The 190,366-nt window shown below is 38.6% G+C and carries 180 protein-coding genes, 1 tRNA gene and 1 riboswitch (1 of these 182 running past the window's edge); of the genes, 157 read left to right on the top strand and 24 right to left on the bottom strand.

The genetic code is table 11. From position 1 onward, the window contains the following. From BZZ03_RS02705 to BZZ03_RS02500, 41 genes are all read left to right on the top strand, one after another. A partial coding sequence (locus BZZ03_RS02705) for a hypothetical protein (RefSeq protein WP_086582378.1) occupies positions 1-902 on the top strand: 902 nt, incomplete at its 5' end. A gap of 176 nt (positions 903-1,078) precedes the next feature. Then, complete coding sequence (locus BZZ03_RS02700; protein ID WP_086582377.1) at positions 1,079-3,880, top strand: VaFE repeat-containing surface-anchored protein; 2,802 nt, start codon at positions 1,079-1,081, stop codon at positions 3,878-3,880. Positions 3,881-3,946: 66 nt separating this feature from the next. After that, positions 3,947-4,567 (top strand): hypothetical protein, encoded by a 621-nt coding sequence (locus BZZ03_RS02695; protein WP_086582376.1) that lies wholly within the window; start codon positions 3,947-3,949, stop codon positions 4,565-4,567. Between the two features lie 16 nt (positions 4,568-4,583). After that, on the top strand, positions 4,584-4,805 hold the full coding sequence (locus BZZ03_RS02690) for a hypothetical protein (RefSeq protein WP_014025126.1): 222 nt from the start codon (positions 4,584-4,586) through the stop codon (positions 4,803-4,805). Between the two features lie 6 nt (positions 4,806-4,811). Beyond that, on the top strand, positions 4,812-5,216 hold the full coding sequence (locus BZZ03_RS02685) for a conjugal transfer protein (RefSeq protein WP_086582374.1): 405 nt from the start codon (positions 4,812-4,814) through the stop codon (positions 5,214-5,216). Positions 5,217-5,236: 20 nt separating this feature from the next. Then, positions 5,237-7,738: an ATP-binding protein gene (locus tag BZZ03_RS02680; RefSeq protein ID WP_086582373.1), complete on the top strand. Its 2,502-nt coding sequence runs from the start codon at positions 5,237-5,239 to the stop codon at positions 7,736-7,738. A 41-nt stretch (positions 7,739-7,779) separates the two neighbouring features. After that, entirely contained in the window at positions 7,780-9,549 is a 1,770-nt protein-coding gene (locus tag BZZ03_RS02675; protein WP_233128944.1) for a hypothetical protein, read from the top strand. Between the two features lies 1 nt (position 9,550). Next, complete coding sequence (locus tag BZZ03_RS02665; RefSeq protein ID WP_086582372.1) at positions 9,551-10,585, top strand: phage tail tip lysozyme; 1,035 nt, start codon at positions 9,551-9,553, stop codon at positions 10,583-10,585. Beyond that, on the top strand, positions 10,582-11,103 hold the full coding sequence (locus BZZ03_RS02660; RefSeq protein WP_086582371.1) for an EF0163 family protein: 522 nt from the start codon (positions 10,582-10,584) through the stop codon (positions 11,101-11,103). The genes BZZ03_RS02665 and BZZ03_RS02660 overlap by 4 nt, the downstream gene beginning before the upstream one ends. Positions 11,104-11,221: 118 nt before the next feature. Beyond that, the gene (locus tag BZZ03_RS02655; protein WP_086582370.1) at positions 11,222-11,713 is read left to right on the top strand and encodes an antirestriction protein ArdA; all 492 of its coding nucleotides are present in this window, start codon (positions 11,222-11,224) and stop codon (positions 11,711-11,713) included. A 128-nt stretch (positions 11,714-11,841) separates the two neighbouring features. Then, positions 11,842-12,048, top strand: a complete 207-nt coding sequence (locus tag BZZ03_RS02650; protein ID WP_003135183.1) for a hypothetical protein — start codon at positions 11,842-11,844, stop codon at positions 12,046-12,048. Between the two features lie 41 nt (positions 12,049-12,089). Further along, on the top strand, positions 12,090-13,226 hold the full coding sequence (locus BZZ03_RS02645; RefSeq protein ID WP_086582368.1) for a tyrosine-type recombinase/integrase: 1,137 nt from the start codon (positions 12,090-12,092) through the stop codon (positions 13,224-13,226). Between the two features lie 378 nt (positions 13,227-13,604). Next, positions 13,605-14,132, top strand: a complete 528-nt coding sequence (locus tag BZZ03_RS02640; protein WP_029345876.1) for an SLOG family protein — start codon at positions 13,605-13,607, stop codon at positions 14,130-14,132. A 136-nt stretch (positions 14,133-14,268) separates the two neighbouring features. Further along, complete coding sequence (gene spx / locus BZZ03_RS02635) at positions 14,269-14,661, top strand: transcriptional regulator Spx (protein ID WP_003133982.1); 393 nt, start codon at positions 14,269-14,271, stop codon at positions 14,659-14,661. Positions 14,662-14,683: 22 nt separating this feature from the next. Then, complete coding sequence (locus BZZ03_RS02630) at positions 14,684-14,965, top strand: UPF0223 family protein (RefSeq protein ID WP_086582367.1); 282 nt, start codon at positions 14,684-14,686, stop codon at positions 14,963-14,965. Beyond that, positions 14,931-15,719, top strand: coding sequence for an inositol monophosphatase family protein (locus BZZ03_RS02625; protein ID WP_086582365.1), 789 nt, complete (start codon positions 14,931-14,933; stop codon positions 15,717-15,719). The genes BZZ03_RS02630 and BZZ03_RS02625 overlap by 35 nt, the downstream gene beginning before the upstream one ends. Before the next feature lie 72 nt (positions 15,720-15,791). Further along, entirely contained in the window at positions 15,792-17,075 is a 1,284-nt protein-coding gene (gene murA / locus BZZ03_RS02620; protein ID WP_086582364.1) for a UDP-N-acetylglucosamine 1-carboxyvinyltransferase, read from the top strand. Next, positions 17,068-17,253 (top strand): DNA-directed RNA polymerase subunit beta, encoded by a 186-nt coding sequence (locus BZZ03_RS02615; RefSeq protein WP_017370713.1) that lies wholly within the window; start codon positions 17,068-17,070, stop codon positions 17,251-17,253. The genes murA and BZZ03_RS02615 overlap by 8 nt, the downstream gene beginning before the upstream one ends. 153 nt (positions 17,254-17,406) lie before the next feature. After that, on the top strand, positions 17,407-18,690 hold the full coding sequence (gene tig, locus BZZ03_RS02610) for a trigger factor (protein ID WP_019292627.1): 1,284 nt from the start codon (positions 17,407-17,409) through the stop codon (positions 18,688-18,690). Between the two features lie 154 nt (positions 18,691-18,844). After that, positions 18,845-19,177 carry an ArsR/SmtB family transcription factor gene (locus BZZ03_RS02605; protein WP_061413667.1) on the top strand — a complete coding sequence of 111 codons (333 nt, stop codon included), beginning with the start codon at positions 18,845-18,847 and terminating at the stop codon, positions 19,175-19,177. Further along, positions 19,174-19,851, top strand: a complete 678-nt coding sequence (locus tag BZZ03_RS02600; protein ID WP_019292625.1) for a type 1 glutamine amidotransferase domain-containing protein — start codon at positions 19,174-19,176, stop codon at positions 19,849-19,851. The genes BZZ03_RS02605 and BZZ03_RS02600 overlap by 4 nt, the downstream gene beginning before the upstream one ends. Continuing rightward, a complete protein-coding gene (locus BZZ03_RS02595; RefSeq protein WP_086582363.1) occupies positions 19,851-20,771 on the top strand; it encodes an NAD-dependent epimerase/dehydratase family protein in 921 nt (306 codons plus the stop codon). The genes BZZ03_RS02600 and BZZ03_RS02595 overlap by 1 nt, the downstream gene beginning before the upstream one ends. Before the next feature lie 97 nt (positions 20,772-20,868). Beyond that, entirely contained in the window at positions 20,869-21,558 is a 690-nt protein-coding gene (locus BZZ03_RS02590; protein WP_086582361.1) for an HAD family hydrolase, read from the top strand. A 51-nt stretch (positions 21,559-21,609) separates the two neighbouring features. Next, positions 21,610-21,681: transfer RNA gene (locus tag BZZ03_RS02585), tRNA-Arg, on the top strand. A gap of 186 nt (positions 21,682-21,867) precedes the next feature. Continuing rightward, positions 21,868-22,800, top strand: a complete 933-nt coding sequence (rnz, locus tag BZZ03_RS02580) for a ribonuclease Z (protein ID WP_086582359.1) — start codon at positions 21,868-21,870, stop codon at positions 22,798-22,800. After that, positions 22,781-23,428, top strand: a complete 648-nt coding sequence (locus tag BZZ03_RS02575) for an SDR family NAD(P)-dependent oxidoreductase (protein ID WP_086582357.1) — start codon at positions 22,781-22,783, stop codon at positions 23,426-23,428. The genes rnz and BZZ03_RS02575 overlap by 20 nt, the downstream gene beginning before the upstream one ends. A 32-nt stretch (positions 23,429-23,460) precedes the next feature. Continuing rightward, the gene (gene recJ, locus BZZ03_RS02570) at positions 23,461-25,695 is read left to right on the top strand and encodes a single-stranded-DNA-specific exonuclease RecJ (RefSeq protein ID WP_086582354.1); all 2,235 of its coding nucleotides are present in this window, start codon (positions 23,461-23,463) and stop codon (positions 25,693-25,695) included. Next, entirely contained in the window at positions 25,685-26,197 is a 513-nt protein-coding gene (locus tag BZZ03_RS02565) for an adenine phosphoribosyltransferase (RefSeq protein ID WP_003134000.1), read from the top strand. The genes recJ and BZZ03_RS02565 overlap by 11 nt, the downstream gene beginning before the upstream one ends. A gap of 125 nt (positions 26,198-26,322) precedes the next feature. After that, positions 26,323-26,883 carry a DNA-directed RNA polymerase subunit delta gene (rpoE, locus tag BZZ03_RS02560; protein ID WP_003134001.1) on the top strand — a complete coding sequence of 187 codons (561 nt, stop codon included), beginning with the start codon at positions 26,323-26,325 and terminating at the stop codon, positions 26,881-26,883. A gap of 105 nt (positions 26,884-26,988) precedes the next feature. Next, the gene (gene mltG, locus BZZ03_RS02555; RefSeq protein WP_086582352.1) at positions 26,989-28,704 is read left to right on the top strand and encodes an endolytic transglycosylase MltG; all 1,716 of its coding nucleotides are present in this window, start codon (positions 26,989-26,991) and stop codon (positions 28,702-28,704) included. 24 nt (positions 28,705-28,728) lie between these two features. Beyond that, positions 28,729-29,202: a transcription elongation factor GreA gene (gene greA / locus BZZ03_RS02550; protein ID WP_019292667.1), complete on the top strand. Its 474-nt coding sequence runs from the start codon at positions 28,729-28,731 to the stop codon at positions 29,200-29,202. A gap of 119 nt (positions 29,203-29,321) precedes the next feature. Further along, positions 29,322-29,774, top strand: coding sequence for a CtsR family transcriptional regulator (locus tag BZZ03_RS02545; protein WP_019292666.1), 453 nt, complete (start codon positions 29,322-29,324; stop codon positions 29,772-29,774). Beyond that, positions 29,764-32,214 carry an ATP-dependent Clp protease ATP-binding subunit gene (locus tag BZZ03_RS02540; RefSeq protein ID WP_195916713.1) on the top strand — a complete coding sequence of 817 codons (2,451 nt, stop codon included), beginning with the start codon at positions 29,764-29,766 and terminating at the stop codon, positions 32,212-32,214. Before BZZ03_RS02545 ends, BZZ03_RS02540 begins: the two co-directional genes overlap by 11 nt. Before the next feature lie 122 nt (positions 32,215-32,336). Then, entirely contained in the window at positions 32,337-32,894 is a 558-nt protein-coding gene (hpf, locus tag BZZ03_RS02535) for a ribosome hibernation-promoting factor, HPF/YfiA family (RefSeq protein ID WP_003134010.1), read from the top strand. 247 nt (positions 32,895-33,141) lie between these two features. Continuing rightward, complete coding sequence (gene pflB, locus BZZ03_RS02530; RefSeq protein WP_003134012.1) at positions 33,142-35,475, top strand: formate C-acetyltransferase; 2,334 nt, start codon at positions 33,142-33,144, stop codon at positions 35,473-35,475. Positions 35,476-36,100: 625 nt separating this feature from the next. Beyond that, positions 36,101-36,283: a hypothetical protein gene (locus BZZ03_RS02525; RefSeq protein ID WP_061413652.1), complete on the top strand. Its 183-nt coding sequence runs from the start codon at positions 36,101-36,103 to the stop codon at positions 36,281-36,283. 146 nt (positions 36,284-36,429) lie between these two features. Continuing rightward, the gene (gene coaE / locus BZZ03_RS02520) at positions 36,430-37,035 is read left to right on the top strand and encodes a dephospho-CoA kinase (RefSeq protein WP_086582346.1); all 606 of its coding nucleotides are present in this window, start codon (positions 36,430-36,432) and stop codon (positions 37,033-37,035) included. 46 nt (positions 37,036-37,081) lie between these two features. Next, a complete protein-coding gene (locus BZZ03_RS02515; protein ID WP_061413650.1) occupies positions 37,082-38,272 on the top strand; it encodes a multidrug efflux MFS transporter in 1,191 nt (396 codons plus the stop codon). Beyond that, positions 38,269-38,415, top strand: coding sequence for a 50S ribosomal protein L33 (gene rpmG / locus BZZ03_RS02510; protein WP_014024306.1), 147 nt, complete (start codon positions 38,269-38,271; stop codon positions 38,413-38,415). Before BZZ03_RS02515 ends, rpmG begins: the two co-directional genes overlap by 4 nt. A 132-nt stretch (positions 38,416-38,547) precedes the next feature. Then, the gene (locus BZZ03_RS02505; RefSeq protein WP_019294148.1) at positions 38,548-39,771 is read left to right on the top strand and encodes an FtsW/RodA/SpoVE family cell cycle protein; all 1,224 of its coding nucleotides are present in this window, start codon (positions 38,548-38,550) and stop codon (positions 39,769-39,771) included. Positions 39,772-39,972: 201 nt separating this feature from the next. After that, the gene (locus tag BZZ03_RS02500) at positions 39,973-43,392 is read left to right on the top strand and encodes a pyruvate carboxylase (protein WP_086582344.1); all 3,420 of its coding nucleotides are present in this window, start codon (positions 39,973-39,975) and stop codon (positions 43,390-43,392) included. A gap of 45 nt (positions 43,393-43,437) precedes the next feature. On the opposite strand, the gene BZZ03_RS02495 is transcribed toward BZZ03_RS02500, so the two are convergent. Next, the gene (locus tag BZZ03_RS02495; RefSeq protein WP_086582340.1) at positions 43,438-44,037 is read right to left on the bottom strand and encodes an ATP-dependent Clp protease proteolytic subunit; all 600 of its coding nucleotides are present in this window, start codon (positions 44,035-44,037) and stop codon (positions 43,438-43,440) included. Between the two features lie 179 nt (positions 44,038-44,216). Here BZZ03_RS02495 and BZZ03_RS02490 point away from each other — a divergent pair, with 179 nt between their 5' ends. From BZZ03_RS02490 to BZZ03_RS02460, 7 genes are all read left to right on the top strand, one after another. After that, positions 44,217-44,594, top strand: coding sequence for a VOC family protein (locus BZZ03_RS02490; RefSeq protein ID WP_019292659.1), 378 nt, complete (start codon positions 44,217-44,219; stop codon positions 44,592-44,594). 59 nt (positions 44,595-44,653) lie between these two features. Further along, a complete protein-coding gene (locus tag BZZ03_RS02485) occupies positions 44,654-45,184 on the top strand; it encodes a hypothetical protein (RefSeq protein WP_019292658.1) in 531 nt (176 codons plus the stop codon). A gap of 161 nt (positions 45,185-45,345) precedes the next feature. Continuing rightward, positions 45,346-45,744, top strand: coding sequence for a transcriptional regulator Spx (gene spx / locus BZZ03_RS02480; RefSeq protein ID WP_003134024.1), 399 nt, complete (start codon positions 45,346-45,348; stop codon positions 45,742-45,744). A 135-nt stretch (positions 45,745-45,879) separates the two neighbouring features. Beyond that, a complete protein-coding gene (locus BZZ03_RS02475) occupies positions 45,880-46,653 on the top strand; it encodes a TatD family hydrolase (protein ID WP_086582338.1) in 774 nt (257 codons plus the stop codon). Further along, positions 46,650-47,195, top strand: coding sequence for a ribonuclease M5 (gene rnmV, locus BZZ03_RS02470; protein WP_019292656.1), 546 nt, complete (start codon positions 46,650-46,652; stop codon positions 47,193-47,195). Before BZZ03_RS02475 ends, rnmV begins: the two co-directional genes overlap by 4 nt. Further along, positions 47,192-48,118 (top strand): ABC transporter ATP-binding protein, encoded by a 927-nt coding sequence (locus BZZ03_RS02465; RefSeq protein WP_061413638.1) that lies wholly within the window; start codon positions 47,192-47,194, stop codon positions 48,116-48,118. Before rnmV ends, BZZ03_RS02465 begins: the two co-directional genes overlap by 4 nt. After that, positions 48,111-48,881 (top strand): ABC transporter permease, encoded by a 771-nt coding sequence (locus tag BZZ03_RS02460; protein WP_086582336.1) that lies wholly within the window; start codon positions 48,111-48,113, stop codon positions 48,879-48,881. Before BZZ03_RS02465 ends, BZZ03_RS02460 begins: the two co-directional genes overlap by 8 nt. 57 nt (positions 48,882-48,938) lie before the next feature. Here BZZ03_RS02460 and BZZ03_RS02455 read toward each other — a convergent pair whose 3' ends face one another. Then, positions 48,939-49,910: a LacI family DNA-binding transcriptional regulator gene (locus tag BZZ03_RS02455; protein ID WP_019292431.1), complete on the bottom strand. Its 972-nt coding sequence runs from the start codon at positions 49,908-49,910 to the stop codon at positions 48,939-48,941. Beyond that, complete coding sequence (locus BZZ03_RS02450; protein ID WP_086582334.1) at positions 49,910-51,325, bottom strand: sucrose-6-phosphate hydrolase; 1,416 nt, start codon at positions 51,323-51,325, stop codon at positions 49,910-49,912. The genes BZZ03_RS02455 and BZZ03_RS02450 overlap by 1 nt, the downstream gene beginning before the upstream one ends. Before the next feature lie 182 nt (positions 51,326-51,507). On the opposite strand from BZZ03_RS02450, the gene BZZ03_RS02445 reads away from it, so the two are divergent. From BZZ03_RS02445 to BZZ03_RS02425, 5 genes are all read left to right on the top strand, one after another. Then, positions 51,508-53,430 (top strand): sucrose-specific PTS transporter subunit IIBC, encoded by a 1,923-nt coding sequence (locus BZZ03_RS02445; protein WP_086582332.1) that lies wholly within the window; start codon positions 51,508-51,510, stop codon positions 53,428-53,430. A gap of 16 nt (positions 53,431-53,446) precedes the next feature. Continuing rightward, on the top strand, positions 53,447-54,322 hold the full coding sequence (gene scrK / locus BZZ03_RS02440) for a fructokinase ScrK (RefSeq protein WP_195916718.1): 876 nt from the start codon (positions 53,447-53,449) through the stop codon (positions 54,320-54,322). A 443-nt stretch (positions 54,323-54,765) separates the two neighbouring features. Then, a complete protein-coding gene (locus BZZ03_RS02435; protein WP_086582328.1) occupies positions 54,766-56,472 on the top strand; it encodes a hypothetical protein in 1,707 nt (568 codons plus the stop codon). 460 nt (positions 56,473-56,932) lie between these two features. Then, positions 56,933-57,823 carry a 16S rRNA (adenine(1518)-N(6)/adenine(1519)-N(6))-dimethyltransferase RsmA gene (gene rsmA, locus BZZ03_RS02430; RefSeq protein ID WP_086582326.1) on the top strand — a complete coding sequence of 297 codons (891 nt, stop codon included), beginning with the start codon at positions 56,933-56,935 and terminating at the stop codon, positions 57,821-57,823. Further along, positions 57,824-58,405, top strand: coding sequence for a uracil-DNA glycosylase family protein (locus BZZ03_RS02425; protein WP_019292426.1), 582 nt, complete (start codon positions 57,824-57,826; stop codon positions 58,403-58,405). It begins immediately after the preceding gene. Between the two features lie 97 nt (positions 58,406-58,502). Here BZZ03_RS02425 and BZZ03_RS02420 read toward each other — a convergent pair whose 3' ends face one another. Continuing rightward, positions 58,503-58,949 (bottom strand): GNAT family N-acetyltransferase, encoded by a 447-nt coding sequence (locus BZZ03_RS02420; RefSeq protein ID WP_086582324.1) that lies wholly within the window; start codon positions 58,947-58,949, stop codon positions 58,503-58,505. A 109-nt stretch (positions 58,950-59,058) separates the two neighbouring features. On the opposite strand from BZZ03_RS02420, the gene BZZ03_RS02415 reads away from it, so the two are divergent. The 8 genes from BZZ03_RS02415 to yjeM all read left to right on the top strand — a co-directional run bounded on the left by BZZ03_RS02415 (position 59,059) and on the right by yjeM (position 69,029). Beyond that, on the top strand, positions 59,059-60,180 hold the full coding sequence (locus BZZ03_RS02415; protein ID WP_019292424.1) for an AI-2E family transporter: 1,122 nt from the start codon (positions 59,059-59,061) through the stop codon (positions 60,178-60,180). A 45-nt stretch (positions 60,181-60,225) separates the two neighbouring features. After that, on the top strand, positions 60,226-61,554 hold the full coding sequence (locus tag BZZ03_RS02410; protein ID WP_004259258.1) for a hemolysin family protein: 1,329 nt from the start codon (positions 60,226-60,228) through the stop codon (positions 61,552-61,554). 112 nt (positions 61,555-61,666) lie between these two features. After that, the gene (locus BZZ03_RS02405) at positions 61,667-63,127 is read left to right on the top strand and encodes a DHA2 family efflux MFS transporter permease subunit (RefSeq protein ID WP_086582322.1); all 1,461 of its coding nucleotides are present in this window, start codon (positions 61,667-61,669) and stop codon (positions 63,125-63,127) included. Positions 63,128-63,193: 66 nt separating this feature from the next. After that, positions 63,194-63,988 carry a pyruvate formate-lyase-activating protein gene (gene pflA, locus BZZ03_RS02400; protein WP_086582319.1) on the top strand — a complete coding sequence of 265 codons (795 nt, stop codon included), beginning with the start codon at positions 63,194-63,196 and terminating at the stop codon, positions 63,986-63,988. A 145-nt stretch (positions 63,989-64,133) separates the two neighbouring features. Beyond that, positions 64,134-65,078, top strand: coding sequence for a manganese-dependent inorganic pyrophosphatase (locus BZZ03_RS02395; protein WP_014024319.1), 945 nt, complete (start codon positions 64,134-64,136; stop codon positions 65,076-65,078). Beyond that, positions 65,078-65,842 carry a DUF1803 domain-containing protein gene (locus tag BZZ03_RS02390; protein ID WP_086582317.1) on the top strand — a complete coding sequence of 255 codons (765 nt, stop codon included), beginning with the start codon at positions 65,078-65,080 and terminating at the stop codon, positions 65,840-65,842. The genes BZZ03_RS02395 and BZZ03_RS02390 overlap by 1 nt, the downstream gene beginning before the upstream one ends. A 2-nt stretch (positions 65,843-65,844) precedes the next feature. Next, entirely contained in the window at positions 65,845-67,086 is a 1,242-nt protein-coding gene (pepT, locus tag BZZ03_RS02385; protein ID WP_019292420.1) for a peptidase T, read from the top strand. A gap of 341 nt (positions 67,087-67,427) precedes the next feature. Beyond that, positions 67,428-69,029 carry a glutamate/gamma-aminobutyrate family transporter YjeM gene (yjeM, locus tag BZZ03_RS02380; protein WP_019292419.1) on the top strand — a complete coding sequence of 534 codons (1,602 nt, stop codon included), beginning with the start codon at positions 67,428-67,430 and terminating at the stop codon, positions 69,027-69,029. A 61-nt stretch (positions 69,030-69,090) separates the two neighbouring features. On the opposite strand, the gene BZZ03_RS02375 is transcribed toward yjeM, so the two are convergent. Further along, a complete protein-coding gene (locus tag BZZ03_RS02375; protein ID WP_086582315.1) occupies positions 69,091-70,542 on the bottom strand; it encodes a UDP-N-acetylmuramoyl-L-alanyl-D-glutamate--L-lysine ligase in 1,452 nt (483 codons plus the stop codon). A gap of 193 nt (positions 70,543-70,735) precedes the next feature. Further along, positions 70,736-71,614: a helix-turn-helix domain-containing protein gene (locus tag BZZ03_RS02370; RefSeq protein WP_086582313.1), complete on the bottom strand. Its 879-nt coding sequence runs from the start codon at positions 71,612-71,614 to the stop codon at positions 70,736-70,738. A gap of 280 nt (positions 71,615-71,894) precedes the next feature. Here BZZ03_RS02370 and BZZ03_RS02365 point away from each other — a divergent pair, with 280 nt between their 5' ends. The 7 genes from BZZ03_RS02365 (at position 71,895) to rpoC (ending at position 84,915) form a co-directional block, all read left to right on the top strand. Beyond that, the gene (locus BZZ03_RS02365) at positions 71,895-72,395 is read left to right on the top strand and encodes a hypothetical protein (protein WP_086582312.1); all 501 of its coding nucleotides are present in this window, start codon (positions 71,895-71,897) and stop codon (positions 72,393-72,395) included. 8 nt (positions 72,396-72,403) lie between these two features. Next, positions 72,404-72,958, top strand: coding sequence for a hypothetical protein (locus BZZ03_RS02360; protein ID WP_086582310.1), 555 nt, complete (start codon positions 72,404-72,406; stop codon positions 72,956-72,958). A 113-nt stretch (positions 72,959-73,071) separates the two neighbouring features. Continuing rightward, the gene (locus tag BZZ03_RS02355) at positions 73,072-74,790 is read left to right on the top strand and encodes a putative polysaccharide biosynthesis protein (protein ID WP_019293339.1); all 1,719 of its coding nucleotides are present in this window, start codon (positions 73,072-73,074) and stop codon (positions 74,788-74,790) included. 95 nt (positions 74,791-74,885) lie between these two features. Then, the gene (gene pepO, locus BZZ03_RS02350) at positions 74,886-76,769 is read left to right on the top strand and encodes an endopeptidase PepO (protein WP_086582308.1); all 1,884 of its coding nucleotides are present in this window, start codon (positions 74,886-74,888) and stop codon (positions 76,767-76,769) included. Next, on the top strand, positions 76,763-77,074 hold the full coding sequence (locus BZZ03_RS02345; RefSeq protein WP_086582306.1) for an MGMT family protein: 312 nt from the start codon (positions 76,763-76,765) through the stop codon (positions 77,072-77,074). Before pepO ends, BZZ03_RS02345 begins: the two co-directional genes overlap by 7 nt. A 283-nt stretch (positions 77,075-77,357) precedes the next feature. Then, positions 77,358-80,948: a DNA-directed RNA polymerase subunit beta gene (gene rpoB / locus BZZ03_RS02340; protein ID WP_040086615.1), complete on the top strand. Its 3,591-nt coding sequence runs from the start codon at positions 77,358-77,360 to the stop codon at positions 80,946-80,948. Between the two features lie 319 nt (positions 80,949-81,267). Continuing rightward, on the top strand, positions 81,268-84,915 hold the full coding sequence (gene rpoC / locus BZZ03_RS02335) for a DNA-directed RNA polymerase subunit beta' (RefSeq protein ID WP_019292410.1): 3,648 nt from the start codon (positions 81,268-81,270) through the stop codon (positions 84,913-84,915). A gap of 91 nt (positions 84,916-85,006) precedes the next feature. Here the strand turns inward: rpoC and BZZ03_RS02330 are convergent, their stop codons facing one another. Next, positions 85,007-85,915, bottom strand: a complete 909-nt coding sequence (locus BZZ03_RS02330; protein ID WP_019292409.1) for a diacylglycerol/lipid kinase family protein — start codon at positions 85,913-85,915, stop codon at positions 85,007-85,009. Positions 85,916-86,161: 246 nt separating this feature from the next. On the opposite strand from BZZ03_RS02330, the gene BZZ03_RS02325 reads away from it, so the two are divergent. From BZZ03_RS02325 to BZZ03_RS02115, 43 genes are all read left to right on the top strand, one after another. Then, a complete protein-coding gene (locus BZZ03_RS02325) occupies positions 86,162-86,845 on the top strand; it encodes an adaptor protein MecA (RefSeq protein WP_019292408.1) in 684 nt (227 codons plus the stop codon). A 3-nt stretch (positions 86,846-86,848) separates the two neighbouring features. Then, complete coding sequence (locus tag BZZ03_RS02320; protein WP_019292407.1) at positions 86,849-88,105, top strand: glycosyltransferase family 4 protein; 1,257 nt, start codon at positions 86,849-86,851, stop codon at positions 88,103-88,105. A 77-nt stretch (positions 88,106-88,182) separates the two neighbouring features. Then, on the top strand, positions 88,183-88,953 hold the full coding sequence (gene sufC / locus BZZ03_RS02315; RefSeq protein ID WP_017368843.1) for a Fe-S cluster assembly ATPase SufC: 771 nt from the start codon (positions 88,183-88,185) through the stop codon (positions 88,951-88,953). Positions 88,954-89,024: 71 nt separating this feature from the next. Then, the gene (gene sufD / locus BZZ03_RS02310; RefSeq protein ID WP_019292405.1) at positions 89,025-90,281 is read left to right on the top strand and encodes a Fe-S cluster assembly protein SufD; all 1,257 of its coding nucleotides are present in this window, start codon (positions 89,025-89,027) and stop codon (positions 90,279-90,281) included. Continuing rightward, entirely contained in the window at positions 90,281-91,492 is a 1,212-nt protein-coding gene (locus BZZ03_RS02305; protein WP_019292404.1) for a cysteine desulfurase, read from the top strand. Before sufD ends, BZZ03_RS02305 begins: the two co-directional genes overlap by 1 nt. A gap of 23 nt (positions 91,493-91,515) precedes the next feature. Continuing rightward, positions 91,516-91,971, top strand: coding sequence for a Fe-S cluster assembly sulfur transfer protein SufU (gene sufU / locus BZZ03_RS02300; RefSeq protein WP_019292403.1), 456 nt, complete (start codon positions 91,516-91,518; stop codon positions 91,969-91,971). 24 nt (positions 91,972-91,995) lie between these two features. Then, positions 91,996-93,393, top strand: a complete 1,398-nt coding sequence (sufB, locus tag BZZ03_RS02295; protein WP_004259194.1) for a Fe-S cluster assembly protein SufB — start codon at positions 91,996-91,998, stop codon at positions 93,391-93,393. A 449-nt stretch (positions 93,394-93,842) separates the two neighbouring features. Beyond that, entirely contained in the window at positions 93,843-94,487 is a 645-nt protein-coding gene (locus BZZ03_RS02290; RefSeq protein ID WP_019292099.1) for a CPBP family intramembrane glutamic endopeptidase, read from the top strand. A gap of 146 nt (positions 94,488-94,633) precedes the next feature. After that, entirely contained in the window at positions 94,634-96,190 is a 1,557-nt protein-coding gene (locus BZZ03_RS02285) for an ABC-F family ATP-binding cassette domain-containing protein (RefSeq protein WP_019292098.1), read from the top strand. A 164-nt stretch (positions 96,191-96,354) separates the two neighbouring features. Continuing rightward, a complete protein-coding gene (locus tag BZZ03_RS02280; RefSeq protein ID WP_086582305.1) occupies positions 96,355-97,530 on the top strand; it encodes an SLC13 family permease in 1,176 nt (391 codons plus the stop codon). A 57-nt stretch (positions 97,531-97,587) separates the two neighbouring features. Beyond that, a complete protein-coding gene (locus BZZ03_RS02275; RefSeq protein ID WP_019293627.1) occupies positions 97,588-98,232 on the top strand; it encodes a helix-hairpin-helix domain-containing protein in 645 nt (214 codons plus the stop codon). Positions 98,233-98,251: 19 nt separating this feature from the next. Further along, entirely contained in the window at positions 98,252-100,462 is a 2,211-nt protein-coding gene (locus BZZ03_RS02270) for a DNA internalization-related competence protein ComEC/Rec2 (RefSeq protein WP_086582303.1), read from the top strand. A gap of 154 nt (positions 100,463-100,616) precedes the next feature. Then, the gene (locus BZZ03_RS02265; RefSeq protein ID WP_165716559.1) at positions 100,617-101,393 is read left to right on the top strand and encodes an alpha/beta hydrolase; all 777 of its coding nucleotides are present in this window, start codon (positions 100,617-100,619) and stop codon (positions 101,391-101,393) included. Positions 101,394-101,588: 195 nt separating this feature from the next. After that, positions 101,589-101,804 (top strand): F0F1 ATP synthase subunit C, encoded by a 216-nt coding sequence (locus BZZ03_RS02260; protein WP_003135074.1) that lies wholly within the window; start codon positions 101,589-101,591, stop codon positions 101,802-101,804. Between the two features lie 54 nt (positions 101,805-101,858). Next, the gene (atpB, locus tag BZZ03_RS02255) at positions 101,859-102,572 is read left to right on the top strand and encodes a F0F1 ATP synthase subunit A (protein WP_004259176.1); all 714 of its coding nucleotides are present in this window, start codon (positions 101,859-101,861) and stop codon (positions 102,570-102,572) included. Between the two features lie 13 nt (positions 102,573-102,585). Continuing rightward, entirely contained in the window at positions 102,586-103,092 is a 507-nt protein-coding gene (atpF, locus tag BZZ03_RS02250; protein WP_004259173.1) for a F0F1 ATP synthase subunit B, read from the top strand. A 14-nt stretch (positions 103,093-103,106) separates the two neighbouring features. Beyond that, complete coding sequence (locus BZZ03_RS02245; RefSeq protein ID WP_019292093.1) at positions 103,107-103,634, top strand: F0F1 ATP synthase subunit delta; 528 nt, start codon at positions 103,107-103,109, stop codon at positions 103,632-103,634. Positions 103,635-103,699: 65 nt separating this feature from the next. After that, positions 103,700-105,208: a F0F1 ATP synthase subunit alpha gene (atpA, locus tag BZZ03_RS02240; protein WP_004259170.1), complete on the top strand. Its 1,509-nt coding sequence runs from the start codon at positions 103,700-103,702 to the stop codon at positions 105,206-105,208. An 11-nt stretch (positions 105,209-105,219) separates the two neighbouring features. After that, on the top strand, positions 105,220-106,101 hold the full coding sequence (locus tag BZZ03_RS02235; RefSeq protein ID WP_061413587.1) for a F0F1 ATP synthase subunit gamma: 882 nt from the start codon (positions 105,220-105,222) through the stop codon (positions 106,099-106,101). Between the two features lie 59 nt (positions 106,102-106,160). Further along, a complete protein-coding gene (gene atpD, locus BZZ03_RS02230) occupies positions 106,161-107,570 on the top strand; it encodes a F0F1 ATP synthase subunit beta (protein ID WP_004259151.1) in 1,410 nt (469 codons plus the stop codon). Positions 107,571-107,587: 17 nt separating this feature from the next. Next, positions 107,588-108,013 (top strand): F0F1 ATP synthase subunit epsilon, encoded by a 426-nt coding sequence (locus BZZ03_RS02225; RefSeq protein WP_019292091.1) that lies wholly within the window; start codon positions 107,588-107,590, stop codon positions 108,011-108,013. 186 nt (positions 108,014-108,199) lie between these two features. Further along, positions 108,200-108,871, top strand: a complete 672-nt coding sequence (locus BZZ03_RS02220) for a hypothetical protein (protein ID WP_061413586.1) — start codon at positions 108,200-108,202, stop codon at positions 108,869-108,871. Between the two features lie 31 nt (positions 108,872-108,902). Further along, on the top strand, positions 108,903-109,730 hold the full coding sequence (locus BZZ03_RS02215; RefSeq protein WP_086582296.1) for a hypothetical protein: 828 nt from the start codon (positions 108,903-108,905) through the stop codon (positions 109,728-109,730). 88 nt (positions 109,731-109,818) lie between these two features. After that, positions 109,819-110,736: a lactate/malate family dehydrogenase gene (locus tag BZZ03_RS02210; protein ID WP_086582293.1), complete on the top strand. Its 918-nt coding sequence runs from the start codon at positions 109,819-109,821 to the stop codon at positions 110,734-110,736. Between the two features lie 115 nt (positions 110,737-110,851). Then, positions 110,852-111,556 (top strand): histidine phosphatase family protein, encoded by a 705-nt coding sequence (locus BZZ03_RS02205; protein ID WP_019292087.1) that lies wholly within the window; start codon positions 110,852-110,854, stop codon positions 111,554-111,556. Further along, on the top strand, positions 111,540-112,325 hold the full coding sequence (locus tag BZZ03_RS02200; RefSeq protein WP_086582292.1) for a M15 family metallopeptidase: 786 nt from the start codon (positions 111,540-111,542) through the stop codon (positions 112,323-112,325). The genes BZZ03_RS02205 and BZZ03_RS02200 overlap by 17 nt, the downstream gene beginning before the upstream one ends. A gap of 31 nt (positions 112,326-112,356) precedes the next feature. Further along, positions 112,357-112,761, top strand: coding sequence for a hypothetical protein (locus BZZ03_RS02195; RefSeq protein ID WP_061413578.1), 405 nt, complete (start codon positions 112,357-112,359; stop codon positions 112,759-112,761). A gap of 139 nt (positions 112,762-112,900) precedes the next feature. Next, complete coding sequence (gene hrcA, locus BZZ03_RS02190) at positions 112,901-113,938, top strand: heat-inducible transcriptional repressor HrcA (protein ID WP_086582289.1); 1,038 nt, start codon at positions 112,901-112,903, stop codon at positions 113,936-113,938. A 3-nt stretch (positions 113,939-113,941) separates the two neighbouring features. Further along, a complete protein-coding gene (grpE, locus tag BZZ03_RS02185) occupies positions 113,942-114,514 on the top strand; it encodes a nucleotide exchange factor GrpE (protein ID WP_269843654.1) in 573 nt (190 codons plus the stop codon). A gap of 77 nt (positions 114,515-114,591) precedes the next feature. Next, entirely contained in the window at positions 114,592-116,418 is a 1,827-nt protein-coding gene (gene dnaK, locus BZZ03_RS02180) for a molecular chaperone DnaK (RefSeq protein ID WP_004259123.1), read from the top strand. Between the two features lie 149 nt (positions 116,419-116,567). Further along, positions 116,568-116,966, top strand: coding sequence for a Spx/MgsR family RNA polymerase-binding regulatory protein (locus BZZ03_RS02175; protein WP_086582285.1), 399 nt, complete (start codon positions 116,568-116,570; stop codon positions 116,964-116,966). Between the two features lie 177 nt (positions 116,967-117,143). After that, positions 117,144-117,845, top strand: a complete 702-nt coding sequence (locus BZZ03_RS02170; protein WP_086582283.1) for a DeoR/GlpR family DNA-binding transcription regulator — start codon at positions 117,144-117,146, stop codon at positions 117,843-117,845. Beyond that, positions 117,842-118,768: a 1-phosphofructokinase gene (gene pfkB, locus BZZ03_RS02165; protein ID WP_019292080.1), complete on the top strand. Its 927-nt coding sequence runs from the start codon at positions 117,842-117,844 to the stop codon at positions 118,766-118,768. The genes BZZ03_RS02170 and pfkB overlap by 4 nt, the downstream gene beginning before the upstream one ends. A gap of 14 nt (positions 118,769-118,782) precedes the next feature. Beyond that, positions 118,783-120,687, top strand: a complete 1,905-nt coding sequence (locus BZZ03_RS02160; protein ID WP_086582281.1) for a PTS fructose transporter subunit IIABC — start codon at positions 118,783-118,785, stop codon at positions 120,685-120,687. Between the two features lie 111 nt (positions 120,688-120,798). After that, complete coding sequence (locus BZZ03_RS02155) at positions 120,799-121,041, top strand: type B 50S ribosomal protein L31 (RefSeq protein WP_003135050.1); 243 nt, start codon at positions 120,799-120,801, stop codon at positions 121,039-121,041. A gap of 216 nt (positions 121,042-121,257) precedes the next feature. Continuing rightward, complete coding sequence (locus BZZ03_RS02150; RefSeq protein WP_086582279.1) at positions 121,258-121,809, top strand: YceD family protein; 552 nt, start codon at positions 121,258-121,260, stop codon at positions 121,807-121,809. Positions 121,810-121,910: 101 nt separating this feature from the next. Further along, positions 121,911-122,606: a response regulator transcription factor gene (locus tag BZZ03_RS02145; RefSeq protein WP_019292077.1), complete on the top strand. Its 696-nt coding sequence runs from the start codon at positions 121,911-121,913 to the stop codon at positions 122,604-122,606. 87 nt (positions 122,607-122,693) lie between these two features. Beyond that, entirely contained in the window at positions 122,694-124,184 is a 1,491-nt protein-coding gene (locus tag BZZ03_RS02140; RefSeq protein ID WP_086582277.1) for an ATP-binding protein, read from the top strand. Positions 124,185-124,323: 139 nt separating this feature from the next. After that, positions 124,324-124,491: riboswitch (Lysine riboswitch) on the top strand. Positions 124,492-124,579: 88 nt separating this feature from the next. Beyond that, complete coding sequence (locus BZZ03_RS02135) at positions 124,580-126,151, top strand: ABC transporter permease subunit (protein ID WP_019293245.1); 1,572 nt, start codon at positions 124,580-124,582, stop codon at positions 126,149-126,151. Beyond that, positions 126,152-126,889, top strand: a complete 738-nt coding sequence (locus BZZ03_RS02130) for an amino acid ABC transporter ATP-binding protein (RefSeq protein ID WP_086582275.1) — start codon at positions 126,152-126,154, stop codon at positions 126,887-126,889. Between the two features lie 139 nt (positions 126,890-127,028). Beyond that, positions 127,029-128,390 carry a UDP-N-acetylmuramoyl-L-alanine--D-glutamate ligase gene (gene murD, locus BZZ03_RS02125; protein ID WP_061413567.1) on the top strand — a complete coding sequence of 454 codons (1,362 nt, stop codon included), beginning with the start codon at positions 127,029-127,031 and terminating at the stop codon, positions 128,388-128,390. A 1-nt stretch (position 128,391) separates the two neighbouring features. Beyond that, positions 128,392-129,486: an undecaprenyldiphospho-muramoylpentapeptide beta-N-acetylglucosaminyltransferase gene (gene murG / locus BZZ03_RS02120; protein WP_086582274.1), complete on the top strand. Its 1,095-nt coding sequence runs from the start codon at positions 128,392-128,394 to the stop codon at positions 129,484-129,486. Then, positions 129,486-130,523, top strand: coding sequence for a cell division protein FtsQ/DivIB (locus tag BZZ03_RS02115; RefSeq protein WP_061413563.1), 1,038 nt, complete (start codon positions 129,486-129,488; stop codon positions 130,521-130,523). Before murG ends, BZZ03_RS02115 begins: the two co-directional genes overlap by 1 nt. Before the next feature lie 96 nt (positions 130,524-130,619). Here the strand turns inward: BZZ03_RS02115 and BZZ03_RS02110 are convergent, their stop codons facing one another. Both BZZ03_RS02110 and BZZ03_RS02105 read right to left on the bottom strand, forming a co-directional pair. Further along, complete coding sequence (locus BZZ03_RS02110; RefSeq protein ID WP_014024357.1) at positions 130,620-131,357, bottom strand: amino acid ABC transporter ATP-binding protein; 738 nt, start codon at positions 131,355-131,357, stop codon at positions 130,620-130,622. A gap of 13 nt (positions 131,358-131,370) precedes the next feature. Then, complete coding sequence (locus BZZ03_RS02105; protein ID WP_061413561.1) at positions 131,371-133,515, bottom strand: amino acid ABC transporter substrate-binding protein/permease; 2,145 nt, start codon at positions 133,513-133,515, stop codon at positions 131,371-131,373. Between the two features lie 238 nt (positions 133,516-133,753). On the opposite strand from BZZ03_RS02105, the gene BZZ03_RS02100 reads away from it, so the two are divergent. From BZZ03_RS02100 to recD2, 18 genes are all read left to right on the top strand, one after another. Further along, on the top strand, positions 133,754-134,410 hold the full coding sequence (locus BZZ03_RS02100) for a VTT domain-containing protein (RefSeq protein ID WP_014024359.1): 657 nt from the start codon (positions 133,754-133,756) through the stop codon (positions 134,408-134,410). A 69-nt stretch (positions 134,411-134,479) separates the two neighbouring features. Continuing rightward, on the top strand, positions 134,480-135,346 hold the full coding sequence (locus BZZ03_RS02095) for a shikimate dehydrogenase (RefSeq protein ID WP_086582272.1): 867 nt from the start codon (positions 134,480-134,482) through the stop codon (positions 135,344-135,346). Next, the gene (gene aroB / locus BZZ03_RS02090; RefSeq protein WP_061413558.1) at positions 135,330-136,391 is read left to right on the top strand and encodes a 3-dehydroquinate synthase; all 1,062 of its coding nucleotides are present in this window, start codon (positions 135,330-135,332) and stop codon (positions 136,389-136,391) included. Before BZZ03_RS02095 ends, aroB begins: the two co-directional genes overlap by 17 nt. Further along, positions 136,388-136,513 (top strand): DUF1697 domain-containing protein, encoded by a 126-nt coding sequence (locus BZZ03_RS12240; protein WP_231863386.1) that lies wholly within the window; start codon positions 136,388-136,390, stop codon positions 136,511-136,513. Before aroB ends, BZZ03_RS12240 begins: the two co-directional genes overlap by 4 nt. A 304-nt stretch (positions 136,514-136,817) precedes the next feature. Further along, positions 136,818-137,744 (top strand): DMT family transporter, encoded by a 927-nt coding sequence (locus tag BZZ03_RS02080; RefSeq protein ID WP_019292066.1) that lies wholly within the window; start codon positions 136,818-136,820, stop codon positions 137,742-137,744. A gap of 6 nt (positions 137,745-137,750) precedes the next feature. Further along, on the top strand, positions 137,751-138,341 hold the full coding sequence (locus BZZ03_RS02075; protein ID WP_086582270.1) for a DUF1054 domain-containing protein: 591 nt from the start codon (positions 137,751-137,753) through the stop codon (positions 138,339-138,341). Between the two features lies 1 nt (position 138,342). Continuing rightward, positions 138,343-139,512, top strand: a complete 1,170-nt coding sequence (gene aroC, locus BZZ03_RS02070) for a chorismate synthase (RefSeq protein WP_086582268.1) — start codon at positions 138,343-138,345, stop codon at positions 139,510-139,512. A gap of 133 nt (positions 139,513-139,645) precedes the next feature. Next, positions 139,646-139,996: a YxeA family protein gene (locus BZZ03_RS02065; protein WP_086582266.1), complete on the top strand. Its 351-nt coding sequence runs from the start codon at positions 139,646-139,648 to the stop codon at positions 139,994-139,996. Between the two features lie 27 nt (positions 139,997-140,023). Beyond that, positions 140,024-140,812: an ABC transporter ATP-binding protein gene (locus tag BZZ03_RS02060; RefSeq protein WP_019293102.1), complete on the top strand. Its 789-nt coding sequence runs from the start codon at positions 140,024-140,026 to the stop codon at positions 140,810-140,812. Beyond that, the gene (locus BZZ03_RS02055; RefSeq protein WP_086582264.1) at positions 140,805-142,778 is read left to right on the top strand and encodes an FtsX-like permease family protein; all 1,974 of its coding nucleotides are present in this window, start codon (positions 140,805-140,807) and stop codon (positions 142,776-142,778) included. Before BZZ03_RS02060 ends, BZZ03_RS02055 begins: the two co-directional genes overlap by 8 nt. Continuing rightward, positions 142,779-142,997 carry a hypothetical protein gene (locus BZZ03_RS02050; RefSeq protein WP_019292060.1) on the top strand — a complete coding sequence of 73 codons (219 nt, stop codon included), beginning with the start codon at positions 142,779-142,781 and terminating at the stop codon, positions 142,995-142,997. A 109-nt stretch (positions 142,998-143,106) separates the two neighbouring features. Further along, positions 143,107-143,763 carry a response regulator transcription factor gene (locus tag BZZ03_RS02045; RefSeq protein ID WP_029343491.1) on the top strand — a complete coding sequence of 219 codons (657 nt, stop codon included), beginning with the start codon at positions 143,107-143,109 and terminating at the stop codon, positions 143,761-143,763. Beyond that, positions 143,750-144,640 carry a sensor histidine kinase gene (locus BZZ03_RS02040; RefSeq protein WP_040086577.1) on the top strand — a complete coding sequence of 297 codons (891 nt, stop codon included), beginning with the start codon at positions 143,750-143,752 and terminating at the stop codon, positions 144,638-144,640. The genes BZZ03_RS02045 and BZZ03_RS02040 overlap by 14 nt, the downstream gene beginning before the upstream one ends. Then, entirely contained in the window at positions 144,630-145,187 is a 558-nt protein-coding gene (locus BZZ03_RS02035; RefSeq protein WP_086582262.1) for a GNAT family N-acetyltransferase, read from the top strand. Before BZZ03_RS02040 ends, BZZ03_RS02035 begins: the two co-directional genes overlap by 11 nt. Positions 145,188-145,306: 119 nt before the next feature. Then, complete coding sequence (gene aroA, locus BZZ03_RS02030; RefSeq protein WP_086582260.1) at positions 145,307-146,617, top strand: 3-phosphoshikimate 1-carboxyvinyltransferase; 1,311 nt, start codon at positions 145,307-145,309, stop codon at positions 146,615-146,617. Beyond that, on the top strand, positions 146,608-147,093 hold the full coding sequence (locus BZZ03_RS02025) for a shikimate kinase (RefSeq protein ID WP_019293096.1): 486 nt from the start codon (positions 146,608-146,610) through the stop codon (positions 147,091-147,093). Before aroA ends, BZZ03_RS02025 begins: the two co-directional genes overlap by 10 nt. Further along, positions 147,090-147,686, top strand: a complete 597-nt coding sequence (locus tag BZZ03_RS02020) for a histidine phosphatase family protein (protein WP_019292054.1) — start codon at positions 147,090-147,092, stop codon at positions 147,684-147,686. The genes BZZ03_RS02025 and BZZ03_RS02020 overlap by 4 nt, the downstream gene beginning before the upstream one ends. Then, positions 147,683-150,124, top strand: a complete 2,442-nt coding sequence (gene recD2, locus BZZ03_RS02015; protein ID WP_086582258.1) for an SF1B family DNA helicase RecD2 — start codon at positions 147,683-147,685, stop codon at positions 150,122-150,124. The genes BZZ03_RS02020 and recD2 overlap by 4 nt, the downstream gene beginning before the upstream one ends. 46 nt (positions 150,125-150,170) lie before the next feature. Here recD2 and BZZ03_RS02010 read toward each other — a convergent pair whose 3' ends face one another. Together BZZ03_RS02010 and BZZ03_RS02005 are read right to left on the bottom strand one after the other, a co-directional pair. Beyond that, entirely contained in the window at positions 150,171-150,380 is a 210-nt protein-coding gene (locus BZZ03_RS02010; RefSeq protein WP_019292052.1) for a hypothetical protein, read from the bottom strand. A 431-nt stretch (positions 150,381-150,811) separates the two neighbouring features. Continuing rightward, entirely contained in the window at positions 150,812-151,321 is a 510-nt protein-coding gene (locus BZZ03_RS02005; protein WP_017368896.1) for an HD domain-containing protein, read from the bottom strand. Positions 151,322-151,471: 150 nt separating this feature from the next. Between BZZ03_RS02005 and rpsT the strand changes: the two genes are divergently transcribed. The 4 genes from rpsT to BZZ03_RS01985 all read left to right on the top strand — a co-directional run bounded on the left by rpsT (position 151,472) and on the right by BZZ03_RS01985 (position 154,065). Continuing rightward, a complete protein-coding gene (gene rpsT, locus BZZ03_RS02000) occupies positions 151,472-151,705 on the top strand; it encodes a 30S ribosomal protein S20 (RefSeq protein ID WP_004259004.1) in 234 nt (77 codons plus the stop codon). A gap of 236 nt (positions 151,706-151,941) precedes the next feature. Further along, the gene (locus BZZ03_RS01995) at positions 151,942-152,601 is read left to right on the top strand and encodes a GyrI-like domain-containing protein (protein WP_086582257.1); all 660 of its coding nucleotides are present in this window, start codon (positions 151,942-151,944) and stop codon (positions 152,599-152,601) included. Continuing rightward, positions 152,598-153,257, top strand: a complete 660-nt coding sequence (locus BZZ03_RS01990) for a uracil-DNA glycosylase (protein WP_086582255.1) — start codon at positions 152,598-152,600, stop codon at positions 153,255-153,257. The genes BZZ03_RS01995 and BZZ03_RS01990 overlap by 4 nt, the downstream gene beginning before the upstream one ends. Positions 153,258-153,360: 103 nt before the next feature. Further along, positions 153,361-154,065 carry a Bax inhibitor-1/YccA family protein gene (locus BZZ03_RS01985; protein ID WP_004258993.1) on the top strand — a complete coding sequence of 235 codons (705 nt, stop codon included), beginning with the start codon at positions 153,361-153,363 and terminating at the stop codon, positions 154,063-154,065. Between the two features lie 58 nt (positions 154,066-154,123). On the opposite strand, the gene BZZ03_RS01980 is transcribed toward BZZ03_RS01985, so the two are convergent. Beyond that, on the bottom strand, positions 154,124-154,948 hold the full coding sequence (locus tag BZZ03_RS01980; protein WP_019293090.1) for a Cof-type HAD-IIB family hydrolase: 825 nt from the start codon (positions 154,946-154,948) through the stop codon (positions 154,124-154,126). A gap of 361 nt (positions 154,949-155,309) precedes the next feature. Here BZZ03_RS01980 and BZZ03_RS01975 point away from each other — a divergent pair, with 361 nt between their 5' ends. From BZZ03_RS01975 to alaS, 7 genes are all read left to right on the top strand, one after another. Continuing rightward, a complete protein-coding gene (locus BZZ03_RS01975; RefSeq protein ID WP_019292048.1) occupies positions 155,310-156,731 on the top strand; it encodes an NCS2 family permease in 1,422 nt (473 codons plus the stop codon). A 76-nt stretch (positions 156,732-156,807) separates the two neighbouring features. Then, a complete protein-coding gene (locus BZZ03_RS01970; protein ID WP_019292047.1) occupies positions 156,808-157,908 on the top strand; it encodes a YdcF family protein in 1,101 nt (366 codons plus the stop codon). 75 nt (positions 157,909-157,983) lie between these two features. Continuing rightward, positions 157,984-158,988, top strand: a complete 1,005-nt coding sequence (locus tag BZZ03_RS01965) for a competence protein CoiA (protein ID WP_086582254.1) — start codon at positions 157,984-157,986, stop codon at positions 158,986-158,988. Beyond that, positions 158,972-160,777 (top strand): oligoendopeptidase F, encoded by a 1,806-nt coding sequence (pepF, locus tag BZZ03_RS01960; RefSeq protein ID WP_086582253.1) that lies wholly within the window; start codon positions 158,972-158,974, stop codon positions 160,775-160,777. Before BZZ03_RS01965 ends, pepF begins: the two co-directional genes overlap by 17 nt. Continuing rightward, positions 160,777-161,460, top strand: a complete 684-nt coding sequence (locus BZZ03_RS01955; protein ID WP_019292044.1) for an O-methyltransferase — start codon at positions 160,777-160,779, stop codon at positions 161,458-161,460. Before pepF ends, BZZ03_RS01955 begins: the two co-directional genes overlap by 1 nt. A 97-nt stretch (positions 161,461-161,557) precedes the next feature. Further along, positions 161,558-162,466: a peptidyl-prolyl cis-trans isomerase gene (locus tag BZZ03_RS01950; RefSeq protein WP_019292043.1), complete on the top strand. Its 909-nt coding sequence runs from the start codon at positions 161,558-161,560 to the stop codon at positions 162,464-162,466. Positions 162,467-162,715: 249 nt separating this feature from the next. Then, positions 162,716-165,334, top strand: a complete 2,619-nt coding sequence (alaS, locus tag BZZ03_RS01945) for an alanine--tRNA ligase (RefSeq protein ID WP_086582251.1) — start codon at positions 162,716-162,718, stop codon at positions 165,332-165,334. A 141-nt stretch (positions 165,335-165,475) separates the two neighbouring features. Here the strand turns inward: alaS and BZZ03_RS01940 are convergent, their stop codons facing one another. Next, entirely contained in the window at positions 165,476-166,798 is a 1,323-nt protein-coding gene (locus BZZ03_RS01940) for a PTS sugar transporter subunit IIC (protein WP_086582249.1), read from the bottom strand. A 277-nt stretch (positions 166,799-167,075) separates the two neighbouring features. Here BZZ03_RS01940 and BZZ03_RS01935 point away from each other — a divergent pair, with 277 nt between their 5' ends. Next, positions 167,076-167,867 carry a MurR/RpiR family transcriptional regulator gene (locus BZZ03_RS01935; protein WP_061413525.1) on the top strand — a complete coding sequence of 264 codons (792 nt, stop codon included), beginning with the start codon at positions 167,076-167,078 and terminating at the stop codon, positions 167,865-167,867. Between the two features lie 17 nt (positions 167,868-167,884). Here the strand turns inward: BZZ03_RS01935 and BZZ03_RS01930 are convergent, their stop codons facing one another. Both BZZ03_RS01930 and BZZ03_RS01925 read right to left on the bottom strand, forming a co-directional pair. Continuing rightward, positions 167,885-168,595 (bottom strand): MIP/aquaporin family protein, encoded by a 711-nt coding sequence (locus BZZ03_RS01930; protein ID WP_086582247.1) that lies wholly within the window; start codon positions 168,593-168,595, stop codon positions 167,885-167,887. 69 nt (positions 168,596-168,664) lie between these two features. Then, on the bottom strand, positions 168,665-169,222 hold the full coding sequence (locus BZZ03_RS01925) for a histidine phosphatase family protein (RefSeq protein ID WP_061413523.1): 558 nt from the start codon (positions 169,220-169,222) through the stop codon (positions 168,665-168,667). Positions 169,223-169,525: 303 nt separating this feature from the next. Here BZZ03_RS01925 and BZZ03_RS01920 point away from each other — a divergent pair, with 303 nt between their 5' ends. The 9 genes from BZZ03_RS01920 to phoU all read left to right on the top strand — a co-directional run bounded on the left by BZZ03_RS01920 (position 169,526) and on the right by phoU (position 177,786). Continuing rightward, positions 169,526-170,959, top strand: a complete 1,434-nt coding sequence (locus tag BZZ03_RS01920) for a 6-phospho-beta-glucosidase (protein WP_086582246.1) — start codon at positions 169,526-169,528, stop codon at positions 170,957-170,959. Positions 170,960-171,026: 67 nt separating this feature from the next. After that, on the top strand, positions 171,027-171,494 hold the full coding sequence (smpB, locus tag BZZ03_RS01915) for an SsrA-binding protein SmpB (protein ID WP_086582244.1): 468 nt from the start codon (positions 171,027-171,029) through the stop codon (positions 171,492-171,494). Positions 171,495-171,673: 179 nt separating this feature from the next. After that, positions 171,674-172,567: a PstS family phosphate ABC transporter substrate-binding protein gene (locus BZZ03_RS01910; RefSeq protein ID WP_086582243.1), complete on the top strand. Its 894-nt coding sequence runs from the start codon at positions 171,674-171,676 to the stop codon at positions 172,565-172,567. 236 nt (positions 172,568-172,803) lie between these two features. Further along, positions 172,804-173,655 carry a phosphate ABC transporter substrate-binding protein gene (locus BZZ03_RS01905; RefSeq protein WP_061413517.1) on the top strand — a complete coding sequence of 284 codons (852 nt, stop codon included), beginning with the start codon at positions 172,804-172,806 and terminating at the stop codon, positions 173,653-173,655. Positions 173,656-173,669: 14 nt separating this feature from the next. Beyond that, a complete protein-coding gene (gene pstC / locus BZZ03_RS01900; RefSeq protein ID WP_004258934.1) occupies positions 173,670-174,593 on the top strand; it encodes a phosphate ABC transporter permease subunit PstC in 924 nt (307 codons plus the stop codon). Next, positions 174,593-175,480, top strand: coding sequence for a phosphate ABC transporter permease PstA (pstA, locus tag BZZ03_RS01895; RefSeq protein ID WP_014024391.1), 888 nt, complete (start codon positions 174,593-174,595; stop codon positions 175,478-175,480). Before pstC ends, pstA begins: the two co-directional genes overlap by 1 nt. A gap of 18 nt (positions 175,481-175,498) precedes the next feature. Beyond that, positions 175,499-176,302, top strand: a complete 804-nt coding sequence (gene pstB / locus BZZ03_RS01890; RefSeq protein WP_014024392.1) for a phosphate ABC transporter ATP-binding protein PstB — start codon at positions 175,499-175,501, stop codon at positions 176,300-176,302. A 13-nt stretch (positions 176,303-176,315) separates the two neighbouring features. After that, complete coding sequence (gene pstB, locus BZZ03_RS01885) at positions 176,316-177,077, top strand: phosphate ABC transporter ATP-binding protein PstB (RefSeq protein ID WP_004258923.1); 762 nt, start codon at positions 176,316-176,318, stop codon at positions 177,075-177,077. 55 nt (positions 177,078-177,132) lie between these two features. Beyond that, positions 177,133-177,786 carry a phosphate signaling complex protein PhoU gene (gene phoU / locus BZZ03_RS01880; RefSeq protein WP_003134981.1) on the top strand — a complete coding sequence of 218 codons (654 nt, stop codon included), beginning with the start codon at positions 177,133-177,135 and terminating at the stop codon, positions 177,784-177,786. A 33-nt stretch (positions 177,787-177,819) separates the two neighbouring features. Here phoU and serS read toward each other — a convergent pair whose 3' ends face one another. After that, positions 177,820-179,091: a serine--tRNA ligase gene (gene serS, locus BZZ03_RS01875; RefSeq protein ID WP_061413516.1), complete on the bottom strand. Its 1,272-nt coding sequence runs from the start codon at positions 179,089-179,091 to the stop codon at positions 177,820-177,822. Between the two features lie 341 nt (positions 179,092-179,432). On the opposite strand from serS, the gene BZZ03_RS01870 reads away from it, so the two are divergent. Then, positions 179,433-180,110, top strand: coding sequence for a YitT family protein (locus BZZ03_RS01870; protein ID WP_061413514.1), 678 nt, complete (start codon positions 179,433-179,435; stop codon positions 180,108-180,110). A 71-nt stretch (positions 180,111-180,181) separates the two neighbouring features. On the opposite strand, the gene BZZ03_RS01865 is transcribed toward BZZ03_RS01870, so the two are convergent. The 5 genes from BZZ03_RS01865 to BZZ03_RS01845 all read right to left on the bottom strand — a co-directional run bounded on the left by BZZ03_RS01865 (position 180,182) and on the right by BZZ03_RS01845 (position 184,067). Beyond that, the gene (locus BZZ03_RS01865) at positions 180,182-180,562 is read right to left on the bottom strand and encodes a DUF956 family protein (protein ID WP_004258908.1); all 381 of its coding nucleotides are present in this window, start codon (positions 180,560-180,562) and stop codon (positions 180,182-180,184) included. Between the two features lie 105 nt (positions 180,563-180,667). Continuing rightward, positions 180,668-181,765 (bottom strand): PTS system mannose/fructose/sorbose family transporter subunit IID, encoded by a 1,098-nt coding sequence (locus tag BZZ03_RS01860; RefSeq protein ID WP_017368922.1) that lies wholly within the window; start codon positions 181,763-181,765, stop codon positions 180,668-180,670. A gap of 22 nt (positions 181,766-181,787) precedes the next feature. Beyond that, positions 181,788-182,591, bottom strand: a complete 804-nt coding sequence (locus tag BZZ03_RS01855) for a mannose/fructose/sorbose family PTS transporter subunit IIC (protein WP_003134975.1) — start codon at positions 182,589-182,591, stop codon at positions 181,788-181,790. A gap of 30 nt (positions 182,592-182,621) precedes the next feature. After that, on the bottom strand, positions 182,622-183,611 hold the full coding sequence (locus BZZ03_RS01850) for a mannose/fructose/sorbose PTS transporter subunit IIB (RefSeq protein ID WP_086582241.1): 990 nt from the start codon (positions 183,609-183,611) through the stop codon (positions 182,622-182,624). A gap of 252 nt (positions 183,612-183,863) precedes the next feature. Beyond that, the gene (locus tag BZZ03_RS01845) at positions 183,864-184,067 is read right to left on the bottom strand and encodes a ferredoxin (RefSeq protein WP_017368924.1); all 204 of its coding nucleotides are present in this window, start codon (positions 184,065-184,067) and stop codon (positions 183,864-183,866) included. 45 nt (positions 184,068-184,112) lie between these two features. Between BZZ03_RS01845 and BZZ03_RS01840 the strand changes: the two genes are divergently transcribed. The 4 genes from BZZ03_RS01840 (at position 184,113) to BZZ03_RS01825 (ending at position 187,084) form a co-directional block, all read left to right on the top strand. Continuing rightward, on the top strand, positions 184,113-184,622 hold the full coding sequence (locus BZZ03_RS01840) for an SAG1386/EF1546 family surface-associated protein (RefSeq protein ID WP_004258888.1): 510 nt from the start codon (positions 184,113-184,115) through the stop codon (positions 184,620-184,622). A gap of 29 nt (positions 184,623-184,651) precedes the next feature. Next, on the top strand, positions 184,652-185,314 hold the full coding sequence (cmk, locus tag BZZ03_RS01835) for a (d)CMP kinase (RefSeq protein ID WP_019293076.1): 663 nt from the start codon (positions 184,652-184,654) through the stop codon (positions 185,312-185,314). Between the two features lie 73 nt (positions 185,315-185,387). After that, complete coding sequence (locus tag BZZ03_RS01830; protein ID WP_086582240.1) at positions 185,388-185,912, top strand: GNAT family N-acetyltransferase; 525 nt, start codon at positions 185,388-185,390, stop codon at positions 185,910-185,912. Between the two features lie 125 nt (positions 185,913-186,037). Beyond that, a complete protein-coding gene (locus BZZ03_RS01825) occupies positions 186,038-187,084 on the top strand; it encodes a VanZ family protein (protein ID WP_061413505.1) in 1,047 nt (348 codons plus the stop codon). A 52-nt stretch (positions 187,085-187,136) separates the two neighbouring features. Here BZZ03_RS01825 and BZZ03_RS01820 read toward each other — a convergent pair whose 3' ends face one another. After that, the gene (locus tag BZZ03_RS01820) at positions 187,137-187,406 is read right to left on the bottom strand and encodes a bacteriocin immunity family protein (protein WP_019293073.1); all 270 of its coding nucleotides are present in this window, start codon (positions 187,404-187,406) and stop codon (positions 187,137-187,139) included. A gap of 59 nt (positions 187,407-187,465) precedes the next feature. Here BZZ03_RS01820 and msrA point away from each other — a divergent pair, with 59 nt between their 5' ends. After that, positions 187,466-188,008, top strand: a complete 543-nt coding sequence (gene msrA, locus BZZ03_RS01815; protein WP_086582238.1) for a peptide-methionine (S)-S-oxide reductase MsrA — start codon at positions 187,466-187,468, stop codon at positions 188,006-188,008. 77 nt (positions 188,009-188,085) lie between these two features. Next, positions 188,086-189,456, top strand: a complete 1,371-nt coding sequence (locus tag BZZ03_RS01810) for an LCP family protein (RefSeq protein ID WP_086582237.1) — start codon at positions 188,086-188,088, stop codon at positions 189,454-189,456. A 40-nt stretch (positions 189,457-189,496) separates the two neighbouring features. Here the strand turns inward: BZZ03_RS01810 and BZZ03_RS01805 are convergent, their stop codons facing one another. Beyond that, positions 189,497-190,351: a sugar ABC transporter permease gene (locus tag BZZ03_RS01805; RefSeq protein WP_004258862.1), complete on the bottom strand. Its 855-nt coding sequence runs from the start codon at positions 190,349-190,351 to the stop codon at positions 189,497-189,499. 1 nt (position 190,352) lies between these two features. Next, positions 190,353-190,366, bottom strand: partial view of a carbohydrate ABC transporter permease gene (locus BZZ03_RS01800; RefSeq protein ID WP_086582236.1) — the 3' end only. Its footprint extends 1,336 nt past the window's final position; the window shows 14 of its 1,350 coding nt (coding positions 1,337-1,350); its start codon lies beyond the right edge, outside the window; the stop codon is at positions 190,353-190,355.

Genomic DNA, 190,366 nt, shown 5'->3' with positions numbered 1-190,366 from the left:
AAAAGGCTAAACAAGTCCAACAGGAGAAAGAGAAAAAACAAGCGATTGAAAATGCAAAACAAGCAGATAAAGAATTATTGATAAAAGCTAAAGCAAGTCTTGCTGAAGCACAAAAAAATCCTAGTGCAAATAATTTAGAACTTGCGAAAAAAGCTATCTCTCAGGTAAAAGATGATAAAGCAGCTCAACAATTGACGAAAGAATTAGACGGGATTAAAAATCGTGTAAAACTTGAAACTGAAGCTAAAAAAGCAGTCGCAGATTATCAAAAAAATGCTACAAACGCAGATAAATTGAAAAAAGCACAAACTGCTGTATCAAAATTGACTTCTGATTATAGTAAAACTTTGAAAGCGAAACTGACTAAAGATATTTCAATTTCAAAAGCACAAGCGGATAAAGCCAAAAAAGCAGAAGAAGCTAAAAAATCAGCTCAGACTGCAAAAGCTGTAGATAATTCAAATCAGACAGCAAAAAGTAATGCTTCAGAAGTAAATCAATCACAAGCTGAAAATTCAGTTGTGACTGATCCTGCTCCTGTAAATAATGATACAGCTACAAATGATAATGTTAATGCTTATCAGCCTACACCTCAAACTCCACAAGCTCCTACAGGTGGTGGCAATTCAGGAAGTGGAAACACTTCTAACCCTAATCCACCAAGCACAGGTGGAGGTAATACTGTTACACCACCAATAGGCGGTGGAAATTCAGGGAATAATGGGGGTGGAACTGTAACACCTCCTCCTGCAGAGACATTTACTGGTTGGGTAAGAAATAAAGAAGGACAAATTGTTTGGTCACAGGGAGGATTTAGTTCTTTGGCTGAAGCAGGTCGTGCAGCTGCAGATTGGCTTAATGCTAATGCGACAAGTGGTGGATGGTCTGCTGGTGCGTATTAAATACAAAAAAGCGGTAGTTTCTTATGAAACTGTCGTTTTTTTATATTCAGCCCTCAATCAAGGCGTAAAAAGGATTTTAGAATGTGGGAGATAACAATTTAATAACTAATATAAAGCGTGAAAAATCACGCTTTTTTGTTTTGCGCAGAATAAAAAAGAAAAAACAGGAGAAAATGATGTCGAAATTCAAAAAGAAAAAATTACAAAAAGCTCTCACAGAAGAAAAAAATACGCGTTTCTGTATGCATAAAAGAGGGAAGCATATGGTCACAATGTCTATGCTTGTTCTAACAGTAGGTGGCTCTCTTGCAGGTCTTGCACAAGCAGATGTTTTAAATATCAGTCCATTTTCAAGCCCTGCACGTTCGATTTCACTTCCTGATAAAGGACCAGTTAACTATAAATTCTCAGGTACTGGTACGGTTAAATGGTCGAATGGGCATGAAGCTTCCGCAAACTTCATGGAAGTTAATGGTGCGACAACGTTCTGTTTAGAACCCTTTGTAGATGTCTTTAATGGTGCTTATGCGACTAAAGCAGGTCAAAATGAAGCTGTCTATAAATTATGGAATGAGATGACAGAGTATCAACGTAATCTCATTAATAACATTACTTACATTGGTGAAGTGAATAATGCGGAAGCTGATAAAAACATTAACCTTGCGACACAGTTTGCCATGTGGCTCGTTGAAGCAGGTCAAAATGAAGTTTCAGGGTTGCTTTCTAAAGTTTCAGAAGTTGACACTTCAAAATTGAATAACGTTGTTGGTGGGCATAAAATTACAGGTTTAGAGTCTACAGGTGCGGATATTAATAAGGTCATTGAACATGCGACAGTTATTCTTAAGCAAGCAGTCGCAAGCTCTAAAAATCCAGATTTTAACCCTAATCCTTTGACAGTTATTGCAGGTTCAAGTGCAACTGCCACAGATAAGGCAGGAGTTGTTGCAGGAAATGCAGGTGGCTATGGACTTCCATTTGATAATATCAATCCAAGTGAAGGATTGACTGCGACACGTAAAGGGAATAGTCTTGAGGTTTCAGCTACTCCAAAAGCAATTGGTAAAGAGGGTAGTGTAGAGCTTTGGAATAATCTCAATAGAGATTTTCAACCGAGTTACATTTACGGCACAATTAATCCAGACAGTACCGTGGGACAAACACTTTTTGCAACATCTGACCCAGCAACTTTGGGAGGGAATTTAAAAGTTAAAACTATCGGTCTTGGTGAAGCAACGCTTCTGAAACAAGATGCCGATACAGGCTCTACTGAAACACAAGGTGCTGCACATCTTGAAAATTCTGAATGGGGGCTTTTCTATAAATCGACTGGGAAGCCTGTAACTTGGAAAGATGGCAATGAAGGCTATCCAATTACTGCAGTCGCAGGCGAAAAAGTCGCAGGTGATAATATTGTCCTTCGTATGACAGATGTTTCTAAAGGGGTAAAACTTAAAAATCTGAACTTCTCAGATAAAGTTTACTGGCAAGAAACAAAAGCACCAGAAGGCTATGAGCTGTCAACGAAAAAATATGATGTTGAATTTGATGAAAAAGACAAATACAACTCAGTCACAAAAAACTATGTTGAAGAAGCCACAGCCAAAGACCGTGTGGGTAAGTTTGGAGTGGTTTGGTCAAAAGCACAAGATGTCAATGGTTCACTTACTGGATTGAATGGTGCAGTCTTTGAAGGCAAACCAATTAATGGCACAAAAGGTGAGCCTGTAAGAGTGACTTCTAAAGCAGTCACTGACCCTAGCACAGGGATTACAACCAATGGTGTCGTAGATTTCAAAGATTTACTTACTTTCGGGGATCATGAGTTTACAGAAGTTGAAACACCAGACGGCTTACAACCGATTAATCCATTTACAGTTACACACACAACTAATCGTGATAAGGACGGTAACATTACAAGTTATACGTTTGTCTTTAAAGATACAGTCACAGGTCAAATTATCTCTACAAATGATGTTGATGTGTCACACATGACAGATAACAATATCATGTTCAACTTGAACCTAGGTACGTTTACAGACAAGCCAGAAGAAAAACCAACACCAACCATTACGACTACTGCTAAGGACAAGGCAGATGGCGATAAGACCCTTGGTGTAGGTCAGGCACAAGTGACAGATATGGCTCAAATGTCAAACCTCCCTGCTTCTAAAGAACTCAACCTCAAAGGTAAAGTTGTTTACAAAGACTCAGGTAAAGAAGTAAAAGATGATAAAGGTAAATCTATTACTGCCGAAAAGAAATTTACAACGGATGAAAATGGTAGTGCCACAGTTCAGTTGGATTTCCCAGTCATTAATACGATGAAAGACCAAAACAAGGACTATACCGTCACTGAACTTGTCACAGATGAAGAAGGAAATAAGGTCGTTGAAGAAAACAACTACAAAGACAATCCTTCTCAAACGGTCAAAGTAGATGAAGCAGACGGCCATACAGAAGTTCAGGATAAGGAAATTACACCTGAAACAACAACAGTGACGGATAAATTCTTCTATGAAGGCTTGGTTAAAGGCGATACTTACACGGTTAAAATCACACAAGCTTATGACCATAACTTGAAAAAAGTAATTGATGTAGACGGTAGTTTGACCTTCAAGGCAGAAGATACTTCAGGTACTGTGGAAGTTCCTGTCAAAGTAGATGCGAAGAAATATGCAGGGCATAAGATTACCTTCTATGAGGACGCATGGCATGGTGAGAAACCAAATGAAGAAGAACCGTCACTGATCTCTCATCATAACAAAGATGATGAAAAGGAAACATTTACAGTGAAGAAACCTGAAACACCTAAAAAAGAAACACCAAAAACTCCAGACAATCCAAAGAATATTCTCCCTTCAACAGGTGAAGAAAAAGCTGTTTGGAGCTTAGTAGGTATTGGTGCAATCCTTGTAGCATTGGGAGTAGCTCGTCGTGATAAAATTAAAGCCTTCTTTAACAAAGATAAAAAATAATAAATATTGACCGTAAGAATCGGTGAAGTGGTGGGATGGTGGAGTAAAAAAATATGGAGGTAACATTTGAAAATTTATGAACTGGCAAGAGAATTGGGCGTGGATAGAGAAGCGCTCCTTTTTTTTGCTCAAAATCAAAAAATTGAAGTCAAAAGTATCGCTGCAGAGTTAACATCTGAAGAAAAAGATTTGCTACTTTTGGTTTTTGATGAAGCAGGAGGAAAATTAGAGCCTGTGATACCTGAAGAACTGATAACAACTGGTGCGACAGGTAAAGAAGGAGGGGCAGGGAAACAAAGTATTTTTAAGGGATTTTTCTCTGGTTTAAAAAAATATGAGAAAAAGCCCAAAGAACCTGAAATTCCCAAAACTAAAACAGTAAAAGAAGGTAAAGCACTGCGTATTTACCGACTCGTTGTTATCCTGATTATTGGTTTATTTGCAGGATTGGGTTACTCCGCTTACAATGCCAATGTTCAAGTTACTGATTTGACACAAAAAGTTAACGAAACTACTCAAACCTTAGGTGAAAATCAAAAAACCTTATCAAAGGAAAATGAAAAGTTATTAGAGCGTGTGAAAGTTTTAGAAAATGGAAATAAAAAGTCAGAATCCACTTCAAAAAGTACGGAGAAGAAGGCTTCAACTCCTAAAGCTAAAACACAACCCTCTCAAAATAAAAAATAGAAAGTTGGATTAAAATATGAATTTTGATGATATTAAGGCAGGATTTGTTGTTCTACTTGCTGTTATTGCAGGGATTATGATTTTTAAACATTGGAAAAATGGTGCATGGGTGGAAATCATCTCTGTTCTTGCTATTGGTGGTATTATGTGGGCGTTGTTCACAGGGAAAGATATATTTGCCATTATGTGGGACTTTATCACAGCTATCCTAAAAGTCTTTGGCGTAAATATTGCGTGATTGCCTATGGAAAAACAACATTATGATTATGCGATAGGTTTAGAAACACCTTATTGGATTCAAGAAATCAGACTGCGAGGTAAAGTCTATTGGACTTTCCAGACACCCTTATCTGTGCCTTTTTTAGGGGTTACAGCATTGAGCGCAGTTGCGGTTTTTCTTTTTATTCATCCGCTACTTCCAGTTCTTAGATACGTTCCTTTTGTACCTGTTGCTTTGTGTACAATATTACCTTGGTTTATAGGTAAATCTTATGTAGAAAAAGAGCCTGACGGTAAAAAAATGCACTACTATATTTATGGTGTGTTTCGCTTTATTAAAAATTTTGGTTTTGATAAACGTTGTATTTATGCTGTAGAACGGAGGGAAGAAGTGCAAGAAAATATTGTATTTGAAAAAGTTATGCTTTAAATAGAGCTAGAAAGAGGAATATGAAACTTAGTTACCCAATTGAACAATATAAGGAGAATTTAGTATTAACCAAAGAAAGAGAAGTAATGGCTTTTTACACGATCCCTTACTTTTCTTCTTCTCCGATTAATTTCAAGAAAAAGAAAGAAACAAAGGAAACAATAGAAAAAGTGGTAAGAAAACTTATACCTAACGTCTATTTTGAACTTTCTTTAGTATCACGTGATTTTCTTTTGGAAGAAAAAATGTCAGACCTTGCAAAAACTTTTGTATCTGAAAATAAAAAATCTGGAGAAGTTTATCTTAAAGAAATAACAGAACGTTATACAAAAGAGATGGAAATCCCTTATAAGTATTTTTGGTTGCTAGGGGTCTATATCTCTAAAGAAATGAAAGATATGTCTTTCAAAGAACTTGTGAAAAATGCAATCACAAGACAAACTGCAGCGTTGATGAACGCTTTTGGACGATATGTTCAGGTGGGAGAAGATTGGGCAGAAAATTGGTATCATGCAGAAATGGAATTGAGACAAACTCTTTCACCATTAAAACCTGTACCTTTATCTGATGACCAAACCTACTATTATCAAAAGCTGCAGTTCCTGCCTTACATTCCACATTTGTATAAGGATGTTTTAGAATCACGTACGATTAACAATATTACAGATACCATGATTTATGCGAATAATATGGGAGAGTTACAGTTTGTAAGTCCTTATGGTACAAGCTATCTCACTATATTACCTATTGGAAAGTCAAATGGACTTTTGAGCAATAATCATATTGGTGAAGTTGTGCAGTCTTTCAACTTCCCTATTGGCTTAAAAATAAAAGCCCATTTTCCTGATATGAAAAGCTCATTCGGTTATAAATCTAAAATGAGCCAAAGTTTAGTGCGTTCCAAAACGATTATGCGTGAAACTGCAAATACAGGAAACGTTATGCACGACCGTATTATTATTGGGCGTAAAGGTTTAAACGATATGGCAAAAAAAGTTCAAGCGAAAGAGCCTATTATTGAATATGGCGCTTTTTTATTTATCGCAGCTTCAAGCCGTGAACAATTAAGAAGTCGTGTAAAAACAGCCATCAGTGCGTTTGAAAATAAATTTGTATTGGAACGAGCACGTATGGATCAAGCTTATCTTTTCCAATCGTTACTTTATGGCGCAAAATTAGACCGAACGACACGTTTTTGGTATCACTCTTCAGATTCTGCAGGTTTTTCTCAACACTTACCTTTTACGACAACAAAAAGTGGGTCGGATTCAGGTTTTCCTTTAGGACGAGTAGATACAAATTATCACAAGTGGAAAGATTTAAACCAAGCTATTCATGCTTCAAGAAATATTGTCCTCTATAACCCTATGCTTGCCAATAAAGAGGGGATTGCAGGAAAGGTGACTAAAAATCTTTTAACGACAATCACAGGTATGACAGGTTCTGGGAAGACAATTCTTGCACAAAATCAATTCTTACAAAATGTACACTCTAAAATTAAGACACTTTATATTGACCCTAAACACAACATTAGGGCACAGTGGCTGAGTGTATCGCAAAATCCAGTATGGCGTAAGAAAAATCCAGAACTGGCAGCGGTAATTGATAGCATTAACTTTGTAACACTTGATTATCAAAAACCAGAAAATGAAGGTGTTCTTGACCCTATCGTGTTTTTGAATCCAGAAGATGCTTTGACAGTGGCTAAAACCATGCTTAAGTATTTAGGAGAGGGTACTTGGAAGAAAGAAGAAACAACAGCTATTTCTAAAGCTGTAAAGGCAGTTGTGAAACGTAAAATTGAAGGTAAAACAGTTGGCTTTATGCACGTGATTGATATTTTGAGAGATTCAAAAAATGAAGCTGTACAAGCTGCAGGGGAATATCTTTTTGAAGCAGTCGAAGGTTCTATTTTATCTTTAGCTTTTTCTTACGGTAATGTTGAAGGGATTTCTTTTGAAGAACATGCCACACTTTTAGAAATTGCGGACTTAGAACTTCCTGAATCAGGTTCAGATGATGAACTTTCAGAAGAAGAACGTAATTCTGTTGCTTTGATGATGGCTTTAGGTACATTCTGTAAACGATTTGGTTCAATGAATGACCAAGAAGAAACGGTTGAATTTATGGATGAAGTTTGGGTGATTATGACTTCAAAGGAAGGAAAACGAATCATCAAGTCTATGAAACGTGTCGGTCGTTCCCAGAATAATAAGCTCGTTCTTATTTCACAGTCGGTCAATGATGTGAAAGATTCGAACGATACCACAGGCGCAGGTGAACGTTTTTGTTTCTATGAGGATGGAGAAGAAGAACAAATTCTACGTATCTTGAAACTAGAAGTCAGTGAAACCAATATCCAATGGATTCGGAACATGAATCAAGGACAATGTGTATATTTAGACGTCTTTGGCAATATCAACCGTATTTCAATTGAAATCCCTGAAGCGTGGTTAGAATTATTTGCGCCTAATAATGATTCAGAACAATCTCAGTTAGAAAAACAATACCAAAAACGTTAGGAGGTGAAATTATGAATTTTAGTGTCTTATATAAAAGCATAATGAACTATGGAATTTATCATGAAACTGTACATGGTAAAATCGTTGAACCAGTTCCTATGTTTTGGAATTTCATCTCAGGTATAATCATTGGTATGCCGTTTCAGCTTTTCCAAATTCAGGCGCTTATTGTTAGCTTTCTTACAAATCTTCTTAACATTTCGGGATCCTTGAAATCTGTTCAAGTCACTATGATAAACAATGCTAAAACAATCTTTCTAGGGTTTATTGGTGGTTCAAATGGAACAATAGCACAGGCTTCAGGAGCAGGGATGTTACTAGCGATTACAGGTTTTTATCTGTTTTACCAATACACTAATGGTAAGGGCAATTTTATGCGGTCGTTCATTCATCTGATGGCAGTTGTTGCGACTATGTTTTTCTTTTTTGGAAATTTTACAGTAAGAACGCCAAATGGACAGTTTAAAACTGAAATGGGTGGACAAATCCTATTTGACACAGTAACCAGTGTTGCGGATACAGCTAAAAAAGAGATTAACAATGGTATGACTGGATTTTCGAATGCGGAACAGTCAGGTGATTTTATTGAGAATTATGTGGTTAAACCAACCGCAAACTTTATTAATACAGGTAATCCTGCCGGTGTAGTCGATTCTGAAACAGGAAAAACATTTGACTATGATAAAGCAAAAGGCAGCGGAGGGCAAGACTATGTAGATAAGCTTGCAAAGGGTGCGAAAGGTAATCCCTACCTTAAAAATGATGGCAAACAACTTGGTTTTCAAATTGCTGCAGGCGTTATGGGTGGTATGAATTTATGGATATATTCTGTTCCTATAATTGCAGTAAATTCTACTATATCGGCTCTTTCTCTTTTAGTTTGTGTGTTTATTATCCTGATACCATTGAGCGCTTTATTGAGCTTTATTTCGTGGTTTAGAAATGCCTTCTTTACGACAATAAAAACAACGCTTGGTTTATTGGTTGCACCGTCTATTTTAAGTGTTATGCTTGGCTTTCTCTTCTTCCTAATGACACAAATTGATTATGGAGTGTTAAGTTTGATTATCGGTAAACCGCAAACAAATTTAGAAGCTGCAGTATCAGGATTAGGAAGTATTGAGTTCCTTATATTTTTACCAGTAGTTTTTATCTTGAAAATAGTATTCATGATTGTATTATGGAAAAATCGTTCAGGGATTTCTCAAAAGATTTCAGGTACGAATATGGCTGCAGGAAATGCGGAATTTTCTCAGATGAAGATGGAGTGGGAGCAGTTTAAACGTGGTTTCAAAAAGAATGCTGAGGGCGGTGCTAAAATAGCAACTGGTGTTGCGACGGAAAATCCAGCTCTTATTGTTGATGGAGCTTCAATGGTTGCGCCTAATATGACGAATGGCTTTAATCGTTTCCAAGATATGAAAGAGCAACGTTCTGAAGAAGTATCCGAACCAGAAATTGAAGAAAACAAAGAAGAAACTTCAGAAAATATGCAAGTGGATGAAATTCCTTCAGAAGAAAGTCAAGAGATTGAAGTGTCCTCTGAAGCAGAAATGTTCCCAGATGAAGTGGATAGTTTAGAACCAGAGCATACAGAAAACTTTATTTCTGAAGAGAATCAAACCATTGAAACGCTTGAAACAGAAGAAACAGATGAACCAGTGGATGTTCAGAATTTACAAGATGATTCCCTTGTTGAAACATCATTTGCGATGGAAGAAACACCTGTTAATGATGAGGTAGTGATTGATGAAAAAGATTTAATCAGTTGGGAAGAAGCGAGCCATGATCTCCAAGAAGTGAGGGTATAGCATGAAGAAAATAGGGTTACTTATTGCAGGAGTTCTTACTTCTGCATTTATTTTCTTTGGACTGATACTAGTATTGTTTAGTTCAATGTTAAGTATTGGAAGTCAAGAAGAGCTACCTGATATTTCTGGAAATGGTACACCACCAGTCACAGGTCAAGCCCTTGAAGTGGCGACAAAAACGTATCAGCACTTGATGAAAGAACACAAGTTTACTTCGGCAGGTGCTTCAGGTGCGCTTGCGGTTGGTCAGCGTGAAAGTATGTTTGACCCACAAGCTATCAATCCTGCAGGAGGTGTTGCAGGTCTTTTTCAATGGTCTGGATGGGGGAGCTTTATTAATGGAGACCGAATTCATTCAGAAGGTTCAATTCAAGGGATGGACTTGTCTACATTGACACTTGAGAATGAATTTAAACTTATGGATAAAGAGCTAAATGGTTCTTATTCAAAAGTAAAAACTTTGTTAAGTAAAACCAAAGACCCTGTACAGGCAGCCAAAGATTGGTCGCTTTACTATGAAGGTGTTAGCCTATCAGATGGGCAAACAAATTTGGAGATGATTTCCCAGTTAGCGAATCAATGGTATGCCTACTTTAATGGTTCAGCTTCTTCAGGAGGAGATATAAAGCTCCTTAACGATGTACTTGGTCAAAAGGTAGGTACAGGACAATGTTATGCTTTATCGGATTACTATGTGAATAGTATTAGCGGTTTTCATCTTCAAGGGTTGTGTGCCTTTAATATTGGTTCAGACAATTTTAGTGCATTTACATCTCACGGTTGGAAGGTCATTATGAAACCAAAAGCGAGTGAGCTTGTAGCAGGTGCGGTTGTCAATTGGGGCTTTGGACCAGTTGCAGGTTCGGCCAGGGAGAATCCTTATGGTCATACTGGTGTCATCAGTACAGTAAAAGGAAATAGTTTTACAACCTATGAGCAAAATGTAGGTGGTGTACAAATTGTTCAGAAAATGGATAGAACATGGGATGACAGTATCACAAGTATTGCCATACCACCACAAGGAGATAAAAAGTGAAAAAAGTAAATTTATTAATATTTGGAGTTTCTTCATTATTGTTACTTTCAGCTTGTAGCAATGATGAAATTGTTAAGCCAGATAAAGTAGAAGTTTCATCTTCACAACAAATAAAAAAATCATCTTCAGATGAAAAAGTGGAATCGAATAAGCCTTCCAAAAGTACATCAAATTCTGAAGATAAATTTGAAGCAGCAAAAGCAAAAGATGTAGTCGGAGAATTTCTTGACAGCTATTACAATTATGATTCAGAAAACAAGCGTAATGAATTGACGAAAGTTTTTTGCACTTCAGAGGTTCAGAAGAAGCTGCACTTAGTTAAAGTGGAAAAAGAACTAAAAATGGAATCATCCATCATTTCTTCAGATGTTTATGAGGGAGACGAAGGACAATATTTAGCTTTGGTTACTTATTCACTTAATGGTAATCAAGTGACACCACAGGTATTAAAAATAAATGTGGAGCAAAAAAGCAATCAGTACTTAATCTCTAGTGTTGATTTTCCATTAATGAGTTGAGGAGGATATTTTGAGTACAAATAGAATAAGAGATGAATCATGAGGTTCATTTCATATAAAAATTAAGAAGTAAAGACTTGTCGTGGAACAAGTCTTTTTTTGTTTTAAAGGAGAAGATATGGAAACACCAAAAATATATATTGTAAACTTAAGTAGCTACAATAATGGTAATACAAAGGGCAAGTGGTACGAACTGCCAGTTGATATGGGAAGAGTTGAACGAGAATTGCAACTTGATCCAGAGCATGGGGAAGAATATGCAATTCATGATTTCGAAAATTTTTATGGATTTTCAGTAGGCGAATACTCTTCTATTAGTGAACTTAATGATTATGCGGAAAAACTAGAAGAAATCTCAGATTTAGACCATCTCAAAGAATTTCTGGAAATATATTCAATAGATGATATTATTTCTTGTAAAGATGACTTGGAATTTGTAGAAGCTGAAGATGATGAAGATTTAGCAGCAGAATTGGTTGCACAAATGGGAGGGGTAGAAACTCTAAGCCAAGCAACTTTAGAACAGTATTTCAACTATGCAGCTTATGGTCGTGATTTGGCAATAAGTGATTATTCTCAAACATCACATGGCTATGTACGTAACATTTAAGAAATTAGTTTAGGCAGTGATAATTGCTGCAATGTAAAAATAAAATCGGTGAATATTAAGGGCGAGAGAAATCTTGTCCTTATTTTTTTATTATGGTCAATTATTGAATTGTGATTAATGGAGGGAATATGTTAGTAGATTTAAAAACAAAATACCAGCTTGCGACTATTTTTCAATGGTCTGTAAAAACGGTAGAGAAACATTTAACTGAAATGTCAAGAACAGAATATTCAAAGTATATCTTAGAGCCAAGCCGGGATTTACGGCGGATTAGTTTATCTGGATATTATCAGTTCATGAAATATAAAGAAAAGCAAAACAAGAAAATGTTATAATAAGTACGCACACATTTTCTTGCTTGCAAGCAAGGAGAAAAATGTTTTATAAAAAATTATCAAGTGGAAAATACCGCTATTTTGAAAAATACTTTGATAAAAATCAAGGAAAATGGCGACAAGTTACAGTAACAATGAACTCAAAAAGCCGAGCTTCTCAAGCGGAAGCAAAAAACAGACTTTCTCAAAAAATCGAAAAAAAATTAAAAGAAAGACTGGAAGAAAAAGAAATGTTCAAAGAAAAACAGGAACTTACAGTTCAAGAAGTTTTTAATGAATGGCGTATTATTCGTGATGAAGAGTTAAAATTTTCTTCTATTAATGTGGAAAAAAATGCCTTTAAAAAATTTTTGAGAGAGTTTGGCACAGAAAAAATTTCAAAAATTACTGGTATGCAAATTCAAAATTTTATTTTAAAGCAAAATTTAGCCCCCACTACACGCATATTACGAAAAACATACTATAATTTGTTGTTCTCTTATGCAAAGAAAGTTGCATATAGGAACGATAATCCAATGGATAATGTGGTTTTACCAAGAATAAAATTATCTTATGAACAGATTATGAAGAAACAAAATAAATTTTTAGAACGTGAAGAAATTAGAAAAGTTCTTGATTTTTTATATAAAAATAAAGTACATTTTAGGAAAGCTTTGATTTATGAGTTCCTGTTTTTAACAGGACTTCGTACAGGAGAATTATTGGCTTTACGTTGGGAAGATTTTAATCCGGAAAAACAACTTATTCAGGTTAAGCATACTTTAAATACGAATGGGGTATCAGCGAAGAAGCGACAATTATTGTCTCCAAAGACAGGTCATTCATACAGAAGTGTGAGTTTAAATAACAGAGCATTAGAAATCATCAATATTTTAGCTGACCATTGTAAAGATGAAGAATTTATCTTTGTGGGAAATCAAGGACAAACATTAGACAGAAATACATTGTCAGTTGTATTTAAAGAAGCTTGTACGAATGTTTTAGGTGAAAGACATTATACATTACATATGCTTAGACATTCTCATATATCTCTATTGGTTGAAATGAATGTCCCGATTAAAGCAATAATGGAACGTGTAGGACATTCGAATGAAAAGATGATTTTACAGGTATATAGTCATGTTACAAAGAATATGCAAGAAAATTTACTTCTGAAAATGAACGAGATAGTATTTTAAAAACTAACCAAAAACTAACCAAAATTAAAAGGAGTAGGTAGGGATAGAGAGCAAATATTGATTCAAAAAAACAAAAAAAACATCAATATTAACGACTATAGGTACATGGAGAAGTCAGGAGGCATAAGGGGTTATGCGGACTTGTAAAATGTAATTATAGCAAAATATTTGTCTTTTGGATTATTACAGTTAAAATGGTATCTTATTGTAGAGTTTGCGATTAGTTTCTTTACTTTCAAATTTTAATAACAGCAATAAAAATAGCTCTTTATTTTTGCTTAAGTCGTATAAAAAGTATAAACGAGGAGAAAAGATGTTTTTTGATAATCAAGAAAAGAAAAAATATAATGCCTTATATTGTGCAAGGAAGGACCCGTTATGAAGACATTGCTTATTACAGGTTACACAGCTTTTGATTTAGGGATTTTTGATGAGAAGGATATCAAAATCAAAATTATCAAAAAAGCCTTTAAAAGAAGATTGGAAGCGTATCTGGACAAAGGATTGAAATGGGTTATTTTCACGGGTAATTTAGGCTTTGAATATTGGGCATTACAAGTTTCTAAAGAATTACAAACAGAATACGAGTTCCATATTGCAAGTATTTTTCCCTTTGAAACGCAGGGAAAAAACTGGAACGAGGCGAATCAAGCAAAATTGCGTGAATTTAAAGATGTAGATTATGTTAAATATGCTTACGAAGATTACGAAAATCCAAGTCAATTTCGTCAGTATAACGATTTTTTGCTCGAAAATTCAGATGGTTCTTTAGTTTTATATGACGAAGAAAACGAAACTAAGCTCCATTTTATTACGGATAGGATGCAAAAGACATCAAATTATAATATGGAATTGATTAGATTTGAAGATTTACAAGAAATTTGTGACGATATGAACAATATGTAACATAGACACAAATTCTTACACAATAGTAAAAAAACGCACTTTTTTTAATCTATAATTTTTGGTATAATAAGTAACAAATAATAGCGCTGCTCAAGTTTAATAATTGGTTACAGCCTAGATAGAATGGGGAAAGAAAGTGGTTGATTTATACTTATCGCCTTCATGTACAAGTTGCCGTAAGGCACGTGCATGGTTGGACAAACACAGTGTCCCTTATACGGAGCACAACATTTTGACACAGCCGATGACAAATGATGACTTACGTAAAATTTTGTCAAAAACAGAAAACGGAACGGAAGATATTATTTCAATTCGGTCAAAAATATTTCAAAAGCTTGCTTTGGATCTTGATGAGTTGACCATTAACGAGTTGATTAATCTTGTAACAGAGTATCCAAACCTTTTACGTCGTCCGATTATCACAGATGATCGTTTGTTACAAATTGGTTTTAATGAAGACGAGATTCGTGCTTTCTTACCTCGTCATTATCGTCGTGCGGAAATGAAACGTGCCGTAAACGACTTCTAAATGAATAAGGAGAGTGGAAATAATGAAAGCTAATTATCAATATCCACTTGATTTAAGTTGGAGTACTGCTGAAATGACTGCAGTGCTCTCTTTTTTCAATCAAGTGGAAAATTTTTATGAGAGTAAAGTGAACAAAGAAGAATTCTTGGAGGCTTATAAAATATTCAAGAAGATTGTACCTTCCAAGATGCAAGAAAAACAGCTGGGGCGAGAATTCGAAGAAAACAGTGGTTATTCGCTTTATCGTGCCGTCAAGGAGGTACAAGCGAGTGAAAGACAATTTGTTCGCTTTGAAAAAGCTTAAACAAGCAAAAACTTGGGTGAGAGAAGCCGGAGCTTTTCTTCGTGATAATATTCATCAAACTTTGGAAGTTTCGCAAAAAAGTAATTTTAGTGATTTGGTGACAAATTTTGATCAGCAGGTTCAAGAAATCATCATTGAAGAAATTAGGAAGAATTATCCTCAGGATAAAATTCTAGCCGAAGAAGCCGGACGAAATACAGCAGCTTTTGACCGTAGTCAAGACAATTTTTGGATTTTAGATCCTATTGATGGTACGATAAATTTCGTGGTGCAGCAGGATAACTTTGCTGTGATGCTGGCTTATTATGAAAAAGGTCAGCCCCAATTTGGATTAATTCTTGATGTAATGGCGGACAAACTTTATTGGAATAACGCGCAAGAAGTATTTTGCAACGATAGAAAACTTTCCTATAAACCGCAAGCATTTGAAAAAAGTCTACTTTCAATCAATTCAATGATTTATCGTAAAAACTTATATAAACTAACGGACTTTAGTTTAACTACTTTAGGAGTAAGGATGTTAGGCAGTGCAGGAATGGCCTATGCGGACCTTCTTGAAGGAAAAACTGTCGCTTATTTTAGCCTTTTACAACCTTGGGATTATGCCGCAGGAGGTATTTTGACCGAAAAACTCGGTTTTGTGACCAAAACCTTTGAGGGAGCAAAACCCAATCTTATAGACCGTCAGTACGTTTATAGCCTGCCTGCACATTTAGTTGAACAACTAATACAAAGGACAGACATAATCCTGTAAAGTTGACGAAAAGATTCATTGTGCTATAATTTAGGGTGTCTTTCAGAATAAAGAAATTATAGGAATGTATAAATGGATAAAATAATTGTCAAGGGTGGAAATACCCGCCTTAAAGGAACTGTAGAAATTGAAGGAGCAAAAAATGCTGTTTTGCCTTTGCTTGCAGCGACACTTTTGCCAAGCGAGGGAGAAATTATTCTTCGTAATGTTCCTATCTTGAGCGATGTTTACATGATGAACAATTTAGTGGATCATCTTGGAGTGGACTTAGAGTTTTCAGAAGAAAGCAAGACGGTTCACGCACAAGCAGCTACTAAAGTAAAAACAAAAGCACCCTACGAATTTGTAAGTAAAATGCGTGCCTCTATCGTTGTAATGGGTCCAATTTTAGCTCGAAACGGGCATGCTCGTGTCTCAATGCCCGGCGGTTGCTCAATTGGTTCACGTCCTATCGATCTCCACTTGCGTGGCTTTGAATTGATGGGGGCGGAAATTACTCAAGAAGCGGGTTACATTGAAGCTAAGGCTGAAAAGCTACGAGGTGCACATATCTATTTGGACTTCCCATCAGTAGGTGCCACACAAAACTTGATGATGGCTGCAACTCTTGCAGAAGGAACAACAACTTTAGAAAATGCAGCACGCGAGCCTGAAATTGTTGACCTTGCAAATTGGCTCAATAAGATGGGTGCAAATGTCAAAGGTGCTGGTACAGATACAATTATTATCAAAGGTGTTGAAAAAATGCATGGTGCTAACCACGCAGTCGTACAAGACCGTATCGAAGCTGGAACCTTCATGGTAGCAGCGGCAATGACACAAGGCGATGTGTTAATCAAAGATGCGGTTCGTGAGCACAATCGTCCCTTAATTTCTAAATTGATTGAGATGGGTGTGGAGTTTGTCCAAGAAGATGAAGGACTTCGTGTTCTTGGTCCTGAAATCTTAAAAGCAACAAATGTAAAAACTTTACCACATCCTGGTTTCCCAACAGACATGCAATCGCAAATGACTGCGGCTCAAGCTATCGCTAAGGGTGAATCAACAATGATTGAAACGGTTTTTGAAAATCGTTTCCAACATTTAGAAGAAATGCGTCGTATGGGCTTAACTGTCGATATTACACGTAACACAGCCATCATCCAAGGCACACGAAAATTACAAGGTGCACAAGTTAAATCAACAGATTTACGTGCAAGTGCAGCATTAATTTTGCTTGGTATGGTTGCGCAAGGTCAAACTACAGTACGTAAATTAAGTCACCTTGATCGTGGTTATTACCGCTTCCATGAAAAATTAAAATCACTTGGAGCAGATATTGAACGTGTTCCAGAACTTGAGGAAATTGATGATTAAAAAAACGATTAAAGTATTAGGCGTTCGCCTTTCATTAGTCTTTTTAGTTCTTGTACTTGTCCTTATAGCAGGTGCAGCGGGCTTGATGTTAGGCTATGGTGTACTAGGCGGCGGACAAGCGTCCCGTGTTTTTAGTGGCGACCTATGGCAAGAAGTCATGCAACGTTTAAATCCATAAAAGTTTGCTTTTGCAAGCTTTTTTTTTGATTTAAACTCAAAGAAAAGCGCGAAAAATAATTGTTCAAAAAGTTGAATTCACTCAGTTTTTATGCTATTCTAGAAAGGTATGAAATTTCTGAGCTCAAGGCTCATAAATAAGGAGAAATAATTAATGACTGCAAGTTTTGAAAAAACTGGTGTTAACACTGGTACACTCTCATTTTCAATCGACCAAGAAACAATCAAAAACGGTCTTGACAAAGCTTTCAATAAAGTAAAAGGTAATATCTCAGTGCCTGGTTTCCGTAAAGGTAAAATCAGCCGTCAAATGTTTAACCGCATGTATGGTGAAGAAGCTCTTTTCGAAGAAGCTTTGAATGCCGTATTGCCAACTGCTTATGATGCAGCTGTAAAAGAAGCAGGTATCGAACCTGTTGCTCAACCAAAAATTGATGTCACTAAAATGGAAAAAGGTTCTGACTGGGAATTGACAGCTGAAGTAACTGTTAAACCTGAAGTAGAACTTGGTGACTACAAAAACTTGGAAGTTTCAGTAGAAGCAACTAAAGATGTTGCTGATGAAGAAGTTGAAGCACGTTTGACACAAGAACAAAACAACCTTGCTGAATTGACTGTTAAAGAAGGTAAAGCTGAAAACGGAGATACAGTAGTTATCGACTTTGTTGGTTCTATCGATGGTGTTGAATTTGAAGGCGGAAAAGGTGCGAACCACAGTTTAGAACTTGGTTCAGGTCAATTTATCCCTGGCTTTGAAGAACAACTTGTTGGCACTTCAGCTGGTGAAGAAATCGACGTGAAAGTAACTTTCCCAGAAGACTACCAAGCTACAGATCTTGCAGGTAAAGAAGCAGTATTCGCAACTAAAGTTAACGAAGTTAAAGCAAAAGAAGTTCCAGAACTTGATGATGAATTAGCAAAAGATATTGACGAAGAAGTTGAAACTTTGGATGAGCTCAAAGCTAAATTCCGTAAAGAACTTGAAGATGCTAAAGCTGAAGCTTATAACGATGCTGTTGAAACTGCAGCTATCGAAACAGCTGTAGCAAATGCTGAAATCAAAGAAATTCCTGAAGAAATGATTCACGAAGAAGTTCACCGCGCAATGAACGAATTCCTTGGTGGAATGCAACAACAAGGTATCTCTCCAGAAATGTACTTCCAAATCACAGGTACTACTGAAGAGCAATTGCACGAACAATACCAAGAAGATGCTGGTAAACGTGTGCGTACAAACCTTGTTATTGAAGCAATTGCTAAAGCAGAAAACTTCGAAACTACAGATGAAGAAGTTAAAGCTGAGATTGCTGACTTGGCTGCACAATATAACATGCCTGTTGAACAAGTGGAAAAACTTCTTCCAGTTGACATGCTCCAACACGATATCGCAATGAAGAAAGCTGTTGAAGCAATCACAGATTCAGTTAAAGTTAAATAATTATTTTATATAAAAATAAAAACTCATAGCCTTTGGTGCTGTGAGTTTTTTTATTTTCTTTAAAAAAAACAAAGAGGTTGTCAATCCAATTTTTTGACATTAAGGTTAGATAATGGTTTATTGGTTTAAAAACATAAACCAATAAGGAGTAATAATGAAATTTGAACATTTAAAATATGAACTAAGTGAAGTCAGCGACTTTTTAATTGCCTTAGGTGATGAAAAGAGACAAGCAATTATTATTAAGTTATTGGAGAAGAGTGATTGCAAAGGCATACAAGTTGGAGATTTAATCGAAGCTACAGGCTTATCGCGCCCCGCTATTTCACATCATTTGAAAATCTTAAGACAAGCAAAGATAGTCAATTATCGTTCAGAAGGAACAAGAAACTTTTACTATCTTGAACATGATACATCAGAAATTATGAAATTACAACATTTTCTGGATGAAGTAACAAGGATAATGAAAGGAAAGCAAGAAAAATGAATAAAGTTTTGATTGTCGAAACAAATATTAAGCGTTATAAGAATACCAATGAAGCGACAGGGCTTTGGCTGGGCGAGAGTGCAGAATTTGTTGATGAACTCCAAAAACATGGTATTGCTTATGACTTTGTTAGCCCAAATGGTGGCTATGTTCCACTTGACCCACGGAGTATGAAGTATATGGATGAAGCCATTTGGAACATTTATGAGCGGCAAGACTTTGTCGAAAGAGCTTTAAAAAAGACTTTGAAACCTGAGGAAGTAATCTCGCAAGACTATCGTGCCATATATTTCACAGGTGGCCACGGTGTGATGTGGGACTTTCCAGATAATCCAGAAATAAAAGGTATCGCCCAAGCTATTTATGCGCATGGTGGTTATCTCACTTCCGTTTGTCATGGTATCGCCGGTTTACTTAATCTTAAGAACCAAGAAGGTCAATACATCATTTCAGGGAAAAAGATAACGGGTTTTACAACAGCTGAAGAAGTTCTTGCAGGCAAGAAAAAAATCGTTCCTTTTCTCAATGAAGAGGTAGCCAAAAGCCGTGGGGCAACATGGTGCAAAAAAAGATTCTATAAAGATTTTGCCCTCCAAGATGGGCAACTTATCACGGGACAAAATCCGTTTTCTGTAAGGTCAGTCGCTAAAATGCTTATAAAGGAGATTGCATAATGCAAACAATACTAGGAAGTAATGGACAGATTGGTCAAGAGCTGGCCAAGGAACTTTTTAAAAAATATACAAAAGATATTAGGCTTGTGAGTAGAAAACCACGTAAAGTAAACCCAACAGATAGCTTGTTTTCGGCTGATTTACTGAAGGCTGAGGAAGCGCATGCAGCGATTGCTGGCAGTGAGATTGTTTATTTTACAGCCGGTTTACCGATGAATTCTGAGCTTTGGGAAGAACAATTTCCTCTGATGATGAAAAATGTCATTGACGCTTGTAAGCTGCACCAAAGTAAATTGGTTTTCTTTGATAATACCTATATGTACCCTAAAAATGCGGAAATACAATATGAAGACACTAAATTTGAACCGAGGGGAAGAAAATCCACGGTACGTGCACGGTTAGCAGAAATGATAATTGAGGAGATAGAGAACCATTCGCTCGAAGCTGTAATCTGCCGCGCGCCGGAGTTTTATGGCCCAGGTCAGACGCAGAGTATAACAAATACAATGGTCTTCAATGCAATTAAAGAGAATAGAAAAATAAAAATTCCCTTGAGTGCTACTCGTTTGAGAACCTTGATTTGGACACCCGATGCTAGCCGTGCCATGGCTCTCATAGGGAATGATGCGGATGCTTATGGTCAAACTTGGCATTTGCCATGCGCACCAAGCTTGACTTATCAGGACATTATTACACTTTCAGAAGAAATCACAGGAAAAAAACTTCAATACACAATAATTAAGATGTGGCAATTCAAATTGGCGGCCCTTTTCAGCCAAAAAGCGAAAGAATTGCAAGAGCTTCTTCCGCGTTATGCAGAGGACAATGTATTTAATTCAGACAAGTTTAAAAAACATTTTCCAGAATTTGAAGTAACAAGCTTTGAAGCAGGTGTAAAACAGGTGCTTTTAGAGAAATAGCCTTATGAAAAACTTCCTGATGGATCGTCTTAATTCATTTGATATCCAGAAGGCAAAATGATAAACTTTTAAAGAAAGAGGAAAGGGATTGAGAAGTATGAAAGAGATAAAAAATATTATTTTTGACTGGGACAATACACTCTTTCCTTTTAAAAAATATTGGGAAACAGCACACCGGAAAGTTTTTTTGGACTTGATTGATTTTCAGGATGAATTTTCTATAGATGATTTTATGGCAAAGTATCGTGAAGTGGATGAGCAACTCTGGCCTTTAGTTCACGAAGGGAAAATGACGATTGAGCAGCTGCGCGAAGAGCGTGTGCGCCAGGTCTTGGATTACTACGCGATTCACTATAAAGAAAACTTTGTGCGCCTGTTCTTTGACATTTTTTTGACAGCTTTACTTGAAGAGATAGAAGTTGATCAGAATTTATTGTCTAAAATGCAAGAACTCTCTCAAAATTATAATATTGCTATTTTAAGCAATGGGGAGAGTGGAGAGCAAAGAGAAAAGATTAAACGTTTTGGCTTTGAAAATCTGTTTCCAGTTTATATTTCGGCCGAAACTGGCTTAACCAAACCTGATCAAGCAGCTTTTTATAATATTTTAGATAAGGAAGGCTTTGATCGTGAAGCAACACTTATGGTTGGAGATCTCCTTGAACATGACATTCTTCCAGCACAAAAACTTGGTTTAGCCACTGTTTATATAGGACATGACGATAAGGAAATCGCAGATAAAACCTATGAAAGCATCGAAGATTTCCTTGAAGATTTTTTGAAATAAAGAAACTTGAAATTTCCTTTATTTTCCTGTAAAATGATAGAGTTATCAGTGCCGTCTGTAGTGTAATGGATATCACGCAAGATTCCGGTTCTTGCGATGGGGGTTCGATTCCCTCCAGACGGATAAATTTTTTATTTTGAGCGCTGTAAGACATTGTGAGAAGCACAATGTTTTTTACATTTTGATATTCTCTTTTCTGACTTAATGAACAGGTGGAAACTATGAGAGACAAGCATCAAAGTAGAAAATGTTTTTTATTTGATTCCAATAATGGATAGGAAAGAACATAATTAGAATATTGAGGAAGATATGGATATTCAATTTTTAGGGACGGGCGCGGGCCAGCCATCACGAACGCGAAAAACACAGGCTATCGCTTTGAAGTTACTCGATGAACGTAACGAAATATGGCTATTCGATTGTGGCGAAGCGACCCAACATCAAATTTTGGAAACATCAATTAAACCAAGAAAAATCACCAAGATTTTTATTACACATTTGCATGGCGATCATATTTTTGGTCTACCGGGTTTTCTATCTAGTCGTTCTTTCCAAGGTTCAAGTAAAGATGAGGAACATACGGACTTGGAATTATATGGACCAAAAGGTTTGAAAGACTTTGTGATGACGGCTCTGCGCATGTCGGGATCGCGTCTTGGATACAAGATTCACTTTCATGAAATTGAAACGCCTGGTAAGATATTTGAAGATCAAACCTTCGAAGTATATGCTGATACCTTAGATCATACAATTTTTTGTCTCGGCTATCGTGTAGTCGAAAAAGATCGTCCTGGAGAACTAGATGCAGCGGCTTTGAAGGCATCAGGTCTACCTTTCGGGCCCCTCTTTGGCAAAATAAAGAAGGGTGAAACAGTAGAGCATGATGGGAAAGTTTTTCATCCAGAGGACTATATTGGCGCAGACAAGCAGGGGAAAGTAGTCACTATTCTTGGAGATACCCGACGTACATCAAGCGCTGTTCGTTTAGCGGTTGGGGCAGATCTTTTAGTTCATGAAGCAACTTATGAAGCAAAAGAGGCAAAAATGGCCCGCCGACACGGACATTCGACCTCAAAACAAGCAGCAGATGTTGCTCAGGAAGCAGGCGTAAAGCGTTTGGTGCTCACGCATATTAGTGCACGCTATGTTGGCCCACTTGTGGCTCAGCTTGCGCAAGAAGCACGAGCTGTTCATCCTAATTCGTATGTGGCAAAAGATTTTTATGAAGAAAAAGTTGAGTAAAAAGAATATTGTAATTACAGGCGCTAGCGGTGATATTGCACAAGCACTTGTTCAGCGTTTAGAGGACCATAACCTTATCTTGATCAGTCGCTCGCTTCCTCAGCCAGTCATGCCTGAAAAAGTAGATATTCTCATTAATAATGCAGGTTTTGGAGAGTTCACAGAGTTAAGTAACTTATCGGATGAGCAAATTGATGAAATGTTTAAGGTTAATACGTTAGATCTGATTAAGCGGACGCGTGATTTGCAACCACAGTTGCAAGTAATTAATATTGCATCCATAGCAGGAAAGTTACCTACAGCGAAATCGACCGTATATGCAGCTTCCAAAGCCGCTGTTCTCGCTTTTTCTGATGCTTTACGTTTAGAAAAACCAGATCTTATCGTGACAACAGTCAATACAGGGCCGGTCCGCACAAAATTTCACAAAGACAATATGGACTATTTGGAAAAAGTGGGCGAAAACGCGGTCAGTGCAGAATATGTTGCGGATAAGATTGAGCAAGTTTTAGGGAAAAATAAAAGAGAATTGAACTTACCTGTCCAGCTGGCTTTCGTTGCGAAAGTTCGTGCACTTTTCCCAAGTCTTGTAGATAATATAGGAAATAGGTTTTTTAATTATAAATAAATCTTCAAATAAGCAGTCGAAGTGGAGGAAACTTGATTAAATCAAAATATATATGGAAGTTAACTGAGTCAGACTTACCGGATGAGTTTCTTAAGTTAAGTAAAAAATATAAATTAGATACACTGGCAGCGCAAATTTTGTGGCAACGCGGCATAAGGGCAGAAGAGGAGATTCAAGCTTACTTGAATCCTGATCTTCAGCAATTACATGATCCGTTTTTGTTGCACGATATGGAAAAAGCCGTTCAAAGAATTTTGACTGCAATTGAAAATGGGCAAAATATCTTAATATACGGTGATTATGATGCGGATGGTATGACGGCAAGCTCCGTCATGAAATCAGCTCTAGATGAATTAGGAGCGGAAGTTCAGGTCTATCTTCCTAACCGCTTTACGGATGGTTACGGGCCAAATCTTGATGTCTATAAATATTTCATTCAAAATGAAGATATTGATTTGATTATTACCGTGGATAATGGTGTGGCTGGTCATGAAGCCATCGCCTATGCACAAAGTCAAAATGTTGATGTTATTGTAACTGACCATCACAGCATGCCAGAAGTACTGCCAGAAGCTTTTGCAATTGTACATCCTGAACACCCAGAATCAAACTATCCTTTTAAGTATTTGGCTGGAGTAGGAGTAGCTTTTAAAGTCGCAACAGCTCTTTTAGACTATATTCCTTCAGATATGCTTGATTTGGTGGCAATCGGAACAATTGCGGATATGGTTAGTCTTACTGATGAAAATCGTATTTTGGTGAGTCATGGACTAAAAGTATTAGCGAATACTGAGCGTGCAGGCTTGATGGAACTCATGCGTCTCTCAGGAACTGATTTTGAAAAGGTGAATGAGGAAACGATTGGTTTTCAAATTGCCCCTCGTTTGAATGCTCTGGGGCGCTTAGATGACCCAAACCCAGCGATTGAACTATTAACAGGCTGGGATGAAGAAGTGGCTGCCGAAATTGCGCAGATGATTGATGAAAAAAATAGCGAGCGTAAAGTAATCGTAGAAAATATCTTCAATCAAGCCCTCACAATGATAACGGACGAGCCCGTACAAATTCTGCATCATAAGGATTGGCATAAAGGTGTTTTAGGTATCGTTGCCGGACGTTTACTTGAGCAATTTCACAAACCTATTATTATGTTGGCAGAAGAAGAGGGAATTCTCCGAGGATCAGCACGTTCGATTGAAAGTTTTAATATATTTGAAGCACTCAACGAACACCGTGAACTTTTTATGGCTTTTGGTGGCCACAAACAGGCTGCTGGGATGACTTTTGCTTTGGAGAATGTGGAAGCAATCAAGCAAGTGATGCTCGACTTTATTCAAGAAAACGATATCGATATGTCAGAAAAAAGTTCACTAGAAGTTCAGGGCAGTTTGCAATTTGACGAGATTAGCTTAGAGACGATTAGAAGTTTAGAAAAGTTATCTCCTTATGGTATGGACAATCCGAAGCCTCATTTTCTCCTTACGGATTATCAGGTTGAGCAGGCACGTAGTATGGGAAAAGACAATAGTCATCTCAAACTTAAATTAGTACAAAATGGACAAGCTTTAGATGCGGTTTACTTTGGGCATGGAGCTGAAAGCCTAGAATTTGAACAAAGTGATACAGAACTTGTCGGTACCTTGTCTAGCAACACTTGGAATGGTACAACAACTGTTCAGCTTATGGTGGCTGATGCTAGAGTAAATGGTGTTGAGCTTCTGGATATTCGAAGTCGACAAGTTGAATTGCCTAAAAATACAATACGTTTTGTCCATAATGAAGTGAAAAATGGTACAATAGAAGAAGTGCTTATTATTGAGGAAGCCCCAACTGATAAGGAAGCCTTATCTGCTTTGACGGAATTAATACATGAGCAGGAATTTGAATTGATTTATTTCAAAAATACAATCAAGAAAAATTATTATTTGACGGGAGCGGGGACGCGTGAGCAGTTTGCGCGCTTCTATAAAGCAATTTATCAGTATCCTGAGTTTGATATACGTTTTAAATTGAAAGACTTAGCAAATTATTTGAAGATACCCGATATTTTACTGATAAAGATGATTCAAATATTTGAAGAACTGAATTTTGTCACTATTGACAATGGCATGATGAGTGTGAATAAAGCCGCCGAAAAGCGTGATATTTCTGAAAGTAATATTTACCAAGAGCTTCAAGAAATTGTTGCTTTTCAAGAACTTTTCGCCTTATCCCCTGTCAAAGAAATTTATAAAAAATTAAAAGAGGAAGATGCACATGCAACTTAAAGATTACATTGCAACGATTGAAAATTACCCAACAGAAGGTATCGTTTTCCGCGATATCTCACCACTTATGGCTGATGGAAATGCCTACAACTATGCAGTTACTGAAATTGTGCAATATGCACGCGATAAAGAAATTGATGTAATCGTTGGCCCAGAAGCGCGTGGATTCATCGTTGGATGTCCTGTTGCTTTTGCACTTGGTGTTGGTTTTGCGCCTGTGCGTAAACCAGGAAAATTACCGCGTGAAGTTATTTCAGCAGACTATGAAAAAGAGTATGGTACAGATACATTGACAATGCATGCTGACTCTATTAAGCCAGGACAACGTGTTCTGATTGTAGATGATCTCTTGGCAACAGGTGGAACAGTAAAAGCTACTATTGAGATGATTGAGCGTTTGGGTGGTATCGTTGTTGGGTGTGCCTTCTTTATTGAACTGGATGACCTTAAAGGGCGTGAAAAACTTGGCAACTATGATTATAAGGTCTTGATGCACTATTAATTTCATCCTACCAAGTAAGACGGAAAACGACACATAATGAAACAGTTTAAATCCGTTTACATATTGACAATGAAGCGAATTTAATATAATATAGAAAAAGAAAATCTGAAAGAGAGCAAAAAAGTTTGAAAATTGAAGCATTAGAAGGACAAAATATCGAAGAACTTTCAATGATTGAAGTTGCTCATGCAATTTTGGAACAAAATGGTAAGGAAATGGCTTTTGCAGAAATCTTGAACGCTGTTCAAGACTACTTGAAAAAGTCTGATAATGAAATCAAAGCCACAATTGCACGTTTTTACACAGAAATGAATACAGATGGAAGCTTTATTCCATTAGGAAATAACATTTGGGCGCTGCGCTCGTGGTACGCGATCGACGAAATCGATGAGGAAGTAATTGCTCTTGATGAAATTGACGACGAAGAAGAAAAAACAACTAAAAAACGTACAAAAGTTAATGCATTCGGTATCGAAGATGAGGTGGATCCTGAAGATGAACACATCGACAAAGGAAACGATGCAGATGACATGACTTATGATGATGAGAATCCAGATGATGAAAAAGATGAGGTTCAAGCTTATGATGCTGAACTTGCTGAAGTTGAACTGGATAACGTGGATGAAGACGTTGAACTCGATGAAGAGGACGACGATGATGACGACAGCGACTCAGAAGAGAATTAAAATCTAAAAGAGTGAGGTCCCTGACCTCGCTTTTGTGAATATTACCCAACAAACTTACGCTTCACTGTTTAAAAAAAGAGGGTGGTGTGATAAGGAGGATTAACCTTGGTAGAAAAAGATACGGAGAAGTTTTCGAGAGAAAGTTTCAAAGATAAAATCTTGCGTGAACTTGAAGAAGGAAATCGAGCCAACACGGATGGGACTTTTGAAAACTATGCCCGTGAATCCAACAAAGAACTTTCTTCAACTCCGAGTAGACATACTCGGCGAGAACGTGCTGATTTTTCGGATATTCAACGTCCAACTCCATTTAAGTTGACAGAAGAACTGGAAAATCCAGAAGTAGAGGAACAAGCTAAAATTTCCGAAGATGTAGAATTTCCTGAAAAAGCTGTTTCTGATCAAGTGAAAACAGAAGCATCAGCACAGGAAGAACGTCCAGACTTTGCAAGTGTTCGCGAGCAAATGCTCCAAGCGAGCCAAGGACAAAGTTATTCACGACTTAGACGCAAGACAAAAGAGTCTGATAAAGAAGTTGTTGATGAATATGAGCAACCTGAAGCACAAGCAAGTGATGCAGCAGAGCCTCTTGGCGAAGAGACGACTCACAGACAAAGAAGTCGTCGTGCAGCAGTAAAATCGGATGAGGAAACTGAAGAAATGCAGCCCAAGTCGAAAGCGAAAAAATCGAAGAAGAAAGTTTCTTCTGGAAAGATTATTGCTGTTATCGTAGCTGTTTTAATTCTGGCTGCGGCAGGGACTGGTTTTTACGGTTATAATTTCATCAAAGAAGGGGTACAACCGCTCAATACTGCAAATACAACCAAACGCGCCATTAACATTCCAGCGGGAGCAAGCAGTAAACAAATCGGAGATATCTTACAACGAGAAGGTATTATCAAAAATGGCATGGTTTTCCAATACTATACTAAATTTAAAAATTTCAGTGGCTTTAAGAGTGGCTACTACAACTTGGCGCCTAGCATGAGCTTGTCCGATATTGCAAGTCTTTTGGAGCAAGGAGGAACCGAACATCCTGTGGAACCAACTCTGGGCAAAATTTTGATTCCTGAAGGTTATACATTGGAACAAATTGCTCAAGCTGTTACAGTGAATTCTGCGGATAAAGATGAAAAAACACCTTTTACTAAAGATGAGTTTATGAAGACTGTACAGGATCAAGCGTTCATCGAAAAAATGAAAGAGAAGTTTCCAAAACTTCTTGCAAGCTTACCAAGTAAAGACAGTGGTGTGAAGTATCAACTTGAAGGTTACCTCTTCCCAGCAACTTATGAGTATACGAAAAAGACAACTGTTGAAAGCTTAATTGAGACCATGCTTTCAACAACAAATACACAGCTGGAACCCTTGTATGAACAAATACAAGCGAATGGACTTACGGTCAATGAAACCTTGAGTTTGGCTGCCATTGTCGAAAAAGAAGCGAATAGCGATGATGATCGCCGTAACGTTGCACAGGTCTTCTTTAACCGTAAGGATTTAGGGATGACGATGGATTCTAATACAGGAATCTTTTATGCTGAAGGTAAGCTAGGTAAGGATACGTCGCTTGATCAGCAAGCTGCAATTAATACACAATTAGACTCACCTTTCAATACTTATTTGTACCCAGGTTTTGGTCCTGGACCAATCGTGAGTCCAAGCTTGTCGTCCATCAAAGCAGTGCTTAACCCGACTGCGAATGATTATCTTTATTTTGTAGCAGACGTTGAAGGTAAGATTTACTTTGCGCAAACACTTGAAGAACAAAACATCAATGTTCAAAAGTATGTCAATGATGCGATTGCGTCGGGTAATTAATTAGAAATTAAAAAAGGATAAAAAATGGTAGAAAAAACTTTCCCCATGACCAAAGAAGGTCTGGAAAAATTAGAACAAGAATTAGATAACCTTAAATTGGTTAAACGCCCTGAAGTTATTGAACGCATCAAAATTGCACGTAGCTACGGTGACCTTTCAGAAAACTCAGAATACGAAGCAGCAAAAGATGAACAAGCCTTTATCGAAGGTCGTATCTCAACTGTGGAAACAATGATTCGTTATGCTGAAATCGTAGACAATGCTAATATTGACAAAAATGAAGTTGCTCTTGGTAAATCAGTTGTTTTCCAAGAAGTTGGAGATGACGAAGAAGAAGAGTACGAAATCGTTGGTACTGCTGAAGCTGATCCATTTTCAGGCAAAATTTCAAATGAATCTCCAATCGCTCAAGCCTTGATTGGCCGTAAAGTTGGCGATGTTGTGAAAATTCCGTTGCCTATGGGTGAAATCGAAGTTAAGATTGTTGATGTCAAATAAAATAAAAAAATCTGCTTTTAGCGGATTTTTTTATTTTAGAGACGTTTCAGCCACTATTTTTGGTAAAAAATTAAAATTTTCGATATAATAGTCAATAAAGGTCAAAGATTGGAGGTTCTATGTCTGCCCAAAATACTTCAGATATTATCGAAGCTTATTTGCGAAAACTGCTAGAAGAGGCACGTGAGATTGAGATTAAACGTGCAGATTTAGCCAGTCAATTTGACGTGGTTCCTTCGCAAATTAACTATGTGATTAAAACCCGTTTCACCCCATCAAAAGGCTTTGATGTTGAGTCAAAGCGTGGTGGTGGCGGCTATATCAAAATATTCAAATACCATTATTCGGCAAAGCATGAATTCTTGCTTGATTTAGCACAGAAGTTGCCTGCCAACTTGACCGAAAGTATGGCACAAGATGTCTTGCAACTTTTATTTGATGAAAACATTTTGACTGAACGAGAAGGAAATCTTCTCCTTTTGCTTTTAGCTGATAGTGATATTTCTAACAGTTGTCGAGCACAAATGATGATAAAAATACTACAGAGATTGGATCGTGATGATGAAATTTAATGAAAAGGACTTTACACCACAAGTCGTAAAAGTGCTTGAGAAGTCTGTCGACTATGCGCACAAGTTTAACTACGCGTGGGTTGAAAGCTCGCACTTATTGGCTGCCTTGGCTGAGGTTCCAGCTTCATTGGCATTTACCCTACTTAATTCAGAAAAAATTGATTTGGAAGAAATGTTAATCGACATTGAAGATTTTTCAAGCCAAGTGAAGACGAAGAAATCAGAAATAAAGCTTAGTCCAAGAGTGGAGACGATTATTGAGCAAGCACGAGCACTGGCTCAAAATAATGATAAAAACCGCATCGGGACCGAGCATCTCTTATATATGCTGTTGGCAAATGAAGCCAGCTTTGCAGGACAACTTTTACGTGAGCAAGACATTAATATCGTTAACCTCCGCAAAAAGCTAGAGCAAAAAGCATATCTACGTGTACCAGAGCGCCGTAAAGCGGTGACACCAGCTTCGAAAAGAAACCTGTCGGGGAAAGTGTCCGAAACAACGACAACACCTACTTTAGACACGGTATCAACAGATTTGACAAAAGCAGCCCGTGAAGGCAAGCTTGATCCCATGATTGGAAGAGAGCGTGAAGTTGAACGTCTTATCCACATTTTGAGCCGTCGAACAAAAAACAATCCCGTTCTTGTTGGTGAGCCAGGTGTTGGTAAGTCAGCGATTATTGAAGGCTTTGCGACACGTGTGGCTGCAGGAAATGTTCCTGTAGGTTTACGTGGTAGCCGCATTATGGCTTTAAATATGGCGATGGTCGTAGCGGGGACAAAATTCCGTGGTGAATTTGAAGATCGTTTGACGGCTATTGTTGATGAAGTGACACACGATAAAGATGTTATCGTCTTTATCGATGAACTGCATACAATCATTGGGGCTGGTGGCGGCATGGACTCGGTCAACGATGCCTCAAATATTTTAAAACCAGCATTAGCACGGGGCGAGTTCCAACTCATTGGTGCTACCACTTATCAAGAATATCAAAAATATATTGAAAAAGATGAAGCCCTAGAACGCCGTTTTGCCCGTGTCAATGTCGAAGAACCCTCAGAAGAGGAAACGGTTGCGATTTTACAAGGTTTGAAAGAAAAATTTGAGGCTTACCATACAGTCAAATTTGAAGAAGGTGCTTTGGAGCGTGCTGTCAGCTTGAGTAATCGCTATATGCCTAGTCGTCGTCTGCCAGACAAAGCTATTGATCTTCTTGATGAAGCAGCAGCCAAAGTTAAAATCACGAGTAAAACAAATTACACCAAGTTAGACGAGTTAAAAGCAGAATTAAAAGCGGAAGAGCTAAGATTACAAAAAGCAGTTGTTGCTCTTGATATTGTTGAAGCGCAAGGGGTTGAAAAAGATATTGAAAAACTAACGCACAAGATTGATAATTTTACAGTATCGGAAAATGATAATCCTTTGGTTGAGGAAAGCGATGTTTATGCTGTCGTTTCTAACCTTACAGGAATCCCGCTCCAACAGATGACGAAGACAGAAAGTGAACGTCTGATTAACTTAGAAAAAGAGTTACATAAGCGTGTGGTTGGACAGGAAGAAGCGATTTCTGCTGTTTCTCGTGCCATTAGACGTGCACGTTCAGGTATTGCCGATACGAGACGTCCTTTGGGCTCATTTATGTTCCTTGGTCCGACAGGAGTTGGGAAGACAGAGCTTGCTAAGGCTTTAGCGGAAAGTGTCTTTGGCAGTGAAGAAAATATGATTCGTGTAGACATGAGTGAATTTATGGAAAAATTCTCGACATCGCGTCTTATCGGAGCACCTCCGGGATATGTAGGTTACGATGAAGGTGGGCAACTGACAGAGCAAGTCCGTAATAAGCCTTATTCTGTTATCCTCCTTGATGAAGTCGAAAAGGCCCATCCTGATATTTTCAATATCATGTTACAAATTTTGGATGATGGTTTCGTTACAGATACCAAAGGACGTAAAGTTGATTTCAGAAATACGATTATTATTATGACATCTAACTTGGGTGCAACGGCTATTCGTGATGATAAAACGGTTGGTTTTGGGGCTAAATCAATTTCAACGGATTATCCAGCTATGAAAGCAAGAATCATGGAAGAGCTGAAGAAACAGTACCGTCCAGAATTTCTCAATCGTATTGATGAAACTATCGTTTTCCATTCACTGACAGAAAAAGAGATTGAACAAGTCGTGAAAATCATGAGTAAATCTCTTGTATCGCGTTTGAAAGATCAAAATATCAAAGTGAAATTTACACCTGCTGCTTTGAAAGTTATTGCTGATAAAGGATTTGATCCTGAATACGGTGCCCGCCCATTGCGTAAAGCTCTGCAACGTGAGGTTGAAGACACGCTCAGTGAACAATTGCTTGCCGGCGAAATTCATCCTGGGGATACGATTTCTATTGGCTCTTCTAATAAAAAGATTAGAATAAGTGTTATTGATTGACTTGTAAGCGATTATATATTATAATTAAATTAGAAATAAAGAAAGGACGGTTCTTAAAACTTGACTGTCCAGCACCTGCAAAACAGTGAAGGTTCAATACAAGAACCGTTAAGGTAGACTCTATGATCAAATATAATATCCGTGGTGAAAATTTTGAGTTAACAGATTCAATCCGCTCATATGTTGAAGATAAGGTTGGAAAACTTGAAAAATACTTTAACGATGGTCATGAAGTAACAGCCTATGTAAATCTTAAAGTTTACTCCGACAAACGTTACAAAGCAGAAGTTACCGTTCCTGCTAAAAATGTAACTTTGCGTGCAGAAGATACAGCAGCTGACATGTATGCAGCTATTGACTTTGTTGAAGAAAAACTAGAACGTCAAATTCGCAAGTATAAAACACGTGTAAACCGTAAATCTAAGATTAATGTTCCTACTGGACAAGCTTTCGGAGACGAGTTTGCACCACTTGATGAAGCTGAAGAAGTAAATGAAGATCAAGTAAAGATTGTTCGTACAAAACATGTTTCCTTGAAACCAATGGATGCTGAAGAAGCAGTCCTTCAAATGGACATGTTAGGACATGATTTCTATATCTTTACAGATGCAGATACAGACAGTACTAATGTCGTTTACCGTCGTGAAGATGGCAACATTGGTTTAATCGAAACCAAATAAGATTTAAGTACAGAAACTGTATCAAGAAAAAAGTCAAGCAAAAAAGCTTGGCTTTTTTTGTTATCTCTGTACTTCTGTGACATTTCATTTCTGTAATCGTTTACTAAAAATATAACAGTTTAACTTAAAAATCAAACTGTACTAGTAAAGAAAGTGCAAACATTCCCAGATATCCCTTGAAATTAGTAAACTGTATGATATAATAAAAGCGTAATCTGAAACAGAAAGACCAAAGGAGATTTTCTACATGAAAACAGAAACTAAAGAAATCTTTGAGCAAGCCTGGGAAGGTTTCAAAGGATCAGACTGGCAAGATAAAGCAAGTGTTACACGCTTTGTTCAAGCCAACTACAAACCTTATGATGGAGACGAAAGTTTCCTCGAAGGACCAACAGAACGTACGCTTAAAGTAAAAGATATTATCGAAACAACAAAAGCGCACTATGAAGAAGTAGGATTCCCATTCGATACTGATCGTGTGACTTCTATTCACAAAATTCCTGCTGGTTACATCGATCCTGAAAACAAAGATCTCGAATTAATCTACGGTATGCAAAACAGCGAACTTTTCCGTTTGAACTTCATGCCAAAAGGTGGTCTTCGTGTAGCAGAAAAAATCTTGACAGAACACGGACTCAGCGTTGATCCTGAATTGCACGAAGTGTTGGATACAACAATGACTTCTGTAAATGATGGTATCTTCCGTGCCTATACATCAGCTATCCGTAAAGCACGTCACGCACACACAGTAACTGGTTTGCCAGATGCTTATTCACGTGGACGTATCATCGGTGTTTACGCACGTCTTGCACTTTACGGTGCAGACTACTTGATGAAAGAAAAAGCACGCGAGTGGGATGCAATCACTGAAATTACAGAAGAAACTATCCGTCTTAAAGAAGAAATCAACATGCAATACCAAGCACTTGATCAAGTTGCTAAATTTGGTGATCTTTATGGACTTGACGTTCGTCGTCCGGCCCTGAACACTAAAGAAGCTATCCAATGGATCAATATTGCTTACATGGCTGTATGTCGTGTTATCAATGGTGCGGCTACATCACTTGGACGTGTGCCAATCGTTCTTGATATCTTTGCTGAACGTGACCTCGAACGTGGTACTTTCACTGAACAAGAAATTCAAGAATTCGTTGATGATTTCGTATTGAAACTTCGTACAATGAAATTCGCGCGTGCAGCTGCTTATGATGAACTTTACTCTGGTGACCCAACATTCATCACAACATCAATGGCAGGTATGGGTAATGACGGTCGTCACCGTGTTACAAAAATGGACTACCGTTTCCTTAACACATTGGATACAATCGGTAACGCTCCAGAGCCAAACTTGACAGTACTTTGGTCTGATAAATTACCACATGCATTCAAACGCTATGCAATGTCAATGTCTCATAAACACTCTTCTATTCAATATGAAGGTGTAGAAACAATGGCTAAAGAAGGATACGGCGAAATGTCTTGTATCTCATGTTGTGTATCACCACTTGACCCAGAAAATGAAAACGAACGTCACAACCTCCAATACTTCGGAGCACGTGTTAACGTTCTGAAAGCAATGCTTACTGGTTTGAATGGTGGATATGACGATGTTCATAAAGACTACAAAGTGTTCGACATCGAACCAGTAACTGACGAAGTTCTTGACTATGATACAGTTATGGAAAACTTTGACAAATCATTGACTTGGTTGACTGATACTTATGTGGATGCAATGAACATCATCCACTATATGACTGATAAATACAACTATGAAGCCGTTCAAATGGCCTTCTTGCCAACACGTGTTCGTGCGAACATGGGCTTCGGTATCTGTGGTTTCGCCAATACAGTTGACTCACTTTCAGCAATCAAATATGCGAAAGTTAAAACTATTCGTGATGAAAACGGCTATATTTATGACTACGAAGTTGAAGGCGACTTCCCACGTTACGGTGAAGATGATGACCGTGTAGACGATATCGCTAAACTTTTGATGAAGATGTACTATGAAAAACTAGCTTCACACAAACTTTACAAAAATGCTGAAGCTACAGTTTCACTCTTGACAATCACTTCAAACGTGGCTTACTCTAAACAAACAGGTAACTCACCAGTTCATAAAGGTGTATTCCTCAATGAAGATGGTTCAGTGAACAAATCTAAAGTAGAATTCTTCTCACCAGGTGCTAACCCATCAAACAAAGCGCGCGGTGGATGGCTCCAAAACTTGAACTCTTTGGCGAAACTTGAATTTGCTCATGCAAATGACGGTATCTCATTGACAACTCAAGTTTCTCCACGTGCACTTGGTAAAACACGTGACGAACAAGTAGATAACTTGGTTCAAATCCTTGACGGTTACTTCGGACAAGGTGGACAACACGTTAACCTTAACGTTATGGATCTTAAAGATGTTTACAGCAAAATTATGGCTGGCGAAGATGTTATCGTACGTATCTCTGGTTACTGTGTAAACACTAAATACCTCACACCAGAACAAAAACAAGAATTGACTGAACGTGTGTTCCACGAAGTTCTTTCACAAGATGATGATGAAGTAATGCACACATCAAATATTTAATGAAATGCATAAACAATCTATCCTTTGGTTAGGTTGTTTTTTGCTTCCTCTTATATTAAAAGCCGCCTCTTTGATTTTTGTCATAATGCGCACTGTATGTATCGTCTAAACCGTAAGTCAAATTATCACGAATTGTTCCCCAATTTGCCTTCCTATGCGACTTTTGTTATAATCATTCTATACAGAACAACACGAAAAAACTGACCGCTCCAACGGCCAGCGTGTCTTAGTTCTCTGTAGATGGGTTAAACGTTAGTCTTTGGGACTAGCGTTTTTGTATTCTTTCCAAATCTTGAAGAGATCGATAGCAATTGTTACAACATCAAGAACTATCCAAACCCAAACAGTCATCAGTAAGAATTTTCCCTTCTACAGAGAGTAGGAATGTCATCATAACCTGTCCACCTCTCATGACTAGTATTTGCAGGCGACAGGTACAGAGTAACATAAGACACGAGAGTTTTACTCTCATTATATTATTTGTAAAAACTTTATAAATGTAACAAAAATATGGCAAAAAAATAGAACTTCCCTTCATCATCATGGAAGTTCAAGTGAGGTTATTCAAGTCTACATTGAACCTAAAGGACAAGCTTTTGTTTATAAGGATCAGTGGAAAGAAGACTTGCTGGCTAAGATAAAGCCAGCAGATCTAATCGTTGAAGATGACAATGTCCGCTTGTACGGTGTGAAGTTCTATACTGGGGATAATGGACGTGAAATTCTTAATGAATTGGAGACGCTAAGGTCAAATGGACACTCTAAGCTTGTAAAAACTATCGAAGAGGAATTTGAGAACCTGCTTTAGCCAGTAGAATGATAGGGTGAAAATGTATGAATTGATGTGCTTTACGTCTAATCTCATGCGTTTTTTGATTAAGAAGAAATATTGTTTTTGCTTCATGGGGTCGTAATTACTGAATATCGTATCATGAGTTGTGCTATAATAAAGCTATGAAGAAAGTAATCGGTTTGACAGGTGGAATAGCTTCTGGGAAATCAACGGCGGTTGATTTTTTGCGTTCTCAGGGCTATCCGATCATTGATGCGGACCAAGTGGTTCGTGAATTACAAGCACCAGGTGGCTCCTTATATCAGGCGATTTTACAAGAATTTGGCCCTGCCTACTTTGATGAGAAAGGGCTTTTGGCTCGGCGAAAATTGGGCGACTTAATTTTCTCAAATGATGAAGCGCGAGAAAAACTAGCATTGCTCCAAAATCATATTATTCGCCAAGAACTTTATAAGAGACGTGAAGCACTTTTGAAGGATGATAAGGTTCAAAAGGCCATAATTATGGATATTCCCTTACTCATCGAACAGGCTTATGATGGTTTTGATGAAATATGGTTAGTCGCTGTTCCAGAAAGTATCCAAATTGAGCGTATCATGAGTCGGGATAATATGACAAAAGAAGAGGCAGAAGCACGTATCAAAGCTCAAATGCCTTTGTCAGAAAAGAAGAAGTATGCCACACGTATTATTGACAGTTCAGGAACAATTCCTGAAACTTATGAAAAAATCACAGAACTGTTAAAAGCAGTAGAAAAGAGGGATTAAAACGAGTAAATCAACAAAAAACAGAAAAGTAAATTGGAAACAAAATTTGTGGATTACATGGATTGGCTGTTTTATTGTGGGCTCATCTTTTTCACTGGTGATGCCATTTTTGCCCCTGTATATTCAAAGCCTAGGTGTGACAGGTTCTAATGTAGAGCTGTTTTCTGGTATTGCTTTTGCTTCGACAGCTTTGGTCTCAGGCTTAGTTGCTCCTATGTGGGGAAAATTAGCGGACAAATACGGCCGGAAACCTATGATGGTCAGAGCTTCTTTTGCCATGACCTTTACCATGTCTGCGATTGCTTTTTCTCATCATATGGGCGGCTATTGGTGGCTCTTGCTCATGCGCAGTCTTATGGGTTTCTTTTCAGGATTTATTCCCAACTCGACAGCAATGATCGCTTCTCAAGCACCGAAAGAACGTTCAGGTTATGCCCTGGGCGTCTTATCCACTGCAATGATTACGGGAACTTTGATTGGCCCTTCTATCGGTGGTTTATTGGCACAATGGTTTGGGATGGCGAATGTCTTCCTTATCGTTGGGAGTCTGCTAGCTCTTGCAACAATTCTGACTGTCTTTTTTGTTCATGAAAACTTTGAACCTGTAACGAAAGATAATATGTTATCTACAAAGGAAATTGTCAATCGTGTAAGTAACAAGCATATCCTTTTTGGCTTACTTATTACCAGCTTCATTATCCAAGTCACCACACAATCAATAGAACCATTTGTGACCCTTTACATCAAAACATTGACTACAAATACAAATAACTTAATGTTTATCTCAGGTCTTATTGTATCTGCAGTTGGCTTATCTGCAATGATGTCTTCTAGTACATTGGGTAAATTAGGAGACAAATATGGCGCACATCGACTGATTTTAATCGGTTTAGCTTTTAGTTTCGCTATGTATTTACCGATGGCTTTTGTAGAAACCCCTCTTCAATTAGGAATCTTAAGATTTATGCTGGGGTTCGGCACGGGTGCTCTGATGCCTTCCGTCAATTCCCTTTTGGCTAAAATCACCCCTAAGGAAGGTGTGTCACGGATCTTTGCCTATAACCAAATGTTTTCTAACTTTGGTGTTGTTGTAGGTCCAATCGTTGGCTCAGCAATTGCAGGCTGGGTTTCCTATCGGATGGCGTTTATTGTGACAAGTCTTTTCGTAGTTGTTAATTTCTTTTGGTCCTTGGCTAATTTCCGGAAATATTTAAGAAAGCGGAGCATCGTAGAATGAGAGTGAAAATAACTTTAGCTTGCACAAGTTGTAAGAGTAAAAATTATATCAGCAGTAAGAATAAAAGCAGCAACCCTGATAAAGTCGAAACGATGAAGTTTTGTCCAAAAGAGCGCATGGTTACATTACACCGAGAAGTTTAAGTGCTATGAAGTATTTTTCATTCTAGAAAAATCATTTATTTTTAAAATAATTGCACATCTGTAAAAATGAAACTGAAAAAATGGTATAATAAAAAATGTTAAAAAATAATAGAAATGAAATGATAACATAAAATGAATGATGGATTGAAGAAAGCAAACTTCCTGAACTATTCTATTTTGATTCCCTACCTGATAATGTCAGCTGTAGGTATCGTGATGGTTTTTTCAGCAACAGTCCCATATCAGCTGGCGAAGGGACTTTCACCTTATAAAATGGCAATCAACCAAGGCGCGTTTATGTTGCTGAGTTTTGTTGCTATTGCAGTGATTTACCGGATGAAACTCCGGGCCCTTAAGAGTAAAAAAATGATTGGCTGGGTTTTATTTCTTTTGATCTCAGCCATGATTTATTCGCGTGTCGGGCCAAATACTTCCGCAAATGGCGCTCATGGCTGGATTCCTATCCCAGGTGTGGGGACGATTCAACCTGCTGAATATGCAAAATTTTTCGTTGTGTGGTATCTGGCTTCTGTCTTTTCCGAAAAGCAGGATGAAATATATGAAAAAGATATCGCAGCAATTTTCAAAGGGAAAACTATTTGGCAAAAACTATTTGGTGGTTGGCGCTCTGCGATTCTCGTAATGTTAGGGATTTTGGTTATCATGCCAGACTTGGGTAATGCTTCTATTATGGCGATGATTACAGGAGTAATGATTGCTTCGAGTGGAATCTCTTGGCGTTGGTTTAGTGGCTATGGCAAGATAATTTTGGGAGCGATGGTTGCCTTTATTGCCTACCTTTATGCTGTAGGTGGGGATGTTATCCCGGGACACTATGTCAATGCACGTTTTAAGGCGATGGTTAATCCGTTCGGAGGCTTGTCAACATATGGTCACCAAATGGCCAACTCCTATTACGCCGTAAGTAATGGCGGATGGTTTGGTCGTGGACTTGGGAACTCTATTGAGAAAAACGGCTTTCTACCTGAAGCGCACACGGACTTTATCTTCTCGATTGTCATTGAGGAGCTGGGTCTAATCGGAGGGATTCTTGTTCTCGGCGTATTGTTCTTTATGATTGTTCGTATCTTAATGGTCGGTATCCGTGCAAAAAGTGCGTTTAATTCGATGATCTGTATCGGTATTGGTTCTACCCTTTTGATTTCAGTATTTATCAATATTGGGGGAGCCTTTGGAATTATTCCGGAAACAGGGGTAACATTCCCATTCCTATCGCAAGGAGGATCATCATTCCTTGTGTTGTCTTTGGGGATTGCTTTCGTACTCAACATTTCGGCAGATGAAAAACGTAGAGAAGTCAGAGAGCTTTCAAGTACATATGCTAGAAATGTTTAATATTAAATGCTAAAGTTAAGAAAAAGCTAATCAAATTAGCTTTTTTTATAAAGTTTGTATGTTGTGAAAATTCATAATTTGGTTGCTGATGCTTTCTAATACTCAATGCCTCTATCTTGCTAAAGCAAGAAGGAAATTGAATTATAAGGTATCGTCAACCATATTACACAACATATTTAGGAAATAAAGATAGGGGATTGTATGAAAAAACTGCTCGTTGCCAACCGTGGTGAAATTGCCATTCGTGTTTTTCGTGCCTGTAATGAACTGGGTTTGTCCACTGTAGCCATCTATGCAAAAGAAGATGAGTACTCGGTACACCGTTTCAAAGCAGACGAAGCATACTTAGTCGGACAAGGTAAAAAACCGATAGATGCTTACCTTGATGCGGATGATATTATTCGTATTGCTCTAGATGCAGGAGCGGATGCAATTCACCCGGGATATGGTTTACTTTCTGAAAACTTAGAATTTGCGACTAAGGTCCGTGAAGCTGGCTTAGTTTTTGTAGGGCCAGATTTAAAACATTTGGATATTTTTGGCGATAAAATTAAAGCTAAGAAAGCAGCGGATTTAGCGCAAATCCAAGGTATTCCAGGAACGGATGGAGCTGTCGATTTGGATGGGGCTCTTGCCTTTTCTGAAACCTATGGTTATCCTGTCATGATAAAAGCAGCTCTCGGTGGTGGTGGACGTGGAATGCGTGTTGCTCGCAATGACGAAGAGATGCGTGACGGTTATGCGCGTGCCAAGTCTGAAGCACAAACAGCTTTTGGTTCAGCAGAAATTTACGTTGAAAAATATATTGAAAATCCAAAACATATCGAAGTACAGATTTTGGGAGATACACATGGCAATATTGTTCATCTTCATGAGCGAGATTGTTCTGTGCAACGCCGTAATCAAAAAGTCATCGAAATTGCACCAGCTGTAGGCTTAGATCCAGAATTTAGAAATGAAATCTGTCAAGCAGCTGTCCAACTTTGCCAAGCTGTGGGTTATGTTAATGCAGGGACAGTTGAGTTTTTAGTTAAAGATAATCAATTTTACTTTATTGAAGTTAACCCACGGGTCCAAGTAGAACATACGATTACGGAGATGGTTACTGGTGTCGATATTGTTACAGCACAAATTCTTATTGCTCAAGGCAAGGATTTGCATCAAGATATCAAAATTCCTGCACAGGATGAAATTCCATGTCTAGGTGCAGCCATCCAGTGCCGTATCACGACTGAAGATCCCGAAAATAATTTCCTTCCAGATACAGGAAAAATTAACACATACCGCTCACCAGGCGGATTTGGTGTACGTCTAGATGTAGGTAATGCTTATGCAGGATATGAAGTGACGCCTTATTTCGACAGTCTTTTAGTCAAGGTTTGTACTCATGCGACAGATTTTGAAGAGGCGGTGCATAAGATGCAGCGTGTCTTACGTGAATTCCGCATTCGTGGGGTAAAAACGAATATCCCGTTTTTGGAAAATGTTATTGAGGACGAGCAGTTTACTAGTGGTCAAGCAACGACAACCTTTATTGACAATACACCACAACTCTTCAAGTTTTCTCGCAAACGTAATCGCGGTACAAAAATCTTGAAATATATTTCGAATATTACCGTGAATGGATTCCCAGGGATTGACAAAACAGAGAAGCGTTATTTTGAACCTGCTCGTCAACCTGAAATTGAGCTTCTCCAGAAAACAACAACAAAGAATATCCTTGATCAAGAAGGTGCTGCAGCCGTAGTAGACTTTGTTAAAGGTTCACATGAAGTTTTGCTCACAGATACAACTTTTCGTGATGCACACCAAAGTCTTTTAGCCACACGCTTGCGTCTACAAGATATGAAGGGGATTGCAACCTCTGTAGATCAAGGTCTTTCTGATCTATTCTCTGTAGAGATGTGGGGCGGGGCAACTTTCGATGTCGCCTACCGTTTCTTAAATGAATCACCTTGGTATCGCTTAAGAAAATTGCGTGACCAGATGCCCAATACACTTTTCCAAATGCTGTTCCGCGGCTCAAATGCAGTAGGTTATCAAAATTATCCTGATAATGTTATTCAGGAGTTTATTCAAAAAGCAGCAGCTGAGGGAATCGATGTTTTCCGTATTTTTGATAGTCTTAACTGGCTGCCGCAAATGGAAAAATCTATCCAAACTGTACGTGACACGGGTAAAATTGCTGAAGCAACGATTTGTTATACTGGCGATATCTTAGATAAAACACGTCAAAAATATGACTTGAAGTATTATAAAGACCTAGCTAAAGAATTGGAAGCTAGCGGTGCTCATATTCTTGCAATTAAGGATATGGCTGGTCTTCTGAAGCCACAAGCTGCCTATGTACTGATAACAGCACTGAAAGAAGCAGTTGATTTGCCGATTCATTTGCATACACATGATACGGCAGGTAATGGTATTATTACTTATTCGGGTGCGATTAAGGCAGGTGTAGATATCGTCGATGTGGCGACCGCATCACTTGCTGGTGGCACATCGCAGCCTTCTATGCAGTCACTTTATTATGCCTTGGAGCATGGTGGACGTCATGCGGCTTTGCATATTGCTAACGCGGAACAAATTGACCATTATTGGGAAGATACGCGTCGTTATTATGCGCCTTTTGAAGCTGGAATTACGAGCCCGCAAACAGAAGTTTACAGACATGAGATGCCAGGGGGACAATATACCAATCTTAAAGCACAATCTGCTGCAGTTGGCTTAGATGCTCGTTTTGATGAAGTCAAAGCTATGTATAGCAAAGTGAACATGATGTTTGGTGACATTATTAAAGTGACTCCAAGTTCGAAAGTTGTGGGTGACATGGCACTCTTTATGGTGCAAAATGATCTCACAGAAGAAGATGTTTATGCAAAAGGCGCAGAATTAAACTTCCCAGAGTCAGTTGTTTCCTTCTTCCAAGGAGATTTAGGTCAACCTGTAGGTGGTTTCCCAGAGAAACTTCAATCGCTGGTTCTCAAAGGTAAACAAGCGTTAACAGATCGTCCCGGTCTTCACGCGCCAGCCGTTGACTTTGCACAAGTGGAAAAGGAACTCTCAGACATATTAGGTTACCCAGCTGAAGAACATGAAGTTTTAAGCTACATTATGTACCCACAAGTCTTCTTGGATTATCAAAAAATGCAAGATGCTTTTGGCTCAGTAACCTTGCTTGATACGGAAACCTTCCTCCATGGTATGCGTATGGGTGAGCAAATTGAGGTGCAGATTGAGAAAGGTAAAACTCTGATTATTCGTCTTGATGAGATTGGTGAGCCAGATGTTTTAGGAAATCGTGTGCTCTTCTTTAACCTGAATGGTCAAAGACGTGAAATTAGTGTAAATGACCAATCGATCAAAACACAAATTGTTGCGAAGCGCAAGGCTGACAGCACCGATCCACAACAAATTGGTGCAACCATGCCGGGATCTGTTTTGGATATCCTAGTGAAAAAAGGAGATCAGGTCAAAAAAGGACAAGCACTGATGGTTACAGAAGCAATGAAGATGGAGACGACCATCGAAGCACCGTTTGATGCTATGATTGAAGAAATTCATGCCGTAGCAGGAGAAGCGATTCAGACGAAAGATCTTCTTATCGAACTACGTGAGCAATAAAAGAAAAACGTTCAACTCTTAGGTTGAACGTTTTTTTGTTTTACTTTACTTTAAGCTGTTGGCTTCCATGATTTCGTCAATGAAACCATAATCCAATGTTTCTTGGGCTGTCATCCAGTTGTCACGTTCTGCATCAGCATGTACTTTTTCAATAGACTGACCAGAGTTTTCGGCCAAAATCTTTTCTAAAGTACGACGTGTTTTGAGCAAGTGTTCTGCTGCGATAGCCATATCGGTTTGTTGTGTACCACCACCAGTACCGCCCATAGGTTGGTGGATCATGTATTCAGCATGCGGCAACATGAAACGTTTGCCTTTTGTACCACTAGAAGCAATGATTGTACCCATAGATGCAGCGATACCCATAACGATTGTTTGAACATCAGATTTGATGAAGTTCATAGTATCAACAATTGCAAGTCCAGCAGAAACAGAACCACCAGGTGTGTTAATGTAGAGGTAAATATCCTTTGTGCTGTCTTGGGCATCCAAGAAGAGGAGTTGTGCGATGATTGAGTTGGCCATACCATCCTCAACTTGGCCTGTCAACATGATGATACGGTCTTTCAGTAGACGGCTATAAATGTCATATGCGCGTTCACCACGGCTTGATTGCTCGATGACAGTAGGTACTAAATATCCCATAGATAAGTCTCCTTTTTCAATGTTTTATTCTATTATAAATCAAAGGTCAAAAAAGGTCAAAAAATAAGTATGATTAAAAAGGAGGAAATGAAGATATCTTTTCAAAAGTAAAATGTTTCAAAGAAAGGAACACTTTTATCTGTCGGAGTATATTATAATAGAGTCAAGGAGATAAAAAGATGAAAGTTGAACATATCGGAATTTGGGTAAGAGACTTAGGGAAGATGAGGCATTTTTATGAAACCTTTTTTTCTGCAAGGGCGGGTCAGCAATATCACAACTCTAAAACAGGCTTTACTTCATATTTTATGAGTTTTGAAGAAGGGGCACGTGTAGAGCTCATGCATCGTGCAGATATTGAAAAGATAATGCCTGAAGGTCTGGGTTTTGCTCATCTTGCTTTACAGGTGGGAGATGAAGCCGAGGTAGACAAGCGGGCTCAAGAATTTTTAGAACAAGGTTTTGAAGTTTTATCTGGACCACGGAGAACTGGCGATGGCTATTATGAAGCCGTTATTCTCGATCCTGAGGGAAATAAGATCGAAATAACAGCTTAGCTATATAAATTCTGGAGAAATGAGTTTTAAAACATTAGTCATTTTGTTATAATAATAGTATGAATTCAGAACTTATTATTTCTATGATTATTGCTATGATTGCGGGTGCTTGGCTTTTTATTGCGGGCATGTATATCTACAAACGTTTTGACGAAAATCGCTATAAGAAGCGCTTAGCCATTGAGAAACTCTTACGCGAAATTGAAGTCAGAAACACCTTGAATCAAAAAATTATCGAAATCTTGAACCGTCCGATTATTGGAGATGATGAAGAAATCGTTAATCCCCGTAGTGATGTAAAAGTGCCGTTTTACGACTATAATTTTTTGAAAAATTATACTTCAATGTATAATTTGTACATCCCCGCTTATTTCTTAAGTACTTTCTTTAAAAATCTATCCCACCATTTGGCTGTTTTCGAAGATGAACAAGATTTGAAAAATGGCGGCTATATTTTCAAAGAAGCACGTCCTATTTTTGAAAATTTTTCGGTCGAAATTACGGAAGATATTGAGAATAAGAAAAAAGAACTGGAAGAAGCAAAGAACATTTATCCATCTATGTTAAAACGCCAGTATTATAACATTTAAATACTTTTTTTAATCTGTCCAATAGGACAGATTTTTTTAGAATAAAAAGGGAAAGGGTCTTTTTTTTGTCTGTCAATTGTGCTATAATAGCAAATGCTAATACCGCTAGGTATTATAAATAAGATCATGGATTGTTCCATATTAATATAAAGGAGAGAGGGATGCTTACTATTTATACGGCCCCATCTTGTACGAGTTGTAAAAAAGCTAAAACTTGGCTTACTTATCACAATATTCCATTTCAAGAACGTAACCTCATTGGCGACCCACTTTCAGCAGAAGAAATTAGTCGTATTCTTGAAAAGTGTGATGATGGTGTGGAAGGGCTTATTTCTAGCCGTAATCGCTTTGTGAAGACCTTAGGCGTTGATTTTGAAGACTTGTCGCTTTCAGCAGCCATCAAAATCATTTCAGAAAATCCGCAAATCATGCGCCGTCCAATCATTATGGATGAAAAACGTCTACATGTGGGATACAACGAAGAAGAAATCCGTGCTTTTTTACCGCGTACAGTACGTATTTTAGAAAATGGCGGCGCTCGTTTGCGCAATGCCATATAAAAGCAAATGCAATTATTATAAACACCCCGAGCGGGTGTTTTTTGCTGCATGCTTTTAGTAAAGGAAAATTTTCTTTTTAAAATAGAGCGGTTTTTCTAAGATAAGATTTGCTTTATTTTGGGTTATAATAGAAGAATGGATATTTTTGACACGCACACACACCTCAATTCAGATGAATTTATTGGTAGAGAAAAGGAAATTATTACTCAGGCACATGAGCTAGGGGTTCATCGCATGAATATTGTCGGAGTGGAACGTAAAACAAATGATTGGGCGATAAAGCTTGCTACAGAACATGAAGAATGCTATGCTACGATTGGTTGGCATCCAGATGAATGTGGAAGCTTTGATCAAGCTGCAGAGCAGTATCTGCTGGAAAATTTGCAAAAAAATAAGGTGCTTGCAGTGGGCGAAATTGGCTTAGATTATCATTGGATGGTCGAATCAAAAGAACTGCAAGAACAAAGTTTTCGGCGCCAAATTCAAATTTCAAAAGAAGCAGATGTTCCTTTTGTGGTACACACACGTGATGCTTTAGCTGATACTTATGAAATTATAAAGTCTGAAGGCGTTGGCTCTCGTGGAGGAATCATGCACAGCTTTTCTGGTACCTATGAAGAGGCCCGACAGTTTCTGGAGCTTGGTCTAATGCTTTCTTTCTCAGGTGTTGTGACATTTAAAAAGGCTCTTGATGTCCAAGAAGCAGCTACAAAGCTTCCTTTAGATCGCATACTTGTGGAAACTGATGCCCCTTATCTTTCACCAATGCCTTATCGCGGTAAGGAAAATCAGCCAGGCTACACACGTTATACAGCAGAGAAAATTGCGGAACTTCGTGGACTTAGCTTGGAAGAAGTGGCTGAGCAAACCTATGCAAATGCACTGAAAGTTTTTGGTTTGACCTCATGAAAGAAAAAATCGAAAAAGTTATCGTCGTTGAAGGGCGAGATGACACAAGAAACCTGAAGCGCTTTTATGATCTGGATACCTATGAAACTGGTGGAAGTAGTATAGACGCGACTGATATCGAGCGGTTAAAGGTCCTCCAAGAGAAACGAGGGCTTGTTGTTTTTACTGATCCAGATTTTCAAGGGGAACGCATCCGTAAGATTATTATGCAAGCTATTCCTGAGGCGCAGCATGCCTTTTTGAAACGTGAAGAAGCACGACCTAAAGGTAAAGGTTCTCTCGGAGTAGAACATGCCAAGTATGAAGATTTGCAAAAAGCTTTGGGACACTTGACAGGAGGCGCGAATATCGAGCCGACTGTGGTTCAAGCAGATCTTATTAACTTTGGTCTTGTCCTCCGCTCTGATAGTCGCCAACGTCGGGAATATCTCTGTGAAGAACTCCGCATAGGTTATGCTAATGGCAAGCAAATCCTCAAAAGACTTAACATGTTTGGGATTGAGCTTCAACAAATAGAAGAAATAATGAAGGGCTATAAATGAAAAAAGCACTTGAAATAAAAAACTTAAGAAAAGTATATGATTCCGGTACGGAAGCCTTAAAAGGTATTGATTTAGCAGTTGAAGAAGGAGATTTTTATGCCTTGCTTGGTCCTAATGGGGCAGGGAAATCAACTACTATCGGTATTATTACTTCACTCGTGAATAAAACGTCTGGAACAGTTAAAGTCTTTGACTATGATATTGATAAAAATCTAGTGCAGGCTAAGCAACAACTCGGACTTGTGCCCCAAGAGTTTAACTTTAATCAGTTTGAAACGGTTCAACAAATCTTAGTCAATCAAGCCGGATACTATGGTGTACCTCGTAAGGAAGCGCTCAAACGCTCAGAAAAATATCTCACACAGTTGGAACTTTGGGAAAAGCGTAATGATCGTGCAGGACGTCTTTCTGGTGGGATGAAACGTCGTTTGATGATTGCACGTGCCTTGATGCATGAGCCTAAGCTCTTGATTTTGGATGAGCCAACAGCGGGTGTTGATATTGATGTTCGCCGCTCAATGTGGGAATTTCTCGCACAACTCAATGCTTCAGGTACAACAATTATTCTGACGACACACTATTTGGAAGAAGCAGAAATGCTTTGCCGAAATATTGGAATTATCCAATCTGGACAAGTAATTGAAGATACAAGTATGAAAAACTTACTATCGAAATTACAGTCGGAAACATTTATTCTCGATATTAAAGCGGAAGGGCAAGCACCAGAGCTCATTGGATATGAGATGAAATTGGTGGATTCCCAGACTTTGGAGCTTAAGATTGAACGCAACCAGGGCATCAATGCTGCTTTTGAGCAACTAACTGCACAAGGTGTTCAGGTCCTCTCCATGCGCAATAAATCAAACCGTCTAGAAGAGCTTTTTGTTAAGCTTACCCATGAAGAGGAGGGAAAAAATGTTTAAACTCTACTGGACTGCAGGAAAATCTCTTGCTATCAAGGAAGTCACACGTTTTATGCGTATTTGGGTGCAAACTCTTGTGCCACCAGTGATTACGACCACACTTTATTTTATTATCTTTGGTAAAATGATCGGTTCACGAATCGGTGATATGCATGGTTTTTCTTATATGCAATTTATCGTGCCCGGACTTATCATGATGTCTGTTATTACTAGCTCTTATGCGAACGTTTCTTCGAGTTTCTTTTCGCAAAAATTTCAAAAAAATATTGAAGAATTACTCGTCGCTCCAGTGCCTACACATGTGATTATTTTAGGCTTTGTGGCCGGCGGAAGTCTTCGAGGTATTTTCGTTGGGACGTTAGTGACTATCATTTCGTTGCTTTTTGTTCCTTTAGTTGTGAAGTCTTGGCTCGTAATTGTTGTAACTCTGTTGTTGACGGCTTTCCTCTTTTCCTTGGCTGGGCTTCTTAATGGTGTCTTTGCGCGTTCTTTTGATGATGTTTCGATCGTGCCAACATTTGTCTTACAACCTTTGACTTATCTCGGTGGTGTCTTCTATGCTATCTCTATGTTACCCCCAATTTGGCAGGACATTTCGAAAGTCAACCCGATCGTATATATGATTTCAGGTTTCCGTTATGGCTTTTTAGGTGTGCAAGATGTTGCCCTGTGGATTAGCTTGCTTGTGCTACTTGGTTTTGTCATTGCTCTCTATGCCGTTTGCTATTACTTTATTGAACGTGGTCGTGGTTTGAGATCTTGAAAGTAAGATAAAGAAAGTTAGAATAAAAAAGCGAAAACCGATTGGTTTTCGCTTTTTTTATTCTTCTTCGAAAGGCTTTCGTCCTTGATGTAAAGTTATAGGAAGTTTATAAGAGTTTTCGACTGTTTCTCCTTGGATTTTACGAATAACTAAGTCGACTAAAAGCTCCGCCAAATCTGTAATGGGTTGCTTCACTGTCGTCAAGTCTGGATGATATTCCCTGATAAACTCTGTGCCGTCAAAGCCAATGATACTTATATCTTTGTTCATTGCCGCCGCTAGATTTTTCACAAGAAGTGCTGTTAAGTCATCTGTGCAGAAAATCCCGTCAAAGTCAGATTTTTTTAAAATTCTCTTGATTTCTTCTTTTTTATTCAGAAAAGTTAAACTTGTTGGGATTTTAATCACATGAGGTTCTAAGTCATGCTTTTTCATCACAGAGAGATAGCCTTCACGTCTGAGGCGCGTGGGCGAATTAGTATTGTCACTGCCGGTAAAAATAGCAATTTTTTTGTTCCCGTTTTTTATCAAAGTTTCTGTTGCTAAACGACCGCCTTGCAAATTATCTGAACTAACGATAGTAGTTTGTGCAGTGAGGATGCGGTCAAAAGATACGATAGGTGCGTGGATTGCAGTATAATCGTTAGTACTTAAATTATGACTTCCATAAATGATGCCATCCACTTGGTTAGAAAGGAGTAAAGTTAAATAATCTCTTTCTTTCCTTTCGTCGTGCTCAGTTGTTGCCAGCATGGCTTTATAGCCTCTTCGAAAGAGTGCCTGTTCAATTTTTTCGATTAATTCTGCATAGAATACATTCTGGATATTAGGAAAAACGAGACCAATTAATTTTAAAGATTTCCCTTGTAAAGAGCGGGCTGCAGCATTTGGGACATAATGTAAGTCACGCATTGCGGCCTCAACCTTAGCAATAGTTGTGTCGCTTAAGTACCCTTTGTTATTAATCACACGCGAAGCGGTTGTCAAACTTACACCCGCTTTTTTTGCAACATCTTCAAGTTTAACCACTAATTCAGTTCCCACATTTTAATATTTATCGGTTTTTCACTTTGTATAAAATACTGTTCTTTGTTAGGAAATACACGCCCCGATAAGACTTTCTCTCCATCATTAATAAAAATTTCAAAAATAGATTTATCTATAAATAGATTAACTTTTTCTATTTTAACATTTACTGTCCTTTTTTCATAATTTCTTTTAACCGTGAAACAATCATTTTCCTTGTCAATGTGTATTTCCAGTGCACTTTCATGAGAAGCGTTTGCCATGATATTCAAATGGTGTGATTCTTCAGACTTGAGGTCAATTTCCATTTCAAAAGCATTATGTGTAGGAATAAGCTCTTCTTTGAGTAAAAACTCTTTTTCTTTCTTGCGTAAATTTTTCATTTCATCTACAGGAGTTTGATAAAGCTTTCCGTCTTTAATACTTAGTTTTTTGACCATAGACAAGGCGCCTTGCACGCCAAACTGATCTGTCGGATAAGTTGTATCTGGTAAACCTAACCAAGAAATAGCATAAGCAGAGCCGTCAGGAGCATTAAAAGCCTGTGTGGCATAACAGTCAAAGCCATAATCAAGATTTTCTATCCTATTGTCGCCCATTAACCGGACTTCTTTATCAACAGAAAAAGAATCGGCAATAAGATAGGTATTGGGGTAAATATTGCCATAAGAGCAGATTGATTGATCCAAGCCTTGGGGGCAGAAGATGAGGACCGGTGTGTTATTTATAAAGATAAGATTGGGACATTCGATCATATAGCCCATCTTTTCTGAAGTAAAATTCAAAAATCCTAAGTCTTCCCAAGCTGTTAATTGCTCATTTTTAGAGCGATAAATCTTTATTTTTCCTTCTTCGGCGACAGATTGTGCACCAATCAGCATATAGTGTTTCTTTTGGTGTTGAAAAATTTGTGGATCTCGAAAGTGATCAGTTGTTTCTGAGAAATTGGGATAGATTATAGGCTCTGGCAACTTTTCTAGCTGATTTTCTTTATCCAACTTAGCGCCAAGTTGATAAGGTATGCGTGTCCAATCCTCTTTACGATGATTTCCTGTGTACATGATAAAAAGTGCATCATCAAGAGGAAAAGCAGAACCAGAAAAAGCACCAGCGTTCTCAAATTTCGTATCAGGGTAGAGAATGAGTCCTGATTTTTCAAAGTGCACCAAATCTGTAGAAGTCAAGTGTACCCATGACTTCAAACCATGCACAGCGCCAAATGGAAAATGTTGGTAAAAGAGATGCCATTTGCCATTAAAAAATGAAAAACCATTGGGGTCATTGAGAAGACCGGTTTCTGGCTCAATATGAAAAGTTGAGTGCCAAGGGGATTGAGCAACACGTTCGCGTAAGGTCTTTAATTCATCCTCAGAATAGCTTTCATAAGCACGGTATCGTTCAGTGGTAGTCCATGTCATTTCTTGTATTTCCTTATCGTCATATTTTATTTTTATGATAAACGTTTTTCATGTAAAAGTCAATTTATAAACTTGATTATTTTAAGTAATGTTTTATTTTATGTTAAACGCTTGACATATTTTTTGTAAAGTGATTAAATGTGTTATGTAAGCGACACCAAAATAAATTTTAGGAGAAAACTATGAACCACAAACAAGTTGCTGAACGGATTATTTTTGCTGTGGGAGAAGAGAATATTCAAGCAGCGGCACATTGCGCAACCCGCTTGCGCCTTGTACTGAAAGACAGCTCATTGATTCATCAAGAAGCCTTAGACAATGACCCAGATCTCAAAGGAACTTTTGAGACGGCGGGACAATATCAAATCATTGTGGGACCTGGTGATGTCAATAAAGTCTATAAGGAATTTGTCAAACTTACAGGAGTAAAAGAGGCGTCGACAGCTGATTTAAAAGAGATTGTAAACAGCCAAAACAAACCAAATCCTGTGATGGCATTAGTCAAACTTCTTTCAGATATCTTTGTTCCTTTGATTCCCGCTCTTGTTGCAGGTGGTTTATTGATGGCACTCAATAACGCTCTTACCGCTGAGAATCTTTTTGCAGCAAAATCAGTTGTTGAAATGTTTCCATCTTGGAAAGGATTTGCAGACATTGTCAATGCTATGAGTGCAGCACCATTTGCCTTTATGCCTGTTCTTATAGGATTTTCGGCTACCAAACGTTTCGGAGGAAATCCCTATCTTGGTGCGGTTATCGGGATGATTATGGTGATGCCATCGCTTGTCAATGGTTATGCGGTGGCCACAGCTATTGCAAACAATGAAATGACCTACTGGAATATATTTGGTTTAAATGTTGCTCAGGCAGGTTATCAAGGTCAAGTACTTCCTGTTATTGGGGTATCTTTTGTCCTTGCAAAGCTGGAAAACTTTTTCCATAAACATTTGAACAACGCAGTTGACTTCACTTTCACACCATTGCTTTCGGTAATTATTACAGGATTTCTCACTTTTACCATAATTGGTCCTGCACTTCGTTTTGTATCAAATGGTTTAACAGATGGCTTGGTTGGCCTTTATGACACCTTAGGTGCCTTAGGAATGTTCATATTTGGCGGTTTCTACTCACTGATTGTTTTGACAGGTTTACACCAAAGCTTTTCAGCAATTGAAACCATGCTTATCACTAACTATCAGCATTCGGGTATTGGTGGGGATTTTATTTTTCCGGTTGCAGCTGCAGCCAATATGGCACAAGCAGGTGCAACCTTCGCGATCTTCTTCCTGACAAAAAATATTAAAACAAAGGCGCTCGCAGCTCCAGCTGGTTTTTCCGCCCTTTTAGGGATAACTGAGCCTGCCCTCTTTGGGGTCAACCTAAAACTTAAATATCCATTCTTTATTGCACTTGGTGCTTCCGCTGTTGGTTCATTATTTATGGGGCTTTTCCATGTGCTGGGTGTAAGCTTAGGCTCTGCCGGTTTGATTGGGTTTATCTCCATTAAAGCAGGCTACAATCTGCAGTTTATGTTCGCTATTTTGATTAGCTTTATCCTTGCATTCATTGTTACTTTGATTTACGGACGACAAGTTGAAAACAAAAAAATTGAGAAGCCCACTTCTGAAATGCAAGATATAGAAAACTCTGAAAAGGAAGCAATTTTCGTACCAATCAATGGCACAGCTTTTCCACTCTCGCAGGTCAATGATCCTGTCTTCTCCACAGAAAAAATGGGCAAAGGTGTCGCTATCCAACCTGCAGATGATCATGTCTTTGCGCCAGCAGATGGAGAAATTGTGATTGCTTACGAAACGGGTCATGCCTATGGTATGAAAACCGAAAGTGGAGCAGAAATCTTGATTCACATTGGTATTGATACGGTCACGATGAAGGGAAAAGGCTTTAGCCAAAATGTGAAGGCAGGCCAAAAAGTTAAAAAAGGTGACTTGCTTGGAACATTTAACAGGAAGGCTATCAAGGAAGCTGGGTTAGAGGATATGGTAATGATGATGATTACAAATTCGTCTGACTATAACGATGTTTTAGTATTAAAGCAACATGTAAAAGTAGTAAAACAGGAAAAAATTCTTTCATTAATTTGAAGAAAAGGAGTAGAAGTTGACAATGTATTATGGATCTATAGAAGCTGGTGGGACAAAGTTTGTGCTCGCCGTTGCGGATGAGCAGTTCGAGCTTGTAGATAAAATTAGAATATCTACCACAACACCCGAGGAAACAATTGCTGCTACCGTCGATTATTTTAAATCAAAAAATGTTGCGGCAATTGGCTTAGGATCGTTTGGTCCTATCGATATTAACAGTAAAAGTAAAACTTACGGTTTTATTACTTCAACACCGAAGGCAGGTTGGGCAAATACGGATTTGGTTGGGCTTTTAGAAGAGGCACTTCATGTTCCTATAGCTTTTACTACTGACGTAAATGCATCGGCTTATGGTGAAATGATGAATACTGCTCTTGAAAATCTAGTCTACTTTACTATTGGTACAGGGATTGGCGGTGGCGCTATTCAAGGCGGTCACTTTATTGGTGCTACAAGCCATGCTGAAATGGGCCATCAAATGGTTAAACGCCATCCAAACGATCTTTATTTTAAAGGTATTTGTCCGTTTCATGGTGATTGTTTGGAAGGACTGGCTTCAGGTCCAAGTCTTGAAGCCAGAACAGGGATTTCGGGTGAAGAACTTCCTGCAGACAGTCCTGAGTGGGAAATCTTGGCCTACTATATCGCGCAAGGCGTGCTTAATGCAACTTTAACATTAGCACCTGATGCTATTATACTAGGCGGTGGGATTATGGAGCAGCCCAATATGCTCGCACATGTTCAAAAAGAATTTGTGAAACTTCTGAATCATTACGTTGCTCTCCCATGTCCGATAGATGAATATTTGCGACTGCCGAGTGTTTCGGAAAATGGCTCCGCAACCCTTGGGAACTTTGCTTTAGGTAAAGCAGCCTTAGAGCTTGTGGAGTGAGATGTTGGGCTTTCTCTAAATAGTATTCGTGGCTCACAAGCTAAAGTTAAGATGAAAAAGTATGTTTAGCTTAAAAATAAAAAAACGGAAATTCTTTGATAATGGATTATAGAACGAGAAGGAGAGACGGCGTCTCTCTTTTTAGCATTCTTTTCTTGGGAATTACTTTGAATTCACTAAGAAAAATATTACAATAGTATTATATAAAAATTAATAATATTACGCAGTGTAAATAAAGATTTGACGAGGTAGAGCTAATGACCTATAATCAGACAGACAGACAGACAGACAGACAGACAGACAGACAGACAGACAGACAGACAGACAGCGGTAGCTTTCCGCCTTTTTCGCTATGCACTTAAAAACGTTCTGGATATTAGGGCGTTTTTGTCTTGTCTGTTGTCCAACAACAACTCAAAAAATCTTAAAGTGAGGAGTGACTTATGAGCCCAGAAAAGAAACGCAAACTGCGTAATATCGCACTTTTAGCACTCTTAGGCTTAATCGGAGGGACATTTGCCTTCGCAGCCTTTAACCAACAGGCCATCAACGACCGCTTAAGGGAAAATCGTGCGGATTACGGTGGTCGGGTACACGATTACTTCAACAGTGACAGTGGAAACAAAGATGTCTTTATCGAGAACTTCGGTCAAGAGCCCATCATTGTAAGGTTGAAGTTATCGGAATTCATGGCGATTCAAGAACGTGGGAGTGACGATTGGAAGCCAGTGGTACCGGGAACTGAGCGTGAGAACTTGGAGAGCTGGACGACTTATATCCCCGAAGAAAACAATGTTTCACGGCGTAGAAGTATAGAGGGTATCCCTTCGGCTGCCTTTAATGATTATTCCAACTTAAACTTTGGTTGGACACGTGGTGGCGAAGATCCACCTTGGTATCTGCCAACCTTTAATACCGTCTACGACGATCCCGTCACAGCCGCTGCTGGTCATGCCCGTGACCTGAGCTATGTAAGAGATGGGGAAGTCTACCCTCGAGCGACACATCCTGGCGATGGTAAAGATGGTTACTGGTCTCAAGGTGAAACCTATACCAACTCTGGCCAATGGCCGGGCGCAGAGGTTACACGGGAGACAGCGCAAAACCTCGAACAATCTAGAGCACCAATGACCTTGAATGAGTGGCAGAGACTTCCGTGGGAGTCTGGGGAGAAGGTTGGCAATTACTGGGTCATGGATGAAGCGACAGGCTGGGCTTACTATGCCTTTGCCCTCCACCCTGGGGAAGCCACATCTTATCTCTTGGATGCGGCTCAAATGACACCAGAAGCTCACGAGTTTCCAGGTTCTTATTACTACGGCATTCATGTGACCAGTGAGTTGATTGGTGCAGGTAAAATGGAAGATATGTGGGAGCATGAGGGGCCACGTTTCTCTGATGAAGACGACGCTTCAGCTGATTTGGAACTCTTCCTTTCACTTGTTAGAACGACCGCCTTCAATAATCCTAATAACAACATCGAGGACTTTATGCTTGACCATTTATTTGATCGCATTCAGCCTGGGCAACGCTTCACGACTGTTGGGGAACCATTCCTTTATCTTGGACCAGTTGCCGGGGAAGAGCAGGACGGACATATGATTCTCAGCATACATACGATCTTGGGAATTCCATGGAATTCCCAAGATCTTGCATTAGAAAATTATTGGAATCTCAACTTACCTCTCCAATTAAAAGAACGGGTTCTACCTGTAGTAATCCCTGAGCAAGATGCTGTACCGGGTGTGAGGGATGCTGATTTGGAGTGGGGAACATTTCCTGGTTGGCGCCCGACTAATCTGGGGAATTGGCCCGATGTCGCAAATGATTTGACAAATATTAATTCAGCAGGAGAGCCACAAGTTTTTGCGCTTTCGATGGCGGATGTGATGCGCTTTTCACCAACTTTCCCGGATAGGCCGCTCATGCTTGCCACGGCTTTCCCAACTTTCCAAAGCCGTGTGGCTGGGGCTGACGATAACGAATGGTGGTTTACACGTACACCTGCGGATGAAAATACAGCTTGGGTGATAGACAATGGCGGGCGTGGTTTTCTAGGAGGCTTTGCGGCCTACCAACGTGCTTTCGGTGGTCAGACAGGTGGCGTGCGCCCAGCCTTCATCATTCGGGCAGGGAATGTTTCTGAGTAAGAAGGTGAGATACAATAAACTTCGCAAGCTCAGTCATTTGTGAGCTTCATATAAAAAGAAATCTCCAACAAGAGGAGAGAAAATCAAGGGAGCGAAAGCTCTCTTTTTTGGTTATCACTCTAATATAGTTTTGGATTTGGCTAAACATAAGAAAAACCAGTATTATAACAAGCGCTAGTTTTTCTTATATTTTTGCCAAGGACTTGATGCGCCCCCCCATCGGCTACATCAAGCAGATAATCAATAGAAGAATGCAACTCTATTGAAAGAACCATCAGTTTATCAAGGTTGGGTTCTACTATGCTATTTGCCCAACTGGAAACTTTGAAAGAGCCAATGATTGCGTTCGGTATAGAAAAGCACAGTTATTACAAGGAAGAAGTCTGTCCATTGGACAGATGTACCTGTAGGTACGAAGGTTAATCTAGAGTTGGGACATTAATTCTGCTATAATAAAGCTATGATAACTTCAAATATAGATCGTATCTCAAATGTCATTCGCACACAGGATATTCTTCGTCGGCATGACTTTAACTTTAAGAAAAAATTTGGTCAAAACTTTTTGACGGACCATAATATTTTGACAAAAATTACGGCAACTGCTGAACTTTCAGAACAAGTAAACGTGATTGAGATTGGACCAGGTATTGGTTCACTCACGCAGTATTTACTTGAAGAGGCAGCAGAAGTAATGGCTTTTGAAATTGACAAAACTTTGATTCCAATTTTGGAAGAAACTTTGGCGCCGTATGATAACTTTCAACTTGTAAATGCTGATGTTTTGAAAGTTGATATGCGTGAGCACATCAAGAATTTCAAAAATCCTGACTTGCCTATAAAAGTCGTAGCAAATCTTCCTTATTACATTACAACACCAATTCTCATGCACTTGATTGAATCTAAGATTCCCTTTACTGAGTTTGTAGTGATGATGCAAAAAGAGGTTGCGGATCGTATTGCAGCTAAACCAAGCACAAAGGCTTACGGCTCGCTTTCGATAGCGGTGCAATATTATATGGAAGCACAAGTCGCTTTCACTGTGCCGCGCACAGTTTTTGTTCCAGCGCCTAATGTAGATTCAGCTATATTGAAGATGACACGCCGCGAGCAGCCTTTGGTTGCTGTGAAGGATGAAGATTTCTTCTTTAAAACCATGCACTCAACCTTTGTTCACCGTCGTAAAACTTTAATGAACAACTTACAATCTGCTTTTGGCAAGGAGAAAAAACCAGAAATAACTGAACTTTTGGCCCAGGCGGATATTTCGCCTACCATTCGTGCCGAAGCACTTTCAATACCAGAATTCGCACGATTAGCCGATGCTCTACTTCCTCTCAAAGAAGGAGAATAAATGGATAAGCTGTCAAAAATTTTTCAAGCCATAAAAGAAGATCCGCAAAATACTTTGTATACTGCACAAGGTATTGCCCCGCTCTACTCCGTACACCATGAAGCAAAAATCCTTATTGTAGGTCAAGCACCAGGAATTCGAGCACAGGAGAGTCGTCTTTTTTGGAATGATCCTTCCGGGGATCGTCTTCGTGAATGGCTAGGGATTTCTTATGAAGAATTTTACAGCTCATCTAAGCTCGCCATCTTGCCTATGGACTTTTACTTTCCAGGTAAAGGAAAATCGGGTGATTTACCGCCCCGTAAAGGCTTTGCGGAAAAATGGCATCCTTTATTGATTAAAGAAATGCCGCAGTTGGAGCTTATTGTCCTCATTGGTTCTTACGCGATTCCTTACTATCTTAATGTGCCGAAGAAAACACGTATTACTGATGTTGTACGTGATTTTGAGAATTATCTACCGGAATATTTTCCACTTGTGCATCCTTCACCACGTAATAATATTTGGTTACGGAAAAATCCATGGTTTGAGGCACAGGTCTTGCCGGAGTTAAAAATAAGAGTAAAAAATCTCCTTGCTTGAAGCAAGGAGGTTTAGTTTTGTTTAAGGAATTGCTAATATAATGCATATAAATAAAGGAAAGCGCTCTCCAACGGTGAATAGGTGAGCGCTTATTTTTTTATTTAATTTCAAAAGACATGGTAACATGTTCGATTCCAGCTTCGGTAAAGGTTTTGCCTTGCGCTTGAAAGCCGAATTTTTCATAGAGGCCTTTGGCGCTAAGTTGTGCATGCAAAGTTAAAAGTGTAATTCCTGCTTGATTGCAAAAATCAAGAAGACTTTGTAAGAGGACATTTGCATAACCTTTGCCACGTTCCTCTTTTAGAACGGCCATTCGTTGGATCACAGCATGTTTCTTATCTTCGCTATCCACCAAAAGACGAACAGTCGCTAAGGCTTTACCATCCTCGTAACCTACAAAGTGCACGGAATGTGCCTCATCAATAGGACTGCCAACTTCTAAATCAAAAGGAACACCTTGCTCCTTTACAAAAACCGTATTACGAATACGTAATGCATCACAGTATATTTCCGACATGGTGTCACGGGTTTGCTTGATTTGCATAAATTTCCTCCCGAAATCTTGAATTTGCGTAAAAATCTTATTTCAATTATAATATAAATAGCTTTAAAAAAAAAGAAAGGGCTTCGTTTGCCCTTATTAGTAGGATATTATGTTTAAAAACAGTAAATTATTTTTTTGGACAGTAGAAATTTTAGCAGCGACCCTGCTTATTTTTATGCTCATGCAACTGGAATTTCTCTTCCAACCGGTCAAAACTCTTTTGGCCCTGCTCTTTATTCCCTTCATCATCGCGGGTTTTCTTTACTACATCTTCAAACCTGTAGTGACTTATATGGAAACCCGTTGGAAAATTAAACGTTTCTTTGCGATTTTGATTGTTTTGATTACTTTGCTTGGACTTGTGGTTTGGAGTATTGCATCCATCATCCCTAATGTCGTTTCGCAGTTAAGTAGCTTGATTGATGCCAGTACGAAAGCATTTCCTGAGTTTCGTCATTGGATTGAATCTTTACAAAATGATCCACGATTTGCTCACATTTACCGTCAGCTGGACATTAATGGCATGATTAGTAATATTAATTTATCTTATACTGATATTCTGAATAATTTGCTTAAAAATTTAACGGACAGTGTTGGAAGCATCGTAAGTATCATTTCCTCTGTGGTTATGGTTGCTATCTTAGTTCCTATCCTACTTTACTATATGCTAAAAGATGGTGAAAAATTACTTCCTTCTTTAAAACGTACAATTTTTCGTGAAGATCCACTTGGTTTTGTTGAGCTCCTCGAGAAGATGAATGCGACAATTTCTCGTTATATTTCGGGCGTGGCTTTGGACTCGCTTTTGGTTTTCATCTTTGTCTTTGTAGGTTACATGTTGTTCGGCATTCCTTACGCCTTCTTGTTTGCCAGCTTTTCGGCTATTACCAACTTAATTCCTTATGCAGGACCCTATATCGGAGTTTTGCCGGTAATTTTTACTTTGGCATTTACTCAACCTTGGACAGCCGTACTCGCTGTCGCTTATGTTTTAATCCTACAACAGATTGACGGGAACCTTGTTTATCCTAAAATCGTTGGGAATGCTGTGCGCGTTCACCCTGTGACGGTTATGGTTTTGATGTTGGTTTCAGGAAGTTTATATGGGATTCTAGGTATGATTATTGCCGTACCTGTCTACTCATTAGTTAAAGAAATTGTGAAGTTCCTTGCTGGCTTATGGCATAATCATCGTGAGCAAGAAAAGAAAAAAATATTTCAAAACGATTAAACTATGATATAATAGTTTTCATATTACTAAAAAATAGGAGTAAAAATGGCACACCCTGACCCCGAGAGCACCTCGATAATTTTACAGATTTTATTACTTGTTTTTCTTACTGCTTTGAATGCATTCTTCTCAGCAAGTGAGATGGCCCTCGTTTCTCTATCGCGATCGCGTGTAGAGCAAAAGGCGAGTGAAGGCGATGAGCAGTATCAATATTTGCTTAGTGTAATCGATAATCCGACACACTTCCTGTCCACCGTTCAAGTTGGGATTACCTTCTTGAATATCGTAGCGGGGGCAAGTTTGGCTGATACATTAGCTGCACAGCTGGCACCGTTGTTTGGTGATACAAGCTTTGCCCAAACCTTAAGTAAAATCATTATCTTGGTTATTTTGACTTTCTTTACGATTGTATTTGGTGAGCTTTTCCCTAAACGTATCGCTCAGGCTCTTAAAGAAAAAGCAGCTTTGAAAATGGTTCGTCCCTTGATGGCGATTGGTGTAGTTTTAAAACCTTTCATTTGGTTGTTGACCATTACGATTAATGGGCTGGCAAGAATTTTCCCAATCAAGTTTGACAGCAGTGATGATGACATGACACGTGATGAGATTGAGTATCTCGTGCACACGGATGAAACGGCCTTAGATGATTCTGAACGTGAAATGATTACAGGTGTTTTCAGTCTTGATGAACTTGTAGCACGTGAAATTATGGTTCCACGTACGGATGCCTTCATGATTGATATCAATGATGATCCGCGTGAAAATATTGAGAAAATGCTCAGCGAGTCATACTCTCGTGTGCCTGTTTATGATGATGATAAAGACAACATCTTAGGGATTATTCACACCAAACGTATCTTAGCTCGAGGCTTTGCTGACGGTTTTGATAACATTGATTTCCGTGAGATGTTGCAAGAACCCCTCTTTGTTCCTGAAACAGTCTTTGTGGATGACTTGATGCTCCAGATGCGTAATACCCAAAATCAAATGGCTATTTTGCTGAATGAATATGGGGGCGTTGAAGGTATCGTCACACTTGAAGATTTGATTGAAGAAATCGTCGGAGAGATTGAAGACGAAACGGATATTGCAGAAGCAGAAGTTCATAAGATCGGTGAGAACATGTATGTGGTTCAAGGTAAAATGACCATCAATGACTTTAATGACGAGTTTGGCACACATTTGGTCAACAAGGATGTAGACACAATGGCCGGTTTCTTCCTTTCAGAAACAGGACAAATTCCAGAAAAAGGTCAACAAGTGATGTGTAAGATTGACAACTTAGAAGATCATTTCTCACTCACAAGTCTGGAAGTAGATGGAAATCGTATATTAAAACTTCGTGTGGAGTTTGATGTAGAGCTTCCTGAATAAAAGTAAAAGATAGATTAAAATTAATCTATCTTTTTATTTTACTGTCCTGACTTTCTGAAAAAAACTATGATAAAATGTAAAAGAAATGAAGATATAGAACAGAGGAGGGAATATGAAAAGAAAAGAACATTTGGCTATTGTTATAGCTATTTTTATTGCAACATTTATGACATCTGTTGAGGTTACGATTGTGACCACAGCTATGCCAACCATTATTTCTCAGTTGAAAGGACTAGAACTCCAAAGCTGGGTATTTGCTATTTATTTACTTATTTCGGCTATTGCAACACCAATCTATGGAAAACTTGCGGATAATCTGGGGCGAAAAAATATTTTTATCTTTGGACTTGTCTCTTTTGTGATTGGTTCGATACTTTGTGGTATTGCCCCCAACATGCTGTTCCTCATTATTTTTCGAGCGATTCAAGGTATCGGTGCAGGAGCTGTGATGCCTTTAACCTTCACAATTATTGCTGATTTATTTGATTTTGAAGAGCGTGCAAAAATTATGGCGTTGAATAATACAGCTTGGGCGATTTCGGCTTTAGTAGGCCCGTTGCTTGGCGGATGGATTGTTGATACGTTGGGTTGGCACTGGGTTTTCTTCATTAATGTGCCCTTGGGATTGATCACACTTTTACTTACAATTTTTGGTTATAAGGATGTACATGAAAAAACAGCAAAACAACCGATGGACTGGTCAGGTATTGTCTCTCTATCTGTACTTTTAGTTTCATTATTACTGATGTTTCAAGAAATGTCAGCTTCCACAATCAATTGGCTATTAGAAGTTGTGCTCCTCTTCTTGATTGTTGCGGCCAGCATCATTTTTATTCGTACAGAGAAAAAAGCAGTCGATCCTTTATTTAATTTAGAAATGTTTAAAACAAGGACTTTCAGTATTCAGATTATTATTTCAATGCTTTTAAGTGGCTGCTTGATTGCTTTCAATATTTATTTTCCTATTTGGCTACAAGCCATTTATCGCGTTCCAGCCTTTGTTGCAGGTCTTGCATTAACACCTACATCATTGTTTTGGATGGTAACCAGTTTCTTTGTTGGTTTTCTTTTACGACGTTTTGCGCCGAAGAGACTTTATGCCGTTTTAGTGGGTATTCTTATCCTGGTCTACATTCCCTTAGTTCTTTCAAGTGTTGCTTTCCCAATTGAAGGTTTTTACATTATTTCAGCTTTCACAGGAAGTGTGATGGGGGTTATACTTTCAACAACGACACTTTTGGCACAAAAAATGGTTCCTGCTGAAATGGTTGGTCAAGCAAGTTCTCTCGTTGTGCTAGGGCGAACTTTGGGTCAAGCAATGATGACCGGGATATTGGGGCTAGCTTTTTCCTTAGGTATTAATGCGGGGCTCAGTAAATTTCCAGAAGTCAGCTTTAAGAATGTCAACGAATTTATTAGTACATCTTCCAACGTAGTCGTTCCCGAGAAAATTCATGGTCAATTAGAACAAATCGTTCTTGGAGCTTTGCATAATGTTTTCTTCTTGGCCTTGCTTCTCTGCGTGATTACTTTTGTGGTTAACCTGTTTGATGATGGAAAATTAAGAGCCTAGAAAAGGATTTGATAATAAGAGAGATTTGAGGTATGATAAAAGCATACTGAAGAAGAGGAAAAGCTTATGACTGATACATATATTGAAGAAGCCAAAAAAGTAACCGGCCTGATTCACTCTACCGAATCCTTTGGATCTGTAGATGGTCCAGGAGTACGTTTCATTGTTTTTATGCAAGGTTGTCAAATGCGCTGCAAATATTGTCATAACCCAGATACTTGGGCGTTGAAAAACGAAAAAGCAACGACACGTACGGTAGAAGATGTGATGGACGAAGCACTTCGTTTCCGTGGTTTTTGGGGCGAAAAAGGAGGTATCACTGTATCTGGTGGGGAAGCCATGTTGCAAATTGACTTCGTCATCGCTCTTTTCCAATACGCTAAAAGTTTGGGTATCCATACCACATTAGACACTTCAGCACGGCCATTTAGAACGGATGAATATATCACCTCTCGTATTGATGAACTTCTTGAAGTCACAGATCTTGTCTTGCTGGACTTGAAAGAAATTGATTCAAAACGTCACAAGGCCTTGACGGGACACCCTAATGAAAATATTTTAGCATTTGCCCGCTACCTTTCTGACAAGGGGCAAGCCATGTGGATCCGTCACGTGCTTGTACCAGGTGAAACGGATATTGATGAAGATTTAGAAAAGCTAGGGGAATTTGTTAAAACCTTGGATAATGTTCTGAAATTTGAAATCTTACCTTATCATACGATGGGGGAATTCAAATGGCGCGAACTAGGCTGGAAATATCCACTTGCTGGTGTTAAACCGCCGACAAAAGAACGTGTGTCCAATGCAAAATCAATCATGGGTACAGAAACTTATCAAGAATATTTAGAGAGAATTAGATAAAACTTGAAGGCCGCATTTGGCTTTCAAGTTTTTTCAGTGCCAAGATTAAGGCAAGAACACTTCCAGTAATAGATTGAAAGCGTGCGTAAATCCTCTTTTTTTGATATAATGAAGCGAATATAAATATATAAATGAGGTAAAAGAAATGTCAGATAAAATTTTTGTCTTTGGTCATCAAAAACCAGATACAGACGCAATCGCATCATCTTATGGTTTCTCATATTTGAGCAACCATCGTCCAGTTGGCGCTTTGAATACAGAGTGTGTTGCATTAGGTACACCTAATGAAGAAACGCAATTTGCGTTGGACTATTTTGGTGTAGAAGCACCACGTGTTGTAACATCAGCAGCAGCTGAAGGCGTGGATACAGTTATCTTGACGGATCACAATGAGTTCCAACAATCAATCGCAGATATTGCTTCATTAAATATCTTTGGTGTGGTGGACCACCACCGTGTAGCTAACTTCAATACTGCTTCTCCTTTGTTTATGACAATTGAACCTGTTGGCTCAGCTTCTTCAATTGTTTACCGCAAATTCCTTGAAGCGGGTGTTGAGATTCCCCGTGAAGTAGCAGGTCTCTTGCTTTCAGGTTTGATTTCAGACACATTGCTTTTGAAATCACCAACAACACATGCAACTGACCATAAAGTTGCAGAAGAATTGGCAAAAATTGCTGGTGTTGATCTCCAAGAATATGGTATGGCTATGCTTAAAGCTGGCACAAACTTGGACAACAAGTCAGCAGATGAACTCATTGATATTGATGCAAAAACATTTGAACTTAATGGCAGTCGTATCCGTATCGCTCAGGTAAATACAGTTGAAATTCAAGATGTACTTTCACGCTTACACGATGTCAAAGTAGCCATCAAGAAAGCAATGGAAGTTGAACATTATGATGACTTTGTCTTCATGATTACAGATATCGTAAATTCTAACTCAGAAATTGTCGAAATCGGTAGCCACAAAGATAAAGTTGAAGCAGCTTTCCACTTTACGTTAGAAGACGACCATGCTTTCTTAGCTGGTGCCGTTTCACGTAAAAAGCAAGTTGTACCACAACTTACTGAAGAGTTTAACAAATAATGCCTATTCGCGTTTTTAATGAAAATAGGCTGACTTGTCAGCCTTTTTTCTTAAAACTGATTAATTACCTGCACGTGCATGAAGATGTAACCTTACGCCAAATTCATAAAGTTTTTGAACAAGAGAAAAACTTAGATCGCCAGCTTGATAGCTTTATTGCTGCTGGTTTTATCTGGCGCAAGGATAAACGTTATGGCAATAATTTTAAAGTTTTTACTGATGCTGACTTTGATCTTTCTTCAAAAACAATGCCTGTAGCTGTTAATATCTATGAGGAACCATTTTTTGTGGCAGTTAGAAGTCAAGTGGAGCAGAGACTGGAGCAGTCTATTGTCCAGCAAAAACTTCAAAATAAAACCAATACAATCACGCTACATTTTTCAAGTCGGTATGATTTGACCACAGATAGCTTATTTAACTATTTTTACAAGGTGGCGCATCACTTACCGCTTACAATACTTGAACAAGAAGTATATCAGCTTATGGGCGATGTTGATCCAGAGTATGCTCTGAAATACATGACCAGTTTTTTGCTCAAATTTACGCGTAAAGATATTGTCAAAGCACGTCCAGATATTTTCATCAGAGCCTTAGAAAAATATGGCTACATCTCCGCAGTAGGTGAACGAGAGTTTACGTCAAATCTTGCGTTTGACGATACACTTCAACTTGAAGAAATTCATTTTGATTCTCCTCAAGACTTCATCTCTGCCCAAATCCAACAAACAAAGGTATTAAAGAACTTCATTTCCATAGGAGGATAAAAATGAAATACGAAAAATTGTTACCCCGTTTCCTTGATTATGTTAAAGTAAACACACGTTCAGATGAAAATTCAACAACTGTACCATCTGTTCCTGCTCTTGTTGATTTTGCTCATAAAATGGCAGATGAGATGCGCGAAATTGGTATTCAAGATGTACACTATCTTGAATCAAACGGTTATGTTGTAGGGACTATCCCAGCAACTACAGACAAAAATGTCCGTAAAATCGGTCTGATTTCTCACATGGATACAGCAGACTTTAATGCAGAAGGTATCAATCCGCAAATTCTTGAAAACTATGATGGAGAGTCTGTGATTAAACTTGGTGATTCTGGTTTCAGTCTTGATCCAGCAGAATTCCCAAACTTGAAAAACTACAAAGGTCAAACTTTGATTCATACAGATGGTACAACACTTTTGGGTGCTGATGACAAGTCGGGGATTGCTGAAATCATGACTTTGGCTGATTATTTAATCAATATCAATCCTGATTTTGAACATGGTGAAATCCGTATTGGTTTTGGTCCAGACGAAGAAATCGGTACAGGGGCTGACCGTTTTGATGTTGAAGATTTCAATGTTGACTTTGCTTATACAGTTGACGGTGGACCCCTTGGTGAATTGGAATACGAAACATTCTCAGCTGCCGGTGCTGTTTTAGAGTTTCAAGGTAAAAATGTTCACCCAGGTACAGCCAAAAATACAATGGTTAACGCTCTGCAATTAGCAATGGATTACCATGCGCAATTGCCAGAATTTGATCGTCCCGAAAAAACAGAAGGACGTGAAGGTTTCTTCCACCTTTTGAAATTAGATGGAACTGTCGAAGAAGCACGCGCACAATATATTATTCGTGACCATGCAGAAGATAAATTTAATGAGCGCAAAGCCTTGATGCAAGAAATTGCTGATAAAATGAATGCTGAACTTGGCTCTGAACGCGTAAAAGCCACAATCAAAGATCAATATTACAACATGGCTCAAGTTATTGAGAAAGACATGTCAATCATTGATTTAGCCGAAGAAGCAATGAAAAACTTGGATATCGAGCCAAAAATCGAACCTGTTCGCGGTGGGACAGATGGTTCTAAGATTTCATTTATGGGCTTGCCAACACCGAACATCTTTGCTGGTGGTGAAAACATGCACGGTCGTTTTGAGTTTGTAAGCTTACAAACTATGGAAAAAGCAGTAGATGTACTGCTCGAAATGCTTAAACTCAATAATAAAGTTGAAAAATAAAGCATAATAAGCTAAAATAGTTCTTAAGGTTGGGAGGAATAGCTTTCCAACAGTGATTTTTTCGAGAGAATTTATTTTTCTTAATTAAATAAACCAATAAACAAGTCGCCTTTGGGCGACCTGTTTTAGGTTTTTCTTAGAATTGTCGCACAATTATAACGAATTCTAGTTATGATTGTTCTATTCTATCTTTTATAAAAGACAATATAATTCACTGTTGAGAGTTCTGGTCAAACTTCCCACTCGCCTTTACTTATGGTAATTATACAAGTACTTTAAGTTACTTGATTTACAAATATTTTCAATCAGTCAATCTGATTATAAAAAAAGGAGGACATTTGATGTCTGATAAAGCAAAAGGGAAACTTTCTCTTGTCGGCTTATGCCTGATGATCTTCACATCAGTATATGGATTTAACAACATCCCACGTGCATTCTACATGATGGGTTATGCTGCAATTCCATGGTATATCGTGGGTGGATTATTCTTCTTCCTGCCCTTTGCCTTCATGGTAACTGAACTTGGTTCAGCTTTCAAAGAAGAAAAAGGTGGGATCTATTCTTGGATGGAGAAAGCAGTTGGTCCAACTTTCGCCTTCGTCGGAACATTTATGTGGTACGCTTCATATTTGGTATGGATGGTCAACGTTTCAAATGGTATCATGGTACCCATCACAAACATGATTTTTGGTAACTCGCTTCATGTGCCAGATCCATGGATTCTCTCAATCATTGCTATGATTTGGGTTGCTGCAATCACTTTCTTTGCACTTCGTGGTTTGGATGCAGTCAAAAAATTCGCTACACTTGGTGGTATTGCTGTTCTTTCATTGAATGCGATTCTCTTGATTTGCGCACTCTTAGTCCTTATTCTTAATGGACATCCAACAACGCCAATTACTGCTGAAGCTTTTGTAACCAGCCTTAACCCTAACTTCAATAACAGTTCTGCAATTGGCTTTATTGCCTTTATGGTATTTGCTATCTTTGCTTATGGTGGTGTTGAAGCAGTTGGTGGTTTGGTTGATGAAACAGACCAACCTGAGAAAAACTTTCCTCGTGGTGTTGTAACGTCAGCGCTTATCATTGCAATCGGTTATTCTGTAATGATTCTCTGTGTTGGTTTCTTCATGAATTACCAAACAGGCGGTGCATTTTACGAAGGCGTAAAAGCTGGAACAATTAACCTTGGTAATGCAGGTTATGTAACAATGCAATACCTTGGTGAAGCGCTTGGTGCTGCTTTTGGTATGAGTCATTCAGGTGCGGTAGTTATCGGTTCAATTCTTGCCCGTTACATGGGTCTTGCAATGTTGCTTTCATTAATGGGTGCTTTCTTTACATTGATCTACAGCCCAGTTAAACAAATTATTTCTGGTACACCAGATAAACTTTGGCCTGGTCGCTATGGACAACTTGATAAAGAATCAGGTATGCCAAAATTTGCCATGGTTATCCAATTCGTAATTGTCTTTGTTATCATCTTGCTGAACATGCTCATCAACCTTGGTGGTGGTGCAGAAGCAGCAGCGAAATTCTTTGCAATCTTGACAAACATGGCCAACGTTGCGATGACATTGCCTTACCTCTTTATCGTTATTGCCTATGCAAAATTCAAACTCAATGATAATATTGAAAAACCATTTACGCTTTATAAATCTAAAGGTGTAGCGATGGCGGCTGTAACGGTAACATTTCTTGTTGTTGCTTTTGCAAATGCCTTCACAGTAATCCAACCTATCACAGATTACTTTGCTTTGCCAGTTGCTGAACGCTCTGCAGTCCTTGGAGATACAATCCAAACAGTTGTATCAATGATTGCTGGTCCAGTTATCTTTGGTTTGGTAGCCTTCTTTATGATGAATCGCTACAAAAAACGTTACCCTGCAGAATATGCCTCATTAACAGAACTTTCTGAAGATGAATTACATAATGCCAAATAAAAAAGAGCAGCTTAGGCTGCTTTTTTTATTCCAAAACATAAAAATGCCGATGAGGCAATTTTTAAATAAATTGTTCAGCTACGGCTCTATCACCAGGATAAGGTTCCCGTTTATCATTGACTAACTGGAACTTGTCTGCACCCTTTCCAGCAATAATAACAGCATCATTTTGATCTGTCACACGTTGAATGGCTTGTTTTATAGCCTCTGCACGATCTGCTTCAAAATCACAGGAGCGTGAAACATAACTTGCGATTTCATCAGCAATGGCTTTAGGATCTTCGTGGTTAGAATCATCTTGAGTGAGAATGACTTCTAAGCGTTCGTGTGCTTCGATAACTTGGCCAAAATCCTTACGACGACTTTCACCTTTATTACCCGTAGCTCCTAAAACCAAGACGATTTTACCGTTATGATGAGGTTCAACAACAGACACTAAGTTTTGCAAACTAATACCGTTATGGGCGTAATCGACATAAATTCTTGCACCTTTTTTTGTAGTTAACATCTCCATGCGTCCAGGTACTACGGCTTTTGCTAAGCCGTTTTTAATTTGTTCGATTGTGGCTCCTAGATGTTGGGTTGCTAAAGCTGTTGCTAAGGCGTTTTCTTGGTTAAATTTTCCAAGTAAACGAATGTCAAAATGGTCAGCTATTTTACCGCTTGTTGTAAAATCGTGTGCATGAGATTCGATGATTTGATTGTCAGATTTTTCACCGTAAAAATCATGCGGGATTTTAAGATCTGCTAACTCTTGCTTAATGACATTAAAATGGGTCATTTCGCTGTTGGCTACAAAGTAACCGGAATGATGTAAAAGTTGTCGCTTGCAGTAAAAATAATCTTCAAGTGTAGGATGTTCTACAGGTCCGATGTGATCGGGAGAGATATTAAGGAAGACGCCAACATCGAAGTTAATAGCATAGACACGTTCAGTCTTATAAGCTTGTGAGCTTACTTCCATCACAAGGTGTGTCATTCCATTATCCACAGCTTGGCGCATCATTTTGAGTAAGTCAAGACTTTCGGGTGTAGTTAACTCAGATTTGAAGAAATTTTTCCCATCAAGAGTTGTTTCTGCTGTAGAAAGCAAAGCTGTTTTTTGTCCGTTCATTTCATCTAAGATTGATTTAGCGAAGTAAGCAGAAGTTGTTTTTCCTTTTGTTCCGGTCAAAGCTAATATTTGGAGTTCATTTTGTGGATAATCATAAAATGATTGAGCTAAGAGACTCATTGCACGCTTAACATTTGAAACAATGATTGCAGGTATTTCCACTTCATAATCTATTTCAGAAATGTAGAAAGGTGCTGCTATGTTTTCTAGATATTCTGCTTTAAAATTTAGACCTTTCGCAAAAAATAGGGTTGATGCAGAAGTGTTTCGGCTATCATAGCTTAATTGATCGAAGGTGAAATCTTCTTCCCAGTTATAGTAATATTCCTTTTTAAAGACAATCTCGTGAAAGTTTTCGTCTTTTTTCAGAATTTCTAAAACATCTTGTATTTTGAGCATGGGTTTTCTGCCTCCTTTATTTATACCATTTAACTCCGGAAGAGAGCTAAATTATAAGGCACTTCACTTAAATGTGGATAGGTGCTTTTTTCTTATACGTAGGCTTAATTATACCATTTTCACCTATATTTTTGTAACTTGATAACCGCTTCATGTTTTCGTGAACAAGAGAGGATAGTGTTATAAGAAGTGTTTATCTTGCTTTTACTACAGTCTCTAAGCTTTTAATTTCCTGTTCAAGTTTCAGAGCAATTTGATAGGATTCACATCGTTCAAAAATATATAGACATTTTTTCATTGTTTCTATAGCGCTCGTATCTCCAAAAACCACTTCAAAATGCGCTTTTTGGTATATGAAATTTACTCTTTCAAAAAGATCGATTTCTGGAATGTTTAAAGAAGCAATAAAATCAAGTAACTCTTCTGCTAAATATTTCTGTCTATTTTTAATAAAAATCTTGAGGAAGGTTATTCCAGTTTTTATTTGAGCTTTTTGGGTAAGAGGATGAATGTTTCTGCATCGTGCTGTTTTGAGTATTTTATGGCTAAACTTTGATAAGGTACCTAAGTCTAGAAATCCAGCTATGTCACTCAATAAATCAAATTCATATTCGCCCCATATTTTGATGTTAATTAAGTAGTGTTTAATGACAGTAAGACTTTTAGAAGAGAGGTGATAATGGGGATCTATCTGCTTCATGGTTGCCTCTAAGCGAAATTTATCCAAGTTTAATCTTTGAGTGGAAGATGAGCTTTGTATAAGTGATTTTTCATATTTTTGGATAATTTTTTGAAGATGGAGCGTATTACTGTTTAGATGAGCCATATCACGTTCTTCAAACCAGTCCAAAGGATTGAGTTGGGTATTAAGATGATGGAAAAATTCGTGAGGTGCTACATTTATATTATTCAAGAGATAGAGCAAAACAATGCAAGAAACATAACTGCGTCCATTTTCAAAATTAGAAAGTTGGGAAGTGGAGATGCAGTCCTTCGCCGCTTCCTTAAGGGCGAAATTTTTAGAGGTACGAAAATAACGATATATTTCTCCGATGGGCAGTGTTTTTTTCATAAAAGACTCCTATATTTTTAATATCTTTATGTTTTGAAACTGTGGTAAAAGAGCAAGAAAAAGCTTATTTATGGCAATTTTTCTATAAACTAGGTCGACAAAGAGCTGTCAATATATAGTAATTTAAGCCTAAGTTATAACTGTTTTTAGCTGTAATGTTGTTATAGACTAACTATAAGCGATATAAATGGATAGGGTTAATCAAGTTCTTCAAGTATTATTCGTATCTTTGCTGAAAAATTCACACATAAAAAATCATAATCACAGGAAGGAAAATTTAATGAAAAGACAAACTAAAAAAGGGATAGTTGGTATGATTGCGCTCACTCTCTTATTTTCGACAGTTGGACCGTCTGTGACAGGGCTAGTACAAGCGAATGATATTCAAGCAAGTCAACAACAAAGTGAAAATTGGGATTCGCTTGAACAGATTACATTTGACGAGTCTGACTTGGCTTTTTTACAACAAAAAGAAAAAGAATTGATGGCAAGTCAAAATGTGCCATTATTGGCACCGCGTGCTTTTTCTATCCGAATGGTCGGAAGGAATTTGGAAGGCTTGTGGCATCGTTCAGCAGGGATGCGCAGGGCTTTAACTGCGGTAGGGTTTGGTTGGACACAAATTAAGGCTATCGCGCGTGGCGTATATGTCTATAGCTATAGAGTCATTGCGGCTAAAATAACAACAGTTGCAGCTTGGAACTGGGCCGTTGGCGCTGTTATTGGTGTTTCAGCAGGAGCAGCTATCTATACAATGGGAAATTTCCGACTTTTTTATTAATCATCCTTATGAATAAAAATAACCAAACTTATATTTTTAGCGCTCTGGTTTTCCTTGGTGGTAGTTTTCTCATCTTTGTTTCAGAGGAAAGTGTATTCACGGATTTTGATTCACTTTTAGGGTTTCTTGCGGTAATTCAGAGCAGTTTCATTCTGAATTACATTGGTATATTCATCTTCCAAAACGTGGCATTCATGGAAAGAACAGTGGAGCTAAGCTATTACAAAAAACAACTGCCAAAAATTCAGGCTCTTTCTTACCTGATGGCTCTATCTTTTTTTACTGTAGCTTCGTCCATGAATTTAACTGTAGTCTTGGCAACGGTCTTCTTAATAATGATGAATACGGTAATCCGGGCTTATTTTATCAGTATGCGCATCTTAAAGTTAATGTATATCCAACGACAGATAAAGGAGCATTTTTTTAGAGGACTTCTGGGCTTAGCTTTCATCCTGCTTATAACTTATTTTAATTTTTATACCGTGACATTTTTTTCTGTGCTACTTTTATGTCAAACGTTCTGGAATTTCAAGTTAATTATATCTCACGGTTCTAGTAAATAAAGGAACTAAACTCATCCATCTAGAATTTGTAGTTCGAAATAGAACTTATTTTGTCCAAGGAGTGTTATAAACTTTTATTGTCAAAAATCCCTACTTCATGGTAAAATAGAAAAATGAATAGTACAGAAATGACTGATAATCTCAGCATGGAAGAAAAGCTCCAGCAAATGGATGCGGAAACCAAGCGTAAAGAGATTCGAGACAATAAAGCAGCACAGCAGGATACAATGATGCGCGGGACCTTGTGGTTTACTTTAGCGGATATTTTATCACGTCTTCTGGGTGCGATTTACATCATTCCGTGGTTTGCGTGGATGGGAGAACACAATAATGAAGCCAATGCCCTTTTTTCAATGGGGTATAATATTTATGCGCTCTTTCTCTTGATTTCAACTGCAGGTCTTCCTGTAGCTATTGCGCGTGAGGTAGCCCATTATAATGCGATGGGAGATGAAAATCTAAGCAATCGTTTAGTTCGTCATATCTTTATTTTTATGGTTGGGCTTGGTATTGTAGCAGCTGGTGTGATGTATATCGGTGCGCCCGCATTAGCAGCTATGTCAGGTGGAGGAGAAAACCTAACAGAGGTGATGCGCTCGCTTTCGCTCGCCATTCTGATTTTCCCGGCCATGTCAGTCATTCGAGGATATTTCCAAGGGCTTAATGATATGAAGCCGATAGCTTTGAGCCAAATTTATGAACAAGTTGTCCGTGTAATTTGGATGTTAGTATTTACGTTTATGATTATGAAGCTTGGCTTCTCAGGTGGAGATTGGACACAAGCAGTTGTCCAATCCACAACAGCAGCCTTTATCGGTATGTTGGGCTCATGTGCTGTCTTGCTCTGGTATTTGATCAAAAACAATATGCTTGGCAAGATTATTAACCCAGGCCCAAGTATTACAAAAATTAGTGCTTGGCGCCTGCTTTCACAAACCATCTATCAAGCTATTCCGTTTGTCGTTATTGGCTCAGCTATTCAAATTTTTAAAATTGTGGACCAAGCGACCTTTGTTACGGTCATGCGGTGGGTATCTGACTATAGTGATACACAGCTTTTAGTTTTCTTCTCATACTTTTCTGCTAATACCGACAAGTTGACAATGATTCTCATTGGTGAAGCGATGACTTTAGGAGCTGTGGCTCTGCCACTTATTGCCTCTAACTTTGTTAAGAAGAATTATAAAGAAACAGCGCATTTGATTTCTTACGATTTTCAACTGTTTGTGGCCTTTATGTTGCCTGCGGTCCTAGGCATGACAATTTTAGCTGCACCAATCTATACACTTTTTTATGGTTCAGTAAATAGCTTGCAGCTTGCACTGTTTATATGGGCTGTCCTCCAAAGCTTCTTGCTGGCTTTGTACACGATGGTTGCCCCAATCTTGCAAGCTTTGCATTATTCTAAAGTAGCGATGCGTTACTTCATTATTACTTTAGTGATCAAATTGATTTTGCAAGTGCCGTCAATTATGATTTTCCACTCTTATGGTCCGCTTGTGGCAACAACTATTGCTTTTGGATATGGCACATGGATTATTATTCGCAAAATTCATGAAGTTACGGGTTTCCGAGTTAAGAGTACTTTGAAAGGAATTATTGGAATCTCAATTATTACGGCTATTATGGCCGTTGTGACTCTGGTTCTTTATGGGTTGATTTCGTTGATTTTGATGCCACTTTCTCCAGGTCATTTCAAAGCCTTGCTCGTGGTAGCTGTGGCTGGTGGCGGTGGATTCTTCACCTACATTTATATTGCAGCCAAAGCTGGCTTACTTGAAAAATTAATGGGGAGCCGAGGCACAAGACTTCGTCAAAAACTTCATATTTAAAAAAATAGATAAAGCGAATTTCAGAATGCAGAGCTGTTCGGAAGTTTGCTTTTTCTTTTATGTTATAATATAAAAAACGTTTTCAGGAGGTTATAATGACACGAATACAAGATGATTTATTTGCAACAGTAAATGCCGAATGGCTTGAACAGGTACAGATACCAGCTGATAAACCTCGTATCTCTGCTTTTGACGAATTGGTATTGGAAAATGAAAAAAACTTAACAGCCGATTTGCAGCGCATGTCTGCGGAACTTCCAGAAGATAATCCTGAACTGCTAGAGGCTATAAAGTTTTACAATAAGGCAGGAGATTGGAAAAGTCGTAATAAAAACGATTTCTCGGCCGTTATTAGAGAGATGGATAAGGTAACAAATCTTAACTCATTCGAAGATTTTCGTACGCATTTACTTGATTTGATTTTTCATTCTCAAGCCCCATTACCTTTCTCAATCAGCGTTGATGCAGATATGAAAGATGCAGTGCACCATTCTCTAGGCTTCACTGGTCCTGGGCTTATTTTGCCTGACACTACTTACTATGAGGAAAGTCATCCTCGTAAAGCTGAACTTTTGAGTTTTTGGCAGGAAAATTCCAAAGAAATATTAGAGCATTTTGGGCAAAAAGATGCCCAAGAAATCGCGGCTAAAGCAGTGGCTTTTGATGGCCTTTTGGTGGAATCAGCAAATACTGCGGAAGAGTGGGCTAAATATGCGGAGCTTTATAATCCGATTCCTTTTAAGGAGTTTGTAGGACATTTTAAAAATATAGATTTTGACTCATTTATTAAGGGTTTGGTTAGCACTGAACCGGAGAAAATCGTTGTCTTTGAAAATCGTTTTTATGACTCTTTTGACCATATCATCAACGAAGAAAACTGGCCTTTAATTAAAGCGTGGATGTTGGTGAAAATCGCGCGTAAGGCAACCGGTTTACTTTCAGATGAATTACGACTTTTAGGGTCTGCATATGGACGTTTTTTATCGAATGTATCCGAGGCAAGGAGTCAAGAAAAACATCAACTCGATATAACGGAGAGTTATTTCAGTCAAGTGATTGGCCTTTATTACGGTCTAAAATATTTTGGAGAAGAAGCTAAATTAGACGTTAAGCACATGACTTCTGAGATGATTAAAGTTTATCAAGAACGCTTAGATAAAAATGAATGGCTCAGTCGTGCAACGATTGATAAGGCTATTGAAAAATTGAGTGCAATTACTGTGTTCATAGGCTACCCGGACAAACTTCCAGAAATATATAGTCGTTTTAAAGTTGGAAATGGAACTCTCTACGAAGATGCCTGTCATTTTGATGAATTACTCACTGCACGTCACTATGAAAAATTTAGCGAAGAAGTTGATAAGAGCTTGTGGCATATGCCGGCTCATATGGTTAATGCTTATTATAGTCCCGACAGCAATACGATTGTTTTTCCAGCAGCTATCTTACAGGCACCTTTCTACAGTCTTGAACAGTCAGCTAGTCAAAATTACGGTGGTATTGGTGCAGTAATTGCCCATGAAATTTCACATGCTTTTGACAATAATGGAGCACAGTTTGACAAGTATGGCAATCTCAATAAATGGTGGACAGACGAAGACTATGAAGCTTTTGAGAAGAAACAAGAAGAAATGATTGCAGCTTTTGATGGACGAGCAACTGAAGCTGGTCCAGCAAACGGCAAGTTGATTGTTTCAGAAAATATTGCCGATCAAGGAGGAATCACGGCAGCGATGACTGCTGCGCAAAAAGAAGAGGATGTTAATCTTACAGATTTCTTTAGCCAATGGGGGAAAATTTGGCGTATGAAAGCCAGCATGGAATTCCAGCAAATGCTTCTTTCAATGGATGTTCATGCCCCAGCGAAGTTGCGCGCCAATATTCCACCGACAAACTTAGAAGAATTTTATCAGACTTTTGAGGTGCAAGAAAGCGACGGGATGTATCGCACGCCTGACCAACGTGTGAAAATATGGTAAAGGACTTTGAAGAGCTTAAGCCGGAAACGCAGCGGATACTTAAGGAAATCAAAGCGGTACCCTATGGACAAGTGAGTTCATACAGAGATATTGCACTACGGGCAGGCCTTATAAATGGTGCGCGGCAAGTCGCCAGAGCGCTTCACGGTCTATCGGAAAGCCATCACTTACCTTGGTGGCGAATCATCAGATCAGATGGCACTATAGGGATGCACGGTGAAGGGCGTCTAGAACAAATTCGTTTGTTAAAATTAGAAGGTGTTGAAGTGACGGATAGAGGTAAAGTTAAGCTGAAAGAAAAGTAATTCAAGGGCATTTAGACCTTGTAAAGACAGTCGATAAATGATATAATATAGGGTAATGGTTTGTCGACAAATTCTGTGGGAAATATTGTCCCCACGGGTTTTGTAAGCAACGAAACGTCAAGTTTTCGTTGCTTTTTTGCCGTTTCTGAACTGTAAAAAATCTAAAAAGTAATGAAAAAGACAAACTACTGACTTTTCAGAATTTTTCATAAGAAACTTAAAAACGACAAATCTTGTATAACACATCCAGAAAAACTGGAAAAATAGAATGAGGAGAATCAACTTGGCAGGACATGACGTAAAATACGGTAAACACCGTACAAGACGCAGTTTTTCACGAATCAAAGAAGTAATTGGTTTGCCGAACTTGATCGAAGTTCAAACAGCAAGTTATCAAAACTTCCTTGACGAAGGTTTGGCTAACGTCTTCAAAGAAATGTTTCCAATTGACAACTTTGCGGGCACAATGGAGCTTGAATTTGTTGGATATGAAATGAAAGCCCCTAAATACACTGTGGATGAAGCCCGTGCTCACGATGCAAACTATTCTGCACCGATTCATGTGACTTTCCGCCTTGTAAATAAAGAAACAGGCGAATTGAAAACACAAGAAGTTTTCTTCGGTGATTTCCCACTTATGACTGAAATGGGTACATTCATCAACAACGGTTCTGAACGTTTGATCGTCAGCCAGTTGGTACGTAGCCCAGGTTCATACTTCCACCTTAAAACAGATAAAAACGGTTTGGAATCTTATGGTCATACAACTATTCCTAACCGTGGTGCGTGGTTTGAATTAGATACAGACGCTAAAGGTGTTGGTTATGTACGTATTGACCGTACACGTAAGTTAACATTTACAACAATGTTGCGTGCTCTTGGTTTTGGTAGTGACGATGAAATCCTTGAACTTATGGGACCAAGTGAACTCCTCAATACAACATTGGGCAAAGATGTTCACAAAAACCCATCAGACACACGTGTTGAAGAAGCGCTTAAAGACATCTATGACCGCCTCCGTCCTGGTGAACCTAAAACAGCGGACAGCTCTCGTGGACTTTTAATTGCACGTTTCTTCGACCCACGTCGTTACGACTTTGCACCTGTAGGTCGTTATAAATTTAATAAAAAGCTTGCGCTTAAAAACCGTATTCTCGGTTTGACTTTGGCAGAGCCAATCGTTGATCCTGAAACAGGTGAAATTCTCGTTGAATCTGATACTCTTGTAACACGTGATGTTTTAGATTCTATCGAAAACCTTTTGGATAATGGTCTCAATACAACAGTTTATCAACCATCTGACGATGCTGTTATTCCTGAGCCAATTGAACTTCAAACATTGAAAGTTTACTCTCCAAAAGATCCAGAACGTGTCGTGACATTGATTTCTAATGGTCAAATTCCTGCAGAAAATCGTGTGTTGATGCCAGCAGATGTGATTGCTAACATTAACTACTGGTTAGGTCTTTCTGAAGGTATTGGTAAAGTAGACGATATCGACCACTTAGGAAACCGTCGTATCCGTTCAGTTGGTGAATTGCTTCAAAACCAAGTCCGTATCGGTCTTTCACGTATGGAACGTGTTATCCGTGAACGTATGTCATCTTCTGAAAATGAAAATATGACACCTCAAGGATTGATTAACATCCGTCCTGTAACTGCTGCCATTAAAGAATTCTTTGGTTCTTCACAGTTGTCACAATTTATGGACCAACACAATCCTTTGTCAGAGCTTTCACACAAACGTCGTTTCTCTGCCTTAGGTCCTGGTGGTATCTCACGTGACCGTGCTTCATATGAAGTACGTGACGTTCACTACACTCACTATGGCCGTATGTGTCCGATTGAAACACCTGAGGGTCCAAATATCGGGTTGATCAATAACTTGTCTTCTTATGCCAAAATCAATGAATATGGTTTCATTATGTCACCATACCGTCGTATTGATCGTGCAACGGGAACAGTTACGGATGAAGTAGAGTATTTAACAGCTGACGAAGAGGATAACTACACTGTTGCCCAAGCTAACTCACCATTGACTGATGACAACAAATTTGTCAACGAAACAGTAATGGCCCGTCACGTTGGTAACAATATTGAAGTTGATGCTTCAACGGCAGACTATATGGACGTTTCTCCTAAACAGGTTATCGCCGTAGCAGCTGCTTGTATTCCTTTCTTGGAAAACGATGACTCCAACCGTGCCCTTATGGGTGCCAACATGCAACGTCAAGCCGTTCCATTGATTGATCCACATGCACCTTGGATTGGTACAGGTATGGAACATCAAACAGCACGTGATTCAGGTGCTGCTGTAATCGCTAAACATGATGGTACTGTTGAGTATGTAGATGCTGACGAAATCCGTGTACGCCGTACATCAGGTGAACTTGATATCTATAACATCATGAAGTACCGTCGTTCAAACTCAGGAACTTCATATAACCAACGTCCACTTGCTGAACTTGGTGATAAAGTTGAAGCGGGCGACATCATTGGTGATGGACCATCAATGGAAAATGGGGAAATGGCGCTTGGCCAAAACCCACTCGTTGCTTATATGACTTGGGAAGGTTATAACTTCGAGGATGCCATTATCATGTCTGAACGTTTGATTAAAGATGACGTTTATACATCTATTGCTATCGAAGAGTATGAATCAGAAACACGTGATACAAAGCTTGGCCCTGAAGAAATTACGCGCGAAATTCCAAATATTGGTGATGAAGCCCTTAAAAACTTGGACGAAGACGGTATTATCCGTATTGGTGCTGAGGTTGAAGATGGAGACTTGCTCGTTGGTAAAGTAACACCAAAAGGTGAAACTGATCCTACACCTGAAGAACGTCTTCTTCGTGCTATCTTTGGTGAAAAAGCACGTGAAGTTCGTGATACATCACTCCGTGTTCCTCACGGTGGTGGCGGTATCGTTCACGATGTACGTGTATTCACACGTGAAAACGGTGATGAATTGCCATCAGGTGTGAACAAGTTGGTTCGTGTCTTCATCTCACAAAAACGTAAAATCCACGTTGGGGATAAGATGGCCGGACGTCACGGTAACAAAGGTGTCGTTTCAAATATCGTTCCTGTAGAGGATATGCCTTACTTGCCAGATGGTACACCAATCGATATCATGTTGAATCCATTGGGTGTCCCTTCTCGTATGAATATCGGACAAGTTATGGAACTTCACTTAGGTATGGCTGCACGTACATTGGGTATTCACATTGCATCACCGGTCTTCGATGGTGCAAGTGATGAAGATATCTGGAATACCGTTAAGGAAGCTGGAATGGCTGATGATGCCAAAACAGTACTTTATGATGGACGTACAGGTGAAGCTTTTGATAACCGTATCTCTGTCGGTGTCATGTACATGATCAAACTTCACCACATGGTTGATGATAAACTTCACGCACGTAGTGTTGGTCCTTACTCACTCGTTACACAACAACCGCTCGGTGGTAAAGCACAGTTCGGTGGACAACGTTTCGGGGAAATGGAAGTTTGGGCCCTTGAAGCTTATGGTGCGGCAAATGTTCTCCAAGAAATTTTGACTTACAAGTCAGATGATGTTATTGGACGTACACGTGCTTATGAAGCTATCGTTAAGGGTGAACGTATTCCTAAACCAGGTCTTCCTGAATCATTCCGTGTCCTTGTAAAAGAATTGCAAGCACTTGGTATGGATCTTAAAGTCCTTGATGGTGAGAAAAATGTCCTTGACCTTCGTGAACTTGATGATGAAATCGAAGTTCGTCAAGAAAATATTGACATTACGCCAGAAATGCTTGAAGCTCAGGAGCAAATTGTTACTGAAGCAGTGGAAACTGAACAAGCATTGATTAGCGAAGCAAAAGAAGAAAAATAATTGTTCTTTTCTGTGAACAAGAAGTTTATTAGGAATAAGAAATAGCTTTTCGTAATAAATTTAAGATAAAAACCTTTTAAGGTAAACCGCTGTGCAAGTGTGCTAGGCGGTAATGTAGAACTGTATTTGGATGGATAACTTCTATTTTAAAAATAAGTTCTACATTGCTGCCTATCACATGAGCTTTGATCCGTTAGATTGAAGATTTTCGGGCAAGATTGTGTTTTAAAAGATACAGCTAGCGGGCTTCACAGAAATGTTTGTCAAGAGCCAAACATTCAACAGAAAAGAAATAAATACAAAGAAAGTGGAGAAAACATTGGTCGATGTAAATAAATTTGAGAGCATGCGAATTGGTATCGCATCTCCACAAAAAATTCGTTACTGGTCATTTGGTGAAGTCAAAAAACCAGAAACCATCAACTATCGTACGCAAAAACCTGAACGCGAAGGTCTCTTCGATGAGCGTATCTTTGGTCCACAAAAGGACTGGGAATGTGCTTGTGGTAAGCTTAAAGGCGTTTTCTACAAAAACCAAGTCTGCGAACTCTGTGGTGTTCAAGTAACGACAGCTAAATCACGTCGTGAACGTATGGGACACATCGAGTTGGCAGCACCAACTTCACACATCTGGTATTTCAAAGGGATTCCATCACGTATGGGGCTTGCACTTGATATGAGCCCACGTGCTCTTGAAGAAGTTATTTACTTCGCAAGTTATGTCGTTATTGATCCTAAGGAAACAGATCTTGAAAAGAAACAACTTTTGACAGAGCGTGAATATCGTGAACAACTTTTGAAAAATGGTTTTGGTTCATTTGTTGCGAAAATGGGTGCTGAAGCTATCCAAGATTTGCTTAACGATGTTGATATTGATGCAGAAGTTGCTGAACTTAAAGAAGAATTGAAAAATGTTAGCGGACAACGTCGTGTGAAAATCATTCGTCGTTTAGACGTATTAACAGCCTTCAAAAAATCTGGTAACAAATTAGCTTGGATGGTACTTAATGTGCTTCCAGTTATTCCACCAGATCTTCGTCCAATGGTTCAATTGGATGGTGGACGTTTTGCCACATCTGATTTGAATGACCTTTATCGTCGTGTTATCAACCGTAACAATCGTTTGAAACGTTTGATGGAACTTAACGCCCCTAATATTATCGTCCAAAATGAAAAACGTATGTTGCAAGAAGCTGTTGATACATTGATTGACAACGGTCGTCGTGGTCGTCCAATCACAGGTGCCGGTAATCGTCCGCTTAAATCTCTCAGCCATATGCTGAAAGGTAAACAAGGGCGTTTCCGTCAAAACTTGTTGGGTAAACGTGTTGACTACTCAGGTCGTTCAGTTATTGCAGTTGGTCCAACACTTAAAATGTACCAATGTGGTGTCCCACGTGAAATGGCTATCGAACTCTTCAAACCATTCGTAATGTCCGAATTGGTTAAACGTGAAATGGCTGCCAACATCCGTGCGGCTAAACGTAAAGTTGAACGCCAAGATGCTGAAGTTTGGGATGTCCTTGAAGAAGTTGTTAAAGAACACCCTGTTCTTCTTAACCGCGCACCGACGCTTCACCGCTTAGGTATTCAAGCGTTCGAGCCAGTACTTATTGATGGACGTGCAATGCGTTTGCACCCGCTGGCTTGTGAAGCCTACAATGCCGACTTTGACGGTGACCAAATGGCGATTCACGTGCCATTGTCAGAAGAAGCGCAAGCCGAAGCACGTTTGCTTATGCTTGCTGCTGAACACATCCTTAACCCTAAAGATGGTAAACCAGTCGTTACACCTTCTCAAGATATGGTCTTGGGTAACTACTACTTGACAATGGAAGCAAAAGGACGTGAAGGAGAAGGTATGATCTTCTCTAATCCTGAAGAAGTTGAAATTGCAATGCGTAACGGATATGTTCACTTGCATACACGTATCGGTATTGCAACACAATCAATGAATAAACCTTGGACAGAATTCCAAAAAGGTAAAATCTTGATTACAACTGTCGGTAAAGTAATGTTCAACTCAATTATGCCTGAAGGAAATGAAATTTATCCAGAAGGTATGCCTTACTTGAATGAAAATACCGATGAGAACATCACAACTCAAACGGATGACCGTTTCTTCATGGAACCTGGTGAAGATATCCATAAACGTTTAGCTGAAATTGATACAGTATTGCCATTCAAGAAAAAACACTTGGGTAATATTATCGCTGAAGTCTTCAAACGTTACCGCACAACAACAACTTCTGAGTTCCTTGACTTGCTCAAGAACTTAGGTTACCACCAATCAACATTGGCTGGTTTAACAGTTGGTATTGCGGATATCCCAGTGGTTCCTGAAAAAGCAGAAATCATTGGTGCTGCACACAAACGTGTAGAACAAATCACTAAACAATTCCGTCGTGGTTTGATTACTGATGATGAGCGCTACAATGCGGTTACTGATGTTTGGCGTGGTGCAAAAGATACACTTGAAAAACGCTTGATTGAAGAACAAGATTTGACTAACCCAATCGTTATGATGATGGACTCTGGTGCCCGTGGTAACATTTCCAACTTCTCACAATTGGCCGGTATGCGTGGTTTGATGGCTGCTCCTAATGGTCGTATCATGGAATTGCCTATCATTTCTAACTTCCGTGAAGGTCTTTCTGTCTTGGAAATGTTCTTCTCAACTCACGGTGCGCGTAAAGGTATGACCGATACAGCCCTTAAGACTGCCGATTCTGGTTATCTTACACGTCGTTTGGTTGACGTTGCTCAAGATGTTATCATCCGTGAAGTGGATTGTGGTACAGACCGTGGACTCTTGATTTCTGATATTGCCACTGGTAAAGAAATGGTAGAACCGTTGGTTGAACGTCTTGAAGGACGTTACACACGTAAAACAGTTGTACATCCAGAAACTGGTGAAGTAATTATTGGCGATGATCAATTGATTACAGAAGATATCGCGAAGCAAATCGTTGCTGCAGGTATCAAAGAAGTTACAATTCGTTCAGTATTTACATGTAAAACACCACATGGTGTATGTAAACACTGTTACGGTAAAAACTTGGCAACAGGTGAAGCCGTTGAAGTTGGTGAAGCTGTTGGTACAATCGCCGCTCAATCAATCGGTGAACCTGGTACACAGTTGACAATGCGTACATTCCACACGGGTGGTGTTGCGTCAAGCTCAGATATCACTCAAGGTTTGCCTCGTGTACAAGAAATCTTTGAAGCACGTAACCCTAAAGGGGAAGCAATCATTACCGAAGTTACTGGTACGGTTGAATCTATTGTTGAAGATGCTGCGACACGTACACGTGAAATCACAGTCAAAGGTAAAACAGATACACGTTCATATACAGTATCAATGGCTGATGTACTTATGGTTGAAGAAGGTGAATTTATCCACCGTGGTCACCAATTGATCCAAGGTTCAATTGAACCTAAGCACTTGCTCCAAGTACGTGATGCTTTATCTGTTGAAACTTACTTGCTCGGTGAAGTTCAAAAAACTTACCGTTCACAAGGGGTTGAAATTGGGGATAAACACATCGAGGTTATGGTTCGCCAAATGCTTCGTAAAGTCCGCGTAATGGATACTGGTGATGTTGATATCTTGCCTGGTGGACTTATGGATATTTCTGACTTTGAAAAAATCAATGAAGAAGCTCTCCTTTCAGGTAAAACACCAGCGACAGCACGTCCTGTTCTTATGGGTATTACCAAAGCATCATTGGAAACAAATTCATTCTTGTCTGCTGCATCCTTCCAAGAAACGACACGTGTCTTGACTGATGCTGCAATCCATGGTAAAGAAGACCACTTACTTGGTCTTAAGGAAAATGTCATTATCGGTAAGATTATTCCTGCCGGTACAGGTATGTTCCGTTACCGTAATCTTGAGCCATTGTCAGATTTGTCAAATGCTCCTGAAGTCACTGTTTCAGAAACTGAAATTGAAGAAGTAAAATAAAATAAAAAATAGCGATGATTATATCGCTATTTTTTGTAAAAGAAAAGCGGAAGATGAACTCTTATTGAAAGGATAGTCTTCCGTTTTATTATTAACAAATAATCTTTCTTTTTTCAGAAGTTAGAGTCAAAGTGTCATTGGCTTGGATAGTAAAAGACTCTCCATCGATTTGAACGGGTTGAACGGACTGCGATGTTACTGCAGCTGCTGTGGAAACACTATGATGGAAAAGGTTATTGTCTAAATGTTTTCCCTTAAGCAGACTAGGAATTAACGAAAATATTTTCGGGATACTGTATCTGTCCAACTCAACCAAATGAATTTCTTGGCTAAGATTAGTCGCTTCAGGTGCAATTTGAATACCACCGCCAAAATAGGGATGCTTAGTAAAGGTCAAGAGAAAGGCATTATCAAACTTAAAAGCATTTTTCATGTTATAAACGCTAAGCTCAAACGGTTTTTTGCTAAATAAAACATGAAGGGCAGTCAGAAAGTAAGAAAGCCTGCCTAATTTGAGTGCATTAAGTATGCTTTTCATGCGTCCACTGTTAGTTGCTTTGACAATGGCTGCATCTAAACCGATTCCTACATTATTGAGCGCGTAGCCAGAAAACGATTGCGATTTATAATGGATAACATAAAAGTCTTTGGTCTTATCTTGGCGAATATTTTCGAAGGCTTGGATAGGATCAAAAGAAAGCCCCAAACTGCGGGCAAAATCATTACCTGAACCAGAAGGAATGTAACCAAAGGACAGATTATCAGGTAAAGCATTGAGAGCCAAAGAAATGGTACCATCACCACCTAAGATGACAAGCCGGTCCTCTGCTGATTTCTCTTCCAAGATTTTTTGGATAAAAGCTGCTTCTTGCCCAGTATGTTCGGTCGCAAAGAGTTTGTAAGAGAGGCCCTCTTTTTCGAGATAGGGTAATAAAAGTTTCAATGAACGCTCCCCTTTGCGTGAACCAGCATTGGGATTGGCAAGAATGTAATAAATCATAGAACTATTTTATCAAAAAAATATATTTTAGAGGTAAATAACATAACAATTTCCAATGATACAAAAAATTTCGTAAGAGTAACAAAGTAAAAAAAGAAAGTTTTCGAGTGAATGGCAAAAAACGCGAACAGCCTTTTATATGTTATAATTAGAAGAAACAGTTAAATATAAGTAAAAATATTTCTGCAATGAAAACTAAAAGTTATGGTTCTCATGCAGGTTAATGAAGAATAATAGGTTAAAAATATGCAATATGAAGAAATAAACGAAAAAACGATAAAGATTAGCCTAACCTTTCAAGATTTGGTTGATCATGATGTCAAACTCTCTGATTTTTTTACGAACCAGTCAATGGTTGAAAATCTTTTTTATGAATTAGTAGAAGAACTAGGACTTGAGGAAAGGTTCTCATCAGGACTTTTAACTTTCCAAATTCAACCTTTCCCTAAAGGGGTGAATATTATTGTTACTGAAGAAAATATCGATATTGATCCCAATAATCTCCCAGATGATCCCGAAGAATTTGAGCAGCTTATGACGGATTTCTTTGGACGTGTGGAAGATTTAAAACAAAATGGCGGAACAATGGCAGATACAAGTACAACTGAAACAAAAGAAACAAAAGTAGAAAATAAACCAGATCCAGATTTTGTCTTCTATTCTCTAGAATTTGAAAACATGTCTCAACTTTTGACAGCAGTAAAAAATGTTAAAATTGATGCAGAGGAATCTGAACTTTATAGCTATGAAGATAAGTTTTATTTGATTATTTTGGACAATCAAAAGTCAAAAGGAAAGACAGCAGTAAGTTCGATGCGTGCCCGAATGTTAGAATACGGACAGGAAACGATCAACAGTCGCGAAACACTACAAGAATACGGCGAGATACTAATCAATACGCGTGCTTTGGAAGTTCTCTCAAAAATTTAAGATATGATAGATACCATAAAAGAAATCCCAATTAAGGGGATTCCCTTCACAGTAGAGTTCTTCATTGTGCTCTTCGTGACATTTGGAATGTCCTTGATTTTCACCCCATTAATGACCTTTGTTTCACGCCGAATTGGAGCTGTAGACAAGCCTAATAAGCGACGTGTCAATACTAAAATAATGCCCTCGGCAGGGGGACTAGCTATTTTTGCATCCTTTGCAATTGCGACACTTTTTATCCTCCCGATGATCGTTTACCCACAACTTCCCCTAATGAGCCCCAAACAGTTGGCGGAAGGAATTAAGCCTCATTTTGTGACTTATATCAACTACATTGCACCTTTTATTGTAGCAGGTGGTATTGTTGTTCTGACGGGATTGATTGACGACATCAAAGAAATCTCCCCTAAGATGAAGATGGCTGGGTTGCTTCTCGCTGCTTCAATCACATGGTTTTTTACCCATGCACGCTTTGACAATCTTAAAATCCCTTTCGGTGGTCCTTTTCTTGAGTTCCCCGCTTGGTTATCCTTTATTTTTACCGTTTTTTGGATTGTGTCGATTACAAATGCGGTTAATCTGATCGATGGCTTAGATGGTTTAGCCAGTGGTGTCTCCGTGATTTCACTCTTTACCATGGGGATTGTGTCTTACTTCTTTTTACCAGGTTCAAGTATCTTCTTGCCTATCACCATTTTTACCTTGGTTGCCGCCATTATGGGCTTCTTCCCCTATAACTATCATCCAGCGATTATCTATCTAGGAGATACTGGCGCACTGTTTTTGGGATTTATGATATCGGTTGTGTCCCTGCAAGGTTTAAAAAATGCAACGGCAGTAGCTGTTCTAACACCACTTTTGATTTTAGGTGTTCCATTAACAGATACAATCGTGGCAATGGTACGGCGAAAACTGAATAATCAAAGAATTTCTAGTGCGGATAAAATGCACCTGCACCACCGTTTGATGTACATTGGCTTCACTCATCGAGGCGCTGTATTAGTTATTTATGGCATAGCTGGAATTTTTGCCTTTATTTCCTTAATCCTACAAGTTTCCAGCCGGATCGGTGGTATATTCTTAATTATTGCTTTGCTGCTTGGACTGGGGCTGTTTATTGACTTGGTCGGTATACTTGGCAAAGACCGTCAACCTTTCCTAAATGTTTTGAGGTTCATTGGCAGTTCGGAGTATCGAGAGCAAGTTATAAGTAAGAAACATAAAAGAAAATATAAACACGACAAAACAGAACGGAAATGAGCTTTTCGTCTGTTTTTTTTGTTATAATGGAGGGTGAAGTGTAAAAGATATTTTACTTATGAATTGAAGGAGTTAGAATGGCAACTTTAGAAATTAAAAATCTTCATGTGAGCATTGAAGACAAAGAAATCCTTAAAGGTGTAAACCTTACTATTAATACCAATGAAGTACATGCAATCATGGGTCCAAACGGTACAGGGAAATCAACCTTGTCAGCAGCAATTATGGGAAATCCAAGTTACACAGTCACTGAAGGAGAAATTCTATTTGATGGTGAAAATGTCCTTGAATTAGAAGTCGATGAACGCGCTCGCCTTGGATTATTCCTTGCGATGCAGTACCCTTCTGAAATTCCAGGAATTACAAACGCTGAATTTATGCGTGCAGCCATTAATGCTAAACGTGCAGAAGATGACAAAATTTCTGTTATGGATTTCATTAAAAAATTGGATAAAAATATGGAATTACTTAACATGAAAGAAGAGATGGCAGAGCGTTACCTCAATGAAGGCTTCTCTGGTGGGGAGAAGAAACGTAATGAAATCCTCCAACTCTTGATGTTAGAACCAACTTTTGCTATTTTGGATGAAATTGACTCTGGGCTTGACATCGATGCGCTTAAAGTAGTCTCAAAAGGCGTGAACGCTATGCGTGGCGATAGTTTTGGTGCCCTTATCATCACCCACTATCAACGTTTACTCGACTATATTACCCCAGATGTCGTTCACATCATGATGGAAGGCCGCGTTGTTATGACAGGTGGAGCCGAACTTGCGAAACGTCTTGAAAAAGAAGGATATGCTAAAATCTCTGAAGAATTAGGGATTGAATATAAGGAAGAAGCATAGGTTGAGGTCGTATGAGGTGTTAAGGGACAGAAAGTCATACATCACCAAATACATCATGGAGATACAATTAAATGAATGAAAAAATAAAAAATTTCTCGCTCATGCATGCTGAACCAAACTGGTTATCAGAGCTTCGTCAAACCGCCTTTGAGGCTATGACAGGGTTAGAGATGCCCAATATTGAGCGTGTGAAATTCAATCGTTGGGGTTTGGATAATACAGAAATAGGGGATTCTGAGCCAAGTGGAAACGTTCCAAGCTTTACAGAATTACCAAATCACCCACTTTTGGTACAAGTAGGCAGCCAAAATGTTATGGAGCAAATGCGTCCAGATTTGGCTGAAAAAGGTGTTGTTTTCACTGATTTTGCTTCAGCGATGGAAGAAATTCCTGAGATAGTCGAAACTTATTTCGGCAAAGCTGTGAGTTATACAGAAGATCGTTTAGCAGCAAGCAATGTTGCCAGTTTCAACTCTGGCGCGGTTCTTTATATTCCGGACAATGTTGAAATTGACGTGCCTGTAGAAGCAAAGTTCTATCAGGATTCTGAGTCAGATTTGCCTTTCAATAAACACATCTTAATTATTGCTGGTCGTAACAGTAAGCTTGATTATTTGGAACGTTTGGAAAGTATCGGTGATGGCAACGTTAAGGTCACAGGTAATCTTTCTATCGAAGTTATTGCCCTTGAAGGTGCGCAAGTGAAATTTGCGGCTATTGATCGTTTAGGAGAACATGTCACAGCTTATATCAGTCGTCGCGGGCATTTAGCAAATAATGCTACAATTGATTGGTCTATCGGAACAATGAATGATGGCAATGTTATTTGTGATTTTGACAGCGATTTAAAAGGTGATGGAAGCCACTCACAAATCAAAGTTGTTGGATTATCTATGGGTAAACAAATCCAAGGGATTGATACTCGTGTGACAAACTTTGGCCGTAATTCAGTAGGGCATATCTTGCAACATGGTGTTATTCTTGATCGAGGCACATTAACTTTTAATGGAATTGGTCAAATCATGCGCGGGGCTAAAGGGGCGGATGCGCAACAAGAAAGCCGAGTATTGATGCTTTCAGATCGTGCTCGTAGTGATGCCAATCCTATTTTGCTCATTGAGGAAAATGACGTAACTGCAGGACACGCAGCTTCTATTGGTCAGGTTGATCCTGAGGATATGTACTACCTTATGAGTCGAGGCTTAGATGAAACAACAGCCAAACGTCTTGTTATTCGAGGTTTCCTCGGTGCAGTTGTAACTGAAATTCCAATTAAAGCCGTTCGTGATGAATTTATCTCAATTATCGAGAGAAAGTTGGCAATCTAATGATTGACTTAACAAAAGACTTTAAAATTCTTAATCAAAAAGTTAATGACGAACCATTAGTCTACTTGGACAATGCAGCCACCACTCAAAAGCCACAGCAGGTGTTGGATGTTTTGACAAACTATTATGAGCATGATAATGCCAATGTTCATCGTGGGGTTCATACCCTTGCAGAGCGTGCAACTGCAGATTATGAGGCAGCACGTGAAAAGGTTCGAAAGTTTATTCATGCTGCATCTACGAAAGAAGTATTGTTCACTCGTGGAACAACAACGAGTTTAAACTGGGTCTCAAAATTTGCGGAGCAAACCTTAACAGCAGGTGATGAGATTATTATTTCCGTTGCGGAGCACCACTCAAACTTTGTCCCTTGGCAACAAGTTGCCGAAAAAACGGGAGCAATTCTAAAAATTGTCTATCTGAAAGACGGTGCTTTAGATGTTGATGACTTAAAAGAAAAGCTGACGACCAGAACAAAATTTGTAAGCTTAACACATGCCTCAAATGTCCTAGGTTCAATCACTCCGATTAAGGAAATTGCTGAGTTAGTTCATCATCACGGTGCCTATTTTGTCGTTGATGGTGCGCAGTCTGTTCCGCATATGAAAATTAATGTCCAAGAGTTGGATGTAGATTTCTTTGCTTTTTCGGGGCATAAAATGTGTGGTCCAACAGGAATTGGTGTTCTTTATGGAAAAGAGACTTTGCTTAATCAAATGAATCCTATCGAATTTGGTGGAGAAATGATTGACTTCGTTTATGAAAGTCACTCGACATGGACGGAGTTGCCATGGAAGTTTGAAGCGGGCACACCAAATATTGCGGGAGCTATCGCACTCGGGGCAGCTATTGACTACCTTGAAGCAATAGGAATGGACAATATTCATCGGTATGAGCAAGAGCTTGTAGCTTATGTGATGCCTAAACTAAAAGCGATTGAAGGTTTGGAAGTTTATGGTCCAGAAGCTGTTGAAGAGCGCAGTGGTGTGATTGCCTTTAATATCCGAGGACTTCATCCTCATGATTTGGCGACAGCTTTGGATATGGAAGGTGTGGCTGTACGAGCTGGACATCATTGCGCACAGCCTTTGCTTAATTATCTTGGTCAAGCGTCAACAGCACGCGCAAGTTTTTATATTTATAATACAAAAGCAGACTGCGATAAACTGGTGGATGCTCTTTTGAAGACAAAAGAGTTTTTCGGCTTATAGTATTAAAAAAACGGAGAAAAAGAATGGCACTTTCAAAATTAGATAATTTATACCGTGCAGTAATTCTTGATCACTCTTCTGCGCCACGTCATGCAGGTGAATTACAACAGGCTTGTGTTGTTGATTTAAATAATCCAACCTGTGGAGATGTCATTCGCTTGACTGTTGCGTTTACAGAAGATAAGATTAGCGATATTGCCTTTAGCGGGCACGGTTGTACAATTTCAACAGCATCTGCCTCAATGATGACGGAAGCTGTGATTGGCAAGACAAAAGCCGAAGCTTTGGAATTGGCAAAGATTTTTTCAGAAATGGTGACAGGACACGTTGAAGAAGCGCAGGAGCGTTTAGGAGATGCACAATTCCTTGCAGGAGTGTCGAAATTTCCGCAGCGAGTAAAATGTTCAACGTTAGCCTGGAATGCCCTGAAAAAAGCGATTGAGACAGATGGTACCGCGACTGTATCTGAATCTCACTAAAATGCAAATAAAGAGAGGAAAATAATGACAGAAGAAGTTCCAGTATTAGAAGAATATAAATTTGGTTTTCATGATAATGCTGAATTAGTCATGTCTACAGGAACAGGTCTGACAGAAGATGTGATACGTACAATGTCGGCCGCAAAAGAAGAACCAGAATGGATGCTGGATTTCCGCCTCAAGTCCTTCGAAGCCTTCAAAAAATTAGATCTCCCAGAATGGGGCCCTGATTTATCAGACATTGATTTTGATGATGTGGTGTATTACCAGAAACCCACCGATAAACCTGCCCGTACTTGGGAAGAAGTTCCTGATGAAATTAAGGAAACCTTTGAAAAAATTGGTATCCCAGAAGCAGAGCGTGCTTACCTAGCAGGAGCATCAGCACAGTATGAGTCAGAAGTTGTTTATCACAACATGAAGGAAGAATTTGAAAAACTTGGTATCGTCTTCACCGATACGGATTCTGCTCTGAAAGAATATCCGGAGCTTTTCAAAAAATACTTTGCAAAGCTCGTGCCACCAACAGACAATAAATTAGCTGCTTTGAATTCAGCAGTTTGGTCTGGAGGAAGTTTCGTTTATGTGCCTAAAGGGGTAAAATGTGAAATTCCTATCCAAGCCTATTTCCGTATTAATAACGAAAAATCTGGACAGTTTGAACGTACTTTAATCATTGTTGATGAGGGGGCTTCTATCCAATATGTGGAAGGTTGTACTGCGCCAACATATTCATCAGCCAGCTTACATGCTGCTGTTGTTGAAATCTTCTGTGAAGAAGGTGGATATATGCGTTATTCAACCATTCAAAACTGGTCAGATAACGTTTATAACTTGGTAACAAAACGAGCCAAAGCAGAGGCAAATGCAACTGTGGAATGGATTGATGGTAACTTAGGCTCACGAGTCTCTATGAAGTATCCAGCTGTCTATTTAGACGGTCCTGGCGCACGTGGTACAATGCTTTCAATCGCCTTTGCTAACGCAAATCAAGAACAAGATACAGGTGCCAAAATGATTCATAATGCACCAAATACAAGCTCATCGATTATTTCTAAATCCATTTCTAAATCTGGTGGAGCTGTAAATTATCGTGGACAAGTAACTTTCAACAAAAATTCTGCACATTCTAAATCACATATTGAATGTGACACGATTATTATGGATGATATTTCAAAATCAGATACAATTCCATTTAATGAGATTCATAACTCACAAGTTGCCTTGGAACATGAAGCCAAAGTATCTAAAATCTCAGAAGAACAGTTATACTATTTGATGAGCCGTGGTTTAACAGAAAAAGAAGCCACAGATATGATTGTGATGGGCTTTATTGAACCCTTTACTAAAGAACTCCCAATGGAGTATGCAGTAGAACTCAACCGATTGATTTCTTACAGCATGGAGGGTTCAATCGGATAAAGAAAAAGCACAGCTTTTTCCCGATTGAATCAGTGGATAGAGATTTTCATAAGAAAATCATCACGCGTATCGGATAAAGAAAAAGCACAGCTTTTTCCCGATTGAATCAGTGGATAGAGATTTTCGTAAGAAAATCATCACGCGTATCGGTTAAAGAAAAAGCAAAGCTTTTTCCCGATTGAATCAGCAGATAGAGATTTTCATAAGAAAATCATCACTCGTAACGGTTAAAGAAAAAGCAAAGCTTTTTCCCGATTGAAACAGCTCTCAGACATCTTGTCTGAAACAATCTCAATATCAAACTAAAAACTCCTTACATAAGGAGTTTTTTAGAATTGTTATATAATTTCAACACAAAAACATCTTACCTCAATAAAAATATATTGACAAACGATAATTAATCTTATAAAATAAGTTCATCATTATTTATGAAAATTAGGAGTAGAACTATGGAAGTAAAAAGCAAAGAGATAATAAAAGCACTCATTGGCTTCGGCCTTCTTTATATCGGATTTTATCTTATGGGATCTGTAAATTTACATATCGGTCTTTTTCAAGAGTTGACATTGTTAGTATTTAGCCTTTTAGCTGCTGCTCTTATCTTTAAAAACTCCGCACTGGAATGGTTTAGAAAGCCAGAAGGTAAGTATCTTAAAATAATTATTCTTTGCTTTTTTGCAAATGTTATTTGGTCATTTATTGGTGGAGCTTTGGTGCAGATAATCTTTGGCTTAGCCGGAAATCATGGCAACGAGGCCATTGGAAATCTAGCGCTCCTACCTTTTGTACCTTTTATGCTGATGGGAGAAGAACTTTTTTCGATAACTCTTCTGGAAACTTTTCGTAAAAAATTTGCTTGGCCGACATGGATTAGTACCTTGCTGACAGCTTTTATTTTCGGTATGGTTCATTTTCAAACTTATTTTGGCGGGGATGTACTAAGAACAATTGTTCAAATCTTACTCGTGCAGGGAGCTGCCCGTTTGATATTTAACTATGCTTATCTGAAAACAAAATCAATCTGGACTTCTTGGATAGTGCATCTTATCTTTGATATTGTTATGTTAACAGTACCTCTTTTTTTACAGAAATAGTAAGCTGATTCTCTGGATCAGTTTTTACTTATCTGAACGAAATAATAAATGAGGAATAATCTTTACTTAAGGGTATACTCAACTTCCTACTTTTAACTTTTTGTGTTAAACTATTAAACAGTATGTAAAAAAGAAAGAGCTGTAATATGAGTATTATCAATGTAAAAAATTTATCGCATGGCTTTGGTGAGCGCGTGATTTTTGAAAATGTGTCTTTCCGTCTTCTTAAAGGCGAACATGTCGGGCTGGTCGGTGCGAATGGTGAAGGTAAATCAACCTTTATGAATATCATCACAGGAGCTTTACAACCCGATGAAGGTAAAGTAGAATGGTCAAAAAAAGTTCGCGTTGGTTACTTAGATCAACATGCAGTCTTACAAAAAGGGCAAACAATCCGTGATGTTCTTTCAAGTGCCTTTCAGTATCTTTTTGATATTGAAGCGGAAATTAATGATCTGTATTTGAAAATGGGAGATGTGACCCCAGAAGAAATGGATCAACTTTTGGAAGAAGTCGGCGAACTACAAGATATTCTAGAGCAAAGTGACTTTTATCAAATTAACTCTAAAGTGGAGGAAATCGGACGCGGACTTGGTCTTCATGAAATCGGCTTTGAGCGAGATGTTGAAGATCTGTCTGGTGGCCAACGTACTAAGGTTCTTTTGGCAAAACTCTTGCTGACAAAACCCGAAATCCTGATGTTGGATGAGCCAACAAACTATTTGGATGAAGAGCATATTGCATGGCTTAAGCAGTATCTCTTAGATTACGAAAATGCCTTTATCTTGATCTCGCATGACATTCCTTTCTTAAGTTCTGTTATTAACATCATTTACCATATGGAAAATGGTTCCTTAGATCGTTATGTTGGCAATTACGAAGCCTTCCAGTCTGTCTATGAAATGAAGAAAAAACAAGAATTGGCAGCATATAAACGCCAGCAATCAGAAATTGCAGATCTTAAGGATTTTGTTGCACGAAATAAAGCACGTGTAGCGACAAGAAATATGGCAATGTCCCGTCAGAAAAAACTAGATAAAATGGACATGATTGAATTAAGTGCAGAGCGACCAAAACCCCAATTTGATTTCAAAAAAGGTGCAACTTCAAGTAAACTTATTTTTGAGACTAAAGATTTAGTTATTGGATATACAGAGCCTTTGTCACGCCCACTCAACTTACGGGCTGAACGCGGCCAGAAGATAGTTTTTACAGGGGCAAACGGGATTGGTAAAACAACTCTCTTGCGTAGCATTTTGGGAGAAATACAAGCCATTGACGGAGAAGTTCAACGTGGCGAAAAATTAGAAATTGGTTATTTTGAACAAGAAGTGAAAAGTGACAATGGGAAAACATGTTTGGAAGAGATTTGGGATACTTTCCCGGCAATGAACCAAGCGGAAGTTCGGGCTGCGTTGGCACGTTGTGGCTTAACAAAAAAACATATTGAAAGTAAAGTTGCGGTTTTAAGTGGTGGTGAAAAAGCTAAAGTTCGCTTGTGTAAATTAATGAATGCTGAAAGTAACGTCCTTGTCCTTGATGAACCAACCAATCATTTGGATGTGGATGCCAAGGATGAACTCAAACGTGCCTTACAAGAATATAAGGGAACAATTCTTTTAATTTCACATGAACCAGAATTCTACCAAGATGTTGCAACTGAGACTTGGAATTGTGAATCTTGGACGACAAAAGTACTGTAAACAGTACTTTTTATTTATTTAAAGCAACTTTTTTAGAACCGATAATCCTTGCTGTATTTTTTCTTCTAAAAAAAATCCGTTTTTTTATAATCTTTTTCGTAATTTCATGGAAAAAAGTTGTATAATTGTAGGAGTGCAATTAATCAGTTTTTTAAGGAGAAAACATGGAACAGCAAATCACAAGAAAGCCAGACAATGCTTTCAAAAAGTTGACCCAGTTTTTTATTGTTGATAAGGTCTTTCTTGTATCGTTTATTATCGCCGTTATTTCAGTGAGTATGGGCGGGATACAGATTGAATTTTTTGATAACAAAGTCATTGTAACTGTTTTTGGTTTAATGTTAGTTATTGCTGGTTTTCGATCTACTGGTATTTTGTCCTATATGGGACAAACATTGGTTAAAAGAAGTAAAACAACACGTCAGCTTGTACGATTCACCACAATGCTGGCCTTCTTTTTTGCCGTATTTTTTACTAATGATCTCACCATATTGACGATTTTACCGCTCTACTTGACGATTACTCGAGAAATAAAAAATCGTAAGTCTGTTTACATTGGAGCCGCGATGATTGTACCTGCTTGTCATACAGGCTCAAGTCTTTTACCGCAAGGTAATCCTCACAATCTTTATTTATATTCTTTTTATCAAAACCCAGCACATCATTTGGGGCAGTCATTGACAAATTTAGAATTTTTTAAAGGAACAGGCTTACTATGGCTCGCAGGCTTTCTGCTCTTGAACTTGGCTTGTCAATTTATTGACAACGAACCCTTAGTCATTGAAACAAAAGTAAACAAGTTCAATCGATTAGAAACCTCAATCTTTATTGCTTTAATGATTTTAATGGCCGCAGCTGTATTTGGTTATGTTAACTTTTATCTTGCTGTAGCTATTGTTGCTGTAATTGTTCTTTTCTATCGTCCCGAACTTTTTAAGGGTGTTGATTACCATTTACTTCTTACCTTTGTTTTCTTCTTCTTGATTGTAGGAAATATCGCAAATATTCAAGTACTTACGGACTTTATTAGCAATACCTTTGTTGGCCCACAGATGTCCTTCTTAGGCACAGTCTTTATGAGCCAGATTATCTCTAATATCGCAGCACCAATTCTTATATCACCTTTTACTCCTCATGCCGTTTCTGTCGTTATCGGTGCAGATATTGGAGGTATAGGGACGATGGTAGCTTCAATGGCAACGTTGATTGCCTATAAAATCATTCGCGTTCAAGCACGTGGTGAAACGGCAGGATTTGTAAAATACTTTGCCTTAGTAAATGCTGGTTTTCTTGCTGTTTTAGTAGTTGTAGGTTTGATTATCGTGAGTTTTGGAATTTAAAAAAGTTTTTATAAAAACATGTAGTGAAAAACTGCATGTTTTTTCGTATTTAGAACTATGAAAAAAATATCAGAATATGTAAAAGAAAATTGGAAAATCGTTGTTGGAATTGTTTTGGCAGTAACTATTTTAGGGGCTTTTTATTGGAATAAAAAAGTTTTAGATATTCCAAAGCAAGAAGAAAAGCAGTCTGAGTGGGCGGAGCTGAGCAAGGAAAAAGAAGCTACAGGAAAGAAAAAAGTAGAAAAAGACGAAGATGAGAATGAAATCGTCGTTGATGTCAAAGGCGCTGTCAAAAAGCCAGGCATCTACAAGTTATCCTCCAAAAAGCGTGTATCTGATGCAGTAGCAAGTGCTGGGGGCTTTACAGAAGAAGCAGAAAGGAAGGGAATAAATCTGGCAAAAAAATTACAAGATGAAGCAGAGGTCTATGTTCCAGTGAGAGGAGAAACAGATACAAATCACTTGTTAGAAACCAAAGATAATACCAGTAAAACAGCTGAAAAAACTAAAATTAATATTAATACAGCTGATTTAACTGAATTGCAGCAGCTTAGTGGTGTAGGAGCAAAAAAAGCGCAAGATATTCTGGATTACCGTTCTGAAAATGGTTCTTTTGAGTCAGTGGAAGAATTGACCAAGGTAAGTGGCTTTGGTCCTAAAACATTAGAAAAGTTAAAAGAAGCAATCACTGTAGATTAAGAAAGGCTACGTCAGTTAGATGAAACAAAAATTTACGCTTATCTATTTAGTCTATCTCTTAGTTTTTGTTTATTTTCTTATTTTCAGTTTTTCATGGCCTTTACTTATTCTTAGTTTGTTTAGTCTCTTCATCGCTTTTTATCGTCAATACTATAATTTGTTAGCTCTCTTACTGTGCTTTAGTTTCTTCTTACTCATGGTAAAAAAAGAGACAGAAGTACAAGAAATACAACAACCAGAAAAAATTTCGAAGATTACCCCTTATATGGATACTCTTCAAGTGAATGGAAACAGGCTCAGTTTCAGGGGAGAAGTGAACGGAAGAGATTTTCAAGCTTTTTACACATTGACTTCGGAAAAAGAAAAAGAATACTTTAAAAATCTTAGGATAAAGGGGATTTTTTACATTGAAGGCACTTTAGAGATACCAGAAGAGCAAAGAAACTTTTCAGGTTTTGATTACAGAAAGTATTTAAGAACGCAAGGTATTTACCGACTTCTTAAAATAGAAAAAATTCAGGGATTTGAAGAAAAACATGACTTTGATTTACGGCTGGTACGCCGAAAAGCCATCCTTTGGACGCAAGAACATTTTCCATCTCCCATGTCGTCCTATATGACAGGGCTTCTTTTTGGTTGGTTGGATAAAGACTTTGAAGAAATGGGGGAACTTTATACTAGCCTCGGTATTATCCATTTATTTGCCCTGTCAGGGATGCAGGTGAATTTTTTTATTGAACTTCTTCGAAATATTTTATTAAGGCTAGGTTTATCAAGAAAGTTGGTCTATTTTATCCAAATTCCCTTTTCGATATTTTATGCTTTTCTTACTGGCTTATCTCTCTCAATCTTACGCGCGCTTCTTCAAAAAAATATACCTATTAAAAATTCAAGCGATAGATTTTCTATCACTTTTCTTCTTTTAATGATATTCAGTCCATATTTCCTACTGACAACAGGTGGACAACTGACGATGCTCTATTCTTTCTTAATCACATTTTTTTCACAAAAATTCAATGAACTAAAAGGATTAAAAAGAGCATTACTTGATTCTACTGTTCTAGCTGTTGGAGTACTTCCGCTTTTGATTTTTCACTTCCATTCTTTCCAACCATTATCGATTATATTGACTTTATTATTTAGTCTGATTTTTGATTTTTTACTTTTGCCGGGTTTACTTTTTGTCTTTCTCCTTTCTTTATTCGGCATTGATCTTACATTACTTAATCCTTTTTTTATTATTTTAGAATCAATAGTAAGACTGGTTGGCAGTTTATTTGATAAACCGATTGTATTTGGCAAACCAAACCTTATTTTTTTACTTTTGCTTTTTATGCTAAGTGGACTTGCACTCGATTTTTATAGAAAAAGAAACTGGAACTTAGTTGTAATAATTGTTCTTTTCTTTCTTTTTTTCCTTGTTAAGAATCCTAAACACCCAAGCATTACAATGGTAGATGTGGGCCAAGGAGACAGCATTCTCTTGCAAGACAGGTGGAACAGACAAAATATCTTAATAGATACTGGCGGTAGATTAAAAATAAGAGGTGATGAGCAGTGGAAGGAGGGAAGCTATAAGAGCAATGCTGAAAGTACACTTCTACCTTATCTGAGAGCGCGTGGAGTGAGCAAAGTAGATGTTCTGATTGTGACACATCCAGATGAGGATCATATTGGAGACTTGGAGAGTGTAGCTCAGAAAGTACCAATAAAAAAAATTTATGTCTCAGCTAGTGCGTTAGAGAAGAAAAATTTTGTTAAAAAACTGAGCAGCTTAAAAAGTCAGATTCACATTGTGCAAGAGGGAGATAAGATCCCTATATTCAACAGCAATCTTCGGTTTTTAACGACAGGAGGTGAAGGTAAAAGCGATAATGATAATTCTTTAGTGACGTTTGGTGAATTTTATGGGAAGAAATTTCTTTTTACAGGGGACTTGGAAGAAGAGGGAGAGGGTAAACTCCAGAAAAAATATCCACATTTAGAGGTTGATGTCCTAAAAGTTGGACATCACGGCAGTAAGACTTCTACAAAGGAAGGTTTTTTAGAAGCGATTAAGCCTAAGGTTGCTCTTATTTCTGCTGGAAAGAATAATCGATATAAACATCCGAGTCAAGAAACGCTTCACCAATTAACTGTACGAGGAATAAAAATTTATCGGACAGACCAGCAAGGAGCAATCCGTTTCCTTTATAAAAAAGGCAGTTGGCAAATTCAAACAGTAAAGTAAGTTCGGGTACAAAAAATGTTACATACTATATGACAAAACAGCGTTGCTTTTTGATTGAATAGCAATGAGAATAAGGCGATATGTAATAATTCTTATGTTATAATAGTAGGAAACGTTTACTTGAATCATAAAAGTAAACGGGATGGGAGGAAAAATGGCTATTATAAATATTGAATATTACTCCGAAGTACTGGGGATGAATCGTAAGTTTAATGTGATTTATCCAGAAGCTAGTAAAACAGGTGTAAAAGATGGAAAAGATATTCCAGTGCTTTATCTATTGCATGGGATGTCTGGAAATGAAGATTCATGGCTTATAAGAACGGGGATTGATCGTTTGATTCGTCATTCTCAACTTGCCATTGTCATGCCTTCAACTGATTTGGGCTTCTATACTAATACTAATTATGGTATGAGATATTTTGATGCAATTGCAAAGGAATTGCCACAGGTGGTACATAATTTCTTTCCTAACTTGAGCAGCAAGAGAGAAAAGAATTTTATCGCAGGTTTGTCTATGGGAGGTTATGGCGCATTCAAGCTGGCTTTGGCAACAGAAAACTTCAGCTATGCTGCAAGCTTGTCTGGAGCGTTAGATATGACTGACCTAAAAGAACAAAGCGCTGAGAATGAAGCTTATTGGACCGGAATTTTTGGCGACCTTGATCACTTTAATGATAGTGAAAACAGTATTCTCTATCTTGCAGAACACCACGCAGGTGAAAAGCCCAAGCTTTACAGTTGGTGTGGGGAACAAGATTATCTTATCTCTGGAAATAATAGAGCGGCTCAACTTCTTGAGGAAAAAGGCTTTGACCTTCGTTATGAAAAATCGCCGGGTACACATGAATGGTACTATTGGACTAAACAAATCGAGACCGTTTTAAAATGGCTTCCTATTGATTATAAGGAAGAAGAACGTCTAAGTTAAACAGCTTAAAATTAAAATATAAAACCTTGAAACTTAAATAAATCCTAAAGAAAACGTTTGCTCGAAAAAGGCCGAACGATTTATAGAAAAATGTTTGATAATCTTAGGTTAAGTTTTGACAAACGGATTGAATAGGACTATAATTTCATAGTAATAAAAATTTGCGAAAAATCGCACATAGAAAGAGGTCATTAAATGACAACAATCTCAATTGAAGCTCTTAAAGCAGTAGCTATTGGTATTAGTGCACTTGGTGCCGCTATCGGTGATGGACTTATTGTTTCAGCATTTATTAATGCTGTTGCACGCCAACCAGAAATGGAAGGCAAACTCCGCGGAAGTATGTTCCTTGGTGTTGCCTTTGCCGAAGGTACATTCTTCATCGCCTTAGCTATGGCTTTCTTGTTCTAAAAATCGTTGATTTAACTTTTATACTCAACAATTATTTAGAAAGGAAGACTAGCTATGGAATCAACATGGACTTTTAATGTTGGACCAGTAACTTTTGACGGTGTCATTCTATATATGACAGCTTTGACCGTTTTAATTGTCTTTGGTCTGATTTATTGGGCAAGTCGCAATATGCAACTGAAGCCTACAGGTAAGCAAAACGTCCTTGAGTGGGTAGTTGACTTTATTAACGGCATCGGACGTGAAAATCTAGGTGCTAAAGAGTCACCAAAGTATGCCCTCATGAGTTTTACACTCTTTTCTTTCCTTTTGATTTCGAATATTATTGGGCTAGTTACTAAAATCACTGCACCGGGTGACATCAGCTTATGGCGCTCTCCAACAGCAAACTCAACAGTTGACTTGACTTTAGCAGTCTTAGTCATTGTACTCGCCAATACTCTTGGTGTGAAACAGTTTGGCTTTAAAGGCTATATTAAAAATGCCTTTTGGAAAGAACCTAAAGCAATGCTTCCGATGACTATCATGGAAGAGTTTACAAATGCCCTTTCTATGGGACTTCGTCTTTACGGTAATATCTTTGCCGGAGAAGTTCTTCTAGGGATTATTGCTGGAATGATTGATTCTGGTTGGTTTATTCTTCCTGTGACATGGATTTTAGCAATGGCTTGGATAGCATTCTCAATCTTTATTTCATCTCTTCAGGCTTATGTATTTGTTCTTTTGACAAATCTTTACATTAGCCACAAAATTTTAGCAGAACACTAGGAAAGGAGTAGAAATGCTTACTACATTATTAGAAACTGCTCCGAATACAGTTCTTGGTAATATTATCGTTGTCAGCGGTGCATTCATCATCTTGCTGATCTTGGTTCGTAAATTTGCGTGGGGTGCTATTACAGGTATCTTTGAAGAACGTGCAAATAAAATCAACAACGATATTACAACTGCAGAACTGTCAAAAAAAGAAGCAGAAACATTATTAGCGCAACGTGAAAATGAACTTGCAGGTTCTAAAGAAGAAGCTGCCAACATTATCCAAACTGCCAATGATACAGCTAAACAAAATCGTGCAAATATCTTGGCAACAGCCAATGAAGAAGCTGCGAATGTGAAAAAACGTGCCCAAGAAGATATTGAACAAGAACGCAAAGAAGCGCTCAGTTCAGTTAAAGGGGATGTTGCTGATATTTCAGTACAAATTGCTGAAAAACTCATCGGTCAATCTTTGGATTCACAAGCACAATCAGAACTTATTGACAGCTATATTGCTAAGCTTGGCGAATAGGGGGTTGGTTGAAAATGACAACAGTCAATTCTCAAAAATACAGTAAAGCCTTGCTTGAAGTTGCAGAGGAACAATCTCAATTAGAAGTTATTCTTTCTGAGGTTAACGAACTGACACAACTTTTTAAAGAAGATGATCTTGCTTCTTTCTTCGGAACGGAAGTATATTCTACAGCAGCAAAATCAGAAGTTATTGACAGTATCAAAGAAAATTCATCACCTTTGATGAAAAATTTCCTTGATACTGTTCGTGCAAACGGACGATTAGCTGATTTAGCAGAAATTCTTGCTGAAATTAAAAATACAGCAGATGATATGTTTAGAATTGCTGATGTAGAGGTCATTTCAAGCGTGAAATTAACCGAAACGCAAATCGAAAAATTTGTTGCTCTCGCTAAATCGAAATTTGATTTGAACGAAGTAACAATCGTGAACACAGTAGATGAAAAGATTGTCGGTGGATTTATTGTAAATTCACGTGGAAAAATCATTGATGCTTCTGTCAAATCACAATTGGCAAAAATTGCCAAAGAGATTCTCTAAGAATCTCCTTTGAGAAAAAATTCTCAGCCATTTAACATGAAAACTCAGAAAGGAGCAAAATACATTTGGCAATCAAAGCGAATGAAATCAGCTCACTGATTAAACAACAAATTGAAAATTTTACACCAGATTTTGAAGTTGCTGAAACTGGTGTCGTCACTTATGTTGGTGACGGTATCGCCCGTGCTTACGGCCTTGAAAATGCGATGAGCGGTGAGCTTGTCGAGTTTGACAACGGCGTATATGGTATGGCGCAAAACTTAGACAGTACAGACGTTGGTATTATCGTACTTGGTGATTTCCTTAGCATCCGCGAAGGAGATACAGTAAAACGTACAGGTAAAATCATGGAAATTCAAGTCGGTGAAGAACTCATCGGCCGTGTTGTAAATGCACTTGGACAACCCGTTGATGGCTTAGGCGATATCAATACAGGTAAAACACGTCCTGTTGAGGCTCCAGCTTCAGGTGTTATGCAACGTAAATCTGTTTCAGAACCACTCCAAACTGGACTTAAAGCTATTGATGCACTTGTACCAATCGGTCGTGGTCAACGTGAGTTGATTATCGGTGACCGTCAAACAGGTAAAACATCTGTAGCTATCGATGCAATTCTTAACCAAAAAGGTAAAGACATTATCTGTATTTACGTTGCCATTGGTCAAAAAGAATCGACAGTTCGTACACAAGTTGAAGCACTCCGTAAACTTGGAGCAATGGATTATACAATCGTTGTAACAGCTTCAGCATCACAACCTTCACCATTACTTTATATTGCACCTTATGCGGGTGCAGCTATGGGTGAGGAATTCATGTACAATGGTAAACACGTTCTGGTTGTTTATGATGATTTATCTAAACAAGCCGTGGCTTACCGTGAACTTTCACTCTTGCTCCGTCGTCCACCAGGTCGTGAAGCTTACCCAGGGGATGTATTCTACCTCCACTCACGTCTTTTGGAACGTGCGGCACAATTGAGTGATGACTTAGGTGGTGGGTCAATGACAGCTTTGCCTTTCATTGAGACACAAGCCGGAGATATTTCTGCCTACATCGCTACAAACGTTATCTCAATCACAGATGGACAAATCTTCCTCGAAAACGACCTTTTCTATTCAGGTATTCGTCCAGCCATCGATGCCGGATCTTCTGTATCACGTGTTGGTGGTGCCGCTCAAATCAAGGCAATGAAAAAAGTTGCTGGAACACTCCGTTTGGACTTGGCATCATTCCGTGAACTTGAAGCATTTACACAGTTCGGTTCTGACCTTGATGAAGCAACACAAGCTAAATTGAACCGTGGGCGTCGTACAGTTGAAGTCTTGAAACAGCCGTTACACAAACCATTGGCTGTTGAAAAGCAAGTTCTTATTCTTTATGCATTGACACATGGCCATCTTGATGATGTTCCCGTAGAAGATATTCTCGATTTTGAAGAAAAAATGTTTGATTTCTTCGATGTCAACTATGCTGAACTTTTACAAGTCATTACAGATACTAAAGATTTGCCAGATGAAGCAAAACTTGACGATGCAATCAAAGCCTTCAAGAAAACTACAAATTACGTTAAATAAGGAGGTTCATTATGGGCGCTTCACTTAGCGAAATTAAATCAAAAATTGCTTCAACCGAAAAAACAAGTCATATCACTGGTGCCATGCAAATGGTATCTGCAGCGAAATTGCAAAAATCAGAAAAGATTGCGAAAACTTATCAGGTTTATGCAGATAAGGTGCGTCAAGTGACAACCGACTTGGTTGCTGCAGATCGTGGCCCTTCTAAAAATCCGATGATGACTAAACGTCCCGTTAAGAAAACAGGATATTTAGTTATCACTTCAGATCGTGGCCTTGTAGGAGGTTACAACTCTAATATCTTGAAGTCAGTCATGAATAAATTACGTGAAAAACACCAGGGACCAGAAGAATATTGTATTCTTGCTTTAGGTGGAACAGGAGCTGATTTTTTCCGCTCTCGTAACGTAGAATTATCTTACGAATTACGTGGTTTGACTGACCAACCAAGTTTTGAAGAAGTTCGTGAAATTGTACGTCAAGCTGTATCTCGCTATCAAAATGAAGAGTTTGATCAACTCTATGTTTGCTACAATCACCATATCAATTCATTGACAAGTGAAGCACGCATGCAAAAAATGCTTCCGATTACATTTGATGAATCAGAGGAACCAGAAGATGAAGCACCAGTATCATTGGTGAGTTTCGAACTGGAACCAAGCCGCGAAGCTATTTTAGATCAACTTTTACCTCAATATGCTGAAAGCATGATCTATGGTGCGATTGTTGATGCTAAAACAGCTGAACATGCTGCTGGTATGTCCGCAATGCGTACAGCTACAGATAATGCTAAAACAGTGATTAACGATCTGACAATACAATATAACCGCGCGCGTCAAGCAGCAATTACACAAGAAATTACGGAAATTGTTGCAGGAGCCTCAGCGCTTTAAGCACGTGGTAACCTTTCTTAAAGAATTAAAGACAGAAAAATAAACTAGGAGGAAAAATATTGAGTTCTGGTAAAATTACTCAGGTCATTGGTCCCGTTGTCGACGTTGAATTTGCGTCAGGCGCGACTCTTCCTGAGATTAATAACGCACTCATCGTTTATAAAGATGTAGACGGCGTTAAAACTAAAATCGTCCTTGAAGTGGCGTTGGAACTTGGTGATGGTGCCGTACGTACCATCGCTATGGAATCAACTGATGGCTTAACACGTGGACTTGAAGTTCTCGACACAGGTAAAGCAATTAGCGTACCTGTCGGTCAAGAAACACTTGGACGTGTCTTCAATGTACTTGGAGATGCTATCGATGGTGGCGAAGCGTTTGCTGAAAATGCAGAACGCAGTCCTATCCATAAAAAAGCGCCATCTTTTGATGAACTTTCAACAGCAAATGAAATTCTTGTTACAGGGATTAAAGTTATTGACTTACTTGCCCCATACCTTAAAGGTGGTAAGATTGGCTTGTTCGGGGGTGCCGGAGTTGGTAAAACCGTTCTTATCCAAGAATTGATTCACAATATTGCCCAAGAACACGGTGGTATTTCCGTATTTACTGGTGTTGGGGAACGTACTCGTGAAGGGAATGACCTTTACTGGGAAATGAAAGAATCAGGCGTTATTGAAAAAACAGCCATGGTCTTCGGTCAAATGAATGAGCCACCTGGAGCACGTATGCGTGTTGCTCTTACTGGTTTGACAATTGCTGAATATTTCCGTGATGTAGAAAAACAAGACGTTTTGCTTTTCATTGATAATATCTTCCGTTTCACCCAAGCCGGTTCAGAAGTATCTGCCCTCTTAGGACGTATGCCATCAGCCGTTGGTTACCAACCTACGCTTGCAACCGAAATGGGTCAACTTCAAGAACGTATCACTTCAACAAAACAAGGTTCTGTAACTTCTATCCAAGCGATTTATGTCCCAGCCGATGACTATACTGACCCTGCGCCAGCAACAGCCTTCGCTCACTTGGATGCAACAACAAACTTGGAACGTCGTTTGACACAAATGGGTATCTACCCAGCCGTTGATCCATTGGCTTCTTCATCACGTGCGCTTACACCTGAAATTGTTGGTGAAGAACACTATGCAGTAGCTATGGAAGTACAACGTGTGCTCCAACGTTATAAAGAATTACAAGATATCATTGCTATTCTTGGTATGGATGAATTGTCTGATGATGAAAAAGTGTTGGTTAACCGTGCACGTCGTATCCAATTCTTCCTCTCACAAAACTTTAACGTTGCCGAAACATTTACTGGTGTACCAGGATCATATGTACCAATTGAAAAAACTGTTGAAGATTTCAAAGCGATTCTTGACGGTAAATACGATTCAATCCCAGAAGATGCTTTCCGTGGTGTAGGTCCAATCGAAGACGTTCTTGAAAAAGCTAAAAAAATGGGTTATTAAGATAGGAGGTTGCTGAAATGAGTGAAAATGTCATGGCTATTCAAGTCATCACTCCTGCGGGTGTCGTTTATGATCACCATGCAACCTACATTCTTGCGCATACGATTGGTGGAGATATGGGGATTTTACCCAACATGATTTCCACAATCGCTGGTTTACAAATCAGTGAACTTAAGGTGCGCCGTCCTGATGATGTGAAGCACGTTGATTATATTGCTGTTAATGGCGGTATTATTGAAGTGAAGGATAGTATGATTACAGTGATCGCAGACTCTGCTGAGCGTAATCGTGATATCGATGTTCCACGTGCCGAACGTGCAAAACTTCGTGCTGAAAAAGAGCTTGAAGAAGCTAAAGCGGCACATAAGACTGATGAAGCTAAACGTGCCGAAGTTGCACTTCATCGCGCGATTAACCGATTGAATGTATCGAAACACAATTAATAAAAGAATAAAAAACATCCTAAGGATGTTTTTTTTGTTATTTAATATAAATGTAACAAAAAACAGCAAATTAAAATGTTAAAATGTAAACAATAAGTCTTTTTTACTGTTTGATGAATAAATAGTTACGGATGATGGACTTTTGGAACAATTTAGAAATGTAGTGTTGAGAAGAGAGAGGGAATTATGGGAAAGGAGGAAAGTGTGGCATTGGATCATTGCCAAGAACTGATGGAAATAGTCGAAACAATAGAAGACAAACTCCATCAACTTGAAGTTATAAAGATCGAATTTCGTCAAGAAATTCAGTACAAAATTAATTACCGCTCGGCTTTACTTGCGTTCAGCTTTCCTGTCCTTATCTTAGCTTTTTATATTATAAACGATTTTTCTTTTATACATGGTCATGGGCAACTGGATCGTTCCGCTTTAGAAACCTTCTTAATCACGTTTATGTTGAGCTTTGCCTTATGGGCTCTGGGAATTTTTCTAAATGATATTTTCAAAAAGATATTTGGAAGTAATACACTTCCCATTGGTCGAAAAGCTCTTGTTAAGCAACTTTTTCCTAAATACAATCAAAAAAGTCAATGTCTGATTGATAGTCTAGAGGAAACGTTGGGATCTGAGACTTTAACAAGTACTGAACTTCCTGAAAAGTATCTGAATGTCAAGAGCTTGAACTATATTATTGAGGTCTTAAGTGTAGAAGATGTTCAAACTTTGCATGAAGCAGTTGAACTATTAGAGCTAGAAATAAAAAATTCTCGTGTTGAGCAAAGTTTACTGGCTGAGCCAAGTATCCGTCGAGCGCAAGAAGCGATAGCAATCCAGCATACGTTCAAACAAGGTGTATAGTAGAAATAATGAGAAAGGAGGCAAAAAGCGAATGAGAAAGAAAAGATATTGTATAATTTTAGCAACCACCATAGTATTAGGGCAAACAATCATTCTGAACCCGAGCCAAGCTTATTCTGCATCAGTTTCACGTGTCCAAGCTGAAGAACTGCAGGACAAAAGTGCTGAGGATCCGATAACCGAGGAAGCAAATACAGGCGGCGGATCGACAACACCTGAAAACCCTCAGCCTATTACGCCGACAATGCCTCCAATCGTGCCAGAAACACCAGACATTACACTTCCGCCAGTAACTATAGGTGAACCTGTTCCTATTACGCCAACAGTCCCCATAATTCCGGATAATACTCTTCCTTTGGTACCAGTAGGCGAACCTGTGCCGATTACACCTACAGCACCTCCAATTGTACCAGAGCAGCCGGATAATAGTTTACCTTCAATTTCACTCACAAGACCAGAAAAAGGAGAGGTACAGAAACCAGAGTCGGATACAGAAAAAAATCAACCCCTTAAAAATCTGGAAGCATATAATCAAGATAAAAAGGGTACAACAGAAGTTACCCCAGCAGAAACTAGAGAGCCACAAGAAATAGTAAATAAGGAGACAACTACTCAAGTTTCTACCAAAGGAGAACTTCCTTATACCTGGGGGGAAGCAAATATCCCACTGATGTCACAACATACCTCTGTCAATTCCAATTCACGTGATGATGTGGACAAGGATGCTGCAACGCGTAAACATGCCATAGCTGTGCATGCAGCCGGGACAGGAGGAGTAGTTACAGGAATAGGAACCTCTGTACTCCTTCTCGGAATCCTCAAGAAAGCCAGTTGGCTAAAACAATTCTTTGGTAAATAAAAGAAAAAATCTCTGAAAAAAGGGATTTTTTTTGATACAATGAAACAAACAATGAGGAGAAATCCTCTAAAATTTAAAGGAGATTCAGATGCGTAAAGTAGGTATAATTGGGTTAGGGAATGTCGGAGCAATGATTGCTCAAATGATTGTTCAAGCAGGCTATGTTGATGAATTAGTCCTTATTGATAAAAATACTGCAAAATCTAAAGCTGAAGCTTTTGACATGCTAGATGCAGCTAGCCTACTCAATAGTCATACGAAGATTACTGTCGGCGATTATCCAGATCTTTCTGATGCAGAAGTCGTTATTTCTGCTTTGGGCCATATCAAAGCTCTTGATGCCCAAGATCGTTTCCAAGAGTTGAAAATTAATACACCCATGGTCAAAGCAGTGGCAGATGAAATTAATGCTTCAGGCTTTAATGGTGTTTTCTTAATCGTAACCAACCCTAATGATGTGATTGCACAGCTTTATTCACAAGCTCTTAACCTTCCCAAAAACCAAGTTTTTGGAACAGGAACATATTTAGATTCGGCTCGTTTGCACCGTTATATTGCTGAAGAAGCAGGTGTAGATGCGAGAAGTGTGAGCGGCTATATGCTTGGTGAACATGGTGATTCACAATTTGCAGCGTGGTCAACAGTAAATATTGGTGGCGTACCATTTGAAAGAACAGCAGTGACAAACAATTTTGACCTTGAAAAAATCGAAGATTCAGCACGCCATGGCGGTTTTGTCGTATATGAAGGAAAGGGCTATACGAACTTTGCTATTGCTGCAGCTTCAGTGAGTCTAATGAATCTCATTTTATCTGATGCCAAAGCAGCTGTGGTCTGCTCGCATTACGATGCTGAACTTGATGCGTATTTGTCAACACCAGCACTTGTTGGACGCGATGGTGCACAAGCTTATCCTGGATTTATCGAAAGTATCAGCAAAGAAGAAGCGGATAAATTGAAAGACTCAGCACGTGAGATTCAAGAAAAAATCAAAAAATTTAGCTAAAAATACCCTATAGATAGAAAATCTCTTATATAAGAAGAGGTTTTTTTCTCTGTTCAATTGCTTTGAAATAAAGTATAATTAAAGATATATATATAATAGAAGATAAGGTGAGTTCATGGTTGAGGTTTATTTGGTAAGACACGGAAAAACAATGTTTAATACAATCGGCAGAGCCCAAGGTTGGTCGGACACACCGCTCACTGCTGAAGGTGAACGTGGTGCTATGGAGCTAGGGCTAGGCTTCAAAGCTAAAGGGTTGAAGTTTGATCGAGCTTATTCTTCTGACTCTGGCAGAACAATACAAACGATGGGCTTTATCTTGGAATACTCCGAGAATAAAGATATTCCTTATAAGATGGACAAGCGTATTCGTGAATGGTGTTTTGGTTCTTTTGATGGGGGATATGATGGCGAACTCTTTGATGGGGTTCTTCCTATTATCTTTGCTGAAAAAGGTATGCAAGAGACAGGAAAGTTCCCTTCAGATGAAGAACTGGCGCGTGCTATTTATGAAGTCGATACTGCAGGATGGGCGGAAACTTGGGAAGAACTCTCTGGACGTATTATGAATGGCTTTTCTGATATGGCAACTGAAGCAGAAGCAGCGGGAGCGAAAAATATCGTCATAGTTAGTCATGGGATGACGATTGCAAGCTATATCAAAATGCTTCGTCCAGATAAAGAACGTCCGCATAATTTGGATAATGGTTCCGTGACACATCTGACTTTTGAAAATGGAAAATTTGAAGTAGGAGATATCGGATCGATGGAGTATCGCAAACTTGGAGCAGAAATCATAAAAAATGCAAAGAAGAACTAAAAAAAGAAAACTCAAAAAAAGTAGAGTAATCGGAAGTTTCATTATTCTCTTGGTCTTCATTGGACTATGTGTATTTGCTGTAAGTAAACTCAAGACACAAGTCACGAAAAAAACGGCTGAACCAAGACAAACTTCATCTTCAAGTTCGCCAGCTGAAAGTAAGGCAACTGATTTACCGGAAGCTCATCGTTCTGACTGGAATCTTGTTCTGGTAAACAGGGAAAATCCAAAAGAGGAACTCTCCCCAGAGCTTACAACTGTTGGCACTGTGCAGGTTGATCAACGTATCGCAGATGCTCTTGTTAAATTTTTAGCAGCAGCGCAAGCTATTGATCCCTCAGAACACTTGATTTCGGCATATCGCTCAGTGGCTTATCAAGAACAACTCTTCAATACTTATGTGGAAAATGAAATGGTTGGTGCTGCAGGATCAGTCAATAACACAGGGCAACCTATATCTCGTGAGCAAGCTGAAACTAATGTTAAGACTTATTCACAGCCTGCAGGTAGCTCAGAGCACCAAACAGGCTTAGCTGTTGATATGTCGACAGTAGATGCTTTGAACCAAAGCCCTGAAGATGTAGTCGCACAAGTGAAGAAAATTGCGCCTGAGTACGGTTTTGTACTTCGTTTCCCGGAAGGCGGAAAAGCATCCACTGGTGTGGATTATGAGGATTGGCATTTTCGTTATGTAGGTGTGGATAATGCCAAATATATGACAAAACACAACCTTACACTTGAAGAATATTTGAAGTTATTGCCCCAGTAAAATAAAGGGCGTTAAAAGGAGTCGCACAACAATGTTGAATAAAGCCTACTTGATTTTATATGCTAATATTGCCTTATTTCTCTATACTTTAATGATTATTGCACAACGGCTTTTAGCATCACCCAATACCTTTACGACGGTTTTTCAAAATACAAGCCGCACAATAACGGGATTTATCAATAAAACTCTGGCTCCAGTAGCCCAATGGCAAAATATAATAGAAATACTCTTGGTCTTCCTTCTCATCTTACTCATACTCCGCTTTTTCAGTGTGGGACTATGGATTTTAGAGATAGCGGCTGTGCTGGTAATTGTTGATTGGGGCTATCAATATCTCATGCATCAGCAAAATCTAGCGCTATTATTTCCACTAGCTGTCATGCTTGTTAGTCTCTTTAGCATCCGTTTCATTGCTAAAGAAGTAGGATTTATTTAAAAAAACCAAAAATTAGCACTCTATAAAAAAGAGTGCTAATTTTTGGTTTTTTTGCTTGACAAGATAGGAGATAAGGGTTATAATAATATTGTTAGCACTTGAGGGTGGTGAGTGCTAAAAGCGAAGAAAGGAGACAAAGATGATTACAGAACGGCAACAACAGATTTTGGATTTGATTGTCTCACTTTACGCTAAAGAGCACACACCCGTTGGTTCTAAAGCTTTATTGGAACAGATTAAAGCATCAAGTGCGACAATCAGAAATGATATGAAAGCCTTGGAAAATCTTGGACTCATTCAAAAAGAACATACATCAAGTGGGCGTGTTCCTAGTATTTCAGGTTACAAATACTTTGTAGAAAATGTATTGCGCTTGGAAGAATTTACACAAAATGATCTTTTTCAAATTATGAAATCCTTTGATGGTGAGTTTTATCGCTTATCGGATTTATTTGAAAGAGCAAGTGAAGTTCTCTCAAGATTGACCGGCTTAACTTCTTTCGTACTTAATGTTCCTCAGAAAGAGCAAGTCTTACAGTCCTTTGAACTTGTCACTTTAGATAATCACTCGATGTTGACAGTGATGACCTTAGCGACAGGCGAACTTCGGACAAATCAGTTTGTACTCCCCAAAAGTATGAGTGAACATGACTTGCAAGTCTTTACACAGTTGATTAAAGAACGTTTAGTGGGTAAGAAAGTTCTTGATGTGCATTATGCGTTGAGGACGGATATCCCACAGATAGTACAGCGTTACTTTAAAACAACTGGTGATGTCTTGGAGCTCTTTGAATCCGTCTTTGCAGATTTGTTCACAGAGCATTTGACAAGTAGCGGACGTGAATATGTCTTTGATTTTGCCACAGACAATCTTTCTGAGCTTTATAAAATTTTAAGCGATGATACACGTATGGCTCAAGAAATACGAGAATTAACAAGTACAGATGAGATGCGTTCGGTTGTCATTGACAATATGTCTTATTTTGCTAACCTAACGTTGATCAGTCAAAAGTTTGTTATTCCATATCGTGGTTTAGGAACGCTGACAGTCATTGGTCCTGTAGAACAAGATTATCAGAAAACCTTGAGTACACTGGACTTACTTGCGAAAGTCTTAAGTATGAAACTCATGGACTACTATCGTTACCTTGATGGTAACCATTATGAGATAAGTTAATATATGAAATTATTTAAAAGAAAAGGAAACAATATGGCTGAAGAAAATAAAGAAGAATTAAAGAAAAAAGATCAGGAAGAAGAAGTTGTCGAAGAGCTTACTGAAGAAGCACTTGAAGATATCGTCGAAGAAGAAGTTTCTGAGCTTGATGCAGCTGTAGCAAAGGCTGAAGAATGGGAAAATAAATTTCTCCGTATTAGCGCAGAAATCCAAAATATTCAACGCCGTGCCAACGAAGAACGTTCTAGTATCTTGAAATATCGCTCACAAGATTTGGCGAAAAAGATTTTGCCAAGCTTAGATAACTTGGAGCGTGCACTTGCTGTTGAAGGATTAACAGAAGATGTCAAAAAAGGTTTAGAAATGACGCGAGAAAGCTTGATCAACGCACTTAAAGAAGAAGGCGTTACAGAAGTCAAAGCAGACGGAGCCTTTGATCCAAACTTCCATATGGCTGTGCAAACTGTCCCAGCTGATGATGAGCATCCTGCAGATTATGTCGTTCAAGTCTTCCAAAAAGGCTACCAAATCCATGATCGTATCCTTCGTCCAGCAATGGTCGTTGTTGCACAATAAGAAACAAGAAGTGACCGAAATGTCCTTAAACTATAAGAATAGATAAAAACAATAAAATAAAAAAAGAGGTAAAGCATATGTCTAAAATTATTGGTATTGACCTTGGTACAACAAACTCAGCAGTAGCAGTTCTCGAAGGAACTGAAGCAAAAATTATTCCAAATCCAGAAGGAAATCGTACAACACCATCTGTTGTCGCTTTTAAAAATGGTGAAATTCAAGTTGGTGATGCTGCAAAACGCCAAGCTGTAACAAACCCAGATACAATCATCTCAATCAAATCTAAAATGGGTACAAGTGAAAAAGTTTCTGCCGGTGGTAAAGAGTACACACCTCAAGAAATTTCAGCAATGATTCTTCAAAACTTGAAAGCAACAGCTGAAGCATACTTGGGCGAAAAAGTTGAAAAAGCAGTTATTACAGTCCCAGCATACTTCAACGATGCACAACGTCAAGCAACAAAAGATGCTGGTAAAATCGCTGGTCTTGAAGTAGAACGTATCGTTAACGAACCAACAGCAGCAGCTCTTGCTTACGGTATGGATAAACAAGACAAAGATGAAAAAATTCTTGTCTTTGACCTTGGTGGTGGTACATTTGACGTTTCAATCCTTGAACTAGGTGATGGTGTCTTCGATGTATTGTCAACAGCAGGTAACAACAAACTTGGTGGTGATGACTTTGACCAAGCCATCATTGATTACATGGTCGCAGAATTCAAGAAAGAAAACGGCATTGACCTTTCACAAGATAAAATGGCCCTTCAACGTTTGAAAGATGCAGCTGAAAAAGCGAAAAAAGACCTTTCAGGTGTAACTTCTACTCAAATTTCATTGCCGTTCATCACAGCTGGCGCTGCTGGCCCACTTCATTTGGAAATGACACTTACACGTGCTAAATTTGACGAATTGACTGCTTCATTGGTTGAAGCAACACGCGAACCTGTACGTCAAGCCCTTTCTGATGCTGGTCTTTCAACTTCTGATATCGATGAAGTTCTTCTTGTTGGTGGTTCAACTCGTATCCCAGCAGTTGTTGATCTTGTTCAAAAAGAAACAGGTAAAACACCAAACAAATCTGTTAACCCAGACGAAGTTGTTGCTATGGGTGCAGCAATCCAAGGTGGTGTCATCACTGGTGACGTTAAAGACGTTGTCCTTCTTGACGTAACTCCACTTTCACTTGGTATTGAAACAATGGGTTCTGTATTTACAAAACTTATCGAACGTAATACAACAATTCCAACATCTAAATCACAAGTCTTCTCAACTGCAGCAGATAACCAACCAGCAGTAGATATCCACGTCCTTCAAGGTGAACGTCCAATGGCAGCAGATAACAAATCATTGGGTCGCTTCCAATTGACAGATATCCCTGCCGCACCACGTGGTGTGCCACAAATCGAAGTCACATTCGACATCGACAAAAACGGTATCGTATCTGTTAAAGCAAAAGATTTGGGTACGCAAAAAGAACAAACAATCGTTATCAAATCTAACTCAGGTCTTTCTGACGAAGAAATTGATAAAATGATGAAAGATGCTGAAGCAAACGCTGATGCTGACGCAAAACGTAAAGAAGAAGTAGACACACGTAACGAAGCGGATGCTCTTGTTTTCCAAACTGAAAAAACAATCAAAGAACTTGAAGGTAAAGTTGACGAAGCAGAAGTTAAAAAAGCAGAAGATGCTAAAGAAGAGTTGAAGAAAGCTCTTGAAGGTGAAGACATTGCCGATATCAAAGCTAAATCAGAAGCACTTAGCGAAATTGCGCAAAATCTCGCAGTAAAACTTTACGAACAAGCCAGTGCTGAACAAGCAGCCGCAGAAGGACAAGAAGCTGGATCAGAAGAAGGTCCTAAAGATGACAATACTGTTGATGGTGACTTTGAAGAAGTTAAATAAAACCGTAGTTCATAAAATAAAAAAGTTCGAGATATTGATGCTCGGCTTTTTTATTTTTTTCTGAAAACCGTTTCATTTGTTTTCAATCTCATAAAATAGGATAATAAAAATAAGAAAGAGAACCTGGACGTGATAGAAAGGAGGTTGGCATGCTTAAGATTTATACCATCTCCTCTAATCAGGAGACGAAAGCAGTAGAGAGCTGGCTCTATGCCCATAAAGTCAAGTTTGTCGAAGTTGATCTTCTCAAAGAACTGGTTTCGACTGAGGAAATTCTCCGAATTGTTTCTTTAACTGAACATGGAGTTGAAGAGATTATCGCAACAGAAACTCGGGCTTACACACGTTTGAACCTTAATTTCAATGACTTGAAGTTAGAAGATTTTATGGAGCTGTTAGAAGAAAATGCTACTCTATTGAAAGTTCCACTTATGTTGGATGAAAAACAACTTCAAATCGGTTTTGATGAAGATAAGATGCAAAGGTTTTTAGAAAAGCCAAGTAAAAAAGTTACTGACATAGAACAGCAAGAATTGCAAACAGGCTAGGTTCTCTAAAGAGCAAAGGAAGCGTAATTCCTGGCTCTTTTTTTATTTAAGGATAGTATATGAAGGAAATCTATATAAATTTCTTTCTTTTTTTTTGTAGTTTTTGGAAGTTTTTGATTGACTTTGAAAGAAAATGGTGTATAATATAAATGTAAACGAATTCAGGGGGAGGGTCATATGCTCGCGACGGAACGCAAGGAAAAAATAATGAGCTTGCTCAAAGAGCAAAGAACAGCGACTTTAGAAGAACTTTCAACAATAACTCAAGCTTCTGTCTCGACATTAAGGAGAGATCTCAATGAGCTTGAAGAAGAAAACTCCTTACGTCGTGTTCATGGAGGCGCAGAACTCCAACAAGATCTTTCAGAAGAGTTATCTATCTTTGAGAAATCTTCCAAAAACGTTCAAGAAAAAGAAAAAATCGCAGCTATAGCTTTTGAAAAGATAAAAGAAGGCGACATTATTTACTTGGATGCTGGAACTACAGTTGCGCCACTTTGCCATTTGCTTAATCAGTCGGGCAAGCGTGTCACTATCGTGACCAATTCGATTAGCCATTTACCAAAATTAACCAGTGAAAACCTCATTGTTTATTTGCTTGGTGGTCGAGTGAAACGTCAAACTGATGCCATCATTGGCAGTTCGGCCATCGCTCAACTTAGTACTTACCGTTTTAATCTTGCATTTATCGGAGCCAATGCTTTTGATGAAGAACTGGGGGCTATGACACCGGACAGTGAAGAAGCAGCGATTAAGACACAGGCCATTCGTCAAAGCCGGACAAGCTATCTCCTCCTGGACAGTAGTAAAATCGGTCAAACAAGCTTTGTTAAGTTTGCAGAAAGTGACCAAATAAAACTTATAACGGAGAAATTATGATATACACAGTAACACTAAATCCAGCATTAGATTATTTCATGGATTTTGATCAGGCTAAACTTGGACAAGTCAACCGAGCGACAGAAACGCGTATGCTTCCTGGTGGTAAAGGGATTGTTGAAAGTCGCATGATGTCCCTTTTAAAGGTAGAAAATACGGCTCTTGGTTTTCTTGGTGGCTTCCCTGGGAAATTCATTCAAGATTATCTTGAAAATATCGGAAGTCAGTCCGATTTTACTCCAATTGCAGGAACAACACGTATTAATACAAAAATCAAAGTCAATGCGCAAGAGGAAACCTCCTTTGATGCTGCTGGACCAGACTTATCAGATGCTGAAATTCAGGCCTTCCTAAGTAAATTTGACGATCTACAAAGTGATGACATTGTCGTTTTTGCTGGTACTATCCCTAAAGCTTTAGGGGAAGACTTCTATGAAGTTTTGATTGAGAAAGTAAAAGCCAGAGGCGCACAGTTTGCTATTGATGTTGACGGACAAAAGTTGCTGAAAACATTGAAATATGAGCCACTCGTCATCAAACCTAATCGTGAAGAGTTGGAAGAAATCTATTCTGTTAAGTTTAAATCCAAAGAAGATATTATCCCTTATGGTCAAAAACTTTTGGCAGAAGGAGCACAAAATGTCATGATTTCTATGGCAGGTGATGGTGCTTTACTCTTCACAGGTAAGGAAACTTATTTTGCCGCTCCAATCAAAGGAGAGTTGAAAAACTCTATCGGTGCAGGAGATTCAACAGTTGCAGGTTTCCTGGCCGAGTGGAGCCGAAGTCAGGATACTTTAGCAGCCTTTAAACAAGGTGTTGCCTGTGGTACAGCTAAGGTTTTCTCAGAAGACATGCCGAGTGAAAGCTTCTTAAAAGAATGCTTTGAAAAAGTAACAATCGAAAAAATAAACGAAGATTAGAAAAGAGGAAGATTATGGAAATCAAAGATTTACTCAAAACAGAAGTCATGATTTTGGACCTTCAAGCAACGACTAAGGAAGCTGCCGTGGATGAAATGGTAAACAAGTTAGTCGCAGAAGGTTACGTCAGTGATTTTGATACATTTAAAGCTGGAATTATGGCTCGTGAAGCGCAAACTTCAACTGGTTTGGGCGATGGTATTGCCATGCCACACAGCAAGAATAAAGCTGTCAATGAAGCTGTTGTCCTATTTGCAAAATCAAATACAGGTGTGGATTATGCAGCCCTAGACGGACAACCTGTCAATCTTTTCTTCATGATTGCAGCACCAGAAGGCGCAAATGACACACACTTGGAAGCTTTAGCACAACTTTCTAAGTTCCTCTTGCAAGCTGGATTTACAGACAAAGTAAAAGAAGCAAAATATCCGCGTCAAGTGTTAGAGCTTTTCTCTGAAGATACAGAAGAAATTGAGCAAGTCACTGATAGCGAGCATTATGTTTTAGCCGTAACAGCATGTACGACAGGTATTGCACATACTTATATGGCTGAAGAAGCACTTAAAAAACAAGCTGCTGAAATGGGCATCGCCATCAAAGTTGAAACAAATGGGGCGCGTGGGATTGACCACAAGCTGACTGCTGAAGATATTCAAAAAGCTGACGGTATCATCGTTGCAGCGGATAAGAAAGTGGAAATGAACCGTTTTGCAGGGAAACCGATGGTGCAAGTTCCTGTCGCTGCCGCTATTCGTCAACCCGAAGAACTCATTAATAAGGCAGTTTCTGGTAATGCACCAAAATTTGAAGCTGATGCCGCTGATGAGGCAAAAGAAGAAAGCTCTGGCGGTATTGGTAAAGCTTTCTACAAACACCTTATGGGTGGTGTATCTGCAATGTTACCATTCGTCGTTGGTGGTGGTATCTTGATTGCTCTTGCCTTCTTGATAGACCAATCAATGGGTGTGCCTAAAGATCAATTGGCCAACCTTGGTTCTTATCATCCGATTGCGGCTTACTTTAAAAATATCGGGGGCGCAGCCTTTGCTTTCATGCTTCCAGTCCTAGCTGGTTTTATCGCCAACTCAATTGCAGATAAACCTGGTTTAGTTGCAGGTTTCGTTGCGGGTTCAATGGCTGCCTCTGGTCTTGCCTTTGGCAAACTTGATCCAGCTACCATGATTCCATCAGGTTTCCTTGGCGCTTTAGTTGGTGGTTTCATTGCTGGTGGTGTCATTATCCTCTTGCGTAAGCTCTTGACTGTCTTGCCTAAATCGTTAGATGGGATTAAAGCAATCTTGATTTTCCCACTTTTAGGGACATTCATCACAGGATTGCTCATGCTTTTCATCAATATTCCGATGGCAGCAATCAATACAGGCCTTTCAAACTTCTTGAACAGCCTTAATGGAGCATCAGCTTTAGTTCTTGGTATTATCGTTGGTGGTATGATGGCAGTTGACCTTGGTGGACCAATTAACAAAGCTGCTTATATCTTCGGTACAGGAACATTGGCCGCAAGTGTTGCTACTGGTGGCTCAGTCGTTATGGCAGCAGTTATGGCTGGTGGTATGGTTCCACCTCTTGCAACTACAGTTGCCGTCCTCTTCTTCAAAAATAAATTTACAAAAGAAGAACGTCAATCAGGTTTAACAAATATTGTTATGGGACTTTCATTTATTACAGAAGGTTCCATCCCATTTGGTGCTGCTGACCCAGCACGTGCTATTCCTTCATTTGTTGTTGGTTCAGCCTTAGCAGGTGGACTCGTTGGTGCGGCAGGTCTTAAATTGATGGCACCACACGGCGGTATCTTCGTCTTAGCTCTAACAAATGGCCCACTTTTATACCTTCTCTTTGTTTTGATTGGTGCTCTTGTTTCTGGTTTGATGTTCGGTTATTTGAAAAAAGAAAAATAGTATTTTAAATAACAAAAAAGCTTGAATTTCAGCAACAAATCTGTTAGAATATTAAGGTCTAACAAACTTTGGTCTGGCAAACAGTCCAAGGCAGAAAGGAAATTTTGCAAAATGAAAAAAGACATCCATCCTAATTACCAACCTGTTGTGTTCTTGGATACAACTACTGGTTTTAAATTCTTGAGCGGTTCAACTAAAGGTTCGAAAGAAACTGTTGAATGGGAAGACGGTAACACTTATCCATTGATTCGTGTGGAAATCTCTTCTGACTCACATCCATTCTACACTGGCCGTCAAAAATTCCAAGCAGCGGACGGACGTATCGCTCGTTTCAACAAGAAATATGGAAAATAAAAAAGTGCTTCGGCGCTTTTTTATTATCGCTCAAATTTGCTAAGGTAAATCAAGTCCAACTGTAAGCAAATTCTGAACATCTTTTAGTTCATTGGGCTATAAAAATTAAAAAAAATATCATATAATAGAAACAGATAGTATACACATATAAAATTAAAGGCATGCGTGAATATGCCTTCTTTTAAACTCACTATAAAGATAAAGGAAAAATAAAATATGAAATGGTCTATTTTAGAAGTATCAAAAAAGAAAATAATTAAATTCGAAGAAGCGCTTGATTTAACGCAAGAACTTAAGCAACGCTCAGAAGAAATCCTTGATGCAAAACCTGTAAATGTTCAAGGACAAATCGCCTATGACGATGGCATCTATTACTTGGATTATACACTTGAAGTGGATTTGACTTTACCATCATCACGGAGCTTGAAGCCAGTAGAGTATCTTATGTCAATCGCTGTTAATGAAGCCTTCACCACAGATGAGTTTCTTAAAAAGAATGAAGATTTACTGGACAGTGACATGATATTTACATTGGAAGCAGATTGGATTAGTCTATCAGAATCGGTAGCTGATAATATTCTTTTAGAAATTCCCTTGCAAATTTTAGCAGAAGATGAGAAAGCTGGAGCTACAAGTTTACCTTCTGGCAAGAACTGGTCTGTCTTGTCTGAAGCAGACTATCAGAAACAAAAAGAAGAAGAAGCAGATAAAGAAAATAAATCACCTTTTGCAGGATTGGCAGATTTCTTTTCCGAAGAAAAAAATTAAGAAAAATCTCATAAAACACTTGCAACAAAATTACAATTATATTATAATTTCATTATAGAGGAAATAAAATTAAAAAGAAAAGATATTAATGAGGCTAAACTATGAATTCATCTAAACGTATTTTGATTATCGAAGACGATAAAAACATTGCGAGATTTGTTTCACTTGAGCTTGAACACGAAGGATATCAAACTGCGGTTCAAGACAATGGTCGTAAAGGTCTTGAAGAAGCAATGTCAAAAGATTATGATTTGATTTTGCTCGACTTAATGCTCCCTGAGCTGGATGGCTTTGAAGTTGCACGACGCTTACGCCGTGAAAAAGATACACATATTATTATGATGACTGCACGTGACTCAACAATGGACCGTGTAGCAGGTCTTGATATTGGAGCGGATGACTATATTACAAAACCATTCGCAATTGAAGAATTGTTAGCGCGTGTCCGTTCACTCTTCCGTCGTGAAGACCATATCCACACGATTGAAAAATCAGACAATACTTCATTCCGTGATTTGGTAATTGATAAAACAAACCGCACTGTACATCGTGGAAAAAAAGTTATTGACCTTACACGTCGTGAATACGATTTGCTTTTGACCCTGATGCAAAATGTGGGTGACGTCGTAACACGCGAATACTTGGTTTCTGAAGTATGGGGTTACGAAGAAGGTACAGAAACAAACGTTGTTGACGTTTATATCCGCTATTTGCGTAACAAAATTGACGTGGAAGGCCGCGAAAGTTATATTCAAACGGTTCGTGGTATGGGATATGTCATGCGTGACCGCAAATAATATAGGGAATATATAAGAAGATTTCTAGTGGTTTTGCCACTAGATTTATTCCTTTTATGGCGATGTAAAGAAATAGAAAAATGCGACATGGTAAAATTTTTTGATTCGAAGAAGAAAAAAGCAGAAAATCTGCCCGAGCGTAAGCGAAGCATCATGCTACGTTGGGCCTTTGCAAATACGATTTTTTGTTTTATAACCTTCACTATTTTTACAGTATTGGTTTATCAACTGACCATAACAACCTTCATCAATTCTGAAAAAGAGGACATGATGAAAGCTCTGGACAATGTTGAGCAAAGTTTATCCAAATCGGAAAGCAAACTGTCGGAAGACAATCTTGCAAATTATTTGGCTTATGCCAAAGACTACACAGCATCCAGTCAGGGAAAAGAAAATGAGCTAGAAACACTTGGAAGTATGATTGGTTCTAGGAAGTCTTTTTATGTTTTTGATGTCGGTGAAAATTTGATTTATTCGACCAATTCGTATGGTTTCCCGCTAAGGAAAGATGTGGGGGATTCTACTCATGCTGTACGTACATTTGGTGAATATTCTGGTTATTTGGTTGAACGACCCGTTCATTCTAAGAAAACAGGGAAACTGATTGGCTATGTGCAGGCTTTCTACGATATGAGTTATTATTACAGTGTGCGAACAAAGCTACTGATTGCCTTGATTATCTTAGAAATTATTGCTCTCTTTATTGCTCAGTTTGTCGGTTATTTTATGGCAAGTCGCTATATCAAGCCTCTAGAGCGTTTGCACGATGCGATTACTACACGTGCCAATAATTTGAAGGCGGATTTCAAACCTGTAGTGATTCAAACAGGCGATGAAATTGAAGAACTGGCGACTGTTTATAACGACATGATGATTAAGCTTAACGATTACGTTGATCAGCAGAAACGTTTTGTTTCTGATGTCAGTCACGAGCTACGTACGCCACTTGCAGTTTTAGATGGTCATTTGAATCTCTTGAATCGATGGGGGAAAAATGATCCGGAAGTGCTTGAGGAGTCTTTACAGGCCAGTATAGAAGAAGTTAGCACGATGAGAACGATGTTAGAGGAGATGCTTGCATTGGCCCGTCTTGAAAGCATTGATTTTCAAGATGAAGATCTGATCTGTGATCCAACAGAAGTTTCTAATTTTCTTAAGAAAAACTTTCTCCTTATTCATCCTGATTTAAATTTAACTGTTGAAAATTACTTGACGCCGGGTAGTTTGGCTCATATTTATCCCAACCATTATGAACAAGGCTTAAAAATTTTGATTGATAATGCGATAAAATACTCGCCTAAAGATCGCCAAGAAGTGAAAATCCATCTAGAAGAAGATGACAAATACATTATTACGACAGTTGAGGATCGTGGCTATGGCATTAGTCAAGAAGATTTAAAACATGTCTTTGAGCGCTTTTTCCGTGCCGATAAAGCACGAAATCGAGATATAGGTGGAACAGGTCTTGGTCTGTCTATTATCCAACGCATAGTGGAAAACTATGACGGGGATGTCAGTGTGACTTCCATTGTAGGCGAAGGATCGAAATTTACTTTAAAAATTCCTAAGATTAAATAAATATAAAAATTCTACTGAGTATCTAAAAGTACTTGCTAGGCTTTTAATCTTAATCTTATTTCTTGAGTTTTTTGATAATTCGAGAAAATTGTTGACATTCGTTTAAAAAAAGGTTAAGATTTAAAATACAATATACAAATAAAATGATAGAGGTCGCAATGAATAGGAAGTTTTACTGAGCTGGACAAGCGTTGAAGTAAAACGGAGGAGACATTGCCGAAATGAATTCACTCGTCCAAGTGAGTTTGTTGGGGCAGCAAGGGATACTTGCTGAACTGTCGCAGTTTTGCGGAGTGCTATTCGTTACTTACTGATAATATGAATCACGTACAACGTTTAGCAACCTCTCTGTGTAAAGGTTGCTTTTTATTTGGAAAAATGAAAGAGAGAGTATTATGAGAAGAACAAACTTATTCTTACTTGTCGCGACGTTGTTTACGGTATTATTTATCGGTAGTTCAAAAGTGAGTGCAGAACAGTTCCGTGTCGGAATGGAAGCTGCATATGCCCCTTTTAACTGGACACAATATGATGATAGCAACGGTGCTGTCCCTATTGATGGTGTAGATGGCCAATGGGCTAATGGTTACGATGTACAAGTTGCAAAAAAACTTGCTGATAAGTTAAATAAAGAATTAGTAATCGTCAAATCAAGTTGGGATGGCTTGCTGCCAGCTCTAAAATCCGGAAAAATCGATGGCATTATTGCAGGAATGTCGCCAACTGCGGAACGTAGAGAACAAATCGCCTTTTCAGAACCGTATTACACATCTAACCTTGTAATGATGGTCAAAAGTGGCGGTCCCTTTGCTCAAGCATCGAGTTTAGCAGACTTCTCTGGTGCAAAAATTACCGCTCAGCTGGGAACTTTCCACTATAACATGATTGACCAGATTGAAAGTGTTAACAAGCAAACAGCAATGAAAGATTTTTCAAGCATGCGTGTGGCTTTACAAAGTGGAGCCATCGATGGTTATGTAGCTGAACGTCCCGAAGGAGTGACAGCAGAAAAAGCAAATCCAGACTTCAAAATGATTGAATTTGGCGAAGGAAAAGGTTTTGTCACAAACTCTGATGATACAACAGTCGCAGTAGGTTTACGTAAAAATGATCCCAACTTACCTGTAATTAATAGCTTTTTGACAGGTTTTACACCTCAAGACCAAAAAGAACTGATGGATGAAATGATTGCTGCTCAACCAGAAGCTAAAACACAAGGCGCTTGGTATGATCAAATTATCAGTATTGTAAGAGATAACGGCAAACAGTTTCTTAATGGTACAGGGATGACCTTATTCATCTCTTTGATTGGTACGATTATTGGTACGGTTTTAGGTCTTCTTATTGGTGTTTATCGTACTATTCCAGAAATTAGTAATAAATTTTTAGCCTTTTTACATAAAGTATTTGGCTGGCTTATTTCAGCTTATATTGAAATTTTCCGTGGTACACCAATGATTGTTCAAGCAATGGTGCTTTACTATGGAACAGCTCTAGCTTTTGGCTTGAGTTTGGATCGGACCTTAGCTGCGCTAATTATTGTATCCATCAATACAGGTGCTTATATGTCGGAGATTGTACGTGGCGGTATTTTCTCTGTGGATCAAGGGCAATTTGAAGCCGCGCAAGCTATCGGAATGACGCATGGGCAAACTATGCGCAAGGTTGTTTTACCACAAGTCTTGCGAAATATTCTTCCAGCAACAGGAAATGAATTTGTCATTAATATCAAAGATACATCAGTCTTATCTGTAATTTCAGTAACTGAGCTCTTTTTCCAAGGGACAACAGTGGCGCAACAAAACTTTATGTATTTCCAAACCTTTGCTGTCATCTGTGCAATTTACTTTGTCTTAACATTTACAGTAACACGTATTCTACGCTTTGTAGAAAGAAAAATGGATGGACCAGACGCTTACGTCCCAATCCAAAATCAAATGCAAGTACAAGAACCGGGGGACGCTTAAATGACAGCAATCTTAGAAATCAATCATTTAAAAAAATCATTTGGCAGTAATGAAGTGTTAAAAGACATTCACTTAATGGTAAATCAAGGCGAAGTTATTTCGATTATTGGTTCATCTGGAAGTGGTAAATCGACATTACTTCGTTCAATCAATTTATTGGAGAAGCCATCTGGTGGGGAAATAATTTATAAAGGTGAAAATGTTTTAGCAAAAGGCTTCGATATTCCTAAATATCGCACGCATCTGGGCATGGTTTTCCAAAGCTTCAACTTGTTTAACAATATGAATGTTATCGAAAATGTTATGGCTGGGCAAGTTACAGTATTGAAAAAAAGCCAAGAAGAAGCTCGGACTATTGCGCTCGAGAATCTGGAAAAAGTGGGCATGGCAAGCTTTGCTAATGCCAAACCTGCACAACTCTCCGGTGGACAAAAACAACGTGTGGCGATTGCTCGTGCGATTTCTATGAATCCAGATGTGATTTTATTTGACGAGCCGACTTCAGCGCTTGATCCTGAAATGGTAGGCGAAGTCTTACAGACAATGAAAGGACTGGCTGAAACAGGCTTAACAATGGTTATCGTTACACATGAAATGGAATTCGCGCGTGATGTAAGTGATCGTGTAATTTTCATGGATAAAGGGGTTATTGCTGAAGAAGGACGGCCAGCGGAAATCTTCGGAGCTCCGAAAGAAGAGCGGACGCGAGCTTTCCTTTCACGCTTCTTGAAAGCTTAAATAAAAAGAGCAAGCTTATGCTCTTTTTTTCTTTGCAAAAGACCTCTTATTTTCACAGTAAAACTTTCAAATACAAACTCTATATTGAAAAAATAGGTAAATAGCGGTAAAATAGAGGGAAGTAGAAAGAATAGGAACAATGAAAAAAATCAAAACTTTTGAAGAAAAAAAAGTACTCATCCTCGGATTAGCAAAATCAGGAGAAGCTGCAGCCCGCTTGCTTCATACTCTAGGTGCACACGTAACTGTAAATGACGGAAAGGCTTTTGAAGAAAACCCTGCCGCGCAAGCCCTCTTGGAAGAAGGCATTGAAGTTATCTGTGGTAGCCATCCCCTTGAACTTTTAGACGAAGATTTTGATTTTATGGTAAAAAATCCAGGTATTCGTTATGATAACCCAATGATAAAGAAAGCATTGGAGAAAAAGATTCCAGTTGTTACGGAAGTTGAACTTGCTTATCTTGTTTCGGAAGCTCCAATTATTGGGATTACTGGAACCAATGGTAAGACAACAACAACAACGCTGATAGCAGATATTTTAAATGCGGATGGTCAGTCTGCAAAATTAGCAGGAAATATTGGTTTTCCCGCCTCTGAAGTAGCTGCCCATGCGAGTGCTCAAGATACTTTGGTAATGGAACTCTCAAGTTTTCAACTGATGGGAATTGTAGACTTCAAGCCTCAAATCGCTCTCATTACCAATATCTTTTCATCGCATTTAGATTATCATGGCTCTCAAGAAGCTTATGAAGCTGCCAAATGGCGTATTCAAGAAAACTTAACTTCTGAGCAATACCTTATTCTCAACTTTAATCAGGAAAAATGTCGTGCTCTAGCAGAGCACACAGCAGCTCGAGTTGTGCCATTTGCAACTGAAAATAAAGTTGATGGTGCTTATGCGCTGGAAGGTAAACTTTATTTTCGTGATGAATTCATCATGGATGCAGATGACCTAGCTTTGCCTGGGGAACATAATTTAGAGAATGCTCTGGCAGCAATAGCTGTTGCCAAGCTTTCGGGTGCTAAAAATCATGCAATTATTGAAGTGCTGACAAGCTTTTCGGGTGTGAAACATCGCTTGCAGTATCTTGGTGAACTTGCAGGACGTAAAGTCTACAATGATAGCAAGGCCACAAATATACTGGCAACAGAAAAAGCTTTGTCAGGTTTTGAAAATAGTCGCTTATGGCTCTTAGCTGGCGGACTAGACCGTGGAAATGGCTTTGAAGACCTCGCGGATTCTGTAACAGGGATTAAAGGTATGGTTCTTTTTGGGGAGACTGCACCAAAGCTGCAAGATCTTGCAGATCGCTTGCAGATTCCAACACTCCACAGTGAAAATGTCGCAACAGCTCTTAAAGCAATCTTTAATAAGACGGAAGAGGGGGACACTATTTTACTTAGTCCTGCTTGTGCCAGCTGGGATCAGTACAAGACCTTTGAAGAACGTGGGGATATGTTTATTAAAGCTTTCGAAGAATTGAAAGGTGAATGGAAATAGTATGAAAATTATTGTAACTGGAGGCGGAACGGGAGGTCATATCTATCCTGCACTGGCCTTTATAAAGCATCTGAAAACTATTGAGCCAGACTCAGAGATCCTCTATGTAGGTACAGAACGCGGCTTGGAGAGTAAGATTGTTCCTGCCGCAGGCGTGCCCTTTAAAACTGTGGATGTACAAGGTTTTCGTCGTAGCCTTTCTTTAAATAACTTTAAGACAATCTACAAGTTCCTGAAATCTACATCAGATGCGAAGAAAATTGTTAAGGATTTTAAACCTGATGTGGTTATTGGAACAGGAGGCTATGTGGCTGGACCGGTACTTTATGCAGCAGCTAAGCTCAATGTGCCGACTATCGTTCATGAACAAAATTCAATTCCAGGGATTACTAATAAGTTCTTGAGTAAATATGTGGACAAAGTTGCGGTCGCCTTTGAAGCAGCCAAGCCCTTCTTCCCAGAATCCAAAACAGTTTTTGCTGGTAATCCACGTGCTCAGGAAGTTGCAACTTTAAAAGCTACCGATATTCTGGAAACAGAATATCAACTTCAAAAAGGTAAGAAAACGGTAGTTATTTTTGGAGGGTCACGAGGCGCTCAAACAATTAACGAGGCGGTAAAAGCTGCTTTACCAAAGTTTGCAGCAGCGGATTACCAAATCGTCTATGCCTCAGGACAAATCTACTTTGATGAAGATCATGAAGAGTTTGAAAAATATGCTGATGCTGCAAATATAGCGATTCGTCCATATATTTCAAATATGCTCGAAGTTCTTGCGTCATCAGATTTAATATTATGTCGAGCAGGTGCGACAACGATTGCTGAAATTACTGCACTTGGTTTGCCAACGATTTTTGTACCTAGTCCAAATGTCACAGCAGACCATCAAACAAAGAATGCTCAAGCTCTTGTAGATATCGGTGCTGCTAAGATGATTAAAGATGTCAATCTTACAGCAGATACCATGCTTGCCAGCATTTCTGAAATCTTTTCTGACGAAGAGCTTTACCAAGCTATGTCTGTAGCCAGTGAAAAAGCAGGAGTACCTGATGCTAGCGATCGACTATATCAACTTGTGAAAGAAATTAAAAAATAATGAGTGAAGAAAACCTTACGCCTTGGCAAAAGAAACATCTTGAATATCAGCGCCGCAAAGCAGCTGAAAATCAAGAGAAGTCTGAAGAACCCAAAAAACGGAAGTTTTTTAAGAAAAAAGAAGATAATGAAGCAGATTCTCCTGAAGTTCAGGAAGAAATCGAGCAACAAGAATCTTTTGTAGAAGCAGAAGAGTCTGAGCAAGGATACTCAGATGATTTTGTTGAGGATTTTGAAGAACAAGAACCGGAACCTTCTTTTTTTGAAGGAAGTTTCGAAGTGTTCAAAAAGATGTGGCCCGTCTTATTCTTGGCAATCTTATTGTTTTTAACTTCGATTTACGCGGTGTCCCCGATAAGCAAAATTGGGACATTTACGGTTTCGGGTAATAAAAATGAGTCTTTTGAATCTATCGTACAGGCTTCACGTTTGAAGCCAACTGATAGGATTTATGGTGTGCTCAGAAACAAAAGAGCTATTGAAAACAGTATTGTTCAACAATTTCCACGTGTCAAATCTGTCAACTTACACGTAAGTTTTCCTAATAATATCGAGGCTAAAGTTACGGAGTTCGAAAAAGTTGCTTATGTAGAACAAAAGGGTAAAACTTACCAAGTGTTAGAAAGTGGTCATATCCTCAAGGATCAAGAAATAGCTAAGGATAAACTTTCGAGCCTTCCGGTACTAAAAAACTTTTCCGATGAAGAAGTCGAAAAGTTTATTACAGCCTATATGAAATTGAAGCCTGAAATACGTGGTTTGATTACGACGGTTACAAAAACACCGACTAAAGCAACCAAAGACTTTATCGCTTTGGATATGTCAGATGGTAATCAAGTACGTGTTTCTCTCAGTCAAATTACCGAGAAGGTTCCTTACTATCCAAGTATTGCGAAGCAACTTCAAGCGCCACAAGTGATTGATATGGAAGCAGGAATTTATGCAAAGCCAAAAGAAGATTATCTGGCTGACCTAAAAAATCCTGAAGGAAATAAGAAGAACTCAGAAAATACAACTGAAATTACCGCAACCCAATAATAAAACTGAAAGGATAACCCCTTTCAGTTTTATTATATTATCTTGCAGAAAAAGAAAAAACGTTTGTTTCTTTTAAAGAGACAAACGTTTTTGGCTTTACGCATTCAATACTTTAGATAAGAAGTCTTGTAAACGTGGATGCTGAGGGTTTTCAAAGAGGTCTTCTGGTTTACCATCTTCAAGGATAACACCAGCATCTGTAAACATGACACGGTTAGCAACTTTACGTGCAAAGCCCATCTCGTGTGTTACGATAAGCATTGTCATGCCATCGTCTGCGATACGACGCATCAGGTCAAGGACATCGCCAACCATCTCAGGGTCAAGTGCTGAAGTTGGCTCATCAAAGAGCATAACATCAGGGTCCATAGCCAAGGCACGGGCAATGGCTACACGTTGTTTTTGTCCACCTGAAAGCATCTCAGGCATTGTATCTTTTTTCTCTTCTAGTCCAACAGCTTCAAGCAAGCGCAGAGCTTTTTCTTTTGCTTCAGTTTTTGTAAGCTTTTTAAGCTCAACGGGCGCATACATAATATTTTCTAAAACAGTCATGTTAGGAAAGAGGTTGAAGTGTTGGAAAACCATTCCGACATGTTGGCGAACCAAGTTAATATCAGTGTTTTTATCTGTAAGGTTGTACCCATTGATAATAACATCGCCACTTGTTGCGTCTTCTAAACCATTTAGTGTACGAAGGAATGTTGATTTACCAGAACCTGAAGGACCAATAATACAAACAACATCTCCTTTGTTAAATTTTGCAGAGATTCCTTTGAGAACCTCGTTTTTACCATATGTTTTGTGAAGATCAGTAACTTCGATTTGTACAGACATATCTTTAATCTCCTTATTTCATTTTTTGTTCGATGCGACGTCCTGCCCACATTAAGAGAAGCAGCACAACCATGTAAATCAAACCAATCAAACCGTAGACACGGAAAGCTTGGAAGTTACGTGCAACGATAATTTGACCTGCTTGCAAGAGTTCAACCAAGCCGATAACAGATACCAAGGTTGTATCTTTCAGCGTAATAATAAATTGGTTAATCAAGCTAGGAATGGTAATCTTAACAGCTTGTGGCAAGATTACTTTTCGCATTGTTTTCACATAAGGAATACCAAGAGAGCGGCTGGCCTCCATTTGGCCAGTTGGAACAGCAGCAATACCGCCTCGAACGATTTCAGCAATGTAGGCTGATTCGTTAAGAGTTAAGGCAATAACACCGGCTGTAAACTCATTCAAAGGACTTTGATGACCTGTGAGGAGTTGCAACATATTTGGGATACCATAGAAAATGAAAATTGTTAATACCAAAAGAGGAATTGAACGGTTAAGATCGACATAAATACGTGAAATTGTACGGAGAGCTGGTGATGGACTTGCTGAGAAAAGGCCGAAGATTACACCGACAATCATTGCTAAAACAAAGGAAACTAAAGCCAATTGGATAGTGATCCAGAGACCTTTACCTAACTGTTTCCAGTTGTTTTTCAAGATGCCAAGCATTGTACTTTCTGTATCTGACTCTGTTGCTGATTCAGTTTTTGAAGCTAAATATTTATCAACAATTTCTTGATATTGACCGCTAGCACGTAGTGAAGAAAGACCGTTGTTGAACATTTCGATAAGCTCAGGGTTCGTTCCTTTTTTCACAGCAAAACCGTACTGACCAGTTGGGATACCTTCAAAAGGTGTTTTAAATTCTTGTCCTTGTTTAATGGCATATTTTACTACAGGCTCATCGTCCATAAAGGCTTGAATTGAACCATTGTTCAATGAAGAATACATTGAAGTAGCATCAGTAAATGTTTTTAAAGTATAGCCGTATTTGCTTTCGTTTTTCGTTAAATAGTCATAGGAAGCTGTCCCGTTTTTGGCACCAACTTGTTTTCCTTTTAGATCTTCCCATTTCTTGATGTCTTCATTTGACTTAGAAACAGCAAGTGTCAAATTCGAATCATAATAGGCATCACCAAAGTCAAAGACTTTTTTACGTGCATCAGTGATTGACATACCCGCCATCATAGCGTCAGCATGTCCTGCTTGAACTGCATCTACCGCAGGTTGGAAACCAACGTGGTTCCATTTGATTTTGAAGCCTTGTTGCTTAGCAATAGCATTAAGTAAGTCTACATCAATACCTGTGAATTTTTTATCTGTGTTTTGGAATTCAAATGGGGCGAAGCTATTATCTGAGGCAATAGTGTAAACATCTTTTTTAGGAGTTGCTTTCTTACCACCAGTATATTTTTGAACGATTTTGTCATACTCGCCATTGGCTTTCATTTGAGTCAAAGCTTTGTTGAAACCATCGATGAGTTTAGAATTTTCACCTTTCATTACAGCAAAACCGTAACCCCCAGGAAGTGAGAAGGAAGGAAGATTGATTGCCAAGTCTTGCCCTTGATTGATGGCATAAGAGATGACAGGAGCTTCATCCATCGCACCTACGATGTTTCCTGCAGCCAGTGAGGCAAACATGTGAACACCGTCAGAGTAAGTTTTGATTGTATAGCCGTATTTATCTTGGTTTTTTTGCAACCAGTCATATGAAGCTGTTCCTTTTTTAGCACCAACAGCTTTGCCTTTAAGTTCATCATAGCTCTTAAGTGTAGAAGACTTTGTTGTAGCTAAAGTAATGGCTGAAGTATAATAAGGATCTGAAACATCAAAAACTTGTTTACGTTCATCTGTGATCGTCATCCCAGCGATGACCGCATCAGCTTTTCCAGCCTTTAAATTTTGAAGAGCGGCATCAAATCCAGGAAAAGACATCTCAAGCTTCCAGTCATTGATTTTAGCGACTTCCTTCATGATATCGACATCGATACCTACCCAATTTTTATCTGAATCTTGGAATTCAAAAGGGGCATAAGCATTATCACTCGCGATACGTACGGTTTCCTGAGCGCTAACATTATGAGCAGTTGCAAAGGACATTCCAGTAATCGTGGCGAATATTAAAGATAATGTAAGGAATAATTTCTTCATTTCATTATTTCTCCTAAGTTTCATTAATTATATAAACAATTATATACTTGTCAGTATACCATAAAACAAGGCTGAAAAAAATAAATTGTGTCATAAAATGTGACATGGAAAACAGTCCGAATAAATAAAAATAATAATTTTGTCTAAAAAAATAGACGAATGAGAATTTGATAAAGGCAAGCTTTTAGTGTAAAATAAAAAATGCAGTAACAGCATAACAAAAGGAAAATATAAAAATATGTTTACAACACTTTCGATGTTTGGCTTCTTCAATGACTGGATTTCTGGTTTTTTGAATGCACCAGGCGCACACGTTTGGGTCTATGTTCTTTTAGGAGCTATCATCTTTATTGAAACAGGGCTGGTTATTTTTCCGTTCTTACCGGGGGATTCAATTCTCTTTTTTGTAGGATCGATGGCCGCCATGTATCCAGATAAATTATCAATGCCTCTTCTGATTTTGATTATGGGGAGTTTAGCTTTTCTGGCCAATCTTCTGAATTATGAAATTGGGCGTAAATTTGGAGATGTAATTCCAAAACATAAAACACTATCTAAATTTTTAAAGCCAGAATACATTGAAGAAGCAGAGCAGTTCTTTGCTAAATGGGGTTCGTGGGCTATCTTCCTCGGGCGCTTTATGCCAATCATTCGTACGGTTGTTCCTTTTACAGCAGGAACAAGCCGCATGCCGCATAAAAAATTCGTGCTTTATAATTTTTTAGGTGGTTTTGCTTGGGTTATCGTCGCTTTAGGGGCAGGTTTCCTCTTTGGACAAGTACCTTTCATCAAGAAAAACTTTGAACTCGTCATGCTAGCAATCGTTGCTGTATCCTTACTTCCAGCAGTGATTGGCGTTGCCAAACGGTATTTCGCAGGGCGTAAAGCTGCTTAAAATAAGTTATAATAGTATTAGGAAACTAATACTATTTTTTTATGTCAAAAAAAGGAATACAGGTAAACGATGGAAATAAATGGATACACTCGGATGGCTGCTGTGTTAGCACATCCCATTAAGCATAGTCTTTCTCCTTTTATTCATAATCGCGCTTTTGAGCTGACCAATGAAAATGCTATCTACTTGGCTTGGGATTTGGAAGATGAAAAAATTCTCGAACAGACAATTAACAATGTCAGAACATTGGACATGTATGGTTTGAATATTTCGATGCCTTACAAGCAAAAAGCGGTGGAATTTATTGATGAATTATCCGAAGAAGCACAGTTGATTGGAGCAGTCAACACGATTGTCAATCAGAAGGGGAAATTAATAGGTTACAATACGGATGGTCAAGGTTTCTTCAGGGCGTTAAAGTTTAAACCGCGTCATAAAAAAATCACGCTAATTGGTGGTGGTGGTGCTGCGATTTCCATAATTGTTCAGGCTGCTTTGCTTGAAATGCACGAAATCACGGTTTTTGCTAGACATTCAGCCTCCTATGCACGTTTAGAACAGCGTTTGGAAAAATTGTCACATCAGACAAAAATTACCATAAAACTTTACGACCTAGCTGATCATTCACGATTGCAAAAAGAAATTATGACATCAGACCTACTCGTTAATGCAACACCAGTAGGGATGTCTGGCGAAGCAATGCCGCTCCCTACTTCAATTCTTTTGCCCCCAGGAATTCTGGTGGTAGACACGATTTACAAGGTCCGTGAAACACCAATGATGAAATGGGCAAAAAGCCAAGGGAGAACAACGATGAATGGAGTTGGTATGCTTATTCATCAAGCTGCCGCTTCTTTTGAATTATGGACAGGAAAAAAAATGCCTGTTGAGCAGATTAGACAGGAATTGGAGGAAAAAGATGAGGTTAAATGTTAATCTTCCAGAGCACCCTTATGATATCATTATTAAGAAGGGAAGCTTGTCACAAGTGGGACTATGGGTTGCACAACTCTGGCAACAACAAAAAGTTGTACTTGTCACCGATGACAATGTTGAACCTCTCTATGGAAGAGAGGCAGTTTCCCAGTTAAGAAATGAAGGATTTGAAGTTTTTACTTTTACTTTTCCAGCAGGTGAAGCAAGTAAAAACTTGTCTACTGTAGAGAAACTATGGGAATTTTGTGCCTTACATGGTTTGACACGCTCCGATGGAGTGATTGCTTTAGGTGGAGGCGTTGTTGGGGATTTAGCAGCTTTTGCCGCCAGTACATATATGAGGGGCATTCACTTTCTCCAAATACCAACAAGTTTAACGGCTCAGGTCGACAGTTCCATCGGTGGAAAAACAGGAATCAATAGTGATTATGCTAAAAATATGATTGGAACTTTTGCTCAGCCAGATGGTGTTCTGATTGATCCTGAGGTATTGAAAACCTTAGAGAAACGTGATTTTCGTGAGGGGATTGGTGAAATCGTCAAGTGTGCCTTGATTGCCGATAAACAACTCTGGGTCCGCTTAAATGAGATACAGGATGCCGATGAACTTTTGCAAGAAGCAGAGTATTTTATTCGGGCAGCCTGCGATGTGAAACGGAAACTTGTTGTGGAAGATGAGTTTGATCAGGGAACGCGACTTTATTTGAACTTTGGGCACACAATTGGTCATGCTGTCGAAGCTTTTGCTGGCTATGGGCAGGTCATGCATGGTGAGGCTGTAGCTATTGGAATGATTCAAATAAGTAAAGTGGCGGAAAGTAAGGGGCTGATGCCTAAAGGACTAACTGCTCAAATTAAAGCAGTACTCCAAAAGTTTCAACTTCCTCAAACTTATGAACCATGGGATGAGTCAGCTTTGTTTGAAATCCTAACCCATGATAAAAAAGCGCGAGGCAAGATGATTAAGACCGTACTTGTTCCCGAAATTGGACAGGCCAAAATTCATGAGATAAGCCTTCAAGAAATGAAGGAATATTTGAAATGAGATACTGGGCATTTCTTCGTGGAATAAATGTGGGTGGTAGTAAACTCAAAATGACAGACTTAAAAAAGAGTTTGAAGCAGCTGGTTTTACAGATGTTTCACTGTTTTAGCTACAGGGAATAGCATTTTTAGCAGCGAAACCTTGCCTGATCTATCTTTTTACCTGTGCAAAGTTTTATAAAAATCGAACAAGAAATAAGAAAGCTTGTTAAAAATAAACCTTTTCTCAATTTGCTCAAAGCGAGTTTAATGCTCTGAAAACAAGTAGGGAAGAAGGGCTTGTCCAAGTGAATTCCTTTTATTGGAAGGTATCAAGGGGCACAATCTTAACAACAGCTTTTGGTAAAGTCTTAGGTAAAACAGTCTATAAAGACCTTTTTACAAGTCGCAATATCAATACAATGGAGAGAATAATTAAAAAATTATAATGTTTGTCTATCTTGGAATAGCACTTTTTGCGGGTTTTTTACTAGCAAACCAAAACCCGATTAATGCCGATCTTCGCAAAAATGTTAATTCGCCTTTTTGGGCATCAACAATTTCTCAAATTATTGGGGTTGTTTTCTTAGGTACAATCTCATTACTTTTGACCGGTGATTTGTTCCCCTCTACTGAATTTGTCCAGTCTCATCCTGCTTGGATATGGATTGGTGGATTACTCGGTCCAGTATATGTTACATCGAATGTCTTTCTTTTTCCACGACTAGGTGCTGTGCAGACTGTTATCTTGCCTATTTTGGGACAAATTTTAACTGGAGTTGTTATTGACAGCTTTGGTTGGTTTTACGCGGTCCAAATTCCGATGAGTCCTATTCGTATATTGGGGATTATTGTTACTATACTTGGACTTTTCATTGCCGTTGTTTTACCTAGCTTACGTGAAAAAGCAGGACAAGTTGAAGCCGAGCCCAATTTGATGCTTTGGCGCCTTTGGGCGATAATATCAGGTTCATTCACTGCGGTTCAACAGGCTATTAATGGACATTTGGGCACCTTATTGCATCGGCCGTTTCAAGCTTCATTTATGTCTTTCTTCATTGGACTGATTGCCATTGTCTGTGTGACTTTAGTGATTGAACGTCGCTTAATTACAAAAGTTGAATTAGGTAAGATAAAAAAATGGAATATATTGGGAGGTATCTGGGGAGCCTTCTTTGTTCTTGGCGCCGTTTTAGCAGTGCCAAAAATAGGGGCTGGCTTAAATATAATGATGGCATTACTTGGACAAATCATTGGTTCAATGTTGGTGCAACAGTTTGGTTGGTGGCGTTCAGATCGCTATCCGATACGTCTTATCCAAGTCGCAGGTGTTGCAGTAATGTTGGTAGGGATTATTTGTATAAAATTTTTGTGAGGAAATATGTTTAAAAAAGAATCATTTGAAGTCTTTGATATAGAAGGATTGGAAATGCGTATGCAGGGAGTGCGTGCTGAAATTCAACCGATTTTTATGGAAATAGGAGAACAGCTAAAAGAAAGAATAAAGCAGTCGTTCCCTGAACAGGAGTTTTACCTGCATATTGCACAGCATCGTCGGCGGACAAGCAATGCACCTGAAAACACGTGGTCTGCTATTGGCACACAAAAGCGTGGTTATAAAATGGAGCCGCATTTCCAATTAGGGATTTGGCAAGATTACGTGTTCATCTACCTTTCAATTATTGATCAGCCTAAAGGACAAGCAGATTACGCTCAGAAGTTGAGTTCGGATCTCTCATTACCCAAGGATTTTGTTCTATCTAAAGATCATACCAAGTCTGATTTTTATGGAAGTAGCCATCTTGAAGAATTTGTTACCCGATTAAAAAATGTAAAAAAATCAGAGTTAGAGATGGGTAGAGTTTGGAAAGCTGAGCGTTTTGATGGTCAACAAGATGATATGATATTACAGGAAATGCTCGAAACTATCGATGATTTACTACCAATTTACCAAAAAATAATGGAGGATTAAGATGCGCTTTTTTACAGCAGGTGAATCACATGGGCCACGTTTGACAGCAATCATTGAAGGTTTGCCAGCAGGACTTCCACTTCAAGCTTCTGACATCAATGTTGAATTGAAACGCCGTCAAGGAGGATACGGACGAGGTGGTCGCATGAAGATAGAATCTGATCAGGTCGAAATCACCAGTGGTTTGCGTCATGGTAAAACTTTGGGAAGTCCACTTACTCTTAATGTAACCAATCGTGACTTCTCACATTGGACGGAAATTATGGCTTCAGAAGAAGTTGATGATGCCGTTAAGAGACAACGTAAATTGACAAAACCTCGACCAGGACATGCTGACTTGGTAGGGGGGATGAAGTATGAATTTGAGGATTTGCGAAATACACTTGAGCGCTCCTCTGCTCGTGAAACAACGATGAGAGTAGCTGTGGGAGCAGTTGCCAAGGCTTTGCTCAAACAGCTTGATATGGAGCTGGCTTATCATGTGGTTAATTTTGGAGGCAAAGATGTTGTTGCTCAACTTCCAGAACTCACTGTCAGCGAAATCAAAGCCAAAGCTGGTACAAATGATTTGTCTATTGTGGATATTTCAAGAGCTGAGGAAATTCGTTCATATATTGATAAAATAAAGAGAGCTGGCGACACCATCGGTGGAATTGTAGAGGTACGTGCTACAAATGTTCCGGCTGGTTTAGGATCTTACGTACATTTTGATCGTAAATTAGATGCAAAAATCGCAGCAGCTGTCGTTTCTATCAATGCCTTTAAGGGTGTGGAGTTTGGTCTTGGTTTTGAGGCCGGGCGACGTCAAGGCAGTCAAGTTATGGATGAAATCCTTTGGGAAAAGCAAACAGGCTATAGCCGAAAAAGTAATAATCTTGGCGGTTTTGAAGGTGGCATGACTAATGGTGAGGACCTTATTATTCGCGGTGTCATGAAACCGATACCGACCCTATATAAGCCTCTCATGTCTGTCAATACTGAAACGCATGAACCTTATAAAGCGAGCGTTGAACGTTCTGATCCAACCGCTCTTCCAGCGGCCGGAGTAGTAATGGAAAATGTTGTTGCTACAGTCCTAGCCCAAGAAATCTGTGATAAGTTTTCAAGCGATAGTTTTAGAGAGCTACAAGAAGCTTTTCAAAACTATAAGGAACGCTTAAAAAACTTCTGATGAAATAAAAACTAGTCTCAAAAATAAGGCTAGTTTTTTTATTACAAAAGTGTAAGTTTGCAGAAAATATAATTTGTTAGAATAAAAGTGTAGGGTTAAGAAAAACAAAACCTAGTAGGAAAGAGGCAACAAGATGAAAAAAGTATTATTTGGCTTACTTGCTCTAGCAGTAGTGATTGGTGGTCTAGGATATGGCTGGTACAAATCAAGCTACGGGGGTACAGAACGTTACGTAAAAATTACACAAAATGGTTCGGAAAAAATTGGAAAAAGCGATTCAGGCGAACGCATGGTGTCTTATGAGTACAAGCTACCTTCTTATGATAAAAATGGCGAAGGAAAAGATATTTCCTTTACAGCTACACACAATTTACGTAAAGATGCTTATCTTAAAGTGACAGATAATAAAGCAAAAGGTGTAACAAACTGGGAAGAAGTTCAAAAAAATGACTTGCCAAGTAAAGCAAAAGATAAATTAAATTAATCATCTAAAGGTGACAAGGGAGAAAAAATGCTATTAGAAGTTAAACATATCAAAAAAGTTTTCAAAACACGCTTTTCAAAAGAAGAAACAACGGCTCTTGCTGACATTGATTTTTCTGTCGAAGAAGGTGAATACATTGCTATTATGGGTGAATCAGGTTCAGGTAAAACAACACTCTTGAATATCTTATCAACTTTGGAAAAACCTACAGCTGGTCAAGTTTTACTTTCAGGACGTGACATTACAGCCATTAAAGACAAGGATATCTCAGCATTCCGCCGTGAACATCTCGGATTTGTCTTCCAAGATTTCAACCTCTTGGATACTTTATCAGTAAGGGATAATATTTATCTTCCTATGGTACTTTCTAAAGCGCCAGTAAAGAAAATGAAAGCACGTCTAGAAAACTTAGCACCTAAGTTGAATATCGAGACACTTTTAGAAAAGCAACCTTTTGAATTATCAGGGGGGCAAAAGCAGCGTGTGGCTGTTGCGCGTGCTCTGATTTCTCAACCGGATCTTGTTTTGGCAGATGAGCCAACAGCAGCTTTGGACTATAAAAACTCAGAGAGTCTGCTTGAACTTTTCGAAAATATCAATGATGCTGGTCAAACAATCATCATGGTTACTCACTCAAGCTTAGCTGCAAGTCACGCAAAACGTGTTCTCTTCATTAAAGACGGAATGCTCTATCATCAACTTTATCGTGGCGATAAGTCATCAACAGAGTTTGCAAAAGAAATTACCTTATCAATGACTTCATTCTTGGGAGCTTCAGCTGACCCAAGCGAAACGGAGGTAGCCGATAATGCTTAGTTTTAAACTGGCAGCACAAAATCTGAAAAAAGGGTTGAAATCATTTGCGCCTTTCATCGTAGCGAGTGTAACAATGTTTGTCTTGCTTTTTGTTACTGCTGCAATTGCACAATCTCCATCCCTTGAAAAAATGAAGGGTGGCGCAGCAGTTGGGCAAATGATGTCCTTTGCGATGTGGATTTTGGCTATCTTTGGTGGGATTATTCTCATTTATAGTTATCGTTTCCTACAGTTGCAACGCTCACGAGAATTTGGGCTTTATGACATTCTCGGACTAGGGAAAAAGAAAATCGCCCTTGTTTCTTTCTTTGAACTCGTAATGAGTTATATTGCGACTGTCATTATCGGTACAATCGTTGGGATTGCTTTTTCTAAGTTCCTTTTCCTGATTTTTATCAATATGATTGGTGAAAGCAACTTTAACTTAGCGATTACACCCGCTTCTATTCTAACAGTAGCAGCAATATTCTTGCTCTTCTTTGCTTTGCTTCTTATTATTGGAACATTTATCATTTGGAAATCTTCAAGTCTTGATCTGTTAAGAGAAGCGTCTAAAGGTGAAAAAGAACCTAAGTCAAACATTTTCATGGCCTTGATTGGTATTATTTTACTGTTAGTTGGCTATGGCTTAGCACTAAATGTTGATAATCCCGTTAAAGCACTCTCAACTTTTTTCCTTGCAGTTCTGGCAGTTATTTTGGGAACTTACTTTTTCTATATCAGTTTTACCGTTTGGTATTTGAAATGGCGTAAAAAACGTAATTCTTACTATAAACCGCAAAACTTTATTACGATCAGCTCAATGCTTTACCGAATGAAAGCAAATGCGGTTGGCTTGGCCAATATTACCATTCTCTTGTCGATGACTTTAGTAACTTTAGTAGTTACAATCGGTATCTTCTTAGGCTCAACCCAAACTGTTGAACGTGCTTTTCCAAAAGAAGGACAATACACTGTTTATTCACAAGAAAAAACAGGTAATCAGCTGGCCCAAGATTTACAAGAAAAAGCAGACCAAGCGGGTGTAAAAATATCAAATGTCACCACAGCTTTAAGTGTGGACTATTTGATGGGTAACGGTCAAAAAGAAGGAGAAAATACTTTAAATATTACTCCAACAGGCGACCAAAAAACCGCCATTCAATTTTCAATGACAACTTTGCAAACGTTGAAAAATTTGGATGAAAATGTTTCTGATATTTCAGACAATCAGGTTAATATCGTTGATTACTTTGGTGCTTATCCAAAACTTACAGATTTTAACTGGTTTGGAACAAAATATAAAGTGAATGACGTCATGGCTACACAGGATTTAAACAAATATCCTATCATGATAAATATCACAACGCCAATGCTTCTTATCTTCCCAAATGATGCAGCATTACATCAAGCTCTTGAGGTTTATAATAAAGCAAATAATGATGGTGAACAAGCTTATCAAGTGAGTCCATCTGTGACAGTTAACTTTGATATTGCAGAAAAAGATCAAGAAAGATTAACAAATGCGTTAGGTAATAATGATGGAGACCATATGCTCAGCTTCCGTTCAGCTGAGATGAAAGAAGTTAGAACTGGAATCGGTGCCTTTGTCTTTATCGGTTTGGTTCTTGGCATTAGCTTCATTTTAGGTGCTGCCTTGATTATCTATTACAAACAGTTGTCAGAAGGTGTGCAAGACAAACGTTCATTCAAGATTCTACAAGAAGTAGGTTTATCAAAAGAGCAAGTGTCTAAGACCATCAAGTCACAAGTAAGCATGATTTTCTTATTGCCAATCGCAATGACGATTGTACATTTCAGCTTTGCTTACATTATGATTAGTAAGCTTATTGGTATCTTTGGAATCATGGATAGCCAGTTAATTCTTTGGATTAGCTTAGGAACTATTGCTGCTTTAGCCTTTATTTATTGGTTAATCTATAAAGGAACAAGCCTTGTGTATTACAATATTGTGGAGAAAAAATAAATGGAAAAAATACCCTATTACTTACTGGTCCTTGGTGGCTCACTTACTGTTCTTACTTTCTGTGCCTGGTATGTTTGGGGCATCATTCAATTTGTTCAAAGAAAGATTAAGAACTGCAAGGATATCAAACTTTTACAGTCTTTAACGCTTAGTTTGCATATCCTTTCACTTCTCATTATTGTTGGTTTAGGCTATTATGGCTTTACAACATTTTTCTAAAAATCAGATGGAATCATCTGATTTTTTTATATGTTATAATAGGAGAAAGAAAAAATTGATAGTGAAAAAAGAACAAGTGATAACAGATCCGCAAGTTCGGGAGGAAAAAATGCCCAAAATTTTTATTGTTGAAGACGATAAAACGATTGTTAAAATGTTGACTAATGCCTTGAAAAGTGACTTTCAGGTCTATTCTGTTTTAAATTTTCGGGCAGTCAAGCAGGAAATATTGGAAGCAGATCCGGACTTAGTCTTAATGGATATTGGTTTACCCTTTTATAACGGTTTTTACTGGACAACAGAATTACGCAAAGTCTCACAAATTCCGATTATTTTTATCTCGTCGATGAGTGATGATATGAACCAAGTCACAGCCATGAATCAAGGAGCTGATGATTTTGTTACAAAACCTTTCTCCTTGGATATCTTGCAGGCCAAAATAAAGGCATTGCTTCGTCGTTCTTATAACTTTTCTGGTCCTGAGAAATTAGAATTTGCCGGCTTTATTTTATCAGACAATATGGTAAAATCAGGGGAAAGTCAGATTGATCTCACACCTTCCGAAAACAAGATCTTGAGTGTTCTTTTTAGAGCTAACGGAGCTGTTGTAAGCAAAGAAGCTATTCTTCAAGAACTGTGGCAAACAGATGAATTTATCGACAGTAATACTTTAAATGTAAAAATGACACGTTTACGTAAAAAACTAGCTGAAATTGGATTTGCACATTTGGTAACGAAACGAGGTGTAGGCTATGCCTTGGAGTAAAATAAAGCGGTTTTTGCAGACAAAAATTGCACAAATCGGCGTGTTTCTGGTGATGCTCTTTATCTTTGTGAGCAATTTTTTACTCTGGCATCTTCCGATTGAATCCCTTATTAATGCAACTATTCTTGCTTTGATTGTATTTGTGATTTACTTGGTTTCCTCATATTTTCGATGGGCGAATAGAGAAGCACTCTTATGTGACTTGAAACATGAGCTTTTGGATTTGGAAGAAAACCTGCGTGCAAAAGAAAAACACATTAAAGAAACAGAAGATATTATCAAAGTCTGGTCCCATCAAATGAAAATCCCTTTGGCCGCAATCGATTTAATGGCACAAACAGAAATTAATCCAATCGAATTAAAAAATCAAACTTTCGCTTTGGATAATTACTTAAAAATGTTATTGGAATACCAACGTATAGCCAATATTTCAACAGATTTTCATTTTGAGAAGTTTTCTGTCGCTGCCCTTTTGCGAGAACTGCTCAAAAAATACAGTAGTTTTTTCATCCAGAAAAATTTATCCGTCACTATTTCAGGTGACTGGGAAATTACTACAGATCGCAAATGGTTCAGCTTGGCAATAGAGCAGTTGCTCAATAATGCTATAAAATATACAAATGAAGGCAGTTTAACAATTAGTATCGAAGAAAATAAAATTATTTTAAGTGATACAGGAATAGGGATTTTACCCGAAGATTTGCCACGCATATTTGAGCATGGTTTCACAGGCTATAACGGTCGCAGCTATTATAAAGCATCGGGTTTAGGCTTGTACTTAACAAAACTCATTTTGGATCGACTTGACTTTTGTATTAAGATAAGCTCAGAGCTAGGCGAAGGAACAACCGTTGAGGTGAAAAAAAATGAACAATAAACAAGTAATACTTGCACAACATCAAAATTTTGAAACAGAACGTTTAATTTTTAGAAAAGTAGAACTTGCGGACAAAGAAGACCTTTTTGAATATGCAAGTGATCCAGAAGTTGTACGTTATGTTTCATTTCCCGCACATAAAGATTTAGCTATGACCGAAGAAAGTATTGTGGAGTATTTTATACCACAGCGCTTATTTTGCTGGGCAATCGTGGATAAGCAGAGCGAAAAAATGATTGGAACCATTGATTTAAGGCTCGACGGAGATCAAGCTGTATTTGGTTGGGTGCTTAATCGTAACTTTTGGGGGAGAGGACTAATGCCAGAGGCTGCCGCTTCCCTTAGAGATTTAGCTTTTAACCAACTTGATGTAAAAATTATTGTAGCAGAACATGATGCAGAAAATCCAAAGTCAGGACGTGTAATGGAAAAGATTGGCATGCGAAAAACGGGTCAAGTCTATACATATATGGCAAAAGAGGGACGTTCTGTCCTTTGTGACTATTGGACCTTGACGAAAGAAGAATATTTAGAAGCGAAAAACTAAAAAACCACTTGCGCGTAGTGGTTTTTTTGATAGATGTTCAAGAAAAACAATACAATATTACAGCTCTTGACTTGTGCTATAATAGAAGATAAATTGTAGAGAAGAAAGTTTGAAACGCAATGAAACTCGAAATAAAGGCAAAATCACTCACAGGTAAACTTACTGTTCCTGGGGATAAATCAATTTCTCACCGCTCCATAATGTTTGGGGCGATTTCACATGGTCAAACGAGGGTAAAGCATATTTTGCGAGCTGAGGATGTCACAGCTACAATGCAAGCTTTCCAAGACTTGGGTGTTAAAATTGAAGATAAAGAGGAGATAATCTATATTCAAGGACAGGGCTTTGAGGGCTTACAGCCAGCGGATAAGCCCTTGGATATGGGAAATTCAGGAACATCGATGCGATTAATGTCGGGGATTCTCGCTGGTTTAGACTTTGATACAAAATTGATTGGTGATGCTTCGCTCTCGCGTCGCCCAATGGATCGTATTGCTCACCCATTAAAATTAATGGGAGCAAAAATCTCTGGTCAAGGAGAAACTTGCCTGCCACCTTTAGAAATTCAAGGAAGACAACTGCAGTCTATTAACTATCAACTGCCTGTAGCCTCTGCACAAGTAAAATCAGCTTTGATTTTTGCCGCACTACAAACAAAGAGTAATCAAATATCAGAAATTGTGGAAAAAGCGGTGACACGAAATCATACCGAAGAAATGCTTCAACAGTTTGGTGGAAAACTTACAGTATCGGGAAAGCATATCCGAATAAGAGGTGGACAAAAGTTAGAAGGTCAAGAAATTACAGTGCCTGGAGATATTTCCTCAGCAGCTTTTTGGATTGTTGCTGCTTTAATCATTCCAGGAAGCAGTATTGAACTGCAAAATGTTGGTATCAATGCCACACGAACAGGAATAATTGATGTTGTTACTGCTATGGGAGGAAAAGTTGAAATCACCAACCAAACTGCGATAGCTGCTACACTCAAAATTCGTTATAGCACATTGACTGCAACCCAGATATCGGGCGATTTGATACCAAGGTTGATTGATGAGCTGCCGATTATTGCTCTTTTAGCTACACAAGCTGAAGGTGAAACGGTCATTGCAGATGCGGAAGAGCTTCGTGTCAAAGAAACGGATCGTATCTCAGTTGTATCGGACATATTAAAAGCGATGGGAGCTGATGTTACACCCACAGCGGATGGGATGAAGATTAGAGGGAAGACAAACCTTCATGCGCCTCATAAAGACATCAATACTCACGGTGATCATCGTATCGGTATGATGACAGCAATTGCGGCACTTCTTGTCCAAGAAGGAGAAGTTGTTTTAGAAGGAAGTCAAGCCATTAAAACAAGTTATCCAACTTTCTTTGACGATCTGAAAGGTTTACTTGTGCCAAGCAAGGAGGAACGAGAATGGCAGTAGTGTTGATTGGGTTTATGGGCGCAGGGAAATCAACGATTGCAAGGGCTCTAAATAAGGAAAACTTTATTGACCTTGATCAAGCCATTGAACAAGAGATTGGAATGCCCATTATACAATTTTTTCAGGAATATGGCGAAGCTAAATTTCGACAAATTGAAAGAGAAACACTTGAGGCAGCGGTGCTCTCAGGATTTAATGTTGCCACAGGTGGCGGCATTGTTCAACTTGTAGAAAATCGGGACTGTCTGAAAAAGCTGAAAAATGTCGTTTATCTCAAGGCAGATTTTGAAACGCTCTATGAACGTATTCTTACTGATCAAAAGAATAAAAGACCGTTGGCTACACAACCCGTACAAGACGTAGAACAATTGTTTATGCAGCGTGAAAAATTCTACGAAGAAGTAGCGGATATTATTATTGAAACCAAGGACAAAAAACCAGAAGAAATAATTAAAGAAATTCAGGAATTAAAATGAAAATCTATTTTGTAAGACACGGTAAAACGCAATGGAACCTCGAAAAAAGGCTCCAAGGTCAAAAAGGGGACTCGCCTCTTTTGCCGGAATCCTATAAGGCGATAGCCCGAGTAAATGAAAGACTGGGACAAATTGTCCAATTTGATAAAGTGATTTCTAGCCCGCAGCCACGTGCTGTGACAACCGCAAAATTGTTAACTGCTTTGCCAGTAAATACAGATATTCGCCTTTCCGAATGGAATTTTGGTCAGCTGGAAGGCCAGTTGGTCGCAAATGCACTCTTGAAGTATCCAGATGAAATGTTTGCTTCTCGGAATGAATTGCAAAATTTTGATGGGCGCCATTTTGGAGCGGAAACAGTAGCTAATGTTTTAGCACGTTTTGATAGTTTAGCAAATGACCTCAAAAAGCAAGAGGCTGAAAATATATTATTGGTCGGTCATGGTGCTTCAGGGACAGCGGGAATGCGACATTTAGCGGGCTTTCCGCTACAAGAGTTACGTACAGCTGGTGGCTTAGCCAATAATAGTGTAACTGTTTTAGAAACGAAAGGTCAACGTTTTGAGCTGTTGCACTGGAATAAAGTGTTATGACAGAAAAAATATATTTTACCGGAACAATTGAAGCGATTTTCTTTAGTAATCCTAGTAATTTTTATAAAGTACTTTTAGTAGAAGTGGATGATACCAATAGCGATTATGAAGATTATGAAATTGTTGTAACCGGAACAATTGGGGAGTTGATCGAAGGGGACAGTTATACCTTCTATGGTAAACTTACGACACATCCAAAATATGGGGAGCAGCTTCAAGTTGAAACTTATGAAAAAGCTGTACCGACCAGTGCTGCAGGACTAATTAAATACTTTTCTTCTGATAAATTTCCTGGGATTGGTAAAAAGACGGCAGAAAGAATCGTGGCTCTTTTTCCTGATGATACAGTTGACAGTATCTTAAGTAAGCCGGAAGAATTAGACGATATCCTTCCTTTAGCAAAGAAAAATTCCTTTATTAAAAGACTTCGTGACAATCATGGTGTGGAAAAGATTTTATCAAAGCTTGCAGAATATGGTATTCCCAGTAAGCTCCAGTTTCAAATTCATGAGCTTTACAAAGATCAAACCTTGGATATTATCGCCAAGAATCCTTACCAGTTGGTTGAAGATATCAAAGGAATTGGCTTTAAAACAGCGGACCAAATTGCTCAAGAATTGGGAATTGCAGCAGATAGTAGTGACCGCTTTAGAGCGGGATTGATGCATGTGGTTAAAACACACCCTTTAATTACGGGCGATACTTATATTGAAGCGCGTGATCTTTTGCAACAAACAATCCAAGTTTTGGAAGAAGCACGCCAGATAGAAGTTAGCCCAGAGACTGTGGCTGAAGAAATCAACCATCTGCTTGAAGACGGTAAAATGCAACAAGAAGAAACTAAAATATTTGAAAATTCCCTTTATTTTGCTGAGCAAGGCATTAGTGAATACCTCAAAAAACTTATTGGACGTAGTACTCAGACCTTCTCAGATGAAAAAATTTTGAAAAATATTGAGCAAGTGGAAAATAAGCTAGGTATTCGCTACGATAAACTGCAGAAAGAAGCTATTTTTCAAGCTTTAAATAGTCAGTTCTTCATTTTAACCGGTGGACCAGGAACAGGTAAAACAACGATTATCAACGGTTTTATCGAAACTTATGCACAGCTTCATGACATTGATTTAGATCCTGGGCATTATCATGATGATGTTTTCCCTATTCTTCTGGCAGCACCAACAGGAAGAGCAAGTCGCCGAATGAATGAACTTACTGGCTTACCGGCAGCAACGCTTCATCGCCATTTAGGTTTAAATACTGATGAAGCAATGGATATGGAAAGTAATGATCTTGCGGGTTCACTTTTGATTGTTGATGAATTTTCAATGGTAGATACCTGGTTAGCAAATAAACTTTTACAAGCCATTCCTCCTTCCATGAAAGTACTCTTTGTAGGCGATGCAGATCAGCTGCCGTCAGTTGGTCCTGGGCAAGTCTTTGCAGACTTGCTGAAGCTTCCAGAGATTCCTTCAGTTCGCTTGGATAAAATCTTCCGTCAAGGAGCCGAATCGACGATTATTGACCTTGCTCATGAGATTAAGGAAGGCCGTTTGCCACAAGATTTTACTAGCCGTCATCCCGATCGTTCTTATTTTGAAGCTGGAACAGGACAAGTTGCTCATCTTGTGAAACAAGTGGCGACTGCGTGGAAAAAAAGAGGAAATAATCCTTTTGAATTGCAGATTTTAGCACCGATGTATAAAGGTGTAGCTGGGATAAACACCTTAAATGGTTTGTTGCAAGAATTGTTCAACCCTCTTGATGAGCGACAAGAGTTTAATTATCAGGATATTCATTTTCGAGAGGATGATAAAGTTCTCCATTTAGTCAATGATGCAGAAAACAATGTTTTTAATGGCGATTTAGGGAGGATTGTTGAGCTTATTCCAGCAAAACATACAGAAAGCAAGCAAGACGAAATTGTGATGGATTTTGATGGTCAGGAAGTGAGCTATCCTCGCGCAGAGTGGTATAAAATTACCTTAGCTTACGCAATGTCTATTCATAAGTCGCAAGGGAGTGAGTTTTCAACAGTTGTTGTTCCAATGGTTTCGTCCTATTCAAGGATGCTGGAACGTAATCTCTTGTATACAGCAATTACGCGAGCCAAACAAAGTCTAATTCTTGTTGGAGAACAAAAAGCCTTTGCCCAAGCTGTTCAAAAAGAAAGTGCCAATCGAAAAACTTTCTTAAAGGAGCGATTTACTGGCAAAGCAGAGCCTGTAGAAGAAATAAAGCAAACTTTGGATGATGACAAGAGTGAAACAACTGTGAAAGTTAGTCAGCCTCAAACAGAGGAAATTTCGCTTTTTCCTGAAGAAAATTTTACTTCTACATCATATCCGATTGAGTCTTTTTTAACAGCAGATTTGGTTAATTCGGGTGATTTTGATCCATTGATTGGGCTTACGGCAGCTGATTTTGCAATTTTTAAATAAAAAAAGACTGGTTTTAAACCGTCTTTTTTTATTTGTACTTTTAGCCTCAAAAAGTTAAATCATCAAAATCAGTGAGTTCATCTTGGAGCTTTTGTGTTAGTACTGTATAAGCTACAGCATATTTTTTAGGGTAAGCATCGCTGACGGATAGTTCGTTTGCTTTCTCTAAAGCAGAGAACAAACCTTCAGTCATATTGACATTATTTAGTATGCACAAGGCCAAATCATGCACGCGTTGTTCTTTTGAAAGACTCATAATATTAAGTCCCTTTCCATAAAGTTGAGTAAAAAATTACGAACGATAAGCTTAACAATATTATAACATGGTAGCGGTTAAGAAAAGTTAAAATTGCTCTGATTTTTTAGGATTTAATAGCTTTCCCTTGTGACATTGAAGTTATTAATTTTTGGCCAAGGGACAACCAATACATAAGTGGCACATTCATCATCTTTTTTACTTCCGAAAATTTTTGGAAATATAAATATGAAGTAGAATTTATACGTTCTTTTAGTCTACAGTGATAAAATAACATTATAAATTTTATCTAGTACGCTTTATAATTTTCACATTTTTGTCAACTTAGGGCTAAAAAAGGTGTTAAACCTCTTGAATGTCTGAAAAAATAAAAAAAGAAGCATCTAACCATTGGTTAGATGCTTCTCATGAACTATTGTTATGCTAATAGTTCAAATTGGAAGGTGACGTTTAAAGTATTTGCGCGTTTTCCATTTGAAACGTGCAGTTTCTACGCCTTCAGTCATTGCGACATAATCGTCTGCTAAGGTAACAACCCAGCTTTCTTTATAACGTGGCGGTGCTATTGTAGCCCCCCACATATGTTTGACAATGCAGTCGTACTCAAGATCAGAAAGGGTAGTAATTTTTGCTGCATTACGGGCAGCGATACGAGGATGAACATAGGCATGACTTTTGTTAAATTTAGTGTCGCGCCAATCGTAGTAGAAAAGGTCGTGTAAGAGACCTGCACGGGCAGCAGATTTTGCATTCCAGCCCATCTTTTTACAAACTAAATAGCTCACATAACTTACCTTGATTGAATGAATCAAACGTGTTGAAGTATAGTGATGGGTGATTTCATCAAGCTGTTTCAGTTCCGGCATTTCAAGAAAGTGACCAACATAACTCATAAACTCGGCATCTGTCAACCATGGATTTTCATCTAATTTCATATTCATATTATAGCACCATTCTATAAAATGTAAATAGCGATATGCAATTTGACACAAGAAAAAAGAAAAATATTTCAATTTTCTTTTGACAAACAGTTGCTAAAAAGCTAAAAATCCTGTATAATTTATAGGTATTACAAAAATTTGGAGGAAATAATGGCTAATATCAAATCTGCAATCAAACGCGCTGAATTGAACGTTGTTGCTAACGAACGCAACTCACAACAAAAATCTGCAATGCGTACTGCAATCAAAAAATTTGAAACTGCACCAAGCGAAGACACATTCAAAGCTGCAAGCTCTGCAATCGACAAAGCTGCATCAAAAGGTCTTATCCACGCTAACAAAGCTTCACGTGACAAATCACGTTTGGCAGCTAAATTGGGCTAATTCTTAATTGCAAAAAAATATTCCTGTCTGCTGATAGGATTTTTTTTTACTCTAAAAATGGGAGAACTTTGGATGAAGCTGATGATAGAAATAAAACATGTAAGATAAATGTTATAATAATGTTATTAACAACGTTGAATTTATAGGTGACCTAGGCAGGGAGTTGCCAGCGACAAAGAAAGGAGAGGAAAGTGGAAAAAAAGAAATAATTTTCTGCTTATTTCCGATACCAAACAATGACAGATTCTATAAAAGTAGATTTAAAAAAAACTGAAAAAGAGTTTTATTTTCCTAAAAAAATTGAAGTAATTACTGTACCTGAGATGTCTTATTTGACTGTTTCTGGTCAAGGTGCACCAGCTGGTACAGCTTTCCAAAAAGCGATTGCTTCACTTTATCCTATAGCATATGCTATTTCAATGTCCTACAAAAGAGAAGATGTGGTGATTCCACAGTTTTACCGTTTTGTTGTGCCGCCCTTAGAGGGTTTGTGGACAAGCCGGACAGCTCCAAAGGCTAATGAGCCTCTACGTAAAGAAGAACTGATTTGGAAAGTTATGATTCGGATGCCAGAATTTGTAACTGAAGAAATTGTTGAGTGGGCGAAAAAAGACACAGCTTCAAAGAAAAAACAAGATTTTTCTCAAGTAAAATATGAAAAGATTACAGACGGACTTTGTATTCAAGCCATGCATAAGGGGAGTTTTGACGATGAAGCTGAAACTTTTACTTTGATGGAGGAATTTGCCGCTGCAGAGGGCTATGAACTTATCCACAAAGAATTCCATCATCGTGAGATTTATCTTAGCGATTTCCGGAAAACTGCCCCAGAAAAGTTAAAAACCGTATTGCGCCAATATGCACAAATTAAAACGAAGGAGAAGGAAGCACAATGAAAAAAACGGATTGGAGTGAACCTTTAAGAGAACGATTGCCTCAGGAATACTTTTCAACCCTTGTTGATTTTATCAATGACGTTTATTCACAAGGCAATGTTTACCCGCCTGAGGATAAGATATTTCGAGCGATTGAATTGACTGCTTTAACTGATGTCAAAGTTGTACTAGTTGGACAGGATCCTTATCCACAGCCGGGTAAAGCTCAGGGACTAAGTTTTTCCTATCCAGCTTCCTTTGTGGTGAATCGACCAGACTCTATTGTCAATATTCGGAAAGAACTTAAAAGCGAGGGCTTTGATAAAGAGGATTCAGATTTAACACATTGGGCTGAGCAAGGGGTTTTATTGCTCAATGCTGTACTTACCGTCCCTGAGATGAAGTCTAATGCTCATAAAGGAAAAATTTGGGAACCTTTGACAGATGAGATAATAAAAATTGCTTCGGATGATGATCGTCCAAAAGTCTTTCTCTTATGGGGTGGTGATGCACGTAAGAAAGCGAAGCTGATTGATTCTTCTAAGCATTTAATACTTGAATCTGCACATCCTTCACCTCTTTCTGCTTCTCGTGGCTTCTTTGGCTCACAGCCATTTTCGAAAGCTAATACCTTTTTAGAAAAAACAGGACAAAAAGGGATAGATTGGTCAAAATAAGAAAATTATGAAGAAAGAACCCCAAACTAGGACTCAAGTCTGATGACAGCCTTGTAAATTTTTGGTAAAATAGTCTTAAAGGTATATTAGAAAAGGAGATACTATGGAAAATCCATTTATAAATAATAATAGAAGTCAAGTATCGCTGAATCAATTTTTTGCTCGCATTTATGGGATTGTCGGAATTGGAGTTGCTGTTTCAGCACTCACATCTTTTTTAACAATAAATATTTTCTGGGATGCAGCTCAGAACTTGGTGAATCGTGCCGGTTTTGCAATGCTTATCATTTGGTTCTTGCCACTGATTCTCATCTTCCCAATGCAAAATGCAGCCATGAAAAATAAACCCACGGCTTTGCCTATGTTTATTGGTTTCTCAGTCTTAATGGGCTTCATGATGAGCTTCACAATTGCAGCTTATACAGCTTCTGATGTCACTTTAGCCTTTGTATCAACTGCTGGAATGTTCTTTGGTCTTTCAGTTTATGGACGTACAACTAAACGTGATTTGTCAGGTATGGGGCGTGCCATGATGGGTATGCTGATTGGTTTAATCATCGCAGGGGTTATTAACATCTTCTTAAGAAGTCCAATGGTTGTCTTTGTTTCTTCAATCATCAGTGTCCTCGTTTTCAGTGGGCTGATCGCTTGGGACAATCAAAAGATTGAGCATGTTTACCGCCAAAATAACGGTAATGTAAGTAACGGCTGGGCGATTAGCATGGCGTTATCACTCTATCTTGACTTTATCAACCTTTTCCTCTCACTCTTGAGAATCTTTGGATTTATGGGAAACAGTCGTGATTAATAAAAAACTTCATCAATTGATGAAGTTTTTTTATTTTTTTGGGGGGTTAGATAAGCAACTACTTCAAAAAGAGTTCTTCTAATTTATGGGCAACCCCGTCCTCATCATTTGTCCACGGAAGAATTTCAGTGGCATGTGGTGTGAGGCGAGTGGAGGCATTTTTCATAGCATAGGCTTCCTCAGCAAATTTAAACATTTCGATGTCGTTATGCTCGTCACCAAATGCTATAAGGTTTTCTTTTGGAATTTCGAGAACACGGAGAAGATGCTTGAGACCAGAAGCTTTGCTGACACCTTTGGGGACAATTTCTAAAACGCCATTAGGACCGCCCCAGCCACTTACACTGATTTTTCCGTTATAATGATCTTGGATTTGCTTGGCCAGACGAAATTTATCTTTTACTCGTGTAGAAAGGAGTACTGCATGCGGATTGTCATCGAGACGATCTGCGCGCAAACGATTGTAGGGATGGAACTGTTCGACACCAAAAAGTTTAGGGGTTACGTTCCTGAAGTTATTAAGGAAAAATTTACGGCGATATTCAACCGCAAAAAATTCTAAATCAAAGTTTTGTTGATGGCGTAAAAAGTCAAAGACGAATGAACGATCAATATAATGACCTTTGGTGTACTCCCAATTACGATTGTCTGGCTTGGAAATCAAAGCACCATTGAAGTTGATCATCGGACTTTTAAGTTCGAGTTCGCGATAAATATCAACAGCCATACGGAAAGGACGACCCGTGGAGATGCAGATGATGTGGCCTTGCTCCTCAATACGTTTAAAAATATATTTCGTATAGCGACTGATTGTACGCCCGTCGCTATGAAGCGTTGTGCCGTCAAGATCAATGGCAATCAATTTTCTATCTTTGTTTTCCATACTTAATCCTTTAAAATATTTCTTATTTTTTATTATACCAGAAAAGCAGTAAAGCTGCTTTTGGTCTAGGTTACTTTTTAAAAAATAAGATGTGGAGTGTTCATTATTGTAATCTACAAGACACTATGAAAAATAAAATTTATGTTTTTGACAACAATTATTAAAATGGACGAACTTTTATAAATATTTATAAGTCTCTAGTTCGGTATTTACGAACATATACGGACTTGTTTTTTAAAATGACTCGAAATTCCTTGTTTCAAACTTAAAATTTATTTATACTGAACATGTATCATTTTATGACGTGTGTCACGAAAAACGAATGTGGCATGCAACTTTTTATTAAAAGGAGAATTTATTCGTGAACAAGTTCTTTAAACTTGAAGAAAACGGCACTACTGTGGGCCGTGAAATTATGGCAGGTATTACTACCTTCTTTGCTATGAGCTACATCTTGTTTGTCAATCCTGATGTTTTAGGATCAACAGGCATGCCCGTTCAGGCAGTTTTCTTAGCTACTATCTTAGCTTCAATTGTGGGTTCGGTAGCTATTGGTTTAATCGCCAATGTTCCTTATGCCCTTGCACCAGGTATGGGAATTAACGCCTTCTTTGCTTATACTGTTGTTCTTTCATTAGGCTACACTTGGCAAGAAGCTTTAGCAATGGTCTTCATTTGTGGTATTGTCAATATTATTATTACATTTACTTCAATTCGTAAAGCAATTGTTTTAGGAATTCCTGAGAGCTTACAACACGCTATTGGTGGTGGTATCGGTATTTTCATCGCTTATATCGGTATTAAAAACGCTGGTATTCTTGAATTTATTGCATCACCAGGTACTTATACGGATAACCACGGCACTATCACTGCAGATTCAACAATTGTACCTGGCTTAGTTAAATTTGATGATCCTGGTGTTCTTGTTGCTTTAGTTGGTATTTTAGTAACAATGTTCTTTGTTCTCCGTAAATGGAAAGCAGGGATTCTCTTGTCAATCGCAGTAACGACTGTACTTGCACTTTTAACAGGTGTTACAAAAGTTGATATGTCTACACTTTTTGCAGACAACAATCTCGGGACAGCAATCAACGAGATGGGAACAACTTTTGGTGCTGCTTTTGGTCCTAAAGGTTTTGGTAGTTTATTTTCTGATTCATCTCGAATTATTGAAGTTTTGATGACAATTTTGGCCTTCTCGTTAACCTCAATCTTTGATCCGATTGGTACGTTCATTGGTACAGGTCGTAGCACAGGAATCTTTACAGATCAAGATTTTGTGGATATGGCAAATAGCAAAGGTTTCTCATCTAAAATGGACAAAGCACTCTTTGCTGACATGATTGCTACACCAATTGGTGCGATTTTCGGAACTTCAAATACAACTGTTTATGTAGAATCAGCAGCTGGTATTGGAGCAGGCGGACGTACAGGATTGACTTCGATTGTCGTTGCTGTGATGTTTGCGATCTCAAGTCTTTTCTTACCATTACTTGCCATTGTTCCAACGCAAGCAACGGCTCCAATTTTGATCATTGTAGGTATGATGATGTTGTCATCATTCAAGGAAATCAACTGGTCTGAATTGAGCGAAGCTATTCCAGCCTTCTTTGCTTCAGTATTTATGGGTCTTGGCTACTCCATCTCATATGGTATTGCTGCTGGCTTTATCACTTATATCTTCTCAAAACTCTTTACAGGTAAGATTAAAGAAGTAAAACCAATTATTTGGGTTGTCGCAATTGCATTTGCCTTAAATTTTGCAGTACTTGCTATTCTCTAAAAATAACTCTATAATTTGTACACTATCATGAGAGAAATCCGCTTTTATCAGCGGATTTTTATGTTAAAATAAAGACATGGAGACACCACTTATTATTGCATTTTCGGTGATTAGTTTTTTAGCTTTAATCCCGACCGTCATTTTTTACACAAAGTCGCATCGTTTGAAGGATATGAGAACTTTACGTTTAGGACGACTTACTATTGGTTTTTTAGCCAGTCTTTTTGTACTGTTTAACGGTATTATGGGGATTCTTTTTTCGGCTAATTATAATTCACATTCCAATATCATTTTAGCCATAATTATTATTGAGCTTGCCCTCTTTTTGATTCCTACTTTTATGATTAGTTTTGTCGTACCTGTGGGGATTGTGGTTTTAACGATTAAAATGTGGCGGCGTGAATCACATAGTTTAGCGAATTTGATTTTGCCGGCCATTATGTTTGTCTTTTTTCTAGTCGATTGGCTCTATATTCGAGTTTCTACTTTATCTGAAGGTTGGCTTTGGCTACAGCTCTTGAGTTACGTTTATCCTGTGCTGGCCTTTTATCTTGTCTGGCAATTCACGGTTTTCTTTTTTGCTAGCTGGACATATGGACGTCGTTTCCGTAAAAAGTCTTCAAAATATCACGTGGTTCTAGGCTCTGGACTGATTAATGGCCAGTTTGTTAGCCCCCTTTTAGCTAACCGTATCCGTGCAGGAATAAAGGCTGCAAATGATAAAACTATAATGGTTTTCTCTGGGGGACAAGGTAGTGATGAACAACTTGCGGAAGCACTAGCGATGCAAAAATACGCTGTCGAAGAACTGGGCTTTCCCAAAGAACGAACCTTGGTTGAAGATCAATCAAAAACAACTTTTGAAAATTTAAAATTTTCATCTCAGTTGATTGAAAAAATTGAACAGAAAGCCGATGAAGAATTTCTCTTTTTCTCTTCGGACTATCACGTTTTCCGAGCGGCTCTCTTTGCTGCTCAACAAGGATTAAATGCGCAAGGAGGGATTGGAGGAAAAACACCTTTGTACTTCCGTCTTCCAGCATTTATTCGTGAGTTTATCGCAGTGATGAACAGTCAAAGACGTAAACATATTTTTTGGGTTGGCTTAATCACAGGTGTATTCATAGCATTTGCTCTTTTTATTCTTTTTATGGATCACTTTGTACTTAACCGTTAAGATATAAAGACTCGGATTTTCCGAGTTTTTTTGTTTGCCTTGTGACTTTTAGAGCTATTCTTCGTACTATTTGATATGTTAATAGCTTTGGATAAAGACGGAAAAACAATTAATCTCCTTGACAATTCTTCAATTAGTGGCCCTTTTTATTGCCCAGCCTGTAAGTCGCCCCTTCGTTTAAAAAAAGGGAAGATAAAAATTCCTCACTTTGCTCACATATCCGTACAAAATTGTGACTCTTGGAGCGAAAATGAATCTGCACAACACTTGGGCTTAAAACTCAGTTTGTATCAATGGTTTAAGAAAAAAGAGAAAGTTGAGTTGGAAAAGTATGTGCCAGAGATTAAGCAAACGGCTGATTTGTTAGTAAATGATAAACTTGCTATTGAAATACAGTGTTCGCCGCTTTCTTTGCAACGTTTAGAAGAGAGAACGGTAAGTTACAAAGAAAAAGGATATTATGTCCTTTGGCTTCAAGGAAGGGACTTATGGCTTAAGAATAACCTATCATCTTTGCAGAAAAATTTGCTCTATTATTCAGCAGTGAGAGGTTTTTATTTTTGGGAATTAGACTGGAACAGAAAAAAACTACGGTTGAAATCATTGATTTATCAAGATTTGAAAGGACGACCGATTTATCTTACTGAAGAGTTTGACTTCTTTCAAGAGAATCTCTTAGAGCTCTTACGCCAGCCCTTTCGAGAAGGAGAAGATCTTAGTTTAGATGCTCCAAAACAGGAAGAGTTACAGTTGTTTGTTCAGAAACAACTGTATTATCAAATGCCAAAATGGCTTAAAATGCAAGAAAAGTATTATGAACAAGGAAAAAATTTGCTAGACCTCAATTGGAATAAGAGCTACTGGAGTCCTCCAGGCTTAAACTTATTGACCTTTGACTTTTCCGATGATACGAGAGAAAGCTTTTTTCAAGTAGATACTCCCTTGGAAAAATATTATCACAGTTTCTATGAAAGTTTTCAGTTACAAGAACACGAAAAACTGCATACACCAAGCTTCTATGCTATAATTAAAGATAAAAATAAAGTGAAAAACGGAGAATGGAATGGCAAAAAAACGTGATGAAATAGCTGAAAACTTAACTTGGGATTTGTCAACTGTGTTTGAAAACGATGCCGCCTGGGAACTAGAACTTAAAAGAGTTTCGGAAAGATTAGGGACGGTAAAGCACTACGAAGGACATCTTCTAGATAGCGCTCAAAGCTTATTAGAAATCACGGAAATTGAGCTGGAAATCTCGCGTGCTGTGGAGAAGGTTTATGTCTATGCCTCAATGAAACATGACCAAGATACGCAAGTGAGTCGTTACCAAGAATACGAAGCCAAAGCCACAAATTTATATGCCAAGCTTGGAGAAACCTTTGCTTTTTACGAGCCGGAATTCTTAGCTTTAACGCCAGAACGTTATGCAAGCTTTAGAAGAGAAGAACCCAAACTGGAGCAATATTCTCATATGTTTGACCGCCTTTTTGCTAAAAATGAGCATATCTTAAGTCCAAAAGAGGAAAAACTCTTAGCCAGTGCTAGTGAGATTTTTAGTGCAGCCGCCGAAACTTTCGAAATTTTTGACAATGCTGATATTGAGCTTCCGACGATTAAAGATGAAAAAGGACAGGAAGTACAGCTGACACACGGTAATTATATCTCGCTCATGGAAAGTAAGGAACGTCAGGTGCGAAAGGCAGCTTATCAAGCCCTTTATAGCAACTATGAACAGTATCAGCACACTTATGCTAAAACGCTACAAACAAATGTAAAAGTCCATAATTTTAAGGCGAAGATGCGTGGCTACCATTCAGCCCGTCAAGCAGCTTTATCAAGTAATTTTATTCCGGAAGAAGTTTACGATAAGCTTTTGGAGTCGGTTAATAAATATTTGCCTCTTTTACATCGTTATATTAAATTGCGTGAGCAAATTTTAGGGTTAGAGAACGATTTAAAGATGTATGATGTCTATACACCCTTATCGGACTTGGATTATAAGTTTAACTACTCCGAGGCAGTGGAGAAAGCAGAAGAAGTTCTTCAAATTTTTGGACCTGAATATGCGAACCATGTTAAAAAAGCCTTTGAAGAGCGGTGGATTGATGTAGCTGAAAATAGCGGTAAACGTTCGGGTGCTTATTCAGGGGGATGCTATGATACAAATGCTTTCATGCTGTTAAACTGGCAAGAAACTTTGGATGATTTGTTCACCTTAGTACATGAAATGGGCCACAGTATGCATTCCACATTTACACGAGAAAATCAACCTTATGTTTATGGGGACTATCCAATCTTTCTTGCAGAAATTGCTTCAACAACCAATGAGAATATCTTGACTGAAAGTTTACTTGCGGAGTCGACAGATGAAAAAGTGCGATTTGCTATTTTAAACCACTGGCTTGATGGTTTCCGTGGCACTGTTTTCCGTCAAAGCCAATTTGCTGAATTTGAACATGAGATTCATAAAGCTGATCAAGAAGGAAAAGTTCTGACTAGCGAATTCATGAACCAGCTTTATGCGGGGCTGAATGAAAAATACTACGGTTTAGCTGCTCAGGAAAATCCTGAAATTCAATATGAGTGGGCTCGCATTCCGCACTTCTATTATAATTTTTATGTCTTCCAATACGCAACAGGATTTGCCGCAGCAACTTATCTTGCTGAGGCTATCGTTAATGGTGGCCCAGATGCGCGTGAAAAATACCTCACTTATCTCAAAGCAGGATCAAGTGATTATCCGCTGGCTGTGATTGCTCAAGCAGGTGTGGATATGGAAGAAACAACATATTTAGAATCAGCATTTGCTGTTTTTGAAAAACGTTTAATTGAGCTAGAAAAATTAGTCGAAAAAGGAGCCCATTTATAATGGTTTTAACATACAAGAGAACAAGTAATCCGATGATGAATCGTCCCGTAGTCAAGGAGGAAATTGTTGACTTCATGCGCGAGCGTCAAACGCAAATTACTGGTCCACTAAAGAATGTTGAGACCTTTGCTCATGAGAACAATATCCCGATTATACCTCATGAAACAGTAGTGTATTTCCAAATGCTTTTGGATTTAATGAAGCCCCAAAGAGTTTTGGAGATAGGAACTGCTATTGGTTTTTCTGCACTTATGATGGCAGAAGCAGCACCAGATGCTGAAATAATTACTATCGATCGTAACCCAGAAATGATTGCCTTGGCTAAGGAAAATCTAGCTACCTATGATTCAAGAAAACAGATCACTCTCTTAGAAGGTGATGCTGCCGATCTTTTGGCAGATTTGCAAGGGGAATTTGATTTTATCTTCATGGATTCAGCGAAATCAAAATATGTAGAATTTCTGCCTCGTGCCATGGAGTTGCTTTCGGAAAATGGTGTGATTATCATGGATGATATTTTCCAAGGCGGAGAAATACTTATTCCAATTATGGAAATTAAACGGACGCAGCGTGCACTTGAACGTGGGCTTCGTCGTCTCTTTGATGAAGTTTTAGACAACCCTAAATACCGCGCGAGTATGGTTCCTTTAGGAGATGGAATATTAATGATTAAGAAAGTTTGACATTGTAAATCAGTTTAGGTTTATTTAATGTTTTGTGTTATAATATTGTTACAAGAAACAAATGTATCAAGGGAATATACCCAACAAGGAGAAAACTTTGAAATTTAAAAAATTGAACATCTTACTCGCAACAGCTGTTGCGGCTTTAGGACTTGTCACACTTTCAGCTTGTGGAAATAATAACTCTACTGGAGCTAATATTATCACAATGAAGGGTGACACAATCAATGTAGAAGATTTCTACAGTGAAGCTAAAACTTTTCCAAATATGCCTGCCACATCTCTTTTACAAAATTTGACAATGTCAAAAATGTTTGAAAAAGATTTTGGCGATAAGGTTTCAGATAAAGATGTTCAAGCGAAGTTTGACGATACTAAAAAACAAATGGGCGAACAGTTTGCTGCAGCTTTGCAACAACAAGGATTTACTGAAAAAAGTTATAAATCTTACGTTCGTCTTCAACTCTTGCAAGAATATGCCATTGAGAAAAAAATCTCAGACACACAATTTACAGATGCTAACTTGAAGGCAGCTTGGGCAGATTTCCATCCAGAAGTTGAAGCGATTGTTGTTCCAGAAACAACTAAAGATGCAGCAACTAAGGCAGTAAAATCTGCGAAATCAGATGCAGCTAAGTTTGAGAAAGACAATGCAAGCAACAAGCAAAAATTTGATTCAACAAGTACTACAATTCCAAAAGAAGTTCAAACAGCAGCCTTCAAATTGAAAAATGGTGAAGTTTCTGATGTTATCGAATCAGCAAATGCCTCAACTGGTGCAACAAGCTATTATGTTGTGAAAATGATTAAAACTTCAGATAAAGGTTCAGATATGAACAAGTATAAAGATAAACTTAAAGATGTAATCAAGGCAGAAAAAATGGCAGATACAACTTATGTTGCTGGTGTGATTGGTGAATACCTTAAAGCACATAATGTCACTGTGAAAGAAGAAGCCTTCTCAACAATCTTCTCACAATTTACATCAAGTTCATCATCAAAATAAATGAATGAAATGACTTTACAGAGAGTCGACATGTGGTGAAAGTCGATAAGTCAACGTGCTGAAAACCTCAAGGTTTTCAAATAGCAGGGAAACTGCTTTACCAAGCAAAAAGAGACGATGGATTCATCGTGAATGAGGGTGGTACCGCGTGAGTGACGCCCCTCGTTTACGATGAATTTTTTGTTTTTATATTGTGTTTTTATTCACAAATCGAAAGTAAATGAAAATTATTTTATTAGGAGAATAGCTATGAAAAAAATGACTTCAACAGAAGTACGTCAAATGTTCCTTGATTTCTTCAAATCAAAAGGGCATTCTATTGAACCTTCACAATCTTTAGTACCAGTGAACGACCCAACTTTACTCTGGATCAACTCTGGTGTTGCGACATTGAAACAATATTTTGACGGTTCAGTTGTGCCAGAAAATCCACGTATTACAAATGCGCAAAAATCGATTCGTACAAATGATATCGAGAACGTAGGTAAAACAGCGCGTCACCATACAATGTTTGAAATGCTGGGGAATTTCTCAATTGGTGATTATTTCCGTGAAGAAGCTCTAGCTTATGCTTGGGAGATGCTTACAAGTAGTGAATATTTTGATTTTCCAGCAGAAAAACTTTACATTACTTACTACCCTGATGATAAAGATACATTTAACCGTTGGGTGGAGCTCGGTGTTGATGCAAGTCATTTAGTTCCAATCGAAGACAACTTCTGGGAAATTGGTGCAGGACCTTCAGGACCAGATACAGAAATTTTCTTTGATCGTGGTGAAGCTTACGATCCTGAAAACATTGGTTTGAAACTCTTGGCTGAAGATATCGAGAACGACCGTTACATCGAGATCTACAATATCGTTTTGTCACAATTTAATGCTGATCCAGCTATTCCACGTAGCGAATATAAAGAGTTGCCACAGAAAAATATTGATACGGGAATGGGACTTGAACGTATGGTTTGTATCATCCAAGGTGGTAAAACAAACTTTGATACGGATCTTTTCCTCCCTATCATTCGTGAAATTGAACGTATTTCTGGTAAAACTTACAATCCAGATGGCGACAACATGAGTTTTAAAGTTATTGCGGATCATATCCGTGCACTTAGCTTTGCTATCGGTGACGGTGCTTTGCCAGGAAATGAAGGACGTGGCTATGTTCTTCGCCGTCTTCTTCGTCGTGCTGTTATGCACGGTAAAAAATTAGGCATTGAAGGTAAATTCTTGGCTCAATTTGTTCCCGTTGTTGGTAAAATCATGGAGTCATACTACCCAGAAGTCCTTGAAAAACAAGATTTTATCATGCAAATTATTGACCGTGAAGAAGAAGCTTTTGGCCGTACAATTGATGGTGGAAGCAAACTCTTAGATGAATTGCTTGCCAAACTTAAAGAAGAAGGCAAGACAATGCTTGAAGGGCAAGATATCTTCCGCCTTTACGATACTTATGGTTTCCCAGTAGAGTTAACTGAAGAATTAGCTGAAGATGCTGGTTTCAAGATTGACCATGAAGGTTTTAAAGCAGCGATGAAAGAGCAACAAGATCGTGCACGTGCTGCTGTCGTTAAAGGTGGTTCAATGGGCGCACAAAACGAAACACTTCAATCCATCAAAGAAGAATCTGAATTCCTTTATGATGTTGAAAAATATGATGGCAAACTTCTTGTGGCAGTTAAAGATGATGAAAAAGTGGATACTGTAAGCGGTGAAGCGCAACTTATTTTCGATAAAACACCATTCTACGCAGAAATGGGTGGACAAGTTTCTGACCACGGTGTGATTAAAAATGCTGCAGGCAAAGTTGTTGCAGAAGTTAAGGATGTTCAACATGCACCAAATGGTCAAAATCTCCATATGGTTGACATTCTTTCTACTCTTGTAGTCGGTGAAACTTACACACTTGAAATTGATGCAGAACGCCGTCATGGTATCATTAAAAATCACACAGCAACTCACTTGCTCCATGCAGCATTGCACAATATTGTAGGTGAACATGCACTTCAAGCAGGATCACTTAACGAAGTAGAGTTCCTTCGCTTTGACTTTACACACTTTGCTCCTGTAAGCAAGGAAGAATTGGCTGATATCGAACGTCAAGTTAACGAAGTGATTTGGCAATCATTAGCTGTGGAAACGGTAGAAACTGATATTGAAACTGCTAAAGAAATGGGCGCAATGGCTCTCTTTGGCGAAAAATATGGTAAAAATGTTCGTGTCGTTAAAATTGGTGATTACTCTGTCGAACTTTGTGGTGGTACACATACAGCAACAACAAGTGAAATTGGTCTCTTCAAGATTATCAAAGAAGAAGGTATCGGATCAGGCGTTCGCCGTATTGTTGCCGTAACAGGCCAAAAAGCTTATGAAGCATTTAAAGATGCTGAAAATACGCTCAATGAAGTCGCAGCAGTTGTGAAAGCACCACAAGCTGCTCAAGTCGTGTCAAAAGTAACAGCTATGCAAGAAGAACTTAAAGCGGCTCAAAAAGAAAATGACGCATTAGCAGGTAAATTAGCTGCAAGTCAATCTGATGAAGTCTTTAAAAATGTTCTCAAAGCAGCAGGTACAAGTTATATTGCTAGTGAAGTTGCAGTACCAGATGTAAATGGTCTACGTAATCTTGCAGACATCTGGAAACAAAAAGAGTTGTCCGATGTTCTTGTCCTTGTTGCGAAGATTGGTGAAAAAGTGAGCTTGTTAGTGGCAAGTAAAACAGCTGATGTTAAAGCTGGAAACTTGATTAAAGAGCTTGCACCTTACATTGACGGCCGTGGAGGTGGTAAACCAGATATGGCCATGGCCGGTGGATCTAAAGCCGCTGGAATTCCAGAACTTATCGAAAATGTAGGTTCAAAACTTTCTTAATAATAAAATAAAAAAACTTTTAGTGGCAAATCAAGCCTAACTAAAAGTTTTTTATGTTCTCCGGATATCTCAGAATATTAATATGGGATACAGAGGAAAAGCGCGACCTAAAAAGCTCCGAAGTGGGAGCTTTTGTTCAATTTAGTTTTCCTTCTTCATTTCTGCTTCTTGCTCGAGCAAGATATTATCGTATTTCTTAGCGAATGGCCAGTAGATGACGATAGATAGAAAGAGCATAGCAGCTTGCCAGATGGCTAATTGCCAACCTCCAACCAATAAACCGGAGAGGATTGGTGGAGTCGTCCAAGGAGCGACCATACCTGTAAACGGTGGAATAATTCCCATACTCATCGCAAAGTAAGTCAGCAGTCCTAAAATTGTTGGTGTGAAGATAAAAGGAATTGCAAGAAAAGGATTCAAGACAACTGGCATACCAAAGAGGACGGGTTCGTTAATATTGAAGACACCGGGCCCAGCACCCAGTCGACCAATAGATTTCATTTGGTCAGACTTTGCACTGAACAAAGTAAAGATCAGTAAACCGATGGTGATGCCGGCACCGGACATGGTCATGATTTGATCTCCCATAGCAGCCGTTACGATATGTGCACCATTTTCAAGAGACAAGCGGCCTTCAGCCAAGAGTGCCGCATTGTCTGCTGCATTAGCCAGAAGAAGTGGGCCCATAACACCTGAGATAATCGCAGAGCCATGAACCCCAAACCACCACATGACTGGACCAAGTCCCATCATGAGAATCCCACCAGGGCCATCTACTGCGTGTTGCAAAGGTATTTGGATAACTTCATAAACCCATTCAATAAAAGTAGTATTTAAGACAATTGTGAAGAGACCGTGAAGTGCGCCGAAGAGTGAAATAACAACTGCCGCGGGAATTAAAGCCGTAAATGAAGCGGCAACGTTTGATGGTACGGAGTCAGGCAACTTGACAGTAATGTTTTTCTTGACTAAAGTTGAGAAAATCCACCCTACCAAGAGTCCAACAATGATTGATAAAATCATTCCCTGTCCACCCAACCAAGTACGGTCAATGATACCTGAAACTTGCCAAGCATCTGAAGTCTGTGTGGGATCTGCAATATTGACGACATTCGCAATAGAATTTGGTTGCAATAGGATATGGACGATAACAGCAGTAAGGCCAGCACTAGCTCCTTCTAGTCCCTCCTCTTTCATCCATGAGTAAGTAATACCAAAGGCTGCGATAAGCGCCATAATACCGAAAGAGGCATCATTGATTTGCAAGAAAAGTGTCCCCAATCCAATAGAGAAGAGATAATCCTGTGCCGCTTGGATAGGCAACTGTCCCAAAATTAAAAATACGGAACCGACAATGATAAAGGGAATCGGGTATATCATCCCGTTCTTGATGGCCACCATAGGTTTGGTGTTCAAGAATTTCATAATTGGCGGCAGTACTTTTTCATTAATAAATCCATTCATAAAGTAACTCCTTTGTAATAAGTTCTATGTGACGAAACGCGTCACACGTAATTAATAAATCGATAAACTAATTGTAATCTAACTGACACGTAAATGCAAGCGTTATCATTGTATTTTGTTCCATAAAAGATATGTTCTATGGAACACGTTTAAAGAGCTATTTTTAAAGGGTGTTTATAAAGGATTGAACTTGATACTTTTTATTTGTTCCTGAATTTTGTAACAAAAATGTGATATACTGGAAGTAAAGCTAGGGAGAAGTGGAGGAGAGAAAAAGATGCTTGAAGATAATAAGCTTAATGCGCTCAATGATTTGGAAAGTAAAATTTTTGAGGAAGTTGTTAAAGCACCAGAAATTATCATGAACATGACTATTCGTGAATTTGCTTCGACTGTCCATGCTTCGCCTACGACAATTGTACGTATGACACATAAGTTAGGTTTTTCAGGCTGGAATGAACTCAAGACTTATTTGCAAAAACAAAAACACCAAATTTCGCTGAAAGCAGAAGATCCAAAGTATGATAATCTTCTTGCCTTTGAGCTCTTTACTAAACGTTTATTGAGTCCTGAATATACTGCTCTTATTGGTGAGGCTGCAAAGCTTCTAGAAGAAACCGAGTATACGGTTTTTATGGGTGTTGGAACTTCAGGTGCCTTAGCGGATTATGGCACAAAATATTTTAATAATGCCGGATTACCTGCTTTTGAAGTCATTGATCCTTATCAACCACTAATGACAAATAATGCCAAAACAATGACAGTTGTAGCACTCTCTATTTCTGGGAAGACCAACTTTATTATTGCTCAGATTGTTGCCTATAAAAGAGATGGCGTTAAGGTTATTGCAATCACTAATGAAGTAAATAACACAATGGCTAATATGGCCGATATTTCTATCCCCTATAATGTGGCACATGAGGGTTCAAAGGTACACGCATTGGGGAATTTAACGACACAACTTCCTGTGATGGCTATTTTAGAACAATTAGCGCATAAGACACAGGAAATACGTCAAAATAAGAAAAATAAACTGATCGATGACACATTTAAAAGCAACTTTGTTTAAAGTTGCTTTTTATTTGTTTAATAAATCAGTTGCTTGAATAATAAAGCGGCCAGAACAGCGCCAACAAGAGGTGCAATTGCCGGAATCCAAGCATATGCCCAATCAGAAGTCCCCTTATGTTTAAGTGGTAAGAGTGTATGCACAAGACGAGGACCTAAATCTCGTGCAGGATTAACGGCAAAGCCTGTTGTTGAACCTAAAGATAGGCCTAAAGACATGATAATAGCGGCGATAAAACCAGTACTTACTCCTGAAGGAAGTTCGCTTTGTCCCACAGCTAATACAGCCAGAACAAGAAGTGCTGTCCCCATAGCTTCTGCAAAAAAGTTAGATAAGCTATGTTTAATGGCAGGTGCTGTTGCAAAAACAGAAAAAATCGCTTCAGCATCTGTTGTTTGTTCCCAATGAGGATAGTAATGCAACCAGACCAAGAAGGCTCCTAGCATTGCGCCTAAAAACTCCGCAATAATAAAAAGAAAAGCTGAAATTAAAGAAATTTCTTCGAGAACAACCATTGCAAAGACAATAGCGGGATTGAGGTAGGCAGGAGAAAAGAAACCCACTACAAGAGAAGCAAACATTACGGCTAAGCCCCAGCCGAAAATAATCACGAGCCATCCTGCACCTTCTGACTTTGTCTTACGGAGCACATTTGCTGCGATAACGGCACCACCGAGATAGAGCAGAATAGCTGTTCCCAGTAATTCTCCCAAAACTTCACTTATCATTTTTATATCCTTAAAATTTTCTAGAAAGTTCAAAAGGCATCGGCTATGCTTGATGAGAAAGATGCCTTTTTATAACAGTGAGATTGATTCGATAAAGGTAAAGATTCCTTCATCATAAGTAAAATGAAGACAAGCCAAGTTACCGAGTGGCACAGGAGGTTGACTCTCAAAGTTAAAAACCTTCTCCTGAGTAAAAAAATGCATTGCTGCACCGTGAGAAAGGGCGAAAACCTTATCGTGCTTGTTTAAACATTCTGATAAACTTTGGTACATCCGCTCAGAGACCTGATGACTGCTTTCACCACCAAAATTTTTGAAGTATGTCGTTTTATCTATAGGTTCCAAGTAATCACTATGCCCCTCATAGGCTCCAAAATTCATTTCTTTAAGACCTTTCAGGCGGCTATATTCTTGATTGGGAAATAACAATTCTAGAGTGTCAGAAGCCCGCTCTTGTGTGGAAGAGTAGAAGGCATCAAAGCAAAGTCGTTTTGCTCGAAGTCGTTCTCCTGCCTTAAGCGTATCATCGATTCCTTTTGGTGTCAGTGGCGAATCACTCCAACCTTGCGTGCGCCCTTGCACATTAAATAGAGTTTGAGCGTGGCGCATTAAATACAATTCTTTCATTAAGAGCTCTCCAGTTTTTTATTTGTGCATTTATTATACCTTTTTCAAAAAATGGAAGCAAACGCTCTCAGGTACTCTTTCGTATTATTAAGGAATTGGTTGGAACAGCGTGATATGTATATTTAAGAGAAGTTAACAAAATAATATGGGTTGTTTTTTAGCCTTTTGTTTCGAGAAATAGGAACAGACTTTCCATATTTCCGACAGATTGCTCTGATAATTTTTGCTATAATGAAAATATTGATAACGCATACATTCCGATGATGTATCTACAATAATCTAAATTATACAAAGGAGCATATAATGCCATTATCTAAAGATTTTCTCTGGGGCGGTGCAACAGCTGCCAACCAATATGAAGGCGGCTGGGATCAAGGTGGTCGCGGACTTGCCAATGTGGATTTAGCCCCACATGGCTCACGCCGTGAAGCTATTATTTTAGGACTTGAAAAGCATTTGCAGCCAGAAGAAGGACTTTTCTATCCTGGACATGAAGCTATTGATTTTTACAATCACTGGCAAGAAGATATTGCCTTGTTTGCTCAAATGGGATTTAAAACTTTCCGTATGTCTATTGCTTGGTCGCGGATTTTCCCAAAAGGTGATGAAACTCAACCTAACGAAGAAGGATTAATGTTTTATGAAAAGGTCTTTAAAGAGCTACGTAAGTATGATATCGAGCCTTTAGTGACCATTACGCACTTTGACATTCCAATGCACTTGGTAACAGAATATGGGGGCTGGCGTAATCGTAAGTTGGTTGGTTTTTATGAAAACTTAGTCACTGTCCTCTTTACACGCTACAAAGGTCTGGTCAAATATTGGCTTACCTTTAATGAAATCAATGTGCTCTTGCACGCTCCGTTTATGGGTGCAGGTGTTTATATTGAAGAAGGAGAGAATCGTGACCAAGTCCTCTTTACTGCAGCACACCATGAACTTGTTGCCTCAGCCTTGGCGACAAAAATTGGCCACCAAATAGATCCGGAAAATAAGATTGGCTGTATGGTAGCTGCTGGAGATTACTATCCTTGGGATTCTAAACCAGAAAATGTTCGTGAAGCGCTCGATAAAAACCGTGAGAATCTTTTCTTGATTGATGTACAAGCACGTGGTAAATATCCAAATTATTTCTTGAAACAGCTGGAACGTGAGGGCCTTACTTTGCCTATACTGGAAGGTGATGAGGAACTTCTTGCTCAGAATACTGTTGATTTTGTATCCTTCTCTTACTATTCAAGCCGCGTTGCGAAAGTTCAGGAAGAAGGGGATGAAGAAACCTCAGGTAATATCTTCGCCTCAGTTAAAAACCCTTATCTCAAAGCATCTGAATGGGGCTGGCAGATTGATCCTGTGGGGCTACGCACAACCATGAATACACTTTACGATCGCTACCAAAAACCACTTTTCATTGTTGAAAATGGTTTAGGAGCTATAGATAAACCAGATGAAACGGGTTATGTAGCAGATGATTATCGCATCGCTTATATGGCTGAACACATTTCAGAAATGATTAAAGCAGTCGAGTTGGACGGAATCGAGCTTCTGGGCTATACTTCATGGGGCTGTATTGACTTGGTATCGGCAGGAACAGGCGAGATGTCTAAACGTTATGGTTTTATCTATGTTGATCGTGATGACCAGGGAAATGGAACCCTAAAGCGTACACCGAAGAAATCATTTGACTGGTATAAAAAAGTGATTGCTTCAAATGGGCAAGATTTAAGTAATGACTAATCGAAAAATTTGAAGCTAAACTTTTGAAAGAAAAGCAACATCCCTACTTTTTTGCTATAATAAAAGCATGGTAAAAAATACAGTAGATAAGCCCCTGGCCCAAAATAAAAAGGCCCGGCATGATTATGAAATTTTTGAAACGTTTGAGGCAGGGATTGTTCTAACAGGAACAGAAATCAAATCGGTTCGTCAGGCAAAAATTCAACTTAAAGATGGTTTTGCTCGGGTACGAGATGGTGAAGTTTGGCTTTCAAATGTTCATATTGCACCTTTCGAGCAAGGAAACATCTTTAATGTGGATGAACTTCGTACACGTAAACTCTTACTTCATAAAAAAGAAATCGTGAAGATTGAGAAGGAGTTGACCGGAACAGGTATTACTTTCATCCCATTAAAGGTTTATCTTAAAAACGGCTTTGCTAAGGTTTTAATGGGGCTCGCGCGAGGAAAAAAACAGTACGACAAGCGTGAAACACTCAAACGTAAAGAGCAAAATCGTGATATTGCTCGTCAAATCAAGGCCTACAATCGCTAAAAAGTAAGAGACAATTGTTTCTTGCTTTTTTTGTAGCAATAATAAAAAGTAAAACCGTTTACTTAGCGTTTACCTAGTATTTACCAAGCATTTACAATTTGGAGCTGTTATCAGTGTTAAGATAGTATTGTAAGCGAAAGAGCTTACGGAGAACATAGAAAATTATTGGAGAAAATCTCATGAATAAAAAGTTACTTTCTGGAATTATCGCTGGTGCAGCTCTGTTGACGCTTGCAGCTTGTGGGAATAGCAATTCATCGTCTAATAGCAGCTCAGGAAGCTCAACGCCAGCTTCAGGTAAAATCATCGCTGGAGGTTCAACAGCCTTGCAACCTATGGCACAACAAGCTTCAACTGAGTACACAGCTAAAAAACCAGAAGTTCAAATCACTGTACAAGGTGGTGGATCCGGTGTAGGTTTGACTCAGGTCTCAACAGGAACCTTCCAAATCGGCAACTCTGACATCTTTGCAGAAGAAAAATCAGGAATTGATGCTTCTAAATTGAACGACCATAAAGTAGCTGTCGTTGGTTTTGCTCCAATTGTAAATAAAGATATTAACATTGATAATCTCTCAACACAACAACTTAAAGATGTCTTCACAGGTAAAGTGAAGAACTGGAAGGAAGTTGGAGGTCCGGATGAAAAAATCACAGTAATTGGGCGTGCAGCAGGTTCAGGTACACGTGTGAACTTTGATAATTTAGCTCTTGGTGGCGAAAAAGAAGTAGAGGGTCCAACGCAAGATGCCTCAGGTACGGCGGTAACTATGGTCTCTCAAACACCAGGTGCAATCTCCTACGTTGCTTTTTCTTACCTTGACAAGAGTAAAGATATCAAAGCAGTCAGTATTGATAATGTAAAACCAACAGATGAAAATGTTGCAGATAATAGCTACAAAGTTTGGTCATACGAACACATGTATACTAATAAAGAAAAAGAAACAGCAGCCGAAACAGATTTTATCAAATACGTGACTGAAGATACAAAAACAATCAAGGAACTTGGCTATATCCCGGTTTCTGATATGAAAGTTGAACGTGACGCTCAAGGAAAAATCACAAATAAATAAGAAATAAGAAATAAGAGTGAGCAGAGTAAAGCATTAAAATTTTCTTTTCATACCTTTGGTTTTACTTTACAAAACCTCATTCTTTTAGAAAATCCTTGTTCTTAATGATGATGCAAAGAGCAAGAGTACTTGAGCCGTGTCTCAGGTGCTCTCTTTGCCGTTCCATTTACAAACTGTTTACATTGTAAGCGGTAAGCTTTTGCTTATTTATGGTTGATTTATGCTAAAATAAGGATATGAAAAAGAAAATTTTAATGGCTTTATTTGCAGCAATGAGTCTTGTGACTTTAGCGGCATGTGCGCCCAACTCAAATCAAGTCACAGTAGGTGGCTCAACGGCAATGAAACCACTGGTTGAACAAGTTTCCTTGGACTATATGAAGAAATATCCAGAAGATATTATTATGGTTCAAGGTGGAGGCTCAGGTGTTGGACTTGCACAAGTGGTCGCAGGTTCTTTCCAAATTGGTAACTCAGATATCTTTGCGGAAGAAAAATCAGGAATTGATGCTTCTAAAATCACAGGAAATAAGGTTGCAGTCGTTGGCTTTGCACCAATCGTGAATCGAAATTTGGATTTATCCAATGTCACTCAAGATCAACTTATTGATATTTTCACCGGAAAAGTAAAAAACTGGAAAGAAGTTGGCGGTCCAGATCAGGAAATTACGGTTATCGGACGGACGGCAGGTTCAGGAACACGTGTTAATTTTGATAACCTTGCCTTGAATGGTGCGCGTGAAATTGATGGACCTACACAAGATGCTTCAGGTTCGGTTGTACAATTGGTTGGTCAAACACCAGGTGCAATCTCTTACGTTTCGTTCCCTTATATCCATAAACCAGGGATTAAACCATTGAACTTAGACGGGGTTGAACCTACAGATAAAAATGTAACAACCAACAAGTGGAAAATTTGGTCTTACGAACATATGTATACCAACAATAAAAATGAGAACTTTGTAGAAAATCGCTTTATCAGCTATGTCAAAAATGACAAAGTAACGCTGAGAAAACTCGGCTATATCCCAGTAACGGAGATGAAAGTCGATCGTGATTATAAAGGTAAAGTTACACCAATTAAATAATTAGTAAGGTAGTTATGGAAAACTCAAAAATTAAAGAAAAATTACTTTCAAGCTCAAAAGATTCGCGCTTGGAAAAATTTGGTAGGACATTGACATTCTTGTGTATCGCAATTATCGTTTTTGTCGTTGGACTTATTCTGGTCTTTGTCGCTCAAAAAGGTCTTTCAACTTTTTTTGTGGATGGTGTGAATCCGTTCCGTTTCCTCTTTGGAACACATTGGGAGCCTGGAGCAATCGGCCCTGACGGGAAACCTGCAGTTGGTGCTTTACCAATGTTTGCGGGCTCTTTAATCGTTACTGTGCTTTCAGCTTTGGTGGCAACTCCTTTTGCCATCGGAGCAGGAATCTATATGACAGAAATTTCGCCAAAATATGGTGCGAAAATTTTGCAACCGGTTATTGAACTTTTGGTAGGTATCCCTTCAGTTGTTTATGGATTTATCGGTTTGACTGTTGTTGTACCTATTATCCGTAACACTTTTGGTGGAACAGGCCTTGGTTTGCTTGCGGGGGTGTTCGTACTCTTTGTTATGATTTTACCAACAGTTACTTCAATGACTGTCGATGCGCTTAAAGCCATCCCACCTCATTATCGTGAAGCTTCCCTTGGTTTAGGGGCAACACGTTGGCAAACTATTTGGCGTGTCTTACTGCGTGCCGCAGCACCTGGGATTTTAACTGCAGTAATCTTTGGTATGGCGCGTGCCTTTGGTGAAGCCTTGGCCATCCAAATGGTTGTTGGTAATGCCGTAACAATGCCACAAGATTTGGTTTCTCCGGCTTCAACTCTAACTTCAATTTTGACATCAGGTATTCCAAATGCTACACCAGGTATTCAATTGAATGCCCTTTGGTCACTTGGCCTCCTCCTTCTCCTTATGTCATTGGTATTTAATATTGCGATGCGTGCTATCGCTAAGAAAGGGAGCCTTAAATAATGAATGCAAAACGCACAGATAAAATTGCCACTGGCGTGCTCTATGCACTTTCAGGTATCATTGTTGCAATACTCGCTTTTCTCTTGATTTATATTTTAGTTAAAGGTTTACCTTTTGTATCTTGGGAATTCTTAACAACACCTTCAAATCCATTGACTGGTGGCGGTATCGCTATTCAACTTTTTAACTCAGTTTACTTATTAGTTGTGACTTTAATTATCTCAATTCCACTTTCATTGGGTGCGGGAATTTACCTTTCAGAATACGCCAATCAAAAACATTGGTTGACTGGTGCAGTTCGCTCAGCAATTGAGGTATTGTCATCACTTCCTTCAATCGTTGTGGGTCTCTTCGGTATGTTGCTCTTCGTTATTCAGTTTGGCCTTGGTTTCTCTGTCTTATCCGGTGCCCTTGCTCTTACAGTCTTCAACCTACCTTTGATGACACGTAATGTTGAGGAATCACTTCGTGCCATTCCGACAATGCAACGTGAAGGTGGCTTGGCTCTCGGTTTATCAAAATGGGAAACAGCCACTAAAGTCATTTTACCAGCAGCAGTACCGGGGATTTTAACAGGGGTTATCTTATCTTCAGGACGTGTATTCGGTGAAGCGGCAGCTTTGATTTATACTGCGGGTCAAACTAACTTGCCAATCAACTGGGCCAACTGGAATCCTATGTCATTGACAAGCCCGTTGTCACTCTTCCGTCCTGCTGAAACATTGGCCGTACATATTTGGGCTTTGAACACTGAAGGAACAATCGCAACAGCAACTCAGATTTCTGCAGGAGCTTCTGCAGTACTGATTATCTTTGTATTGCTGTTCAACCTTGGGGCACGTTTCCTCGGAAATCGCCTCCACAAGAAACTCACATCTGGAAATTAGTAAGGAATATAGAAAAATATGGCAACTTATGATTGGAACGAACGTCACATTTTGACTTTCGACAAAAATATCGCTCTTTCAACAAACGATTTGCGGGTTTTCTATAATGGCACAAAAGAAGCAATTCATGGTGTCTCTATGCAATTTCCTAAAAATCAAGTGACGGCTTTAATTGGCCCTTCAGGTTCTGGTAAATCAACTTATCTCCGCGCGCTTAACCGTATGAATGATACGATTGATGGTGCACGAGTTACAGGTGAAATCATGTATGAAGGTGTCAATATCAGTGACCCTAAAGTCAATGTTTACGAAGTCCGTAAGCAAATCGGTATGGTTTTCCAAAGACCAAATCCTTTCCCAAAATCAATCTATGAAAATATCGCTTTTATCCACCGTCGTGAAGGCATAAAAGATAAGAAAAAATTAGATGAAATCGTGGAAACATCGCTTAAGCAAGCAGCTTTATGGGAGCAAGTCAAGGACAACTTGAACAAGTCAGCCTTGGCCCTTTCTGGTGGTCAAGCACAGCGTTTATGTATTGCACGTGCCCTTTCGGTTAAACCGGAAATTATCTTAATGGATGAGCCAGCTTCAGCTTTGGATCCTATCTCTACAATGCAAATTGAAGAAACAATGACCGAACTTAAGAAAGACTATACGATCATTATCGTTACGCACAACATGCAACAAGCCAGTCGTGTTTCTGACTATACAGCATTCTTCTATTCAGGCGACTTAATTGAATACGATGAGACAAGCAAAATCTTCACACAGCCAAATCTTAAAGCGACAGAAGATTATGTTTCAGGACACTTTGGATAATCGAGAGGACAATATGACAAAAGAAGCAATTTTAACAGTCAGCGACCTTTCGCTGTATTATAGTAAGAAAAAAGCGCTCAATCAAATCAATATGGAATTCTATCCTAATGAGATTACAGCACTTATTGGCCCTTCTGGATGTGGAAAATCAACGCTTTTGCGTTCAATTAACCGCATGAACGATTTAATTCCAACAGTAACAATTACGGGCGCAATTATGTACAAAGGACATAACATCTACAGTCCAAAAGTGGATACCGTAGATCTTCGTAAAGAAATCGGCATGGTCTTTCAGCAACCAAATCCTTTTCCATTTTCGATTTATGAAAATGTTGTTTATGGTTTGCGTCTCAAAGGTGTAAAAGACAAAGCTTTGCTCGATGAGGTCGTTGAAAATTCACTTAAGGCTGCAAATATTTGGGATGAAGTAAAAGATATTCTTCATACTTCAGCGCTTGGGTTATCTGGCGGACAACAACAACGTGTGTGTATCGCACGTGTGCTTGCTGTCAATCCTAAAATCATCTTGCTTGATGAACCAACGTCAGCTCTAGATCCAATTTCGGCAGGGCATGTAGAAGAGACACTTTTAGAACTTAAAGAAGATTATACTTTGGCTATTGTTACGCACAGCATGCAACAGGCTTCACGTATCTCTGATCGTACTGCCTTCATGCTTAATGGTGACTTGGTTGAAATGGACAATACGAAAAAAATCTTCCTTAACCCTGAAAAACAGGAAACAGAAGATTATATTGCTGGTAAGTTTGGATAATATGGTATGATGTAAGGAGCACCTATTGCTCTGAGCTTAGTTAAGAGGAGAAAAAATGTTACGTACACAATTCGAAGAAGAACTCAATAAACTTCACAACCAATTTTATTCAATGGGAACACAAGTATCTGCACAATTGAATAAAGCAGTTCGTGCCTTTGTGAGTCATGATCGTGAGTTGGCAGAAGATGTCATTACAAGTGATGAAATGATTAACCAATTGGAAACAAAATTAGAAACAAAATCACTGGAAATGATTGCTTTACAACAACCAGTGTCAGGAGACTTACGTACGATTATCACAGTGCTTAAAGCCTCAAGTGACTTGGAACGTATGGGCGATCATGTAACTTCAATCGCTAAGGCGGCAATCAACCTTAAAGGTGAAGAGCGTATCCATGAAGTCGAAGAAGACATTTCCCTGTTAGGTGAAAAAGTGAAATCAGTCGTTGATGCTTCATTGAATGCTTATATTCAAGGCAATGATAAACGTGCGCGTGAAATCGCAGATCAATACCAAACGGTTAAAAATATGAGCGGTGAAATCCAAGAAAAAATCTTGGAAGCAATGAAAGAAAATACAGAAACAATCACGACAGGTAAAGATTACTTGATGACTCTTGTATTCTTGGAACGCATTACCGGGTATGCGGTTAACCTTTGTGAATGGATCGTTTACTTGAAATCTGGGAATATCGTTGAGTTGTAAAATAAAAAACTTGCATTTGCAAGTTTTTTTGTTTTATTTAATAACTTCTAAACCACCCATGTATGGACGAAGAACTTCAGGGACAGTTACTGAGCCGTCTTCGTTTTGATAGTTTTCAAGGATTGCAGCAACTGTACGGCCAACAGCAAGTCCAGAACCATTTAAAGTGTGAAGCAGGTTAACTTTGCCGTCTTCATCACGATAGCGGATTTGGGCGCGACGAGCTTGGAAATCTTCACAGTTTGAACAACTTGAAATTTCACGGTAAGTATTTTGGGCAGGGATCCAAACTTCCAAGTCATAAGTTTTAGCGGCAGAGAAGCCCATATCGCCTGTAGAAAGTGCGATTACACGATAAGCTAAACCGAGTTTTTGGAGAATGTTTTCGGCATTGACAACCATTTTTTCTAGTTCATTGTAAGATTCCTCAGGGCGTGCAAATTTGACCATCTCAACTTTATGGAATTGATGCAAACGAATCAAGCCCCGTGTATCACGGCCAGCTGAACCAGCTTCAGAACGGAATGAAGGAGACATTGCTGTGAAGTAGATTGGGAGTTCAGCATTATCCAAGATTTCACCACGGTAGTAGTTGGTCAAAGGTACTTCAGCAGTAGGAATGAGCACAAAACCACGGTCATCATTTACTTCAAAAGTATCTTCTTTGAATTTTGGATATTGACCTGTACCGAACATAGAATCTTGATTGACCATATAAGGCGTAATCATTTCAGTATAACCTTCTTTAGCATGTTCGTCCAACATAAAGTTATACAAGGCGCGCTCTAAACGCGCACCAGCGCCTTTATAAAAGAGGAAACGAGAACCTGTAACTTTACCGCCACGTTCCCAATCAAGGATACCAAGAGACTCACCTAAGTCCCAATGAGGTTTGGGTTCAAAGCTGAATTCAGGCGTTTGACCATGACGACGAATTTCAACATTATCATCTTCATCAGCACCTACAGGCACATCATCATGTGGCAAGTTGGGAAGCGTTGTTGTGTAAGTGGTCAACTTTTCTTCAATATCAGCAAGTTCAGCATCAATAACTTTAATATCAGCAGAAACTTGTTTCATGGCAGTGATTTTTTCAGATGCATCGCCTTTTTCACGTTTAACCAACGCGATTTCATCAGATACGGCATTACGTTCTTTTTTTAAGTTCTCAGATTGTACGATTAGTTCACGACGGCGTACATCAAGTTCATGGAGTTCTTGCAGTGTTTCTTTTTTAACACCACGTGTTTCCAATTTTGCGGCTACTCCGTCAAAGTCTGCACGGATTTTTTTGATATCAAGCATAAAATCTCCTTTTAATATAAAATAAAAAGCCCTAATTCTCCTGAAAGAAGAATTAGGGCGCTATAAGCACGGTTCCACCTAAATTTCCTATCATAAGGATAGGACTTTAGTTCCCTTATCGCGAGAAACACGTTCCTATTTTCATAGGATAAAATTAAACAAGAAGCAGAATGTTTAAAGAATCTTTACTTGTTTTCACCACCCACAAGCTCTCTTGAAAAAGATAGTCTCAAAACTGACTTCTAATGTTATTCTATCAGAAAATTTAAAACTTTGCAAGCGCCTCATAAATCATTAGTTCTTTAAATTCCTAAATGGTATTATAGAATAAAGGGGGTCCTATGTCGATCATTGGAGTAAAGATAGATAAGCAGTTTATAAAAGATTTAATTGTTCTTATTGTAGGAGTGGGTTTTTATATTTTATCGGTAAGACTTTTTGTTATTCCTAATTACTTAGCAAGTAATGGGATTGCAGGTTTTTCAGTATTTGTTGATTTTGTTTTTGGAATCAACCCAGCACTGACTTTCTTTGTAGTAAATATTCCCTTGTTTCTCTTTGGGTGGAAATTGTTGAGCCGAAGAGAGCTTTTGCTGAGTGTTCCTGGTGCAGCTGCGATGAGTTTATGGATGCTGGCTTATGAGGCAATGGGAATTAACGGTTTTCAATTTAATCAAATTATTTTCGCTGGTATTTCTGACGGTATTTTATCAGGAATAGGTGCAGGACTTGTTGTAGTGTCCAACGGGACTTTTGGCGGTTCAATCCTCTTGAGTCGAATTATGGAAGATCGCTGGCAATTTACGATTGACCGTGTCTTGTTTGGGATTGATATCGTCGTTATGGCACTATCTTTAGCGACTTATCTGGCCTTTCCAAACTTTGCTGTCACTCTCTTGTCATGTTATATTTTCAGTAAAGTCACACGCTTTATTGGACGAAAGGACTACCGTGACAAGATTTTAGATCGTCTATATTTTAATTTATTTAGACGTGAACGAAACGGAACAGATACTTAATCTAGAAAATCATGGTGCATGTGCAGTATGTTTTTTTTTATAAAAAATAGCCCCCCGATGGAGGCTATTTCTTATTTCTTTTTACGGCGGAAGAGGCTAAAGAATTTATCAAAGAATCCTTTTTGACGGACGACTTTTTCATTTCCAATATATTGTCGGATGTATTTTAAGACAGTTCCAGACTCTTTGGCAGCAAAACGAACTTTTTGCTCATTACGAAAGACGATGATAAACTGACGTCCAATTTTTACTTTTCCGTTTTTGGAAACAGAAACATCACCTTCCACACGTTTAATAGAGGCCCAAGGGAATTGCATGTTCTTTTCAACATTAGTATCATTGAAAAACTCGAAAGCTCGGTCTCCAATCATAATTTTACCATATTCAGCAAAGCCAAGATAAGCAATACCAGCAGTGGTAAAGTCGACTTTAGTATTCAGTGATTGTGCCAATTTAGTGCTCCTAACGATATTATAATATATTTATTATAGCAAAAATAATCTTAATAAAAAATCGCCGCGAGTACACGACGATTTTGTTCTTGTTTTAAAATCTTATTAAGCAAGACCTGCAACGTGAAGTACGATACCAAGAACGAACATACCAATGATGATGAACAATGGTGCATTTTTGTTTTTCCATTTGCGCAAGATCCAAAGCACAAGGAAAGTCAAGAGCAATGCGATAAATCCAGGAATTAATGAATTGAACACGTCTTGAAGTGATTGTGTTTGTTCTGGGCTCAAGCCAAGACCAGATGATACTTGACCTAAGATGTTGTGCAATGTAGAACCGTCAACTGTGTTAAGTTGATCAACAGTTACGTAATGTGCGAAACCGTCTTGACCAGCAACACCGTTACCAACAACGTTACCTGCTTGGTCTAACCAATCAAACTTAGCAACACCGTCGCCTGTAGTACCTGTTTGGGCACCTTGAACAACGACTTTACCTGCTTTGTCGATCCATTCACCAACGTAAGCACCATCTGCCAAAGGTTTAGATGGGAGCATAGCGTTAGGACCAGTGAAGCTGATGTTAACCCAACGTTGGATCAATACACCAAGGATGAACATACCAAGGATAGATGCACCTTTAGTAATTTGTTGAAGCATTCCTCCACCGAGGTCGCTTGTAATTGCAGTACCTTGTTTGTAACCAAACTCTTGTGTATACCACAAGAAAGCGATACGGATTGCATTCCAAACAACGAAGAAGAAGATTGGAGCGATAATAGAACCACCAGTTGCAAGTGAGGCAGCGATGGCACCAACGATAGGACGTACTGTGAACCAGAAGACTGGGTCACCGATACCAGCGAGAGGTCCCATCATACCGACTTTCACACCTTGGATAGCTGCTTCATCGATTTCAACACCGTTAGCGATTTCTTCTTCAAGGGCCAATGTAACACCGACGATAGGTGCGGCTACATATGGGTGAGTATTGAAGAACTCCATGTGGCGTTTCAAAGCTTCTTTAGCTTCTTCAGAACCTGGTTTGTAGAACTGTTTCAATGCAGGGATGATTGAATAGAGGAAACCAAGGTTTTGCATACGTTCGTAGTTCCAAGAACCTTGAAGGAACATTGAACGGAACATAACGCTCAAGCGTGTGTTTTTAGAAAGGCTAAACTTTTTATTTGTATTTTCCATTTTTATAAAATCTCCTTCCTAATTAATAATCGTTGAGAATATCGCCGATTGGGTCACCACTTGAAGAAGCAGTTCCACCGTTACCAGCAGTATTAGAAAGATTGAGGTAGATAAGAGCGATAACAACACCAAGGATACCCATACCAATCAAAGTGATTGAAGAAAGTGGTGCGAGTACAAATCCGAGGAAGAAGAATGGCCATAGCTCTTTAGTTGCCATGAGGTTGATAACCATTGCGTAACCAACAACAACAACCATACCACCACCAACAGCAAGACCTTTAGAAACCCAATCAGGAATTGAGTTCAAGGCAGCAGTTACTGTTTCAGCAGGGATAGCAAGGATGATTGCAGCAGGGATAGCAATACGCAAACCTTGAAGAAGGAGTGCGAACATGTGCCAACCAGCAACACCTGAGTAAGAACCTTTTTCAGCAGCAGCATCAGCTAAGTGAACGATACCAACTGAAAGGAAACGAACCAATGTAGTAAGTACGAGACCAGCAGTTGCCAACAAGATAGCGGCAGGTACGATAACACCAGTGATGTGTGTCAAGTCAAAGTTACCACCTTGAACCATCAAGATAGCAGAAGCGACAGAAGCAAGTGCAGCGTCAGGTGCGACAGCGGCACCAACGTTAGCCCAACCAAGGGCGATCATTTGCAATGAACCACCCAAGATGATCCCTGCAGCCATGTGACCAGTAGCGATACCGATCAATGAGCAGGCGATAATTGGTTGGTGAAATTGCCATTGGTCCAAGATACCTTCAAGTCCAGCTAAGAACGCGAAGATAAGAACTAAAATGATTGAAATAATACTCATTTTATAAATTTCTCCTAATAATATTTAATTTTACTTAACGTCTGCTTTGTTAATCAAAGCAAACAAGTCAGATTTAGAATCGTTAGGGACTTTACGAACGTCAAATTTAACGCCGAGATCACGTAACTTTTCAAAAGCGGCAACATCATCTTTGTTTACAGACAATACTGAGTTAAGCATTGTTTTACCTGTACTGTGTGCCATAGAACCCACGTTAAGTGTTTCTACAGGTACGCCACCTTCAATAGCAGCAAGTGCGTCTTGAGGAGTTTCAAACAAGAGAAGAGCTTTAGTTTCACCAAAACGTGGATCTTTAGCAACTTCAATCATTTTCTTGATAGGGACAACGTTGGCTTTAACACCTGGAGGTGCAGCTTGTGTGATAAGTGTTTTACGCATCTCATCTTTGGCAACAGCGTCAGAAACAACGATGATACGGTTTGCTTTTGAATCTGGAGTCCAAGCAGTAGCAACTTGACCGTGGAGAAGACGTGAGTCGATACGTGCAAGATTAATTTTAATCTTACCATCACCAACAACAGTACCTTCTGGGATAGCGGCAGCGTTTACGCCAGCTTCAGCTGGTGTAGCGCTTTCTTCAGTAGGATTAAGCTCTTCTGGCAATGCTTTGATACCAGCTTTAGCTTCCTTAATAATGTTTGCAGCAACTTGTTCAACACCAGCAGAAGCATCCATCATACGTTCTGTGTAGGCTTGAATAAGCATTGGCAAGTTGAGGCCTGTGATGATAGCTACCTTGCGTTCTGGATTGGCACCCATAACAGCACTTGCTTGGTTAAATGGAGAACCGCTCCACAAGTCAGCAAGGACAAGGACTTCATCTTCAGCATCAAATGTTGCGATAGCGGCTTCGATTTTGGCGCGTAAGTCGTCTGGTCCTTCGTTAGGCATGAAAGTAACAGCTTGTACTTTCTCTTGCTCACCGAAGATCATTGAACCAGATTGCTTGATGCCCGCAGCGAATTCACCGTGGCTCGCAATAACAATTCCGATACTCAATTGAGTAACCTCCTTATAAATTTTTATATAATATAATTATTACTGTCCTAGTATACTACAAATTGAAAACATTTGCAAAAATTTGTGAAACTGGTTTCATAAATCTGATTTTTTAATTTAAATAGCGAAAATAAAAACAACTTGTCAATCAAAAACAAGCTGTATATATAATGAAAATACCTAATTAAAAATCACGAAATAGTTAGATAAAGAAGTAATTTTATGGTAAAATAAATATCAGAGTTTAAGGTTTTAAGATTTGGTAATCTTTATCGCAGCTGTTGGGCAAGCCTTGGCTGCACTTATTATTTTATCATCAGAAATATATTCTTTTTCCAGTTTATCGGAATTATTAAATTTAACGATACCGTTATCATGGTAATCGAAGACATCTGGAGCATGTAAATAACAAAGGCCGCATGCAATACAATTTTCTGGTATTATGTTTACTTTCATACAATGATGATAATATAAAAAAATAAAAAAGGAAAGGAAAAAGATGTGGCAGAAAAAGAACCGTGGGATAAAGAAATCTATAAGGCCATGAAAGCAGATTCCGAAAAAAGTCGTTCGGGCAGCAAGCCAAGAAAAAAACACAATAACAAGTCATTAACTTCACGTGCTTTAACCTTTACTGTCGTGACGATGTTTTTACTGGTTGGTTTCATGATTGCCTTTATTCTTTGGAATAATCAAACGCAACATAGCGGTGGATTTGCTCAGGAAAATCCAGAAAAAACTGTAGAGCAAACCACGGAGCAACAAACAGAACAGACTACTGAAGAAGTGAAACCAGAAGAAAGTACTGTAGCTCCACCGCCAACCACTGAAGAATCTTCCACTGAAGAGGGTGGAACTTATGTTATTGTAGCTGGAGACGATCCAAGTAAGATATCAGCGAAGACAGGCGTTGCATGGTCTGTAATTGCCAGCCTTAATAATATCTCAGCAACAGGATACAATGCCGATGGTTCACCAATATCACCTGGGCAAGTATTAAAATTAAAATAATAAAAAGTATTCATATATAGGAAAGAAACATGATAAAGTTACAAATTGCTGTTGATGGTCCCGCCTCAAGCGGAAAATCAACTGTCGCTAAAATCGTTGCACAAAATCTTGGGATTATCTATTTAGATACAGGTGCGATGTACCGTGCTGCAACTTTGGTTGCCCTCCAAAACAAAACGGAGGATCCTCAAAAAATTATTGATGTGATCAAGAAAAAACCAATTTTCTTTAAAAATACGGCTGATGGACAACTTGTATTTTTAGGAACAGAGGATATTACTAAGATTATTCGTACAAACGAAGTAACACAGAATGTTTCAAAAATCTCTGCTTTAGCTCCAGTACGGGAATTTTTAGTTGCTGAGCAACAGCGCATTGCTGACGAAGGTGGCATTATCATGGATGGACGTGATATTGGTACGGTTGTCCTACCTCATGCAGATTTGAAGATTTTCCTCGTGGCTTCTGTGGATGAACGAGCAGAGCGTCGTTATAAAGAAAATTTACAAAAAAATATTCCTACTGATTTGGAAAAACTCAAAGTGGAAATCGCCGAACGAGATCGTAAGGATAGTACACGAGCAGTTTCCCCTCTAAAACAAGCAGAGGATGCAATTTTACTAGACAGTACAGGAAAAACGATTGATCAAGTGGCAGGTTTCATCGAAGAAAAAGCACGAGAACTCTTGTAATCAATCAATTTTTAAAGGAACAAACGGAGTAAAGGTATTCCGTTTGTTTTTCTATAAATGAAGGAGGGCAACTTTGGAAATAAGAAGTATTGGGCGAACAGACTATAAAGAAGTTGAGCAGTTAATTCGTCAATCATTTAGCAGGTCCGAACATGGTTATGGTAATGAAGCAGAGCTTGTGGAAAAGATTCGGACAGATTGCAGCTATGTCGATGGTTTAGAAGTTGTCGCCACTGAAGGAGCGAAAATTATTGGTTATGGTTTACTAAGTGAAGTCGAGATTATCAACGCTAAAGAAAGTTTTACAGGACTGGTTCTTGCGCCATTAGCTGTTTTACCTTCTTGGCAAGGTAAAAAAGTGGGAGAAAATTTGCTGAAAGAGTTGGAAAAGCGTGCCGTTCAACAAGATTTCCCTTTTATAAGTATTCTGGGGCATCCCCAATATTATTCTCGTTTTGGCTATGTATCTGCTGAAAAATATAAGGTTACGGCACCATTAGACGTTCCAGCAGAAGCTTTTATGATTCGTCCTTTACAACCCAATGCACTAAAAAATATTTCGGGGTGTATCAAATATGCGCAAGCCTTTGATGTATAAACAGGGTGTGAGCAGCAGTAATAATATCAACTTCCACTTGATTTAAGCTATTTCTTTAAACTGGCTCACAATCTCCATTTATAAATTTTGTTATAATAAAGATAAAATTTTAAAAAAGGATTTCTATGCTTACTTATCTCCATGCTATTCAAATAGGTGTATTGCTCTTCTTTGTTTTTTTCTTGCTGAGCCTTATTCCTTATATGATTGTTCAATATCGTAAATATGGACGTGTTAACCCTTGGCGGTTTATTGTCAATTTTTCTTTTGTCCTTTATATAGTTTGTGCTTATGCGATGACTATTTTTCCTTTGCCTGATGTGGCACAGGTTGCACAGATGACAGGTCCTAAGCAAAATCTTGTTCCCTTTGAATTTGTACGTCAGTTCATCGCTTATAACCCGCTGGTACTTAACGAGCCTTCTACATGGCTAATGGCCTTGAAAGCACCAAGTTTCATCCAACCTTTTTTTAATCTTCTTTTGACATTGCCATTTGGGATATATTTGCGTTACCTCTTTAAGCGTAATTTTTCGCAAACCTTAATGTGGAGTTTCATGCTCACCTTATCGTTTGAACTTTTACAGCGTTCGGCTCTTTTTGGTCTTTATCCTCGTCCTTATCGTCTTTTTGATGTTGATGATTTAATGATTAATACGCTAGGAAGTTTGCTTGGTTTTGGGATTGCTTGCCTACTTGTTAAGGTTTTACCAGATTTGGATGCCAAACAAGCCATTCCTGCTCAGATTGGGATGATACGTCGAAGTATTGCCTTTGGCGTAGATTTTGTTTTAGCAAATATTATTGCAAACATTGTACCTCATTTCTATATAGCAATGCTTATTACATTTGTGGGGATTCCAGTCATTTTTGGTGTCACTTTTGGCCAAAAACTTCTTAAGATAAGGATAGAAGGAAGTCGTTGGAAGATTTTAAGTCGACAACTCTTATCTTTCGTTAATTTTGGGATTATTGGTCTCTTGTCTTATTTCTTACAACGTTCAGGCTATATTCCACAAAAAGAATTGGGACAAAATTTCTTAATGGTAGTCCTTTCTTTCATTCTTCTTCTGTTACCTCTATTAGATATTCTCTTTGCCACACTTTCCCGTACACGAAAGCTGTGGTATGAACGCTTGAGTCAAACAGAGTTAAGTGCAAAAGAAATTTGAAATAAAAAAACGTTAAATCTACTAACGTTTTTTTTACTAAAAAGATGATTATTTATAAACGATGCCCGACACCGCGGCCAAACAAACCCGAAGTGGATATTTTGTTATAAAATTCGGTTGTCATAGGTGTTAAATTATAGCGAAGAGCTAGTGGGCGTAATTGAGCCTCTAATTGGGTTAAGGCTTCTTCAAGATTACCTTGACTTTCAATGCGATTTTTGGCTTCTAATATTAAAGCACGTTCCCACTCACGAATATGTTTACTCAAGATTAAATTATACATTTCGTTCAATATTTCAGTCTGATTTAACGGTTTTTTCATAGTTAAATTATAGCATGCAAACCTTTTCATTATGCTATAATGTGCTTGGAGGAAGAGCTATGAGTAAAGAAATTGCAGTTTTTGCTGGTGGATGTTTTTGGTGCATGGTTGAACCTTTTGAAACTCGTCCAGGTATACTGTCTGTTACCAGCGGTTATACCGGGGGGCATGTCGATGACCCGACATATGATGAAGTATCGGGTAAATATACGGGACACACTGAAGCTGTGGAGATAATTTTTGAAAATACCGTTATTTCTTACGAGACCTTACTGGGAATTTACTGGAGTCTTATTGATCCGACGGATGGAGAAGGTCAATTTTACGATCGAGGCAGTAATTATAGACCAGTTATCTACGTTGAGAATGATGAGCAACGTCAAACTGCTGAGAAAAGCAAGCAGGAATTGTCGGAGTCGGGGCTTTGGGATAAACCAATCATAGTCCCTATAGAAAATACGCAAACATTTTGGCCAGCTGAAGATTATCACCAAGATTTTTATAAAAAGAACCCTAAAAGATATAAACAGATGCACAAGGCACGTGAACAGTTTCTGAAAGTTAAACGCTTCAGAAATAAATTTTTTGGCAAAAAAGCTTAAGAAAAGGATCTGTATTTTGCTGAGAATTATGAAAGGCTTTTATCAAAAATAAAAAATCATGATATAATAGACAGATAATGAAAGATAATAAACAAAAACGTTTTGAATACTTAAGAGCAAATAAAGCTTACTTAAGTGAACGCGAAAAGCAAGAATATTATGAACTAGTAGAAGAAATAGAAGGGTGGCAGGCCCTTGAAGAAGAATATGCGGCTGACATAGAAGAAGAGCGCGCACAGTCTGAAAGTTCTTCTTCTGAGAGACGGAGTAGATCCAGCCGTTCTTTAGATTCAGCACCAGCGCCCTTTTTATCCAAACGTGGGAAAAAGAAAGATAACCGTCGTGCGGAAGAGAGCATTGATGATGAAAGGCCTGAGGAAGCAGCAAGTAAAAAGCCAAGGAAAAAGAAAAGTTGGATAAAACGGATTTTCTTTATCTTAATCGCCTTGATTTTGATTATGATTGGTTTCTTCATTTATGGTTATCAGCGTGGGATTAGTCGAGAAGGTGGCGCGATCAAAGCCGAACAATTCAATGGTGCTGCCAATGCGGATGGCTCAGTCAATATCCTTCTCTTAGGTGCTGATCAACGACCAGGACAAAGCTCAGGAGTGGCCCATTCAGACAGTATTATGGTTTTGAATATTGGCAAAAGCGGCAAAATGCAATTGGTGAGCTTTATGCGTGATACTTTGGTCAACATTCCAGGAGTTGGTGATGCAAGCCAAGGACCTAACATGAAGCTTAATGCAGCCTTCACGATTGGTGAGCAAAATGAGAATCAAGGTGTTGAACTTGTGCGTCAAACCTTGCAACAAAATTTTGGTATAAATGCCAAATATTACGCTGTGGTTGATTTCTCAAGTTTTGCAACAGTGATTGACTCAATGTTCCCTGGTGGAGTAAAGATTGATGCCAAATTCGCCACAATTAATGGTCAAAAGTTTGATGAAGTCCCTGTACCGGATGATTTAGCAGAAACTGAAGGGATGGCTAAAAACGATAAGGAATTGAGTGCAGAAGAAGCCGCGGCCTTGGGCTATCCTGATGGTGGTGGAATCTTTATGATGATTAAGCAAGGCCCACAACGAATGGATGGACGTACACTTTTGAACTATGCACGTTTCCGCCACGATGATCAAGGAGACTTTGGCCGTGTGCAACGTCAACAACAAGTGATGCAAACTCTCACATCGAAAGTTAAAAATCCTTTGACACTCTTTACTGGTGCAAGTGCCTTGGGTACAGCTCGAGCTGTTACAATGACTAATCTTTCTAACACATTCCTGATCACAAAAGCTTTACCGGCAATGTTTGGCGGTATAGAAAACACAACCATCCCATCCGACAATGATTGGCAATCTGCCTATGATATGTACGGAGGTTCAGGTATCCTCATTGATATGGACAAGTATAGTGCAAAAGCACAAGAACTTTTAGGACAATAAAAAAAGCATTCAACTATAAGTTGAGTGCTTTTTTAGTTTGTTATCCTTTATCTGCACCAGCAGTGATTCCTTTAACATAGAATTTTTGCATAACAATGAAGAGAATAGTGATAGGAATGGCGATAATCACACATCCTGCAACAAATTGGGTAAAGTTTGTTGCAGAGGAACCTCTGGAGTTGGTCATCATGTTTTGCAAGCCATAGGCAATGGTCCTTGATTTAGGATCGCCACCACCTAAGATGACACTCGCAAAGAGGAAATCAAGCCAAGGTGCAATAAAAGCAGTGAGTGATGTGTAAACAATCATTGGTTTTGACAAAGGCAAGGTAATTTTGGTGAAAATTTGCCATTTGGTTGCACCGTCAATCACAGCGGCTTCATCAATTGATGCAGGGATTGTATCAAGGAAACCTTTAAAGATATAGAAGCCTAAACCAGAGCCACCTATATAAATCAAAGTCAGTCCCACTAAGTTGGTCATATTGAATGATTTGAGGATGTAATAAAGAGCAATCATCGCCATGATACCTGGGAACATTCCAATGATAAGTGCTAACTGTAAGAATGGTTTGCGCAATTTGAAGCGTAAACGTGACAATACATAAGACATAACAGTAGTAATCAGCGTGTTAACAACTGCACAGATAACAGCGATGACAAAAGTATTAAGGAGCCAATGTCCGTAAGGATAAACCGGGTTATTGAAAATACCAGTAAAATTATCCAGGGTCCACTGCTGGGGAATGAATGTCGAAACAAAACCAGTGTTATTTTTAGAAAAGCTGGTAAGGATAATCCATACAATTGGGAAAATCCAGATGATTGCAAGTAAGGTCAAGAGCAAGTATCTGAGTACTAATGAAGCTTGACGTTGGCGTTTATATGATTTCATTTTAGCCCTCCTTAA

It is taken from the genome of Lactococcus petauri, assembly GCF_002154895.1.
GTDB lineage: Bacteria > Bacillota > Bacilli > Lactobacillales > Streptococcaceae > Lactococcus > Lactococcus petauri.
The sequence above is the reverse complement of the archived record's forward strand: the minus strand, read 5'-3'. Positions and strand labels throughout refer to the sequence as shown.

What these genes read in the sequence shown, in the direction of transcription:
- pepF (WP_086582253.1), top strand. Translation starts at nt 158,972, where the DNA reads ATGGCAAAAAAACGTGATGAAATAGCTGAAAACTTAACTTGGGATTTG.
- BZZ03_RS02270 (WP_086582303.1), top strand. Translation starts at nt 98,252, where the DNA reads ATGAAACAAAAATTTACGCTTATCTATTTAGTCTATCTCTTAGTTTTT.
- BZZ03_RS02025 (WP_019293096.1), top strand. Translation starts at nt 146,608, where the DNA reads ATGGCAGTAGTGTTGATTGGGTTTATGGGCGCAGGGAAATCAACGATT.
- BZZ03_RS02465 (WP_061413638.1), top strand. Translation starts at nt 47,192, where the DNA reads ATGAAAAAAGCACTTGAAATAAAAAACTTAAGAAAAGTATATGATTCC.
- BZZ03_RS02355 (WP_019293339.1), top strand. Translation starts at nt 73,072, where the DNA reads ATGAATAGTACAGAAATGACTGATAATCTCAGCATGGAAGAAAAGCTC.
- aroB (WP_061413558.1), top strand. Translation starts at nt 135,330, where the DNA reads ATGAGGTTAAATGTTAATCTTCCAGAGCACCCTTATGATATCATTATT.
- BZZ03_RS12240 (WP_231863386.1), top strand. Translation starts at nt 136,388, where the DNA reads ATGAGATACTGGGCATTTCTTCGTGGAATAAATGTGGGTGGTAGTAAA.
- BZZ03_RS01820 (WP_019293073.1), bottom strand. Translation starts at nt 187,406, where the DNA reads ATGAAAAAACCGTTAAATCAGACTGAAATATTGAACGAAATGTATAAT.
- BZZ03_RS02170 (WP_086582283.1), top strand. Translation starts at nt 117,144, where the DNA reads ATGCTCGCGACGGAACGCAAGGAAAAAATAATGAGCTTGCTCAAAGAG.
- BZZ03_RS02195 (WP_061413578.1), top strand. Translation starts at nt 112,357, where the DNA reads ATGTTGAATAAAGCCTACTTGATTTTATATGCTAATATTGCCTTATTT.
- tig (WP_019292627.1), top strand. Translation starts at nt 17,407, where the DNA reads ATGACTGCAAGTTTTGAAAAAACTGGTGTTAACACTGGTACACTCTCA.
- sufC (WP_017368843.1), top strand. Translation starts at nt 88,183, where the DNA reads ATGGCAACTTTAGAAATTAAAAATCTTCATGTGAGCATTGAAGACAAA.
- BZZ03_RS01985 (WP_004258993.1), top strand. Translation starts at nt 153,361, where the DNA reads ATGGAAAATCCATTTATAAATAATAATAGAAGTCAAGTATCGCTGAAT.
- BZZ03_RS02100 (WP_014024359.1), top strand. Translation starts at nt 133,754, where the DNA reads ATGTTTACAACACTTTCGATGTTTGGCTTCTTCAATGACTGGATTTCT.
- BZZ03_RS02575 (WP_086582357.1), top strand. Translation starts at nt 22,781, where the DNA reads ATGAAGAAAAAGTTGAGTAAAAAGAATATTGTAATTACAGGCGCTAGC.
- BZZ03_RS02275 (WP_019293627.1), top strand. Translation starts at nt 97,588, where the DNA reads ATGAAAAAAATATCAGAATATGTAAAAGAAAATTGGAAAATCGTTGTT.
- BZZ03_RS01935 (WP_061413525.1), top strand. Translation starts at nt 167,076, where the DNA reads ATGCTTGAAGATAATAAGCTTAATGCGCTCAATGATTTGGAAAGTAAA.
- BZZ03_RS01930 (WP_086582247.1), bottom strand. Translation starts at nt 168,595, where the DNA reads ATGATAAGTGAAGTTTTGGGAGAATTACTGGGAACAGCTATTCTGCTC.
- rnz (WP_086582359.1), top strand. Translation starts at nt 21,868, where the DNA reads ATGGATATTCAATTTTTAGGGACGGGCGCGGGCCAGCCATCACGAACG.
- BZZ03_RS02245 (WP_019292093.1), top strand. Translation starts at nt 103,107, where the DNA reads ATGACAACAGTCAATTCTCAAAAATACAGTAAAGCCTTGCTTGAAGTT.
- BZZ03_RS02565 (WP_003134000.1), top strand. Translation starts at nt 25,685, where the DNA reads ATGCAACTTAAAGATTACATTGCAACGATTGAAAATTACCCAACAGAA.
- BZZ03_RS01980 (WP_019293090.1), bottom strand. Translation starts at nt 154,948, where the DNA reads ATGGAAAACAAAGATAGAAAATTGATTGCCATTGATCTTGACGGCACA.
- BZZ03_RS02545 (WP_019292666.1), top strand. Translation starts at nt 29,322, where the DNA reads ATGTCTGCCCAAAATACTTCAGATATTATCGAAGCTTATTTGCGAAAA.
- pepO (WP_086582308.1), top strand. Translation starts at nt 74,886, where the DNA reads ATGACACGAATACAAGATGATTTATTTGCAACAGTAAATGCCGAATGG.
- BZZ03_RS02605 (WP_061413667.1), top strand. Translation starts at nt 18,845, where the DNA reads ATGAAATTTGAACATTTAAAATATGAACTAAGTGAAGTCAGCGACTTT.
- BZZ03_RS02595 (WP_086582363.1), top strand. Translation starts at nt 19,851, where the DNA reads ATGCAAACAATACTAGGAAGTAATGGACAGATTGGTCAAGAGCTGGCC.
- BZZ03_RS02205 (WP_019292087.1), top strand. Translation starts at nt 110,852, where the DNA reads ATGGTTGAGGTTTATTTGGTAAGACACGGAAAAACAATGTTTAATACA.
- pflB (WP_003134012.1), top strand. Translation starts at nt 33,142, where the DNA reads ATGAAAACAGAAACTAAAGAAATCTTTGAGCAAGCCTGGGAAGGTTTC.
- BZZ03_RS01825 (WP_061413505.1), top strand. Translation starts at nt 186,038, where the DNA reads ATGCTTACTTATCTCCATGCTATTCAAATAGGTGTATTGCTCTTCTTT.
- BZZ03_RS02665 (WP_086582372.1), top strand. Translation starts at nt 9,551, where the DNA reads ATGAAGAAAATAGGGTTACTTATTGCAGGAGTTCTTACTTCTGCATTT.
- pepT (WP_019292420.1), top strand. Translation starts at nt 65,845, where the DNA reads ATGAAATACGAAAAATTGTTACCCCGTTTCCTTGATTATGTTAAAGTA.
- BZZ03_RS02140 (WP_086582277.1), top strand. Translation starts at nt 122,694, where the DNA reads ATGGTAAAATTTTTTGATTCGAAGAAGAAAAAAGCAGAAAATCTGCCC.
- BZZ03_RS02260 (WP_003135074.1), top strand. Translation starts at nt 101,589, where the DNA reads ATGACAACAATCTCAATTGAAGCTCTTAAAGCAGTAGCTATTGGTATT.
- BZZ03_RS02035 (WP_086582262.1), top strand. Translation starts at nt 144,630, where the DNA reads ATGAACAATAAACAAGTAATACTTGCACAACATCAAAATTTTGAAACA.
- BZZ03_RS02060 (WP_019293102.1), top strand. Translation starts at nt 140,024, where the DNA reads ATGCTATTAGAAGTTAAACATATCAAAAAAGTTTTCAAAACACGCTTT.
- BZZ03_RS01920 (WP_086582246.1), top strand. Translation starts at nt 169,526, where the DNA reads ATGCCATTATCTAAAGATTTTCTCTGGGGCGGTGCAACAGCTGCCAAC.
- aroC (WP_086582268.1), top strand. Translation starts at nt 138,343, where the DNA reads ATGCGCTTTTTTACAGCAGGTGAATCACATGGGCCACGTTTGACAGCA.
- BZZ03_RS02450 (WP_086582334.1), bottom strand. Translation starts at nt 51,325, where the DNA reads ATGACATGGACTACCACTGAACGATACCGTGCTTATGAAAGCTATTCT.
- dnaK (WP_004259123.1), top strand. Translation starts at nt 114,592, where the DNA reads ATGTCTAAAATTATTGGTATTGACCTTGGTACAACAAACTCAGCAGTA.
- rpsT (WP_004259004.1), top strand. Translation starts at nt 151,472, where the DNA reads ATGGCTAATATCAAATCTGCAATCAAACGCGCTGAATTGAACGTTGTT.
- BZZ03_RS02290 (WP_019292099.1), top strand. Translation starts at nt 93,843, where the DNA reads ATGGAAGTAAAAAGCAAAGAGATAATAAAAGCACTCATTGGCTTCGGC.
- BZZ03_RS01805 (WP_004258862.1), bottom strand. Translation starts at nt 190,351, where the DNA reads ATGAAATCATATAAACGCCAACGTCAAGCTTCATTAGTACTCAGATAC.
- BZZ03_RS02055 (WP_086582264.1), top strand. Translation starts at nt 140,805, where the DNA reads ATGCTTAGTTTTAAACTGGCAGCACAAAATCTGAAAAAAGGGTTGAAA.
- BZZ03_RS02410 (WP_004259258.1), top strand. Translation starts at nt 60,226, where the DNA reads ATGGCACACCCTGACCCCGAGAGCACCTCGATAATTTTACAGATTTTA.
- msrA (WP_086582238.1), top strand. Translation starts at nt 187,466, where the DNA reads ATGAGTAAAGAAATTGCAGTTTTTGCTGGTGGATGTTTTTGGTGCATG.
- BZZ03_RS02690 (WP_014025126.1), top strand. Translation starts at nt 4,584, where the DNA reads ATGAATTTTGATGATATTAAGGCAGGATTTGTTGTTCTACTTGCTGTT.
- BZZ03_RS02590 (WP_086582361.1), top strand. Translation starts at nt 20,869, where the DNA reads ATGAAAGAGATAAAAAATATTATTTTTGACTGGGACAATACACTCTTT.
- BZZ03_RS02265 (WP_165716559.1), top strand. Translation starts at nt 100,617, where the DNA reads ATGGCTATTATAAATATTGAATATTACTCCGAAGTACTGGGGATGAAT.
- BZZ03_RS02685 (WP_086582374.1), top strand. Translation starts at nt 4,812, where the DNA reads ATGGAAAAACAACATTATGATTATGCGATAGGTTTAGAAACACCTTAT.
- BZZ03_RS02460 (WP_086582336.1), top strand. Translation starts at nt 48,111, where the DNA reads ATGTTTAAACTCTACTGGACTGCAGGAAAATCTCTTGCTATCAAGGAA.
- BZZ03_RS02080 (WP_019292066.1), top strand. Translation starts at nt 136,818, where the DNA reads ATGTTTGTCTATCTTGGAATAGCACTTTTTGCGGGTTTTTTACTAGCA.
- BZZ03_RS02485 (WP_019292658.1), top strand. Translation starts at nt 44,654, where the DNA reads ATGAATTCAGAACTTATTATTTCTATGATTATTGCTATGATTGCGGGT.
- BZZ03_RS01990 (WP_086582255.1), top strand. Translation starts at nt 152,598, where the DNA reads ATGAAAAAAACGGATTGGAGTGAACCTTTAAGAGAACGATTGCCTCAG.
- pstB (WP_014024392.1), top strand. Translation starts at nt 175,499, where the DNA reads ATGGCAACTTATGATTGGAACGAACGTCACATTTTGACTTTCGACAAA.
- pstB (WP_004258923.1), top strand. Translation starts at nt 176,316, where the DNA reads ATGACAAAAGAAGCAATTTTAACAGTCAGCGACCTTTCGCTGTATTAT.
- BZZ03_RS01845 (WP_017368924.1), bottom strand. Translation starts at nt 184,067, where the DNA reads ATGAAAGTAAACATAATACCAGAAAATTGTATTGCATGCGGCCTTTGT.
- BZZ03_RS02375 (WP_086582315.1), bottom strand. Translation starts at nt 70,542, where the DNA reads ATGCTCAAAATACAAGATGTTTTAGAAATTCTGAAAAAAGACGAAAAC.
- BZZ03_RS01810 (WP_086582237.1), top strand. Translation starts at nt 188,086, where the DNA reads ATGAAAGATAATAAACAAAAACGTTTTGAATACTTAAGAGCAAATAAA.
- BZZ03_RS01965 (WP_086582254.1), top strand. Translation starts at nt 157,984, where the DNA reads ATGTTAATAGCTTTGGATAAAGACGGAAAAACAATTAATCTCCTTGAC.
- BZZ03_RS02600 (WP_019292625.1), top strand. Translation starts at nt 19,174, where the DNA reads ATGAATAAAGTTTTGATTGTCGAAACAAATATTAAGCGTTATAAGAAT.
- BZZ03_RS01925 (WP_061413523.1), bottom strand. Translation starts at nt 169,222, where the DNA reads ATGAAAGAATTGTATTTAATGCGCCACGCTCAAACTCTATTTAATGTG.
- alaS (WP_086582251.1), top strand. Translation starts at nt 162,716, where the DNA reads ATGAAAAAAATGACTTCAACAGAAGTACGTCAAATGTTCCTTGATTTC.
- BZZ03_RS02045 (WP_029343491.1), top strand. Translation starts at nt 143,107, where the DNA reads ATGCCCAAAATTTTTATTGTTGAAGACGATAAAACGATTGTTAAAATG.
- BZZ03_RS02390 (WP_086582317.1), top strand. Translation starts at nt 65,078, where the DNA reads ATGCCTATTCGCGTTTTTAATGAAAATAGGCTGACTTGTCAGCCTTTT.
- murA (WP_086582364.1), top strand. Translation starts at nt 15,792, where the DNA reads ATGGATAAAATAATTGTCAAGGGTGGAAATACCCGCCTTAAAGGAACT.
- phoU (WP_003134981.1), top strand. Translation starts at nt 177,133, where the DNA reads ATGTTACGTACACAATTCGAAGAAGAACTCAATAAACTTCACAACCAA.
- BZZ03_RS02640 (WP_029345876.1), top strand. Translation starts at nt 13,605, where the DNA reads ATGAAGACATTGCTTATTACAGGTTACACAGCTTTTGATTTAGGGATT.
- BZZ03_RS02105 (WP_061413561.1), bottom strand. Translation starts at nt 133,515, where the DNA reads ATGAAGAAATTATTCCTTACATTATCTTTAATATTCGCCACGATTACT.
- cmk (WP_019293076.1), top strand. Translation starts at nt 184,652, where the DNA reads ATGATAAAGTTACAAATTGCTGTTGATGGTCCCGCCTCAAGCGGAAAA.
- atpF (WP_004259173.1), top strand. Translation starts at nt 102,586, where the DNA reads ATGCTTACTACATTATTAGAAACTGCTCCGAATACAGTTCTTGGTAAT.
- rsmA (WP_086582326.1), top strand. Translation starts at nt 56,933, where the DNA reads ATGATAACTTCAAATATAGATCGTATCTCAAATGTCATTCGCACACAG.
- BZZ03_RS02405 (WP_086582322.1), top strand. Translation starts at nt 61,667, where the DNA reads ATGAAAAGAAAAGAACATTTGGCTATTGTTATAGCTATTTTTATTGCA.
- smpB (WP_086582244.1), top strand. Translation starts at nt 171,027, where the DNA reads ATGGTAAAAAATACAGTAGATAAGCCCCTGGCCCAAAATAAAAAGGCC.
- coaE (WP_086582346.1), top strand. Translation starts at nt 36,430, where the DNA reads ATGAAGAAAGTAATCGGTTTGACAGGTGGAATAGCTTCTGGGAAATCA.
- BZZ03_RS02220 (WP_061413586.1), top strand. Translation starts at nt 108,200, where the DNA reads ATGGGAAAGGAGGAAAGTGTGGCATTGGATCATTGCCAAGAACTGATG.
- pflA (WP_086582319.1), top strand. Translation starts at nt 63,194, where the DNA reads ATGACTGATACATATATTGAAGAAGCCAAAAAAGTAACCGGCCTGATT.
- yjeM (WP_019292419.1), top strand. Translation starts at nt 67,428, where the DNA reads ATGTCTGATAAAGCAAAAGGGAAACTTTCTCTTGTCGGCTTATGCCTG.
- murG (WP_086582274.1), top strand. Translation starts at nt 128,392, where the DNA reads ATGAAAATTATTGTAACTGGAGGCGGAACGGGAGGTCATATCTATCCT.
- BZZ03_RS02145 (WP_019292077.1), top strand. Translation starts at nt 121,911, where the DNA reads ATGAATTCATCTAAACGTATTTTGATTATCGAAGACGATAAAAACATT.
- BZZ03_RS02540 (WP_195916713.1), top strand. Translation starts at nt 29,764, where the DNA reads ATGAAATTTAATGAAAAGGACTTTACACCACAAGTCGTAAAAGTGCTT.
- BZZ03_RS01870 (WP_061413514.1), top strand. Translation starts at nt 179,433, where the DNA reads ATGTCGATCATTGGAGTAAAGATAGATAAGCAGTTTATAAAAGATTTA.
- BZZ03_RS02115 (WP_061413563.1), top strand. Translation starts at nt 129,486, where the DNA reads ATGAGTGAAGAAAACCTTACGCCTTGGCAAAAGAAACATCTTGAATAT.
- BZZ03_RS02435 (WP_086582328.1), top strand. Translation starts at nt 54,766, where the DNA reads ATGAGCCCAGAAAAGAAACGCAAACTGCGTAATATCGCACTTTTAGCA.
- BZZ03_RS01970 (WP_019292047.1), top strand. Translation starts at nt 156,808, where the DNA reads ATGGAGACACCACTTATTATTGCATTTTCGGTGATTAGTTTTTTAGCT.
- BZZ03_RS02320 (WP_019292407.1), top strand. Translation starts at nt 86,849, where the DNA reads ATGATAGATACCATAAAAGAAATCCCAATTAAGGGGATTCCCTTCACA.
- BZZ03_RS02215 (WP_086582296.1), top strand. Translation starts at nt 108,903, where the DNA reads ATGAGAAAGAAAAGATATTGTATAATTTTAGCAACCACCATAGTATTA.
- BZZ03_RS02490 (WP_019292659.1), top strand. Translation starts at nt 44,217, where the DNA reads ATGAAAGTTGAACATATCGGAATTTGGGTAAGAGACTTAGGGAAGATG.
- BZZ03_RS02415 (WP_019292424.1), top strand. Translation starts at nt 59,059, where the DNA reads ATGTTTAAAAACAGTAAATTATTTTTTTGGACAGTAGAAATTTTAGCA.
- BZZ03_RS02360 (WP_086582310.1), top strand. Translation starts at nt 72,404, where the DNA reads ATGAATAAAAATAACCAAACTTATATTTTTAGCGCTCTGGTTTTCCTT.
- BZZ03_RS02365 (WP_086582312.1), top strand. Translation starts at nt 71,895, where the DNA reads ATGAAAAGACAAACTAAAAAAGGGATAGTTGGTATGATTGCGCTCACT.
- BZZ03_RS02210 (WP_086582293.1), top strand. Translation starts at nt 109,819, where the DNA reads ATGCGTAAAGTAGGTATAATTGGGTTAGGGAATGTCGGAGCAATGATT.
- BZZ03_RS02420 (WP_086582324.1), bottom strand. Translation starts at nt 58,949, where the DNA reads ATGCAAATCAAGCAAACCCGTGACACCATGTCGGAAATATACTGTGAT.
- BZZ03_RS01995 (WP_086582257.1), top strand. Translation starts at nt 151,942, where the DNA reads ATGACAGATTCTATAAAAGTAGATTTAAAAAAAACTGAAAAAGAGTTT.
- BZZ03_RS02630 (WP_086582367.1), top strand. Translation starts at nt 14,684, where the DNA reads ATGAAAGCTAATTATCAATATCCACTTGATTTAAGTTGGAGTACTGCT.
- BZZ03_RS02020 (WP_019292054.1), top strand. Translation starts at nt 147,090, where the DNA reads ATGAAAATCTATTTTGTAAGACACGGTAAAACGCAATGGAACCTCGAA.
- greA (WP_019292667.1), top strand. Translation starts at nt 28,729, where the DNA reads ATGGTAGAAAAAACTTTCCCCATGACCAAAGAAGGTCTGGAAAAATTA.
- BZZ03_RS02655 (WP_086582370.1), top strand. Translation starts at nt 11,222, where the DNA reads ATGGAAACACCAAAAATATATATTGTAAACTTAAGTAGCTACAATAAT.
- BZZ03_RS02325 (WP_019292408.1), top strand. Translation starts at nt 86,162, where the DNA reads ATGCAATATGAAGAAATAAACGAAAAAACGATAAAGATTAGCCTAACC.
- BZZ03_RS01855 (WP_003134975.1), bottom strand. Translation starts at nt 182,591, where the DNA reads ATGAGTATTATTTCAATCATTTTAGTTCTTATCTTCGCGTTCTTAGCT.
- BZZ03_RS02330 (WP_019292409.1), bottom strand. Translation starts at nt 85,915, where the DNA reads ATGATTTATTACATTCTTGCCAATCCCAATGCTGGTTCACGCAAAGGG.
- BZZ03_RS02095 (WP_086582272.1), top strand. Translation starts at nt 134,480, where the DNA reads ATGGAAATAAATGGATACACTCGGATGGCTGCTGTGTTAGCACATCCC.
- murD (WP_061413567.1), top strand. Translation starts at nt 127,029, where the DNA reads ATGAAAAAAATCAAAACTTTTGAAGAAAAAAAAGTACTCATCCTCGGA.
- BZZ03_RS01905 (WP_061413517.1), top strand. Translation starts at nt 172,804, where the DNA reads ATGAAAAAGAAAATTTTAATGGCTTTATTTGCAGCAATGAGTCTTGTG.
- BZZ03_RS02005 (WP_017368896.1), bottom strand. Translation starts at nt 151,321, where the DNA reads ATGAATATGAAATTAGATGAAAATCCATGGTTGACAGATGCCGAGTTT.
- sufB (WP_004259194.1), top strand. Translation starts at nt 91,996, where the DNA reads ATGACAGAAGAAGTTCCAGTATTAGAAGAATATAAATTTGGTTTTCAT.
- recD2 (WP_086582258.1), top strand. Translation starts at nt 147,683, where the DNA reads ATGACAGAAAAAATATATTTTACCGGAACAATTGAAGCGATTTTCTTT.
- BZZ03_RS02065 (WP_086582266.1), top strand. Translation starts at nt 139,646, where the DNA reads ATGAAAAAAGTATTATTTGGCTTACTTGCTCTAGCAGTAGTGATTGGT.
- BZZ03_RS02395 (WP_014024319.1), top strand. Translation starts at nt 64,134, where the DNA reads ATGTCAGATAAAATTTTTGTCTTTGGTCATCAAAAACCAGATACAGAC.
- BZZ03_RS02280 (WP_086582305.1), top strand. Translation starts at nt 96,355, where the DNA reads ATGGAACAGCAAATCACAAGAAAGCCAGACAATGCTTTCAAAAAGTTG.
- sufD (WP_019292405.1), top strand. Translation starts at nt 89,025, where the DNA reads ATGAATGAAAAAATAAAAAATTTCTCGCTCATGCATGCTGAACCAAAC.
- pstA (WP_014024391.1), top strand. Translation starts at nt 174,593, where the DNA reads ATGAATGCAAAACGCACAGATAAAATTGCCACTGGCGTGCTCTATGCA.
- grpE (WP_269843654.1), top strand. Translation starts at nt 113,942, where the DNA reads ATGAAATTATTTAAAAGAAAAGGAAACAATATGGCTGAAGAAAATAAA.
- BZZ03_RS02505 (WP_019294148.1), top strand. Translation starts at nt 38,548, where the DNA reads ATGAATGATGGATTGAAGAAAGCAAACTTCCTGAACTATTCTATTTTG.
- BZZ03_RS02370 (WP_086582313.1), bottom strand. Translation starts at nt 71,614, where the DNA reads ATGAAAAAAACACTGCCCATCGGAGAAATATATCGTTATTTTCGTACC.
- BZZ03_RS01910 (WP_086582243.1), top strand. Translation starts at nt 171,674, where the DNA reads ATGAATAAAAAGTTACTTTCTGGAATTATCGCTGGTGCAGCTCTGTTG.
- BZZ03_RS02200 (WP_086582292.1), top strand. Translation starts at nt 111,540, where the DNA reads ATGCAAAGAAGAACTAAAAAAAGAAAACTCAAAAAAAGTAGAGTAATC.
- rpmG (WP_014024306.1), top strand. Translation starts at nt 38,269, where the DNA reads ATGAGAGTGAAAATAACTTTAGCTTGCACAAGTTGTAAGAGTAAAAAT.
- BZZ03_RS02225 (WP_019292091.1), top strand. Translation starts at nt 107,588, where the DNA reads ATGAGTGAAAATGTCATGGCTATTCAAGTCATCACTCCTGCGGGTGTC.
- BZZ03_RS02160 (WP_086582281.1), top strand. Translation starts at nt 118,783, where the DNA reads ATGGAAATCAAAGATTTACTCAAAACAGAAGTCATGATTTTGGACCTT.
- atpB (WP_004259176.1), top strand. Translation starts at nt 101,859, where the DNA reads ATGGAATCAACATGGACTTTTAATGTTGGACCAGTAACTTTTGACGGT.
- BZZ03_RS02305 (WP_019292404.1), top strand. Translation starts at nt 90,281, where the DNA reads ATGATTGACTTAACAAAAGACTTTAAAATTCTTAATCAAAAAGTTAAT.
- BZZ03_RS02130 (WP_086582275.1), top strand. Translation starts at nt 126,152, where the DNA reads ATGACAGCAATCTTAGAAATCAATCATTTAAAAAAATCATTTGGCAGT.
- BZZ03_RS02110 (WP_014024357.1), bottom strand. Translation starts at nt 131,357, where the DNA reads ATGTCTGTACAAATCGAAGTTACTGATCTTCACAAAACATATGGTAAA.
- spx (WP_003134024.1), top strand. Translation starts at nt 45,346, where the DNA reads ATGCTTACTATTTATACGGCCCCATCTTGTACGAGTTGTAAAAAAGCT.
- pfkB (WP_019292080.1), top strand. Translation starts at nt 117,842, where the DNA reads ATGATATACACAGTAACACTAAATCCAGCATTAGATTATTTCATGGAT.
- sufU (WP_019292403.1), top strand. Translation starts at nt 91,516, where the DNA reads ATGGCACTTTCAAAATTAGATAATTTATACCGTGCAGTAATTCTTGAT.
- BZZ03_RS02700 (WP_086582377.1), top strand. Translation starts at nt 1,079, where the DNA reads ATGTCGAAATTCAAAAAGAAAAAATTACAAAAAGCTCTCACAGAAGAA.
- hrcA (WP_086582289.1), top strand. Translation starts at nt 112,901, where the DNA reads ATGATTACAGAACGGCAACAACAGATTTTGGATTTGATTGTCTCACTT.
- BZZ03_RS02615 (WP_017370713.1), top strand. Translation starts at nt 17,068, where the DNA reads ATGATTAAAAAAACGATTAAAGTATTAGGCGTTCGCCTTTCATTAGTC.
- aroA (WP_086582260.1), top strand. Translation starts at nt 145,307, where the DNA reads ATGAAACTCGAAATAAAGGCAAAATCACTCACAGGTAAACTTACTGTT.
- BZZ03_RS02150 (WP_086582279.1), top strand. Translation starts at nt 121,258, where the DNA reads ATGAAATGGTCTATTTTAGAAGTATCAAAAAAGAAAATAATTAAATTC.
- BZZ03_RS02445 (WP_086582332.1), top strand. Translation starts at nt 51,508, where the DNA reads ATGAACCACAAACAAGTTGCTGAACGGATTATTTTTGCTGTGGGAGAA.
- BZZ03_RS02425 (WP_019292426.1), top strand. Translation starts at nt 57,824, where the DNA reads ATGGATAAGCTGTCAAAAATTTTTCAAGCCATAAAAGAAGATCCGCAA.
- serS (WP_061413516.1), bottom strand. Translation starts at nt 179,091, where the DNA reads ATGCTTGATATCAAAAAAATCCGTGCAGACTTTGACGGAGTAGCCGCA.
- BZZ03_RS02475 (WP_086582338.1), top strand. Translation starts at nt 45,880, where the DNA reads ATGGATATTTTTGACACGCACACACACCTCAATTCAGATGAATTTATT.
- hpf (WP_003134010.1), top strand. Translation starts at nt 32,337, where the DNA reads ATGATCAAATATAATATCCGTGGTGAAAATTTTGAGTTAACAGATTCA.
- BZZ03_RS02645 (WP_086582368.1), top strand. Translation starts at nt 12,090, where the DNA reads ATGTTTTATAAAAAATTATCAAGTGGAAAATACCGCTATTTTGAAAAA.
- BZZ03_RS02175 (WP_086582285.1), top strand. Translation starts at nt 116,568, where the DNA reads ATGCTTAAGATTTATACCATCTCCTCTAATCAGGAGACGAAAGCAGTA.
- BZZ03_RS02040 (WP_040086577.1), top strand. Translation starts at nt 143,750, where the DNA reads ATGCCTTGGAGTAAAATAAAGCGGTTTTTGCAGACAAAAATTGCACAA.
- BZZ03_RS02010 (WP_019292052.1), bottom strand. Translation starts at nt 150,380, where the DNA reads ATGAGTCTTTCAAAAGAACAACGCGTGCATGATTTGGCCTTGTGCATA.
- BZZ03_RS02050 (WP_019292060.1), top strand. Translation starts at nt 142,779, where the DNA reads ATGGAAAAAATACCCTATTACTTACTGGTCCTTGGTGGCTCACTTACT.
- BZZ03_RS02650 (WP_003135183.1), top strand. Translation starts at nt 11,842, where the DNA reads ATGTTAGTAGATTTAAAAACAAAATACCAGCTTGCGACTATTTTTCAA.
- BZZ03_RS02155 (WP_003135050.1), top strand. Translation starts at nt 120,799, where the DNA reads ATGAAAAAAGACATCCATCCTAATTACCAACCTGTTGTGTTCTTGGAT.
- BZZ03_RS01955 (WP_019292044.1), top strand. Translation starts at nt 160,777, where the DNA reads ATGGTTTTAACATACAAGAGAACAAGTAATCCGATGATGAATCGTCCC.
- BZZ03_RS02500 (WP_086582344.1), top strand. Translation starts at nt 39,973, where the DNA reads ATGAAAAAACTGCTCGTTGCCAACCGTGGTGAAATTGCCATTCGTGTT.
- BZZ03_RS02495 (WP_086582340.1), bottom strand. Translation starts at nt 44,037, where the DNA reads ATGGGATATTTAGTACCTACTGTCATCGAGCAATCAAGCCGTGGTGAA.
- BZZ03_RS02235 (WP_061413587.1), top strand. Translation starts at nt 105,220, where the DNA reads ATGGGCGCTTCACTTAGCGAAATTAAATCAAAAATTGCTTCAACCGAA.
- BZZ03_RS02345 (WP_086582306.1), top strand. Translation starts at nt 76,763, where the DNA reads ATGGTAAAGGACTTTGAAGAGCTTAAGCCGGAAACGCAGCGGATACTT.
- BZZ03_RS01860 (WP_017368922.1), bottom strand. Translation starts at nt 181,765, where the DNA reads ATGGAAAATACAAATAAAAAGTTTAGCCTTTCTAAAAACACACGCTTG.
- BZZ03_RS02680 (WP_086582373.1), top strand. Translation starts at nt 5,237, where the DNA reads ATGAAACTTAGTTACCCAATTGAACAATATAAGGAGAATTTAGTATTA.
- BZZ03_RS02675 (WP_233128944.1), top strand. Translation starts at nt 7,780, where the DNA reads ATGAACTATGGAATTTATCATGAAACTGTACATGGTAAAATCGTTGAA.
- rnmV (WP_019292656.1), top strand. Translation starts at nt 46,650, where the DNA reads ATGAAAGAAAAAATCGAAAAAGTTATCGTCGTTGAAGGGCGAGATGAC.
- pstC (WP_004258934.1), top strand. Translation starts at nt 173,670, where the DNA reads ATGGAAAACTCAAAAATTAAAGAAAAATTACTTTCAAGCTCAAAAGAT.
- BZZ03_RS01940 (WP_086582249.1), bottom strand. Translation starts at nt 166,798, where the DNA reads ATGAATGGATTTATTAATGAAAAAGTACTGCCGCCAATTATGAAATTC.
- BZZ03_RS02135 (WP_019293245.1), top strand. Translation starts at nt 124,580, where the DNA reads ATGAGAAGAACAAACTTATTCTTACTTGTCGCGACGTTGTTTACGGTA.
- BZZ03_RS02285 (WP_019292098.1), top strand. Translation starts at nt 94,634, where the DNA reads ATGAGTATTATCAATGTAAAAAATTTATCGCATGGCTTTGGTGAGCGC.
- BZZ03_RS02075 (WP_086582270.1), top strand. Translation starts at nt 137,751, where the DNA reads ATGTTTAAAAAAGAATCATTTGAAGTCTTTGATATAGAAGGATTGGAA.